This window comes from Tabrizicola sp. T46, assembly GCF_057219895.1.
Map to the genome: position 1 here is coordinate 601,010 of NZ_JBXVVV010000002.1, position 219,514 is coordinate 820,523.

Consider the following 219,514-nt stretch of genomic DNA (forward strand, 5'->3'; position numbering starts at 1 on the left):
CCACCTGCGACCGAAAAGGCGAGCGGAAAGTTCGATGCGGCAAACACGGCCACCGGACCCAGCGGCAGATGGGTCAGCCGTAGGTCGGGGCGGGGCGGGGTGCGCTCTGGCAGGGCAGGATCGTGGCACTGGTCAAGATGGCGGCCATCTCGGACAAGCCCGGCGAAAAGCGCCAGTTGCATCACAGTGCGCTGACGCTCGCCCTCGATCCGCGTGCGGGCCAGGCCGGTTTCAGCCATGCAGCGGGTGACGAGGTCATCGCCAAGGCCAAGGATGTTCGCGGCGATCCGGTCCAGAAACGCGGCGCATACAGCAGGGGCGGTCTGCCGCAGCGGACGGACCGCCAAAGCGGCTAGTCCGCAGGCGCGGTCCAGATCCTTCGCCGACACCTCGCGCCAGACAGGATCGAAGGGCTGTCCTGTCGCCGCCTCGGTTGCGCGGATCGAGGCGCCGTCACCCTGCCGCAGTTCGGTGCCGATCAGGTTGACGCCTTCGATCCGGCCCCCCGGCCACGCCATGCCAGACGCTTCGCTACCCATCACAATGATCACGCGGCCTTTAGCGCAGTGATCGCAGCCGTCACCGTGTCGATGACATGCTGACGTTCCGCCCCGACAAGGGGTAGGCGCGGCGCGCGGGTCCATTCGGGGGCGCCGTAGACCAGATGCTCGGCCAGCTTGATGTACTGCACCAGCTTCACATGCGTATCGAGGTGGAAGGACGGTGTCAGGATCTTGTACATCATGCGCGCCTCGGGGTAGCGGTTGGCCTGGCAAAGGTCGAACAGCCGCACGCATTCGGCCGGCCACACGTTCGTCATGCCCGACACCCACCCGGTTACGCCCAAGGCGCAGCTTTCCACGATCAGATCATCGACCCCACAAAAGATACTGAAGCGGTCGCCAAAGGCCACGCGCATGTCGGTCACACGGCGAATGTCTCCGGTTTCTTCCTTAATGCAGACGATCTGCGGCGTATCCGCCAGATCGCGCAGCACCTCGACCGTACAGTCCACGCCATAGGCGATGGGGTTGTTGTAGATCATGATTGGCAGGTCGCTCGCAGCCGCGATGCCTTTGTACCATTCCACTGTCTCGCGCGGATCTGTCTTGTACCCTAGGCTCGGGAAAACCATCAGCCCCTGCGCGCCAAAGGACTTGTAGGCGCGGGCATTGGCCTGAGCGTTGGCCAGCGTAATCTCGGCCAGACCCGATAGAACCGGGACGCGGCCCTTCGCGGCGGCCACGGCAGCGCGGATGATCGCCTCACGCTCGGCTATGGTCATCGAGGCGTTCTCGCCCAGCATCGGCAGGACGATGACACCCGCAACGCCGTTGGTGATCAATCGGTCAACGCTGGCGGCGGTAGCGCCTATGTCGACTTGACCGTCCTCGGTCAGCTTGGTGGTAACAGCGGGGAAAACGCCGGTCCAGAGTGCCATGGGGTGTCCTTTCATGGGGGGTGGGTCAGTGAAGGACGCGTTGCAGGAAGGCGCGCGTCCGCTCTTCTTTCGGAGTGTTGATGACTTGGCGCGCATCGCCGATCTCGCAGATCACGCCCTGGTCGAAGAAAGCAACGCGATCTGCGCATTCGCGGGCAAAGGCGATGTCATGTGTGACCATCATCATGGTCATGCCGCCCGCCTTCAGCTTGCGCAGCGTGTCCAGCACCTCGCCCACCAGTTCCGGATCAAGGGCCGAGGTCACCTCGTCAAACAGCATGTACTCGGGCTTCATCGCCAGCGCCCGGGCAATCGCCAGCCGCTGCTGCTGGCCGCCCGACAGGCTGGCCGGATACTTGTCGACATGAGTCGACAGACCGACGTAGTCGAGATGCTCCCTCGCCATGGCAAGTGCGTCGGCACGCGGCAATCCGGCCACGATCTGAGGGGCTAAAGCCACGTTTTCCAGCGCGGTCAGATGCGGGAAGGCGTTGTACTGCTGGAACACGATCCCGAGCTTCTGCCGCAGCTTGTTGAGGTTCGTGCCCCTGGCGTGGACTGAGGTGCCGTCCACCAGAATCTCGCCGCTCTGGATCGGTTCGAGCCCGTTGATGCATTGCAGCATGGTCGATTTGCCCGACCCGCTGGCCCCGATCAGACACAGAACCTCGCCCTTCTCGACGGTCATCGAGACGCCCTTGATGACCTCGATCGCGCCAAAGGACTTGTGGACTTTGCGGATCTCAATCATGGCTCAGGGCCCTTTCCAGACGGCGGCCATAGCGCGAGACCGGGTAGCAGATCAGGAAGTAGAAGAGGCCTGTGCCGGTCAGGATCAGCAGTGCCTCGTTGGTGCGGGTGATCAGGATCTGCGACGCCCGCATCAGCTCCACATAGCCAACGACCCCCACAAGCGCGGTATCCTTGGTCAGGCCGATCACCGTGCCGATCCAGCCGGGAAGAACCGCGCGCAGCGCAAGGGGCGCCGCAATGCGCCGCAGTTCCTGCCAGTACGTCATCCCGAGGGACCGCCCCGCGCGGCGTAGGGTCGGCTGCACTGCATCCAGCCCCGCCCGCACCAGTTCGGACGTCAGGACCCCCATGTACAAGCTTAGGACCACGCAGCCCGCCACCAGCGGCGACGATCCACCCCCCGCCATGGCAAAGAAGCTGCTCGCCAGGATCAGCTGGATGATCAGCGGCACCGACCTTATCACATCGACCACCGGCGCGAAGGCTAGCGCAGATACTCTGCTGCCCTGCCGCGCCCAGCCTAGGACCAGACCGATCAGCGTGCCGAAAATGACCGCCAGCACCGTCAGCAGCACGGTATTGCCGATCCCTTGCAGCACGTACCACAGGTCCGTCCATTGCAGACCCGAATAAGGGAGCGTGATCGTCATGTCGCCCCCCGGAACAGGCGCCGCGCCAGAAGCCGCGAAGACAGTTCGATCATTTTGGACAGCACAAAGTAGATCGCGGCGGCGACAATGAAGAATTCGAGCGTCCGGAAGCTTTCGGACTGCGCGGCCTGCGTGGCCCCGGTCAGCTCGCGCAGGCCGATGACCATGCCGAGCGAGCTGTTCAGAAGCGCCCAGTTCAACTGGTTGACGAAAGGGAAGAACACGGTGCGCAAGACCTGCGGAAAGATGACCCGGGCATAAGCCTGGCCCGTGGTCATCCCCAACGACCGCGCGGCAGACATCTGGGTTCTTGGAACGGCGTTCATGCCGCCGCGGAAAATCTCGGCCAGATAGCCCGCGTTGTTGAAACTCAGCGCAAGAAGCATGGCCGCATAGCTCGACAGGTGCAGACCGAAGGCGCCGAGGCCAAAGTAGACCATGTAGATCTGAAAGAGCGCGGGAGTGTTTCGCGCCACCTCGACCCAGGCAGTCGCGAACCGGTATCCCGGACCGGAGCCTTGCCGCAGGATCGACAGGCCCAGGCCAATCGCGGTGCCCAACACCATCGACAGGACGGTGATCTGCAGCGTCAGCAGCGCGCCCGCCAGCAGCTCGGGCCATTTCTGCCAGACGATCGACCAGTAGAAGGTGTATCCGAACATTGCGGGCTCTTGGCTGATGGGGCAACGGACGCCTGTCCGTTGCCCCGGGACCGGATCAGTATTCGACCATCGGGGTGGCCAGTGCCGGGGGCGCGCCTTCGCCGAAGTAAGTGCCGTAAAGCTCCGCGTAGCGGCCCGAGGTGACCTGGTACCAGACAAAGGTCCGCACGAATTGCAGAAGGTCCTGGTCGGCCTTACGCACGGCGATGCCGGCGAGGTCGGGCGGGGTCGGGGTCTCGCCTGCCACCACCAGGTTCGGGAACTGCCCGCTTTGGATCAGGGCGGCGGCCGTGGCATTGCCCACGACGACGCCATCGATCTTGGCCTGGCTCAGCGCCAGATAGCTTTCCGCCTCGCTGCCATAACCGATGTAGCTGCCGGCAGTATCGGACCAGCCAGCCAGCGCGTCCTGCATGACCGCTTCGGTCGTGGTGCCGGTGACACCGCCGACGGTCCGGCCCTTGAGGTCGTCGAAGCTGGCAACACCGGCATCGTCCCGCGTCAGCACGACGTTGACGAAGCTCACATAGGGCTGCGAGAAGGCAACCGTCAGCGCCCGCGCCGGGGTGATCGAGGTCGAGGCGATCAGCACGTCGATGCGGTTTGACTGCAATGCGGGGATGCGTTCGGCCGACGGCGTCTCCACGATCTCGGCCGTGACGCCAAGGGCTGCGGCCATGTCCTTGCAGTAGGCGACATCATAGCCTTCGGGCTCGTTTTCCGCCGTGCGGAACCCGGCCGGGGGAAAGTCGAGCTGCACTCCGCAGCGCAGCGTCCCCGCCGCAATGATGTTGTCGATGGACCCGTCCGCCATGGCGCCCTGCGCCAGGCAAAGAGTGATCGGCGCGGCAATCGCTGCCGCGAGAAGCTTGTTCATGTCTGACCTCACCTGTTGGACGGCGTCGATTCGGGGGTGCCGCTGAGCTCACTTAACTGGATCCAATCTACAGTTGTCAATCTACAGTTAAGCGGCTATCCAAGGTATGGACAAGTCAAAGAGGTGCGCATGGCTCGGCAACGGGTGCTGATCATCGGGGGGGGAATCGTCGGGCTGGCCACGGCCCAGGCGCTGATCGCCCGCGGGCATCCCGTCACGGTCCTTGATCCCGATCCCGAAGGTGACCGCGCTTCATGGGGCAATGCGGGCGGTATCGCGCTGCCCGAGATCATCCCCGCCTCTGCGCCGGGCGTGTTCTTCAAAGTCCCCGGCTGGCTGATGGATCCTTTGGGGCCGCTGTCGCTGCGCCCTTTGCACCTGCCGCGGATGATCCCCTGGCTCTGGCACTTTTCGCGTGTCGCGTCCCGACCTCGGATGGGGCGGATCGCAGCCGCGCTCGCCGACCTGCACCGGCACGCCGAGGCCGACCTGACCGCCATGCTGGCCGCCGAGGGACTGCAAGACCGGATGACCCGATCCAGCGCGCTTTACGTCTACGAAAGTGCCAAGGGGTTTGCGGCCGAGGCCGCAGACTGGACGCTGCGCCGGACGCATGGCTTCGACCACACGGCACTTACCGGGGATCAGGCGCGCGAGATCGAACCGGCGCTCGGCCCCGTCGTCACCCACGCTGTCCTGACCCCGGACTGGCTTCAGATCGCCGACCCGAAAGCGCTGCACCTCGACCTTCTGGCGGCACTTCGGGCCAAGGGGCTTCAGATCCTGCGCCGCACCGCGACCCGCATCCTGCCCGAAGCGACCGGCCTCGTCGTCGAAACCACCGAGGGGCGCGTCCTGGCGGATCAGGTTGTCCTTGCCGCTGGGGCTTGGTCCGCCGCGCTAGCCGTGACCCTTGGCGACCGCGTTCTTCTGGAAAGCGAACGCGGCTACAACACCACGCTTACTGCCCCCGGCATCCGGATCGGGCGCGAGATCATCTTCTCCGAACGGAAATTCGTGGCCTCCCCGCACGCAATGGGCCTGCGCATCGGTGGCGCGGCCGAGTTCGGCGGGCTGCACGCCCGGCCCGACTTCCGCCGGTCAGGCGCGCTTCTGCGCCTTGCGCGATCCTACTTTCCGGGCCTGTCCGTCGATCCGGGGACGCCCTGGGCCGGGCACCGCCCAACAACCCCCGACAGCCTGCCGGTAATCGGTCGGTCCTCCCGCGCGCCACGGGTGATCCACGCCTTTGGCCACGGGCATCTGGGCCTGACGCAGGCTGCCACGACAGCGCGCCTTGTCGCCGACCTGATCGAGGGCGCACATCCGTCGCTCCCACTCGCGCCCTTCTCCCCCGACCGGTTCTGAGGATCCCATGCGCCATACTTTTTTCTGCATTGACGCCCATACCTGCGGCAATCCGGTCCGTGTCGTGGTCGGCGGCGCGCCCCAGTTGCCGAACGTTCCAATGGCGGAAAAGCGGGCGCTGTTCCTGCGCGATCACGATTGGGTCCGTACCGCCCTGATGTTCGAACCGCGCGGCCATGACGTGATGTCGGGCACGATCCTCTACCCCGCCTCGCGCCCCGATTGCGACATCGGCGTTCTGTTCATCGAGGTCAGCGGCTGCCTGCCCATGTGCGGTCACGGAACCATCGGGACGGTCACCGCCGCGCTCGAGGCGGGGCTCGTGACCCCCCGCAGTCCCGGCCACTTTTCAATCGAGGCCCCCGCCGGGCGCATCGACATCACCTACCGGATGGATGGCCCCCATGTGTCCGAGGTGCGCCTCTTCAACGTCGCAAGCTACCTACACGCAGCCGACGTCTCGGTGTTCGTCCCGGGCCTGGACGAAATCACGATCGACCTTGCCTATGGCGGCAACTTCTATGCCATCATCGAGCCGCAGCCGAACTGGCCCGGCCTTGACCGGATGTCCCCCGCACAGATCGCGGGCCTCAGCCCGCTTGTCCGGGCGGCCGTGCAGGAAAGGCTTGCCCCAGTTCATCCCGAAGACACCCGCATCGCCGGGGTCAGCCATGTCATGTGGTGCGACGCACCCCGCGCGCCCGGGGCAACGGCCCGCAACGCCGTGTTCTACGGCGAAAAGGCCATCGACCGGTCACCCTGCGGCACAGGCTCGTCGGCACGGATGGCCCAGCTGCACGCCAAAGGCCGCCTCACGCAGGGCGAAGAGTTTGTGCACGAAAGCATCATCGGCACCCTGTTCCGCTGCCGGATCGAAGCGAAAACCGTTGTCGGTGATCATCATGCGATCCTGCCCAGCGTCTCAGGCTGGGCGCAGGTCACGGGACACAACACTATCTTTGTTGATGATCGCGATCCGCTTTACCGTGGTTTTCAACTTTAGCACTCTTCAACCTTGTAGATACAAGACGCACACTGCGGTTGCGGACATAAGGCCTATAGGGGCAAAGGCCTACGCTCACGATCTTCCACATTCTGGGATGCCGCTCAGAAGTCCATGTCGAGATACACCTTGGCGCAGTCGTAGGCGACGGCGGCGACCGCCACGCTGTGGTTCATGAACAGCCGCTGAGACAGGACTGTGTGTCGGCAGGTAGGTCGGTTGTGATCTCCTGTTTGAAAACAACGCCCGAAACCTCGTCGACGATGCGCACCCAGTCGTAACTTCCGTTCCGCAGTGCGGCGATGAACAAGGTCAGCACCCCACCTGCCGCTATGGCGAAACTCGCCCCAATTCGGTCAGGCTCGGTGCGCCGCTGCCGTCGTTGCGGACCATCTGCCAGATGGCATGCGTACCGTGATGGGAGCTGATGAAGTCTATGGCGGGGCGCAGTGTTCTGGAAAAAGGTTGGCGAGCCACGCCCGACGACCGCTTTGGCGACGCTGCTCCGCAGCGCAACACGAATGCTAAATGTCCGCTAAGGGCCGACAGTGACCGCGTTGACGCAAAAGGCGAAACCCCGTCGTTCGGGTTAGGGGCCGGTTATCGGTCCTGACCCTGACTCCAGAGTGCGGACGATCCAGGGAGGAGGTGGTCACGGCGGATTCCACGCAAAGAATCTGGCTTGGCAAACAAAGGTATTTCCGCTACTTAGTGACCATCAGGCCAGATTTGGCACCGGCATTCGCCTGTGATCGCAGGCACGCGTAGCAGTATTGTTTTACGTGCTAATGCCCAAACAGTCCAAATGCGCGCGCAGCGGTCCCGACTCTTGCAGTCTTGAGACGGCTCGCTAAGTCGATGAGGCAGTCTGATGCTTGTCCGACATCTACTCTTGATTGGCCCGACTAGGGAAATTGGGGGGCCCGGGTCCAATCCGATCGGCCTACACTGGCAAGAAGCCATGAATACTGCGACTTTTGTCGACAGGCGCAAAACGAAGCGGCTCTTGACGCCATTGAAGCGCAGCGTGGGAGTTCAGCCATGAAGGCCCGTGCTCAATTCTTGGCTCCTCTCACCATGGACGAGGCTGCGGTTGCCTTAGGTATCAGCCGGCGCATGTTGTCGGACACGCTCAGGCAGTTGCCCTTCTACGAGTTGCGCGGCATCAAGAAGGTCTTCTACCCCGAGCACATTGAGAAACTTCGTCGAGGGATGCACGAATGCGCCTCCAAATCAGGTGGGTCAACGGCTGGGCATATCTCCACGGCACCGGTCCCGATGGCGCCCGTATCCGCCGTGCTCTTGGAACTCGGGACGCTCGCCAAGCAGAAGAAGCCCGCGCGGCACTAGAAGCTCGGCTTTGGAAAACCGGACTCTATGGACCGGGGCACACCATTACCTTTGCGGAATGTGCCCTGGCCTATGCCAAGGATGGCGGAGAGGCCCGTTTCCTGGTCAAGGTCACCGAACAGCTTGGCTTCAGGCGGCTTCAGGATATCACCCCCAGGGATGTGCGCCAGGCGGCCCGTGACGCCTATCCTGGGGCCGCTCCGGCAACTCTGAACCGCCAAGGCATTGTCCCGGCGCAGGCCGTTATAAACTTCGGTCACGCTCAAGGCTGGTGCAACCAGATCCGTGTCCAGGCTTTTTCGGTCCCGAAGGTACAGAAGACGGCCGTCGATCGCTCCTACCTCGATGCCTTGCGGCCGCATCTTCCTGCCAACCTGTTTGCCATGATGCTCTTCATGCACACGACCGGCCGCAGGATCGGGGATGCCCTGGCACTCCACCCCAAGGACATCGACCTTGCACGTCTTCGAGTCCTTATCCGGGATCCCAAGAACGGCGTGCCTGCTCCGGCCTATCTTACGACCGAGATGGCCCAGCTGATGGCCGCCCTTCCAGAGACCCTGGGGCCGGTCTTCGGTTATGCTGCGCGTTCGAGCGTTTACGCCACGCTCCGCAGGGCATGCAAGAAGGCCGGCTTGCCTTATCTTGGCACTCACCAACCGGGGCGCCACAGCTACGCCACCACCTTGGACAATGCGGGCTGGTCAGCGAAGGCCATTGCTGATGCCGGGGGTTGGAAATCGCCAGCGTTGGTACAGAACACCTATACTCACCCGCAGTCGCCAGGACAAAGGGCCACGGACTTGTTTGACAAGAAAATGGCAGCCTCTAAGAAGGACCTGAGTAAAAATCAATAAAAGCAATATGATACAAACATCATTGACCCCCTTGGTAAGGGAGAGGTCGAGAGTTCAATCCTCTCTTGCAGCACCATTAAATCAATCAGTTACGTGATGAGCTGACTGTTCGATCCGTCGTCCGGTTCCGTTACGGTGCGGATTGGAATCGGAACCCTACCTGCCACGACTGATCAGGCCTGCAAAAGCGCTCGCAAGCAGCGGGACTTGGTCAAGCGATGCCTTTCTGAACGGATGATGGCGCGGTCTGGGTTGGGCCGGTGGGGCAAGGTTGCATCAGGCGGGCAAAGCACAAGGTCTGGCTCTCGCTTTCCCGGTGTAGGTCGAACATCTGCATGTCATCGTCCTTGACGAACTCAATGAACAACTGGTTCAGTGACTGGAAGACGACCTGGCCCAGGGTAAGCGGATCGAGGTCGGCCCGGATCAGAAAACGATTTCCCAGTTCCGTCAGAAGGTCGCAGACTTGGGCGGCCAGCATCGCGTCAAGCCGCGTGTAATGCCTTGAAAACGGCGTTCCAGGCGCCTCGATCGAAATCGCCATGGCCTTACGCCACATTTCCTTCGACAGATACATCAGCGAGTGGTCGTAATAGAGCCGGATCAGCCCTCCCAGGGCCAGCGAGAGGTCGGGCGGCGGGTTTTCGACCAGCGCGCGGCCAGCCTCGACCACTTCTTCCACTTCCATCGACACGATGGCGAGAAGGAGGTCTCCCTTGGTGGAGAAGTAGTTGTAGCAGGTACCGGTCGAAACCTCGGCCGCCGCGGCGATGTCTTCGATCCGCACCGCGTCATAGCCCTGCGCACGGAACAGATCCGACGCCGCCTTCAGGATCCGGCCGGTCCGGTCGGCCTTCTGTCGTTCGCGCAGTCCTGTCATCGCGTTCTCAGATTGCCCATTATTTGATGTTGACTTCAAAAATGAACGAACTCAATTCTTTTCTCAAGCGCCCCCGAGAGGCCCCTCAACACGGAGATGACGATGACCCGCACGCTGTCCGCCCTTGCCCTTCTGATGACGGCAACCCCCGGCCTTGCGCAGGAGTTGAACGCGCTGGTGTGGTGCGACCACACCGACCCTGCGCTGATCGAGCCGTTCGAGCAGCAGTTCGGCGTCAAGGTGAACCTCAAGGAATACGAAGGCACCGCAGCGGGTCTGGCGATCCTGGACCAGTCGCAACCGGGCGACTGGGATGTGCTGGTGATCGACGCCGTCGACGTCAAGCGCGCGGTCGAGGGGGGGCATCTGGCCGAACTGCCGGCCGATCAGTTGCCGACGGCGGACTTCTTTCCCGAACTGGTGATGGCCGAGAACAACACGGTGGGCGGCAAGACCTATGCCGTGACCGAGAAGTTCGGCTACAACACTATCTCCTACGACAAGACCAAGGTCGACCCGGCGGACATGCAGGATGTGGCCGCACTGACCGGCGGCAAGTACGACGGCCGAATCGGGATCTACGACTATTACCTGCCGGTGCTTGGCCTTGTGGCGCTGGGCCAGGGGATCAACACCGCCGACATCACCGCCGACAATCTTGCGTCGCTGAGGGACCCGTTGATGGCGCTGCGGGCGGCGTCCAAGCAGGTGTCGGATGTGGTCTCGGCCCAGACGGCGCTGGCGACGGGTGAAGTGGATATCGTCGTCGGCGGGGGCGAATGGCTGACCGCCGTGCTGGCGGCCGAGAACCCGAACCTCGACTGGACGATCCCCAAGCAGGGCGGCCTGCGCTGGGCGCAGTCGATCGGCGTGGTGGCCGGGTCCACCCAGCCGGACCTCGCGTTGGAGTTCGTGAAGTACATCACCTCGCCCGAAGGACAGGCGCGGCTGGCGACATCGTCCTGCTACTGGGGAATGCCGGCGAACGCTAAGGCCGGCGACGCCCTGACGCCGGAACAGAAGGCCGTGCTGCGCTGGGACGAGCAGCCCGAGTTCCTCAAGCGCGCGCAGCTCTACCCGATCCCCGACGCGGCGCTGGACACGGCGATGCAGGATCTCTGGACCGAGATGCTGGCACAGTGAGGTGAGCCTCGCCGCGCAGGACCGCCGCCAGGCCTGGGGTCTTCTGGCCCCCGCGCTGATCTGGACGGCGGCCTTCTTCATCCTGCCCTTCCTGGGGATGATCGCCCTGTCCTTCGCGCGGATGGAAGGGCGCGAGATCGTCAGCGGCCTTGATCCGGGCAACTACTCGCGGATCCTGACCGACCCCGCGATGCTGGGGGCCTTGTGGAACAGCCTTGAGATCACGGTCGTGGTGACGGTGATCTCCATCCTCCTGGCCTACCCCCTGGCAGCGATCATCGCCTTTCGGGTTCCCGCCCGCTGGCAGCGGCTCGCCCTTCTGATGGCCGTCCTTCCGTTCTGGACGTCCTATGTCGTGCGGTCCTATTCCTGGCTTCTCGTGCTTGGGCAGAACGGGGTGGTGAACGAGGCACTTCTCGGTATCGGGCTTATCGCCGAGCCCCTCGAGATCGCCTCAACCCGTTCCGCCACCGTGATCGGATTCGTCCATTTCTTCGTCATGCTGCTGACGCTGACGATCTATGCGAACCTGATCCAGCTTTCGCCCAACTACGCCCGCGCCGCGCAGGACCTTGGCGCCGGCCGTTGGCAGACCTTTGTCCATGTCATCCTGCCACTGACCCTGCCGGGCGTGATTACGGGCGCTTTCCTGACCTTTGTCCTCTGCATCGGCGACTACATCACGCCGCAGATCCTGGGCGGGAATGCCGAGCTCACGCTGCCGCAACTGATCATGCTTCAGCTGGGACGCAGCGGGAACTTTCCGTTGGCCTCCGCCCTGTCGGTGGTGCTGATGGCCGTGGTGACGCTGGCCTATTTCGCCAGTAGCCGCTGGCTTCGGCTGGACCGGGTGTAACCATGCGCTCGTCGATGCCTTCGGCACTCCTCGCTATCTTCTCACCGACGAGAAGCCGAAGGCGCACGAGGAGGGCGGCAGAATGATGCGCGTGCTGTCCTGGGCCTACCTCGCGCTCGCCTATGCCTTCGTGTTCCTGCCGGTGGTCGTGCTGGTGGCCTTCAGCTTCCAGGACGGGCGCCTGCCGGTGCCGCCGTTCAAGGGCGTGACGCTGGACTGGTATGCGAAAGTGCTGGGCAATGACGACCTGACCGCCGCCCTTCTCAATTCGCTTCTGGTGGCCATCATCTCATCGACCATAGCGCTGATCCTGGGCTTTCTCGCCGCCCATGCACTCGCCCGCGTGCGGCTCCCGGGATCGGCCCTGATGCGCGGCGTCCTGATCACGCCGATGACGGTCAGCTACCTGATCATCGCGCTTGGCCTGCTGAACCTGTTCAACCAGACCGGCATCCGGCTGTCGCTCTGGACCGTCGGCATCGGCCATGTCGTCATAAACCTGCCGCTCTGTTTTGCCATCACCTACGCTGCGATGGGCGACCACCAGAGGAACGCCGAACGCGCTGCCAGGGACCTTGGCGCACCGGAATGGAAAGTTCTGACCCTGATTTCTGCACCGATGCTCGCCATGCCGCTTGCGGCAGCCTTCTTCCTTTCGGTCACCTTCTCGTGGGACGAGTTCATCATCGCCTTCCTGCTCACCCGTTTTGACGTCACCCTGCCGGTCGAGATCTGGTCGATGCTGAAATCCGGGCTGTCGCCCGCCACCAACGCGGTCGGATCGCTTGTCTTTCTCGTCTCGATCGCGCTCGTGATCCTCTTTGAACTGACAGTCTTCCGGAAACGCCCATGACCGCCGCCGTCTCGATCATCAATGTCTCTCAACGCTACGGCAGCGCCCGCGCACTCGACCACATCAGCCTCGAGATCGAGGCGGGCGAGTTCGTCGTGCTGCTCGGCCCCTCTGGCTGTGGCAAGACCACGCTTCTGAGCATAATCGGCGGCTTTGCCGAGCCGACTGAAGGCCGCGTCCTGATCGGCGGCCGGGACATGGCAGGCGTCGCGCCGAAGGACCGGCCGACCACGACGGTGTTTCAGGACTACGCCCTTTTCCCGCACATGAGCCTGCGCGACAACGTGGCCTTCGGCCTGCGGATGCGGGGCATGGACAAGACGGAACGGGGCGCGAAGGCCGACCGGATGCTGGCGCTCGTCGGGCTCGAGGGGCGCGGCGATCGACGGCCGCATGAGCTTTCGGGTGGACAGCGGCAACGCGTCGCCCTGGCCCGGGCGCTTGCTGTCGAACCCGATGTTCTCCTTCTCGACGAACCCTTGGGCGCACTGGACCTCAAACTGCGCCGCCAGATGCAGGACGAGCTCAAGGCAATCCAGCGCCGGGTGGGGACGACCTTTGTCCATGTCACGCACGACCAGGAAGAGGCGATGGCGATTGCCGACCGGATCGTCGTGATGAACGCGGGCCAGATCGAGGATCACGGTCCCCCGCGCGAGGTGTACCTGCATCCGAAGACGCTGTTCAGCGCTAGTTTCATGGGCGAAGTGAACCGGATCGCCGTCGCCGACGGACACGCGCCTTTCGGCCCGGTCCCGGTGCAGGACGGAACACTTTGCCTGCGGCCCGAAGCGATTTCCACGACGGGCACGCTTCGTATCGGTCCGTGCCGGATCGAAGAGGCGGCCTTCTTCGGTACCCATGTCCGCGCCCATGTCTCACCCCTTGCAGCGACCGACTTGCAGCTGGTGGTGCATCTGCCGCAGTCTCAGGATGTCGAGGTCGGCGCGGTGCTGGACCTCGGGGCCGACAGCCACGTGGTACTGAACGCATGAGAGCGAAGGCAGAAGACTGGTGGCGGGTGCGTAGCGTCGGCGACGGGGTCACTCATATCGATGAGCCGAACATCCGCGAATTCTACCGCTGCAACGTCTGGCATGTCCGGGGCCGGGACAGCGACATGCTGGTGGACAGCGGGATGGGTGTCGTTTCCTTACGCGACCACGTCCCGCTTGTGACCGGGCGCCCGCTTCAGGCTGTCGCCAGCCACACCCACTTCGACCATGTGGGCCTGCATCACGAGTTTCCCTGTCGGCTCTGCCATGCCGCGGAAGCGAACCTTCTTCGCACGCCGACCCGGGAGAACACCTTTGCCGACAGGTATGTCACCGACGACATCTTCACGACCCTTCCGCCCGAACCCTACCGATCCGAGACCTACACAGTAGCGGCCGCCCCGGTTCAGCGCATCCTGTGGGACGGCGACGTCATCAGCCTGGGCGACCGCCGGTTCGAGGTGATCCACACACCGGGGCATTCCCCGGGCGGTATAGCGCTGTGGGAGGCGGCAACGGGCATCCTCTTCTCGGGCGACATCGTCTATGACGGGGAGCTGATCGAAGGGACGAGCGATCTTGAACGCTGGCAGTACATCGCTTCGATGGAGCGGCTGTTGCGCTTGCAGGTCCGGGTTGTGCATGGGGGTCATTTTCCAAGCTACTCTGGCCAGCGGCATCGGGAAATCATCCTCAAGTGGCTTCGGTCAAAGGGCCGGTAAAGCGCTCTTCGCATCCGCAAATCCCCGGCGAAGGTGTTTTCAGGGAAAGCCGCAAGGACCCGAGGACCCGCCTCGATCAGGATCACCCGGGTGTCGTCCGGGTCGATCCGGCGGACTTCCCTGCGCAGCGTGCGGTGGGCGAGTTCGGCGATGACACCCGCCAGCTCTACTCCCGTCGGTCCTCCGCCGATCGCCGCGAAAGTCATCAGCGCACGGCGGCGGTCTGGGTTCGACTTCGGTCCGCTCGAACGCCAGAAGGATGCGACGGCGGATCTGGGTCGCGTCTTCGAGCGTCTTCAGGCCCGGGGCGACGGCCGCCCAGTCCGTGTGGCCGGAATAGGCGGCAAACGACCCCGTGGCGATCACCAGCGTATCATGGGGGATTGGCTCTGCGCCCTGGACGATTTCCGACAGACAAACGTTCTGCAAGCCCTGAAGGAGATGACCGACGGCATCGGGCCGGACGCCGTGATCGTTGCGGTCGGAATGGAAGCCCTCGGCTTCGGGCTTGACGCGGTGCTCGACCGGATGAAGCAGTAGATCGGCCTTCCGGCCGACGACGCACATGTCCTTCGTGAGGCGATCATGGCCTGCCGGAAGAGCGGCCGGATCTCGGTCCCGGGCGTCTATGCGGGGTATGCGGATAAGTTTCCCCTGGGGGCTCTCATGCAAAAGGGCCTGCAGCTCGCGACCGGTCAGACCCATGTCCAGCGCTACATGGGCCAGCTTCTTCATCGGATTGGCGAGGGCGAAATCGACACCACCTTCCTGATCAGCCATCGCCTGCCCTTGGAGGAGGTTGCCGAAGGTTACCGAAGTTTGCGCGGCCAGCCGGACAGCTGGACCAAGGTCGTCATGCGCCCGTAAGCCAGAGCGCCGAACTTCCTTCGCAGGCAGCGAGGTCGCTCGATCTGCCGAATGAAGTCGGCGCGCCCTTTGAGGAAGGCGCGCCGCAAGATTCCTGCCTTCACCCGTCCGAAGGGGCGAACGGGGGACCTCAGGTCTGCTGCGGTCCCGGGAAGGGGAACTCGAGCGTGCGGGCGTTCAGGAACGCCTGCTCGTTGAAGCGCAGGAAGCGCATCGTATCGGCCCGGCTGGCGAGGTAGCTGTCCCAGATCCGGCGGGTCAGGTCGTCGCCGGTATCGTAGGATTCCTGGATCACCTCACCTGCGGCCTTGCCGAGGGCCTCGAGCACCGGACGCTCCAGACGGCGGAACTCGACGCCATGTTCGACCCGCAGCGTTTCCATCGCCCGGCCCGACTGAAGGTCGTATTCGACCTTCATGTCCTCGTGTCCGGCGTGGCAGGCCGCCCGGACGATCTCCTGCAAGTCGGCGGGAAGTTCCTGGAACTTGGCGGTGTTGAACATGGCCTGAACGGTACCGCCCGGTTCCTGCACGCCCGGGCCGTAGGAAAGCTTGACCACCTGATGGAAGCCCATCGGCAGGTCGTTGACCGGTCCGATGAATTCGGCTGCATCCACCGCACCCGACTGGAGGGCCGCGAAGATCTCGCCGCCCGGCAGAAGAACGGGCGTTGCTCCCAGCTTCTCAACCATCTTGCCGCCGAGGCCAGGCATGCGGATCTTCAGGCCCTTGAAGTCCTCGGGCGTGTTGATCTCTTTCTTGAACCAGCCGAAGGACTGGGCCGAGGTCTGGCCGGCAGGGATCGAAATGATGCCGAACTGGCTGTTCAGTTCGTCCCAAAGCTGCTGGCCACCGGCGTGCAGAAGCCAGGCGGCCTGCTCGTCGCTGGTCATGCCGAAGGGAACCGCGAAGAAAGCGGCGAGCATCGGGTGCTTACCGACGTGGTAGAAGCTGGCGTCGTGGCCCATTTCGGCAGTGCCGTCCATGACGGCGTCCATGCAGCCGAGGGCGGGGACAAGCTCGCCCGCCGCAAAGACGTTGATCTTCATGCGACCGCCCGACATCGCCTCGATCCGCCGCGCCAGCCGCTCGGCACCGACGCCGACGCCCGGCAGCCCCTTGGGCCAGGAGTGCACCATGCGCCATTCGATCGTGCCCTGCGCGATTGCCGGGGCTGCAAGCCCTGCTGCCGCGACAGCCGCCGTGCCGCCCAGCACCGATTTTGTCAGAAAGTCGCGTCTTTTCATTAAGTCCTCCCGCTGTTGATACCCTGGCGCGTCCCCTGACCCGCCGCGATGCCGGTGGAATTGGAGACGGATTGTCGCAGGGCAACGGAGAGGGCCCCGGAAAGTGGTGCTTTAGGAAAAAACTATCGAAGACTATCGATGAAAGCTAAATCGTTTAAAAAAATCTATCCGTCACCCTTGCAATAGCCAAGACCGCGGCGAATTAGCGCAGACGTGACTGGGCACAAACGCCCGGCAGGACACAACAGCGACCGCTCGATTGGGACCGCCTCCACTGGCCGTCCCCGTAAGCGCCAGGGGAGAGAGACAGAATGGGAGTTGCAGATGCCGGGCCCGAGCCCGGTTGGGTGCGCGCGTCGGCGCGGGTCGTCAGCGTGATCGACTTCATCTGCCGTTGGAGCGGCTATGTGGTCGCCTGGGCAGCACTGGCAACGGTGATCCTTTGCTTTTCCACCGTCTACCTGCGTTACGTCGTCGGTACGGGCCAGGTCTGGCTGCAGGAATCCTACATCTGGACCCATGTCGCGGTGATCGTTCTCGGTGCGGGCTACACGATGATGACCGGGGGCTTCGTGCGGGTGGACGTGTTCTACTCGCGCTGGTCCACCCGGAAGCGTGCGCTGTCTGACCTTGTCATGACGCTGGTGCTTCTGGTGCCGTTCCTGATCGTCTTCGGCACAGCCGTCTGGACCTTCTGGACCGCCTCATATGCCTCGGACGAGGGTTCGCTGAACCCCGGAGGGATGGGCAACTACTGGATCCTCAAGGCGACCCTTCTGGGCTTCGTCCTGCTGATCAGCCTGCAGGGCCTGGCTTTCGTGCTGCGTGGGCTGATGGTCCTAGCCGGGCATGAACGGCATGCACTTCACCATGGCGGCCACGGTGCCGAACAGACCAGTTAAGGCCAGGAGAGATACGAAATGGACGCGGCACTTCTTGGCCAGCTGATGGCTGCAGGTCTGTTCCTGCTGATCATCCTTTTCCTCATGTCAGGCTACATCGTGGCCTTTACCCTCGGCGGGCTTGCGATCCTTGTGGGCTTCGCGGGCATTGCGGTCGGGGCCTTCGACCAATCGCTCTTTGCAGCCCTTCCGAACCGTTTCTGGGGGGTGATCACCAACCCTGTCCTTGTTGCGGTGCCCCTCTTTGTTTTCATGGGGGTGGTCCTCGAGCGATCAGGCATCGCGGAGTCGCTCCTGACCACCATGGGCCAGCTTTTCGGGTCATTGCGCGGCGGGTTGGCACTTTCGGTCGTGCTGGTGGGCGCGCTTCTGGCGGCTGCGACGGGTGTTGTCGGTGCTACCGTGGTGACGATGGGGCTTCTCAGCCTGCCCGCGATGATGCGTGCAGGATATGACCCCAAGCTTGCCACCGGGACGATCTGCGCAGCCGGGACGCTGGGGCAGATCATCCCGCCATCGACCGTGCTGATCTTCCTTGCCGACATTCTGCAGGGTGCCAATTCGGCAGCGCAGCTCTCCCTCGGCAACTTCGCGCCGGATACCGTGTCGGTGGGCGACCTTTTCGCCGGGGCGCTGCTGCCGAGCCTTGTCCTGGTGGTGATGTTCTCACTTTACATCATCTGGAAGGCGATCTTCCAGCCGCAGACATGTCCGCCTGTTGCGATGACTGCGGCCGAAAAAGCCGGTCTTGGCCTTCGCATCGTTGGCGCGCTGATCCCGCCGCTTCTCTTGATCGTGTCGGTCCTTGGGTCAATCGTGAGCGGGGTCGCCACGCCCACCGAAAGCGCCAGCGTCGGCGCCGTGGGTGCGCTCTTCCTTGCTGCGGTGAAGCTCTTCGCCGATGCCTACCTTGGCGCCGAGGGCGACCCGAAGCGTGACATCCGGCTGTTCTGGTTCTGGCTGGTGGCGCTGATCGCGCTGGGGCTGACCGCATGGTTCTTCGGCGCAGCGGGCCTTCTGAACACGATGCTCGGCCTGCTCGGCCTTGCGCTTTTGGCAATCCTTGCGCGGGGCGACCTGCGGCGGAGCTACCTGCAGACGCTGTTCCATTCCTCGAAGTCAACCATGTCGATCACCTCGATGGTCTTCATCATCCTGCTGGGCGCCACGGCCTTTGCGCTGGTCTTTACCCAGCTTGGGGGCAGCGCGATGGTGCGGGGTTTCCTTGAAGGGATGCCGGGCGGCCAGGTCGGTGCGCTTCTGGTGGTCTTTGCGATCATCTTCATCCTGGGCTTCTTCCTTGACACCTTCGAGATCATCTTCATCGTGATCCCGATCACCGCGCCTGTCCTTCTGATCATGGGCGTCGATCCGATCTGGCTGGGGGTGATGATCGGCTTGCTTCTGCAGACCTCGTTCCTGACGCCGCCCTTCGGCTTCTCGCTCTTCTACCTGCGCGGAGTGGCGCCGCGGTCGATCACGACGCCGATGATCTATCGGGGTGTAGTGCCTTTCATCGTCATCCAGCTTCTGGCGCTGGCGGTGCTTTGGGTGTTCCCTGATCTGGCGACCTGGCTTCCGAACGAACTTTTCCGCTCGGATACGCCGGGAACAGAAGGAGCACCGCCCCCGCCGCCGTCTTTTGATGAAGGCGGTGGAGAGGATGAGTTCCTCTAACCATGCGCGACCTGCCAAGCCTGCGCCAACTGGAATACTTTGTGGCTCTGGTCGAGTCCGGTAGTTTCAAGGCAGCGGCGGAACACTGTGGCATCAGCCAGCCGTCGTTGTCGGTGCAGCTTGCGACGCTTGAGAAGCGCCTCGGCCAACGGCTGGTCGAGCGCGGCCGGTCGGGGGTTATCCCGACCCTTGCCGGGCGCGAGGTTCACGATCGCGCCCGTGCGATCCTTGAGGCCGCACAGGCCTTGGTGAATCAGTTCGACCTGCCACGCACCGGGATGTCGGGCACGATCCGCTTTGGTGCCTCAGGGACGCTGGGGCCCTATCTCCTCCCGCACGTCATCGCGCGGCTGCATGCCCGGCATCCCGAGTTGCAGCTGTTCATCCGCGAGGGAACGCCCGAGGCGCTTGCTGCGGGCCTTGCACGGGGCGACTACGACATGATCCTGGTGCAGCTGCCCTTGCGGGGTGACGTGAGGCCGATACGCCTGTTCCGCGAACCGCTGGAACTGGTCGTGGCCCGGGATCATCCCTTTGCCGGACGGGACCGCGTGCCGAGGGAGGAATTGCGCGAACAGACTGTCCTGTCCCTTGGCCCCGCCTTTGCGCTCCGCCAACAGGTTGCGGACCTGTGCGAGGCGTATGGGGCCCGGCTGCGGATGGACTATGAGGGAACAAGTCTTGACGCAATCCGCCTGATGGCCGGGATGAACATGGGCATCGCCTTCCTGCCGGCCCTCTATGTCAGGTCCGAGGTCGGACCGGATGACCGGGATGTTGCCGTGGTGTCGCTGGACGGACCGCGCATCCTGCGTTCGGTCGGGTTGGTGACACGCAGTGCCAGTGCCGACGACGCTGCCCCGCGCATCGCCCGGCTGATCCAGACCGTGGCCCGCGAGGTCTTTGCCGGGACACTTGTGCTGGAGCCGCTTTGAGTGCCGGGTGTCCAGGGGCCAGACAGAAGATTGGCCCGGTATCGGTTGGGTCAGCCGATCAGGTTTGCGGATCAAGCTGAAGAAGCTGCCTTGCTTGCGTTGGCGTGGCTACGGGGCGAGCATTCCGATCACAAAGCTCCACTACCCGACGCACCAAAGCGGCGTTTGACGGCGCAAGCGTAGTCCGATCCAGCCGGACGTTGTCCTCAAGCCCGGTGCGGGCATGACCGCCTGCCGCGACGCACCATTCGTTCAAGATGATCTGGGCCGGACCAATTCCGGCGGCGCACCATTCCGAGCCGGGGAGAAGTCGCTCGACGGTACGGATGTAGTAGTCGAAGACGTCACGGTCGGCCGGCATGGCGTTCTTGACGCCCATCACGAACTGAACATAGGCGGGGGCTTTAAGTCGCCCGTCGCGCTGCATGGCTGCCGCCTGATGGATGTGGCTGAGGTCGAAGCATTCGATTTCCGGCTTGATGCCATAGGTGAGCATCTCGGCCGCCAGCCAGTCGACCAGGTCTGGCGGGTTCTCGTAAACCCGGGTCGGGAAGTTGTTGGAGCCCACCGACAGCGAGGCCATGTCAGGCTTCAGCGGCAGCATTCCGCCCCGGGTCCTGCCCGCGCCGGACCGGCCGCCGGTCGAGAACTGGATGATCATGCCGGGGCAGTGATTTCTGATCCCCTCCTGCAGCCGGGCGAACCTTTCGGGGTCAGAGGACGGGGTTTCGTCGTCGTTCCGCACATGGGCGTGGACGATGGACGCCCCGGCCTCGAAGGCCTCGTGCGTGGATTCCACCTGCTCCGAAACGGTGATCGGCACGGCGGGGTTGTCGGCCTTTCGCGGCAGCGAACCGGTTATAGCGACGCAGATGATGCAGGGCTTGGTCATGCGGGGGCCAGAATGAAGTCATGCTCGACAAGAAAGAAGGGTTTGTCGAAGCCTGACTTCGCGATTTCGGTCGGATCGGTTACCCGGTCGAACCGGGCCAGCAGGCTTTCCTTAACCCCGAAGACTGCGTCGGACTTGATGTAGGGATCGTCCGGGTCGAAGATGTGCGTAACGAGGCGGGCATGGGCCTGGGCCTCGATGATGTAGTGGAGATGCGCGGGGCGGTAGGGGTGGCGGCCGAGCGCCTTGAGCAACTGGCCCACGGGTCCGTCATCGGGGATCGGGTAGAACCTGGGTTTAACTCCCTTGAACCAGTAACGGCCGTCCGGCCCGGTGCGGAAGACGCCGCGCAGGTTGAAGTCGGGCTGGATGCCCTTTTGCTGCACATCGTAGAAGCCTTCGTCATTGGCCTGCCAGACGTCGATCCTAGCGTTTGCCAAAGGCGTGCCGTCGGTGGACCGGACCGTTCCCCTGACAAGCATCGGCTCGCCCTTCTGGTCGAGGCAGATGTCGCTGCCCATCGGGAGTTCGGGTGCGTCGGCGACGTGGAAGGGGCCGAGCACGGTGGATTCGGACGCGCCCGAGGGTTTGCGGTTGTTGATCGCATCAACCAGCATCGAGACGCCCAGCACGTCGGACAGAAGGATGAACTCCTGCCGCCAGTCGGTACACATGTGGCCGGTGGCGGTCAGGAACTGGATCGCCTGGAACCATTCCGCTTCCGTCGGCTCTATCTCTTTCACAGCGGCATGGAGGTGCCTCGTCAGGATCGCCATGACTTCGGCCAGGCGGGCGTCCTTGGCCTTGCCGTTGCGGCTGATGACGACCTCGGCCGAGGTAGCTTCGGTGAAGAACCCTTGTTCGGTCATGTCAGTGCCCCAGGATGCTATGCAGGACGCGGGACAGATCGCCCGCCGGGTCTTTGCTGGCTGCGTGGCTGCGCCAGGCGACATGGTGGTCGGGGCGGATCAGGAGGCAGCCCCCATCCCTGATCTCGCGCACCTTGTGCCAGTCGCCGACATGGTCCTCGTAATCCGCGCGGGGGCCGATGGTCACGGCGCGGATCGGCAGGCCCAAGGACTTGCCCACGCTTTCCGCTGCCTTCACCCATCCCTCGCCACCGATGCCCGTCAGGATCGTGAACTGGCCCTTGCCGGTAAGGTCGAGCGTGGAGTGCTTCCCCCCGGCCCGGTCGTAGACCCAGGCATGCGGCAGCCGCGCGCCGGGGGCGGTGGTCGGGTGATAGTAAAGCTCCATGTTCTCGCCCAATGGTGCGGCAGGGCCGTCGCTGACGATCGCCTCGGAAGCATAGCGCTGGTTCATCTCGACCCCGTGGCAGTCGAATTCGTAAACCTTGAAGTCGATGGCCTTGCGCAGCGCCTCGCGCTGTTTCTCGCCGGCCTCCGTGGCATCGCAGCGCGCGGCCATGCTGCGTTCGATCCGGTCGTGGTCGACGCCGCCGTCCATGCCGAGCGCCTCGAAGATCGGGCCGAACTCGGCGATGGACTGGTTCGCGCGGGTGACGATCTGGCGGGCGATGGGTGCGCGTTCGGTTGAGTAGCTGTCCAGAAGCTTGGGCGTCGCCTGGCCCTTTACCACAGCGGCAAGCTTCCAGGCGAGGTTGAAGGCGTCCTGGATCGAGGTGTTCGACCCCAGGCCGTTCGACGGCGGATGCCGGTGGGCGGCGTCACCCATGATGAAGACGCGACCCGACTGCATGTGGGTAGCAAAGCAGTTGTTCACCGTCCAGGTATTGGCGGAGATGAGGTCGATCTCCAGATCGGGCACTCCGACAAGTTGCCGGGCGACCTGCGTTGCCATCGCCTCATCCACCACAGGGGCGGGCTGGTTGATATCGTAGCCCCAGACGATCAGCCATTGGTTCCAGGGTCGGACCATTCGGACGAGGCCCATGCCGATGCCACCCACGTCGGCGCCAGGCTGCATGACCCAGTAGAGGACCGACGGGCGATGCGCCACGTAGCGCGACAGGTCGGCGCGGAAGAGGATGTTCATCGACCCGCCAACACCCATCTTGCCCTCGAAGGGCAGGCCTGCGTGTTCCGCGACCAGTGAGTTCCCGCCGTCCGCGCCGACGAGAAACTTCGACCGCACAGTGAAGTCCTTCCCGGTCAGTCTGTCGCGGCAGGTGGTGGTGACACCATCGGCATCCTGAACGTGGCCAAGGTATTCGGTGGACATGCGCGACTGCGCGCCGCGGCGGCAGGCGGTTCCGAAGAGGATCGGCTCCATGAAGGTCTGCGGCAGGTCGTTCATCTCGCAAGGTGAAGCGCGAAGGTGGCGGGCCTTCGATTCAGGCGACGTGCCCCAGGATTGCATCCGCCCCAACTCTTCACCTGCAAGGGAGACACAGAACACGTTGTTCCCCATGAGTTCCTGGTGGGTCGCGTGCTTCATCGCCTCGTCTTCTACCTCGGGCCCAAGGTCGCGCAGCACCTCCATCGTGCGCTGGTTGGTGATATGCGCGCGCGGCGTGTTCGCCAGCCAGCGGTAGCGGTTCACGACCAGTGTCTCGACACCATAGGAGGCCAGAAGCGCTGCGGTGGCGCTGCCAGCCGGGCCGGTGCCAATAACAAGGACGTCGGTGGTGATGTCAGCCATCTTTGGCTCCTTCAAGGATGAGGCGGCGTTGGACGGGGAAAAGGGCAATGCCCGTGCGGTCGTGGATCAGACCCCAAAGCCCACGGGGGGCGAAGAGCATGGTGGCGATGGCGAGAAGGCCCAAGGCGAGGAGATACCAGCTGCCGTAGTCGGCGAAGGCGCTTTGCAGGCCCCAGAAGACGAGGACGCCGAGGATCGGGCCTTCCAGCCGCCCGATGCCGCCGATGACGGCGGTGAAGATGACGTACGCGGTCCAGTTGGTAACGCTGAACGCCGCGTCGGGGCTGATGCGGGCGGTCTGCATGTAGATCAGCGCTCCGACGAGGCCGGTCATGGTGGCGGCGGCGAGGAACACCGTCCACTTGACGCGCCTGGCATCGACGCCGACGGATCGAGCGGCGTTGTCGTTGTCCCGGACGGCCGCAAGTGCAAGGCCGGTGCGCGAACGGAGGAGTGAGTAGATCGCGGCCATCGTGGCAACCGCGAGTGCCAGGGCGAGCCAGTAGGCCAGCACGTCGCGGGCGGCTGCATCGCGCAAACCGAAAAGGTTGGCGATGGCCTCGACACCGATAATGTCCGAGGTAGCTTCGCGCGGTAGGGACGTGCCGGTGCCCCCGCCGAGCGTCTTCCACTGCGCGACGACAAGGCGGGTAACTTCGGCGATGACCCAGGTGCCGATGGCGAAATATGCCCCGGCTAGGCGGAAGGCGAAGAAGGCCATCGGGATGGCGAGGAAGAAGGCCGCGAGGCCTCCGAGGAGGATCGCGGGGACCGGGTCCCAGCCCCAGAGGATCACTCCCGCGAACATCGCATAGGCTCCGATGCCGACGAAGGCCTGCTGCCCGACGCTGACCATGCCGCCAAAGCCCGCGATCAGGTTCCAGAGCTGGGCGAGGGTCAGCATGGTGAGGATGAAGAACAGGTCCTGGATCAGGCTGCGCGGCGCGAAGGCGGGGAGGATCAGGCCGACGCCGATCAGCGCCAGGGCGGCTAGGCCGGCAATGGTCGAGGCGCGGGTGCGGGTGGTGACCTGGTGCATCTCAGTCCACCGCCCTTGGGAAGAGGCCACGGGGCCGGATCAGGAGAACGATCAGGAAGGCAATATGGCCGGCCAGGATCTGCCATTCCGGGTTGATCTGCGCCCCGAAGGTCTGGGCGACACCGATGATGGCGCCTCCGGCCAGCGTGCCCCAGAGCGAGCCGAGGCCGCCGATGATGACCGCCTGGAAGGCGTAGAGGAGGCGCGCGGGGCCGATGGAGGGGTCAAAGTTCGCCCGCATGCCGAGGTAGAGCGCAGCGAGGGTGACGATGACCATGGCAAGGCCGGTGGCGATGGCGAAGATGGATTTGGGGTTCAGGCCCATGAGGCTGGCAGTGGTTGGGTCGTCCGACACGGCGCGGAAGGCGCGACCCAGGGCGGTGGTGTAGAAGATGCGGTTCAGAACGAAGATCGCGGCGACGGCGGAGGCGAAGGTCAGAAGCGGCAGGGTGCCGACGGTGACGAGCCCCAGGTTGATTGAGGCGCTTTCTAGGGGGCCGACGGACAGGCGCTGGCTGTCGGCACTGAAGGCCTCCAGCATCCCGTTCTGGAGCGCGACGGAGAGGCCGAAGGTGACGAGGAGCGGCGGGAGGATGTCCTTTCCCAGCACCCGGTTCAGCACGAACCGTTGCAGCGCCCAGCCCACGGCGAACATGAGGGGCGCGGCGATCAGGGCGGCGAGGAAGGGGTTGAGGCCGAGGGTGGCGGTGATCAGGAGGATCGCGAAGGCCGCGAACACGATCAGGTCGCCGTGCGCGAGGTTGACGAGCCGCATGATGCCGAAGACGAGGCTGAGGCCTGCGGCGAAAAGGGCGTAGAGCCCACCGAGGAGGATGCCCTGGACGAGGACGTCAAGCCAGATCATCGGACGCCTCGTGGGTGGGGGGGGGTGTGAAATTGAGCGCTGACGCGCGAGCCATTTGTCTCGCCTCTGGCGCAAGCGCCAACCGGCTCGGGTGCCTCCGGCGGGGATACTTGGCCAAAGATGAAAGGCTTGCGGCTCATGCGGCAGCCCCGAAATAGGCGGCGTGGATCGCCTCGCGGGTGACATCCTTGGCCGGGGCGGTCAGGGTCACGCGGCCTTCCATCACGCAGTAGACCCGGTCGGCGACCGAGAGCGCACGGCTGATGTCCTGTTCCACGACGATGACGGCGGCTCCGGTCGCGCGGATTGCCGGCAGGGCGGCATAGATGTCGCGGATCACGACAGGGGCGAGGCCGAGGCTGATCTCGTCGCAGAGGAGAAGTTCAGGGTTCGACATCAGCGCGCGGCCGATGGCGACCATCTGCTGCTGCCCGCCGGACAGCGCGGTGCCGGGGGAATGGCGGCGTTCCTTCAGGATCGGGAAGAGGGTGTAGATTTCTTCCAGTGACCAGCGGCCCGAGCCTTTGCGGACCTGCCCGCCGATCAGAAGGTTTTCCTCGACGCTGAGCGAGGGGAAAAGCTTCCGCCCCTCGGGCACCATCGCGATGCCGCGCTGGAGGATCTGGTCGGGGGGCATTGCGCCGATGGGGTCGTCGTTGTGCCGGATCATCTCGGGCGCGTTCTTGAGGACCCCGGTGATCGAGCGCATCAGGGTGGTCTTGCCCGCTCCGTTCGCGCCGATGATTGCGACGCATTCGCCGGGATCGACGTGAAGGTCGACGCCGAACAAGGCCTTGAATTGCCCATATTGCGCGGTGAGGCCGTGGGTGGACAGAAGCGCCATTCAGACCTCCATCCCCAGGTAGATCTCGCGGACCTCCTTTGAGGCCATTATCTGGTCGGGTTCGCCGATGCCGATGACCTTGCCGAAGTCCAGGACGAGGAGGCGTTCGACGACCGAGGTCAGGGCGTGGAGAACGTGTTCGATCCAGATGATCGTCACGCCTTGCGCGTGGAGGCCCTTGATCGTGGCGACCAAGGCTTGGCATTCGCCTTCGGTCAAGCCGCCGGCGATTTCGTCGAGGAGGAGGAGTTCCGGCCCCGTCGCCATTGCGCGCGCCAGTTCCAGCCGCTTGCGGTCGAGGAGCGACAGGCTTCCGGCCAGCTGGTTGGCTTTGCCGAGAAGCTCGGTGTCGCGCAGGATCGCGATGCAGGCGTCCTGCACCTCGGCCTCGCGCTTGGCCTGGCCGTAGGCAGCAGCCGTGAGGAGGTTTTCGAAAACTGTCAGACCCTCGAACGGCTGGGGAATCTGGAAGCTGCGGCCAACGCCCATCCGGACGCGCTCCATCGCCGAGGTGCGGGTCACGTCGCGACCGAGAAGGGTGATGGACCCGGCATCGGGCAGGAAGTTGCCGGTGATCAGGTTGAAGAGCGTCGATTTTCCCGCCCCGTTTGGCCCGATGATGCCAAGCGCCAGACCCTTCGGCACAGAGAATGAAACGTCGTCGGTCACCTTGAGGGCGCCGAAGCTTTTCGAGACGTTTGTAAGGGTCAGGACGTCGGTCATGCGTGAACGGGCCAGGGTTGCGGCCCCCGGTGAAGGGGGCCGCGAAGGGTCAGGCCAGCGCCTCCATTGTGCCGCCGGTGGGAATTGCCGGGGCGGTCTGGTTGTCTACGATGACTAGGTCGAAGGTCCCATCCTCTTTCCGCCGCCACTGGCCACCGACGAGAGGGGTCTTGCAGACGTTAGTCGCCGCGAAGGGCGGCAGGCCGGCGCCGTTCCAGGCGATCTTGCCAACCATTGTGTCCATGTCCGTCGCCGCAATGGCCGCGGCAACGGCATCGGCATCGGTCACGTCCGAGACGCGGCCCATAACGTTTGACGCCACCTCGAAAAGCGAATGGACAAAGCCGATCGGCTGGGTCCACGGACGTCCCGTCTTCGCCGTGAAGTCGGCGGCTAGGTCTGCCGCCGACTGGCCGGTAAGCGACGAGGTGAAGGGATGCGTGTTCGACCACCAGACCTCGGAAGACAGGTTGTGCCCGGCTTCACCCAAAGCCTCAACCGACTGCGGGAAGAGGATCGCCTTCGCCACCGTGATGACCTTGGGGTTGAAGCCTTGCTGCAGCGACTGGTTGCGGAAGGTTGTGAAGTCCGGCGGGATCACGACACCAGTGACGATCTCGGCATTGGCAGCCTTGAAAGCGTTGATCTGGGCCGAGAAATCGTCGTTCAGGTTCTGGAAGCGGCCGGGATCGACAAGGGTATATCCCTGTGCCGCAAAGCCGGGGCCGACGCCCACGTTCGGATCACCCCAGGCGTTGCCGTCAGCATCGTTGGGAAAGAGACCTCCGACCTGCTTGTTCGTCTCGATCTGGTTCCACATGTTCAGGAAGACGGCGATGACGTCCTCCAGCCCCCAGAAATAGTGGAAGGCGTAGTTGAAGGGCTTCCAGCTTGCTGGGTCGCCGGGGTTGCCTTGCTGGCCGATGAACCAGGGCTGCCAGGGCGCCTTGGTCGAGATGACGGGCATCCCTTCCGCTTCGCAGGTGGTGGCGACGGGGTTCGTCGTCTCGGGCGTGGACGCCACGACCATGAGGTTGATCTCGTCATCGACGACCAATTCCTTGGCTACTGCGGCGGCGCGGTTCGGGTCGGACTGGCTGTCCTTGACGATGACCTCGAAGTTCTGGCCGACCTCGGTCGCAAGGAAGGCCTCGATGTTGTAGGCGTCGCTTTCCGCGAAACCAGCGAGCGGGCCGGACTGAGGGCTGACATAGCCGATGCGGATCTTGGCCCCTTGCGCGATGGCCGGGGCAAAGAGGCCGGGCGTGGCGAGCGCGAGGCCGGTGGCGGCGCCCGATTTCAGAAGCTTGCGTCTGGTGATCATGATCGTTCCTCCCTTTTGTTTTCGTCAGGCGGGGCAATGCCCGTCGTAGGCCTGTTGCAGCAGTTGTCGGATTCCGTCGCGCGTGATGCGGCGTGGGTTTGCGTAGGGGTTCTTCGTTGCGATCTCGGCCGCACGGTCGAGGTCGGGTTCTGTGAGGCCAAGGTCGGCGAGGCGAAGCGGCGCACCGACGGACTTGGCGAAGTGCCAGAGGCCCGACCCCGCCGTACCGTCGAAGGTGTCGGCGATGGGCTTCAAGAGGTCCCCGACGGCGGGTGCGTTGTAGGCGGTGGTGTGGGGCAGAAGGACTGCATGCGTCTCGGCATGTGGCAGGCCGAAGCTGCCGCCGAGGACATGGGCAAGCTTGTGATGCAGCGCCATCGAGACATAGCCAAGCGCGGTCGAGCAGCACCAGGCGGCATACAGCGCGCCGGAACGGGCGTCGCGGTCCTGCGGGTTCTTGGTCAGCGTGGGAAGGGCGTCGCGGAAGGCGGGGAGCGCGTCGCGGACCATCGCCTCGACAACCGGGTTGCGGTCGGGGGCGTAAAGCGCCTCCATCGCATGGGCGATGGCGTTCAGGGCCGAGGTCACGGTCAGGCCCACGGGCAGGGTCAGCGTCAGGTCGACGTCATAGACCACAACTTCGGGCCGGATCGCTGGGTCACGGCGGGTAGTCTTTTCGCCGCCCGAGGTCTCGCCCAGGATGTCGGTCATCTCGGACCCGGCATAGGTCGTCGGGATCACCACCTGATCGGCCCGGGTTCGGACCGCGATGGCCTTGCCGAGGCCTGTGGTGGAACCGCCGCCCAGCGAGACCACGCAATCCGCTCCCGCCGCGCGGAAAACGCCCACGGCCTCCTCCGTCACCTCGACCGGCGTATGCATCGCGGCCCCGGCGAAGACGCCTGCGGCCTTGTCGCCAAGCGTTGCGGCCAGCGCCTCGGCCTCGGCCTTCTGGTGCGGGGTGGACAGAACCAGCGCGCGGGAATGGCCGAGGCGCGCGACTTCGTCGGGGACCTGGGTAAGGGTGCCGTGGCCGAAAACGACGCGGGTGGTGAGGCCGGGGAAAACGAAGGGACGGGTCATCTGGGAGCCTCCATCCGGGGCGTGCGCCCGGCTGCCAGGTCGAAAAGCACGCTGTCGAGGAGGGCGATCTCGGTATCCGAGACCTCATGCGGGCGTCCGGGAAAGACATCGCAGCGCAGGCGGGCCTCGCCCTGACCCAGGGAGGCGGCGGCCTCGGCGAAGGCCGCGACTGGGATCCAGGGGTCTGCGCTTCCAGCGGACAGGTAGACCGGCAGGGCCGGGGGCAGGGCGGCAGCACGGTCGTCGGTCGCCAAGCCGACGCGGCAGCCGGTGAACGCGACCACCGCATCCGGTGGAACGGCTCCGGTAAAGGCATGCTCCAGCGACAGGCAGGCACCCTGGCTGAACCCGGCCAGGGTCAGCGGCAGGCCGGGCGCCTTTCCGCGCAGCTCTGCGAGTGCGGAAGCAAGACCATCCAGCGAGGCCGCCAGTTCTGCCCGCGTCTTGTCCGTCAAAGGGTCGACGGCCCGGGCGTTGTACCAGGTCTTCCCCTCGGCCCGGGGCAGCGCGAAGGCTACGTCTTGCGCGGAAAGGCGGTGAATGACCGCCGCCTCCATCTCCTCAGGTGACTGACCGCGGCCATGGACGAAGATGCACAGCACCTTCGCCCTGGCCGGTTCAGCGCCCCGGAACAGGATGTCCGCCACGCCCGGCATCAGAAGTTCGCCGGTTCCAGGCCCGCTTCCATTTCCGCTTGCCGGTCAGCGAACCACGGCGGGAAGACGAGCGACTTGCCGATGGCATCGGCGGGTTCGTCCTTGGCCCAGCCTTCGGGAACGGTCCATGCGAGTTCAAACAGCGCCCCGCCCGGCGACCGCATGTACATCGACTTGAAGTACATCCGGTCCTTCTGTTCGGAGACGTCTGTGTAGCCCATCCCCTCCAGCCGGGCCTTCAGGGCGATCTGGTTTTCCTCGTTGCCGGTGTTGAAGGCCAGGTGGTGGACCGTCCCCCCCGCCAGGGTCCAGGTGCCCTGCGGGCTGTCGCGGTCGGTGATGATCTCGATGACCGAGCGCAACCCGTCATTCTGCGGCACGACCCACATGCTGCCGTTGTCGTCCGTCCCCTCGCGGTGGAACTGCATGCCGATGTCGAGGAATTCCTCCATCGCGGCGGCGTCCATCACCGCCACGGCGCCCCCGTAAATGCCGCGGATGCCATGCGCCTCGGAGACGCCCTGGGCCGGGTTGGCGATGGGCTTGCGGGTGTCGCCGGGGTTCTCTACCAGCTCATGCGGGATGCCGCAGGGGTGGGCGAAGAAGACGCGGGTCAGGCCGAAGCGGTCGCCCTTGGTGGCCGAGATACCATGCTTGTTCAGCCGGTCCACCCAGTAGTCCGCCGACCCGACCGGGATCGCCTGCATGATCGTGCGGGTCTGGTTCGTCCCGCGCCGCCCGTAGACCCCAGGCTTCTTGAACGGGAAGGTCGTTATGATCGTCGAGGCATCGCCGTTCTTCGAGCCGTAGTAGAGGTGATAGACCGGCAGCACGCCATCGAACAGCACTGTGCGCTTGACAGAGTAAAGCCCCAGCGCCTTGGTGTAGAAGTCATAGTCTTCCTGCACGCCGTGCGTGCTCATCGTCAGGTGGTGATAGCCGGAGACGAGGGCCATTTGCGTCATCCTTCCTTCAGGTTGCGGGTGATGGGTCGCGCTCCAGGACCAGGGCGACCGAAAGAGAGACCCCGGTTTTCTCAGGGCGGAAGTCGCCGATCAGTCCGGGCTTGACTGCGGACAGCGCGTCCCTGCCGATGGCCGGATCGCTGCCGTCGAAGATCGAGGTCACCAGCCGCCGGTAGCCCACAGCTGTCACGGCGAAGTGCATATGCGCCGGCCGGTCGAGCGACAGGCCAATCCGCCGCGCAAGATGCCCAACAGGGCCATCGTCGGGTAGCCTGTAGCCTGCTGGCCTGATGCTGCGGAAATGGAAGCGGCCCTGATCATCCGCAATGAAGCGACCACGCAGGTTATGTTCGGGCTGGTTGTCAGGGTCCTGGTTTTCGTAGCGACCTTCTGCATTGGCATGCCAGACCTCGACTTGTGCCTTCGCCAGCGGCATGCCGTCGGCGCCCTTCACCGTGCCACTCACGGTCAGTGGCACACCCTTTCCGGTCCGGCAAAGATTTGCGCCAAGCGGCAGGTTCGGGGCGTCAGGGCGGTAGAACGGGCCAGGCAGCGTCGTTGGTGTCGCACCGCCTTTGCCTGATGCCGCGCGCGACATCACTGCATCGGTCAGGCCGAAGACGTCTGCCAGCAATACCCATTCCTGACGCCGGGCATCAGTGGCGTAGCCGACGTCAGTGAGGAACTGGATCAGGGCATCAAGCTCTTCCGGGGTTGCCTGGAGCGTCGCCACCACTTCATGGGCATGATCGAGGATCAGCCGAACGGCCTGTCCGAGGCGTCCATGATGCGACGCGGCAAGACGCTGCCGCACGTCTGCGGTGATGTCCTGTCCTTTGCCGATATCGCGTCCGTCCATAACGGTCTGCCTCCCCCTGGAGGAAAGCTAGGAGGAACAGGCAGGCAGGCTGATGACTTTCTTTAAGACCAGTATATCATTTCGTTATGAAGCTTTCCGAGTCTCACCTGATCCAGCTTGCCGCCGCCGTCGACGCCGGCAGCGTCAGCAAGGGCGCTGCGGCGTTGGGCCTGTCGCAGCCTGCCCTGTCGCGGTCGCTCGCGCTGCTGGAAGCGCGGGTTGGCAAACCCCTCTTTATCCGCGACCGCAGGCCCCTGCAGGCCACAGCGCTTGGCATGCAGCTTGCCGCCCACGGGCGGCGGATCCTGCAAGAAAGCCGCCGAGCGACGGAGGCCGTGCAAAGCCTTCTGCGTGGAACGCGTGGGCTGGTACGCGTGGGTGGTGTTCCGTTCTTTATGGATGCGATGGTCAGCCGGATTATTGCGGGTTTCCAGAACCAGCACCCGGATGTCGACTTTCAGCAAAGCTACGGCAATCTGTCTGAGGTCGCTTCCGGGCTCCGATCGGATCAGCTTGACCTCGGAATCGTGCCGCTTGGGGCCTCGGGTGAACCCGAAGGACTGGCGTTTACCGCGATCCTTGCGGCGCGCAACGTTGTCTGCTGTCGGGTTGGCCATCCGCTTCAGAACAGCAAGCGGCTTACGACCGGAGACCTTGGCCGATTCCCGTGGGTTGCACCATTGCCCGGCTCGCCGCTTCTTGCCGACCTCTTCGCAATCCGATCATCGCTTGGGTCGGTCGATCTCGATATTCGCTATTCAGGGGGATCGCTTCTTTCGGTGATCAACTATATGGCCGAGACCGATGCGCTGGCCGTACTGCCGTTTTCTGTATGGTTCGCCGAGAGAAGGCAGAACCGCATCGCAGTCCTTCCGGTCGACATTCCCCAACCGCAACGGCACCTTGGTATCCTGCGACTGATGGGGCCGGCATCCAACCCTGCCGCCGCAGCCTTTGCGGACTTCGTGGTGCATTCCTTCGAGACGATGCAGCAACTGATCCTGCGGCACGAGAATGCAGTGGTGTGGCGGCGTTAAGTCAGTGTTCCACTTTGTGCTTGCGGTATCCACCGGCCCTGGCAGCCTTCGATTACCGCACCGGGCTACGATACGAGATGCGTCGCACCGAGCCGGTCTTCGATCGCATCAGGATAGTCTCGAGGGTAACCCATCCCGGTTCGCGCTTGATCCCGGCGAGAAGAGAGCCGGAGGTCACCCCGGTTGCCGAGAAGATGACATCTGCACGGACAAGATCGTCCCGCGTATAGACGCGGTCGAAATTCGTGATGCCTGCTTTCCGCGCACGAGCTTTCTCGTCTTCGTTTCGGAAGAGCAGCTTGCCGTAAAACTGCCCTCCCATGCATTTCAGGGCTGCGGCCGCCAGAACGCCTTCCGGTGCTCCGCCCGACCCCATGTACATGTCGATGCCGGTTATCTCTGGCTCGGCACAATGCATGACCCCAGCCACATCGCCATCGGTGATCAGCCGGATCGCGGCTCCTGTGGAGCGAACTTCGGCAATCAGGTCTTCGTGCCGCGGGCGGTCGAGGATACAGACGGTGATGTCCTGCGTTGAGCAGCCTTTGGCGGACGCAAGGGCCGACACACGCTCTGAAGGCGACATGGCCAGTGTTACTGTGCCGGTCTTGTGGCCGGGCCCGATGGCAAGCTTGTCCATGTAGACGTCAGGGGCATGGAGTAACGTGCCGCGCGGGGCCATGGCTATGACCGTCAGCGCGTTCGGCATGTCCTTCGCGGTCAGGGTTGTGCCTTCAAGGGGATCGAGCGCGATGTCGACTTCCGGCCCGAGACCGGTGCCGACCTCTTCACCGATGTACAGCATGGGTGCTTCGTCGCGCTCGCCCTCGCCAATGACGACGACTCCCTTGATGTCAAGCAGGTTCAGCTGGTCCCGCATCGCGTTGACGGCAGCCTGGTCGGCAGCCTTTTCATCGCCGCGGCCGATCAGGCGTGCCGAGGCGAGGGCGGCAGCTTCGGACACGCGTGCAAGACCAAGGCTGAGGAGCCGGTCCTTGAAGATCAGCTTGTCGGACATTTTGCCTCCGGAGTTTCTCCCCGTGTAGCCGGGGCAACCGGAGGCGGCAAGGATGGTGACGCTAACAGATAGAAGCAATATGCCGAAGGCAGCTGTGTGTTCTTTTCAGGATGACCTGAAATGAGATTGCTGGGATGGTACAACCAGAACCTCGATCCGGGTGGGGTCGGGATTGACGAGACCGCTTATGTGCGGCTGTGCCAGAGCTTCCAGTCCAACCTGCCTGCGGCCCTGCCGCGCGGGTAGGGTCAGACCTCTTCGATACGGATTGCGACCGGTCGGCCTACAAGGACTCCGGTCGCTGCGAACTGGCCGGTGGCGTGGATGATATCGGCCGGAGCAGCTTTGTGGGTCACAATGAGGACGACGGCATCCTCGGCCCGGTCGCCGGGGCGATGGAGCTGGCGCATCTGGTCGATCGATATCCCGGCGTCGCCAAGGCAGGTGGCGATCTTGGCGAGTGCTCCTGGTTTGTCCAGAAGTGTCATGCGCAGGTAGTACGGCGCCGGAGTGGCTGAACTGGCAGGCGTCGGCTGGGTCATTGCCGTTGCGGGAATGCCGAAGGTAGGCAGTCGCTGGCCGCGGGCAATGTCGATCACATCGGCCATGACGGCGCTGGCAGTCGGGCCCTGGCCGGCGCCGGGGCCACGCAGGACGATCTGGCCGACGCTGTCACCTTCCAGCACCACCATGTTGGTCCCGCCCTGGAGTTGACCCAGGGGGCTATCCGCCGGGACAAGACAGGGGGTCATCCGCTGTTCAAGACCCCTGCCGGTCATCTGGGCGACACCCAGGAGCTTGATCCGATACCCCATATCCTCGGCAAGGCGGATATCGTCGACCGAGACGTTGCCTATGCCCTCAAGCTCGACGGCACCGAAACTGACCTGAGTACCGAAGGCTATGGCAGAAAGGAGTGAAAGCTTATGGCCGGCGTCGATCCCGCCGACGTCAAGGTTCGGGTCGGCCTCGAGATAACCAAGCTGCCGCGCTTCTTCAAAGACGGCATCATAAGGAAGTCCGGCGCTTTGCATCCGTGTGAGGATGTAATTGCAGGTGCCGTTCATCACGCCCATGACGCGCTTGATCCGGTTGCCCGCCAGGCCTTCGGTCAGGGCCTTGATCACAGGGATTCCGCCAGCAACGGCTGCCTCGAACCGGATTACCGCGTTCTTCGCTTCGGCGGCGATAGCTAGCGCCTGACCGTGATGGGCAAGCAGCGCCTTATTGGCTGTAACCACATCCTTGCCGGAAGCGATTGCCGCTTCGGTTGCGGCGAGAGCTGGGCCGTCGTGGCCGCCCATGACCTCGACGAATACATCGACATCCTCACGCCGGGCAAGGGCGACAGGGTCGGCTTCCCATGGATAGGCGGAGAGGTCTGCGTCGCGGTTGCGGGAACGGTCGCGTGCCGAGACCGCCGTGATCAGGACCGGTCGGCCCGCCCGTGCGGCAATCATGCCGGCTTGGGACTGGATGATCTTGACCACTCCGATCCCGACGGTTCCAAGACCGGCAATGCCAAGACGCAAGGGGGCGGACATGAATGGAACCTCGGAGTTTGCAGCAGGCCCCCGTCTGTTAGCCGGAAGTGCAGCAGCGTGCAACGCGATCAGGGTGGTACGACTTGATGAAGGATTGGGGACATTCGTCCGACGTGCCTGCGCTGATGTCGGGCCTACTGCGTCGGGTCAGGCAAGAGCCCGTCAAGTGGCAACAGGGGGGGCGGTGGCCCGGTCGGACCTTCCGGCGACGCGACCTCGGGAAACTCGCCGCAGCCACTCAGAAGCATACAGGCCAGGACGACGACAGAGCGCCTGAACCCGTTTGCTTCCGTAAACATGCAGAGCGCCTCCGAAGGGTTCTAGGGTCGTTGTGGCGCTGTCACGTGGGGCAGGTATGTGCCTGCCCTTCAGCCAGAACCCGGCGAACCAGGCGAGGCCGGGTCACGATGAACTGGTAGAAGGTCTGGTCAGTGACCCCCGGGGCGGCGTTCAGCACGCCAGTATCGAAATCGGGCTCATAATCTACCCAGGTCTCGACGATCACGACCGATTCAAGTGCGTTCATGTTCGGAATGCGCGGCGCAAGGCTCTTGAGCTGGGCCTGGGTGTAAGGCTGGACGCTGGGATCGCTGGATCGCGAGAAGAGCAGACAGAAATCATCGTTGGCGTCAAAGACGGGATTCGGGGGCGTGTTCGGCCCTTCAACCATCTGCAGACTGGTGATGCGCAGGCGCGACCCTGCTGCACCCGGCGTCAGAAAGGCAAGGACATCGGGAAGACCGTCGATGAATGCTGCAGGAACGGGAACCTCTTGCCGCGACAACAGGTCGGCAATCGAGTAGGCGGCCTTCTGTGAGACATTCATCACCCTGAACACGTCCCAGTAAACGACCAGGGCAATAAAGCCCCAGATCAGGATCGGCATGAGGATCAGGGCTTCGGCCAGAAGCACACCGCTTTCGTCCCTCAGGAAAGCACGGAAACTCCTACGGATACGGATCATCTGCACCTTATCCGGGCTCGTTGACGAAGATGGAGGTCGTGACCAGGGCATAGCTTCCATCGTTCTCGCCACCGGCCACTAGCCCCGCACCGACGACGGAAGTCGGGAAGAGAGGATCTTCCTTCAGGCAGATCCGCATCAGCATGATCTCGTTATCGTCCCCGAGCTTGAACTCATCTTCCCCGGGGCCGGGATCGGTAAGCGGGTTGATCGGTTCTGTTCGATCGACACAAAAGCGCGGTGGTGCAAGCATTTCAAAGTCCGCAGTGCTGACCGCCTGCAGCCAGATCTGCATCGAGTCCTTGCATGTCTGCCGTGAGTTCAGAATGCTTGCTCCGCAGATCTGATCTTTCAGGGCGTCGTGCTGTGCATACTGCGACTGGCCCTTGAGGTAGTCGAGATTGCCTAGACGTATGTCGCGCACCACGATGTCGACACTGCGTTCCAGCATGACATGCCGGATCATGTAGTAGCTGCTTTCAACAGACGCCAGAAAGATCAGCATGATGATCGGAACGACGAACACGAACTCGATCGTCGCCGTACCGCCTTCGTCGCTCAGGAATGTGCGAAAACTGATCATTGAGTCAGTCTCAGGTCCTGGATCTGGGTAGCAATCTGCTGGAACACCGCGGCGATGTCGTCGCCGTTGGTCGGCTGGAAGTAATAGTCATCCTTCGGTTCAGACGAGCAGTTGCGGATTTGCGTCTGTCCGTTGGTGGGCGCGGCGAAAGCGATACCGTAGATCTCGATACCGGCATTCCGGGCGGCGGTGCAGTTGGTTTGCAGCAACGCGTTCATGTTCGACACGCTGGACAGGTATGTTGTCTGGAACTGCCCCATGGCTCCGCTGTAAGTCGCACCCGTGACGCCAGACCGCTGGTACAGCTGTTGGGCAACCCAGGATACGCGCACGTACCGCCAGACTTCGCTCCAGTCGAGGCGCACGGCGGTGTCGTGACCCGTAATCGCTCCGCTGCTGCTATAGATCGGAAGACGCAGTGTCTCCTGGCCAAGCGAGTTCACCTCGGGTGCAATCCATGACCGCGGGTCGCAGGCATTGGCTGTGGCGGTCCCAGTTCCGACTTCGTTCACGTCAGTGGCGCGCCTTTGCGGTACCGAGTTGCGCTTCAAGTCGGGCACAAAGAACTGGCGATTGGCGAAGTTGCTAAGCTCCCAGCCGGAACAGGCGTTGGTCAAGTTTCCACCAGGCCGGGTGCCACCGGTCAACGCGCCGCCGCCGGACGTGTACCGGATTGCGAAGCGGTTGTTTGCTGTCCGCCAGATCGGGGATGGGCCAGTCTTGAAGGCATCCACGATATGGTTGTTCGTCACATGTTCGCCGTCGGTCATCAGGATGATGATCTTCCGGGTGTAGATCGAGTCATTGTCCGCCGGACGTCCGGCCATCCCGGGCTCGGAGGCACGAAGGACGTCGTAGATCGGACGCGCGGCCTGATCAAGAAGGGCCGTGCCCCAGCGCATACCGACGGCAATGTAGGTGTTTCCGTTTGCGGTCAGGCGATTGATCTTGGTCTTTACGGCATTCGCATCCTTGGTCGGCAAGAGAACCTGGTTGACCTCGGCGTCATTCCAGGCCGTGCTGCCCGTCTCGGCATTGGCCGTGCAGGCGCGGGAATGGACCTGAGGCGCCTGGGGCGCGACCCAAGTACCGTTGGTGGTCGTCGAGGACAGAGAGTCCGCCACCGCCGCCATTCTGATCGGAGTGGTCAGCGACACACCTGTGGTATTGAAGCCCGTCGTTGGGAATTCGAAACAGTTGATGCCCGGCACGCCGGCATTGGCGACACCGTCCCAGGACGACAGGTTCAGGACCGAGAACTGCGAGCGCAGGTTTGCGGGGATATTGACCTGAGCGGCATAAGGAACGACGCCGATCGACACGCCGTCCTTCTTGTCGTTGGCTTTCACGATGTCCACGAACTGGATGGCAGCATCCTGCATCGCCTGGATCTTCGTCTTGCCGCCACCGGCGCTTCCACTCATCGAGCCGGTGATGTCGAGGACGAGCATGACCTCAATCTGGGACACGCCCTGTTCGGCTCGGGTCGCAGAAACCCCGGACAGCGTGTTAAGGGGCGAGAAGATGCCCATGAAGAAGTTGGTGGAGGTGACCTTCGCCGACGCAGAGACACGACGCAGACCGGCATCGGTCACAGCGGTGACAGTAGGTGCCTCGAAGTCGACCATGAAAAGGCCCTCTTCCAGGTTGGCCTTGGCGAAGTAGTCGTTGACGACCTCCTGCGGGGTGCGCGTCTGCGTCAGGCTGGCCGCTGCAAGGGCAGCGCGGTCAAGCGTCTGCTGCATGGCGACCCGCCGGGTCTCGAACCGCATCACATCGATAGCGATCCCACCGAAAAGGATCATCGCCAGGAAGGTGAAGATGAAGATCAGCGACATCGCGCCGCCTTCATCATCCCGAAAACGCACCATCGAGGCGCGCGTGCGTCCGACGACCATGGCAAGAGATGGTTTATGCATCGATGCGACCTTCCGAAATGGCAGCAGCCCCGCAGCGGGCAGGCAACTCATCGCCCCATTAAGACATAAGTTCTGGCAGAAGTATGGCATTTGCAGCGGAACGACCGGAAATCTGAATGATTTGGAAACAATTCCAGCCATTCGGCAGTCGACTTCGCACGCTGCGAGACGAAGGAAAACGCCCCGCCAATCCAGAGCCCAGGTGCTGACCGGACTGATTCGCAAATCATATCTGACCAGACATTCGACGATCTGATGCGTGGCACCTGCCGGAACGCACCTTTTCCGGGGTTCTGCGTGGCAGATTTGCACGTTAGGCTTGCGCGGGGCACGGGAGGGTGCCCTGCCTGCAGGGGAGGAATGGAATGGGTGTTTCCGGCGAGCCGAGCTTCCGTGAATCGGTTGATCTCATGTTCAATCGGGCCGCAAAGCTGATGGATCTGAGTCCAGGCCTCGAGCAGAAAATCCGCGTCTGCAATTCGACCTACACGGTCCGCTTCGGCGTGCGACTGCGCGGCAAGATCGAAACGTTCACAGGATATCGATCCGTCCATTCCGAGCACATGGAACCAGTGAAAGGCGGTATCCGATACGCGCTATCCGTAAGCCAGGATGAGGTCGAGGCGCTGGCTGCGCTGATGACCTACAAATGCGCCCTCGTCGAAACGCCCTTTGGGGGATCGAAGGGAGGATTGTGCATCGATCCGCGTCAATGGGACGAACACGAACTTGAACAGATCACCCGCCGCTTTGCTTATGAGCTGATCAAGCGCGATCTGATCCACCCGGCGCAAAACGTCCCTGCGCCCGACATGGGAACCGGCGAGCGCGAGATGGCCTGGATCGCGGACCAGTATGCCCGGATGAACACTACCGACATAAACGCCAAAGCCTGCGTGACCGGGAAACCTCCGCACGCGGGGGGAATCCAGGGCCGGGTCGAAGCGACGGGTCGCGGCGTGCAGTTCGCGCTGCGTGAGGTCTTCCGGCATAAGGAGGACGTCGCAAAGGCGCGGCTCTCAGGCGGGCTGGAAGGCAAGCGGGTCATCGTGCAAGGCCTTGGAAACGTGGGCTATCATGCCGCCAAGTTCCTCAGCGAAGAGGATGGCTGCAAGATCGTGGCGATTATCGAACGCGACGGCGCATTGACCGACGAGGCGGGCCTGAACGTCGAGGATGTGCGGCAATGGATGAACCGGCACGACGGTCTTTTGGCCGGGTATCCAGGGGCGACACATGTGGCAGACGGCAGCGCGGTTCTGGAAGCCGACTGCGACATCCTGATCCCGGCAGCGATGGAGGGAGTGATCAACCTTGGAAATGCCGCGCGGATCAGGGCGCCGCTGATCGTCGAGGCGGCGAACGGGCCCGTGACCTTCGGCGCCGACGAAATCCTGCGGCAGAAGGGGGTCGTGATTGTGCCGGACATGTATGCCAACGCCGGAGGGGTCACGGTCAGCTACTTCGAATGGGTCAAGAACCTGTCCCACATCCGCTTCGGCCGAATGCAGCGCCGCGCCGAAGAGGCGCGCTCGCGCCTTCTAGTCGAGGAATTGGAGCGACTGTCAGCTGACCAGGGCCTTGGCTGGACGATGGCGCCGGACTTCAAGGAAAAGTTCCTGACCGGGTCGGATGAATTGGCGCTGGTGCGCTCGGGCCTCGATGACACGATGCGCACGGCCTACCAGGCCATGCGCGAGGTCTGGCACGGACAGGAGGGCGTAGAAGACCTGCGCGTGGCGGCTTACATCGTGTCGATCAGGCGGGTTGCGGCGACGTATCGGTCGAAGGGGCTTTGACGGGGCAAACCCTCGCGGGACAAAATCGACGCGGGCGCGAAAATCGGCGACGGAATGCTGCACAGGTGACGTAAACGTAACGGTGGCACTCTTGTGGCCGCCGGCATTCTCCTCACCCTTCTCGCAACAGGACACCCATGCGTTTTTCACCACGACTGCTTCTCGCTGCTTTTCTGACCCTGTCGAACCCCGTGCAAGCTCAAGAGGGGCCGCCGCCGGAGGGACGCAACGGACCCGGTCCGGGATACGTCCTGCATGCCGACCTGGCCTATGCCGATCGCTCGGCCGATCGCAACGTGATGGACATCTACGTGCCGGAGGGGGTCGAAAACCCGCCCATCGTCGTGCGGATCCACGGTGGCGGGTTCATGGTCGGCGACAAGTCGAACCCGGACGGTCTCGACATGTTCATCCGCGCTGGGATCGCCGTGGCGTCCATCAACTACCGGCTGTCGGATCAGGCCACCTGGCCGGGGCAGTATGATGACCTGAGGGACGCCTTCGCCTTCGTGCGCGCCAACGGCGATGCGCTGGGCTATGACGGGACGCGCGTGGCGTCGTTCGGGGCCTCGGCTGGGGGGCATCTTTCGGCGGTGGCGGGCATCTCGCTTGCGGCCGATCCGGCCACGGCGCTGAAGGCATCGGTCGTCTGGTTCCCGCCTATCCTGTTTTCCGATATGGATGCCGACATGGCAAAGGTCGGACTGACGGCGGTGACCGGGTCGACGGACGATGCCGGGTCGGCTGAATCAAGACTGATCGGTGCGGCGGTGGGCGAGAACCGCGCGCTGGCCGAGGCGGCGAGCCCCCTGACCCTGCTGGCCGCCCTCCCGGCCGAGGCGGAGTTGCCGCCCTTCCTGATCATGCACGGGGCCGAGGATACCAACATCTCGCGCATCCAGTCGGGGCGGCTCTTCATGGCGCTCTTGTCGCGACCGGGCACCGAGGAGCTGGACTATCGCCTTCTGCCCGGGTCAGGCCACGGATCGGGTGCGTTCCGACGTCTGGACGCGATAGCGGAGGTGGTCGACTTCCTGCGTGTCAAGCTTGCCGAATAGTTCGGCGGGCTTGCGACAGTTTTTGTCGCATCTGACACAGGATTCGTGCGCTGCCCATTGAACATGGCGCGCGGACCCGGTTGAATGACCGGTGTCAGGAAAGGTCTCGACATGCGCTATTCCGGCCTGAAGGTCATCACCGAGGGGCTCTTTGGTAACAAGGGCTGGAAGCCCGCCTGGCGCGAACCGTCGCCGAAGGCCGAATATGATGTGATCATCATCGGCGGCGGCGGTCACGGGCTTTCCACAGCCTACTACCTGGCAAAGAACCACGGAATTACCAATGTCGCGGTGCTTGAGAAAGGCTACCTCGGCTCGGGCAACATCGGGCGGAACACGACGATCGTGCGCGCCAACTACTTCCTGCCCGGAAACTCCGAGTTCTACTCGCATTCCCTGAAACTGTGGGAGGGGCTGGAGGCCGAACTCAACTACAACGTCATGCATTCGCAGCGCGGGCTCATAAACCTCTTCCATTCGGACGGCCAGCGTGACGCCTTCGTCCGGCGCGGCAATGCGATGATCAACCAGGGGGATGACGCGATCCTCCTGGACCGCGACGGCGTGCGCGAGCATCTGCCCTATCTCGATTTCGAACAGACGCGTTTCCCGATCTATGGCGGGCTACTCCATCCCCGTGGCGGATCGGCGCGCCATGATGCCGTGGCCTGGGGCTATGCGCGGGGCGCCGACCAGCGCGGGGTAGACCTTATCCAGAACTGCGAAGTCACCGGCATCGACATTGAGAACGGGGTCGTGAAGGGCGTTCAGACCACGCGGGGCGCGATCCGGGCGAAGAAGGTGGGGATCATTGTCGCGGGCCGGTCGTCCCAGGTGGCCGCGATGGCGGGGATGCGGTTGCCGATCGAGAGCCACATCCTGCAGGCCTTTGTCACCGAGGGGCTGAAACCTGTGATCAACCACGTGGTCAGCTTCGGCATGGGGCACTTCTATATCAGCCAGTCGGACAAGGGCGGGCTGGTGTTCGGCGGCGACCTCGATTTCTACGCGAGCTACGCCGCGCGGGGGAACCTGCCGATGGTCGAGCATGTGATGGAGGCGGGGATGACCCTAATGCCGATGATCGGGCGCGCCAAGGTCCTACGGTCGTGGGGCGGGATCATGGACATGTCGCCGGACGGGTCGCCCATCATCGACAAGACGCATGTCGACGGACTTTTCATCGACTGCGGCTGGAACTACGGGGGCTTCAAGGCGGTGCCGGCCAGTGGCTGGTGCATGGCGCATCTGATGGCGACGGGCGAAAGCCACGAGGTCGCGCGTCGCTTCCGGCTTGACCGCTTTGCCACCGGGCATCTTCTGGATGAAGAAGGCACCGGGTCGCAGCATAACCTGCACTGATGTCCGGGATGGAAATGCTATTCCCCTTCGTCCCGACCCCTCCCGCGAGTGAAGAGAAAAAAGAACGTGGCAGATGGGGGGCGCTTCCCCCTCTCCCCTGGGGAGAGAGGGTCGGGGTGAGGGGAAGAATGAGGAAAACGACATGCGCCTGAGATGCCCCCTTTGCGGTGAACGGGACCGGCGGGAGTTCTACTACTATGGTGCCGAGGACTACCTGCGCCGACCGAACGCGGACGCGCCTGTGGCCGACTGGGATAACTACCTGCACTTGCGGGACAATCCGGCGGGGGTGACGAAGGATCTCTGGTATCATGAGGCGGGCTGTGCGCAGTGGCTCTTGGTTACGCGTAACACGGTGACACATGAGATTTCCGGCGTTGAGCTGGTGGCGGAGAGGACGAAATGAGGGTTGACGGCAAGGGGCTGATCGACCGGACAAAGCCGGTCCGCTTCCGCTTCGACGGGAAGGATTACGCGGGGTATAAGGGGGATACGCTCGCCTCGGCCCTCTTGGCCAATGATGTCCGGCTGGTGGGGCGGTCGTTCAAATATCACCGGCCGCGCGGTGTGCTGACGGCGGGGTCCGAGGAGCCGAATGCTCTCGTCGAGGTTGTGGGGCCGACGAACCAGACGCCGAACGTGCGGGCCACGATGCAGGAAGTGTTCGAGGGGCTGGTCGCGCAGTCGCAGAACCGGCTGGGATCGCTGCGCTTCGACCTGCTGGCGGTGAACGACTACCTGTCGCCGTTCCTGAGTGCAGGGTTCTACTACAAGACCTTCATGTGGCCGCGCGCCTTCTGGGAAGGTTTGTATGAGCCCCTGATCCGCCGGGCGGCGGGGCTGGGAAGCCTGTCGGGAAAGCATGACCTTGGCACCTACGAGAAGGCCTTCGCCTTCTGCGATGTGCTGGTGATCGGCTCGGGGCCAGCGGGCCTGATGGCCGCGCTGACGGCGGGCCGGGCGGGCGCGGATGTGATCCTCTGTGAGGAGAGCCATGCGCTGGGCGGTCGGCTTCTGTCGGAGGACGGGACGATCGGCGGCCTGTCGGCTGGCGAATGGGTGGCTCAGGCGGTAGCGGAGTTGCAGGCACTGCCGAACGTGCGGATCATGGCTCGGACCACGGTGAACGGGGCCTATGACCACGGCACCTATGGCGCGCTGGAGCGGGTGGGGCTGCACAAAACCGCGCGACCGAACCTGCCGAGGGAATGTTTCTGGCGGATCGTCGCAAGCCATGCAGTTCTGGCAAGCGGTGCTCTTGAGCGTCCGGTGGCTTTCCCCGACAATGACCGGCCGGGGATCATGATGGCAAGCGCCGTCCGGACATACCTCAACCGATACGGCGTGGTTCCGGGACAACGCGTTACCCTCTTTGCCAACACGGATCAGGCGCGTGCAACGGCGCGCAACCTCATGGCAGCGGGCGTCACGGTGGCTGCAATCATCGACCCGCGCCCCGACGCCTTCAGCGTTGAAGATTGCCCGGTGCATGTCGGTTCCGAGGTGATTGGATCGCGCGGGCGCCTCGGGCTGTCAGCGATCAAGGTGCGCAAGGGGTCCGAAACATTCGAAATAGAGACAGACTGCCTTGCGATGTCGGGTGGCTGGAACCCGACGCTGCACCTGACCTGCCACATGAACGGGCGGCCCCGGTGGAGTGAGGAACTTGCTGCCTTCGTTCCGATGGAAGGGGCCGTGCCAGGACTGGTGGCCGTTGGGGCAGCCAATGGCACGATGAGTACCCACGGTGCACTGGCCAGCGGACATGCGGCTGCAGTCAAGGCGGTTGAAGCGCTGGGCCGCCGCGCGCCCGACCTGCCCCTGCCCGAGGCAGAGGATCGGCCATATGTGCTCAAGGCGCTCTGGACGGTTGAAGGCGAGGGTCGGGCCTGGCTCGACTTTGCCAATGACGTGACGACCAAGGACGTGAAGCTTGCCGCTCAGGAAGGCTATCGTTCGGTTGAGCACATGAAGCGCTACACGACGCAGGGCATGGCCCCAGATCAGGGCAAGAACTCGAACGTCGCGGCGCTGGCGGTTCTTGCAGACGCGACAGGGCGCGGGATCCCCGAGACGGGCACCACGACCTTCCGCCCGCCCTACACGCCGGTGTCGATTGCGGCCATGGGCGCAGGCGGCCGGGCCGAAGGCTTTGCGCCGCAACGGTTCCTGACCAGCGATCAGGCCAGCCGCGACCGGGGCGCGCCCATGATCGAGGCAGGGCTGTGGTACCGCCCGAGCTACTTCCCCAAACCGGGTGAGACGACCTGGCGCGAGGCCTGCGACCGCGAGGTCAATATGGTCCGCCAGGCGGTGGGTGTGGCTGATGTCTCGACGCTGGGCAAGATCGACATCCAGGGCGAGGACGCCGGGCGGTTCCTCGACTTCGTCTACACAAACACCTTCTCCACCCTTCCGGTGGGCCGGGTCCGCTATGGCCTGATGCTGCGCGAGGATGGGCTGGTGCTGGATGATGGCACCTCGGCGCGACTGGGCGAAAATCACTACCTGATGACCACCACGACCGCCGCGGCGGGGCTGGTGATGCGGCACCTGGATTTCGTGCATCAGGCCTTCTGCGCCGACTGGCAGGTCCGCTTCATCAGCGTGACGGAAAGCTGGGCCCAGTTCGCCGTCGCCGGGCCGAAAGCGCGGGCGCTGGTGAACTCTTTCCTCGAGACTTCTTTTGACCTGCCCTTCATGGGTGTTACCCCGGTGCGGATTGGCGGGGTCGACGGGCGGCTCTTCCGGATCAGCTTTTCGGGCGAGGAGGGCTACGAACTGGCGGTCCCGACGCGCTATGGCGAGACTCTCTTCCGAGATCTGGTCGCAAGGGCCGAAACGATGGGTGGCGGGCCCTATGGGATGGAAGCGCTGAACGTCCTTCGGATCGAGAAGGGTTTCATCACTCATGCCGAGATTCATGGCCGGGTTACGGCGCACGACATCGGGATGGAGAAGATGGTGAGCGCGAAGAAGGACTGCATCGGTAAGGCCGCTGCCACGCGGCCCGGGATGTGGGGGCCCGAACGTGAACAACTCGTGGGCCTGAAGGCTGCCGAACCGATCAGCGCCGGCGCGCATCTTTTCGTGCCGGGGACCGAGGTTCATCGCGAATCCGACCAAGGCTATGTCACCTCGATCTGCTGGTCGCCCACCGTGGGCGCATGGCTTGGGCTCGGTTTCCTCAAGGACGGCCGCGCGCGGACGGGCGAGAGGATTCGGCTTGTCGACCACCTCCGCGGGCTGGATGTGATCTGCGAGGTTTGCCACCCGGTCTTCCACGATCCGGAAGGGGAGAAGCTCCGTGCCTGACCTCATCGCGAAATCTGCCCTCGACGGGCGACGGCTTCAACTCGGCACTGTGACACTCGCCGAGACCGATGTGGGCCCGACCACCAGCATTGCCGTCTTCCCTGGCGGGGCCAAATCGGTCGCCAAGGGGCTGAAGACCATTGGCCTTTCCATGCCCTCCCCCTCGACCTTCATCGAGAAGAACGGCGCGCGGATCGTCTGGACCGGCCGCGACCAGGCGTTTCTGCTGGGTGTCGCACCGCCGCCGATCGAGGGGGCCGCGCTCACCGACCAGACCGACGGCTGGACGACCCTCTCCGTGTCCGGTGCAGGAGTCACCGATGTTCTGGCCCGACTCGTGCCCGTCGACCTTCGGCTGTCGGCCTGTCCGGTCGGCACCGCGCTTCGCACCCAGGTCAACCACATGAACGCGGTGATCCTCCGGACCGGCGACCACGCCTTCGACATCATGGTCTTCCGGTCGATGTCCCGCACCGCCTGGCACGAGCTGGAAGCCACCATGTCTATGGTGCTGGCGCGCGCCAGTACAAAAATCTAGGCGGAATGGCGCGAAGAGAAGAATTTGTCACTGGCGCGTCATCCGACAGGTGTTTACACCTTTCCTGAACCTGATTTTCAGAAAAGGTGCACGAATGGCCCCCGACGGTCAGACCATCGCCCCGAATGTCCATGACGCCGAACCGATCCCCGAAGCTGCCCGGGCCGAGATCGACCGGCTGCTCCTGTCGGGCGACCTCTTCCGCTACACGGCACTCACAGATGCGCCCGTAGCCCTTCTGGAGGCGGAATTTGCAGCACTCCTCGGTGCCCGCTACGCACTTGCCGTGTCGTCCTGCTCGGCTGCGCTGTTTCTCTCCCTGAAGGCGCTCGATCTGCCCAAGGGCGCCAAGGTCCTGATCCCGGCCTTCACCTTCGCCGCCGTACCCTCCAGCGTGGTCCACGCCGAATGCGAGCCCGTCCTGGTCGAGGTGGGTGAAAACTACCGCGTGGACATGGCCGACTTTGCCGCCAAGCTGCCGCAGGCGCAGGCGGTGATGATCAGCCACATGCGTGGGCATACGTCCGACATGGACACGATCATGGCGCTTTGCGATGCGGCGAACGTGCCGGTCATCGAAGACGCAGCGCACTCTCTGGGAACAGTCTGGGGCGGGCGGAACATCGGCACGATCGGCAAGGTCGGCTGCTTCAGCTTCCAGTCCTACAAGCTGGTGAACGCCGGCGAAGGCGGGATCATGGTCACCGACGACCCGGAGATCGCGGCGCGGGCCATTATCATGTCGGGGGCTTACGAGTCGAACTGGAGGAAGCACCCCGGGCTGACCAATTCCTGCGCGCACTGGCAGAACAAGTTGCCGCTTTACAATCTGCGGATGCAGAACCTGTCGGCTGCCGTAATCCGGCCGCAGCTGCCCCTAGTCGACGAACGGGTGGCCAAGGGCCGGGCCGGGCATGACCGCGTCGCCGCGCGGCTTAACGCCTCATCGCATCTGGCGGTGCCTGAGGCCCTGGCGCCCGAGGAGCGCGCGCCGGACTCGATCCAGTTCAACCTCACCAGCGGCTGGACCGACCAACAGGCGCTGGATTTCCAGGCCGCTGCCAAAGCGCGGGGGGTGCTGGTGCAGGTCTTCGGACTAAGCGAAGGCAATGCCCGGGCGTTCTGGAACTGGCAGTTTCTTGGCGAAGTGCCGGACCTGCCGAAGACCCGGGCCATGCTCATGCGCGCCTGCGATGTGCGGCTTCCCACGCGGCTGACCGAGGCGGAACTCGACTACATTGCCGAAGCCATCCTTGACGCGGCTACCGAAGTGCGCGGGTAAGCCAAGCGCCGGCTAAAGCACCTTGAGAGCCGGTGAAAGCCACGGCCAGCCAGCCAGCGCGGGTGCCACGACCTTGTCTGCGATAAGCGGCCGCAGCCGGGCCGCAATCTGGCCCGGGACATCGCGCAGGATGCCGGCTCGTGCCGACAGGGACAGCGTCCGCGACAGGGGCGCAAGGGGCAGGGGGCGCACCTCGACGCGCGACCGAAAAGCGCGCGCCTGGTGAAGCGCCAGCGGCGTCAGGATCGTCCAGCCCTCGCCGCCCGCGACCATCGCCAGGATCGCGGCATAGCTGTCCAGTTCGAACCGGTAGGCGGGCTTCATGCCGTGTCGCGCCAGATGCGCCGCGATCTGGCGGCCCATAAGGTGCCGGGCCGTGTAAAGAACCAGCGGAAGATCCTCGATCCGCGCCCCCTGCGGTGCCACTGCGACGAAGGGTTCGGCCATCAGGGGGTGAACCTCGCGCCATTCGCCGTCGCCTTCGGCATCTGCGGCGATGACGACGTCCAGCGCCCGGGCCTCAAGCTGGTCGATCAGTCGGTGGCTGGCACCGGTCTCCAGGAGGAACCGGCATCCCTTCAGATCGCGCGACAGCTGGGACAAGAGGTGCGGGGTGACATCGCTGTCGAAATCCTCGATCACGCCCAACCTCAGCGTCGTCATCCCCGCAAGGTCGGCCATCGCGAGTTCTGCCCGAGCCTCGCTGGCAGCGTTCAGGATTGTCTGGGCATGGCGACGAAACATCGCCCCGGCGGGCGTCACCTGGATCGGGCGGCCAGAACGATCCAGCAGCGTCGCGCCAAGGGCGGCCTCAAGGCCGGTCAACTGCTGGCTGACCGCAGACGGGCTCACCCCCAGACGCCGCGCCGCCGCCGAGATCGAGCCCTCTTCCGCCGCGGCGACGAAGACTTCGATCCCCCAGAGGCTGATGCGGCCTTCGGTGTCGGCCATCGGTCAGAGCTTGGACAGCTTCTTCTGCAACTCGGCGAGTTGCTGCTTGATCTCGGCGATGTCGTCGGGCGCAGGGGCAGGTGCGTCCTCCTCCCGGGTCGGGCCAGATCCGCTCCAACCGGGCATCCCTCCCAACATCGTCTTGAGGAAAGCCTCTTGCTGCTTCCGCAGCGCGTCGAACCCGGGCATCGCCGCCATGGGGTTTGGGAAGGCGCTCAGGTTCTGCATCATCTTGGTCTGGCTGTCGCGCAGCATCTCGAAGGACGAGGCCAGGAACTGCGGCACGATCGACTGCATGCCGGTGGCATAGCTGCGGACGAGGTCGGTCAGCACATCGACCGGCAGTACGCTCTCGCCCTTGGATTCATGTTCGGCCACGATCTGAAGCAGATACTGCCGCGTCAGGTCGTCGCCGGACTTGAGGTCAACGATCTGCACCTCGCGCCCTTCGCGGATGAAACCCGCGATATCCTCAAGCGTCACGTAATCCGAGGTCTCGGTGTTATAGAGCCTGCGGCTGGCGTAGCGCTTGATCAGCAGCGGTTTTGCCGTGTCGGCCATGGTTCCCCCCAAGGGATTGTGCCCTTGCAGCGAAGCTTAGGTTAGGCTGCAGCAAAAGGAAAGCTCAGCCTTTGGCCCGTGCAGCATCGGCCGCGGTGAAGTGCTCATGCTGGTCCTTCAGCACCTTGCGGAAGGCCGGTCGGTCCGTGATGCGGGCCGTATAGGCCTGAAGCGAAGGGTAGGGCCCGAGCGCTGCCCGCAGTTTCGGGACCCGAAGGATGTCGGCCATCAACAGGTCCGCCACGGTGAACCGTCCGGCCGCCAGATGGTCCCGGCTTGCAAGTACCGCTTCAAGTCGCTGCAGGCGTGAGGCCAGCCAGCCGTCCAACGGGTTCTCGGGTGGGTTCTTCAGGCCGATGAACCACCACGGAACGGTCACCATCTCCACCGAGTTCAGGCCCGCGATGACCCATTGCAGAACCTCTGCCCGACCCGCTGGTTCGCGCGGCATCAGGACTTCGCTCTTCTCGGCAAGGTGCAGAAGACAGGCGCCGCTTTCAAAGATCCGGATCGCGCCATCCTCAAGAAACGGCACCTGGGCAAACGGCTGGCGGTCCAGATGCTCGGCCCCACGGTCGGCAATCGGGACCGTGCGGACTGCATAGGCAAGGCCGGCCTCTTCGCAGGCCCACCGCAGCCGGATGTCACGGACATGCCCGCGCGGGCCGTTCGGAACCCAGTCCCAAGTCCAGATCGTCAATGCACCTGTCATGCAGACAGGATGGACGCGGGCCGCGAAAAAGGAAAGGGCCCGGGGTTTCCCCCGAGCCCTAGCGCAAACAGCGCGTGATCGTGACGCGATTACTTCGCGGCCGCAGCGGCTTTCTTGGCGACCGAGGTCACTTCCGCGGTGGCTTTCTTGACGGCGGCGGTCGCATCTTCCGAGATGTCCTTGCCGGCGGCGAGCATCAGCTCGACGGTTTCCATCTGCACTTTCTTCGCGATCTCGGCGAAGGCAGCCATGTTCTCGGCGGTCATCTCGGCAGCGGCCGAAGCGAAGTCGGTCATCGCCTTGGTGTAGTCAGCCGGGTCGGCCTTGGCCTTGGACATGTCAGCAACCTTGGCCAGCGTGTCCTTGGTCCACTTGGCCGAAACTTCGGTCGACTTCTCGGCAGCTTCGATCGCGACCTTCGAAAACTTCTCGGCAAACGCAGCCTGGGTCTTGAACGCGTTCTGGAACGCCGAAGCGTCAACCGGGAACGAGGCCATCATGTCCTGCATGGTCTTGGCGAAATCGGGGGTCTTGGTCATTTTCTTTGCTCCGCTATCTGCGGGCACCCGCCCGCCTTTCGATGCACCCTACATACATGCTGCGGCGCAGCATTTCAAGTATCTTTCTGCAATGCAGCATTGCGCCTGGCGAAGACCAGCTTAACCCAAGGGAATGACGATGACATGTCAGGTGGCAGGCGTCGCCACGACATAGGTGCCCGGCGCAGCCGCCAGCGAATCGACTGGCACCCGGGCCTTGATCATCGGTCCTGAATGCCCGGCCAGCCATTCCCCCCAGCGTGGCCACCAGCTCCCCTTGTGGAAGGTCGCTCCCTTCAGCCAAGCCTCGGGATCACCCGAGACCGGGGCATCGTTGGTGTAGTGGCCGTACTTGTCCTTGGACGGGGGATTGATGATGCCGGCGATATGTCCGCTTTCCGACAGGATGAAGGTCTTGTCCGTCGACCCCATCTGCTTCACGCCGTTGAACGACCCGCGCCAATGGGCGATGTGGTCGGTCTCGCAGGCAATCGCGCAAAGCGGCAACTTGATGTCGGCAAGGCTGACCTCGTGCCCGAAAACCTTGTAGGACCCCTTGGCAAACCCGTCCTGCTGGCAAAGCCCGCGCAGGTATTCCACCGCCATCTTCGCCGGCAGGTTCGTCCCGTCGCCGTTCCAGTACAGAAGATCAAAGGCCGGCGGCGCCTCGCCCAGCATGTAGGACTTGATCGCCGGCGTGTAGATCAGGTCGTTCGACCTGAGGAAGCTGAAGGTCTTGCTCATGAAAAGCCGCGACAGTATCCCGTCATGGGCTGTCTGGCGTTCGATCCCGTCGACGAAATCGTCGTTCAGGAAGACCCCCACCTCGCCTGGGTCCGAAAAGTCGGTCAGAGTGGTGAAGAACGTCGCCGTCTTCACCGAATTGTCCCCGGCCTTCTCAAGATAGGCCAGGGTCAGACCCAGCGTGGTCCCGGCGATGCAATAACCAACCGCGTTGATCTGCTTTTCACCGGTGATGCGGCGCACCTCGGCCATCGCCCGCATGAATCCGTCGCGGATGTAGTCGTCCATGCCGACCCCGGCATAGCTGGCATCAGGGTTCACCCAGGACACGACGAACAGGGTGAACCCCTGATCCACGATCCACTTGATCAGGCTGTTCTGGGCCTTGAGGTCCATGATGTAGAACTTGTTGATCCACGGCGGGAAGATGATGAGCGGGGTCTTGTGGACCTTCGGCGTCGTCGGTTCGTACTGGATCAGCTCCAGCATCCGGTTGCGGAAGACGACCGCGCCTGGCGTCGTGGCCAGGTTCTCGCCGACCTTGAAGGCTTCGCGATCCGCCAGCGTGACCAGAAGCTCGCCATTGCTTGCCTCAATGTCGCGGACCAGGTTCTCCAGACCCTGCACCAGGCTTTCCCCATCGGTCGCCACTGCTCGCTCCAGCGCGTCGGGGTTGGTGCCAAGAAAGTTGGTCGGGCTGAACATGTCGACGATCTGTCGGGTGAAGTAATCCACCCGGCGGCGGTCGGCCGGGTCCAGCATCTCCATGTCGCCGACGGCCGTGGTGATCGCCTCGGAGTTCAGAAGGTACTGCTGCTTGAGATAGTTGAAGAAGGGATGCGTATCCCAAAGCGGGTTCGAGAAGCGGCGGTCCTTCGGGCCCGGATCGGGCGGGGCCTTGAATTCGCCCTTGGCCAGCGTCTGCTGGGCTTCGACATAATGCTTCAGGGTCTTGCCCCAATAGTTGACCTGATGCTCCACCACGCGGGCAGGGTTCTGCATCATCTCGGCCAGATAGGCGGCGGCGGCCTTCATGTAGACGTCAGGCGCCGGACCGTGCAGCGACGGATCGGTCTGGCGCCGATGCGACAGGGCCGCGGTCAGCCGCTTTGAAAGCTCCTCGAGCTTCGTAAGGTTCGCGTTCAGGCGTTGCGCGCGGGCATCGGCCTCGGCCATGGCATCAGGGGGCGTGCGGTCTTCTGTTGTCATGGAAATGATTCCCCCCTATCGTCGCTGCTGTGCAGCATCGCGTCGCCTTGCGGTCGGCCATGCCACAACTGCGCCCGGCCGGGCAAGGAGCCGTGATGAAGTATATGTTCACCTACGACCTGATGGAAAGCGCCCGCAACACCAATGAGTGGCTTGGCGCTTCTGCACGGGCTTTCGCCAGCTACCCGGCCTTCGCCATGTCGATGAACCCGATGCTGCCGCTGATCGCGGCCTGGGGCGAAGTAGCCGAACGCAGCTTCAGCCGGATGATCGCCAAGCCCGACTGGGGCATCCGGTCGATCGTCGGACCGGACGGGCAGGATCACCTCGTCGACGTGAAGCCGGTGATCCAGAAACCTTTCGGCGATCTGGTCCAGTTCTTTGTCCGCCGCCGGTCACCCATGGCGCGCAAGGTGTTGCTCGTGGCACCGATGTCGGGCCACTATGCAACGCTTCTGCGTTCGACCGTCGCGTCGCTTTTGCCCGATGCCGATGTCTACGTGACTGACTGGCACAACGCGCGCGACATCCCCGTTTCTGCCGGCAAGTTCGACGTCGAGGATTACACGCTCTACCTTGCCGAGTTCATCAGGGAGCTTGGCCCCGACACGCACGTCATCGCTGTCTGCCAGCCGGTGCCGCTGACGCTAGCCGCCACCGCCTATCTTGCGGCCGAACACCCCGAAGCGCAGCCGAAAAGCCTGGTGCTGATCGGCGGGCCGGTCGACCCCGATGCCGCTGCCACCGAAGTGACGGACTTTGGCCGCCGGGTCACCATGGGCCAGCTTGAACACCTCGCGATCCAGCGTGTCGGTTTCAAGTACAAGGGCGCCGGGCGGCTGGTCTATCCTGGCCTCCTCCAGCTCCAAAGCTTCATCACCATGAACGCTGAACGCCACGGCAAGGCCTTTGCCGAACAGGTCTTCCGCGTGGCACGCGGTGAAGCGTCGGACCACGACGCCCACAACCGCTTCTACGACGAATACCTCGCGGTGATGGACATGACCGCGGAGTTCTACCTTTCCACCGTCGAGCGCATCTTCAAGAACCGCGAGATCGCGACAAACTCCTTCGTCGTCGCGGGCCGCAAGGTCGATTTCGGCGCCATCGACAAGGTGGCGGTGATGACGGTCGAAGGCGCGAATGACGACATCTCCGCCCCCGGCCAATGCGTCGCGGCGCTGAACCTCTTGACCGGGCTCGCTGACGACAAGAAGGCGCAGCATCTGGAACCCGGCGCAGGGCACTACGGCATCTTCGCCGGCAAGAGCTGGCGCTTGAACATCCGCCCGCTCGTCCTGAACTTCATCGACAAGGCCGCAGGCAAGCCGAAGGCGAAGATCGCTCTCGCGTCAGGCCAATAGCAGCGTCGGCAATCTGCCGGTGAGGAAGGTCCGCAGAGCCTTCGTCACCGCTTCCGGCTGCTCTAGTTGCGGCATATGGCCCGCCTCGTGGATCACCTCAAGGCAACCATGCGGCATCATTCCCGCCAGGAACTCCGCCCGGCGACGGGGAACAATGGTATCCGACGCCCCGGCCAGGACCAGAGTCGGCACGTCCGCCTTCCGCAGCCACTTCTGCTGGTCCGGACGGCGCTGCATCACCCGAAGCTGGCGCTGGAACTGTTCGACCCCCAGCGTTGCCGCCATGTCCTGCACCAATGCAACGACCTCGTCCCGCCAAGGTGCATCGTAAAGCGCCGTTGCCGGCAGCATCTCTGCGATGCAGTCGGCCATGTGCCCGGTCTTGGCTGCGACCAGAAGCGCCTCCTGTGCGGCGGCAAGACCAGGCGGTTCCGGCAGGGGATCGGTTGCGATCAGCGCGATCCGGGTGACGGCCTCGGGGTGCCGCCGCAGGATCTCGATCGCGATATTGCCCCCTAGCCCGTGCCCAAGCAGCGCAAAGCGGCGGGGCAGGGCCGGTCCGACCTCGGCGACGATCTTTTCCACGGTATCGGCCAGCCCGGCGGTAAGGACCACGATCGGGCGACTTGCGCCCAGGTCCACGATCTGCGGCATGAAGCTGCGCGCATCGGCCATGAACCCAGGGATCACGACCAGCGGCTCGGCCTGATTGACGGAGCCAGATGAGTTCGAAAACTGATGGTCGTTCGAGATCAGCATGACTCGAAGGCTATGCGACAACCCCTTGTGGTCAAATAAGCCTTCAAACAGCAATTCGCCGAATGGGGCAGCAGCGCAACATCAGCTCGTGCTTGATTTCTGCAAGAGCGGAAATTCCGCCTGCGCTTGCCGTGCGGCTAGCACCGCCTCGACCGTCTCTACGATCAACGCCAGGCAGGCGGTCGACGAAAACCGGTGATCCGCATCGCGCATCAGGGTCAGTCGCAGGTCCGGGCTGGATGCGTGGTCCAGAAGCCGCAGCGCCACCGCGGGGGGCACGTCGGTATCCGCGGTCCCCTGCATAAGCCGCACCGGAAACGGCAGGTGCAGCGGGCCCTCCAGCACAAGGTTGGCCTTGCCATCCTCGATCAGGCGGCGGGTAATCGGATAGGGCTCGTCCGAATAGTCCGACGGCCGCAGCACCACTCCCTCCTCCATCAGCCGGGTCCGTTCGGCGATGGAGAACTCGTCCTCCCACATCCGCTCGGTAAAGTCGGGTGCCGCCGCGATGCCGACCAGCCCCGCCACCCGCTCGGGCATCTGCCGCGCCAGAAGAAGCGCGATCCATCCGCCCATGGACGAGCCGACCAGCACCTGCGGGCCTTCGGTCAGCGCTTCGATCACCGCCGCCGCATCCTCGCGCCAGTCGCTGATCGCGCCCTCCGCAAAGGCCCCGCGCGACGCACCGTGCCCGGAATAGTCGAACCGCAGGAAGGCCCGCCCCGTGGCCTCGGCCCAGGCCTGCAGGTGCAGCGCCTTCGACCCCGACATGTCGGAGCGGAACCCGCCAAGGAAGACCACGCCGGGTTCCTTTCCCGGGGTGCGGACATAGGCGATATGGCGGCCTTGCGGGGTGGTCAGATAGGTTGTCATGGTCCCAGTATAGGCCCCCTCGCCGCCAAGGTTGACCCCGGTTTCAACCCCCGCGCGAAGAACCGCCCATGGCTTGACTTCACCCCGCCCGCTTGGCAAGACGTCGCCGACATAACCCGCAACCGGGCGTTTCGTAGGCGCCAAACCGACGAGGATCAGGCCATGGCCCAGATTTCCCTGACATTTCCAGACGGTAACCAGCGCAGCTATCCTGCTGGCGTGACGCCTGCCGAGGTGGCGGCCTCCATCGCCCCCTCGCTGGCCAAGGCCTCCATCTCGGCGATGGTCGATGGCAAGCACTGGGACCTCCAGTGGCCGATCCACTCCGACGCCAGGATCAGCCTCAACACGCTGAAGGACGAAGCCCCCGCACTCGAACTCATCCGCCACGACCTCGCCCATATCATGGCGCGCGCGGTGCAGGAAATCTGGCCCGACGTGAAGGTCACCATCGGCCCGGTCCGCGACCAGGGCTGGTTCTACGACTTCGACCGCGAAGAACCCTTCACGCCCGAAGACCTCGGCCAGATCGAAGCGCGGATGAAGCAGATCATCAACGCCCGCGACCCCGTCCGCACCGAAGTGTGGGAGCGCGCCCGCGCCGTCGAATACTACCGGGGCCGGGGCGAGCCTTTCAAGCTGGAGTTGATCGACCGTATCCCCGAAGGCGAAGACCTTCGCATGTACTGGCATGGCGACTGGCAGGACCTTTGCCGTGGCCCGCATCTTCAGCACACCGGCCAGGTCCCGGCCGATGCCTTCAAGCTGACGCATGTCGCCGGCGCCTATTGGCTGGGCGATGCCGCGCGCCCGATGCTCCAGCGCATCTACGGCGTCGCTTTCCGCAACCGTGACGATCTCAAGGCCCACCTGACGATGCTGGAAGAGGCCGCAAAGCGCGACCACCGCAAGCTCGGGCGCGAGATGGAGCTTTTCCACCTCCAGGAAGAAGCCCCCGGCATGGTCTTCTGGCACCCGAACGGCTGGACCATCTATCGCACGCTGGAAGACTTCATGCGCGGCCGCCTGCGCCAGGCGGGCTACAAAGAGATCAAGACCCCGCAGGTCGTGGACCGCGTCCTTTGGGAAAAGTCCGGCCACTGGGAAGCCTACCGCGAGAACATGTTCATCGTCGAGGTCGACGAGGAAGGCGCCAAGGAAAAACGCATCAACGCGCTGAAGCCGATGAACTGCCCCTGCCATGTGCAGGTCTTCAACCAGGGCCTGAAGTCCTACCGCGACTTGCCCCTGCGGCTGGCCGAGTTCGGCTCCTGCCACCGCTACGAATCTTCAGGCTCCATGCATGGCCTGATGCGGGTCCGCGGCTTTACCCAGGACGACGCGCATATCTTCTGCACCGAGGACCAGATCGAACAAGAATGCGCCGGCTTCATCGCACTTCTCTCCGGCGTCTACCGTGACCTCGGGTTCGACAAGTTCGACATCAAGCTTTCCACCCGCCCCGACGTGCGCGTGGGCAGCGACGAGATCTGGGACAAGGCGGAAACGGCGCTGCAGAAGGCGATCGAAGGGTTGGGCCTGCCGTACGAGGTCAATCCGGGCGACGGCGCCTTCTACGGGCCGAAGCTTGACTTCAAGCTGACCGACGCCATCGGGCGCGAATGGCAGTGCGGCACGTTCCAGGCCGACTTCAACCTGCCGGTGCGGCTGGATGCCGAATATGTGGGCGAGGACGGGGCAAAGCACCGCCCGGTCATGCTGCACCGCGCGGTGCTGGGGTCGTTTGAACGGTTCATCGGCATCCTGCTGGAGAACTATGCCGGGAAACTCCCGTTCTGGCTGGCCCCCCGGCAGGTGGTCGTCGCCTCCATCGTCTCGGACGCGGACGGGTATGTGCACGAGGTCGTGGCCGCCCTGAAGAAAGCCGGGATCCGGGCCGAGGCGGACGTGCGGAACGAGAAGATCAATTACAAGGTCCGGGAGCATTCGGTCGGCAAGGTGCCGGTGATTCTGGCCATCGGGATACAGGAGGTCGAGGCGAAGACGGTCTCGGTCCGGCGGCTGGGTGAAGCGCGGACTGAAACAATTACGCTGGATCAGGCGGTCGCCACCTTCGGGTTTGAAGCGTTGCCGCCGTCGGCGAGCTGATGCCAACCAATTGGGAAGAAATGAAAATGCCGCGGTTCGCCGCGGCATTTTCGTTTGGGACATTGCGACAATCGTTCACGAAACCGTAGGGCGGACCCGCATTCCGTAACCTTGGCCGCCCTGCTCCGAACTGTCTGGTGCATCGCAATCTGGCAGTCGCCCGATGCACGACCTTAACCCAGACCAACCCAATCAGAGGGAGTTACACATGTCCTATCAGTCCAAATCGCTCGTCATCGCCGGTGCCCTTGCTGCTGCCCTGTCTGGCATCGCTGGCGTGGCCTCGGCCCAGGAAAATGAGAAATGCTTCGGCGTTGCCCTCGCCGGCCAGAACGACTGCGCTGCAGGCGAAGGCACCACCTGCGCCGGCACGTCGAAGGTCGACTACCAGGGCAACTCGTGGAAGCTCGTTCCGGCCGGCACCTGCGAGACGATGGAACTCCCGGCCGGTGAAGACGGAATGGCGCGCAAGGGCTCGCTGACGGCGCTGGAGCGCGACCTGCCGCAGGCCTAACGCAACTGCCCCCTGGCCTGCCGGCCGGGGGGCGCTTCGCAAGGGGGACAAGATGCTTGACCGGGACCTGACCGCATTGCCCGCCACTGCCGGCGTCGGCTACAAGCCGCAGCACCTGTCGGCGATCCTTGCTGATCCCGGGCCGGTCGGCTGGCTGGAGATCCACGCAGAGAACTACATGGGCGCGGGCGGCCGTCCGCTAGTCCAGTTGCGCCACCTGGCCGAACGTTTCCCGATCTCGGTCCATGGCGTCGGCCTGTCGATCGGGGGCGATGGCCCGCTCGACCGCGAGCATCTGGCCCGGCTGAAGCACCTCTGCGACTGGCTGAACCCGGCGAGCTTTTCCGAACACCTCGCTTGGTCGACACATGACGGCGCCTATCTGAACGACCTGTTGCCCCTGCCATACACGCCCGCGACCCTGGACCGGGTCTGCGACCACATCGACGAGGTGCAAGAGGTGCTGGGTCGCCGGATGCTCTTGGAAAACCCCTCGACCTACCTGGCCTTTGCCGAGACAACGCTGGCCGAGGTCGAGTTTCTGGCCGCACTCGCGAAGCGCACCGGCTGCGGCCTGCTTCTGGACGTGAACAACGTCCATGTCTCGGCCGTGAACCAGAACTTCGCAGCCGAAGGCTATGTTGACGCCTTTCCACTGCACCTCGTGGGCGAAGTGCATCTGGGCGGCCATGCCGAGGACCGGGACGACCTGGGCAACCGGCTGCTGATCGACAGCCATGGGACCGAAGTGGCTGATCCGGTCTGGGCGCTTTATGCCCGCGTCATCGGCAGGGCCGGGCCGCTACCCACGCTGATCGAATGGGACAATGACGTGCCCGACTGGCCGGTCCTTGCGGCCGAGGCTGCGCGCACAGCCCGCATCCTGGGGCCGGTGGCATGAGCCAGACCCAGTTCGCCCGGGCGCTGCTGGACCCTCAGGCCGATGTTCCCTCCGGTCTTGTCGACCCCCAGGGCCGCCCCGCCTCCGCCCGCTTTGCCGTCTATCGCAACAACGTGGCCGGTTCCCTGACCCGCGTGCTCGAGGCGGGATTCCCAACGGTCCGAGCCCTGGTGGGCGAAGCGTTCTTTGCCGCGATGGCGCTGGACTACTTGCGCGCCCACCCGCCGCAAACGCGGATCATGATGCTGTATGGTTCTGATTTTCCAAGATTTCTGGCCGGGTTCGCACCGGTCGCGCATCTGGGATACCTGCCCGATGTCGCGCGGCTCGACCTTGCCATGCGCGAAAGCTACCACGGGACCGACAGCGTGCCCCTTCCCGAGGCCGAGTTCCAGCGCCTGCTTGGCGCCGAAATCTCGGGCCTGCGGCTGCGGCTGGCCCCCGCGCTGCGGCTGGTGCGGTCGGACTGGCCGGTGGTGTCGATCTGGGCGGCGCATCATGCCGGGGGGCCGCCGCCGCCACCCGGAGCCGAGAATGCGCTGGTCCTGCGCCCCGAGTTCGACCCCCGACCGCACCGTCTGCCTGCCGGGGGGGCCGCTTTCGTCTCGGCTCTTTTGGCCCGGCAAACCCTTGGCGAGTGCCTCGACCTCGCCGGTCCGGATCTGGACCTCGCTGCCGTCCTCGGCCTCTTGATCGCGGGCCGCGCCATTATCGGAGCCGACGCATGACCCTCTATACCCGCCTCACCGCCTCACTTTATGCCTGGTCCGCCTGGCTGCTGCCGACACTGGCGCGTGTGGTCTTTGCGGCCGTCCTTGCGGGCTACTTCTGGGCCTCGGCACTGACCAAGCTGGACGGACCGTTCACCGCGTCGGTCGGGGCCTATGCGCAGATCTTTCCCCGCGCGTTCGAAGCCGTTGGCTATGACCCATCCGGCCTCACGCTCTGGCACTCGCTTGTCGCCCTTGCCGGAGCATATGCCGAGCTGCTGCTTCCCGCCCTGATCGTCCTTGGTCTTCTGACCCGGCCGGCCGCGCTCGGGATGATCGGTTTTGTCCTGGTGCAAAGCCTGACCGACGTCCTGGGCCACAAGGCGGACCCGGGGGCCTGGTTTGACCGGGCTTCGGATGCCCTCATCCTCGACCAGCGCGCCCTCTGGATGCTGCTTCTTGCGGCACTGGTGCTGAAGGGACCGGGCCCGATTTCGGCGGATCGGATCCTTGGAGTTGAACGCGCGCGTCGTGAAACTTGATTTTCGGCGAATCCTAGGCATCATCGACACAGTGACGACAGATTTCCTGACCGGCTCTCGGATCGAAGCCCTGGAAGACCTGGTGGCACGGCCCGCGGTAATGGCGCCGCGGGGGGTTCTGAGAGGAGAAGCGGAATGCCGACAGGCACCGTTAAATGGTTTAACGCGACCAAGGGTTATGGCTTCATCGCGCCGGATGACGGCGGCAAGGACGTGTTCGTGCATATCTCGGCCGTTGAACGTGCCGGGCTGAAGGGCCTGAACGACAACCAGAAGATCGGCTACGAACTGCAGTCGGGCCGTGACGGCAAGCAGTCGGCGGGCGACCTGCGTCTGCTTTAACGGGCCAGCGCGGCTTCGGTCGCGCTATCCCAGCCCAGATACCAGCGATCCCCGTCCTGGATGACCGGCCGTTTCATGACGGTCGGTTGTGCCATGATCTGCGCCTCGGGGTCCGACGCTTTCAGGAAATCGTTGAAGCTGCGGTAGGTGGTGGACTGCTGGTTCACCGCCCGTGATCCGAACTCGTGCACGATGGCCTCCACCTCTGCCGCCGAAAGGGGCTCGGCCCGGATGTCGCGGAAGGTGACCTCCCGCCCGGCGGACTGGAGGGCCTTCAGGGCCTTCTTGCAGGTGTCGCAGGTGGGGATTCCATAGAGGATCATCGGTCCGGTCCTTTCGGTGACCACAGTGGTCAATTTCGGGTTTTGCAATCAGATCAAAGGCTTGCTCGTGGGCATTTACCGCGTGTTAACACATGTCCACGGGGCCCGCAAAGCCCCCCTCAGCCGTGGATCGCCCGGGTGATCGCCACCCCGGCCCAGGCAGAAAAGGCGGTCAGCGTCCCGCCCCAGAGGGTGTCGGTCGCCACCATCGTCCAGTGCCAGTCCTTCATGATCGCCCAGGAGGTGAACTCGTAGGTGCCATAGGCCATGAGGCCGATGATCAGCGCCGGGACGATGACCGGCGCGCCGGTCTTCATCGCCGGGAGCGAGACGAGATACACGAGGCCAGCGACATAGGCGAGGTAGAAGAGCGCCGCCGGGGCAATGCGGATCGGTTCCGCCATCAGGGGGCCGATGTGGCGGGTGAAGAGCGGCTTCATCACCAGCGTCAGCATGATCGCATCCAGGATCAGGAAGACGGCGGCGGTGGCGATGTAGAGGGTGAGGGTCATGGGCGGCTCCTTTGGCAGGAGGTAGGGCGGATGGGGGCGAGGGGTAGGGTGCGCATTCATGGCGCACCACCCCCGGTAACCATCGATTAACCAACCCCGCAGATGATCGGCCCATGTCCGCATACATCCGCCCCAAGGTGCCCGGTGCGTCGGTGTTTTTCACCGTGAACTTGGCCGACCGTGGCGCGCGGACGTTGGTCGAGCAGGTGGATGTGTTGCGTGAGGCGGTCCGGGTGACCAAAGCGGAGCGGCCGTTCCGGATCGACGCATGGGTGGTGTTGCCGGACCATATGCACGCGGTCTGGACGTTGCCGGAGGGGGACCACGATTTCTCAACCCGGTGGAGTGTCATCAAGGCGCGGTTTTCCCGCGCGATGCCGCACACACCCCGCCGCCGCAGCCACGCCGAACGCCGGGAGCACGGGTTGTGGCAGCGCCGGTTCTGGGAGCGGCACATGCGCAACGATACGGATTGGGCGAACCACGTCAATTATTGTTGGATCAACCCGGTGAAACACGGGTATGTCGAACGCCCCGAGGATTGGCCGTATTCGAGTTACCACCGCGACCGGTAGGGTGCGCATTCATGGCGCACCAATGCGGTGGGAACGTAGGGTGCGCATTCATGGCGCACCGCAACGGGCGCACCATGGTGGGCGCGTCGGGATTGGCGCACCATGGTGGGCGCACCACAATGGGCGCATCGGGGGGGTTGGATTCGTGCGGTTGGTGGGCGTTGGGCGGGGGAACGGTGCGCCATGAACGGTGCGCCATGAATGCGCACCCTACGGGCTACGGGTGCATCGGGATGACGGGGATTTCGCGGAGCATGTGCGGTATTGTTGGACGGACCCGGTGAAGCACGGGTTAGTAGGGCATCCGAAGGATTGGCCGTTTTCGTCATGGCACCGCGATGCGGGTGGGCGGTGTGGTAGCGCGGGGTTTGGCCCCACCGTTGGAATCGGGGCAGACCCTGACCTGCGGCTAAGTCTCCCCGGCCAACTGCGCGAGTGTCTTGCCTCCAAAACCGTCGGGCTTCCAGTCCAATATCGGAAGGATACTCTCTGAAAGACCATATTGACTAATGCTTACTCGTTTCTCGACGTATTTATTGCCGTTGTCTTGAACTTCAACAATTTGATCTTCGATAACTTCTGAACGAAAAGAGCCGGTACAAACGCCTACAACTCGTTCCTTTGGCATATCGTGAACGAAAAGTGGTGCGCCACTTAGGCCTCGCGCCAGGAGAAAGCTTAACTCATATCCGACTGCATCAGGAGCCGCAAAGATATCTCCTTTTCGGATCAGGCGTTGTACATAGCCCTTGTGAGCCCGTAGGTTCAAATTCATTGAATCTATGGAACCTGTTACTGCCTCCTCGGGATACCCATATGTACCCACATCTTGCCATACCTCAACTCCCTCGCGCCAAAGCTGAAAAATCGTTTCCCCAAGGAAAGCAGTTTGTCCAACAGCTATGTCGATGTTGTCTGGCGCGAAGGCGGAGAATTGCAGTTTCGCTACTGTGCTCTTGATGCTTTTTCCGTTTTCGTCTTTGCAGACTGCACCTACAATCAAGCCTGACTTTTCGGCATCTGCATTAGCATTCCTCAAGACATGTGCTGCTGTAAGGAAAGTGCCAGTTTCGTTGATAAGAAAACACGTTCCATGTAGTCGATGGATAACAGCATTTCCATTCTCGGCTACTGCGTAGACACAAATGGGCAGGACGTAGCTCTGCAGGAATCCTTCATCACTCACCCCCAAACCTCCACAAACTCCCTCCACTCGCCTTTGCTCATCCCCGAGGCCTCCTGCGTGACCGTCTCTCCGGCGAGACGCCGCTTCAGGACCGCGATGGCCTTGGCCGACAGCGTCACTCCCCCCATCCGGTAGTCCTCGAAGGCCGCGTAGGCCAGCGGCACCCAGTCCTTGACGCAGGCCGCAATCGCCTCCGCATACACGCGGATTTCGTACTGGGCGTGGGGGTCGGCGCGCAGGCGCAGGAAGTGGAAGAGGTTGTGCAGGTCCACCTTCCAGTACCATTGCGTGTAGATGTTGGCGGGGAGGTTCATGCGGGCGAGTTCGCGGGCGAGGCCCTGCTGGCCGTCCTGGGAGAGCATCGCCTCGTAATGGTCATAGGCGCGGTTGGCGTCGGATTTGAGGAGCTCGAGGACGCGGGCGGCCTCTTCGCCGGTCAGGACCTCACCCCGGCCCTGGTTGTTGACGGTGGACTGGGCGGCGAGGTGTTCGGGGGCGGGGATGTAGAACTCACGGTCGAGGATCGAGTAACGGGCGGAGTATTCGTTGACGTTGGCGGTGCGGTGGCGGATCCACTGGCGGGCGACGAAGACGGGGAGTTTGACGTGGAGCTTGATCTCGCACATCTCGAAGGGGGTGGAGTGCCAGTGGCGCATGAGGTAGCGGATCAGGCCTTCGTCATTCTGGACGTGTTTCGTCCCCGCGCCATATGAAACGCGGGCGGCCTGGACGATGGCAGAGTCGTCGCCCATGTAGTCGATGACGCGGATGAAGCCGTGGTCAAGGACCGGATGGGCGCGGTAGAGATGCGCCTCCATCCCCTCGCTGACGGCGCGGAGGGTGGGGCGCGGGGTGGCGCGGGCGGCCTCGATCTCTGCCAGTTGGTCGGGGGTGAGGGGCATCGCGGGCTCCGTTATGACGAGTCGGGGACGACTATAGCTTGCGGTCCGGGGCGGGGATACCGCAAGATAGGTGAAAGATGGAGGATGAGATGGGTATTCGGTATCTGCACACGATGGTGAGGGTGAAGGACCTGGAGAAGTCGATGGCCTTCTACCGGCTCTTGGGGCTGAAGGAGACGCGGCGCTATGACAACGAGGGCGGGCGGTTCACGCTGGTCTTCATGGCGCCGCCGGGGCAGGAGGACTGCCCGGTGGAGCTGACCTACAACTGGGATGACGATCCGGGGTTGCCGTCGGACAGCCGGCATTTCGGGCATCTGGCCTATGAGGTGGACGACATCTACGCCACCTGCGCGCATCTGCAGGCGAACGGGGTGGTGATCAACCGGCCCCCGCGCGACGGGCGGATGGCGTTCGTGCGGTCACCCGACAACGTGTCGGTGGAGCTGTTGCAGAAGGGGCAGGCGAAGACCCCGGCGGAGCCTTGGGCGAGCATGGCCAGCGTGGGGCATTGGTGAGGGGTGGAAAGGTGAGGCAGTCGGCCGGGCGTCTTCCTTGCGTCTTCCTTCCGTCTTCCACCTGTCTTCCTTCGGAGCCGTGAAAGCGCCCGGTGTCCGCACGTTCAATCCGTCGCCTTTCCCGGTCGGCGCGTCCAGATTGACAGGGTGTCCGGGCCAAGGCGTTCATGGCGCAGCAAACCGAACCCCGGGGCCTGTGCCAATGCGGTGAGGTCAAGCGACCCGACCGCCGCATGGCCTTCGGCTCCGATCAGGATGCCGCCCGAGAACATGGCCAGTTCGTCCACGAGCCCGGCCTTGACCAGTGCCGCGGCAAGGGTTGCCCCGCCTTCGCTGAGGATGCGGGTGAGGCCCTTTCCCGCCAGCGCCTGAAGGGCGGCCTTCAGGTCGAGGCGGCCGCCAGTCTCGGGCACCTCGATCAGGGTGGTGCCGGTGGCGGCCCAGGCGGTGCGGGCGGCTTCCGGCGCCGAGGGGCCGTGGAGGAGCCAGACCGGGGTCTCGCGGGCCGTGCGGCCGAGGCGGCTTTCGGGGGAGTGTTTGAGCATCCGGTCAAGGACGATGCGGACGGGTTGTCTTTGCGCGCCCATACCCCGGACCGTCAGGTCAGGGTCGTCGGCCAGCGCGGTGCCGGAGCCGACCATGACGGCGTCGTGGGAAAGGCGCATCGCGTGGACCTTGCGGCGGGCTTCGGGGCCGGTGATCCATCGGCTTTCACCCGTGGCGGTGGCGGTGCGGCCGTCGAGGCTGGCGGCGAGTTTCAGGGTGACGAAGGGGAGGCCCTGGGTCACGCGTTTGAGGAAACCGGCGTTGAGGCGTGTGGCTTCGGCGGTCAGGACTCCTTCGGTCACCACGATGCCCGCCGCCCGCAGCATGGCATGGCCTTTGCCGGAGACGCGGGGGTCGGGGTCGGTCAGGGCGGTGACGACGCGGGCGACATTGGCGGAGATCAGGGCCTCGGCGCATGGGGGCGTCTGGCCATGGTGGGCGCAGGGTTCGAGCGTGACATAGGCGGTGGCGCCTTCGGCTAAGTCTCCGGCCTGCTGCAGGGCGCGGACCTCGGCATGCGGGCGGCCGCCTGGCTGCGTCCAGCCGCGGCCGACGATCAGGCCGTCCTTCACCAGAACGCAGCCCACGGCGGGGTTGGGCCAGACATTGCCAAGGCCCCGCGCGGCAAGGCGCAGGGCATGGGCCATGTGGTCGGCGTCAGTCACTCTTCGGCGGCGCTGCCGGGCCGGAGTTCGCTGACGAAGCCGTCGAAGTCGTCCGCCGTCTGGAAGTTCTTGTAGACGGAGGCAAAGCGCACGTAAGCGACGGTGTCGATCCGGGCGAGGCTTTCCATCACTATCTCGCCGATGACCTTGGAGGAGATGTCGGTATCGCCAAGACTTTCAAGCCGCCGGACGATGCCCGAGATCATCTGGTCGATCCGCTCGGGGTCGATCGGGCGCTTCTGCATCGCGATGCGGATCGAGCGTTCAAGCTTGGACCGGTCGAAATCCTCGCGCTTGCCGGAGGACTTGATGACGACGAGATCGCGCAGCTGGACGCGCTCATAGGTCGTGAAGCGCCCGCCACAGGCCGGGCAGAAGCGGCGGCGGCGGATCGAGACGTGATCCTCAGCGGGCCGCGAATCCTTCACCTGCGTGTCGATATTGCCGCAGAACGGGCAGCGCATCGGCCCCCTCCTTGTTGTTGTCCCACCTCAAGGGCCGGGTGTTACCCCCGGTTCCGACACTGACTATAGGGTCAGCCCGTGCATTTCGGGAAGCGCGAAGTTCGGACCCCAGCATATGGGGGCGACACTGTGGCGGCGGGGACTCAGGCCAATGTCGACAGGAGCGCAGAATTGGAGTGAAAACCGTCACATCCGTGTTACGATTCCATGCATGTTGACGCGACTCATCCCTATTCTCTTTCTTGCCGGTCCGGCGCTGGCAGAGACGGCAATTGCCGAGATGATCTGCGCACCCCGGGAAGAGATCCTTTTGCGTCTTGGTCAGGCAGAGGTCGCCGGAACGGGCCTGCGCGACACCGAGGCCGTGCTGGAGGTCTGGACCAAGGCGTCGGGCGACTGGACGCTGGTACAGAGCTATGCCAACGGCACGGCCTGCATCCTGGCGATGGGCGAGGCCTGGGAGGCGGTGCCGCCCCCGCCGGCCTGAGCCGGGGGAGGCGCCTTAGCGGCGCCGGATCTCGCGCAGCGAGGCGCAGATGTTCTGGCCGTGGTTCGCAGAGGCCGAGTTTCCGCCCGAGCCGACAAGGCCGGTCGTGCTGGCCGCGCCATCGGGCGAGAGCGAGAAGACGATCCCTTCACCCGAGCGCCGCGGCGGTTCCGAGATGCGCCAGATCGTGGTGCTGCGCGGCAGGCGCAGGGCACGGATCACGAAATCACCCGCCGCACACCAGGCGTCGGAATTGCTGAGGCCACCGCGCGACAGGACCTCGAAGCGGTTCTGGTCAAGCTGGCGGACGGTGAAGTTGTTGGTGCTTTGCCAGGCAGCGGCAGGCGACGCTGTGAGGCCGGCGGCGAGAAGGAGCGGGATGAGGCGGGTGCGCAGGGTCATGGGCGGGATTCCCGTAAATGATGGGCCGGATGTCGCCCGGCGAATGGGGTTACACCACCACAGTTTGGCGGCGGAAACAATCGGTTCGTCGGTCACGGGGGTGTGGGGGCGGGTGGAGGTGCGTGCGAGCACGCACCCTACGGGTTGGTATGGCCGGAAAGGACGGCACCGACTTGGCGCAGCGGGCGGGGACGGCGGTGGAGCGGGTGGAGGTGTAGGGTGCGCTACAGCGCACCGTCGGCTGGTGCGCTGTAGCGCACCCTACGGTTGGGCCGGGCCAACGGGATCGGTTGACGTATAGTAGATCCCAAAGCTGTTGCCCCAACCATGAAGGTCGACAACCACCCGTGTCCCGATCTTCCGGGCGGCTGACTTGTCCTCATGGCTGTCAAAACAGACATGTCGAAAGAAGGTTGACGGACGATCGACGATCGGAGAGCGGGACCGACACCCGCGGATGGGCGAGTCATGCATGCCAACGATGTTCATGGCTGCCGTGACCCGATGCGTGGTGGCGCCGCCAAGCACGAAGGATGCGGCGGCCGGCAGGGTGATCAGGATCGTGAAGAAGATGAAAATGCCCCCGCCAACGGCAGCCAGGGCGGCGGGAAGAAGCTCTGATCGCCGGCGTGTCGAGCCATGGGTTCCCCGCAGCCTTCTTACGAGCAGAACGCCCGGGACAACGAGTGCGAGAAGCACGGACGGAAGAAACGCACCCCGAAGCCACCATTCGGACGGCAGGAAGTAGATCAACCGTTCGGACATCAACAGGAACGGCGCAAAGGCCACGAAGGCCAATGCGACGTATCCAGGTGGGATATCCGTCGGGGACGGCCTCACTGATCCAGGAAACTCCGCAGCTTCCGTGACCGGCTCGGGTGCTTCAGCTTCCGCAGCGCCTTCGCCTCGATCTGCCGGATCCGTTCGCGGGTGACGCTGAACTGCTGGCCGACTTCCTCAAGCGTGTGGTCGGTGTTCATGCCGATCCCGAAGCGCATGCGAAGGACGCGTTCCTCGCGCGGGGTCAGCGAGGCGAGGACGCGGGTGGTGGTTTCCTTCAGATTCTCCTGGATCGCGGAGTCCAATGGCAGGATCGCGTTCTTGTCCTCGATGAAGTCGCCGAGCTGGCTGTCTTCCTCGTCGCCGATGGGCGTCTCCAGCGAAATCGGTTCCTTGGCGATCTTCATCACCTTGCGGACCTTCTCCAGCGGCATCTGGAGTTTCTCGGCCAGTTCCTCGGGCGTGGGTTCGCGGCCGATTTCGTGCAGCATCTGGCGGCCGGTGCGGACCAGCTTGTTGATCGTCTCGATCATGTGGACCGGGATGCGGATCGTGCGGGCCTGGTCGGCGATCGACCGGGTGATCGCCTGGCGAATCCACCATGTCGCGTAGGTCGAGAACTTGTAACCCCGGCGGTATTCGAACTTGTCGACGGCCTTCATTAGGCCGATGTTTCCTTCCTGAATGAGATCAAGGAATTGCAGGCCACGGTTGGTGTATTTCTTGGCGATGGAGATGACGAGACGCAGGTTCGCCTCGACCATTTCCTTCTTGGCCTGACGGGCCTCTTTCTCGCCCTTCTGGACCTGGTTCACGATGCGGCGGAATTCCGAGATGTCGACGCCGACGTATTGGCCGACCTGGGCCATTTCGTTGCGGAGTTCCTCGACCTTGTCGCGGCTCCTCTCGATCAGCGCCTGCCAGCCGCGGCCGGCCTTTTCGGCCATCCGGTCCAGCCAGGTGGGGTCAAGCTCATACCCTTGGTATTCCTGGATGAATTCCTGCCGGTTGATCCGGGCGGCGTCAGCAAGTTTCACCATGCCTGAATTGATCGACATGATCCGCTTGTTGATGCCGTACAGCTGGTCGATGAGCGCCTCGATCCGGCTGTTGTTGAGGTGCAGCTCGTTGACCAGAAGCACGATCTCCGACCGGAGCTTCTGATAGGCGGCTTCGTCGGCGGTTGAGAACCGCTGGCTGGAGGACAGTGTCGCGTCCATCCGCGACTGCTGCATCTCGGCCAGGCGGTCATAGTCCCGCGCGATGAGGTCGAGCGTTTCGAGGACGCGAGGCTTCAATGCGGCTTCCATCGCGGCGAGCGACATGTTCGAGGCCTCGTCATCCTCGTCCTCGTCCATCTCGCGCAGGATGGGGTTGCCGTCGGCGTCAAGCTCGGGCTCGGCGCTGCCGGTCGCGCGGCGCGGGGCATCGCCCACTTCGACATCATCGAGGGGCGGGCCGTCCATCTCTTCGTCGCCATCGAGGCTGCGGCCGAAGGTGGCCTCAAGGTCGATGACGTCGCGGAGGAGGATTTCCTCGGAAAGAAGTTCGTCGCGCCAGATTATGATGGCCTGGAAAGTGAGCGGGCTTTCGCAGAGGCCCGCAATCATCGTGTTGCGGCCGGCCTCGATGCGCTTGGCGATGGCGATTTCGCCCTCGCGGGACAGGAGTTCGACCGACCCCATCTCGCGCAGGTACATGCGGACAGGGTCATCGGTGCGGTCGAGCGTTTCGGAGGTGGTGCCGGCGACGGCGATCTCGCGGCTGGTCGAAACCTCGATCACCTCGCCCACCGGGGCTTCGCCTTCCTCGGCCTCGTCATCTTCGATGATGTTGATGCCCATCTCGGAGAGCATCGACATCACGTCCTCGATCTGTTCGGACGAGACCTGTTCGGGCGGCAGGACGGTGTTCAGTTGCTCATAGGTGATGTAGCCCCGCTCCTTGGCGTCGGCGATCATCTTCTTGACGGCGGCCTGGCTCATGTCGAGCGAGACATCGGGCTCTTCGGTGTCGGGCTTGGCGTCGTCAGTGTCCTTGAGGGCCATGTGTGCTCCTTTGGGGCGCGAATCGGGGCGTGGCTGTTCGAATCAATAACGCGAATCAGACCGGGGGAAAGGCCGAATCAGCGGTTTTTCTTGACCCACACCTGATCGTCGATCAGGCGTTGCAATTGTCTTGAGAGCGCGGCCCGGTCTTCGCCGAGGTCCGTGCTGTCGCTGGGACCGATCCGTTCGGACCGGTGCCGGGCCTCGGCGGCATGGGCAAGGCGCCAAGTCAGGCCCTCGTCGGGCAGGCCCTCCATATCCTCCATCGCGTCTTCGATCTCGCGGCGCGCACCCCGGCGGGCTTCCAGCTTGGCGAGTTCTTCGGCCAGACAGAGGGCGGCGAGGTCGTCGTCATGGCGGTTGCGGACCGGGGGGGCGATGGCGACATGGGGACGCGACAGGAGGGCGTCAAGGGGGCCGGGCGCGGAAGCGGCGATCTTGGCGTGAAGGTCGGGCATGTCGGCGCCGGCCAGGATCATCTGGCGCAGGGTGTCATGATCGTCGCCGGTGAGGTCCAGCCGTTCGAGCGCGGTCTCGAAGCGGTGGATGAGCCGGGGGTGCAGGATCAGGGTGGCAAGGATGACCGCCTCGCGCAGGACCTCTTCGACCGGGCCCTGGCCTTGCGCGAGAAGCGAAGAGCGGGTGGAGGCGAGCGCACCGCCGGGGGGCGCGAACCGGCCGCGACCGGGCCGGAAGGGGCCGGGCTGGAAGGGGCGGGCCTGGACCGTGCCGAACAGCTCCAGCCGCAGGCGCTTCATCTCCTCGCCATAATGGGTCTTGATCGAAGGGTCGGTGATCCGCGCGAGGTGGGTCCGCAGAACCTTGTCCAGAGCCGCCCGGCGTTCGGGACTGTCGAAACTGCGGCCCTCCGTCTCGCGCTGCCAGAGGAGCTGGACCATGGGCTTTGCCTGATCGAGCACCGCCTGCATCGCGGGCGCGCCTTGCGCTTTGATCAGGTCGTCGGGGTCCATGCCACCGGGCAGGATGGCGATACGGAGCGCCTTTCCGGCTTCGAGGAGCGGAAGCGCCAGGTCGATCACCCGCTGCGCGGCGGCGAGGCCTGCCTTGTCACCGTCCAGCGCCATGACCGGCTCGTCACTGATGCGCCAGATCATGCGGAGCTGGTCTTCGGTGACGGCGGTGCCAAGCGGGGCGACGGCGGCGGTGAAGCCTGCCTCCGAAAGCGCGATCACGTCCATGTAGCCTTCGGCGACGATCAAGGGCTTGCCCTTGCCCGCCGCCTCGCGCGCGGGGCCGTGGTTGAAAAGGCTGCGTCCCTTGTCGAAGAGCTCGGTTTCCGGGCCGTTGAGGTATTTCGCCCGCGCGTTCGGATCGAGGGAACGACCACCAAAGCTGATCGTCCGGCCCCGGGGATCAAGGATCGGAAAGATGATGCGGGCGTGGAAGCGGTCATAAAGCCGCCCGCTGTCGGACTTCGCGACAACGCCGGAGGCGGTCATCAGGTCGGGCGAAATGCCCTTGGTGGCAAGGTGATCCACCAGCGCCTGCGCATTATCGGGCGACCAGCCGATGCCCCAGCGGTCCCATGCGGGTTCGGTCAGGCGGCGCTTCTGGACAAGGTAGCTGCGGGCTGCGGACCCTGCGCCGGTCTTCAGTTGCAGCCGGTAGAAGCGCGCCGCTTCTTCCATCACATCCTGAAGCTGCGTCCTTCGGTCGGCGCGTTCGGCGGCCTTCGGGTCGCGGGCGGGCATCTGCATCCCGGCCTCGGCGGCGAGCGCCTCGACCGCCTCCATGAAGCCGAGGTTGCCGGTCTCCTTCACGAAGGTGACGGCATCGCCTTTCGCGTGGCAGCCGAAGCAGTAGTAGAACCCCTTGCGGTCATCGACGTGGAAGCTCGCGGATTTTTCCTGGTGGAACGGGCAGGGTGCCCAGAAGTCGCCCTTGGCCAGGTTCGACTTCCGCATGTCCCAGGTGACCTTCTTTCCGACGACGGAAGAAAGCGTGATCCGGGTGCGCAGCTCATCGAGGAATCCGGGTGGCAGGGACATTCCGCTCAATACAATCGTGATGCTGGGTGGCAACCGCCGGGGCGCTTCGCCCCCGGACCCCCGAGGATATTTGGGGACGAAGAATGCAAAAGGTCCAGCACCATTCTTCGTGTACAAATATCCCACGGGGGTGTGGGGGTGTGAAACCCCCGCTCCGGCAGAGGTCACAGGCCCAGCCGGTCGCGCATCGAGTACCAGGTCATCGCCAGGACCAGAAGCGGCCAGCGCAGGGTGGCGCCGCCGGGAAAGCGGGGCTGGGGAATGCTGGCAAGAAGATCGAAGCCTTCCGCATTGCCGGCGACGGTCTCGGCCAGAAGCTTGCCGGTCAGGGTCGAAAGCGCAACGCCGTGGCCGGAACAGGCCGAGCCGGCCAGCACGTTCGGATGCGGGCGCATCAGGGCGGGCATCCGGTTCATTGTGATGGCAAGCGTACCGCCCCAGGCGTGGCTGATCTTCACGTCGGCAAGCTGCGGGTAGATCTTCAGCATGGGTGCCCGGACGGTCTTTAGGATGTCCGGGAAGCGGTAGCCATAGCTTTCGCCGCCACCGAAGAGGAGGCGGTTGTCCTCGGAGAGGCGCCAGTAGTTCACGACGAAGTTGCTGTCAGCCACCGCGACCGGTTCGGCGAGGATGTCCTTGGCGAGGTCGCCAAGGGGTTCGGTTGCGAGGATGAAGTTGTTGATCGGCATGACCCGTGACGGGTAGCTCGGTTCCAGCCCGCCGATGTAACCGTTCCCGGCAAGGATGACGTGGTCGGCCGTCACGCTGCCGCCGGCGGTCTTCAGCAGCGCCTTGGCACCGGGGGTGAAGGACAGGACTTCGCTGGTCTCATGGATCCGTGCGCCGGCGGCGGCGGCGGCCTTGGCAAGGCCGATCGCGAAGTTGAGGGGGTGGATATGGCCTGCGCCCCGGTCGATCTCGCCCCCGGCAAAGGAGGTGGAGCCGATCAGGCGGCGGATGCCGGCGCGGTCGAGGGGTTCGAGCTGGGTGTAGCCGTAGTCGCGGGCGAGCTTTTCGGCATAGCCGTGGGCCTCGCGCGTCTCGGCGTCGGAATAGCAGGCGTGGGCCACGCCTGGGTGGAAGGTCACCGGCATGGCATGTCGGGCGATCAGGTCTTTCACGAGGGACTTGGCATCTTCGGCCATGTCCCAAAGCCGGTGGGCATGGTCGCGCCCGACGGTCTTTTCCAGCCAGACCTGGTCCTGGCGCTGGCCGGAGCCGACCTGTCCGCCGTTCCGTCCCGAAGCACCGAAGCCGACGCGGTGGGCTTCAAGGACGATGACCGACAGGCCTTTCTCGGCAAGGTGCAGGGCGGCGGACAGGCCCATGTAGCCACCGCCGACCACCGCCACATCGGCCCGGACCTCGCCCTGAAGGGCGGGGAACGGGTCGATGGGCGTGCGGGTGGAAGCGTAGAAGCTGGCGGGGTATTCGCCCCGCCGGTCGTTTACATGCAGAAGGTCCATCAGACGTTGAGGAGCAGATGCTCCCGCTCCCACGGGCTGATGACTTGCAGGAACTCCTTGTATTCGTTCCGCTTTACTGAGTCGTAGACCTTTACGAAGTCCACGCCCACGACCTCTTGCAGGGCCTTGTCCTCGTCCAGAAGGTCAAGCGCGTCGCCAAGGTTCACCGGGATGTCCTCGCTGTCGATATAGGCCGAGCCGGTGAATTCGGGCCGCGCTTCGGTCTTGTTGATCAGCCCAAGGTAGCCGCAGGCGAGCGTGGCCGCGATCCCGAGATAGGGGTTGCAGTCCATGCCCGGCAGGCGGTTTTCCACCCGGCGGGCGGCGGGGCTGGAGATCGGGATCCGGAGACCCGTGGTGCGGTTGTCGCGGCCCCATTCAAGGTTGATCGGCGCGGCGAAGTCCGGGACATAGCGGCGGTAGCTGTTCACGTAAGGCGCGAACAGCGCGACGGCGGCACCGAGGTGCTTCTGCAGGCCGCCGATGAAGTGCATGAAGGCCTCGGTCTCGACGCCTTTCGGGCCGGAGAAGATGTTCTTTCCGGTCTTGGTGTCCACGACCGAGGTGTGGATATGCATGGCCGACCCGGGCTCGCCTGCGATGGGCTTGGCCATGAACGTGGCGAAGCAGTCGTGGCGCAGCGCGGCCTCGCGGATCATGCGCTTGAAGAAGAAGACGTCGTCGGCAAGGCGGACGGGGTCGCCGTGGGCGAGGTTGAGCTCGATCTGCCCCGCGCCGCCTTCCTGGAGGATGCCGTCGATCTCCAGCCCCTGGGCCTCGGCGAAGTCGTAGATGTCGTCGATCACCTTGCCGTATTCGTCGACGGCGGACAGCGAATAGGCCTGCTTGCCTGCGGCCCGGCGGCCGGAGCGGCCCATCGGCGGGATGACCGGCATGTTCGGGTCGATGTTGCGGGCGGTCAGGAAGAATTCCATCTCGGGGGCGACGACCGGCTTCCAGCCTTTGGCGGCATAAAGCTCGACAATGCGGCGGAGGACGTTGCGGGGGCTGAAGGGCACGAGATTGCCCTGCTGGTCCTTGGCGTCGTGGATCACCTGCAGCGTGGTGTCGGCGGTCCAGGGTGCCGCGGTGGCGGTGGACCAGTCCGGTTCCAGGATCATGTCGGGTTCGGTGAAAGCGTCGAAGGGGTTGTCTGCCCATTCACCGGTGATCGTCTGGAGGAAGATCGAGTTCGGCAGGAAGTAGTTGGTCTGCTTCGCGAATTTCGCGGCAGGCATCGCCTTGCCGCGCGCCACGCCGGCGATGTCGCCGATGATGCATTCCACTTCGTCCACACGGCGGCTGCCGATGTAGTCGCGTGCTGCCTCGGGCAGCTGGTCGGTCCATTTGGACATAGGTCACACGAGTTTGGGGGTGGCCCCCGCGGCCGATCAGGATCAGGCGCGGAGCTTCTCGGCCCCGTGTTTGGCTTGGTGGGTCAGGAAGAAATCCGCGATCCGGTCGGCCATCGACGGGCTGTCGAGATCCGTGTCGAGCCTTTGGGTGGCATCGGCAAGAAGCGCGTCGGGGACCAGACCCGGCCCCCGGACCTTGATCAGCCCCTCCATGAACTCCTTGCGGAATTCGGGGTGGGGCTGGACGGTTAACATGCGATCGTCATAAAGAAGCGCCGCGTTTTCGCACATCGCGGTCGAGGCGAGGACCTTCGCGGTTTCGGGTTTCTTCACCACCTGGTCCTGGTGCCAGGCGTTGAGCGTGTAGGTCCGGTCGCCGAAGTCGTACTCGGTGGGCCCTACTGTCCAGCCGCCGGCGAATTTCTCGACCTTGCCGCCCATCGCCTGGGCGATGATCTGGTGGCCGAAGCAGACGCCGACAACCGGGACATGCGCGGCATAGGCGGCACGGATGAAATCCTCGAGGGGCGGGATCCAGGCGTGCGGTTCATAGGCCCCGAAGCGCGAGCCGGTGATGAGCCAGCCATCGCAGTCGTGCACGCTGTCAGGAAAATCGTTCCGCAGGACGGCCCAGCGGCGGAAGGTCAGGCCGCGCCCGGCAAGCAGAGTCTCGAAGAAATCCGGGTAGTCGCCCTGGTGGCGCAGGGCGTCGGGGCTTTCACCGGTCTGGAGGATGCCGATCTGCATCACATGGGTCCTTCGGTTTTCCTCAAGGTGGGTGTGTTCGGGGGGCTTGGTCAAGGGGGTGCTTCCGGGGCCTCGTCGTGCGCCTTCGGCTTCTCCTCGCGGGTCAGCGACGAGGGCCGAAGGCCGACGAGGAGTGGTCAGACAGTGTCGAGGTAGAGTTCCACCCGCTCTTCGGGCGAAAGCTCGTTGATGTAGTGGAGTTCCTGGCGCTTCGTCTGCACCATGTTGCGGATCAGTTCCTTCGGCAGAAAGCGATAGATGATGTCGCTGTGCTCGAAGGCGTCGATGGCCGCTTCCCAGTTCGACGGAATCTGCGGCAAGTCCATCGCATAGGCGTTGCCCGATACCGGGGGCGGCGGTTCCTTTGCGTCCTCTAGCCCGGAAAGGGCAGCGCCGAGGATGGCCGTCAGCATCAGGTACGGGTTCACGTCGCCGCCCGCAACGCGGTGTTCGATCCGCCGGGCCGAAGGGTTGCCGGCCGGGATGCGGATGGCCGCAGTGCGGTTCTCGTAGCCCCAGGAAATTGCGGTCGGCGCGTGCTTGTCAGGCACCAGACGTTCGAAGCTGTTCATGTGGGGCGCGAAGAGGAGTGCGGAGTCGTGCATCGCCTCGAGACAGCCAGCGACGGCATGGCGAAGTTGCGCCGTGCCCTTCGGACCGCCCGAGTCGAAAATGTTGTCGCCGCGTTCGTCCAGCACCGAGAAATGCGTGTGCAGACCTGAGCCCGAGTATTCGGCATAGGGTTTCGCCATGAAGCTGGCGGCAAAGCCGTGACGACGGGCAAGGCCCTTGACCAGCATCTTGAAAAGCCAGGCATCGTCGGCGGCGCGCAGCGCGTCGTCGCAGTGCATGAGGTTCACCTCGAACTGGCCGAGGCCGGTTTCCGAGGTGGTCGTGTCCGCCGGGATGTCCATTGCCTCGCAGGCGTCGTAGAGGTCGGTGAAGAAAGTGTCGAAGGCGTCAAGCGCACGGATCGACAGCGTCTCGGCCGCCTTGCGGCGCTTGCCCGACCGGGGCGAGGGCGGGACTTGCAGGGTTTTCCCGGAGTCGTCGATCAGGAAGAACTCAAGCTCCATCGCGCAGACCGGGGTCAGGCCGCGGGCCTTGTAGCGTTCAACGACGGCGTTCAGCGCGTGGCGCGGGTCGCCTTCATAGGGTCGGCCATCTTCCCGGAACATCCAGATCGGCAAGAGTGCGGTCGGCGCCTCAAGCCAGGGCATCGGCATGAAGCCGCGTTCGGTGGGCTTCAGCACGCCGTCGGCGTCGCCCTGTTCAAAGACAAGCGGGCTGTCGTCGATATCCTCACCCCAGATGTCGAGGTTCAGGATCGAGAACGGAAAGCGGGTGCCGTCCTTCACGACCTTTTCCGCAAAGCGTGCGGGAACGCGCTTGCCCCGCGCCTGTCCGTTGAGATCCGCTGCGGCCACGCGAATGGTCCGCACGTCAGGGTGCTTTCTTAGCCAGTCCTTCATCATCATGTCGCCAGGAAAGGCACGGCCCCCGCGCCCCGGACGCCGTGAAGCGTCCGCCTGATGCGCAAGGTTTGGACCATGCCCTTGGTCCTTCCCCTTGTTTGATCGCCTTCCCCCGTCGGCCTTTTCGGCCCTTGTCACAGGGTCCGGGCGGGTGCCCGGATAATTTGATCAAAAGTACACTACTATCGGATCAACTGGGGACGCAAGCGGATTCTGCTTCGTGCATGCGACGGCAGGTGCCGGTTCAGGCGCTTGTTCACCCTGCCGTAGAGGAAAGTGACAAGAAGCGTGAGAAGCACGAAGTAGAAGCCGACGATGGGGTAGGGAATGAAGGGGTTGAAGGTCTTGTCGGCGAAATAGTTCGCGTAATAGAGCGCGTCGCCCTTCTGCTGGAAGGCCGGGAAGCTGGAGAAGAACACGAGCGTCGTCGCGTGGAAAAGGAAGATCGCCTCGTTCGTGTAGGAAGGCCAGGCGAGGCGCATCATGGTTGGCCATTCGATGCGACGGAACTTCTGCCAGCCGGTCAGGCCATAGGCCTCGGCGGCCTCAAGATCGCCTTTGGGGATGGCCTTCAGCGCACCGTGGAAGATCTCGGCCGAATAGGCGGCGGTGTTGAGGAAGAGCACGAAAAGCGCCCCGGCCCAGGCTCGGGTGGTCCAGGCGGTCTCGATCGTGATGCCCCAGATCTCGATCCCGGCGCGGGGCAGAAGGACCAGCGCCTCGTAGGCGATGAAGAACTGGATGAAGAGGGGCGAGCCGCGGAAGACGAAGACGAACCAGTCGGCGGGCTTGCGGATCAGGGGGTTGCGCGCGGTCTTGGCGAGGGCAACGGCGGTGGCGAGGAGGAAGCCGAGCGCGATGGCAAGGATGCCGAAGTAGAGGTTCCAGATCAGGCCCGAGCCGATGAGTGTGAACTGCTGGCACAGGGTGAAGTCGGTGGTGGGCAGAAGGCGCTCGCCGATCCCGATGGAGCGCAGGCCGTAGGCCTGGATGGTTTCCCAGCAGGTCATGCTCATGCCCCGGCCCTCCGCAATGCCTCGCCGCCCGCAGTGGCCTGACCAAGGCTGAGGCGGCGGGAGAGGCGGGCGAGACCGATCTCGGAAATCTTGGTGAAGGCCAGATAGAAGACGAGAAGGCCGAGGAAGTACCACAACCGCCAGTCGGGGTGCGGGTATTCGTAGGCCTGGGTCTTGGACCCGCCAAGCTCACGCGCCCAGTAGACGATGTCCTGCACGCCGAGAAGGAAGAGAAGCGGTGTCGCCTTGATCAGGATCATCCAGAGATTGCCGAGGCCAGGCAGGGCGTAGATCCACATCTGCGGCATGAGGATGCGGCGAAAGACCTGGGAGCGGGTCATGCCATAGGCTTCGGCGGTTTCAAGTTGCGCCCGGGGAACGGCGTTCATGGCCCCCTGCAGGACGTTGGCCGCAAAGGCGCCGAAGACGATCGCGAAGGTGAAGACAGCGAGGGCAAAGCCGTAGGCCTGGTGCCAGATCGCGGCAGAGCTGCCGAGGGGCACCTTCGCCTCTTGGCAGACGCGGAATTCAAGGCCCTGCCAGGGCCATTCGGCGCCGGGGCAGACGAAGAGGTTCTTCACGAACTCGATCCCCTGGTCGAGCGCGATCACGAAGAAGAGGAAGTAGATGATGTCGGGCACCCCGCGCACCATCCAGATGTATAGGTTGCCGAGCCAGCGGACGGGCGCGATGAGCGACCGGGTGGCGGTGGCGCCGAGAAAGCCCATCCCGAGGGCGAGGGGCGCGGTGATGGCTAGGAGCGCGAGCACGGTGACGAAGGACCAGTAGAAGTCGATGTGCTTGCCGGACGTGAGATAGCAGACGGCCCAGGTCAGGCCCTCGATGGATTTCGGATCGGCACAGAATTCGAACATTCAGCGGGTCCGGGATGGTCGAGTTTTCGCAGAAAACTCGTGTTCAGGGACGAGTTTTCTGCGAAAACTCGGGGGTCGGGCCGGGAGAACGAATCCCCCGGCCCTCGGTTGCTCAGCAGCCTTCCTTGGCGCGATCACCCCAGACGAGGGTGGTATCGGGGCCGAAGTATTCGGGCTTCACAATCATCGCTTCCAGCGTGCCGTCGCATTTCATCGACTTTATCGCCTCGTCGAACTTGGCGCGGAGGTCGTCGTCGCTGTCACGGAAGCCAAGGCCGACACCGCCGCCGATGGACTCGGTCCGCTCGAGCAGGACGAGTTCGCCGCCCGATTCCGCAGCGATCGGGGCGAGGTAGTCGTAGTCGGCCAGCACGGCCACCGCTTCGCCGTTGCGGACGGCGGCGACGGTTTCCTCGGGCGTGGCGTATTCGACCAGCGTCATGCCATTGGCCGCGACGAAGCCGGCCTGGACGGTCGCGGTCTGCGCGGCCACGGGGCCCGACATAAGGTCGACGTCAGCCGCGAGCGCGAGGTAGCCCGAAGGCGACGGCGGCAGGTAGGGCTGGCTGAAGTCGATGACGCTTTCGCGTTCCTCGGTGATCGACATGCCGGCGATGATGACGTCATAGTTGCCCGACTGCAGGTTTGGGATGATCGAATCCCAGGCGTTGGTCACCCATTCGCAGGTCAGGCCGGCGCGCTTGCAGAGCTCGTCGCCGAATTCGCGCTCGAAGCCTGCGACTTCGCCGGCGTCGTTGATGAAGTTGTAGGGCGGGTAGGCGCCCTCGGTGCCGAGGCGCACGACGTCCTGAGCAAAGGCGGTGCCAGCAAGGGCCGTCAGCGCGGTGGCAAGAAGCAGTCTTTTCATCCTTCGTCTCCCTTTCGGTGGATGGTGATGCCGGTCATTCGAACCAGCGGTTTTCGAGGAGTGCAAGGGTGCCGTCGCTGCGCATCGCGGCGAGGGCCGCATCCAGCGCATCGAGAAGCTCGTGGTTCCCCTTGCAGACCGCCATGCCGACCCCTTCGTCGGGCAGCATGTCGGAATAGAGAAAGTCGATCCCGTGCGACGCCATGAAGCCGGCCACATCCTCACGTGTCTGGAAGGGACCGAAGGCAAGGTCGACGGTCCCGTCACCCAACGCAGACAGAACCTCGGGTTCCGTCGGGAAGGCGAGGTGTCGGTAACCAAGCCCGCGCAGGTGCGACTGGTGCACGGTGCCCGCCTGCACGGCAATCAGGGCTGAGGCCGGGGCGGGGGCGCCGGGACGGCCGATGTACCATTCCTCGGGATCGGTGGAATGGTAGCTGGCGGTGAAATCGACCAGTTGCCGCCGTTCGTTGGTGACGGCGATCCCGCCGAGCACGACATCGAAACGGCCACTCATGACGCCGGGTATGAGGTCGCCGAAGTTGGCAAGCTGCCAGGTGCAGTCGAGCCGCGCGCGGGTGCAGACCTCGTCCATCACGTCGCGTTCAAAGCCGGTGATGACCCCGGCTGCATCGACATAGGTATAGGCCGGAAAGGGGGCGTCGGTGCCGACGACCACGGGTTCGCTGGCAGCGAGGATCAGGCCCGTGGCAAGGCCTGCAAGGGTGCCAGCGCAGACCATCAGGCTGCCGTTGCCGAGAGGAAGCCGCGCAGGCGGCTGCTTTGCGGCGCGCCGAAGAGCGTTTCGGGCGGACCCTCTTCCTCAATCCGGCCCTGGTGCAGAAAGATGACGTGGTCGGAGCAGTCGGCGGCAAGCTTCATGTCGTGCGTGACGAGGATCATCGTGCGTCCCTCGTCGGCCAGCGCCTTGATGACGCGGACGACCTCTTGTTCAAGCTCGGGGTCGAGGGCCGAGGTCGGCTCGTCAAAGAGCAGCGCGCGGGGTTCCATGCAAAGTGCCCGGGCGATCGCTGCCCGCTGCTGCTGGCCGCCGGAAAGCTGGGCGGGCCAGGCATCGGCCTTGTCGGCGATCCCGACCTTGGCCAGATACTGGCGCGCCTTCGCCTCGACCTCGACCGGATCGCGCTTCAGGACGGTGACCGGGGCCTCCATCACGTTCTGGAGGACCGACAGATGGGACCACAGGTTGAACTGCTGGAAGACCATCGAGAGGTTCGTGCGGATACGGGTCACCTGCGCGCGGTCGGCGGCGTGGCGGTGCAATCCGTCGCCTTTCCATCGGACCGCCTCGCCCTCGAACAGGATCTCGCCCTGCTGGCTGTCTTCGAGAAGGTTGCAGCAGCGCAGAAGCGTGGATTTTCCAGACCCGGACGACCCGATCAGCGAGATGACATTGCCACGCGGGGCGACAAGGTCGACGCCTTTCAGCACTTCCAGCGGCCCGAAACGTTTGTGCAGGTCACGGATCTCAATAACCGGGGTGTCGGCCTGTCGGTCGGTCTGGGCGTCTGGCATTGGGTCCGTGGTGGCAGCGATGATGGGGAAGTAGGGCCGAGAATCTGCAGCAATGCAATGTGCAATTGACCGGGAATTCGCAAGGGACGTGGCGTTTTGCTCAGTCCGCCAGCGCAAATGCCTCTGGCGCGGGGGGATTGGGCACGGCGAGGTAGGTCTCGGTCGGGATGCGGACAAAGCCTTTCAGGTGCAGGGTTGCGCGGTCCGCAGGCGACAGGGCTGCGATGGCATCGGCAACGGCGTCGAAGATCATTCCTGCCGGAGCGCCGGCCGCGGCAATGTAGGGAAGGCCGGGGGTGGGAACGGTGCTGCCGACGACTCGCAGTCTGCGCATGAGATCAGGTTCGTTCTCGACCAGCAGGAGGTGCGTCAGCGCGTCGAGTGAAGCGATGTCGGCCCGGCCTTCAGCCACCGCACGGGCGGAAAAGACGTGCCCTCCGGTGCGGGGACCAGGACGCAGGCGGATGCCGAGGCCGGCGGCGTGGACCTGGGGTGCGGCCCAGCCGGATTGCGAGAGGTCCTCATTAAAGGCCAAAGACGCACCTTCGAAATCGGCAAGGGTCCGGCGTGGATCATCGACGCGGGCGACGAAGATCGAGCGGTAATGGCCGGGCGGGCAGCCTTCGAGCCCGTAGTCGGGGGTGCCGACATAAGTGACGCGGTGATGGAGCCGAGACCGGAACGGGTAGCCACAGGTTTGCGACAAGACGAGGTCGGGCGCTTCCCAGGCCGGCCAGAAGGCGGCATCGCCCCGGATCAGCGCATCGGGTGCGGCGATGCCGCGGGCCCGAAGCCCGTCACGGATCAGCGCCCAGAACCGGTCGTTCGCCGGCACTGCCGTGCCGAAGTCGTACATTCCAAGGGAGGCGATCATTCCTGGCCGGCCTCTCGTTCGGCGCGTTGGCGGGCTTGCGCGGATTCGACGTCGTTCAGGCCGAGGAGCGTCGCGACCATGCGCATGAGCCGGTCTTCCATCGCGTCGCGCTGACCGTCGGCCAGCGCGACCGACCAGAGGGCGGTCATCAGGTCTGCCCGGTCCTCCAGCACCGTGGCCGCCTTGATCGCCTGGGTGAAGCGGACGGTATCGGGGGCTGCCGCCTCGATCTCTTCGGCTTGCGACCGCAGACTGGCTGCCTCGAAAGGGCCGAGGCCGTGATGGCGTGCGAGGATGCGGTCGATCCTCTCGACCTCTTCGGCCGAGTAAAGGCCGTCTGTCCGGGCGATGCGCACCAGAAGGGCTGCGAGGGCCATGCGCGCATCAGGCTTCGGCAGGGTTTCCGGGGCGGGTGCCAGAAGACGGCGAAGAATGTCGATCATCCGCCTTATCTAGAATGTTCGACGGGGCTTGGAAAGCGCCGCGAAGCGCGTGGTGAGGGCTGCACATTCCACATCGAGGCCGTAGGGAGGGTTGACGAAGAAGAGACCCGAACCCTCCATCCGGTGCCCCTCGCGTGCGGGGGGGAAGCGGACCTCGTGGCGAAAGCCGTCGGGGAACGCCGTGGCTAGTGCCGCCAGCATCGGTAGATGCGCTCCGCCCTTCAGGAGGGGATACCACAGGATCAGGTGCCCGACATTCCACTTGCGATGGATCGCTGCCATATGGCGCGGAATCGCCTCGTAGTCAGCCTTCACCTCGTATGAGGGGTCGATCAGCATCAAGCCTCGGCGCGGGGTGGGCGGGGTGAGGGCGAGGGCAAGTTCGAAGCCGTCCTTCTGGTAGACATGAGCGCCCCAGTCGGCTGCGGCCTCGCGCAGATGGGCGACCTCCCGGGGGTGAAGTTCGGCCAGGTGAATCGTGTCCGTCTCGCGCAGGCCGAGCGCAGCGATCAGGGGCGATCCGGGATAGGCGTCCGGGCCATGGGCGGCGCGCGTCTCGTCAATCCGCTGGCGGTAGGGGTGATCGGCAGGGAAAAGCGTCTCGGCGGTCCTTATGCCGGCTGCGGCCTCGCCGGTCTTCACGGCAGCCTCGGCGGAAAGGTCATAGAGACCTCGTCCGGCATGGGTTTCGATGTAGGTGAGCGGCTTTGGCTTGCGGGTGAGGTAGTCGAGGACCCAGGCCAGAACGGCGTGCTTGTGGACATCCGCAAGGTTTCCGGCGTGGTAGAGATGTTGGTAGGACAGCATGGTTCTGCCTAACCCGGCGGGCCCGGCTTGGAAAGCGGCAACCATCTTGCGGCCCTGGCGTGCCGGGCGTAGGACCGGTGGCAAAGAACGAGGGCACCGATGGAAATCTTCACATACGAGGGCCTTGTCGCGCTGATGCAGGTCATCGGGATCGACCTTGTCCTGGCGGGCGACAATGCCATCGTGATCGGCCTTGCTGCGGCGGGCCTGCCGAAAGAACAGCGGGGCAAGGCGATCCTGGTCGGGATCATGGCTGCCACCGTGATGCGGATCGGCTTTGCGCTGGTGACCACGCAGCTCCTGGAGATCGCCGGTCTGCTGCTGGCAGGCGGCATCCTTTTGCTTTGGGTCTGCTGGAAGATGTGGCGCGAGCTTTCGACCCCGCATCAGGCCGAGGAGGCGGCGGTCGAGGCGCTGACCGATACTGACCTTAACGCCGATGGGACGATCGCCAAGGGTGCGCCGCGCAAGACCTTTGCCCAGGCTGCGACGCAGATCGTGATCGCCGACGTGTCGATGAGTCTTGATAACGTTCTGGCCGTCGCCGGAGCGGCACATGGGCATCCGACGGTCCTGATCGTCGGCCTGGTCCTGTCGATCGCGCTGATGGGCTTTGCCGCGAGTTTCATCGCGAACCTGCTGAACCGCTACCGCTGGATCGCCTACATCGGCCTGATGATCATCCTTTACGTGGCTTTGAAGATGATGTGGGAGGGCTGGCACGAGGTGCAGCCGATGGTCATGGGCGTGATGGGCTGACGGTCAGTCGTCATCGGACCCGTCCGGCCTGGCTGTGCCGCCCGCGAGGACATCGGCCAATTCGCGTTCGCGCCGGGCCTGCTTCTTGTCCAGCGCCTTGAGGATTTCGCGCCTGTCTGGGGCGACCTTCAGCACGTCCGCTCGGCGCTGGCGAAGTGTTGCGAGATCAACCTGCAGCAGCTTTGCCGGGTCCATGTCCTTTCGCGATGAGAGGCCCATCCCGCGGCGATAGCGGACGAGCCGGTCGGGAACATAGCCGACCGATCCGATCAGCCGGGCGCGGAAGAGGAGCACCCGGTCCTCGTAAAGGCCGGTTTCGGAAATCGGGCCGAAGGTGCGGAAGAGATCGCGGTGCCATACCGCGGTTGCCCCGATGCCGTGCGACATCGCGCGGGCAAGCTGGGGCAGCGACATTGCCTCAAGCTCTTCATGCCGTCTGCGGTCGCGCTGGCGGCCGAACGCCTGGCCGTCGGCATGCAGGTCGGTTACGTCCGAATGGATGTAGCGCGGGTTGTCCCGGGCTATCACCTCGGCAATCGCCCGCGCGCGGTGCGGTTCCGACATGTCGTCGCCCGCATTGTAGATCAGCCAGTCCGAGGTCACGAGGTCGAACAGGTGGTTCACATGGCCGATCAGGCCGAGGTTCTGCGGATTGCGGTTCAGGACAACGCGGTGCGGCCCGCGATAGGCGGCGGCCATCTTCTCCATCACGCTGTAGGTGCCGTCGGGAGAGGCATCGTCGGTCAGGACGATTTCGAGGTCATCATGGTCCTGGGCGAAGGCGGCAGCGATCGTTTCGGCAACGGTCGTCTCTTGCCGGTAGGCCATGACGACGAGGGAAAGGCGCATGGTCATTGTCCCCACGGTTCCTCCCCGCGAACTCTGCTGCGCCGGGGCACAGAGTGCAACGGGTGGTCAGACGAGCCGTGCACCTTCGACCGCCGCGCGCACGAAGTCGGCGAAGAGTGGATGGGGGGCGAAGGGTTTTGATTTCAGCTCGGGGTGGAACTGGACGCCGATGAACCAGGGGTGGTCCTTGACTTCGACGATCTCGGGAAGCCGCCCGTCAGGTGACATGCCCGAGAAGATCAGCCCGCATTTTTCCAGCTGGTCGCGGTACTGGATGTCGACCTCATAGCGGTGGCGATGACGTTCCTCGATCACGTTGGTGCCGTAGATGCGTGCGACAGCCGAGCCGTCCTTGAGGTTCGCGGTATAGGCACCAAGCCGCATGGTGCCGCCCTTGGCGTCATCGGCCTTGCGGCGGACGGTGTGGTTGCCCTGGACCCATTCCTTCAGGTGGTACACGACGGGAGTGAAGCGCTTTTCTCCGGCCTCGTGGTCGAATTCCTCGGACCCGGCGTTCGTGACGCCGACGAGGTTCCGCGCGGCTTCGATCACCGCCATCTGCATCCCGAGGCAGATGCCAAGGTAGGGGACCTTCTTCTCACGTGCGAAGGTGGCAGCCTTGATCTTGCCCTCGGTGCCCCGCTCGCCGAAGCCGCCGGGAACCAGGATGGCGTGGAAGTTTTCCAGGTATGGCGCGGGGTCTTCGCGCTCGAAGATCTCGGCGTCGATCCATTCGGCGCGGACCTTGGTGCGATTGGCCATACCGCCGTGGGTCAAGGCCTCGGCGATGGATTTGTAGGCGTCTTCCAGCTGGGTGTACTTGCCGACGATGGCGACGCGCACCTCGCCTTCCGGGTGGGTGATGCGGTCCATCACGTCTTCCCAGCGCGAAAGGTTGGGCTTCGGGGCGGGGGTGATGCCGAAGGCATCAAGGACGGCCTGGTCGAGGCCTGCCTTGTGGTAGGCGAGGGGCGCCTCGTAGATCGTCTTCAGGTCATAGGCGGGGATCACGGCCTCTTTCCGGACGTTGCAGAAGAGGGCGATCTTTTCCCGCTCGCGGTCCGGAATCGGGTGTTCCGACCGGCAGACGAGGACGTCCGGCGCAAGGCCGATGGACTGGAGTTCCTTGACCGAGTGCTGGGTGGGCTTGGTCTTCAGTTCGCCGCTGGCCGCGAGGTAGGGAAGCAGCGTCAGATGCATCAGGATGGACTGACCGCGGGGCCGCTCATGGATGAACTGGCGGATGGCCTCGAAGAAGGGGAGCCCCTCAATGTCGCCGACGGTGCCGCCGATCTCGCACAGCATGAAATCGACCTCGTCGTCGCCGATGCGAAGGAAGTCCTTGATCTCATTGGTGACGTGCGGGATGACCTGGATCGTCTTGCCGAGGTAGTCGCCGCGGCGCTCTTTCTCCAGCACGTTGGAATAGATCCGGCCGGATGAGATGGAGTCGGTCTGGCGGGCCGAAACGCCGGTGAAGCGTTCGTAGTGACCAAGGTCAAGGTCGGTCTCGGCCCCGTCGTCGGTGACGAAGACCTCGCCATGTTCGAAGGGCGACATCGTGCCGGGGTCGACGTTGAGATATGGGTCAAGCTTGCGGAGGCGGACTGTGTAGCCGCGGGCCTGGAGCAGGGCCCCAAGCGCTGCCGAGGCAAGGCCTTTGCCGAGGGATGAAACGACGCCGCCGGTAATGAAGATGTATCGCGCCACGCCGGGCCCCCCGTGTTTCAAGGCGCGATTCGGACAGGTGGAATCGCAGCACCACGGGAGTTGACCTATAGCGGCCTTCGTCCACGGTGGCAACGCCCGGCATGCTAGATCATGCGGGGCGCGCCGAAAGAAAGCCCAGAGCTTGTGGGATCAGGGGTTGGTGGCCGGAGCTGCCGGTGCGGCGGGCTCATCCGCGCGCGGCGCGGTCACAGGCGCATCCGTCGCCGAGGGGGGCAGAAGATCGCCGGTCAGGCCGGGCGTTGCCGGTGCTTCGGCCGGGGCTGCTGGCGTCTCGGCCGTCACACCATCCACAACCGAGCCACCGCCGGCGCCACGGGTGGCGAGGATCGTCAGGGTCAGCGACGTGATGATGAAGCAGACGGCCAGAAGCCAGGTCAGCTTGGTCAGACCGGTGGCCTGCGAACGCGCTGCCATCGACCCGGTGCCGCCTCCGCCCATCCCCAGTGCCCCGCCTTCGGAGCGTTGCAGCAGAACGATCCCGATAAGGGCCAGGGCAAGGATCAGGTGGATGGTGAGAACGACGTTTTCCATTGGCTTCCCGGGAAGGTGACGCGCCTATCTAGGCGCAAGGGGCCTCGGGTGCAAGTGTCGTGAAACCGGCAGACTGCCCGGCCCCGAGGCATGGCAGGCCAGGGCTGGCTCTGGGCGGCGGGCAGGCCGGGGCTTGGGGTCGGTTTCGATTGCCCTTGTTCGCAGGTCCGGTAAAGTCATCGGGGCTGGGGGCGGTGCTTGATCGGATGGCAAGCGTTACTGTGAACGACAGTTATGCACGTGTTCTCTTGCAAAGCCGGCAGCTCTTGCAGCAAGGCCGCTTGATCAACCTGAGAAGCCGGGACGAGAGGATACGCTCGCGCGACCGGTTGCAGGCCTTCTTTGAAGGTTTGCAGGACGTTTTGCGCCCTGCAATGACGCTGGAGATCGGAGCCCATGCCGCGCCGTTTTCGCAGCGCATGGCCAAGCTTGGACGCGAGGCCCATGCCTTTGAGGCCAACCCCTACAACTACAAGGCCTTCGCCCGGCAGATCAGAAGGCACGCGCCGGAAGTAAGGTATCATCACCTTGCGATCAGCGACCGGGACGGCTCTGTGACCTTCGAGGTCAAGGAAAGCCGGTCGGGTCGACCGGTCAAGAAGATCGTGGGCAACAATTCTTTGCTTCGGCGGACCTCCCCGGACGTCAGCTATGAAAGCGTCACTGTGCCGTCGGCAAGGCTGGACACGTTCCTTGCGACGAGGGGGCTGGAAGGGCGCAGCTTCTCGGCATGGATCGACGTGGAGGGGGCGCTGGGAATCGTGACGGCGGGATTTGGGTCTGCGCTCCGGTCCTGCCTCAGCCTGATCGTCGAAGTGGAGGACGTGGCCTTCTGGCAGGGGCAGATGCTGGCCGCGGACGCGATGCACTTCTTCGACAGCCAGGGCATGGTGCCGGTTGCCCGCGATTTCGAGGCAGCGCATCAGTACAACCTTGTCTATCTGCGGCAGGATGTCCTTGGTCTTCCCGAGGTCAGCGCCGCGATCGAGAGTTACCTCCAGGGACTGTAGGCAGGCGCGTCAGCCTTCATGCACCGCGGAAAGCTTGTTGCCGTCGGGATCGCGGACATAGGCCGCGAAGAACCCGGGTCCGTAGGGGCGCAGGCCGGGAGCTCCCTCGTCGGTGCCACCTGCGGCGAGGGCGGCCCGGTGAAAGGCGCGGACAGCCTCCTGGTCCGGCGCGACGAAGGCCGGCATCGAGCCGTTCCCGACCGTTGCGGCCTTGCCGTCGAAGGGCAGGGTGATCCAGAGGCGGGTGCGCCGGTCCTGGGGCAGGCCGTAGCCGACCTCGGTCGGTTCGGTCGCGCGGCGGATGAAGCCGAGCGGGGCCAGGGCCGCGTCATAGAAGCGGGCGGCCCGGGCAAGGTCATTGGTGCCGAGGGTGAGGTAAAGGAAGGTTTCCTGCATCGCTGTGTCGTCCTTGGGTCGGTGCAGGGTAACGACGTGCAGGCGGTGGTGCCAGATGCCGTGGCTGAGTGCGCTTTTTTCCGTTCCAACCCTGCTGCTCTGCCGCTATAGGACAGGCGGTTTGTGCATGCCGGGAGAATGAAATGGCCAATGTCGTCGTCGTGGGTGCCCAGTGGGGCGATGAGGGCAAGGGCAAGATCGTCGACTGGCTGTCGGAACGTGCGGATGTGATCGCACGCTTCCAGGGCGGGCACAACGCCGGGCATACGCTGGTGATCGGCGAGTCGGTCTACAAGCTGTCTCTCCTGCCGTCGGGCATCGTGCGTGGTGGCAAGCTGTCGGTGATCGGGAACGGTGTGGTCGTGGACCCCTGGCACCTGGTGTCCGAGATCGAGAAGCTGCGCGGGCAGGGCGTGGATGTCTCGCCTTCGAACCTGATGCTGGCCGAGAACGCGAGCCTGATCCTGCCGATCCATGGCGAGCTTGACCGGGGCCGCGAGGCGCAGACGACAGTGGCGAAGATCGGCACTACGGGGCGCGGGATCGGCCCGGCCTATGAGGACAAGGTCGGGCGTCGGGCGATCCGGGTGGCGGACCTCTTTGACGCGGCCACGCTGGACCTGCGGATCGGGCGGCTTCTGACGCACCACAACGCGCTGCGGGCCGGGCTGGGGCTTGAGCCCGTCGATCCGGTGGCGCTTAAGGCACAACTCGTCGAGATCGCGCCGAAGCTGAAGCCCTATGCGGGCCCGGTCTGGAAGGTGCTGAATGAGGCGCGCCGGGCGGGCAAGCGGATCCTGTTCGAAGGTGCGCAGGGGTCGCTTCTGGACATCGACTACGGGACCTATCCCTATGTGACGTCCTCGAACACCATCGCGGGGCAGGCGGCGACCGGGACGGGCGTAGGGCCGACGGCGATCGACTTCGTGCTGGGGATCGTGAAAGCCTATACGACGCGCGTCGGCGAGGGGCCGTTTCCGGCCGAGTTGCACGATGCCGATGGCGAGCGTCTGGGCGAACGCGGGCATGAGTTCGGCACCGTGACAGGCAGGAAGCGCCGCTGCGGCTGGTTCGACGCGGTGCTGGTGCGCCAGACTTGTGCGACCTCCGGCGTGTCCGGGATCGCGCTGACCAAGCTCGACGTGCTGGACGGGTTCGCGAAGCTGAAGATCTGCGTTGGCTATGATCTGGACGGGCAACGGCTGGACTACCTGCCAATTGCCGCCGACGAACAGGCGCGCTGCCGGCCGATCTACGAAGAGATGGAAGGCTGGTCCGAAACGACCGCCGGGGCGCGGAGCTGGGCCGACCTGCCGGGGGCGGCGATCAAGTATGTCCGCCGGATCGAGGAGTTGATCCAGTGCCCTGTCGCACTACTGTCCACCTCGCCCGAGCGGGACGACACGATCCTTGTGACCGATCCCTTCGCAGACTGAAGGGGGCTCATCGCCCGGCTTCGCCTGCTCTATTCGCGGAAGGGGGGCCGGGCAAGGGGCTGAGCGACCAGAGGGACGCGAAGAGCGGCAGGGGAAAGAGGATAGAATGGCACTCAGCTACAGGGCACGGCGGGTCTGGGCGCTGGTCATCCTGCTGATCGGGATGCCGGTCTACGTCGTCGTGGCAGTGAACCTGATCGACCTGTTCGAACGGCCGACGCTTGTGATCGAATTCCTGGTCTATGTCGGTCTGGGGATCCTCTGGATCCTGCCTTTCCGTTCGATTTTCCGCGGCATCGGTCAGCCCGATCCGGACGCAAAGGCCAGGGAGAATGACCCCCCGGCCTGAGTGCCCATTCGGAAGGCCGACCGCTTAACGGAAGCGGCGGGCCTCGGCCAGGTAGGGCGACTGTTCTGCAAGGACGTAATGGCCACGTCCGACCTTTTCGATGCGCCCGGTCCGGAGGAGCGTGCCGAAGCTGCGCAGGCCATCCTCGCGGCTGATCGATTTTCCTCCGGCGCTGGCCATCAGGCGCCGCATGAGCTGGGGCCGGGTGAAGAGTTCGCGCCGTTCAACGCAGGTGGCGTAGGCGGCGGCGGCTTCGAGCATTTCGGCCAGTGACTTCACGCCAACACGTTCGGCAAAGCTGGCAAGGCCGGCCTCGACACTGTCAGAGAGGTGCTCGTCCAGGCCGTCCTCCTCGTCCGTCTCGACGGCTGGCGCAGGGCTGGCCCGGTTCAGCACGAGACGCTCGGTCTGCACGAGCGGGCTTGCCGCCGAAGCCCCGACACCGATCGCACCAGTCAGTCGCCCGGTGCGGACGGCAATCATCGGCTGGCCTTCGATACCCGGTTGGCTTGGTCCGGTCGGTACCGCCGCGGGAGCCCGGGCCGCCGGGGCTGCGGCTGGGGGAGCTTCGGAGGCAGGCATGATCCGGTCGACGCGCTGTTCCGAAACCAGAACCAGCGGAGGCGGGCTGACCAGCCCGGGACGGATCGTGCCGGGCCGCGGTTCCTGCGGGCGAACCGACACGGTCTTGCGGCGCGGCTTGACGTCGGACGGGTCCATCTCGGCGTCCGGCAGCACCACCTGTGACAGATCCTCGCGATAGGCGTCTTCGTCATGACCGGCAGCGGGGCTGATCGTTTCGCCCGCAGCGCGGTCGGCGTCAGCTGCGGCAACGGCAGCTTTCAGATGGGCAAGCGCGTCGAGGCGGCGACGGTTTTCTTCGTCCGCCATGACATCGTCAGCCTGACGCAGCAGGCGAGCAAGGTCTTCCGCCTCATCAGGGGACACCATACGGGTAGCGGCGCGGGACGGGGCAGGTGTTTCAGCACCATCCTCGGCGTGGATGCGAACGATCCGCGAACTGACCCTTTGCGTTCTGGAGCTTGCCCACTCGTCGGCCGCGGGCGCTTCCAGGTCTGTCGGCTCTTCTTCCCAATTGTCCTCAATCGTCGGCTCGGCAAGCGTCAGATCTTCCGACACAAGCATGTCAACAGGGGCATCGGAAAGGTCGGCATGGACCCGATCGAGCTGCGGTGCCTCGGGTTCGGACGTGCTTTCAATTGCGGTCGCTGCAAGGGGTTCCGTCTCGGTCGTCGGCGCAGCTTCGGCTTCGGCCTCGGCGGCGGCGGCAAGAGACTCGACCGCTTCAGCACCCTCATCCACGAAAGCGGCGAAGCCCGTGCCCGGAACACGACCAGGGTCTTCGATGTGCATTTCCTTGACTGGCGACATCAAGGCGAGGTCTTCGGCAAGGTCTTCAGAAGCGTCTTCGGCAACGGATGCGTCAGGCGCAAGTACGTCGGCGGGCCGAAGAACGGGCTCGGGCGTTGCAAACTGAGGATGCTGGAGCTCAAGGTCCTCGACCTCGATGAACGGCGCCTCGTCCTCGGCTTCCCAAGTCTCGGCCGGGGTGGCCTCGGCAACGGGTTCTGGCATGGCAAGATCAGAGAAGATATTGCCTTCGGTTTCATTGGGGGCGGCTTCGGTCTCGGGGTCCTCGATGAGCGCGCCGATCCGACTGGCGGCATCCTCTGCCGGCTTGCCTTCAGTTTCGGTCCGGGGCGTCGCAGTGTAGGCGGCGACCGCATCTTCCGGCGCTTCAGCCTCTTCGCGGAAGGCGTTGAGCACATCTTCCGGTAGTGCGGGCGCGACAGCGGTATCGTCCAGCGGCCGACTGACGGCCTGGCGGATACGGGCCAGCTTGGCGGCAACGCCCGTCGGCATGACAGTCTGCAGGGCAGGCTCGACAATCGGCGGTTCAGATACCGGTGCAGGAACTGGCGCAGCAGATACCTCTTCCGGACCGCGGTCGGCGACCTGTTCGCCGGCGGAATCAAGATCGCTCTTGCGGATGACAAGCCCCGCCTCGCGCGCCTTTGCTCCGACGAGTCGGGACACCTCGCGGTCCGCAACGCGGTGCAGCATCGCGGCATCAGGCTGAAGCGGCTCGGCCCCGAAGTAACGGTCTTCGGCGGCAAGGTCGCGGAAATACTCGGCAATCGCCTTCATCGTGTTGAAGGGGTCGTCGAAGCCTTCCAGCGTGCAGCTGAAGGTGCCGTAAGACACTGTCAGGATTCTGCTTTCATTGGTCATGACTCGACCGCCTTTCACTATGCCGATGGCAGCATTTTACACCCACGAAGCTCTAATCCATGGACAGACATAGGTAATTTGATGGATTGATTGTGGCCGGGGTCCTGGAATCCTGCCTTAATTGGAGACAGTTTTGCATGAATCCGCCGATTGTCCAGACGATGCGCGGAATTACCCTGGCGGGAGGCGGACCTTTCGGGCGGAGGGACCTTGAGCTCTGCCTGAAGCGGGCCCCGGTACCAGTCGCGGCGGATGGCGGGGCGGACCGGATGCTGCAGCTGGGGACGGAACCGGCGGCGGTGATCGGGGATTTCGATTCAATCTCGGGTACCGCTCGGGCACGGATTCCCTTAGAAAAACAATACGTTGTGCCGGAGCAGTCAACCACCGACTTCGACAAGGCATTACGCGCAATCGAAGGCCATTTCGTGCTGGCCCTTGGCTTCGCCGGCGCGCGTCTGGACCATGGCCTTGCTGCGATGCACACGCTGGTGAGCCACACGGACCGTCGCTGCATCCTGATCGGCCCGAAGGACGTCGCCTTTGCCGCACCCCGTCAACTGGAACTTTCACTGGCTCCCGGCGAACCGTTGTCGCTTTTCCCGATGGCGCCGGTCACCGGGCGAAGCGAGGGGCTTGAATGGCCGATTGCGGGCCTGTCGTTTTCGCCTGCGGGGCAGATCGGCACGTCGAATCGGGTCGTGTCGCGCCGGGTGGTGCTCAGCTTCGACGCACCCGGGATGCTGGTCATCCTGCCGCGCCGCAGGCTGGACGCGGCGATCAGATCGCTTGTGCCTGGCGCTTGATCCGGGCCTGCAGACGCTCGCGGTGGATGATGTAGAGTCCCGAGGACACGATGATTGCGATGCCGGTCCAGGTCATCGCGTTCGGGAAGTCACCGAAGATGAGGTAACCGAGGATCACCGCGGTGACGATCTCTGAATAGTGGAGTGGTGCCAGCGTGGCGGAGGGAGCGTATTTCAGCGCATAGGTCATGCACATGTGGCTGACGGCCGCCCAGAAGCCCACGCCGAAGAGCCAGAGCCAGTTCCAGCCTTCGGGCCAGATCGGATCAAGCGATGGGATGCCTGACCCGTTTGCCAGGACCATGACCGGCAGGCACATCAGAAGCCCGGTCCAGGAGGTGTGAAACTGCATCGAGACCGGGTGCATCCAGGCCGACATCGCCCGCGTGACCAGCATGTAGAAGGCGAAGAGGAAGGCGGTCGCGAGCGGCCAAAGCGCGACGAGGCCGAAGGCGGCGAGCGAAGGCTGGATCACCAGAAGTGCTCCGCCGAAGCCCACCGCGCAGGCGGCGATGCGGCGCGGACCGACCTGGTCCCCGAAGATGAAGTGTCCGAGGATCAGCAGGATGAAGGGCTCGACGAAGACGATGGCCAGCGCGTCCGCAATGGGCATCACCTCGATCCCGGAGACGAAGGCATAGGTCGAGACAAGCAGGAAAAGCGCGCGCAGGCCGGTATAGGCCAGCGCGCGGGGCGAAAGGCCGAGGCTAAGGCCCATTAGCCACATGACCGGCAGCATCAGTGCGGTCTGCACGGCGAAACGGGCGAAGGTGACCTGGCCCACCGGCACGCCGTTTTCGGCCGCGAGTTTTGCCGAAACATCGAGAAGCGGTGCGAGCACGCAGAAGGCGAGCATCAGAAGGACGCCCTGAAGGGTGGTGTCGCGGGTCATGGGCCTGCCTAGCTTGGGGCGCGGGAAGCTGCCAGCCCGAAAGCGACATCAGCGGGTTGGGAAGGCTTGCCGGCGACGCGCTTCGTGACGGGACCACTACCCGCGGCCGACCTGTCGCCAGTCAACAGTTCGGCACGTTCACCGCAAGGCCGCCAAGCGACGTCTCCTTGTACTTCTCGTGCATGTCGCGGCCCGTCTGGCGCATCGTCTCGATGCAGACATCGAGGCTGACGAGGTGCTGGCCATCGCCGCGCAGCGAAAGCGAGGCCGCCGAGACGGCCTTGATCGCACCAAGGCCGTTCCGTTCGATGCAGGGCACCTGGACAAGGCCCTTTACGGGATCGCAGGTCATGCCGAGGTGGTGTTCCAGCGCGATCTCGGCGGCGTTCTCCACCTGCTCGGGTGTCCCGCCCAGAACGGCGGCCAGACCCGCGGCGGCCATGGCGGCGGCGCTGCCGACCTCGGCCTGGCAGCCGCATTCCGCGCCGGAAATGCTTGCGTTGTGCTTGCAAAGCCCGCCGATCGCGGCGGCGGTCAGGAGGAAATCACCCACTCTCGCCGGGCTTGCGCCGGGAACATGGTCAAGCCAATAGCGGATCACCGCCGGGACCACCCCGGCCGCCCCGTTGGTCGGCGCGGTCACGACCTGGCCGCCGGCGGCGTTCTCTTCGTTCACCGCCATCGCGTAAAGCGACATCCAGTCGTTGATCGTATGCGGCGGCGTGAGGTTCAGTCCGCGCTCGGCCATGAGCGCGTCGTGAATACCCTTGGCGCGGCGGCGGACCTTGAGGCCCCCGGGCAGGATGCCTTCCCCCTTCATGCCGCGGCTTATGCAGTCGTTCATCACCTGCCAGATGCGGTTCATCCCGGCGTCGAGATCGGCGGCCGCGCGGAACTTCAGCTCGTTCTGCCGCTTCATCTGCGCGATGGAGAGGCCCGAGACCTTTGCCATTTCCAGCATCTCGGCGGCCGTTTCGAAGGGGTAGGGCACGTCGGCCCGGGCATTGGCCTTGGCGCCCCCCGCATCGGCCAGTTCGCCTGCAGTCAGCACGAAGCCCCCACCGATGGAATAGTAGGTCTCCTGCAGGATCACGTCGCCCTGGGCGTCGGTGGCTTTCAGGATCATCCCGTTCGCATGGCCGGGAAGGGCGGGGCCGAAGTCGAAATGCAGGTCCTTCAGCGGGTCGAAGGCAAGGGGCGGCAGGCCCGGGGCCTCGATGACTTTGGTGTCGCGGATGCGGGCAAAGGCGGCCTCGGCCTTTTCGGCGTCGTAGGTGTCGGGCGAGAACCCGGCGAGGCCAAGGATCGTCGCCCGGTCGGTCGAGTGGCCGACTCCGGTAAAGGCCAATGACCCGTGCAGAGAGGCGCGAAGCCCGTGGAAGTGGAAGGGCGAGGCGCGCATCGCATCAAGAAAGCGCGCGGCGGCGACCATCGGCCCCATCGTGTGGCTGGATGAGGGGCCGATGCCGACCTTGAACATGTCGAAGACGGAAAGAAACATCAGGCCCTCGGGTTGGTGAAGGGGGTCGGGCCAAGACCGTCAGCTTTGGCCACGCGCAGGGCGGCGGGGCGCGCCTCATGCGCGGCGAGGACGGCCTTGAGGTGGGGGAAGGTGTCGATGTCGATGCCGTAGGGCTCGGGCGGCAGCATGATCAGCCAGCGCACGAGGATGCCGATGTAGAAACCGAGCACGCCGGGGTGGTCGGGCGAGAGCCAGCGCGGCGCTCGGGCTGCAATCATCGCCTCGATCAGCCCAAGGCGCAGGGTGATCTGGTCATGCGCTGCGGCGCGGGCGGCGTCGGTATTCGCCTCGCCCGCCGGTCGGTGCGGATAGAACATCGCAAGCGCCGCCTGGTGCAGCGCGTTCGAGGTGAAGAAGAGCCAGGACAGGAAGCCCGGGCGGTCGGGATCGTTTGGCCCGGGGCCAAGGCGGCCGGTCTGGTCGACCAGCCACAAAAGGATCGCCCCGGTTTCGAACATCGGGCCGTGGTCGGTTTCAAGCGCAGGGATCAGTCCCACCGGGTTGATCCGGCGGTAGTCAGGGCTGGCGAGCGCCCCGCCCTCGATATCCGCCAGAGCAATGGTATGGGGCAGTTCCAGTTCCTCCAGCGCAAGGCGGATGATGGTGGAGGCGAAGTCGGGGGCGTGGTGCAGCGTCAGTGGCATGGCATCAACCTGGGGCGCCTTCGGGCGCGGTAAAGGGGGTGGAGCCGAGAAGGTCGGCCTTCGCCACGCGAAGTGCTGCGGGAAAGCCCTCATGCGCGGCCAGGACGGCCTTGAGCCGTGGATAGGGCGCGAGCGAAAAGCGCAGGTACGGCGCTTCGGGCAGATACATTGCCCAGCGCAGGATGATGCCGAGATAGTAGCCCAGCGCACCCGCCCGGCGCGGCGAAAGCCAATCAGGATCATGCGCCGCAAGCATGGCCTCGATCTGGCCAACTTGGTCCTGCAGGCGGAGCAGGGCATGGGCTTGGACCGTGTCCTTCACCCCTTCACCCGCGATCCTGTCCGGGTGGATCAGCGTCAGGACTGTCTGGTGCAGGGTGTTCGAGGTGAACATGAACCAGGACAGGAACGCCGCCCGTGTCGGGTCGGTCGGGGCCGGGCAAAGGCCGCCGTGGCGGGCGTTGAGCCACAGGATGATTGCCGCCGTCTCGAAGATCGGCCCGTCGGGCGTCTCCAGCGCCGGGATGAGACCCAGGGGGTTCACAGCACGGAAGGCCGGACTGTCGAAATCGCCCGCGTCCCAGTCAAGTGGCACGATCTCGTAGGGCGTGCCGATCTCTTCCAGCATCAGTCGGATGACAGACGAGCCCCAGTCCGGGATGTGGTATAGACGGTAGGTCACAGAACGCTGCCTTCCGGTGGGTTCGGCTGTTCGGGCCGGGTGAACGGGTGGGACCCCAGCCCTTCGGCGCGGGCAACGACGGGGGTTTCGACGCGGGCTTCCTGCGCCTGTGCGAGCGTGGCGAGGGTTGGGAAGGCGGCAAGGTCGAACCATTCCGGGCCGCCCGGCGGGTAAAGGGCGGACCAGCGGGTCAGGACGATGGCGTAGACGCCAAGCGGCGTTGCGGGGGCGAAGAGGCGCGGATGACGGCTCGCAGCCTGATCGAGCAGCGTGAAGTGCCGCAGCATCCGGGCGGCCGTGATCTCGTGATGCGCGGCGAAGCGGTCAGCCGGGGCATACTGGTGCGGATAGAAGATCATCCGCAGATCGGCATGCGCGGTGTTCGACATGAAGAACAGCCATTTCAGAAACGGCAAACGCTCGGGGTCAGAAGGCGCGGGGCCAAGTCGGTGCGTGTCCGCAAGGTAGAGGAGGATTGCCGCGGTTTCAGAGATCGGCCCTGCGGCGGTTTCAAGCGTGGGGACCAGGCCGGTCGGGTTCAGCGCCCGGTAGGCCGGGCCGTCCTGCGCCCGGATCGCGCGGTCGACGAGCGCGGTGCGATAGGGGATGCCGGCCCCGTCCAGCACCAGCCGGATGATCAGCGATGCGTTGTCTGGGGCATAGTGCAGGGTGTACATCGTTGTCCTGGTAGCCGGTTCCGAGGGGAAGCCTGCGCCAAGTCTTGGCCGAACGCGATGCGAAAAGCGACCCCTCAGGCCGCGGCTGCGATTTCCGGAGAAGTCATCGAACCAGGCTTAACCGACTGTCAACCATGAGTCGCGCAGACTTGCTCCGACAGGTTTCGGAGGGACTCGGATGGTCAGGTTGATTGCGGGAGTGGCTGTACTGGTGTTGCTTTGGGTGGAAGGCGCCATGGCGCAGGCGGTGGAGACGCCGCTTGAACGCGCGATGCAGGGCAACCCGGACCGGTTCGAGGCCGGGATGCTTGACCTGGTGGCGGGGTTCGGCGGGCCGGACGGCCTGACCCGTGACGGGATCGCCGCGCATGTGGCGCTGGAGAGGGCGTCGGCGCGGGCCGGGGCGATGCGGCGGTTGCTGGCGATGGACCTAGATGCCGATGGTGCCGTCCAGCGCAAGGAGTTGCAGGTCGTGCAGCAGGCAGCCAGCGCGGGTACGCGTGGCCGGATGGAACGGCAGTTTGCGGCAGCGGATGGCGATGGTGACGGCAGCGTCAGCGCAGAGGAGATCGCCGCTGACGGCAAGGCGGCGGGGCTGCGTGCCCTTGGGGAAGAGGAGGAGGCGCGCCTCTACGCGGCCCTTGAGCTGGATGCCAACGGCGACGGCGCGCTCACTGCCGACGAATTGGGCGCGGCGATGGCGCGGGCGACCGGCGGGAACTGAACCTGATTGACGCGGTCTTGCAGCGCCGGGGTCAGTCGGCACCGCAAGACCGTGTACACTGGCCGTTTTCGCCCGTCACATCGGATAGCGCAGGATGGCCGCGAGCGCTCCGTTCCCGGGCACGTCATCCTTGCGGGCAGATACGATGCGGGCGCCCGACTTCATCGCGCGGCTGACGATCTCGTCCACCACCCCGTAAGTCACGGCATCATCGGTGTCGGAAAAGCTAACCGCCCCGGTTTCGTCGTCGACCATGCCGGGAACCGTCACGTCGATATCGACGATCAGCGTATCGACCGCGCCGAATGTAGCGGCCCGGGCGGCCTGGGCGATGTCCGTCGTCGCGCGGCCCTGGCCTTCGCGCAAGGTGAAGAGCGCGGCAAGCTCGGCGATCTGGCCGGCGTGGAGCTGGTCGAGGACTGCCCTTGCCTCGCTGGCAAGGACGTGGTCGGGGGTATGGTCGGCCGAACCGCCAAGCCCGGTCTGCGCGGTATGGGCATAGCTTGAGACCGAACGGTAGATCGATTGCATCGGCTCGGCCGCGGCAATGATCAGCGGGCGTTCATGGCCGGACAGGACCGGGCGCAGCGCCTCGTCGACCACGCGGGCATATCGGGTCAGAAGCGCGTTTTCGCTGGTCGCCTCGCCACTGTAGCCGGGGCGGTCGCGGGGCGTGTGACTTCTGCGGTTGATCGCGTCCGCCATGTCGCGCGGCAGGCCCGGAACCGGTACCGGGTGGGCCGGCATGTCGCCCGAGACTTCGATCAGCCGGACCGCGCCCCGGCCGATGGCAAGAACATAGGCGTCCTGCCCGAAGGTCGCCGCGCGCAAGAGGGGCTTGATGTGGAAGCGGTCGGAAACATGCACCGAACTTGTCAGCCGTGAGGGCAGACGGAAGGTCCGAAGGCTGTCCGGCGTGATGAAAATCGCAAGGCTGTTGGCCTGATGTGCCCAGAAGCCGTCGTCGCTGCCGATTTCGTCAAGTGCCGCCTCGATCGGCCAGATGCTGCGCTTGTCGGTGCCGGCTGCCTCAAGCTGCGCCACCGCCTCGCGCCCGAGGTTCTTCAGCTCGGTCCGGTCGGCCTGAGCGGCCTCGGTCAGCGGTGTGGTCGCAAGATAGAGGGTGACGCTGGGCTGCGTTCGCGCCGATGCAAGGTTCAGGATCTCGGAACGTGTGGGCAGATCGACGTGGAGCACGGGTTTAACCTCCAGCTGGGCACACAGGGATTGCGGCCTCGGTTGCAGCACCGAAGCTAACGAACACAGCCCCGGCCTCCAAGCGGCACATCGTCGAGGTGTCTCTTTTTCCCTCGCGCTCGCCCGGTGCGCTGCCTATAACCAAGCCGGACCTTTCCCGAGGAGCTGACGATGACCGCCGAGCTTTCGCCCATCGACAAGGCCAAGTTTGCCGCCGCGCGCCGGTCGGTCGATTTCGTCGAGGATGGCATGAAACTGGGGCTGGGCACCGGGTCGACAGCGGCCTGGATGGTGCGGTGTCTGGCCGAGCGCGTGAAGGCCGAGGGGCTGAGGGTCACCTGCGTCGCCACCTCGGCGCGCACCGCCGAGCTGGCCGAGGAGCTGGGCCTGAAGGTCGTTGCGCTGGACGATGTGCGCTGGCTGGACCTGACGATCGACGGCGCGGATGAATTCGATTCCAACCTCAACCTGATCAAGGGCGGCGGGGCGGCCCTGTTGCGGGAAAAGATCGTGGCCACGGCAAGCGACCGGATGATCGTGATCGCCGATGCGGCCAAGGAAGTGGCGCAGCTGGGCGCCTTTCCGCTACCGGTCGAGGTGATCCCCTTCGGCTGGCAGACCACGAAGGCGCTGATCGAAGAGACCCTCTTCAGCCTTGACGTGCTGAACCGCGAGGTTTCGGTCCGCAAGACGAAGGGCCGTCCGCTGCGGACGGACGAGAAGAATTACATCCTCGATCTTCACCTCAAGCGGATCGGCAATCCGCGGCAGCTTGCATTGGTCCTGAACCAGATCCCCGGCGTGGTCGAGAACGGGCTTTTCATCGACATTTGCGACGTTGTCGTGATCGGCAACGGCGACGGGCGCGTCACGGTGCGCGACATCAACTCGGGCCGGATCGAGGATGCGGCAGTCGATATCACGCAAAGCTCGAACATCTTCGCAAATCTCGAGGAATAAGCGACCCGCCCGCGCGGCGGACCCTTCCAACTGCCGACGCTGGCGCATAGCTCTGTGTCGGAGCGAAACGAACCGGGACGGATGATGGGCTTCGACTACGATCTCTTTGTCATTGGCGGTGGGTCGGGCGGGGTTCGCGCGGCGCGCATCGCAAGTGGCGAGCATGGCGCGAAGGTCGGGTTGGCCGAGGAAAGCCGCATGGGCGGCACCTGCGTGATCCGGGGCTGCGTGCCGAAGAAGCTGATGGTCTTCGCCAGCGGGTTTCCAGACACGTTCGCCGAGGCGCGGGCTTATGGCTGGTCACTCGGGCCATCGACCTTTGACTGGACAGCGTTTCGCAGGAAGCTTGAGGCCGAGCTTGACCGGCTGGAAGGGGCCTACCGCAACACGCTGACAAATGCCGGCGTCACCATCCACGACACCCGCGCCACGCTGGTCGATCCGCATCGGGTGCGCCTTGCCGACGGGACCGAATTCACCGCCAAGCATATCCTGGTGGCGACCGGGGGGCGGCCCTTCATCCCCGACGTCCCGGGGGCCGAACTTGCCGTGACCTCGAACGAGATGTTCCACCTTGATCGGCTGCCGGAGCGGGCGCTTGTCGTCGGCGGCGGCTACATCGCCAGCGAATTCGCCTGCATCCTGAACGGGTTTGGCGTGAAGGTCACGCAGATCTACCGCGGTGCCCAGATCCTGCGCGGCTTCGACGACGAGGCGCGGGGCCATGTCTCGAACGCGATGCAGGCCAGCGGGATCGAGATCCACTGCGGCACCGATGTGATGCGGCTTGAGAAGACGTCTGACGGCATTCGGGCAGTCACGACCGACGGCGCGGACCGCGTCTATGACCTGGTGATGTACGCCACCGGCCGTCGGCCGAACACCGAAGGGCTGGGTCTGGAACCACTGGGCGTGGCGCTAGGCCGCCAGGGCCAGATCGTCGTCGACCGTTTCAGCCAGACCGGGGTGCCGTCGATCTATGCCGTGGGCGACGTGACCGGACGCATCAACCTGACCCCGGTCGCGATCCGCGAGGGGCATGCCTTTGCGGATACGGTCTTTGGCGCCAAGGCGACGGCCTTCGACCATGAACTGGTCGCCTCGGCCGTCTTCACCCGGCCCGAGCTCGGCTCGGTTGGGCTTAGTGAAGAGGCCGCCCGCGAGCAGGAACCGATCGAGATCTATTCCACGGCCTTCCGCCCGATGAAGACCGCCTTTGCCGGCCAGCCCGACCGCGTGCTGATGAAGCTGATTGTCAGCCGTGCGACCCGAAAGGTCCTTGGCTGCCATATCGTCGCACCTGAAGCGGGCGAGATGATCCAGCTGGCTGCCATCGCGATAAGAATGGGGGCGACGAAAGAGGATTTCGACCGGACCTGTGCAGTCCATCCGACGATGGCCGAGGAGCTGGTCACGATGCGCAAACCGACAAGAAGCAGCTGAGCGGGGCCGGAATGGCTTGATTTCCGGGCCGGGATGACCAGCTAAGGCAAAAGACGACAGAAAGGTTCTTTCACATGGCAGGAAGCGGCGGCCCCTGGGGCGGCGGTGGCGGTTCGGGCGGCGACGACCGGAACCGGGGCAATGGCGACGACGACGACCGCCGCGGCGGACGTCGTGGCGAGGGTCCGCCGATCCCCGAGATCGACCAGCTGGTCCGCAAGGGTCAGGAGCAGCTCCGCGTCCTGATGGGCGGGCGTGGCCGCGGCGGTATCGGCGGCGGCGGTGGTCCCGGGGGCGGAGCCGGCGGCGGCGGGCCGGTGGTGACGCGGCAGGGCATCGCCCTTGGCGCCCTCGCGCTGGTGGCGGTCTGGGCCTACATGTCCTTCTACTCGGTCCGTCCCGAAGAACGCTCGGTCGAGCTGTTCCTTGGTGAAAGCTCGGGCGTCGGCAATCCGGGCCTCAACTTCGCGCCTTGGCCGCTGGTGACCTTTGAGAAGGTTCAGGTGACCGGCGAACGCACCACCGAGATTGGGCAGGGCGAAGGCGAGAGCGGCCTTATGCTGACGCGCGACCAGAACATCGTCGACATCGGCTTCCAGGTGGTCTGGAACATCTCTGACCCCGAGAAGTACCTCTTCAATCTCGCCGACCCCGAAGACACGATGCGGGCAGTCAGCGAAAGTGCGATGCGCGACATCGTGGCCAGGTCGGAACTTTCGCCGATCCTGAACCGCGATCGTGGCGTGATCGCCGCCGACGTTCAGGCCCAGGTGCAGGAGACGCTCGACAGCTACAATGCCGGGATCCAGGTGATCCGCGTCAACCTCCAGCGCGCCCAGCCCCCGGCCGAAGTGATCGACGCCTTCCGCGAAGTGCAGGCGGCCCAGCAGCAGCGCGACACGCTTGAAAAAGAGGCGGATGCCTACGCCAACCGCGTGACCGCCGGTGCCCGCGGTGCTGCGGCGCAGTTCCTGGAAGAGGCCGAGGCCTACCGCGCCCAGGCCGTGAACTCGGCCCAGGGTGAAGCGGCGCGCTTCGTTTCCGTCTACAACGAATACGTCAACGCGCCCGAGGTCACCCGTCGGCGGCTTTATCTGGAAACCATGGAACGGGTCTTTGGTGACATGAACAAGGTCATCCTTGATGGCGTCTCCGGAGGCGAGGCGGCCGGACAGGGCGTGGTGCCCTTCCTGCCCCTGAACGAACTGGGACGCATGACATCCCCGCAAGCCACCACGCAGGGTGCCGCAGGCACGACGGGAGGGTCCAACTGATGCGCCCGATGTATCTCATCATTCCGGTCTTCGTGCTGATCGTGGTCGGCCTGTCGTCGATCTTCATCGTCGATGAACGGAAGAAGGCCCTCGTCCTGCAATTCGGTCAGGTGACCCAGGTACGCGAACAGCCGGGCCTCGGCTTCAAGCTGCCCTTCATTCAGGAAGTCGTCTATTACGAGGACCGCATCCTTGGCCTGCCGACGACGCCGATCGAAGTCACCATGCTTGATGATCGCCGCCTCGTCGTCGATGCGTTCGCCCGCTGGCGGATCACCGACCTTGTCCGCTTCCGCGAAGCCGTGGGCACGGGGGCCGAGGCGCAGGCGCTTAGGCGGCTGGACGGGATCATCAACCCGGCGATCCAGGAAGTGCTGGGTTCGGTTCCGTCGAACCGGGTGCTGTCCGAGGACCGGACGGCGCTGATGAACCAGATCCGTGACATCGCGCGACGTCAGGCGGCGAACCTTGGCATCGACATCATCGACGTCCGGCTGACTCGCACCGACCTGCCGGTGCAAAACCTGGAAGCGACCTTCGCCAGGATGCGGGCCGAACGCGAACGTGAGGCCGCCGACGAAATCGCCCGCGGTGGCGAAGCGGCGCAGCGCGTGCGCGCGGCCGCCGACCGGACCGTGGTTGAACTGACCTCGGACGCGCGGCGTCAGGCCGATGTGGTCCGCGGTGAGGCCGATGCCGAACGGAACCGGATTCTTGCCGAAGCCTTTGGCCGCGATCCCGAGTTCTTCGGGTTCATCCGGTCGCTGCAGGCCTACGAGGCTTCGCTGAAGGGCACGAACTCGTCAATCGTGATGCAGCCCGACAGTGAGTTCTTCTCGTATCTGCGCGGGGCTGGCGTGGATGGCACCGCGACAGAGCCGGTCGAGCCGGTTGAACCGGCGGCGGATACGGCGGCGGCACCCGCCTCGCCATGAGCTTTCTGGTCCTTGCGATCGGACTGGTACTTGCTGTCGAGGGGCTGGTGCTTGCACTGGCCCCTCGTCGCATGGAGGACGCGCTGCGGCTGATCCTCACGCTGGGGGAGGACAGGCGTCGGCTGATCGGCCTTGTCGCGCTTGCGCTTGGCGTCGGTCTGATCTGGCTTTCCGGGCACCCTTAGGCGGCCGAAAACCGCGCGCGGCGGCCCTCCACTCCGGCATTCAAAAAAGACGTGACGCCTGCCTTTGCGTCACAACACGCGATTTCACTTCCGGTTGAGGCGCGCAGACAACAATTGCAATGAAGGTTGGCTTCATTATCTGCTGCGACATATGGCGACACAGACCCGCAAAGGGGCCTGCATCGCACCCCCGCTCACGATGAACAGGAGTTTCCTTCGTGCCCGACCTGACCCCCTCCATCCGTTCCGCCCTGCGGTCAAGCACGCTTCTGGCGCTTGTCCTGGGCTTTGGCCTCAGCCTCGCGCCGGCCCAGCAGGCCGACGCCTTCGGCGCCCCCGAAAGCTTTGCCGAACTGGCCGAGCAGATCAGCCCTTCGGTCGTCAACATCACCACCTCTGCCATGATCGCTGCCCCGGCCGACGGGATGCCCATGGTCCCGGAAGGAAGTCCGTTCCAGGATTTCTTCGATGACTTCGGCGCCCCGGGCGGTAATGGAATGCAGCGCTCCGATGCGCTCGGCTCGGGCTTCGTGATCTCGGAAGACGGCTATATCGTCACCAACAACCACGTCATCGAAGGCGCGGACGAGATCACCATCGAGTTCTTCTCGGGCAAGAAGCTTGAGGCAAAGCTGGTCGGCACCGACCCCAAGACCGACATTGCGCTTCTGAAGGTCGAGGCGGAAGAACCCCTGCCTTTCGTGACCTTCGGCAATTCTGACCTGATGCGCGTGGGCGACTGGGTCATGGCGATGGGCAACCCGCTGGGCCAGGGTTTCTCGGTCAGCGCCGGGATCGTCTCGGCCCGCGGGCGCGAGCTTTCCGGCAGCTATGACGACTTCATCCAGACCGATGCCGCGATCAACCGCGGCAACTCGGGTGGTCCCCTGTTCAACATGGACGGCCAGGTGATCGGGGTGAACACCTCGATCCTGTCCCCCAACGGCGGATCGATCGGCATCGGCTTTTCCATGTCGTCGAACGTGGTGTCGAAGGTCGTGGACCAGTTGCAGAAGTTCGGCGAAACCCGCCGTGGCTGGCTGGGCGTACGGATCCAGGACGTGACGCCGGACGTTGCCGAGGCGATGGGCCTCGCCGAAGCCTCGGGCGCGCTTGTCACCGACGTGCCGGACGGCCCGGCCAAGGAGGCCGGGATCGTCGCGGGTGATGTCATCACCCGGTTCCATGACCAGCCGGTCGCGGATGCGGGCGATCTGACCCGCCGTGTCGCCGACGCGCCGATCGGCGAGGCGGTGCCGGTGATCATCCAGCGCGAAGGCCGGACCGAGACGCTGGCCGTGACGCTTGGCCGGCGCGAGGAAGCCGAAGCCGCGACGATGCCGGCTTCGTCGCCCACGCCGGAAGAGCCGAAGGAGATGGAGACGCTTGGCCTGACGCTCGCACCGCTGGACAATGACATGCGCGAACGGCTTGGGCTCGAGGCTTCGGCCGAAGGTCTGATGGTGGTCGGGGTCGATCAGGCCTCGGAAGCCTTCACCAAGGGCCTGCGCGAAGGTGATCTCATCACCGAGGCCGGCCAGCAGAAGGTGGTGCGCCTGCAGGACCTCGAGGACCGTATTTCCGAAGCCAAGGATGCCGGGCGGAAGTCGATCCTGCTTCTGATCCGTCGCGGCGGCGACCCACGCTTCGTGGCGCTCTCCATCGAATAATCGGGGACGCCAGCGGCACTGACCGGGCGGCAGGGGTGACCCTGCCGCCTTTTTCGTGGCCATGCCGTCAACCCGGCACGTTCAGAAAGCCCAGTCCGGGTCTTCGGTGAAGGCGATGGTCAGCCAGCGGTCCGGGCCCTTGCCGCCCAGCGCCTCGCCCACTTCCTGCCGTATGCGGTCCAGCTGGCCGATGCCCTGCACGTCCCAGCCGGGCGGGGTGACGAAGGTGATCTCGATCAGCGTCGCCCGTCCGACGCGGGCGACATAGGTATAGTCATCGACGAACCCGTGCCGTGCCTTGGCCTCGGCCGCGACAGTGCGGACATGGCGGTCCAGGTCCTCGGGCGCGATCCGCAGGATGCCGGTCATCGCCTCACGCAGGTCGGAAAAGGGCAGGGGAAGCACAACGAGGCAGACCAGCGCCAGCACCACCGGGTCGACATAGGGCATCATCCAGGCATGGCGCGTGCCCTCGAGCGCGTAGCCCGCCAGAAAGCCCGCCAGAAGTGCCGTGGTGATCGACCCCGACATCAGCCAGCCCTTGGCATCAAGCGCCACGAAGGCCGAACCCAGCGCCCGGTTCCGGCGGCGCTGACGCCAGGCCATGGCAAAGCAGATGCCCGCGACGATGACCGCATAGGGGATCGCGAGGTCGAACTCGATCTCGGTCCCGCCTTCCAGGATCAGCATGATCGCCGAGACCAGGGCAAAGCCCGCCGCAAGGGTCAGCATGGTGGCGTTCAGCGCCAGCACCATCGGTTCAAGGTGCCAGAAGCCATACTGATAGCGCACCGCCCCCGGTGCGTCGTCATCGGTCCGCAGCGCGTCCTTCAGAATCAGCCGCGCGACCCCAAGGCCAAGGGCGGCCATGCTGGCGTCGATTGTGGCATAGACCCCGTCGAACATGATGGCGAAGGACCCGGTCAGAAAGCCGAAGACAAGGCCCATCGCCCCGATCACCAGCGTGGCCGCGATCGAGGTGACAAGAAGGTGCTGTTCCAGCCGTCCGCGAACCTCGACCTGCCGCATCCGCCGCTCCCTTGCCCGGTGATGGGGGCAGGCTTGCCCGCATGCGGCTTGCCGTCAAGGTCAGGGCTGATCGCCCGCCCGGACGCCATCGGGCCGGAAGCCCGGATCAAGCAGGCGGTCCAGAAGCGGCGAGAGATCCTCGATCAGTTCCGCCACGATATGGACCACCCCCGCCTCGCGCTGAAGCCGGCCCGTGACGCGCAGAAGCCGCCCCGCAATCACCGCGCGGCGGAACCGTTCGTAAGTCTGTGCCCAGACCACAACGTTGGCGGTGCCCGTCTCATCCTCAAGCGTGACGAAGATCACCCCCTTCGCCGTGCCCGGACGCTGGCGCACCAGCACCAGCCCCGCCACCGTGACCCGCGCGCCTTGGCGCGGCTCGCCCAGCCGCGCCGCCGGAAGGGCAGTCTGCGGACGGGGCAGGGGGCGAAGCTGCGAGGGGTGGACGGGTGCAGGCTGCATTTGGAACAAATGTAGAACAATGGCTGGACTTGGCAAGCCGCTTCCCGTCCCGCACCCTCTGGCAAAGCCCGGACAATTGGCCTATGTCACCAGCGACGCACCGGAACGAGGCTGAAATGGCGAAGATCACTTACGTGGAACATGGCGGCAAGGAACATGTCGTCGACGTGCCGAACGGCCTGACCGTGATGGAAGGCGCGCGCGACAACGGCATTCCGGGGATCGAGGCCGATTGCGGCGGTGCCTGCGCCTGTTCCACCTGCCATGTCTATGTCGATCCCGCCTGGGTCGACCGGCTGCCCGCCAAGGACAGCATGGAGCAGGACATGCTCGACTTCGCCTGGAACCCCGACCCGGTCCGCTCGCGCCTGACCTGCCAGCTCAAGGTCTCGGACAAGCTGGATGGGCTGCGGGTGCAGATGCCGGAAAAGCAGATCTGAACCCTCGCTCGTCGACGACTTCGTTACGCCTCGCTGCAGGCGTGCCGACGAGAAGACGAAGTCGCACGAGGAGGGCTAGTCGCTCTTGCCGAGACGGTCGGCCTTCTTGCGCACCAGCACCGTCCGCAGGTCGTGCATCGTCAGCAAGAGCCGGTCTGTCACCGCCTCAAGCTGCTCATCCGTCGCCCGCGACTGCGCCCATTGCGCCGTAAGGTTCAGGTGGTCGACCGTGCGCAGGATGTCATCCACCTCGCGCGCCGCAAGCTGGGCCTGACGGTCCGCGATCCAGCTCTCGATCGCCGCCATGTCCGCTTCCGACAGCACCACATCGCCATGCGGCTTGATGTTGCCGTTCTTTACGTTGACGACCGCGATCTCGTCCATCTCGATCCGGCGCTGGCGGTTTTCGGTACTGACGCGGAACACCGCCGCACCATTCTCGCGCACCCGGAAGTAATAGTCGGGAAGCTCCGCCGTCATCGCCCCTGCCTGCCCCTCGCGCCGCGGTATCGGGCGCCTGCCACCCATTCCTTCAAGACCGGCGCGCGCTCGTCAACCCGGATTGCGGTCCGGGCTGCCGAAACGCGACTAGACCAGCCCGGCGCAGAAGCGCTGGATGCGGGCGCAGGCCTCGCGCAGCACCTCGTCCGAGGTGGCATAGCTGACCCGGAAGTTGGGCGACACGCCAAAGGCCGCGCCGAAGACCACGGCCACGCCGGTCTCTTCCAGCAGAGCCGTCGCAAAGACCTCGTCATTCGTGATGACGGTGCCCGCCGGCGTCGCCTTGCCGATGCAGCCCGAGATGTCGGGATAGACGTAAAACGCCCCTTCCGGCTTCGGACAGCGGATGCCCTTGGCCTGATTCAGCATCGACACCACCAGATCGCGGCGGCCCTGGAAGACGCGGCGCCAATCGGCAAGAAACTCCTGTGGGCCGGTCAGCGCCTCAAGCGCCGCATACTGGCTGACCGACGAGGGATTCGAGGTCGACTGCGACTGGATCGTCCCCATCGCCTTGATCAGCGCCACCGGCCCCGCGGCATAGCCGATCCGCCAGCCGGTCATCGCATAGGCCTTGGAAACACCATTGCAGGTCAGCGTGCGGTCATAGAGGCCTGGTTCGACGTCGGCCGGGGTACAGAACCGGAAGTCGTCGAAGACGAGGTGTTCGTACATGTCATCAGACATCACCCAGACATGCGGATGCCGCATCAGGACATCGGTCAGCGCCTTCAACTCGTCCCACGTATAGCCGGCACCCGTCGGGTTGGACGGCGAGTTGAAGATGAACCACTTCGTCTTCGGCGTGATCGCCGCCTCCAGCTGCGCGGGCGTCAGCTTGAAATCGGTCTCGATCCCGCAGGTGACCGGCACCGGCGTGCCCCCGGCCAGAAGCACCATGTCCGGATAGCTGACCCAGTAAGGCGCGGGGATGATCACCTCGTCCCCCGGATTGCAGGTGGCCATCAGCGCGTTGTAGAGGATCTGCTTGCCGCCCGTCCCGACCGACACCTGCTGCGGGGTGTAGGTCAGCCCGTTCTCCTTCAGGAACTTCGCGCAGATCGCCGCCTTCAGCTCCGGGATCCCGTCGACTGCCGTATAGCGTGTCTTGCCCGCCTCTATCGCCCGTTTCGCCGCCTCGCGGATATGGACCGGCGTGTCGAAATCCGGCTCACCCGCGCCAAGACCGATGATGTCGCGCCCCTCGGCCTTAAGCTGTGCCGCCTTGGTGGTCACGGCGATGGTCGGGGAAGGCTTGACGCGCGCCAGCGTGTCGGAGAGGAAGGCCATGGGTCGCCCCTTTCGCGGGATTTGGGTCAAGGCTGCGGTTTTCACCGGTAGTCTTTTCTGCGGGCCTGTCTTAGGGTCCGGCCCGCACGGGTTCAAGCAGGAACGGCAGCACGATGACCGAGACGGCCGAAGCACGCCTGAAACGCCTGAAGATGCGGTCATGGCGGCGCGGGACCAAGGAGATGGATCTGGTTCTGGGCCCCTTCGCCGACCGACACCTGGCCGACCTCGACGCGGCGGACCTTGCGACCTATGACCGGCTCCTCCTGGAAAACGACCAGGACCTGATGGCCTGGATCCTGGGCCAGTCCACACCGCCGGACTGGGTGGTGCCGCTTCTGTCCCGCATCGCCGATTTCGCGCGTCAAAGGCTTGCCAGCGGCGAATAGGCGGCCGCCACGATCGGCGCAAATTTACCAAATGTTTCCTGTTTGTGCTGATTCTGTGCGGGCTTTGCAGGTGGAGATTCCCATGTCGCACTACAGCCCGGTGCTGGACGGCTCGCAAAAGGCCTTCCTGTCCTGCTATCTGGACACCCTCGGCCTTCTGGAACGCATGCACAGGCTGCTTCTTGACGTGATCAAGGACGACTTCGAACGCCTCGGGATACTTGAGATCAACTCCGTCCAGGCGCTCCTCCTCTTCAACATCGGCGAGAATGAGGTGACTGCGGGAGAGTTGAAGACGCGCGGCTATTACCAGGGCTCGAACGTCAGCTACAACCTGAAGAAACTGGTGGAACTTGGCTACATGCACCACCAGCGGTCCGAGGTGGACCGTCGCTCTGTCCGCGTGCGGCTGACGGAAAAAGGCCGCCATGTCCGCGGCCTTCTCTCCGACCTCTTCGCCCGCCATGCCGAAGGGATGGAGCGGCGGAACCTCATCGACGCCTCCGGCATTGATGACGTCAACACCGCATTGCGCCGGATGGAACGCTACTGGGGTGACCAGATCCGCTACATCTACTGACGGGCCGCCCTTTGCGCCCTAGTTGACCTTCCGGGTGGGCAGGAAGGGCAGGGGGGCCACGGGCACCCCATCCTCGATCAGCTTCCGCGCCTCCTCAGGCCGGGCCTCGCCGTGGATCGCGCGCACCGGGCTGTCGCCCTCATGCATCTGGCGCGCCTCGGCGGCGAAGTTCAGGCCGACATATTCCGAGTTTTCCTCGATCTTTCGGCGCAGGGCCGCAATCGCAGCCTCGATCTCGGACTGCGCGTCGCGCAGTGAGGGCGGGTCCGCCGGCTCCTTGGCTCCCGCCTCCGTAACCGAACGTCCCGGTACCACGGCCGGGGCCATCAGCGCCTTTTCGACATCGACCGCGCCACAGACCGGACAGGCCAACTGCCCCGCAGCCTGCAACGCGCCGAAAGCTTCGGCGTTCTGGAACCAGCTGTCAAAGCTGTGTCCGTCCTTGCATGTCAGGGAATAGCGGATCATCCCTTTGGCTCGCGATCATGGTCCTGCCGAATAGCTAAGGATTGCGTGGCCAAGGTCAATGACCCGTGACCCGCACCTTTCCGTGCAGCCTCACTCGCCCGCGATGGGGGACAGGCGCCCTGATGGCGGCGGCACGAAGGATCCGATCAGGCGGCCAAGGTCGGTCTCGTTCACCAGCGTTGCGGCGGTGGATTGCCCGAACCAGCGGCGCTGACGCTCACCCGCCTCGGGGAACTTGTCGGCCATCTCGCTGACCTGCAAGCCATAGACCGCGACTGCGCAAGGCACCTGCGCCTCAGGCGTCAGGCATTTGTGGTATCCGTATCGGCCCAGGCAAAGCGGGTTGACCATGCCCTGAACGCCGGCCTCTTCCCAGGCCTCCTGCGCGGCCGTGGCCTCCGGGGCGAGGCCAGGCATCGGCCAGCCCTTCGGGATGATCCACCGCCCCGTGTCGCGGCTTGTGATCAGCAGCACCTCGACGCCCGCATCCGTCTCACGCCAGCAAAGGGCACCGTATTGCATGCGTGCACCGCTACCGCCTCGAGCGGCATCCTTCGCCGTAACCTTGTCTTGCCAACCCATGTCACGCCACCCTGGCCGCCTGCTTACGAGGTCTGACCGCTGCTCGAGTTCCTCAAGGGCAATATGGCACGGATCACAGAACATTTACAGAAGTTTCCCGGGGAATTGACCCATCCTGCCGAAGGATTAGGTCAAGCGCATCGAAAATGCGCTTTCCGGGGGTCTGGTCGTGGCTTCACTCAAGACAATGCTGATCGCCGTCCTGCTGGCCGGTCCAGCGATGGCGGCAGACGGGTTCCGCTTCGCCTCGATCGACGGGGGCGAGATCGACCTCGGCGACTGGAAGGGCAAGCCGGTTCTGGTGGTCAACACCGCCTCGCTCTGCGGCTTTGCCGGGCAGTTCGACGGGCTCCAGGACCTCCACGAACGCTTTGGCGACCACGCCCTGATCCTTGCCGTCCCCTCGAACGATTTCGAGCAGGAACTGGCCACCGAGGCCGAGGTCAAGGAATACTGCGCCATGACCTTCGACATCACCCTGCCGATGACCGAGATCACCTCGGTCCGCGGGCCCGAGGCGCATCCCTTCTACGAATGGGTCCGGGCCGAGACCGGATTTGTCCCGCGCTGGAACTTCAACAAGGTGCTGATCGCGCCCGATGGCAGCATTGCCGGCACCTTCGGGTCGAACGTCGGCCCCGAAAGCCGCCGGATCGCCGGGGCAATCGAGGCGATGCTGCCGTGACCCTTGGCCCGCCGCCGCGTCCTGCGGTGACTGGGCCGCTCTTCATCGGGTCCGAGATCTACCGCGGCTCGTCCTACGGCGGTGCCCACCCGCTGCGGATTCCACGGGTGTCCACGGTGATGGACCTTGCCCGCGCACTGGGCTGGCTGCCGCCCGACCGCTATCGCACCAGCCCGCGCGCCAAGCCTTCGGCGCTGACCCTCTGGCACGATCCCGCCTATGTCGCTGCCCTGCAGTCCGCCGAGGCACTCGGCGAGGCCACGCCGGAGATGCGGCAGCGGTTCCAGCTTGGCACTCTCACCAACCCGGTCTTTCCGCAGGTCTACCGCCGTCCGGCGACCGGGGCAGGGGGCGTGATGCTGGCGGCCGAGCTTCTGGCGGCAACTCCCGGCGTGATCCATGTCCCCGGTGGCGGCACTCATCACGGACTCCCCGACCGGGCGAACGGGTTCTGCTATCTCAACGACGTCGTCCTTGGGCTGCGTGTCCTGCAGCGCGCGGGCCTGACGCGGATCGCCTATGTCGATCTTGATGCCCACCACTGCGACGGGGTGGAGCTTGCATTTTCCGGTGACCCCGGCGTGCGGATGATCTCGGTCCACGAAGAAGGGCGCTGGCCGTTCACTGGCAAGCTGGAGGATGACGCCGGCGGCAGCGCCTTCAACCTGCCGGTCCCGAAAGGCTATAGCGACAGCGAGGCGCGGGCTGTGCTTGAAGGCCTGATCCTGCCCCGCGTGGACGAATTCCGCCCCGAAGCCATCGTCTTGCAATGTGGTGCCGACAGCCTGGCGGAAGACCCGCTCTCGCGCCTGTCGCTCTCGAACCGCGCCTACCTCGAGGCACTCACGTCCCTGTTACCCCTCGCTCCACGTGTGCTTGTCCTTGGTGGAGGCGGCTACAACCCCTGGTCGGTCGGGCGGCTCTGGACGGCGATCTGGGGCCTGCTTGCGGGCCAGGACATGCCCGACCGCCTGCCCGACACGGCAGCAGCCGTCCTGAAAGCCCTCTCCTGGAACGGCGGCAGCCGCCCGCCGCCGGCGCCTGACCTCCTTGCCACCCTCCTCGACGCTCCCCGCGAAGGTCCAGTCCGGCCCGAGATCCGCGACCGCCTTGCGCAGCTGGCCCGCCGATGATCCGCGCCTTTCTTGGCATCGAGATCCCGCCGGCACAATGCGGCGCGCTGACCGTGCAGCAGTTCCTCCTGCCCCTGCCGCGCAAGGTGGAACCCGAAAGCTTCCATCTGACGCTGGTCTTCCTTGGCGACTGCCCCGAAGACGCACTGCAAGCCGCGCATGAAGGGTTTGAGACCCTGCGGGTGCCGGGCTTTCCCGTTTACCTGCAAGGCCTTGGCCTTTTCGGCAAGGACAAGCCCCACACCGCCTGGGCCGGGGTCGCGCCGTCCCCTCCGCTCATGCACCTGCAGGCCAAGGCGGAAACCATGGCCCGCCGCGCCGGCTGCCCGATCGACGCACGCCGCTACGTGCCGCACGTCACGCTTGGCCGCTTCCCGCCCCCCGCTTTCGCAGAGACCGCCCGGCTGGAACGCGCCATCGCCATGGGGACAGGCTTCCGCACCGACCCCTGGCAGGTCGAGGATATAGTCCTGTGGCAAAGCCACCGCACCGGCAGCGGTCCGCACTACGAGGTGCTGGCGCGATACCCGCTGGCTTGACAGGCCCCAAGCCGTCATGCAGCACGGGGGACAAGCAAGGAGACCCCCATGAAGATCGCCAACCGCGAGATCGGCCCCGGCCATCCTCCGCTTGTCATCGCCGAGATCGGCATCAACCACGGCGGCGACCTTGCCGTCGCCAAGGAAATGGTACGCCTCGCCGCGGGTGCGGGCTGCGAGATGATCAAGCACCAGACCCACATCATCGAAGACGAGATGACGGAAGAGGCGAAGTCGATCTTCCCTCCGAACGCCGACGTCTCGATCTGGCACGTGATGGAGGCTTGCGCGCTTTCCCTCGACGAAGAGGCCGAGCTCAAGCGCTACACCGAAAGCCTCGGCCTGATCTGGATCTCCACCCCCTTCTCCCGCGCCGCCGCCGACTGGCTGGAAACGCAGGATGTGCCCGCCTACAAGATCGGCTCGGGCGAGGCGGATAACCTGCCCCTCATCCGCCATATCGCGCGGAAGGGGAAACCGGTGATCCTGTCGACGGGGATGCAAACGATTGAAACTATTCGCGCTTCGGTCGACATCCTCGATGCGGCCGGCGTTGAATACGCGCTTCTGGAATGCACGAACCTCTACCCCAGCCCGGCCGAGATCGTCAGCTTGCGCGGCGTCACCGAGTTGAAGCAGGCCTTCCCGAAGGCCGTCGTCGGCTTTTCCGACCACTCCATCGGCCCCGAGATGGCGCTGGCCTCGGTCGCCCTTGGTGCCTGCATCCTGGAACGCCACTTCACCGACACCCGCTACCGCAAGGGCCCGGACATCATCAACTCGATGGACCCGGCGGAACTGCGGTTCCTGATCGACCGGTCGAAGGAAATCTGGATCGCCGCCAATAACCCTAAACAGCGCAGCGCGCCCGAGGAAGACGTCTACCGCTTCGCCCGTGGCTCGGTCGTCGCCGACAAGGACCTTCCCGCTGGTCATGTCATCACCGAGGCCGACATCTGGGCCCGCCGCCCCGGCAGCGGAGAAATCGCGGCCTATGACTTCGACAAGGTCGTGGGCAAACGCCTGACCCGCGCAGTGACGCGGAACACCCAGCTGAAATGGGAGGATCTGGGGTGACGCAGCCGCCCGGACTTGGTGTCTGGCTGATCAACCTCGACCGCTCCCGGGCGCGTCGGGAAACGATGGAGACGCGCCTTGCCGCGATCGGGCTCGACTACACCCTTTTTCCTGCCGTCGACGGGACTGCCGAATGGGACCGCCTGAAATCCACCGTCGCCACAGACGAATTCCGCCGCAACGTCGGGCGCGAGATCATGAAGGGCGAGATCGGCGCCTATCATTCGCACCTTGGCGTCTGGCGGGCCCTGCTCAACAGCCCGTACAAGGTGGGACTGGTGCTGGAAGACGACGTCGTCTTCCATGACGATTTCCTGCCGGCGCTGAACCTTGCGCTGGATCACGCGGAGGAATGGGATTTCCTCAAGCTCAACAAGATCCGGGCGAAGAACCCGCGCCGCCAGGGCCGGCTTGGGCCCTACAGCCTCAACGCCTATGCCGGGCCGGCCACCGGGCTTGGCGCCTACCTGATCCGGCGCGACCTTGCCGCGCGGCTTCTGCCCGCGATGCTGCCGATCCACCGGCCCATCGATCACGAACTTGACCGCATCCATGTGCACGATTTCCGGCACTACGGGTTGGAGCCCTTTCCCAGCCACGTCGACGATGGCAACGAAAGCACGATCACCGGCAGCAACTTCGGCGGCGTGCAGAAATGGCCGCTCTGGCGCCGGTTGCCGACCCTCTGGGCGCGCGCAGGCACGCGCCTTGGCCGCCTTTCCTATCTCTCCCGCAAGGGCCGCCTCGGGGGTAAGGCATGATCCCGAAGTGGAAGCTGAAGCGCGAGCTTCTGCGCATCTGGTACAAGATCGTCGATCTGCCCGGCTATCTCGTTTCGCTGCCTGACCGCATGGCGCACAAGCGCCGGCTGGAGGCCCATGACCGGGACTTCGACCGGATCGTCCAGACGCAGCCCGGCGCTGTTGCGAGGCAGGCGAAGGTGGCGATCTTCCTTGTCTACCAGCCGAAGGGGATTGCGCCTTCGGTCTTCCTGACGCTCGACTACCTCGTCCGCAACGGCTATGCCCCGCTGATCGTGATGAACAGCCCGATCCTGCCGCAGGACGCCGAGCGCTTGCGTGCAACGAGTTGGCTGCTCGTGACGCGCCCGAACTTCGGCTATGACTTCGGCGGCTACCGCGATGGGCTGCGTATCCTTGGCCAGCATGGCCCGACGCCGGATCGCCTGCTGATCATGAACGACAGCGTGTGGTTCCCGATGCAGGGCGATCCGATCCCGGTGCTCGAGGCGCGCCTGGACGCGGGCGGTCTGGATGCTGTCGGCCTGAATCAGGACCAGAAGGTGCGCTACCACAAGGATGGCACCTACCATTTTGAACTGCGCCAGCTTGAATCCTACTTCTTCCTGTTTTCGAGGGTCTGCGTTGAGTCCAAAGCATTTTCCGCCTACTGGGTCGACTACCGCATGTCCAGCAGCAAGCCCTACACGATCAAGCACGGCGAGATCGGGTTTTCGAAACACATGATGCGCCATGGCGCACGCTTCGACGGGGTCATGCGGCGGTCGAAATTCATCGGGGCCATCGAGACCTGCGATGCAGAGTTCCTTCGAACGACCCTCGACTACGCTGCCTATGCAGATTACAACTACCGCAAAGAACGCGCCGATCTTCTGGCGCGGTACTCTGACGATGAGGCCTGGCGGCAAGCTGCGCTGGAGCATATCCGCAAGAACGCCCTGCGTCGCCCCTTTACGACCAGCTTCTGCTACGCGTCAGACCGACTTTTCGGCACGATGTACCTGAAGAAGAACTCGCAGACCTACTTCCACGAGATGCGGCAGAACTACCTGCGTGCTGTCGAGAACGGCCTGATCGCCTCGCCGGCACCCGAGATCCTTGACGAAATGATCCGGATGATCAAGACTCACGATCCTGCTACAGCGGAGCGCACACTGTGACAAAACTCCGCCTATTAAACTGGCACCTAACAGAAAAGTTTCATTAGCAGGGATCGCTTCTCAGGTGCTATCGTCCGAGAATAGACTTTTGGGTCTCCCAGAAACCTCCTTGCCTCATCTACCCCATATTTCTTGCGAATGGACTTTGCGATCTGACATACAAGAAGACCTCTTAGGAACGGCTGTCTTGATAGTATCGAAATATCGCCTAGTTCGGTAATCTCACTATACGGAACTCGAAAAGAGCGACCAGACTTTCTACGCTCTACTCGCTCAAGATCTCTTAACCAAGCTTCCTTCTTGGCTCTATCCACCTTCGCTGTACTACTTCGAATTGCTACCGTATTGGAATCACTATTGCTGATACGGTACTCGCAAAGCTGAGCCCTACACTGTCGCGTGCTGACAGGATAAGATTCAAGGAGTTCCAGCAAGAAGATGTAATCTTCATGCAATTTCGACTCCGCATCGAATCTTGGCATTGCCTGGATACGACGCAGGTCCAAGACATATGAATGGATGGGAAAACAGTTCGTTATGAGGCAAGACAAGACAGAGGGACGATCTGAAAATACCCGCCTTTCGGTAACGTAGATTTCTCCGTTTCCAATATCGTCGTAGAAAGCGAGAGTGCAGCCCCCAAAACTTGCAACAGCATTCGAAGCGCTGCTTTGAACCAAGTCAGAAATAAGGATCTCTGCATGACTAGGATAAACAATGTCATCATAGTCCAGAAACGCCACATATCGGGTGCTAACAATCTGCAGGCCCAAATTCAATAGAGCGCCCCTATGGTCGCCAGGACGCGGAAAAGAAAAGTTCCTCAGGCAAGCATCCAGGCTAAGTTCATCTCGTAGTTTGTTTATCGCTAAGTTGATCTGTGTCACCTCATTTTCTGGCAGATCCTGTAGCACCACAAGCGCCTTAACGTCTGCATATGTTTGTGCGGAGATGCTCAAAAGCGCGTTCTTAAGCTTCGGGAGAGCGGAAATGCTATGACAGCGCAACAAATAGGTTATGGCTCCATCTTCACCCATCTCGTTCGCCCTTATTCTTATTCGTACTACCCAGATTGCTTCTCGGATTTGCCTTTTCAAGGCGTTGCTAGGCTGCAAGGTCAGACATTGCCTTAAGCAAGCGCTCGGAGACGGCGTCCAGGTTCCTTTGATAGTCAAAATCTCCGGCGAACAAGTTATCCGATGCGTCAAGTGCTATCGGAGAGATGTTAGGCCGCCCAATTCCCATTGCATAGTCGTTGAACTTGAAGTCTCCGCCGGTGAGTTGTCCGCCCAGCACTAGCCGATAGTTGGGTATCCCAAAGCTGTCGGCGATGATTAATCCGTGCAGGGAGCTTGAAAGGATCAGCTCGCTTGATGAAATTTCACTCACAACCTGATCCACTTCATCTTCAACGGAAATAATCTTTGCCTGTGGAAACAGAGATTTAACTCGTTCAAGTTCGGGGGAGGACTTGTCCGTATAGTGTGGGATGATGCTAATATGACGCGTCTTTTTGGAGGGAGTTGGCCAGAACTTGCTCGCAAGTATGGCCGGGTCGCCGAAGACACCGCATCGCACTCCCAACTTTTTCTCGGTCGCGGGCCCTCTTACAGCGCGCACGTCAAGATGCCATGATACAAAGTCAGTCAATGGCATCGTTCCTGTTGCGTCCATGCCTGTCGTTCCGCTGCCCCAGACAACAGGTCTAAGGCGTCGCAAGCTAATGGCCCTATAAGCCAATGATCGCGCAGCTTTCTTGCGGCTACATAGCAACTGTAGAATGCTACCAAGACCAATCACATCTGCCTTCTTGGGTTCAGCAAAGCGCACCGGGCGACCAGTTGCATATTCGAGAAGCATTGGTGACATGTCATCGCCAAAGTTCTTCTTACTTCCGTGTTCTCGCAAACACCAAAAGAGAGAAATTGATTGGGAGGTTCTTGGACCTTTCATCATTAGTTCTTAGGCCCCTTCATTCAACATGTTCCAAGCAGAGTGCCGTGTAAAGGCATAGTCACTTAAGTCATGAGGGTCTATAAGCGTGACTGTCGCAGTCGCAGCCGAGGTGGCGAGCTGAAACTTCCGGCGAAGGCATTCGTAAGGCGCGATTGGTGTGCAGCCAAGCGACATTTTCGATTGGTTCCCCATCTTGAACCGGATCAGCGATATGGCTTCGCCTATCTCGAGGCAACCAGGCAAGCGGTCTCGGGCCAGGTTTCCCGCTGAAGATCGCAAGCCGCGAAGAAACCCGACTACACCGTCCCGCCATGGGCCAGCCAGTAGTCCCGCATCCAGCCCACTGGCCCTCTTCCGACATGCGGCACCTCTCCCCACCAGCCCCTGCGCACGAGGTCAAGTGGGCGGGGCCAGCCCGAGTGGCTGGACAATCCGTCCGGCGCTGTTCATATCGAACGTGGCCACAAGGTGTTCAACCCCGGAATGACCCGACACCTCCTCTTCCTCACCGGCACCCGCGCCGATTTCGGCAAGCTGCAGCCCCTGGCCGCGGCCGCCCGCGACGCCGGCCACCGCGTGACCTTCTTCGTCACCGGCATGCACCTGATGGACCGCTACGGCCTCACCGTGAACGAGGTGCGGCGGATGCCCGGCGTCACCGTCCACGAAGCCCCGAACCAGTTCGAAGGCGACCCGCAGGACCAGATCCTTGCCCGCACCGTCACCGGTTTTTCCGCCTTCGTCCATCAGGAAAAGCCCGACCTCATCCTCCTTCACGGTGACCGGATCGAGGCGCTGGCCGGTGCCCTTGTCGCCGCGACGAACTATGTCCGCTCGGCCCATGTCGAGGGGGGCGAGGTCTCGGGCACGATCGATGAGGTCTTCCGTCACTGCAACACCAAGCTCTGCACCCACCACTTCGTCTCGTCCGACGCCGCCGCCACCCGCGTCCGCGCCCTGGGTGAGCCGCCCGAGACGATCCACGTCATCGGCTCGCCCGAACTTGACTTCCACGCCCGCCCCTCCGGTGTCACGATGGACGAGGTGCGCGCCCGCTACGCCATCCCCTTCGCCGAATTCGGCATCGCGACCTTCCACCCGGTGACCTCGGAACAGGACACGATCGGGCGTCAGGCAGAGGACCTTTTCGGTGCCCTCGAAGTCTCGGGCCGCCCCTTCGTCGTCATCGCCCCGAACAACGACCCCGGCTCTGCGGCGATCTTCGATGTCCTCGAACAGCTCCCGAAGGACCGCTTCCGCCTCCTCCCCTCAATGCGGTTCGCGCATTTCTCCGAACTGATGAAGAACGCCGCCTGCATGGTCGGCAATTCCTCCGCCGGCGTGCGCGAAGCGCCGTTCCTTGGCCTTCCGTCTCTCGACATTGGCACGCGCCAGTCGAACCGCTCCGACGCGCCCTCGGTCACGGCCTGTGAGGCGTCCGACCGCGCGGCCATCCTCGGGTTCCTGCGCGAACACTGGGGCCGGCAGGCGGTCCCGCATGACGGCTTCGGCCAGGGCACCGCCGCGCAGCGCTTTGTCGAAACGCTGGCCGATCCCGGCTTCTGGTCCCTCAGCCTGCAAAAGGCCTTCCGTGACATCGCCTAAGCCCAAGGGGATGGCCCTCAGCGCATACCTCGCGGCGTCGCGGGCGATTCCGTTGTTTGCCCCCGGCCACCTCCAGAAACGGCTGGCGAAGGGTAAGGAACTCCCTGACCGCTGGCGCGAGAAACTGGGCGAACCGACGGCCCCCCGCCCCGACGGCCCGCTGATCTGGCTCCACGCCGTCGGCCTGGGCGAGACGCTCGCCCTACGTGGCCTCATCGCCGCGATGGCCGACCGGACGGACGCGGAGTTCCTCGTCACCTCCACCACCCGCGCCTCGGCCGAGGTCCTTGCGGCGAACCTGCCGCCCCGCACCCGGCACCAGTTCCTGCCGCTCGACGCGCCGCAATACCTCGCACGCTTCCTCGACCACTGGAAACCGTCGCTCTCCATCTGGGCCGAGCAGGACCTCTGGCCCGGCGCCGTGGCCGCAAGCGACGCGCGCGGCATCCCGCTCGCCCTCGTCAACGCAAGGATGAACGCCGACGCCTACGCTCGTCGTCGCCGATGGCGCGGGCTCTATGCCGACCTCTTCGCCCGTTTCGCCCTTGTCACCGCGCAGGACGACGCAACCGCAGGCCACCTGACTGCGCTGGGCGCAAAGGGCGTCCGCGTCGCGCCCTCGCTCAAGGCCGCCGCGCCGCCGCTTGCCGCCGATCCCTCCGCCCTTGCCGAGGCGCGGGCGCACATGGTCGGCCGCAAGCCCGTGCTCCTTGCCTCGTCCCACCCGGAGGACGAGGCGGTTCTGCTGACCGCGCTCCGGACGACCTACCCGCTGCCCACGGTCCTCATCGCCCCCCGCGACCCGCATCGGGGGCCAGAGATCGCTGCCCGCGCCGCAGAACACGGCCTGACCGCGACCCTTCGCAGCAAGGGGCAGGGGCCGACCGCCGACCTCTGGATCGTCGATACCTTCGGCGAGATGGGCCTCTGGTATCGCCTCTGCCCGGTCACGATCATCGGCGGCACCTACGGCCCGACCGAAGGCCACAACCCGTGGGAGCCCGCCGCCCTTGGTTCGGCCATCCTGCATGGTCCCCGGATCGCCAACTTTGCCAGCGATTTTGAGGCTTTGCATCGGGCAGGTGCAGCCGTTCCGGTCCAGCCCGAGGCCCTTCCCGCCGCCTTCGCCGCCGACCATGCCGCCGTGGCCGACCGCGCCCGTGCCCTGTCCGAGGCCGCCCGGGGGGCGCTCGACCCCTTGGCAGAAGAGCTCTTGTCGCTCGCGGGCCTTGCATGAGGCTCTGGCTCTTCCTCCGCCTCTGGTCGCTTCTCTGGCACCTCGGCCTTCCGTTCATCCTTGTCTACCTCTGGCGCAGGGGCCGGAAGGATGCGCTTTACAGCCAGCAGCTTGCCGAACGTTTCGGCCGCTACCGCCAGCGTTTGCCCGGTGCAACTTGGGTCCATGCCGTCTCCCTGGGCGAAATGCGCTCCGCCGTACCGCTCGTCCGCGCGCTTCTCGACCGGGGCGATCCCGTCGTCACCACCCATTTCACCCCCGCCGGGCGGCGTGAGGCGGAACGGGTCTTCGCCTCCGAGATCGCCGCCGGGCGCATGGCCGCTGTCTGGGTGCCGTTCGAAACCTCATGGGCCTACCGCGGCTTCTTCCGCGCCTTCCGCCCGAAGGCTGGCCTCGTGATGGAAATCGAGATCTGGCCCCGGATGATCTTCGCGTCGCGGAACGCCGGCATTCCGCTTTTCATGTGCAATGCCCAGTATCCGACGAAGTCGATGGACCGTGACGCGCGATCCGGCCTGCGGCATCTCCTGATGCAGGCCTATGCCGGGGCCTTCGTGAAGTCCGACCTTCAGGCGCGGCGCTTCGCCTCGGTCGGGGTGCAGAACATCTGCGTCACGGGCGAATTGCGCTTCGATCAACCTATCCCGCCGCATCTCGTGGCCGCTGCCGAAGCCCTGCGCCCCTTGCTCGCCGGGGGCCACCCCGTCATCACCTTCGCGTCGGCGGTCGAGGGCGAAGATGACCTCTACCTCGACGCCATCGCCTCAGCCCTGAACCACCCGTCTCGCCCCTTCGCGGTCTACGTCCCCCGCAAACCCGAACGCTTCGACGAGGTCGCCGCGATGATCGCGGCACGCGGCCTACGCTTGGTCCGTCGCGGTCAGGTTCTGGACGCAACGCTTGCCCCGAAGACCCTCCTCTCTCCCCCGTGGGGAGGGGAGGGGGGTGGGGCGGCCGCCGACCGAGGCCCCGACATCTTCCTCGGCGACAGTCTCGGTGAGATGTATTTCTACATCGCCCTGTCCGACCGCGTGGTCACCGGCGGCGGCTTCACGCCGCACGGAGCCCACAACATCATCGAACCCCTCGCGCTGAAGCGCCCGGTGATCGTCGGGCCCGAGGTCCATACCATCGAATATCCGGCGACCGAGGCCATCGCCGCCGGAGTCTGTCTCCGGGTCGAGACGCCGGAAGCCCTGACCAAGGCCCTGATCGATTGGCCCGGTCCCGGCCCCGAGACCATTCAGGCCTTCTTCTCCGCCCATTCCGGGGCGACGCAAAAGACCCTCGCGGCGCTGGATGCAAAAGTTAAGACCACGTAAATGCAAAAGCGTAACCTATTGTAATAAAACAATAAGACGATTTTGACCACTGTGGTCAGCCTTGCCTCACCAGCCGCTGAACCCACCGTCGACGTTGATCATCTGCCCCGTGATGTAGCCCGACTGGGCGCTCGCTAGGAACAGCATCGCATCCGCGATCTCGTCCGGCTTCGCCATCCGGTCCAGCATGATCAGTTCCCCCACCCGGCGCTGGAACTCCTCCGAATGCCCGTTGAACACCGCCCCCGGCGCGATCGTGTTCACCGTCGCCCCCCGGTTCGCCCAGTAGCCCGCCAGCCAGACCGTCAGCCCGTGGATGCCCGCCTTGGTGACCCCGTAAGCCGAGAAGTTCTTGAACGGCATCCCCTCGTAGATCCGGTGATGCGCCCCGTTCAGGGCATACATCGACGCCACGTTGATCAGGGTGCAGGGCCATCTCCCGACGATGTCCCGGTCCATCTGCCGGGCCACCATGAAGGGCCCCGTCAGGTTCGTCCGCAGGGTCTTTTCCCAGTCGCTGACCTTCAGGTCCGCGAAATCTGGAAACGGCTGCCCCGCCCCCATCAGAAGCTCCCCCGTGATCGCCGCGTTGTTCAGGACGACGTTCGGCTCCCACCCGTCCTTCAGGATGCGCTGGAAGATCCCCGTCACCTCGTCCTCATTCGCGACGTCGAGCGGGTAGAACCGGAACTCCGGGTTGCCCCCATGCGCCTCCACGAGAGCATCCGCCCGCTTGCCCGGCAGGTCCGACGCGATCACCCGCGCCCCTTCGGCCAGCATCCGGCGGACGTAGGTCGATCCCAGCACCCCCCCCGACCCGGTGATGAAAACCGTCCGGCCCTTCAACTGCTCACCCATTCCGGGTCTCCTCCATCAGAAACTCCACCAGCCGGAAATCGAACGGCGTGTCGATGTCGACGCACCGTTCGGGCGGCATCAGGTAGGGGATCACCCGCCCTTCCCACAACCCCTTCGACCGTTTGAGGTAGGCCGGATCGACGACATAGGTCGAGGCGGCATGTTCATAGACTACCGGCGCCTGCTGCCGCGCCACCACCCCGCCGGGCAGCGGCTTCGAGACATGCAGCGCCCCCGTCGCATCCGGCTCCACCAGATTGAAGTAGGGGTTCTTCCGCGCCTCGCAGCAGCTCATCACCATGTCGGGACGTTCCGCCCGGAACAGCTCCAGCGCCGCGGTGATGTCCTCGGGCAGCCGCAGGGGCGAGGTGCAGTCGAGGTCAAGGAATGCCTCCACCGGCCCGACAAGGGCCTCCGACGCCTCCAGCGCATGCTGCCAGACCCCCCATTTCCCCGCCGTGTCCGTCGCCAGATGCTCGGGGCGGAGGCCGATCTTCAGCGCCCCTTTCGCAACCGCATGATCGTAGATCTCCTCGTCATCGGTCGAGACCACCACGGACCCCACCATCGGATGCGCGAAAAGCTGGTCCAGCGACCAGTCGATCAGGGGCTTCCCATGCATCATCCGGAAGTTCTTGCGCGGCACGCCCTTGGAGCCTTTCCGCGCGCCGATGTGGCCAAGGATCATGGGATCTCCTTCGTGATCTCGCCGACAAAGCCGCGCATCGCCCAGGCCCGCGCCACCAACCGGGCGGAGGGCAGGGAAAGGTCCAGCCTCGGCATCAGCGGGTTGCCCGATGTCGCCCCGCCAAAAGCCAGCCGCAGGAAGTCGCGCATCGCATCAAGGAACATCGCGTTCCGTTCCAGGGGCAGCTCTAGGTCGCGCACGCCGGAAGGATCGGTCACCCGATAGGCCTGCGCCGCGAAGTCGAAGTCGTGCATCCTTTCGGTCCCCCGCAGCAGGGTGCGGCGGTGGAGAAGCGGCGTCAGGTAGTCCATCGACACATCGCCCACGACCCCGCCCCGCCGCAAGGAGACGCGGCTGGCGAAATCCACGCCGGGGAAGGCCGGATGACCAAGGCTTTCGACCCGCGTCACCTCCAGCCCCGGGAAAAGGCAGGCCGCCAGATCAAGCTCGTGGCAGAGGTCCAGCAGCACCCCACCCCCGTCCGCCCGGGCGGCGTAGCTTTCCGAGAACCGCCAGTTCTGCCGCCACTGGGTCACGTCATGTCCGATCGTCAGCGCGAACTGGAAGACGTCCGACAGGTCCGCCGCTGCCAGCGCCCGCACCGCCGGGTGATAGCGCAGCATCAGGCCCAGCATCGACCGTTCTGCGACCGGGGCGGCAACCTCGGCAATCGCCTCCACCTCGTCCGGCCGGAAGGCGAGCGGCTTTTCGATGTAAAGCGGCAGCCCCCGCGCCGCCGCCGCCTCGATCATGGGCAGGCGGATGTCGGTCGCGGTGGCGACCACCACGGCCTCGGCATCCGTCATAGCCGCCAGCGCGCCGCCAAGCCCCGCCTCGCGCCACGAGACAAGCCGGGATGAGGCCCCCAAAGCCTGCAGGTTGTCGTGATGCCGACGCCCGATAGAGCCAGAGCCGATGACAAGAACTCGCATGAAGGAAGCCCTAGCGCGAAACCGCGCCAGCGACCAGAGGCGGGCGGCGCTGCGGCCACTCAGTCGCGCGGTGCCAGGCCTGACCGATGGCCAGTACGCCCGCATCGTCGCCCGAGCGGCCGATGATCTGCATGCCCATCGGCAGGCCGGTGGCGGAAAAGCCCACGGGGATCGACAGGGCCGGCAGCCCGATCAGGCTGGCGGGGATCACCACCTCCATCCAGCGGTGATAGGTATCCATCTTCCGCCCAGCGATCTCTTCCGGCCAGCGCCAGTCGGCGGGGAAGGGCCAGACCTGCGCCGATGGCAGGACCACGGCATCGAACCGGTCGAAAAGCCGCGCTGCATGGGCGTGCCAGCGGCTGCGGATGACGCTTGCCTCATAGACGGCCTGCGCGGTCAGGCCCAGGCCCTGCTCAATCTCCCAGATCGTCTCGGGCTTGGTCAGGGCGCGTCTGGCCGGATCGTCGGCCAATGCCCGCTTGCTGCCTGCGTTCAGCATGGCCCGCAGGGTCACCCAGGCCGACCAGAGTTTTTCGGCCGGGAAGGGCGGGGGCAGGGGCTCGACCACGGCGCCAAGCTCTTCCATCTGCCGGAGCGCCGCCGTGCAGAGATCGAGGATACCCGGCTCCATCGGATAGGCCCCGCCCCAGTCGGCCAGCCAGCCGATCTTCATGCCCTTGATGCCCCGGTCGAGACCCGAAAGCACATTCGGAACCGCGCGCGGAAACGGAGCTCCGGGGTTCTCGCCCGCGAGGACGAGAAGAAGGCGCGCCACGTCCTCAACGGTCCGGCCCATCGGGCCTTCGGTGGACATGGTGGAAAGGTAGGTATCCCCTTCAGCATCCTGAGGGACGAGGCCCCAGGTCGGGCGAAAGCCGTAGACGTTGCAGAAAGCGGCGGGGTTGCGAAGGCTTCCCATCATGTCGCTGCCATCCGCGACCCAGGCCATGCGCGCGGCCAGCGCCGCCGCCGCCCCGCCCGAGGACCCACCGGCCGAGCGCGACAGGTCATAGGGGTTCCGCGTCACACCGAAGACCGGGTTGAAGGAATGCGACCCCTGACCCCATTCGGGCACATTCGTCTTGGCCGCGATCACCGCGCCCGCCGCGCGGAGGCGCGCAGCCACTAGGTCGTCGGCGGCAGGCATGTGGCTGGCAAAGAGCGGCGACCCCCAGGTCGTACGGAGCCCCTTTGTCGCCACCAGGTCCTTGACAGAAAAGGGAATTCCGTGCAGCCAGCCCGAAGGTGCCAGATCATCCAGCGCCCTGGCCTCGCGCATGAGGTCGTCGGGGTTGCGCTGCGAAACGATCGCGTTCACCTCGGGATTGACCGCATCAACCTGCGTCAGCCAGGCCGCCATCACCTCTGACGGCGCGACCTTCCGCGCATGGATCGCGGTCGAAAGCTCCGAGGCTGACCATTCGAGCATGGTCATCCTTTCTGCACAAATATCCTGCGGGGGTCCGGGGGTGCAAAACCCCCGGACGGCTGGTCCGGGACCTTACTTCTGCAGTTCGGTCCAGATCGCGGTGATGTAGTCCAGCGACTTGCCGGTGCAGGTCGGCAGGAAGACGCCGGCTGCCCGGTGCTCTTCAGGGATCACCACTTCCGGCGCATTGGTCATTTCCGGATCCATGAAGGCTTCGGACCCCGTGATGCCGTTGGCATAGCGCGCGAAGTTCGAGATCAGCGCGGCGTTCTCCGGCAGCATGATGAAGTCGAGGAACTTGTAGGCCTCCTCCACGTTCGTCGCGTCCTTGAGGAGCGCCACCGAGTCCATGAACAGCGGATAGCCTTCGCGCGGATAGCCGAACTGCACGTCGCCGTTGGTGTTCAGCCGTACCCGCATCGATGAGCCGTTCCAGTTCACGCTCGCCGCCCAGTCGCCGTTCGACACGCGTTCGGTGGCACCGTAGTCCATGCTGATCCAGTTGGGCTTCGCGGCCAGCAGGACGTCGCGGGCCTTCTTCATGACCTCGGGGTCTTCGCTGCAGGGCTCGCCGCCGACATACATGGTGGCAAGCGCCACGATGTCGTTCATCTCGGGCACCACGTTGATCTTGCCCTGCAGTTCCGGCGGCACCTCAAGGAAGACGGCCGAGGTGTGGATGTCGCCGCCGTAGGTCTTGGTGTTGACCGTCAGCCCGGTCGAACCCCACTGCCACGGGACGGTGAAATTCCGGCCCGGGTCCCAGGCGACGTCGCGCCATTCCGGGGCGATGTTGACGTGGTTCGGGAGTTTCGAAAGGTCCAGCTCCTGGATCAGACCCTTCTCGATCCAGATCGGCACGTAGTTGGCCGAAGGCACCACGAGGTCAAAGCCCGACCCGCCGGCCTCGACCTTGGCCAAGGCCACGTCGTTCGAATCATAGTCGGTGACGGTGACCTTGATCCCGGTTTCCTTCTCGAACTTCTCCAGAAGCTCGGGGCTGGTGTAGTTGCCCCAGTTGTACAGTTGCAGGACGCCCTCGGCCCCGGCCAGCGTGGCCGTGGCAAGGAACATCGCGGTTGCAGACATAAGATGTTTCATCGGTGTCTCCCTTGGTGGTCAGTCTTTTTTGCGTGTGAGTAGAAAGAACGCGGTCAAGAGGAGGATGGTGACCGCAAGCAGCATGGTCGAGATCGCGTTGACCTCGGGTGTGAAGGACCGGCGCAGCTCTCCGAGCATATAGGTCGGAAGCGTGTCCTGTCCGGCGGATTTCACGAATTCGGTGATGACGACATCGTCAAGGCTGATCACGAAGGCCAGCATCGCGCCCGCCATGATGCCCGGCGCCAGAAGCGGCAGCGTCACCCGGCGGAAGGTGGCCCAGGGGCTGGCGTAAAGGTCGGCGGCGGCGGTTTCCAGTGCGAGGTCCATGCTTTCCAGCCGCGCCCGGATCGGCAGGTAGGCGAAGGGGATGCAGAAGGCCGTGTGGGCGGCGATCAGATAGCCCAGGCCCTGGTATCCGGTCGCGACCTTGATGATCCCGAAGAAGATCATCAGCGCCACCGCCGTCACGATCTCGGGCACCATCAGGGGCTGGTTGATCGCGACATAGATGAAGGTCTGGCCCTTGAAGGCCTTCCTCCGCGTGGTGCCAAGGGCCGCCAGTGTGGCGAGGATGGTCGACAGGAAGGCCGCCGAAACCCCGATGATCAGCGACCGCATGGTGGCCGCCTGAACGTCATCGTTCGCCCAGGCGTCGGCATACCAGTGCAGCGAGAACCCGCCCCAGACTGCGATGGAGTTCGAGGCGTTGAACGAAAACGCGACCAGCGTGACGATGGGCAGGTACAGAAGCACGAAGGCCGCGATGGCGATCGTCGCGAAGCCGGGCAGGCGGCTGATCTGAAACCCGCGCTCAGCCATGGCCTTGGCTCCGGTCACGGTTCGCGGCCCTGACATAGACCAGAAGCGCCACCATCACGATCAGGAGAAGCGCCACCGACAGCGCCGCGCCCAGGGGCCAGTTCCTGCCCTGCAGGAACTGCAGCTCGATGAAATTGCCGATCATCATGTTCTTGCCCCCGCCCAGGATGCGCGGCGTCACGTAAGCCCCGAGCGAGGGTACGAAGACGAGGATGGAACCCGCGATGATCCCCGGCTTGACGATGGGCAGGATCACCCGGCGCAGCGTGTTCCACCGGCTGGCGTAAAGGTCGTACGAGGCCTCGAGCAGCCGCATGTCGAAGCGTTCGATGGTGGCGTACAGGGGCAGCACCATCAGCGGCAGGTAGACATAGGTCATCCCGATCAGGACGGCGGTCTCGGTATAGACAATCTGCAGCGGCGCATCGATCACGCCCAGCCACAGGAGGATCGTGTTCAGGATGCCCTCGTTGCGGATCACCTCGTTGATCGCGAAGGTGCGGATCAGAAGGTTGGTCCAGAACGGGATGGTGATCAGGAACAGCCAGAATGCGCGTTCCCGTTCCGGCCGGGTGGCAATGAACCAGGCCGTGGGAAAGCCGATCACGAAGGTCAGAAGCGTCGTCGTCAGCGACAGCCAGACCGACCGCCAGAAGATCGTGAGGTGCGCGTCGGCCAGCGCGTAGCGTTCCTCGAAAATGTCGTAGGTCAGGAAGATTCCGCGCCAGCCGTCCAGGCTCCATTCCCGGATCACGCCGCCGGTGTCATTCGCCGTCAGGAAGGAATACCAGACAACGATCATCAGCGGCCCGATCGCCGCCAGAAGCAGCACCACCAGCGCCGGCGCCGACAGAAGCCAGCCGTTCCGGGCCGAGGTCCTGACCGCGTTTTCCTCGGCGGGGCTCATCGTCAGTCCTCCACCCGCTGGACCGCACCCGGGGCAAAGGTAATGCCGACCTCCTGCCCTTCGGTCAGGCCCGCGTCGCCGGTGGCGGGGTTCTGCAGGCGGGCCACGATCTCGGTGCCGTCGGCCAGGCCCAGGTGGCAATGCGTGTCGGTGCCGAAGTAGACCAGTGCCCGTACCGTCGCCTTCAGCCCCTGTCCCGCCGGACCAAGGCGCAGCTGTTCGGGGCGCACGATCACCGTCGCCTCGCCCCCGGCCGCCAGTCCCTGAACCTCGATCCGGTCGCCCGAGGGAAGGACCAGCGCGCCCGCCTCGGCCTTCCCGTGCAGGAAGTTCGTCTCGCCGATGAAATCCGCTACGAAGCGGTTCTTCGGATGGATGTAGATGTCCTTGGCCGTCCCCACCTGCTGGATCTTGCCCGCACTCATCACCGCGATGCGGTCGGACATGGTCAGGGCTTCTTCCTGGTCGTGTGTCACGAAGACGAAGGTGATCCCGGTTTCCAGCTGCAGCCGCTTCAGCTCGATCTGCATCTCCTTGCGAAGCTTCAGATCAAGCGCCGACAGGGGTTCGTCCAGGAGAAGGACCTTCGGCTGCGGTGCCAGCGCCCGGGCCAGCGCCACCCGCTGCTGCTGCCCGCCGGAAAGCTGGCTGGTCTTGCGCCCGGACATCGCCTCAAGCTTCACCAGCGCAAGCATCTGCGCCGTCCGCGCCTTGACCTCGGCGGCCGGTTTTCCCAGCATTTCCAGCCCGAAGGCGATGTTCTGCGCCACCGTGAGGTGGGGGAAAAGCGCGTAGCTCTGGAACACCGTGTTCACCGGGCGCCGGTTCGGCGGCAGCGTGGTGATATCCGCCCCATCCAGAAGGATCGTGCCGCCCGAGGGCATTTCGAACCCCGCAATCAGGCGCAGAAGCGTGGTCTTGCCACAGCCCGACGGTCCGAGCAGCGTGAAGAACTCGCCCTTCCGGATATCGACGGACACATCGTCCAGCGCACGCACCGTAGTGGCACCCTGACCGAAGGCCTTCACCACATTGCGGGCAGAGATCGTGATCTCGGCGGTCAAGCAGCACCCTCCCCAGGGATGTTTTGATCATACTGGTCGGCGGACGCCGCCAGTGACAAGCGATTCCTTCGGCCTCATCCGGCCATCGGCGCCCGTTTCGCCGCCCAGGGCGCGGCGCGCTCAACCTCTGCGCACAAGGCGATCAGCAATTCGTCCTGCCCGAAAGCGGCGGCAAGGTGGACGCCGATTGGCAACCCGTCCGAGGACCAGCCCAGCGGCAGGCTGGCCGCAGGCTGACCGCTCGCGTTGAAGACCGCGCAGAAGGGGGAATAGGCGAAGATGCCCTCGGGCCCGGTGCGGTAGCCGACGTAATCGGTGGTGTCATGGGCAAAGCGGCCCACCTTCGCGGGTGGCTCGGCAAGGGTGGCCGACAGAAGGATATCGGGACCCCCGTCGAAGAACCCGGCCATCTGGCGGCCGAAGGCATGGATTTCGCCCACCGCCTCAAGATAGCGGGTGGGGTGCAGCGTCTCGGCATGCGCGACCGCGCCGCGCCCGACGCCTTCGACAAGCTCGGGCGTCAGCGCGCGCCCCTTCAGCGCGCTGCGGATACCCAGCGCTGTGCCGATGGCGACGATGTCGGTCCAGGCGCGCATCATGCCCGGCGTGTCGGCCTGCGGTCGCGCCGGTTCGACGATATGTCCTTGTGATTCCAGTAGCTTACCTGTCGCGCGCACCGCCTCGGCCACCTCGGGGTGGATGGGCGTGCCGGTGAAAGTGGTGTCGCAAATCCCGATCCGGAGGCGGCGGGGCGGGCGGCTGATCGCGGCGGCGTGGCCGCGTGTCAGCGGCGGTGCCCAGTATGGCGCGCCAGGGTCGGCACCCTCGCAGGCGTCCAGCATCACGGCGGTGTCGCGGACCGATCTGGTCAGGAACCCGTCGATCGCCATGCCTGCCCAGCCCTCGCCCGCATAGGGGCCGTCGGGCAGGCGCGCCCGCGTGGGCTTGAAGCCGAAAAGCCCGCAGGATGAGGCCGGGATGCGGACCGATCCGCCGCCGTCCGACCCATGGGCAAAGGCCACGATCCCCGCCGCCACCGCCGCCCCCGCCCCGCCGGACGAGCCGCCCGAGGTATGGCCGGTGTTCCACGGGTTCCGCGTCGGCCCGCCGTAGACGGCCGCCTCGGTCGCCGCGCCGATCCCGCCCTCGGGGCTGGTGGTGCGACCAAAGGTGACGACGCCGGTGGCCTTGATCCGGGCAAAAATCGCGCTGTCGCCGGGGTAGGTGGTGTTCGCCAGAAGGCGGCTGCCGTTGTGGCTGGGGAAATCCTTCGCCTCGATCCCGAGGTCCTTGATCAGGAAGGGCACGCCCCGGAACGGCCCCGGGGGCAGGCCGTCGGCGATCGCCTTCCTCGCGACACCTTCCTGGATCAGGACGACCGCGTTGAGGGCGGGGTTCCGTTCCTCGACCGCGGCAAGGGCTGCGTCGAGAAGTTCGGTCGGGCTGACCTCTCCCTTCGCCACCCATCCCGCAAGTTCGGTTGCGTCCGAAGCACCCAGGTCACCAATCATCGTCATCCCCATTCTTCCGGGGCAGCCTGCGTCCCGCCGGCCGCCCGGTCATGCCCATCCACGCCGCAGTGGCGTCGGATTCCGGCGATCAGGGAGAGATCGCGATCTCCTGCCGAAGGCGACCGTCGCGGCCGAAGATGAGGATGCGGTCGTCCTCTGTCACCACGGCGATCCAGCCGGTGCCAAAGGTCACGGCCTCGGCCTTCGCGCCCTCGGGCAGGGTGAAGCCATCGGGCAGGCTGGGGGCCGGGGACTGGAACGCCTGCGGCATCCGGGTGACAAGCAGGCCCACCACGGTTATGACACCGCCGATCATCGTGAGCGTCAGCAGGATGACCAGCCATTTCAGGAACCGCAGGCTGGGCGGCAGGGCCGGATCGGGGGCGTCGGTGGGATCGGACATGGGCGAGGCTTTCGACGACGAAGAGGTCGGGACACTGACCGTCACCATCGGTGACGGCGCCCCCGCCCGCCTTGATAAGGCGCTTGCCCTCGCCGTGCCAGAGGATGCGGCACTCTCGCGGTCGCGGCTGGCCCGGATGATCACCGAGGGGGCGGTAAGCGTGGATGGGCAGGTGGTGACGGACCTCAAGGCCAAGGTCGCCGCGGGGCAGGTCTATAGCCTCCGCCTCGACCCGGCGGTCGAGATCGAGACCTTGCCCGAGGCGATCCCTCTGGCGGTCGTGTGGGAGGATGCCGACCTCATCGTCATCGACAAGCCGGTCGGGATGGTCGTCCACCCGGCACCGGGCACGCCTTCGGGGACGCTGGTCAATGCCCTGCTTCATCACTGTGGGGACACCCTGTCGGGGATCGGGGGGGCGAAGCGGCCGGGGATCGTGCATCGGATCGACAAGGACACCTCGGGCCTCCTCGTCGTTGCCAAGACCGACCGCGCGCACCATGGACTTGCCCGGCAGTTCGAGGAACACTCGGTCACCCGCCGCTACCTTGCGGTCGTGCATGGGGTTCCCCTCGCCTCGGACCCCAGGCTGCGAGGGCTGCGGGGGGTGACGGCGGAGGCCGCGGGCGTGATCCGGATCGCGACCCACCTGGCCCGCCACCGGACCGACCGGCAGCGGCAGGCGGTGGTCTGGGAGGAGGGCCGGCACGCGGTCACCCGGGTCCGGGTGGCCGAGGCCTTCGGGGACCAGGCGGCGCTGGTCGAGTGCTGGCTGGAGACCGGGCGGACCCATCAGATCCGGGTTCACCTGTCCTATGTCGGGCATGGTCTGGTGGGCGACCAGACCTACGGCGGGCGGCGGAAGTTGGGCGGGAAGGCGGCGGGGGCGGAGGTGGCGAACCTCTTTCCCCGGCAGGCCCTGCATGCCGCCACCCTGGGGTTCGATCATCCGGTCACGGGGGAGCGGCTGGAATTCGCGGCGCCCCTGCCAGAGGATATGGCCGGGCTGATCGAGGCCCTGCGGGGCGGGTGACCACGGGAGTGACCACAGTGGTCAAAATCGGAAAATAACATGAAATCAATGTTTTGCATGTTTTCATTTACCATTTCTTAACCCGTGACCACGCTGCTGGGCGGCGGCCCGGCAGGCCGATGCCGCCGCCGCGATCCGGCACCTGCCAGGCGCAGGCGCCTGTGGCACCTCTGCCCATTTCTGTGACTTCCTTCCCCCCTCCTTCGCCCTGCGCCTTGAGGGTTCGGATCTGGTCCGTTATCGTCCTGCCAAGGCGGCAGCAGCTTTGCGCGCTGTCCGATGGAGAGTTTATGCCGGAGATTGCGGGAGCCTGCTGATGCCGCCCGCCCCGATGGATCGGGGACAGGTGGCGTGAGCGACAGGTGGCGGGCCACTGGGCCTTTGCCGCCGGTCTGAACACGGCTTTCACTCCGGTTTCCTTCAATGAACATCTCACGTCACGAGCAGCGCGTGCTGCACGTTCTGGCCCTTGGGGGCCGCATCGACCATTCCCGCAATGGCACGAAGATCGATGAGGTCCTTTGCGTCTCACGCGAGGGGCTGATCCTGACCGACTGCACGCTGTCGGTCTTTCAACGCTTGCGGCGGAAGCGTCTGATCGCTTCCGAAAGCGGCGCCCCCTACCGGATCACCCGGCTGGGACGGCTGTCCGTACGCGCGCAACTTGACAACCAAGGGTAAGGAGGCACCCGATGACGCAGAATTTCAACATCTGCGCGATGACGCATGAAGACCTTTCCGCGGCAGGGGCCGTCATTGCCGCGGTGGACCTCTTTCCCCCGGACCTCTTGCCCGAGATGGCCGCGCCCGGCCTTTCGGGCAGCGCCCCCGAGCTTTGGCTGATCACCGAAGGAGGGGAGGGCCTCGCCTATGCCGCGCCGGAGCGACTGACCGACGGGACCTGGAACCTTCTGGCGCTGGCAGTCTTGCCGGCACTGCAGGGCCAGGGCCTTGGCCGGGCGCTGGTGGCGGCGGTCGAGGCAGATGTCAGATCACGCGGCGGTCGGCTTCTGCTGGTGGAAACATCGGGCACGGAAGGCTTTTCCGGAACGCGGGCCTTCTACCGGCGGTTAGGCTTTCACCGCGCGGCGCGAATCCGCAACTACTATGCGGCGGATGACGACAAGGTGATCTACACCCGGTCGCTTGTCTGAAGCGGGCGTTCCTGGCCCCGGCGGCAACGGTCGTCGCGGGCCGGGCGCGCGCGTGGCGATCTGACGGGCCTCGCACGTTCGCGTGACCCTTATGTAACGTGGCTTTACATAAGGCGCGCGCGGGCGACATCTGACGTTAAGTAACCTTGTGGCAGGAGCGCCTCTTGCAGGAGTTGTCATCTGCGCATAGGTTTCACGGTCTCCCGGGGGCGCAGTCGCACCGGGGCAGCTTAGGGGGCACTGAATGAGCACCTACACGAACCTTCCCGCACCAAGCCCGGAACAGGGGCTGAACCGCTACATGCAGGAAATCCGCAAGTTTCCGCTTCTGGAACCGGAAGAGGAATACATGCTGGCCAAGCGCTGGGTGGACCACCAGGACACCGAGGCCGCGCACAGGATGGTGACGAGCCATCTGCGTCTGGCCGCGAAGATCGCCATGGGCTACCGCGGCTATGGGCTGCCGCAGGCCGAGGTGATCTCTGAGGCCAACGTCGGCCTGATGCAGGCGGTCAAGCGGTTTGATCCGGAAAAGGGTTTCCGGCTGGCCACCTACGCGATGTGGTGGATCCGTGCTTCGATCCAGGAATACATCCTGCGGTCGTGGTCTTTGGTGAAGCTGGGCACGACATCCGCGCAGAAGAAGCTGTTCTTCAACCTGCGGAAAGCCAAGGCCAAGGTCGGCGCGCTGGAGGAGGGCGACCTTCGCCCCGAGAACGTGGCGCAGATCGCCAAGGACCTCAGCGTGACCGAGGAAGAGGTCATCGACATGAACCGGCGCCTGTCGGGGTCGGATGCGTCCCTGAATGCGACGGTCGGCAGCGATGGCGACAGCGCCACCCAGTGGCAGGACTGGCTGGAGGACGAGGACAGCGACCAGGCCGAAGCCTACGAGGAGAAGGACGAGCTGGACGCCCGCCGCGCGCTTCTGGTGCAGGCGATGGCGGTCCTGAACGACCGCGAGAAGGACGTGCTGATGCAGCGCCGCCTTGCGGAAGACCCGGTGACGCTGGAAGAATTGTCGGAAAGCTATGGCGTCAGCCGAGAGCGGATCCGCCAGATCGAGGTCAGGGCCTTCGAGAAGCTGCAGGCCAAGATGCGCGAACTGGCCAAGGGCAAGGGCATGGTGATCCCGGCCTAAGGTTCTCGAAACGCGGAGGGGCGGAACCTGCGTTCCGCCCTGCCATGCTTAGAACCGGTAAGCGTAGCCGACCGAGATACGGCTGGCATCAAGATTATAGTCGAGCGGAGAGCTCCCGGAAAACAGCAGCGTGCCGTCACTGTAGCTTGTCGTCTCGACCTCGAAGCGGACGAAGGATTTTTCGTTCAGGGACCAATCAAGACCAAGCGCGACCGAGGTGCCGGAAGCCGAGTCGTCTGTCAAATCAACGGGATTTCCATTCCCCCCACGGTCAACCTTGACCCTGGTGCTGGTCGCACCGATGGCAAGATAGGGAAGGACGTCGTCATAGACGTATCCGATGCGTCCGCGAATCTGTGTCGAACCATCGGCAGTTGCCGGACGGAGGAAGTTACCATCGTCCGCGTCACCGGACTGATCAATCACAAGAGCTTCGGCGCCATAGACCAGATTGCCCGACTGGAAGTTGTACCCGGCAAAAAGAACGGGGCTTATGCCCGAGATATCCACAGGCCCGTCACCGAAGGACAGATCGTTGATCTCGATCTTGTCGTAACTCAGCGAGCCGCCGACATAGAACCCGGTCCAGTCCTGCGCCTGGGCCGCGCCGCTTAGGAACAGCAATGCAACTGCGCCGTACACCTTCATGTCTGTTGTCCAATCCTTGCCAGAGGCCAGCCGCGGGGATACGCGTACGCCCGACGAGCATACACCGCTTCAACGCAAGGACTACAAGGCAAATTTCGACCGTTGTTCGGGTGTGTTGACTGCAACATCGAACCGGGGGACCTCATTTGAGGTTGCCTGCAAACGCCTCGACCAGTAACAGGCCCGAACCTAGCGGGACAGCCACATGAAGATGATCGATACCTTCCTGAAGCCGATGCATCCCGAGGGGTGGAAGTTCCTCCCTGTCTTTGCTGCGGTTAGCCTTGTGCTTTTCTGGATCTGGGATCCCCTGGGCTGGATCGGCGTCGGGTTGACCGTCTGGTGTTACTACTTCTTCCGCGATCCGAAGCGGGCGGTGCCTGAGAATGCGGGGCTGATGGTCAGCCCGGCGGATGGCGTGGTCAGCCTGATCGAGCGCGCGGTGCCGCCCGAGGGGCTGGGCCTTGGACCGGAGCCGCTGGTGCGGGTGAGCGTCTTCATGTCGGTCTTCAACTGCCATGTGAACCGTGCGCCGATTGCGGGGAAGGTCACGGCGGTGGTCTACCGGCCGGGCAAGTTCCTGAACGCCTCGCTGGACAAGGCGAGCGAGGAGAACGAGCGGAATGCCCTTGCGATCGAGATGGCGGATGGCCGGAAGATCGCGGTGGTGCAGATCGCCGGGCTGGTTGCGCGGCGGATCATGTGCTGGACCAAGCCGGGCGACAGCCTTGCCACGGGGCAGCGCTTCGGCCTGATCCGCTTTGGCAGCCGCCTCGACGTCTACCTGCCCGAAGGCGTCGCGCCACAGGTCGCGGTCGGCCAGACAGCGGTGGCGGGCGAGACGGTGATCGCGCTGATCGGGCAGGAAGCCCCGGCGCGCGTGGCACGCACGGTCTGAGCCATGGCCAGGAAGCCGGACGACGCCCCGCGCGAGTTGCTGCTGCTGAAGCTTTTGCCGAACCTTGTCTCGATCCTTGCGCTGTGCGCCGGGCTGACGGCGATCCGCTTTGCCATCGCGGGCAGTTTCGGGATGGCGGTGCTGCTGATCGGCACGGCGGCGGCGCTGGACGGGCTGGATGGCCGGCTGGCGCGGATGCTGAAATCGGAAAGCGCGATCGGCGCGGAACTCGACAGCCTTTGCGACTTCGTGAACTTCGGGGTCACGCCGGCGCTGGTCCTCTATCTCTGGGGCCTGAGAACCGAGACGAGCTTGGGATGGATCGCAGTACTGGTCTACGCGGTCTGCTGCATGCTGCGTCTGGCGCGCTTCAATGTGGGGAGCCGCGCGGCGGGTGAGGCGGCGGAGAAGACCAGTTTCATCGGCGTGCCCTCGCCAGCCGGGGCGATGCTGGTGCTGATGCCGATCTACCTGGTCTTTGCCGCGGATGAGGCCTTCGTCATGCCGCCGGTCCTGATCGCGCTTTGGATGCTGGGTATCGGCGCGCTGATGATCAGCCGCGTGCGTACGCCGTCTCTGAAGCGGATCACGATTGCGGCGGAATACGCCCGCTATGTGCTGGTCGGGTCGGTGGTGCTGGTCGCCGCCCTTCTGACCTACCCCTGGGTGACGCTGACGGTCCTGTCGGCCTGCTATCTGGCGGCGATCCTTGCGCTGTTCCTGCGGGGCCTGCGCCCCGGACAAGGCGCCTGACCCAGGCTTGCATTTCCCGCCGGACATTGCAGTCTGGGGTTGAAAACCATTGGGAATCATACGCATGCAAGTGGATGCCATCGAACGGACTTACCGGCGCTGGGCCCCGGTCTATGATCTGGCCTTCGGGCGAATCACGCAGGGCGGCCGTCTTCTCGCGGCACGGCACGTGAATGCCACGGGCGGGTCGGTGCTGGAGGTCGGGATCGGGACGGGTCTGGCGCTGGAGTTCTACGATCCGGGCATCCGGGTCACGGGGATCGACCTGTCCGAGGAAATGCTGGCCGAGGCGCGGGTCCGCGCTGACAGAAAGGGATTGCGGAACGTGGCAGGTCTGCACCGCATGGACGCGCGGCAGATCGCGCTTCCCGACGCTGCCTTCGACCATGTCGCTGCGATGCACATCATGTCGGTCGTCCCCGAGCCGGAGCGGGTGCTGGACGAGATGGTGCGCCTGTGCCGCCCCGGCGGGTCGGTGATGATTGCAAACCATTTCGCCGGGCGGGCCGAGGGATGGTCTGGCCTTGAGCGGCTGGCGGCTCCGCTAGCGAACCTTCTGGGCTGGCATTCGGACTTCCCGATCAGCCGCGTGCTGGGACATCCCGGGTTGAAGCTGGAAGAACAACTGCAGGTCAGGCCTTTCGGGCTGATGACCTTCCTGCGCTTCAGGCGGGTTGAATGACGGCGCGAATTCTGGACTAGTAGCCCCCGGGAAAAGACGGGAGGGCTGCGACATGGAACCGGTCAGATGGGGTGTTCTGGGGGCAGCGCGATTTGCGCGCGAGCATATGGCCCCGGCAATCCATGCCGCCGAAGGTGCCGAGCTTGCGGCGCTGGCGACGAGCGATGCGGCCAAGGCCGAGGGGTTCCGGGCCTTCTGCCCCGGGATCGCAGTGCACGACAGCTACGAGGCACTGCTGGCGGACCCGTCGATCGATGCGGTCTACATTCCGCTGCCGAACCACATGCATGTGGAATGGACGCTGAAGACGCTGGCCGCGGGCAAGCATGTGCTGACCGAAAAGCCCATTGCCCTGAAGGCGCGCGAGATCGACCAGATCATCGCTGCCCGCGACCGGACCGGGCTTCTGGCGGCCGAGGCCTACATGATCGTGCACCACCCGCAGTGGCAACGCGCGAAGGAATGGTTCGAAGCGGGCGAGATCGGTGAGCTGGTCCATGCCGACGTGGCCTTCAGCTTCAACCTGACCGATGGCGGCAACATCCGGAACAAGCCCGAAACCGGGGGCGGGTCGTTGCGCGACATCGGGGTCTATACCTTCGGCTGCACCCGTTTCGTGACGGGGGCTGAGCCCGTGGACATTTCAGCCCGGATCCGGCGCGAGAACGGGATCGACAGCTTTGCCCAGGTGGTGGCGGTGATGGAGGGGCCGCGGGGCCGCTTCACCTATGGCTCGATGACCTCGATGCGGATGTACAACCGGCAGACGGCGACCTTCCAGGGGACGAAGGGGATGATCCGGCTGGACGGCGGGCCGTTCAACGCGAATGTCAACGACGTGGCGGCGGTAGAACTGCACCGGGACGGCAACCGCGTGATCCGCGACCGCTTTCCGACCGCGAACCACTACAAGCTGCAGGTCGAGGCTTTTGGCCGGACGGTCCGTACCGGCGCGGCCTATCCTTGCCCGCTGGAGTTCGTCCGCGGGACGCAGGCGATGATGGACCGGGTCTACGAGGTCGCGGTCGAAATCTAGGCCGAGGCCGCGGTCGGCGCGGACCGGGGTGTAAACCCTTTTCGTCTCTGCGTGCAATTTTTGCCCAATCTCTGCGCAAGCGTGCTAGCGTCTGCCTTGCTGGCAAGCCGTCTGCGACGTTTTGTCGGGTGATCCGACCCGCTGCAGAGAATGTAAGAATTGCCTGACACCGATCGTCCCGCTGACTTCCCGGAAGACCCAATGAACGATGATCGCGCTTACTTTTCAGGACCTTTGCCGCAGCCGGTGCGCGAGATTAAGGCCGATATCGAGCGACGCGGTCAGCAGCTTTCCGAGACGGCCCTGCGGGTTCTGGCGCGAGAGGTGATTCTGCGGATCAGCCGGACCGAGTCGCCGCCACTGCCGGCCACGGCCCGCCCCTCGACCTCGGAGGTGGAGGCGCTGTGCGACGCGCTGGTCTCGCATGACGACCAGGCCGGCGCCGATATGGTGCGGGCGGCCCGGCTGGCCGGGATGCCGGCTGACGGACTTTACCACGGCTATATCGGCGAGGCGGCGCGGCGGCTGGGGCAGCGCTGGGACCGGGACGAGGCCACCTCGACCGATGTGATCCTGGGCGCGGGGCGGATCTATGCGATCCTGCGTGAGTTGCGGGCGGTGTTCCTTGCCGAGCATCTGGACGCCCCGCCCGGTTCCGAGGCGGTCATTTCCTGCGTGCCGGGTGACATGCATGGGATCGGCGCGACGATCGCCGCCGATACGCTTCGGCGCAGGGGCTGGGACATCGCGCTGTATCTCGGCCTGACCCACTCGGCGCTGGTCGAAGAGATCGCCGGCAAGAAGCCGACGATGATTGTGCTGTCCGTCGCGCAAAGCTCACTGACCTTTGCCGCCGCCCGGCTGATCGTTGCGCTGCGCGTGCGGTGCCCCCAGGTCTGGGTGCTGGTCGGTGGGCCGGTGATCACCGAGGATCCGGATGTGGCGCGGATTATCGATGCCGATGCTGCGGCGCGCAGCATCGCGGAAGGGGCGACTCTTCTGGAGCACCACCTTGATGCGCTGAACCGCCTGCGCAGCGACCGCGCCTGAGGCGGCCTCAGGCCTCCATCGCCTCGAGTTCGTCAATGAAGCCGGCGATCATGGACAGGCCCTTGTCCCAGAACTTCGGGTCGCTGGCGTCAAGGCCGAAGGGGGCGAGAAGCTCCTTGTGGTGCATCGACCCGCCGGCCTTCAGCATGGCGAAGTACTTTTCCTGAAAGTCCGGAAGGCCCGAGGCATAGGCCGCGTAAAGCGCGTTCACGAGGCCGTCGCCGAAGGCATAGGCGTAGACGTAGAAAGGCGAGTGGACGAAGTGGGGGATGTAGGACCAGAAGGTTTCATACCCGTCCATGAACTCGAACGCGTCGCCGAGGGACTGGGCTTGGACGGACATCCAGAGGGCGTTGATGTCGTCGGGGGTGAGTTCCCCTTTAGCGCGGGCGGCGTGGAGCTTGCATTCGAAATCGTAGAAGGCGATCTGGCGGACGACGGTGTTGATCATGTCCTCGACCTTGCCGGCGAGGAGGGTCTTCTTTTCAGCCGGGGTCCTGGCCTGGTCCAGAAGCTTGCGGAAGGTCAGCATCTCGCCGAAGACGGAGGCGGTTTCGGCGAGGGTCAGCGGGGTTGAAGCGAGAAGCTCGCCCTGGCCCGCCGCCAGCACCTGGTGGACACCGTGGCCGAGTTCGTGCGCCAGCGTCATCACGTCGCGCGGTTTGCCGAGGTAGTTCAGCATGACGTAAGGATGGACGGTGGTGACGGTCGGATGGGCGAAGGCACCCGGGGCCTTGCCGGGTTTGACACCCGCGTCGATCCAGCCTTTCTCGAAGAAGGGTTTCGCAAGGTCGGCCATGCGCGGGTCGAAGGCGGCATAGGCCTCGGTCACCGTCGAACGCGCCTCGGCCCAGTCGACGAGGCGCGGAGTTTCGGTCGGGAGGGGGGCGTTGCGGTCCCAGACCTGGAGTTTCTCAAGCCCCATCCATTTCGCCTTCAGGCGGTAGTAGCGGTGGCTGAGTTTCGGATAGGCGGCGACGACGGCGTTGCGCAGCGCCTCGACCACCTCGGGTTCGACGTGGTTCGACAGGTGCCGGCCATGCTGCGGCGTCGGCATCTTGCGCCAGCGGTCGTGGATTTCCTTTTCCTTGGCCAGCGTGTTGTGGATGCGGGTGAAGAGCTTGATGTTCTTCCCGAATACCTCGGCCAGGGCATGGGCCGCCGCCTCGCGCCGGGACCGCTGCGGGTCGGTCAGAAGGTTGAGCGTGGCCTCGAGGTTCAGCTCTTCCGGCTCACCTTCGACGGTGAACATGAGGCCCGCCATCGTCTCGTCGAAGAGCTTGTTCCAGGCGCTGGCCCCGACGACGGATTCGTCGTGCAGGAACTTTTCCAGCTCGTCCGACAGCTGGTGCGGGCGCATCGCGCGCATGCGGTCGAAGACGGGCTTGTAGCGGGCGAGGCCGGCATTGGCAGCGAGCAGGCGGGCGAGGTGATCGTCGTCGAGCCGGTTGAACTCGAGGCTGAAGAAGACGAGCGGCGTGGTCGCGTTCGTCACCCGGTCCTGGGCATTGCCCATGAACTGCGCTCGTTCGGGGTCGATCGTGTTCTGGTAGTAGCGCAGGCCCGCGTAGGACATGAGCCGTCCGGCGATGGTGTCGATCCGTTCGTATTCCTGCACGCAGGCGAGGAGGCCCGCGGCGTCCAGCTGGCCAAGCTTGCCCTCGTAGGTGGCGGCAAAGGCGGCGCAGGCGCGCTCAAGCTCTTCCATGTCGGCGGCGAAGGCCGGGGCGTCGGGCGCGGGATAAAGGTCGGTCAGGTCCCAATCGGGCAGGTCGCCAAAGCCGCCACCAGTGGAGTTGGCGTCGAAGACGGGCTGGGGCAGGGGCAGGGTCATGGAAACCTCCGGGTTGGCTTGGTGGCATGTAGGGCTGCAGGGACGGAATGCGCAAGGGCAGGCATGTGCGGTCGCCTCCTCGTGCGACTTCGTCTTCTCGTCGGTGCAGCCTCGGCGACAGATGACGAGGTCATAGGCAAGCGGCCCGGTCAGCGCGCCGCGTCCAGAAGGGCACGCAAGGACTGGATGGTGTCGATCTCGTCCACCCCCTTGTCGCGGCGCCAGCGGATCATGCGGGGAAAGCGGAGCGCGATGCCTGACTTGTGGCGGGGGCTGGCCTGTATCCCCTCGAAGCCGATCTCGAAGACCAGTTCGGCCGGCACCTTCCGCACCGGCCCGAAGCGTTCCAGCGTGTTTCGCTGCACCCATCGGGTGATCTCGTTGAACTCGGCGTCGGTGAGGCCGGAATAGGCCTTGGTGAAGGGGACGATGTCGTTGCCGTCGCGCACCCCGAAGGTGAAGTCGGTGTAAAGGTTCGCACGCCGCCCGTGGCCGGCCTGCGCGTAAAGCATGACGGCATCGACGGTCCAGGGGTCGAGCTTCCACTTCCACCAGTCGCCGCGCTTGCGCCCCGCGAAATAGGGCGAGGCCGCGCGTTTCAGCATCACGCCTTCGGCCCCTTCGCCGCGTGCGGTGGCACGGACTTCTGCGAGGGCGTCCCAGGAGGGAAATGCGATTAGGGGCGAGGCGGCCAGGGGCAGGGTCGGGCCAAGCTGTCGGAGAATGGTTTCGAGCCGGGCGCGGCGCTGGGCGAAGGGCTGGCTGCGGATATCCTCGCCCCTGTCCTCGAGAAGATCGTAGGCGATGATCCTTGCAGGTGCCTCGGCCAGAAGCGACCTGGGCACGGTCTTGCGGCCGATCCGCCTTTGCAGTTGCGCGAAGGGGAGCGGGCGGTTCTGCGGGCCGTCCCAGGCCAGGATTTCCCCGTCGATTACAGTGCCGGGGGGCAGGAAGTCGGCGAGGGGTGCAAGGTCGGGGAAGCGGTCGGTGATGAGTTCCTCGCCCCGGCTCCAGAGGGCAAAGGCGCCGGGGCGGGTGATGAGTTGCCCGCGGATGCCGTCCCATTTCCATTCGGCGCGCCAGTCGGAGGGGTCGCCCAGCTGGTCGGGGCCGACCTCAAGCTGGCTGGCGAGGGCAAAGGGGTAGGGGCGCGCATTGTCGCCCTCTTCGCCCGCGACAAGGGCGGCAAAGGTAACGCGGGCGGGGTCCCAGTCGCCCATCAGGCGGTGGGCGAGGGTTGCCTCCTCGACCCCCGTGGCCTGGGCGAGCGCGCGGGTCAGGAGGCCCTGGGCCACGCCCATGCGGAAGCCGCCGGTGAGAAGCTTGTTGTAGAGAAAGCGCTCGGTCGCGGGGAGTTGCGACCAGGCCTCAAGGACCGCTGCCTTCCGTGCGTCGACCGGCTGGCCGGTGAGGCGGATAAGGCCGCGGATCGCTGTGTCGAGCGTCAGGTCGGCATGGGTGGCGGGGGGCGGCAGAAGAAGGGCGATCGTTTCGGCAAGGTCGCCGACGACGGTGTAGCTTTCCTCGAAAAGCCAGTCGGGGATGCCGGCGACCTCGGCGGCCCAAAGGCGAAGCTCGGTCGCGTTGACCGCGCGTTTCGGGCGGCGGCCGGTCAGGAGGGCGACGGTCCAGACGCGGTCGGGTTCGGGAGCGTTCAGGAAGTATCCGGTCAGCGCGGCGGTCTTGGCACCGGTCTTCGTGGTGCCGTCAAGGGCTGCGAAGAGGGCGGCGAAGTGCTTCATTCGGTGACCGGGCCCTCGGCTTCGGCCTCGTCCCCGAAGCGGGTCTCGACGATACCGGCGTCGTAGCCTTGCGTTTCCAGCCAGTGGCGGAAGGGGGCGGTGTAGCCATGGGTGACGAAGACGCGCGTGGCACAGGTGGCGCGGATAGCGTCATTCAGCCCCTGCCAGTCGGCGTGGTCGGAAAGGACAAAGCCGGTTCCCAACGCACGGCGGCGGCGGATGCCGCGGACGGCCATCCAGCCGGAGACGAAGGCCTCTTCCATCGGGCCGAGGCGGGCGGACCAGGCGGAGCCGAGGGCAGAGGGCGGGGCAATGGCAAGGGCGCCGGGATGGGTCGTCCCTGTCACCTCGGGGGTGACGCGGACGGTCGGGGGCAGGCTGTAGCCTTGGGTCCGCAGGACCTGCGTCATCTCTTCGACCGCGCCGTGGGTCAGGATAGGGCCAAGCGCCGGCAGTCCGGCAAGAAGGCGCTGCGCCTTGCCGAAGCTGTAGGCGCCGAGGATCGAGGTCTTGCCGGCGGCGGCGTTGGCAGACCACCAGGCGGCGATGCGCTCCATGACCAGGGGCTGCGGTTCCCAGCGGAAGATCGGCAGGCCGAAGGTGCATTCCGAGATGAAGGCGTGGCAGGGGACGGGCTCGAAGGCCTCGGCCAGGCCGTCGGCTTCGGTCTTGTAGTCGCCCGAGACGACCCAGACCTCGCCCTCCACCTCGACCCGGATCTGGGCCGAGCCGGGGACGTGGCCGGCGGGATGGAACGAGACGGTGGCATCGCCGATCCGGCGCGACTCTCCATAGGCGATGCCCTCGGCGGTGATGTCGCCGAGGCGGCGGCGGATGACCGGAAGGGCTTGGGAGGTGGAAAGGTAGGCGCGCATTCCCCAGCGCGCGTGGTCGCTGTGGCCATGGGTGACAAGCGCGCGGGACACAGGCCGCCAGGGGTCGATGTGGAAGTCGCCCGCCGGGCAGTAGATGCCGCTGTCGGTGAATGTAAGGACGGGTGGGGCCATGGGGAAAGGGTAGCGCAGGGGCAGTGCGGCGCAAGTCCGGGATGGGCGGGGGTGGCGGGGATGGCTTGCCTGGGCCCGGTGCGGCGCTGCCGAAATCTTGGGCAGATGGTCACAGGGCGGGCGCTTTTTCGCAGCGGGGGTCTTTTCGCATGGCACCGGGCCTGATCTAGTGGCCGCAAGGAAGCCCGGGGGTGGTCGGTGGCGCAATTCAACGAGATGTACCAGGGCGACCGGGTCCGCCAGCCCTATCTCCGGCTTGAAGACTGGGTCTCTGCCATGCCGCAGGAGTTGCGGAGCCTGAAACAGGCCGAGGCGGAGGCGCTGTTCCGCCGGATCGGCATCACCTTCGCGGTCTATGGCGAGGGTGGCGATCCCGACCGTCTGATCCCCTTTGACATGTTCCCGCGGGTCTTTTCCGCCCCGGAATGGGCGAAGCTGGAAAAGGGGATCAAGCAGCGGGCGCGGGCGCTGAACGCCTTTCTGGTCGACGTCTACGGGCGGGGCGAGATCATCCGTGCGGGCCGTATCCCGGCGCGGCTGGTTTATCAGAACGAGGCCTATGAGAAGGCGGTGGCCGGCATCGTGCCGCCGAAGGGGGTCTACAGCCACATCGTCGGCATCGACATCGTGCGCACCGGCCCGGACGAGTTCTTCGTGCTGGAAGACAACTGCCGCACGCCGAGTGGGGTCAGCTACATGCTGGAAAGCCGCGAGATCATGATGCGGATGTTCCCGCATCTGTTCCGCGAGAACCGGATCGAGCCGGTGGATGGCTATTCGGAAAAGCTGCGCCGCACGCTTGCCTCGGTCGCGCCGAAGAAGTGCAAGGGTGAGCCGACAGTGGTGATCCTGACGCCGGGGCATTTCAATTCCGCCTATTACGAGCACTCGCTCCTTGCCGACCTGATGGGGGTGGAACTGGTCGAGGGGCAGGACCTTTTCGTGGAGGGCGAGTTCGTCTGGATGCGGACGACCGAAGGCCCGCGCCGGGTGGATGTGATCTACCGCCGGATCGATGACGCCTATCTCGACCCGCTGTGCTTCCGCCCCGACAGCATGCTGGGGATTCCGGGGCTGATGGACGTCTACCGGTCTGGCGGCGTCTCGATCTGCTCGGCCCCCGGTGCGGGGGTGGCCGACGACAAGGCGGTCTACACCTATGTGCCCGAGATGGTGCGCTTCTATCTGGGCGAAGAGCCGATCCTGAACAACGTGCCGACCTGGCAATGTGGGCGGGCCGAGGATCTGCGGCATGTGCTGGCGAACCTGCCTGAACTCGTAGTGAAGGAGGTGCATGGCTCGGGTGGCTACGGGATGCTGGTCGGCCCGAAGTCGAGCAAGGACGAGGTCGAGCGGTTCCGGGCGAAGATCGTCGAGGACCCGGGGAACTACATCGCGCAGCCGACGCTGGCCCTGTCTTCGGTGCCGACCTTTGTCGAAGAGGGTGTGGCGCCCCGCCATGTGGACCTGCGGCCCTATTGCCTGGTGGGCGAGACGATCGAACTCGTGCCGGGGGGCCTGACGCGGGTGGCGCTGAAGGAGGGGTCGCTGGTGGTGAATTCGTCGCAAGGCGGCGGCGTCAAGGATACGTGGGTGCTGGCAGAATGACGGGGGCACAATTCTTCTGCGAAGAATTGCGGTCTTTCGCAGAAAGATCGTGCGCGGCACGGGGTTTGAGATGCTGAGCCGGACCGCCGACAACCTTTACTGGATCGCCCGCTATATGGAGCGGGCGGATACCGTGGCGCGGCTTCTGGAAGTGGGCAGCCGGATCAGCCTGATCCCCTCGGCCCACGGCTACCGCAGCGAGTGGGACAGCCTGTTGCAGGCAACCGGCATGGCCGATGCGTTTGCGAAGAAATACGGCGACCCCGTGCAGCGGAACATAGAGAGCTTCCTCTTCTTCGACCGCGACAACCCTTCCTCCGTCGCAAGCTGCATCACCGCGGCGCGCGAGAACGGCCGGATCGTGCGGACGGCGCTGACCACGCAGGTCTGGGACGCGCTGAACACGGCGTTTCAGGAGCTCAAGGCGCTGGAGCGGCAGCCGCGGTCGGAGCTGGAGCTTTCCCGCCTGACCGACTGGGTGATGCGCCATGCCGCGATGGTGCGGGGCGCGATCGACGCCACGCTTCTGCGGAACGACGGGTTCAACTTCCTGAACATCGGCTACTACCTGGAACGCGGCGACAACACCGCGCGTCTGATGGACGTGAAGTATTATGTCCTTCTGCCGCGGGTGGATTTCGTGGGCTCAGGCCTCGATAACTACCAGTGGTCCACGCTTTTGCGCGCTATGGGGGCGCAGCGGGCGTTCCACTGGGCCTATGGCGGCGAGGTGACGGCGGCCAAGATCGCCGACTTCCTGATCCTGAACCCGCAGTCGCCCCGGTCGCTGGCCACTTGCTCGGCCGGGCTCGTCAACCACCTTGACCGGGTGTCCAAGGCCTACGGCCGCGACACCATCGCCCAGGAAAAGGCGCGCCTCCTGCGGGCCGAGGTGGAAGGGGCGACGGTCGATGCGATCTTCGACGAAGGGCTGCACGAATACCTAACCCGCTTCATCGGCGAGGCGGCGGCGCTGGCCCAGGCGATCCACCACACCTATCTGAGCGGGGAAATGCGCTGATGCTGCTGAGCGTCGATCACGTCACGCGCTATCTTTACGACAGCCCCGCCCGGTCGGTCGTGCAAAGCCACCGGCTGCAACCGTCGGTCTTTGCGGGGCAGAAGGTGCTGGCGTGGGAGGTCACGGTGTCCGGCGGGACGAAGGGTGCGGCTTTCCGCGACGGGGCGGGCGACATGGTTCAGGGCTGGACGGTGGCCGGGCCGGTCGGCGAAGTGGCCGTGCGCGTGACCGGCACGGTCGAGACCACGGACCTGACCGGGGTCCTGAAGGGTCACCGCGAGGTCGTGGCCCCCGATGCCTACCTGCGCGCGACGCACCCGACGCGGGCCGATGCGGCCCTGACCGCGCTGGCCCTGCGGGCCGATGGGGCCGATAACCTGGCGCTGGCCCATTCCCTGAGTGCTGCGGTGGCCGAGGCCATCGCCTATCGGCCGGGCGTGACCCATGCCCATACCACCGCCGCCGAGGCATTGGCCTTGGGCGAAGGCGTCTGCCAGGACCATGCCCATGCGCTGATCGCCTGCGCGCGGGTGCGGGGGATGCCGGGGCGCTATGTCTCGGGCTACCTTTTCGCCGCGGCCGACGGCACGCCGCACGAGGCGGCCCATGCCTGGGCCGAGCTTTTCATCGCGGGTCTTGGCTGGGTCGGGTTCGACCCGGCGAACCGCTGCTGCCCGGACGATCGCTACATCCGCCTGGGGTCAGGGTTCGACGCGCAGGACGCCGCCCCGATCCGCGGCATCGCGCGCGGGGCCGGGCGCGAGGCGATGGATGTGACCGTTGCGGTCCAGCAGGCAAGCCAATAGGGTCCGGGGGAAACTGGGGACGGACGAATGACCTATTGCGTGGGCCTTCTTCTGAATGAAGGCATGGTGCTTCTGTCGGACACCCGCACGAATGCGGGGCTCGACAACATTTCGACCTACCGCAAGATGTTCACCTTCGAGGACCCGGGCGAACGCGTGATCGTCATCATGACCGCGGGCAGCCTGTCAGTCACTCAGACGACGATCGCGCAGCTGCATGACGCAATCGACGATCCCGACGCCACGCCGGACAGTTCGATCATGCTGGCCCCGACCATGCTGAAGGTGGCCGAGATCGTGGGGGAGAAGCTGGCGCAGGTGCGGGCCGAGATCGACCACAAGCTGTCGACCGCGCAAGGTGCGAGCGCCAGCATGATCGTGGCCGGACAGCGCAAGGGCGGGGGGATGCGCCTGTTCCTGATCTACCCGGAAGGCAACTTCATCGAGGCGACGGAGGATACCCCCTTCCTGCAGATCGGCGAGCACAAGTATGGCAAGCCGATCCTCGATCGGGTGGTGAAGCCGTCGACCAGCATCGCGGATGCGCAGAAGGCGGTGCTTCTGTCGATGGATTCGACCCTGCGGTCGAACCTGTCGGTGGGAATGCCGCTGGACCTTGCGGTGATCGAGAAAGATGCCTTGCGCGTTACCCAGAAGCGGCGGATCGAGGCCGGTGATCCCGCGTTCCGCGCGATGAGCGAGGCCTGGTCGACGGCGCTCCGCGACGGATTCGCGCGCATCGAGATCTAGGGCTTTGAATTGCCGCAATCGCGTCCTACGTTGAAAGGAAGCAACCGGGAGGATCCGATGCCAGAGCTTGTCCGCCTTTACATCCGCAGTATCGCTGTCGGTTTCGGCGTTTCAGTCGCCTTTACCGCAGTACTGATCTGGTGGGATGTGGCCGGGATCGGGCATCTGATCCTGGGGTCGGACATCGGTTGGGTTGCAGCGGCGATGATGGTCGTCTTCAACGGGATCGTGTTCTCGGCTGTCCAGTTCGCGATCCGCATCATGGGTATGGCTGAAGATGACGAAGGTCCGAAGGGCGGCCACGGCGTGCGGGAACCTGTGCTGGTGCCGGTGCGTGTGACGGTGCCGGTGAAGGTGCAGAAGCGGCGCTAAGCCCCGAACGGGTGGCGGGCCCGCAGCGACCGTGAGAGCCGGGGTTTTCCCGAGAGCCAGAGGTCTCAGGTGGGCGCCAGATACCCGGACCAGGATCCGGGCAGAGCCAGCCCCCGTTCGCTTGCTTATCGGCCACTGGAAAATTGGCCCCGCACGCGAAGAGCAGCACCCGCCACTTTTGTAGATAGGCCTTGGTCTCGTCCGGCGCAAGCGTGACACGGATCCTGAGGGGTCACGAGTTTTCGGCGAAACTTCGATCTCCAATTGCGACTGGTGTCCCGGGCTGGACAGATGTTCACCTTTGGTTCATGATTGTGCCATGGACATGCCGGTCGACATCCCGCCGGGGCTTCTGCCCGGCCAGCGCCTTCAGCGCGGAGTCTGCAGGGGCCTTCGGGCGCTTGATTTCGTCTGTGTCGAGGAACTGGTCCCGGCTCCGGGTCTGCGGGTGGACGTGATGGCGATGGGACCGCGGGGCGAGGTCTGGGTGGTCGAATGCAAGTCGGGCCGGGCCGATTTCCGGGCGGACCGGAAGTGGCAGGGCTATCTTGACTGGTGCGACCGCTTCTTCTGGGCGGTGGACGCGGATTTCCCGGTCGACCTCTTGCCAGAGGGCACGGGGCTGATCCTGGCCGACGCCTTCGATGCCGAAGTGGTGCGGATGGCCCCGGAAACACCGCTGTCGGGAGCACGGCGCAAGGTCGTGCTGCGGACTTTTGCCCGGACGGCGGCGGGTCGGCTGCAGTTGATGCGCGATCCGACGGCGCTGGTCTGACGCCTCAGCGCCGTTTCTTCGATCCGTCGCCCATCGCGCGGGCGGCTTCTGCCGCGGCGCGAAGCTCTTCGGCGATCTCCTCGGCCTCTTCGGGGTCGAAGTCGAGCGGAAGCTCGATGCCACCCTCGGCCTCGATGTAGATGCGGACCATGCCAATGTCGGTCGGCCCGATCTGCAGGTTGGCGGCGATGTCGCTTTGCTTGTCGATGCCCATGGCGGCCTCCGGCTTCGTGGTTCGGGCGTAGCCTGTCGGTTCCTGCCGCGCAAGCCGCATTCGCCACACCCGGGGGGCCGATCCTGCTTGCAATCCGCCGGAGCCGGGGCTAAATCGCCTCCGAGTGCCGCCTTAGCTCAGTTGGTTAGAGCACCAGATTGTGGATCTGGGGGTCCCCCGTTCGAGCCGGGGAGGCGGTACCATCCCCCATTTCCCCTACGCAGCGTGCCGGTGACATCAGGTCAGGGCCGAATGCCGTCGTGCGTGACCCGGCAGACCTTGATCTTTCGGGCGGGGCCGCCAAGGCTGCGGGTCCGCAAGGTGGGGGGAATCACGACATGACTTTCAGGGCGCTGGTCGTCGACAAGGATGCCGAAGGCAAGACTTCGGCTGCTGTGCAGAGTCTGGATGAGGCAGCGCTGCCACCCGGGAACGTGACGGTCGCAGTCGAGTACTCCACCGTGAATTACAAGGACGGTCTCTGCCTTGGGTCCGGTGGCGGGCTTGTCCGGACCTGGCCCCATGTGCCGGGGATCGACTTTGCCGGGACGGTCGAGACATCGGATGACCCCCGCTACGCGCCCGGGGACAAGGTGATCCTGACCGGCTGGCGGGTGGGCGAGGTGCGCTGGGGCGGTTATGCGCAGAAGGCGCGGGTCGAAGGGGACTGGCTGGTGCCGCTGCCCGCCGGGCTGACAACGCGGCAGGCCATGGCCATCGGTACGGCGGGACTGACCTCGATGCTGGCGATCCTTGCGCTTGAAGCGCATGGGCTTGCGGTGGGGCAGGGGCCGGTGCTGGTCACGGGGGCGGCGGGCGGCGTCGGGTCGGTCGCTGTTGCGCTGCTGGCTGCCATCGGTCATGAGGTTGCCGCTGTCACGGGGCGGCCCGAGACGGAAGGCTATCTGCGCGACCTTGGGGCGAGCCGGATCGTGCCGCGCGCCGAACTGGCCGAGACAGTCAAGCGCCCGCTGGAATCGGAAACCTGGGCCGGATGTGTCGACGCCGTGGGCGGGGCCATGCTGGCCCGCGTGCTGGGGCAGATGAAATACGGCGCCTCGGTCGCAGCCGTGGGCCTTGCCGGAGGGTCCGCGTTGCCGGCCACCGTCATTCCGTTCCTTTTGCGCGGCGTGAACCTTCTGGGCATCGATTCCGTGCTGCAGCCCTACGACCGCCGCCGGCTGGCCTGGGACCGGCTGACTCGCGATCTTCCCCTTGCGCGGCTGGAACAAATGATAGTGTCGGCAACGCTCGCCGACCTTCCCCGCCTTGGGGCCGAGATCCTTGCGGGCAAGGTGCAGGGCCGTGTCGTCATCGACGTGAACGCCTGAAGCGGCGCGGGTCAGGCCGCGGCACCCCCGACGGTCAGACCGCTGATGAGAAGGGTCGGCTGCCCCACGCCCACCGGCACCCATTGGCCGGCCTTGCCGCAGTTGCCGATCCCGGGGTCAAGCTTCAGGTCGCTGCCGATGGCGCGGATGCCCTTCAGCGCCGTCGCGCCGTCGCCGATCAGGGTCGCGCCCTTCACGGCCGCCCCGATCACACCGTTCTTCACCCGGTAGGCCTCGGTGCAGGAGAAGACGAACTTGCCGCTCGTGATGTCGACCTGCCCGCCGCCGAAGCCCACGGCGTAGATCCCGTCCTTTAGGCTTGCGACGATCCCCGCCGGGTCGTCCTTACCCGCCAGCATGTAGGTGTTGGTCATACGCGGCATCGGGATATGGGCAAAGCTTTCGCGCCGCCCGTTCCCGGTGGGGGTGACGCCCATCAGCCGGGCGTTCTGACGGTCATGCATGTAGCCCACCAGCACCCCGTCTTCGATCAGGACATTCTTGCCGGACGGCGTGCCTTCGTCGTCGATCGAGATCGACCCGCGACGGTCGGGGATTGTCCCGTCATCAAGGACAGTCACACCCTTTGAGGCGATCTGTTTCCCCATCAGCCCGGCAAAGGCCGAGGTTTCCTTGCGGTTGAAGTCACCCTCCAGCCCATGGCCAATTGCTTCGTGCAACAGGATACCGGGCCAGCCGGGGCCGAGGACCACGTCCATTCCTCCGGCTGGGGCCTCGACCGCGCCAAGGTTCACCTGCGCGATCCGCAGCGCCTCTGCGACCATCGGTTTCCAGCTCTCGGGTGCCATGAGCTGCGCCAGCCCGTGCCGCCCACCCTGGCCGGTTCCACCCTGTTCCCGCCGGCCACCCTCTTCCACCATCACGCTGATGTTGATCCGGGCCATCGGGCGGACATCTGACAGGCGCTGGCCATCGGGGCGCAGGATTTCGACCTCCTGCAGGCTGGCCCCAAGGGTGGCCGAGACCTGCACCACGCGCGGGTCCAGCCCGCGAGCATAGGCGTCGATCTCGCGCAAGAGATCGATCTTCACCGGAAAGGCGGCGTCGGCCATCGGATCGTCGGGACGGTAAAGGCGGGTATTCGTGCCGCGCGGGCGCGGGGCAAGCGTGCCGCCGCCGGCACCCACCGCAAGGCGCGCAGTCTGGGAGGCGCGGCGCAGCGCGGTTTCGGTGATCTCGGTCGAATGGGCGTAACCCGCGACCTCGCCCCGCACGGCGCGAAGGCCGAAGCCCTGACTTGCGTCGTAGGTGGCCTGCCGGATGCGGCCGTCGTCCAGAACGATGTTCTCGGCCCGGCGGCGTTCCAGGAAGAGTTCGCCGTCATCGGCGCCTTCAGTGGCCGCGCGCAAGGTCGCAAGCGCCGCCGCCTCGTCCAGATGCGTCTCGAAGGGGCGGAAGGGGCCGTCGGTCATGGGATCCTCGCGGGCTGGAAACCAAGACATGGGCAAGCCGCGTCCCGGGGTCAAGGCGTTAACGGAGTTCCGCCTCCGGCCAGGGCCGCAGCCACGTAACGAAAAGACGGGATGCCCCGGGGGCGCTGACATGTCGCAACGGTTTCGCTTGTCGCGGATGGACGGATATGGTTTTAACGCGGCACGCGACGACGGGATTCTGTGACAAAGCGGGACCCGAGAAAAACGGCGGTGACAGGCCGCGACACGAACGGGAACGAAACATGCGCCTTTCGACTGTGATGACCGGTTTCAGTGCGGCAGCAGCATCCAGCCTGACCGCAGGGTCAGCCCTGGCCCAGCAAGCCCTTGAGATCATTGGGCAGCCCGTTCAGGGTGCCATGGGGTTCCAGCCTGCAGCGACCAGCATCGCGGAAGAACTGCAGTGGCTGGACGGCTTCATCCTGTACATCATCACGGCGATCGTGATCTTCGTGACCGCGCTTCTGATCTACGTAATGGTGCGCTACAACCGGAAGTCCAACCCGGTTCCAGCGCGGTTCACGCACAACTCGCCGCTTGAAGTGGCATGGACCCTGATCCCGGTTGTCATTCTGGTGGTGATCGGTGCCTTCTCGCTGCCGATCCTGCGCTATGAGCAGACCATTCCGGTCGGTGACGTGACGATCAAGGCCACGGGATATCAGTGGTACTGGAACTACGAATACGTCGACGAGGGTGTGGCCTTCGACAGCTACATGATCGGCTCGCCCTCCTCCGGTGGAAACAACATGCTGACGCCCGAGGTCGAGGCCCAGCTGGTTGAGGCGGGCTACACAAAGGACCAGTTCCTGCTTGCCACGGATACCGCGGTCGTGGTGCCGGTGGGCAAAACCATCGTCGTCCAGGTGACGGCGGCAGACGTGATCCACTCGTGGAAGGTGCCTGCCTTCGGCGTCATGCAGGACGGTGTTCCGGGCCGGCTTGCCGCGCTCTGGTTCGAGGCCGACAAGGAAGGCATCTACTTCGGCCAGTGTTCGGAACTTTGCGGGCAGATGCACGCTTACATGCCGATCACGGTCAAGGTCGTCTCGGAGGCCGCCTACGCCGAATGGCTGGAGGGGGCCAAGCAGGGCGAGTATCAGCTTTCGCAGGCTGACCTGTCGGCTGCGGTTCAGGTGGCGTCCAACGACTGAAGGCCGTGACTGAGCGAAGACACCTGACCGGGGCCCGGAAGCCGGGCCTTTCTGGCGGACTGGAACGGACATGAGTGACATCAGCGCCTACCAGAGGACTGAAGACGCCCCGCGTGAGGCCGGCTTTGGCGACTATGTGCTGCTTCTGAAGCCGCGGGTCATGTCGCTTGTCGTGTTCACCGCGCTGGTCGGGCTGCTCGTTGCGCCGGTCGGGTTGCATCCGGTGGAAGGCTTTGCCGCGATCCTGTTCATCGCGCTTGGGGCCGGGGCCTCGGGTGCGCTGAACATGTGGTGGGACGCCGACATCGACGCAGTGATGAAACGGACCGCGCGGCGCCCGGTGCCCTCGGGGCGGGTTGAAGCGGGCGAGGCGCTGGCGATCGGGCTGGCGCTGTCCGGGATCAGCGTGGTGATGCTGGCGCTGGCCACGAACCTGATGGCGGCCGCGCTTCTGGCCTTCACGATCTTCTTCTACGCGGTCGTCTATTCGATCTGGCTGAAGCGCCTTACGCCCCAGAACATCGTGATCGGCGGTGCCGCCGGGGCTTTCCCGCCCATGATCGGATGGGTGGCGGCGACCGGATCGGTCAGCCTTGAGGCAGTGCTGATGTTCGCGCTGATCTTTATGTGGACGCCTCCGCATTTCTGGGCGCTGGCGCTCTTCATGAAGGAAGACTACCACACAGCAGGCGTGCCGATGCTGACGGTGACCCACGGGCGCAAGGCCACGCGAGTGCATATCCTGGTCTACACGGCCCTCTTGGTGCCGGTGGCACTGGGGGCGGCGCTTACATCAATCGGCGGGCCGCTGACGCTCGCGGTCGCCCTAGTGCTCAATGGCTGGTTCATGGTCGGTGCCGTGCGCATCTGGCGGCGGGACGAAGCGATGGCCGAGGCTGACAAGTATGCCGTCGAGAAAGCCTTCTTCCGCTTCTCGCTTCTCTACCTTTTCCTGCATTTCGCGGCCTTTCTGGTCGAGGCCGCACTGAAGCCCTATGGACTGGGGGGCTGGTGATGAGCTTCCGTCCCGACCATGAACTGCACAGGCGCAGGTTCGGCCGCAACGTCGGCCTCGGACTGACGCTGGTTGGCTTTGTGGTTCTCGTCTTCGCGCTGACCGTGGTGAAGATCCAGCGCGGTGATCCGATGCAGGGCTATGACCATGTGGTCCAGCCCGAGGCCGTGCCGAAGGGAGAGGGAGCATGATCTTTCCGCGACTTACCGGTCCGAACCGGACGCTTGTGAAGCTTCTGTCGCTGGTGGTGACGCTGGTTTTCACTACGGTAGTGATCATTCCGCCCTTCTACGACTGGTTCTGCCGGGTCACCGGCTTTGGCGGGACGACCGCCGTCGCTGACCAGGGGGCCGACACCGTCCTCGACCGCACGATGAAGGTCCGCTTCGACGCATCGCTGGAACAGGGGATGCCATGGGAATTCCGGCCTGTCGAACACTCGATGACCATCCGGATCGGCGAGACCGGGCTGGCCTTCTACGAGGCGCATAATCCGACGAACCGTCCCGTTGCCGGAACAGCGAGCTTCAACGTCTATCCCTATGCCGCTGGCGGTTACTTCACGAAGATCGAGTGCTTCTGCTTCCAGGAGCAGGTCCTGCAACCGGGTGAGACGGTGCAGATGCCGGTAAGCTTCTTCGTCGACCCTGCCATCGTCGACGATCCGGACGGGACGTTTGTGCAAGAGATCGTCCTCAGCTACACTTTCCACGAAACGCCCCTGCCCGAAGAGCAGGCGGCACTGGCCCCATCCGATGCGCGCAACGACGCCGCATTGAACTGACCGATAAAGAACACGAGGGAACCGCCAGCCATGGCCCACGCAAAGAACCACGACTACCACGTCCTTCCGCCGTCGATCTGGCCGCTCTTGGCCGCCGTCGCCGCTTTCGTGATGCTCTTCGGCTCGGTTCTCTGGATGCACGGGTCGGGCCCCTGGCTGGGGCTGATCGGCCTTGCCGGTGTCCTTTACGTGATGTTCGCCTGGTGGGCCGAGGTGGTGCAGGAAAGCCATGCGGGCGACCACACGCCTGTCGTCCGGCTGGGCCTGAAATACGGCTTCATCCTCTTCATCATGTCCGAGGTCATGTTCTTCGTGGCCTGGTTCTGGACCTTCTTCAAGCATCGCATGTATCCGATGCACCCCGACGGCCTGTCGCCCGCCGTCGACGGCCCCTGGCCGCCCGCCGGGATCGAGACCTTCGACCCCTGGCATCTGCCGCTGATCAACACGCTTATCCTGCTTCTCTCCGGCTGCGCCGCCACCTGGGCGCACCACGCCCTCGTGCATGAGAACAACCGCAAGGACCTCAAGAACGGCCTCATCTTGGCCATCGCCCTGGGCGTCGTGTTCACGTTCATGCAGGCCTATGAATACAGCCACGCCGCCTTCGGCTTTGCCGGGAACATCTACGGCGCGAGCTTCTTCATGGCGACCGGCTTCCATGGCTTCCACGTCATCGTGGGGACGATCTTCCTGACCGTCTGCCTGATCCGCGTCTACAAGGGTCACTTCAGCCCGGAAAAACACGTGGGTTTCGAGGCCGCCGCCTGGTACTGGCACTTCGTCGACGTGGTCTGGCTGTTCCTCTTCGCCGTGATCTACGTCTGGGGTCGCGGCTAGGCCCGACGCCGTTTCAAGTAAACCAGCGCGGGCCTTCGGGCCTGCGCTGGCATTTTGCGGGGGATGGATGCTTCGTCAGTTGATCCTTGCGCTGATCCTGGGGATCGCCGGCACCGGCACCCTGGTGGGTCTGGGCGTGTGGCAACTTCAGCGGCTGGAGTGGAAGGAAGGCATCATCGCGGGGGCCGAGGCGATGATTGCGGCCGAACCGATCCCGCTGCCGCCGGCGCCTGATGCTGCCACGGACCGCTACCGCGCGGTTACCGTCACGGGCAGCTTCACCGGTGAGGAAGCGCATGTCCTCACCTCGACCCGCGAGGCGGGGCCCGGCTTTCTGGTCATCGCCGCATATGAAACGGCCGAGGGCCGCCGGATCCTGATCGACCGCGGCTTCGTGCCGGAGATCGAAAAGACCACCCCCCGCCCCCCGCGCGCGGTTCCGGTCACCGGCAACCTCAACTGGCCCGACGATGTGACCTCATCCACCCCCGGGTACGACGCCACAAGGGCGATCTGGTACGGCCGCGACGTGGCCGGTATCGCGGCCCTTCTGAAGACCGAACCCGTGCTCATCATCGCGGCGAGCGACACCGGCGATGGGATCGTGGCCCGCCCGGTCACCACCGCCGGGTTTCGCAACGACCACTGGCAGTACGCCGTCACGTGGTTTTCGCTCGCCGTGGCATGGGCGGGGATGACAGTCTTTCTTCTCTGGCGTATCAGAAGCCGGACAGTCTGAAGGCGACATGATGAACTACATCTCGACCCGCGGCTCCGCGCCCATTCTGGGCTTCGGCGAAGCGATGATGACCGGGCTTGCGCGCGACGGCGGGCTTTATGTACCGGAAACCGTACCGGCCCTGTCCCATGCCGAGATCGCCGCACTGGCCGGTGCGCCGTACGAAGAGGTCGCCTTCCGGGTAATGCGCCCCTATCTGGGCGGCTTCTTCGGGGATGACGAATTCCGGGGCCTGATCGCCAAGGCCTACGAGGGCTTTCACCACGCCGCCCGCGCCCCCATGGTGCAGCTTGGCGCCAACCATTTCCTCCTGGAGCTCTTCCACGGCCCGACGCTGGCATTCAAGGACTTCGCCATGCAGCTCATCGGGCAGATGATGCAGGCTGCCCTTGCCCGCACCGGTGAGCGGATCACGATCGTCGGCGCCACCTCGGGCGATACCGGCTCAGCCGCGATGGAGGCGTTCCGGGGCCTTGCCAACGTGGATGTGTTCATCCTTTTCCCGCATGGCCGCGTGTCGGACGTGCAGCGCCGCCAGATGACGACGCCGTCGGAAGCGAACTGCCACGCCCTGGCCATCGACGGTGACTTCGACGACGCGCAGGCCCGCGTGAAGGACATGTTCAATGACTTCGCCTTCCGCGATGGCGTCCGGCTGGCGGGGGTGAACAGCATCAACTGGGCCCGTGTGCTGGCGCAGGTGGTTTACTACTTCTACGCTGCAACCGCCCTTGGCGCGCCGCACCGTGCCGTCAGCTTCACCGTGCCGACCGGCAACTTCGGAGACATTTTCGCGGGCTACATCGCCAAGCGCATGGGCCTGCCGATCGACAAGCTGGTCATTGCGACGAACCAGAACGACATCCTCGACCGCGCGCTGCGGTCGGGCGACTATCGGACGAACGGGGTTCGCCCTTCGATCAGCCCGTCGATGGACATCCAGGTCTCGTCGAACTTCGAACGCGCGCTCTTCGATGCCTATGGCCGCGACGGCGCTGCCATTGCGCAGCTGATGGCCGAGATGAAGACCGGCGGCTTCCGCATCAGCCAGGGGGCCATCGAAAGCCTTCGGGCGACCTTCGCCTCGGGCCGCTGTGATGAGGATGAGACGCTGGCCGTCATCGCGCGCCATTGGAAGACGACCGGTGAGCTTCTGTGTCCGCATTCCGCCGTCGGCGTGAAAGTGGCTGAAGAGCATGTCGGAGGTGCCCCGATGGTCACCGTCGCCACCGCGCATCCAGCGAAGTTCCCCGATGCGGTGGAACGCGCGACCGGCATCCGTCCGGGCCTGCCGCCCCATATGGCAGACCTCTTCGACCGGCCCGAGCGCATGACCCGCGTGCCGAACGATCTTGCCGCCTTGCAGGCCCTGGTCCGCGAAAGGATCGTGCAATGAACGGGGCTGGGACCGAACGGCTTCACACCCTGCCGAACGGCTTTCGCATCGTGACCGAGAACATGCCCGGCCTGCAATCGGCCAGCGTCGGCCTGTGGGTCGAGGCCGGGGGGCGGCACGAGACGCCGGCACAGAACGGCATCGCGCATTTCCTTGAACATATGGCTTTCAAGGGCACCCGGCGCCGGTCCGCCCTGCGGATCGCCGAAGAGATCGAGGATGTCGGCGGCTACATCAACGCCTACACCAGCCGCGAGATGACCGCCTACTATGCCCGCGTCCTCAGCCAGGATGTGGTCATGGCGCTGGACGTGATCGCTGACATCGTGCTGAACCCTGTGTTCCGCAAGGCGGATATCGAGACCGAACGGCATGTGATCCTGCAGGAAATCGGTCAGGCGCTGGATACGCCCGACGACATCATCTTCGACTGGCTGCATGAGGTGAGCTACCCGAACCAGTCCTTCGGCCGCACGATCCTCGGGCCTGAGGAACGGGTCGCCGCGTTCCGCAAGGCAGATTTCGAGGATTTCACCGGAACGCATTACGGCCCGGACCAGATGATCCTGTCGGCGGCGGGTGGCGTTGACCATGACGCCATCGTCGCTGCAGCCGAGCGGATCTTCGGCGGGCTGAAGCCGCGTGGCCGGCCCGCCGCCGAGGCCGCCCATTTTGTCGGCGGCGAACGCCGCGAGGTGAAGGATCTGGAACAGGTCCACTTCACCCTTTCCTTCGAAGGACCCGGCTACCGCGACGATGCGGTCTATACCGCCCAGGTCTATGCCACCGCGATGGGCGGCGGCATGTCCAGCCGCCTTTTCCAGAAGATCCGCGAGGATCGGGGGCTCTGCTATTCGATCTACGCCCAGTCCTCTGCCTATGAGGACACCGGTCATGTGACGATCTATGCCGGCACCTCGGCGGAAGAGATCGGCGAACTGACGGCGCTGACGCTGACCGAGTTGAAGCGCGCCGCCGATGACATGACCGAGGCCGAGGTGGCCCGGGCGCGCGCGCAGCTCCGGGCCGGTCTTCTGATGGGGCTGGAAAGCCCCTCGTCGCGGGCTGAGCGGAATGCGCGCCTCCTATCAATCTGGGGCCGGATTCCCGCCGTGTCCGAGGCCGTGGCCAAGATCGACGCCGTCGATACCGCTGGCTTGCGCGCCTATGCCCACGGGTTGACCCAGGCCCGCGCCGCACTGGCGATCTACGGGCCCGTGGCCGCAGCGCCGGGGATCGAGGAGATCCGTCACGGGCTCGGACACTGATGCTCGGGCTGAAACGCCGGGTACGGGTGGAGACCGAGCGGCTGACGCTGCGGCTGCCCGAACATGCCGACTGGCGCCAGTGGTCCGAACTCCGCGAGGCCTCTGCCGAATTCCTCGCCAAGTGGGAGCCGGTCTGGGCCAATGACCACCTGACACGTCGATCTTTCACCAACCGCGTCTACTGGGCGCAGCGGGCCGAAGCTCAGGGTACCGCGCTGCCGATGCTGCTGATCCGGCGTGAGGATCAGCAACTCCTCGGCGCGCTCACGCTCGACAACATCCGCCGGGGTCCGGCACAGGCGGGCACGCTGGGCTACTGGATCGGCCAGCCCTTCGCCCGGCAGGGCTACATGCGCGAGGCGATCCTTTCCCTCACCCACCACGCCTTCACCCGCATGGACCTCTCCCGGATGGAGGCCGCCTGCCTGCCCGAAAACGCCGCCTCGCGCGGGGTCCTGGAGAAATGCGGCTTCAAGTATGAAGGTGTTGCGCAAAGCTACCTTCAGATCAACGGGCGCTGGCGGAACCACGTTCTATACGCCAACCTGCGCGGCGACCGGCGCGGCAAGACCGACGTGGGCTGACCCCGTCAAGTTCCCCTTTGTCGGGCGGGATCGCCAGGTGCAAAGGCCGCGACGGGTCGCGCTCGCGCATCCGTGATCCGTGCAACGGCTGACGTCGGGGAAATCCGCGTTACCCTTCCGGCAACCAGGAGGTGACCCGATGCGCCTTGCCATTGCCCTTTCTGTCGTTGCCATGCCGGCCTTCGCGCAAGACCGGATTCCCTCACATTGCATCGCCCTTGCGTCGGACAGGCCGCAGGTGGTCCCCGTGGCGCTGGAAGAGGGGCTGGAACCGGACTCGGTCCTCATCCGCTACATCGACCATGCAAGCTTCGCCATCGTCACCCCGGACGGCACCGTCGCGGTGACCGACTACACCGGCTACATCGGCACGCAGGACGTCGTTCCTGACGTGGTCACGATGAACAACGCCCATTCCACCCACTGGACGGCGAATCCCGATCCCCGCATCCCCCATGTCCTGAAAGGCTGGGGTGAGGGCGCGACGCCCGCCGACCACCGGCTCGACCTCGGGTCGATGCTGGTCCGCAACGTCACCACCGACACGCGCGGCCCCTTCGGTGAGGGTGCCCGGGCGAACGGCAACTCGATCTTCATCTTCGAGGCGGCCGGCCTTTGCATCGGCCACCTCGGCCACCTGCACCAAATCCCCTCGGACGCCCAATATGCGGCGATCGGCCGGGTGGACGTGCTGATGGTGCCGGTTGACGGCGGCTTCACCTTGCGTACGGCAGACATGGCGGGCGTGGTGAAACGCCTGCGCTCGTCGGTCGTCATCCCGATGCACTGGTTTTCCGAGGCGTCGCTCCAGGCCTTTCTGACCGAGATGTCGGCCGAGTTCTCGGTGGTCGAGACGGGGGGCGCGCAGATCTCCATGTCTCTGGACGACCTGCCCGGGACCCCGACCGTGCTGGTGCTGGAGCCGGCTTTCCTCGACTGACTGGCGCGCCGGGTGCGGGGGCGCTACCAAGGCGGGGAAGGAGCATGGAATGCTGAACCCCTGCGATGACGCCTTTCTCGCAACGCTGCGCCAAGACCTGCCCGACGGCACGCTGGTCCCCCCAGACGCCCTCCACCTGACCGAGCCGCGCGGTCGCTGGCAGGGCCGGGCGGGCGCGCTTGCCTTGCCCCGCAGCACTGCCGAGGTGGCCAAGGTCATCCGGGTCTGTGCGGCCGCGCGGGTCGGCGTGGTGCCCTGGGGGGGCGGCACCGGGCTGGTCGGCGGGCAGATCATGCCCGATGGTCCCGCGCCCCTGCTTCTGTCCCTCGAACGGATGACGGCCCTGCGCGGCGCTTACCCGGCCGAGTATGCGCTGGTCGTCGAGGCCGGGATGATCCTTGCCGACGTCCAGGCCGAGGCCGCACGGATCGGGCGGATCTTCCCGCTGTCGCTGGCCTCGGAAGGCAGTTGCCGGATCGGTGGCAACCTGGCCGCCAATGCCGGCGGGACGGCAGTCCTCCGCTATGGCAACGCCCGCGACCTTTGCCTCGGGATCGAGGCGGTCCTGCCCGACGGCAGCATCTTCAACGGCCTGAAGCGGCTCAGGAAGGACAACGCGGGCTATGACCTGCGGCACCTTCTGATCGGGTCCGAAGGGACGCTCGGGGTCATCACCGCCGCCAGCCTGCGGCTCTTCCCGATCCCGGCGGCCTCGGTCGTCGCCATGCTTGCGGTGCCATCGCCCGCGGCGGCACTCGACCTTCTGTCCCTGGCACAGGCGCGGCTGGGCGGCATGGTCTCGACCTTCGAGCTGATCCACCGGATGGGCTTTGACTTCCTTGCCGAAACGATGCCCGACCTCAGACCGCCCCTGAACCCGGTTCCCGAATGGCAGGTGCTGGTCGAGCTTGGCCTTCCCGCCGCGATCGACCCGGAACCCGCCATGGCCGCTCTTTATGCCGAGGGCGCCGAGGCAGGGCTGGTGGCCGACGGGGTGATCGCGACCTCCGAAGCACAGGCCGCCAGCCTCTGGCACCTGCGCGAGACGATCCCCGAGGCGAATCGCAGGATCGGCGCGGTCTCCAGCCACGACATCTCGCTTCCCCTGTCCGAAATCCCGGGCTTCATCGCCGAGGCTCCGGCCGCGCTGCGCCCGCTGGGCGACTTCCGGATCAACTGCTTCGGGCATCTCGGGGACGGCAACCTCCACTGGAACGTCTTTCCGGTGCAGGGCGCGTCGCGGCGCGACCATGACGCGGTGCGCGACCGGGTGAAGGAAGTGGTGCATGACATGGTGCACGCGCGCGGCGGGTCCGTCGCGGCAGAGCATGGGGTCGGGCGGCTGAAGGTGGCGGACCTTGCGCGTTATGGCGATCCGGGCAAGCTTCAGGCGATGCGGGCGATCAAGGCGGCCCTCGATCCCCACGGCATCATGAACCCCGGCGCGGTCCTGGCCTGATCAGGGGCCGCCGGGCTTGACAGGACGGGTTCACTCGGCGTCCCCTCTGGCAGCATCGGCAGCAAGAGGAGTGGCTATGACCGTTTCGCGTGCGGCAAAGATCATCATGGTGTTGTCCCTTGCGGCCTTCGCCTTTCTGGTGACCTTCAACAACATCACCGATTACAACTCGAACTACCAGTTCGTGCAGCATGTTCTCAGCATGGACACGACCTTCCCTGACAACGTGGCGATGTACCGGGCCATCACGTCGCCCACGCTCTGGACCATCGGCTACTGGGTCATTATCGCGGGTGAGGGGCTGACCTGCCTTCTGCTCCTGATCGGGGCCTTCCGGATGTGGGCCGCAAGGGACAGCATTCCTGCCGACTTCGATGCCGCGAAGGACTTTGTCATCGCCGGGGCGACGATGGGTTTCCTCGTCTGGTTCGTGGGTTTCATGGTCGTGGGCGGCGAATGGTTCCTGATGTGGCAGTCCGAGGTCTGGAACGGGCAGGACGCCGCCTTCCGCTTCTATCTCTCGATGCTTGCGGTCCTGATCTTCGTGAACCAGCCCGAACGAAGCTGATGCCCCGAAAAGGTTACCCCGCCGCAGGAAACCTGCAGCGGGGTGCTTTGGGGGGTGTGTGGGTCACGCCGTGGGTAGCGGCGCGGCCGGGCTGGGTAGGCCCGACAGGAACAGGTCTACATATGATTCCCTTCAACAAGGTTAACTGAAGCGGCCCTCACCGCCCGACCTGGCAATTTCTTCGAAGAAATCGCTCCAGGCCCTGCGAAGGCCCCGGCGCCCTGCCTCACAGCCCCTCGAAAGCGCACAGGGCATGGACATCCATCCCCATCGCCTCAAGCTTCCGGCGGCCGCCAAGGTCGGGCAAGTCGACCACGAAGGCGCATCCCACGACCTCGGCCCCAAGGCGTTCGATCAGCTTGATCCCCGCCTCGGCGGTGCCGCCGGTGGCCAGAAGGTCATCGACCAGAAGCACCTTCTCGCCCGCCTGCATCGCGTCGTCATGCACCTCGACCACCGCCTCGCCGTATTCCAGCGTATAGGCCTGACTGATCGTCTGCCCCGGCAGCTTGCCCTTCTTGCGGATCGGGACAAAGCCGGTCGAAAGCTGGTGCGCGACTGCCCCGCCCAGGATGAACCCCCGCGCCTCCAGTCCCACGACCTTGTCGATCCGCATCCCGGCATAGGGGGCCAGAAGCTGGTCGACGCACATCCGGAACCCGCGCGGATCGGCGAAAAGGGTGGTCACGTCGCGAAAGAAGATCCCTTCGTGCGGGAAGTCGACGATGGTGCGGATATAGTCCTTGACGGTCTTCTTCGGGGTCATGTGCAGGGTCCGGTCAATGGGTTGCAGGCGGTGTGGGTTGGCATCCGTTCGGATTTAGAGGACGCGTCCGGCGACCGCGTCCAGCCGGGCAAGGACCTCGGAGTCGCGCTTGTCCGGGGCGGTCATCAGGGCATGGGTCAGCGCCCGATCGCAGCCATGGGGGCAGGGCGCGCGGTCGGGGCCAAGAAGGGCAGGCAGCCGCGCCACCAGCCCCCGCGCGGCGTCCGCGTTGGCATGCACCACCGCGATCACCTGGGCGACATCCACCGCCCCGTGCCCTTCGTGCCAGCAGTCGTAATCCGTGACCATCGCGACGGAGGCATAGCAAAGCTCGGCCTCGCGGGCGAGGCGTGCTTCGGAAAGGCCGGTCATCCCGATCACGTCCGCACCCCAGCTTTGGTAAAGCCTGCTTTCGGCGCGGGTGGAAAACTGCGGCCCCTCCATCGAAAGATAGGTGGCCCCGGTGTGGACGGTCAGACCCTGCGCCCGCCCGGCCTCGGCGCAGGCAGTCCCGAGGCGCGGGCAGGTCGGGTCGGCAAGGCTGACATGGGCGACGCAACCGGGGCCGAAGAAGCTCGGCGGGCGCTGGGTGGTGCGGTCGATGTACTGATCGACGATCACGAAATCCCCCGGCGCGAAGTCCTCGCGCAGCGATCCGACGGCAGAGACGGCGACCACATCGGTGCAGCCCAGCCGCTTCAGCGCGTCGATGTTGGCGCGGTAGGGGACGGTTGCCGGGTCATGGACATGCCCCCGCCCGTGACGCGGCAGGAAGGCCACCGGCACGCCACCAAGGCGACCGACCAGAAGCTCGTCCGACGGCTTGCCCCAGGGCGTCTTGACCTTGACCCAGGTTGCCCCTTCCAGGCCGTCGATCTGGTAGACCCCCGATCCGCCGATCACGCCGAGCATGGTTTGCATGGGGGTCTCCGTTCCTGCCGCCGGGGGAACCATAGCCACACCCTGCCGGGCGCGGAAGCGGGGTTCTTCAGGGTCCGCAGCCCGGGCCGTTGAGATTGCTGTCAGGATGCTGGCTTTGCTTGCAGAATGGGCGGACCTCTGGTCATCCTCGGCGGCAGCGGGGTGGGGCGGGTGATGGCAACAGAAGTCACGGATCTGGAGGCGCTGGCCAGCCTTTGCGCCGCGCGGGCGGCGGGCGGGGCTGACCGGACCATCCTTGCGCTGGCAGGTCCGCCGGGGTCGGGGAAGTCGACGCTGGCCGAACGCCTTGTTCACCTTTTGAATAGCCGCACCCCGGGGCTGGCCGAGGTGCTGCCGATGGACGGCTATCACTATGACGACCTCTACCTCGTCCCCGCCGGTCTGCGCCCCCGGAAAGGCGCGCCACAGACCTTCGACGTGGGCGGGCTCTTCCACACCCTTCGCCGGCTGCGGGCGCGGGACGAGGCCGAGGTGGCGGTGCCGGTCTTTGATCGCTCGATCGAGATCGCCCGGGCGGGGGCAAGGCTGATCCCGGCACGCGTCCCGGTGATCGTGGTCGAGGGAAACTGGCTCCTCCTCGACCAGTCTCCCTGGGACCGGCTGCGGCCGATGTTCGACATCACGGTCCGGGTCGACGTGCCCGAACCCGTCCTCCGCGAGCGGCTCCGCGGGCGGTGGACCGGCTATAGGCTGACGGAGGCAGAGATCGTCGCGAAGCTGGAAGAGAACGACCTCCCCAACGGCAGGCTTGTCCGCGACGGGTCGGTCGCGCCGGATTTCCTTTTGAACAACGCGTGAGGAGACGAAGATGGATTTGATCGACACCCACCAGCATCTCATCCTGCGCGACCGGATCGGCTATGCCTGGACCGGGGAGTTCCCAATCCTTGCCGGGGACTTCACCAGGCAAGACTATGCCGGGCTGGTCGCCGGGACCGGGGTCCGCGCGACGATCTTCATGGAGACCGGGGTCGACGATTCCGACTACCAGGCCGAGGCGCGGATGGTCGCCGGGATGGTCGGCACCGCGGTGGGCGGGGTGGTGATGCTGGGGCAGATCGCCAGCATCCGGCCGGAGTTCGATGCCGGGTTTGACGCCTGGCTGGAAGAGGCCAAGGGGCTGAAGGTCGTCGGGTTCCGCCGGATCCTGCATGTGGTGCCGGACGAGGTCTCGCTGACCGGGACCTTCCGGGCGAACCTGCGGAAGATCGGGCGGGCGGGGTATCCGTTCGACCTGAACTTCCTGTCGCGGCAACTGGTCCCGATCGGGGTTCCGCTCCTTAAGGCCTGCCCGGACCAGCCCTTCATCCTCGATCACTGCGGGGTGCCGGACGTGGCGGGGGGCGACTGGGAAGTCTGGAAGACCGGGATCGACGCCATCGCGGCCTTCCCGAACGTGGTCGTGAAACTGTCCGGGATCACCACCTACTGCGCGCCGGGGACGGCTTCGGTCCCCCTCGTCCGCCCGTATGTGGAGCATCTTCTGGAGGCCTTCGGGCCGCAAAGGATGCTGTGGGGCGGGGACTGGCCGGTGGTCAACCTTGGTGCCGGGCTGCCGGAGTGGATCCGGATGACGGGGGAGCTGCTGGCGGGGCTTTCGGAGGCGGAAAAGGCCACCATCGGGACCGAAACGGCGCGGCGGGTCTATGGGGTGTGAGACGTGACCACAGTGGTCAAAATCGGAATGTCGTTTGGAAACAGATGGTTGCGTGTGGACATTAGGAATTTGGAAAGGTTTGCCGACACCCCACTCTTCGCCCTGTAGGGAGTCCCCCACCCCTATTGTCGTTGCAGTGCCCCGACCCACGCGGGAGAGGGGAGGCGCATCATGGCGCCTCAGGCGTTCATCGCGAAATGGCGCGCGTCGAGACGACTTTGGGGCCATCGCGATTGGCGCTGCAGCGGCGTTGCTCAGTGAACTCCGGAAGAACTGCCCGGATCCGCCGGACATCGTGACCCGGGTGCCTGAGGTGCTGCCGGAGTATCCCGACCGCATCCTCACGATGGACGGGAAGGCGGTGCCGATCCTGATGGCGCGGCCGCTCACGAACCTATAAGGCCCGCGTTCGGCCTGGCTGGCGCAGGCACATGCCGCGCTCGACCTCGCGGTGTCGGAGGCTTACGGGCGGGGAGAGTGGTGACTTGGCACCCACCCTATTGGGCAGCCGCTAGAACGACCGCTCGACCCTGACGATGAGGATCAGGTCCGGCCGGTCTTCCGTTTCCTCAAGCAGGGATGGCACCTCCGCCAGAGTGGTTTTCCAATGACCGATGTAGTGCACCTCGCGGAAGGTGGCGTTCAGATAGGGCCGGAGCGCGCGCGCGAAGGAATCCCCGACGACCCAGACCGTCAGGTCAGAGAGGGGGCGGTCGTTGCGCACGATTTCGCGCAGGAAGGTCGGCTCCGACGGACCCCGGGAGGGCAGGGCTTGCCATGACGGCGGGGCCGGCCAGACCGGCTGCCAGTCCCGGTCGGGAAGGGTCGGAAAGTTTCGCAGGCCCGCGATCTCGATGATATCGCCTTGGCGGGCCTGGCCGACTTCGAATGCGAGGTCCGGCACGGGAAGGTCGAGCTCCCTGAGCATCCCGGCGAAGGCGAGGTAGGCGCCCTTGCCGTTCCAGTGCGTGTCGGTGCGCCAGTAAAGCTGGCCCTCGGTCGTCTTCAGGCGGCGGAGGTCCTCGGTCGGGTCGTAGAGGACGAGGCCGGGCACGGTGCGAAGGCTGTCGAGGAAGGTGCCGACGTAGCGTGTCGGCGACGGCATGAGGGCGTCGGGGAGGAACTCGGGATAGATGCTCTCCTTGTTTGGCCCGACCAGCATCGCGAGCCTGACCCCGGACCGGGTTGCGGCATCGGCCACGCGGGCAACGGCGTCGCGGATGCCGGATACGACGGCTTCGTCGGGCAGCTTGGCGAGCTTGAGCTTGGCCACGGACTCGTTGTGGGCGTTGCCGAGAAACAGCCATTCCTCCTTGCCCTGATACCAGGCCAGCGACGACCCGAACGCATATTCCGGCCTGGCGATGGCGACGGTTTCCATCCTGTGGGTCGCCGAGAAATCCGTCCGGCTGATCGCCAGTCCGACAAGGCCAATGCCAAGCATGGACAGGCACAGGACCGCCACCTTCATCCCGCCGGACCGCGGGGAAAACCGGATCGGCGTTTCGACGAACCGCTGCGTGAGCCACGCCAGCAGCACGGCGACTAGGACGAGGATGACCCGGATTTCCCACGGCTGGGGTTCAGCGTTGACAATCTGGCTGAAGGAGAGGAGCGGCCAGTGCCAGAGATAGAGCGGAAAGCTGATCAGGCCGAACCAGACGACAATCCGGTGCGAAAGGATCTGGCGGTTGATCCAGGCCTCCGGGCCGGCGGCGATGATGAGGACGGTCCCGACGACCGGCAGCAAGGCCCAGGCGCCGGGAAAGCTGGTGTCATGCCGGATCGCGACGAGGCCGCAGGCGATCAGCAGGAGGCCAAGGGCCGAGGCGGCGTGGGAAAGCCGGCGTCGGCCCTCCTGCGACCGTCCCGCGATCCAGGCCAGAGGCGGAAGGCTCGGACCACTGGCGTCCTTCCGAAGGTGCGCCCAGGCGAGGAGGGTTCCGCAAAGGAGTTCCCAGAACCTGGGAAGCGGGGAAAAGAACGCACCCACGGGGTCGGTTCGGACCATGACGAGGCCGAGGCCGAAAGAGAGGGCGATCAGGCCCGCGATCACGAGATGCAGCCAGGCCTGCCAGCGCCACAAGAGCCAGACCATCATGGGCCAGAGGATGTAGAACTGCTCTTCGATCGAGAGGCTCCACAGGTGCAGGAGCGGTTTCGTCTCGGCCGCGGTGTCGAAATACCCGACCTCGCGCCAGAATACGAAGTTGGAAAAGAACCCGGTCCCGGCGAAGGCGTGCTTGCCAAGTTGCGATAGCTCGTCGGCCAGAAGGACGAACCAGCCGAAGCCGAGGGTTGCGGCAAGCACGACCGCGAGCGCCGGAAAGATGCGCCTGACGCGGCGGGCATAGAAGGTGCGGAAGGAAAAGGCGTTCGCCGCCATGCCTTTGAAGATGATCGTCGAGATCAGGTACCCGGAGATCACGAAGAAGACGTCGACGCCGATGAAACCGCCGGTCAGCTGGTTCGGAAATGCGTGGAACCCGACGACCGACAGGACGGCGACCGCGCGCAGCCCGTCGATGTCGGGCCTGTAGTCCGGGTGGTGGAGCAAGCCCTGATATTGCACGGACGGTCCCCGGAAGAGCGGCAAGCACCGTGGCAGGGCCTACGCCGCCCGTTCTCATTAGGAAGCGGTGCAGCAGCGGACAAGGCAAATCTGCGAAAGGCCGCCCTTGCACCGCCACAGGGGCGCGTGGAGTTGCATTCCTGCACGAAAACGCGGCGCGGGTCAGAGGCGGAGGCTCGCCTCGGTCTCGGCCAGGATCCGGGCGGAGGCGGCGAGGGCTTCGGTTTCGGCCGCGTCGAGGTCGGGGCGAAGCTCGGCGGTGATGCCGCGGCGGCAGAGGATGCGGGGGAGGGAGAGGGTGACGGCGGGCACGCCGCCCACCTCATGCGTGCGGGTGGAGACGGAGAGGACCGCACCTTCGTCGGCGGCGATGGCGCGGACGATGCGGGCGAGGCCGGCGCCGATGCCGTGCCAGGTGGCGCCCTTGCCTTCGATGATCTTGTAGGCGGCGCGGCGGGTGCCGTGGTCGATCTGCGCGCGCACCTCTTCGGTCAGGGCGGCCCCCACTTGCGCGGCGAAGGCCGCGAGCGGCATGGAGCCGGCGCGGGCGGCGGACCAGGCGAGGACCTCGGAATCGCCATGTTCGCCAAGGACATAGGCGTGGACGGACTGCGGCGCGATTCCGAGGTGGCGGCCGACGAGGCTGCGGAAGCGGGCGGTGTCGAGGATGGTGCCGGAGCCGATGACGCGGGAGGGGTCGAGGCCGGAAAGCTTCGTGGCGACATGGGTCATCACGTCGACGGGGTTGGTGGCGACGAGGAGGATCGCCTCAGGTGCGGCGCGGGTGATCTGGCCGATGATGTTGCGGAAGACCTCGGCATTGCGTTCCAAAAGCTGGAGGCGCGTCTCGCCCGGGGCCTGGGCGACGCCGGCGGCGAGGATGACGACGCCTGCCCCGTGAAGGTCGGGGTAATCGCCGGCGCGCACCATGACCGGGCGGCCGAAGGGGACGGCGTGGGAGATATCCTCGGCTTCGGCCAGGGCGCGGGCTGGGTTGTGGTCGATCATCACCACCTCGGACGCGCCGCCACCGAGGGCGAGGGCGAAGGCGGCGGCGCTGCCGACCATCCCGGTTCCGACGATTCCGACTTTCATGCGGGCCTCCGTTGCGTGTGGCGTCAGCGTCGCGCGGGAGGGGCCGGGGTGCAAGGGTCTTTGCCCGTGATGTGCCTGACCGGTGGACAAGGCATAATCTTGACAGTGTAAAGAATCACGTTAGAGTAGGTGTTGCTTACACTCATGAACCCGACGAGGTGACATATGGACTTGGCCAGAGACGCTGCGGCTGTTGCGAGATGCGGGCGCGGGCACGCATGGGCCGGGCACGGGCTGGCGCTTATGTCCGCCGTCATGCTTCTGGGTGCGGCGATCGGCTGGCTGTCGGGCGACCCTTCGATCATCGGGGAGCGCACGGGCCTTGGCGCGGAAAGCGAGGTTGCGCAGGCACTGGCTTCGCTTCTTGGCGTCTACAAGGGGCTGCTCGACCTCTGGCCCCTGCCGCTGGCGCTTTGGGCGGCGCTGAGGCGGGATGCTGCGACGGCTGCGCTGGTATGGGCGGTGGCGGTTGTCGTGATCCCGCTGGCCGACCTCGCGGTCCATGCGATGACAGGCCGGGACTGGGCCGATGCTGTGGTCCATCTTCCCTTCCTGGTCACCATGTGCGGTGCTGCGGCCGCCTATGCGATGGCCGTACAGCGCGCCGGTCTTGCCAGGTAGGGCGCTGACGCCGGGTTCGTCGGGCGGGCCCATATCGAAGGGGTGGCGGTCGCTATTCCTACTGGTCAGGCGGGGTGATCTTCGCTACTCTGCCATTCAGACCCGGGGGACACATCCGGGCTTGAAGGCAGAGCAGGCGAAACAGGCGGTTTACCCATGACTGAGATGGTCTATGGCTCCAATCCCGTACGGGTCACGGAGCCGGTGCTTCCCCGTTGGTGGCGTACCATCGACAAGTGGACCCTGACGCTGGTTTTCGTCCTGTTCGGGATCGGGCTGCTTCTGGGACTGGCGGCCTCGGTGCCGCTGGCGCAGCGAAACGGCCTGGACCCTTACTTCTACGTGCAGCGGCAAGCCTTCTTCGGCGGCGTTGCCTTGCTGGTGATGATCGCTATTTCGATGGCTTCGCCGGGCATGGTGCGCAGGCTGGGCATCCTGGGCTTTGGCATCTCGCTGGTGGCGCTGGTGCTGCTGCCGCTGTTCGGGACCGATTTCGGCAAGGGAGCGGTGCGCTGGTTCAGCCTTGGCTTCGCCAGTGTCCAGCCATCCGAATTCGTCAAGCCCGGGTTCGTGATTGCCGTGGCCTGGCTGATCGCGGCCAGCCAGGATTTGAATGGCCCGCCAGGCAAGTCGATCTCCTTCGCGTTGATGCTGGTGGTGGTCGCCTTTCTGGCGATACAGCCGGACTTCGGCCAGTCGGCGCTGATCATCTTCGCCTGGGGGGTCATCTACTTTGTCGGCGGAGCCCCGATCACGCTGATCGCAGTTGTGGGGGGTATCGTCGGTGTGGCCGGGCTGATCTTCTACGAGTCCTCCGAACACTTCGCGCGCCGGATCGACGGGTTCCTGTCGCCCGAGGTCGATCCGCGCACGCAGCTTGGCTATGCCGCGAACGCGATCCAGGAAGGCGGGTTCTTCGGCGTGGGCGTTGGCGAGGGGCAGGTGAAATGGTCGCTGCCGGATGCGCATACGGACTTCATCATCGCGGTCGCTGCCGAGGAATACGGGCTGATCCTCGTCCTTGTCATTCTGGGGCTTTACGGCGTGATCGTGGTCCGCTCGCTCGTTCGGCTTATGGAAGAGCGTGATCCTTTCGTACGCCTTGCCGGGGCGGGGCTGGTCTGTATCTTCGGCGTGCAGGCGATGATCAACATGGGCGTCGCGGTGCGGCTTCTGCCGGCCAAGGGCATGACGCTGCCTTTCGTAAGCTACGGCGGGTCAAGCGTGATCGCCGCGGGGATCACCATGGGGATGCTTCTGGCGCTGACGCGGGCACGTCCGCGCGGCCAGATCAGCGACGCGTTCAAGCGGGGGCGGTGATGGGTTTCCTGGCCTGGTCCCCCGTCCCGTCTGATCAGCGCGGGGGCAGAAGCGAGGCGCTTCAGGGGTGCGGAGGCGTTTCGCGATGAGCGGAAAGCTTCTGTTGATTGCTGCCGGTGGCACGGGCGGGCACATGTTCCCCGCACAGGCCTTGGCCGAGGCGATGCTGGCGCGGGGCTGGCGGGTGACGCTGTCTACCGATGACCGGGGTGCGCGCTATGCGGGCGGGTTCCCCGCTGCGGTGCGGATCGAGAAGGTGGCGAGTGCCACCTTCGCGCGGGGCGGGGCGCTGGCAAAGCTTGTTGTGCCGTTCCGCATCCTGGGCGGTGTTCTTGGGGCGGTCTGGTCTCAGATGCGTGACAAACCTGCGGTGGTGGTGGGCTTTGGCGGCTATCCGTCGATCCCGGCCCTGTCGGCGGCCTGGGTCTTGCGGCGGCCGCGGATGATCCATGAACAGAACGGTGTTCTTGGCCGGGTGAACGAGGTCTTCGCGCCCCGGGTTCACAAGGTGGCCTGCGGGACCTGGCCGACGACGCTGCCAGCGGGTGTGACCGGCGAGGCGACGGGTAACCCGGTCAGGGCGGCGGTGCTGGAGCGCGCGGCCGCACCCTATATCCCCCCGGGCGACTATCCGATGTCGCTGGTCGTGGTGGGCGGCAGCCAGGGGGCGCGGGTCCTGTCGGACGTGGTGCCGGATGCGGTCGCCAGACTGCCAGAGCCATTGCGCGCCAACCTGCGGGTGGCGCATCAGGCGCGCGACGAGGATGCAGAACGCGCGGCGGCGGCCTATGAGGCGGCGGGCGTCCGGGCCGAGATCGCGCCTTTCTTTGCTGACATCCCGCGCCGGCTTTCGGAGGCGCAGCTGGTGATCAGCCGTTCGGGCGCGTCATCCGTCGCCGACATCAGCGTGATCGGGCGGCCCGCGATCCTGATCCCCTTTGCGGCGGCGACCGGCGATCACCAGACGGCGAACGCGCGCGGGCTGGTTGACGCGGGGGCAGCTGTCGCCATTGCCGAAAAGTCGCTTGACGCGGACGGCCTGAGCCGTCACATCGCCGCGATCCTGGAAGACCCGCAGAAGGCCGAGACCATGGCGCAGGCCGCGCTTGGGACCGGCAAACCCGATGCGACCGCGCGCCTTGTGGCGCTGGTCGAAGCCCTGGGAGGAGATGCCCCATGAACGCAGCCACGAAGCTTCCGCTGGAGCTTGGTCCGATCCATTTCGTCGGCATCGGCGGCATCGGGATGAGCGGGATCGCCGAGGTCCTGATGACGCTGGGCTACCGGGTGCAGGGGTCGGATGCGAAGGCGTCGAAGATCACCGACCGGCTGGTGAAATTGGGGGCGACCTTTTTCGAGGGGCAGAAGGCCGGGAACATCGGCGAGGCGGCGGTGGTGGTGATCTCTTCCGCCATCAAGAAGGGCAACCCCGAACTGGAAGAGGCGCGGCGGCGGAAGCTTCCCGTGGTGCGCCGGGCCGAGATGTTGGCGGAACTGATGCGCCTCAGGTCAAACATCGCGATTGCCGGGACGCATGGGAAGACCACGACGACGACGATGGTGGCGACGCTTCTGGACAAGGGCGGCTTTGACCCGACGGTGATCAACGGCGGTGTGATCCATGCCTATGGCAGTAATGCCCGGGCGGGTGCGGGCGAGTGGATGGTGGTGGAGGCGGATGAGTCCGACGGGAGCTTCAACCGCCTGCCCGCGACGATTGCCATCGTGACCAACATCGACCCAGAGCATATGGAGCATTGGGGCGACTTCGACAGCCTGCGGAAAGGCTTCCTCGACTTCGTGTCGAACATCCCGTTCTACGGGCTCGCGGTCTGCTGCACGGATCATCCGGAAGTGCAGGCGCTGGTCGGTCGGGTGACGGACCGGCGGGTCGTGACCTTCGGCTTCAACGCGCAGGCGGATGTGCGGGCACAGAACCTGACCTATGAGAATGGCGTCGCGCATTTCGACATTGCCCTGCAATCCGAGGACCAGGTGATCGAAGGCTGCACCCTGCCGATGCCGGGGGATCACAACGTCAGTAACGCTCTGGCCGCCGTGGCGGTGGCCCGGCACCTGGGGATGAAGCGCGACGAGATCCGCGATGCGCTGGCGGGCTTTGCCGGCGTGAACCGCCGCTTCACCAAGGTTGCCGAGGTAAACGGGGTCACGATCATCGACGATTACGGCCACCATCCCGTTGAGATTGCGGCGGTCCTGAAGGCCGCGCGGCAGGCGACGAAGGGGCGGATCATCGCCATCCACCAGCCGCACCGCTACACGCGGCTTTCGAACCTCTTCGAAGAGTTCTGCACCTGCTTCAACGAGGCGGATGTGGTGGCCATCGCCGAGGTCTATGCGGCGGGTGAGGACCCGATCCCGGGGGCCAGCCGCGATGACCTCGTGGCGGGGCTGATCGCCCACGGCCACCGCCACGCCCGCGCCTTGCAGGACGAAGGCGAGCTGGCGCGGCTGGTCAAGGAACAGGCGCGGCCGGGGGATATGGTGGTTTGCCTTGGCGCCGGGACGATCTCGGCCTGGGCCAATGCGCTGCCGGCAAAGCTAATGGGTGCTGCCGCATGATGATCACGCGTTTTCTGCGAAAACGCGAAGGTCTGACAGCGTGAGCACGCCGCTGATCCTTGGCGCGCTTTGGGTGATTGCCTCTGCCATCGTGGCGATGCTGCCGATGCGGGCGCAGATGGTGCCGGGGGTGGCGCTTCTGATCGCCGCGCCGGTGCTTCTCGTCTGGATCGGCTGGACGCATGGCTGGGTCTGGCTGGCGCTGGGCCTCTTTGCCTTCGTGTCGATGTTCCGCAATCCCTTGCGCTACTTTGCGCGCCGGGCGCTGGGCCGACCTGCGCCCCTGCCGAAAGAGCTTGAGAGATGATCCTGCCCCTGTCCCTGTGCCTTGTCTGGCTAATCGTGGCGAATGTCATCGGAATGCTGCCCTCGCGCGACTATCACTGGCGGGCGGCCTATGTGCTGATCGCGATCGGCGTGCCCTTGCTGGGCTGGGTGACCTATGAGGGTGGTCCGATTGTCGGCCTTCTGGTGCTGGCTGCGGGTGCGTCGATCCTGCGCTGGCCGGTGGTCTTCTTCTGGCGCTGGCTGCGCAAACGGGTGGAATAGGGCGATGCTGGGACACCTGCTTGCGATCTCGGCGACAACTGCGGTCTTTGCCGCCGTTGTGGCCTGGGCGATGGCGCGGCGCTACGGGCGGCGGCGCGCGCTGGTCGTTCCGGTGCTGGCGGTCCTGGCCGCTGTCTTCACCGTGGTCCGGGCGGGTATGCTGGAAGAAGGCGATGTTCTCGTGCGGGTGTCGCTGGCGATGGGCTTTGCCGGACCTGCGGTGGCGGGCGCGCTGGTCGGGCTGGCGCTGGCCGGGCGGAAGGCTGGTTAGGTCAGGGCCTTGCGCGGCGGGGGCAAGGGCGGATAGCAGGGGGACATGAGCGCGCTTCCCACCCCTCGCGGCACCTTGACCCCGGACCGGCCCCTCGCGGACCTGACCTGGCTGCGGGTCGGCGGGCCGGCGGACTGGCTGTTCCAGCCGGCGGACGAGGCGGACCTTGCGGAGTTTCTGGCTGCCCTTGATCCGGCGGTGCCGGTCTTTCCGATGGGCGTCGGATCGAACCTGATCGTCCGGGACGGGGGCATCCGGGGCGTGGTGATCCGGCTGGGGCGTGGGTTCAACGGGATTTTGGTGGAGGGCGACCTCGTCACGGCCGGTGCGGCGGCGCTGGATGCACATGTGGCCCGGCGGGCGGCAGAGGGTGGCCGCGACCTCACCTTCCTGCGCACCATTCCCGGCAGCATCGGTGGGGCCGTCCGGATGAATGCGGGCTGCTACGGGACCTATGTGGCAGATGTGCTGCAGGAGGTCAGAATTGTGCATCGTTCAGGGCACATCGAGACCCTGCCTGCATCTGCGCTGAACCTGCGTTACCGGCAGAGCGACTTGCCCGAGGGCGCGGTGATCGTGGCGGCAACCTTCCGGGCCGCAGCGTGTGATCCGGCGGCGCTGGAGGCGCGGATGGCGGAGCAGATCGCCAAGCGAGATGCCACCCAGCCCACTAGGGATAGATCGGCCGGAAGCACCTTCCGCAATCCCTTGGGACGCAGCAGCACCGGTCAAGCCGATGACACGCATGAGCTGAAGGCGTGGAAAGTGATCGACGATGCCGGCATGCGGGGCGCGCGGATCGGCGGCGCGCAGATGTCCGAGATGCATTCGAACTTCCTGATCAACGCCGGCGGGGCCACCGCCGCCGACCTTGAATCCCTGGGCGAGGAAGTGCGAAAAAAGGTTTACCAATCAAGCGGTATCACGCTAGAGTGGGAAATCATGCGGGTCGGAGAATATCCGCAGGATTAACGATATCACGGGGCGCCATAAGCCCCGGATGAGGCAGTGCATGGTGGGCGCATCGAGCAGGATGGCCCCCGAAGTGGCGGTTCTGATGGGTGGGCTTTCCGCTGAGCGGGAGGTGTCACTTGTCTCTGGGCGCGAATGCGCCAAGGCCCTGCGGGAGGCTGGTTACCGGGTGGCGGAGGTCGATTGCGGCCCCGACCTGCCCGCACGCCTGTCCGAATTGCGCCCCGATGTCTGCTTCAACGCGCTCCACGGTCGCTGGGGCGAGGATGGCTGCGTCCAGGGCATGCTGGAATGGCTGAAGATCCCCTATACGCATTCCGGGGTGCTGGCCTCGGCCCTTGCGATGGACAAGGTCAAGACCAAGGATGTCTATCGCGCGGCGGGGTTGCCGGTCGTTGACAGCGTGCTCGTCCGGCGGGACGCGGTGGAAGCGGGGCATGTGCTGCCCGCGCCCTATGTGGTGAAGCCCTACAACGAAGGTTCGTCGGTCGGGGTCTATATCGTCCGCGAAGGGTCGAACGCCCCGCGTCTGGCGGCGTCGATGCCCGACATGGTGATGGTCGAGACCTATGTGCCGGGGCGTGAGCTGACGACGACCGTGATGGGCGACCGGGCGCTGGGGGTGACGGATATCATCACCGACGGCTGGTACGACTACGACGCAAAGTACAAGCCCGGCGGAAGCCGCCACGAATGCCCGGCGAAGCTGCCGGCCGAGATCGAGGCTGCCTGCCTTGACTATGCCTTGCGCGCCCATCAGGCGCTGGGGTGCCGGGGGGTCAGTCGGACGGATTACCGCTGGGACGAGGCGCGCGGGCTGGCGGGGCTGGTCCTGCTGGAGACGAACACCCAGCCGGGGATGACACCCACCTCGCTTGCCCCCGAGCAGGCGGCGATGCAGGGGATTTCCTTCCCCGAATTCTGCGACTGGATGGTGAGGGACGCGTCATGCAATCGCTGACCGCCCGTCGCCCCACGCGACCGCAGCCGCGCGATCCCGCGCCGTCGAAATGGGCTTACCGGCTGCACCGGATGCTGCTGCGCCCCTGGGTGCGGCTGTTCCTGCGCACTGGCCTTCCGACGCTGGTCGTCGTCGGCGCGGCGACGGCCTGGATCAGCCACGAGCCGAACCGCATCGCCCTTATCGCCCAGTTGACCCACCTTCGGGCCGAGTTCGAGGCGCGGCCCGAGTTCCGCGTTTCGCTGGCCCGGGTCGAGGGCGCCTCGCCCGAACTGGCCGAGGCGGTGCGGGCGCGGCTGGCGCTGCCGTTGCCGATGTCGTCCTTCGATATCGATCTCGACGCCGCGCGGATGCGGGTCGAGGAGCTGGATGCCGTCCTGCGGGCAGACCTTCGGGTGCGGTCCGGCGGGGTCTTGCAGGTGATGGTCACCGAACGGGTGCCTGTCGCCGTCTGGCGCACCGAGGATGGATTGACGCTGATCGACGAGACGGGCCACCGCGTCGCGGGCCTTGTGGCGCGAGTGGATCGCTCCGACCTGCCGCTGGTGGCGGGCGAGGGTGCCGAGCGGGCGATGCCCGAGGCACTGGACCTTTTTGACGCGGCAGGCCCGCTAACGCCGCGCGTCCGGGGCCTTGTCCGGATCGGCGAGCGGCGCTGGGACCTGGTGCTTGACCGCGACCAGCGGGTGCTCTTGCCGGCCAAGAACCCGGTCCAGGCGCTGGAGCGGCTGCTGGCGCTCGACCATGCCCAGGACCTGATGAACCGCGACATCCTGACCGTCGACCTGCGGTCGGACCACCGACCAACCCTTCGCCTGACCCCCAACGCCCTTGCCGAGGCGCGCCGCGCACAAGGCATCGAAACCGTGGAGAACGAACTGTGACCGATCTCTATACCTCGCAGCGCACCATGCGGAACATGCGCCGGGCTGCCATGCAGCGTGGTGTCATCGCCATTCTGGACGTGGGCACCAGTAAGATCGCCTGCCTTATCCTGCGCTTTGACGGGCCGGACCGCCTGCGCGAGCAGGACGGGGTGGGGCCCATGGCCGGGCAAAGCCAGTTCCGGGTAATCGGGGCGGCGACGACCCGGTCCCGCGGTGTGCGCTTTGGCGAGATCGCGGTGATGAACGAGACCGAGCGCGCGATCCGCACGGCGGTGCAGGCGGCGCAGAAGATGGCGAACGTCCGGGTCGATCACGTGATCGCCTGTTTCTCGGGCGCGGAACCGCGCAGCTACGGGCTGGCGGGCGAGCTGGACCTGCAGGATTCCGTGGTGACAGAACAGGACGTAAGCCGCGTTCTGGCCGCCTGCGACGTGCCGGACCTCGGGGCCGGGCGCGAGGTGCTGCACGCCCAGCCGGTGAACTTTGCGCTGGACCACCGCACCGGCCTTGGCGATCCGCGCGGGCAGATCGGGCATCGCCTTGCCTGCGACATGCACCTTCTGTCGGTCGATGGCGACGTGGTGCAGAACCTTCTCTACTGCATCAAGCGCTGTGACCTTGAACTCGCCGGGATCGCGTCCTCGGCCTATGTCTCGGGCATCTCGAGCCTGGTCGAGGACGAACAGGAGCTGGGGGCGGCCTGCATCGACATGGGCGGCGGGTCGACGGGCCTGTCGATCTTCATCAAGAAGCACATGATCTATGCGGATTCCGTCCGGATGGGCGGGGACCATGTGACCTCCGACATCTCGAAGGGTCTGCAGATCCCGGTCGCGGTGGCCGAGCGGATCAAGACCCGGCACGGCGGGCTTTATGCTACGGGGATGGACGACCGCGAGATGATCGACATCGGCGGCGACAGCGGCGACTGGGAAAAGGACCGCCGTCAGATCAGCCGGACCGAGCTGATCGGGATCATGCGGCCGCGGGTCGAGGAAGTGCTAGAAGAGGTCCGCGCCACGCTGGACGCCGCCGGTTTCGACAGCCTGCCCAGCCAGCAGATCGTGCTGACCGGCGGCGCAAGCCAGATCCCGGGGCTGGACGGCCTTGCGACCCGGATCCTTGGCCAGCGCGTGCGCCTTGGCCGGCCGCTCCGCGTGCAGGGCCTGCCCCAGGCGGCGACGGGGGCGGCCTTTGCCTCGGCCGTGGGCCTTTGCCTCTTTGCCGCGCATCCGCAGGACGAATGGTGGGACTTCGAAATCCCCGCCGAACGCTACCCTGCGCGGTCGCTGCGGCGGGCGGTCAAATGGTTCAAGGACAACTGGTGACCACTACATCCAGATCAGAAGGCGAAATGCCGCTGAATATGGGGCCAAAACCCCCAGATTTTGAGGCAATCCCGAGATTTCTTCGTGACCTTTGACAAGGTTGTGGATAGAATCGGGGATAAGTCGGCCGTTTGCACGCGGGACAGGTGCAGGCAAGGCCGGAAAAGAAACAGGCGGCGGACAAGAAACGGACGGGCAAACCCATGGCACTCAATCTGACGATGACTCCTGAGCGTGAAGAGCTGAAGCCGCGCATCACCGTCTTCGGTGTGGGCGGGGCAGGCGGCAACGCGGTGAACAACATGATCGACCAGGCGCTGGAAGGCGTCGAGTTCGTCGTGGCGAACACCGATGCGCAGGCGCTCCAGCAAAGCCGGGCGCATGCGCGCATCCAGATGGGTGTGAAGGCGACGGAAGGTCTGGGCGCAGGCGCGCGGCCTTCGGTCGGCGCAGCGGCGGCGGAAGAGACGATCGAGGAGATCGTCGATCACCTGGCGGGCGCACACATGTGCTTCATCACCGCCGGCATGGGCGGCGGGACGGGCACCGGGGCGGCCCCGATCATCGCGCAGGCGGCACGCGAACTTGGCGTCCTGACCGTGGGCGTGGTGACGAAGCCCTTCCAGTTCGAAGGCGCCAAGCGGATGCGCCAGGCCGAAGAGGGGATCGAGGCGCTGCAGAAGGTGGTCGATACCCTGATCATCATCCCGAACCAGAATCTCTTCCGGCTGGCCAATGAACGCACGACGTTCACCGAGGCCTTCGCGATGGCCGACGATGTCCTTTACCAGGGCGTCAAGGGTGTCACCGACCTGATGGTGCGGCCGGGCCTGATCAACCTCGACTTCGCCGACGTGCGCGCGGTGATGGACGAGATGGGCAAGGCGATGATGGGCACGGGCGAGGCCGCGGGCGACGAGCGTGCGGTGCAGGCGGCCGAGAAGGCGATCGCCAACCCGCTTCTGGACGAGATCAGCCTGAACGGTGCCAAGGGTGTCCTGATCAACATCACCGGCGGGCATGACCTGACCCTCTTCGAACTGGACGAAGCGGCGAACATCATCCGCGAGAAGGTGGACCCCGAGGCCAACATCATCGTCGGCTCGACCCTGGATACCAGCATGGAAGGCCGGATCCGCGTGTCGGTCGTGGCGACCGGCATCGACGCTTCGTCGGCAAAGGCCGATGTGCCGGTGGCGCGCCGGTCGATGGCCGCACCCCTGACGCTTACGCCAACGCCTGCAGAGCCGGTGCGGGCCGCCCAGCCGGTCGCCCCGTCGGTGGCCGATCCGATGCCCGAAGTGGACGAAACCCTTGAGGACGGTCTTTTCGATGCGGCGGCCTCGCAGGCCGGGATCGCGGACGAAGACGACGATGCCGCGGAGCTTCCGCCCCCGGCCTATCGCCCGCAGGCCCCCGCCCCGCAGCCGTCGCTGGTGCGGTCGGCCCCTGCAGCGATCGAGGCGGATGCGGGTGACTTCGTCGCGCCGCGTCCGCGCGCCGCTGGTCAGCCTTCGCCCGAAGCACTGGCCCGGTTGCAGGCTGCCGTCAGCCGTCCGGCAGCCGGTGGCGGTGCAGCGCGCTTCCAGCGTCCGACACCGGTTCCCGCGCCTGCTCCGGCCCCGGCACCGCAGGCCGCCGCGGCCGCCAAGCCGCGGTTCGGCATCGGGTCTCTGATCAACCGGATGGCCGGTCACCTGGAAGCATCGACCGCGCCGATCCCGGCCCCGGCCAGCCGCACGCAGCCGCCGGTCACCGCCTTTGACGACGACCACGAGATCGACAACGACCAGGACCGGATCGAGATTCCCGCCTTCCTGCGCCGTCAGGCGAACTGAAATCCTTCTGGTGAGGGAAACTGAAAAGGCCCGGGGTTCCGGGCCTTTTTCTTTTATGGCCAATGGTTTGGGAATTGTTTCAGGCCTGTCACATAGCGTCACAAAGAGTGAGTTGAGATCACGCCCCGGCATGTCTAGCTAAACGCAACGGCAGAGAGCCAACTTCTGCCACCGCAATGAGGTTGATCGAGACGTGCAGAATACCCTGTCCACCCCTGCCACCTTCACCGGGTTCGGCCTGCATTCGGGCCTGCCCGTGCGCATGACGGTTCGTCCGGCAGCGGCGGATCATGGCATCTGCTTCCGCCGTGTGGATGTGACCGAGGGCAACCCGCTTGTCCCCGCGCGCTGGGATCATGTGACGCCCTCGAAGCTGTGCACCGTGATCGAGAATGCTGATGGCGTTTCGGTCTCGACGATCGAGCATGTGATGGCGGCGCTGGCCGGATCCGGGATCCACAACGCGCTGATCGACATCGACGCCCCGGAAGTGCCGATCCTTGATGGCTCGGCCCTGTCCTTCGTGGCCGGCTTCCTTGCCGCCGGGATCGAGGCGCTGGATCGCCCGGTCCGTGCGATTCGGGTGCTGAAGCCGGTTGAGGTTTCGGAAGGTGAGGCGACCGCTCGGCTGGATCCCGCCGACATGCTGGAGATCGATTTCAGCATCGACTTCGAGGATGCCGCGATCGGCATGCAGACCCGCCGGCTTAACATGGCCAACGGTGCCTTTGTGCGCGAGCTTTCCGACAGCCGCACCTTCTGCCGTCAGGCCGATGTCGATGCGATGCGCGAACGCGGCCTGGCCCTTGGTGGGACGCTGGAAAATGCGGTCGTCTTCGACGGAGACCGGGTCCTGTCGCCCGGCGGTCTGCGGCACGAGGACGAGCCTGTGCGCCACAAGATGCTGGACGCCGTGGGCGATCTGGCGTTGGCCGGTGGCCCGGTTCTTGGCCGCTACACGGGCGAGCGGGCCGGTCATGCCCTGACCAACCGTCTTCTGCGCGCGCTCTTTGCCGACCCGGCCGCCTATCGCCACGTCGATTGTGGTCCGCAGACGCTTGGCAAGCTGCCCGGCGTCGGTGTCCATGCCGGCGATCTGCCGATCTGCGCCTGATCCAGACTGCACTGTCTGAAAGTTGACGAAAGGCGTTTTGCGCCCCGGATTTTTCTATGCTAGGACAGGGCAAATCGTGTGATCGGGGGGTCGGACGGCCCATGAGATCGCAGGCAGTGCTGAGGCAGCAGGTTTGAACAGGCAGGAAATGGCGGGCAGGCGGTCCGGCGCGGGGATGATCACAGCGGCATGCGTCGTACTGATGCTGGCCGGCTGCGTCCCGGGGCCGAACGAGCGCCCGCTGGAAAGCTATACTGCCGAAGAGATCTTCAAGATGGGGGAGCTTGAGCTGGAGACGGCGCGCCGCCCCGACGATGCGATCGTCTACTTTCAGGAGATCGAGCGGCTTTATCCCTATACCGAATATGCCAAGCGGGCGCTGATCATGCAGGCCTTCGCCCTGCACAAGGCGAAGAAGTACCCCGAGGCACGCGATGCCGCGCAGCGCTATCTCGATTTCTATCCCGGCGACGAAGATGCGCCCTATGCCATGTATCTCATGGCGCTTAGCTATTACGATCAGATCGACGATGTTGGGCGCGACCAGGGTCTGACCTTCCAGGCGCTTTCAGGCATGCGCGACGTGATCGAGACCTATCCTGACAGCGAATATGCACGCTCGGCGATCCTGAAGTTCGACCTCGCCTTCGACCAGCTTGCCGCAAAGGAAATGGAAATCGGCCGCTTCTACCTGAAGCGGGGTCATTACACCGCGGCGATCAACCGCTTCCGCACCGTGGTGCAGGATTTCCAGACCACGACCCATACGGCCGAGGCGCTGCACCGCCTGACCGAAAGCTACCTGGCGCTTGGCCTGACGGACGAGGCGCAGACCTCGGCCGCGATCCTGGGCTACAACTATCAGGCGTCGCCCTTCTACCAGGACAGCTTCCGCCTCTTGAAGGGGCAGGGCCTGTCCCCCGAGGTCAAGGGTGAAGGCTGGCTGGCGCAAGTCTACCGCCAGATGGTGCGGGGCGAGTGGCTGTAAGGATGGTGGGTTTCACCCATCCTGCGCATGACCATGCTGCGTAGCCTCGATATCCGCGATGTGCTGATCATCGACCGGCTGAGCCTGGAGCTTGGCCCGGGCCTGAATGTGCTGACCGGTGAGACGGGGGCGGGAAAGTCGATCCTGCTGGATGCCTTGGGGTTCGTTCTCGGCTGGCGTGGGCGTGCGGAACTCGTGCGGCAGGGGGCCGCGCAGGGCGAGGTGACGGCGGTCTTCGACCTTGCGCCGGACCATCCGGCCCGGTCCGTTCTGGACGAGGCCGGGATCGAGGCCGAGGATGAGCTGATCCTGCGCCGGGTGAACACGGTAGATGGCCGCAAGACCGCCTGGATCAACGACCGCCGGGTGTCGGGCGAGGTGCTGCGTGACCTTGCCGACCACCTGGTGGAGCTTCATGGCCAGCAGGATGACCGCGGCCTTCTGAACCCCCGGGGTCACCGGGCCTTGCTGGACGCCTTTGCCGGGCTGGACCTTGCACCCCTGCGGGCGCTCTGGACCGAACGGCGGCAGGCACGGGCTGCCGTGGCCGAGGCTGAGGCCGCGCTGGCCCGCGCGGCGGCCGAGGAAGAATTCCTGCGCCACGCGGTGGCGGAACTGGACAAGCTGAACCCCGTCGCGGGCGAGGATGCGGCACTTGATGCACATCGCCGGCTGATGCAGGGCGCGGCGCGCATCCGCGAGGACGTGGCGCGGGCGCTTGCCGCCCTGTCGGATGAGGGCGCCGAGGGCCGGATGCGCGACGCGCTGCGCTGGCTGGAGGGGGCGTCTGACAAGGCAGAGGGGCGGCTTGATGGTGCGCTAGACGCCTTGAACCGCGCCCTGATCGAGCTTGGCGAAGCTCAAGGCGGGGTCGAAGGTGCGCTTGAGGCGCTGGAGTTCGACCCGGGCGAACTGGAACGGGTGGAAGAACGGCTCTTTGCGATCCGGGCCCTTGCGCGCAAGCATAGCGTACCGCCGGATGACCTGGGGACGCTGGCGGATGAACTTCGCTCACGGCTTCAGGCGATCGACGGCGGTGCAGCCGGGATCGCGCGGCTTCAAAAGGCGGCGACCGAGGCAGAGGCGGCCTATGACGCCGCAGCGGCGCGGATGACGGAAGACCGAAAGGTAGCGGCCCGTCGGCTGGATGCCGCGATGGCGGGGGAACTTGCACCCCTGAAGATGGAACGCGCGGTCTTCGTGACCGAGATCGTCCCCGGCGAACCTGGGCCGGAGGGGGTGGACCTTGTCACCTTCAGCGTGGCCACCAACCCGGGCGCTCCGGCAGGACCCTTGAACCGGATCGCCTCGGGCGGGGAGTTGTCGCGCTTCCTTCTGGCGCTGAAGGTCTGTCTCACCGGCAGCACGTCGGGCCAGACCCTGGTCTTCGACGAGATCGACCGCGGGGTGGGGGGAGCGACGGCCGATGCCGTCGGACGTCGGTTGCAGGCGCTTGCCCGGGGTGCCCAGGTGCTGGTCGTCACCCATTCGCCGCAGGTCGCGGCCTTCGGGGCGCGGCACTGGCGGGTGGAAAAGCGCGTGGCGGATGGCAAGACCCTGTCCACGGTCAGCGCGCTGACGGCGCCCGACCGCGTGGAAGAGATCGCGCGGATGCTGGCGGGCGATACGGTGACCGAAGCCGCCCGCGCCGCTGCCCGGGCGCTTCTGCAGGGCTGAACCGCCCGTCTTCCGTGCAAGGCTGCCCAAGACGTGGGCGTTCTGCCATGCGCCCGGCGCATGACGGCGTTTCCCTTCCAAACATGGAATGCTGCGACGCAGCGACCTATCTTCTGCACAGAAGAAGGAGTGAAGCTATGTTCAACCTGTTCAAATCGTTGATCGCCCTGCGTGGCGCTTCCGTCATTGCCGAGGTGGAGCGTGACTACCTGAATGCCTCGGTCAGCCGGATCGACCTGGAACGCCGCCAGCGTGAGGTCGAAAACGGCCTTTTCCGCCGGTCGAGCTTTGACTTCTGATCAAGGCTGATCCGGGACGAGCTTTCCCGGGTTCATCAGGTTCAAGGGATCGAGGGCGCGCTTCAGCGCCCCCATCACCGCCCAAGCCCCACCATGCTCGGCCGCCATCAGGCCGAGCTTGCCAAACCCCACCCCATGCTCGCCCGTGATCGTGCCGCCAAGGGCAAGGGCGCGCTCAGCCATCCGGGTTGCCAGCACCTTTGCCGTCGCCACTTCGGCGGGCGCGGCGGGATCGACCAGCAGGATTGCGTGGAAATTCCCGTCCCCGACATGACCGAGGATCGGTCCCGGAAGCCCTGATGCGGCTATGTCGGCCCGAGTCTCGTCCACCGCCTGCGACAGGGCCGAGATCGGCACGCAGACATCCGTCACCACCGCTTTCGCCCCCGGGCGCGAGGCCAGGATCGCCCGGTAGGCCGCGTGCCGCGCGGCCCAGAGGCGGGTGCGGTCCTCCTGCCGGTCGGCCCAGTCCAAGCCTGCGGCCCCGAACCCGCCCGCATGTTCTCGAAAGCGCGCAACGTCTTCGGCAAGGCCCGCGGGATGGCCGTGAAATTCGACCAGAAGCTGCGGGGCAGGGGGCAGGTTCAGCCGCGAAAAGACGTTGCAGGCGGCAACCGTCGCCTCGTCCAGAAACTCGATCCGCGCGGGCGTCAGGCCCATCTGCATCGTTGCGATCACGCAATCGACGGCGGCCCTGACCGAGGGAAAGGCCGCGACAGCGGTCATCACCGCCTCGGGCTGGCCATGAAGGCGCAGCGTCAGTTCGGTGATGAGGCCCAGCGTACCTTCCGCCCCGACGAAAAGTCCGGTGAGGTCATAGCCGGCCGAAGACTTCGGCGCAGCGCTGCCCGTCTGGATCACCCGTCCGTCGGCCAGAACAACCGTCAGCCCCCGCACGTTGTCACGCATCGTGCCGTAGCGCACCGCCGTGGTCCCCGAGGCGCGGGTCGAGGCCATGCCGCCAAGGCTGGCATCCGCCCCGGGATCGACCGGGAACATCAGCCCGGACCCTTTCAGCGCCCGGTTCAGCCCCTCGCGCGTGATCCCGGGCTGGACGCGGGCAAGCCGGTCTTCGGCGCGAAGTTCGACCAGCGCCGCCATCTCGCGGAAATCCACGACCACCCCGCCGTGGAGCGCCAGCGCATGGCCTTCCAGAGAGGTGCCAGCCCCCCAGCCGATCAGCGGCACCCGGTGGGCGGTCGACCAGCGGGCCAGGGCGGAAACCTCATCGGTCGAACGCGGAAAGACCACGGCATCGGGCAAGCCGGCCGAGACCAGGCTTTCGCCCTGAGCATGTTCGGCCAGGATCGGGGCAGCCACCGTGGCGCGGTCGCCAAGCAGCGTCTTGAGGTCGGAAAGGGCATCGGGGGTCAGCATCGCCCCACCCTAGCGGCTTGCCCGGGCGGCGCAACCTCTGGCCCTTCGACCTCGCTTGGGGTATCACCCCGGCACCGTAACACCGGGAGAGTCGCCCCATGAAAGCTGCCGTCATCACCTTTCCGGGGTCGAACTGCGACCGTGACCTTGCGGTGGCCTTCGAAAGCACCGGGTTCCAGGTGGCGCGGGTCTGGCACAAGGACACAAGCCTGCCGAAGGGCGTGGATGTGGTGGGGATCCCCGGCGGCTTTTCCTTTGGCGATTACCTGCGCTGCGGGGCCATCGCGGCACAGTCGCCGATCAGCGCGGCGGTGAAGGCCCACGCCGATCGCGGCGGCTTCGTGCTTGGCATCTGCAACGGCTTTCAGGTGGTGACCGAGATGGGCCTTCTGCCTGGCGCGCTGATGCGCAATGCGGGGCTCAAGTTCGTCTGCCGGACGGTGACGCTGCGGGTTGCCACGACCGACAGCGCCTTCACCTCGGGCTACGTGCTTGGCCAGCACATCCGGGTGCCGATCGCGCATCACGATGGCAACTACACCATCGATGCCGAAGGGCTGGCCCGCCTGCAGGGTGACGACCGGATCGCATTTACCTACGATCAGAACCCCAACGGCAGCATGGCCGAAATCGCTGGCGTGCTGTCGGAAAACCGCCGCGTGCTGGGAATGATGCCGCATCCGGAACGGGCGATGGACGCGGCCCTTGGCGGCGATGACGGGCGCGGGCTTTTCTCGTCGATCATGGGCGGGATGGCGCTGGCCTGAGCACCTGCCCTTGAGGGCGACGCCCGCCGGGCCTAATCTTCCGGCCATGACCAAGTCCCTGAAATCCGACGAGACAGAAGGCCAGGGCCTGTCCCTGATGGTCAAGCTTGCGGTCGCGCTTCTGGTGATCCTTGCGATCGGCGTGGTGCTGGTGTCGAACCGCCTTCTGACCGACCGCTACACGGCCGACACGCGCAGCCGGGCCGAGGTGCGGCTGGCGCTGTACACCGGGAACCTGATGTCGGAACTCCAGCGGACTTCGGTCGTCCCGCTGCTTCTTGCACGCGACCCTGAACTGGTTCAGGCCCTGCGCGACAGCAACTTCTCAGCCACCTCAGCCAAGCTGATCGCCCTGCAGTCCCAGATCGGCGTGGCCTCGATCCGGCTTCTGGACAACAACGGTCGCGTGGTGGCTGCAACGAACCGGAACATCCTCGGCACCAACAACCGCACCGAACCCTATTTCGTCGAGGCGCAACGGACCAAGGAAACGATCTTCAGCGCCGTACGGCGCGACTCGGCAGGTTTCGACTTCGTCTATTCCCGGGCGATTACGGACGAGGGCAATGTCATCGGTGTGATCGTGGTTTCGGTCGACCTGATGAAATACGAACGCGCCTGGGCGGGCCTGCAGGACGCGGTCCTTGTCACCGACAGCGAAGGGATCGTGATCCTTGCGACCGAGGCCCTGTGGCGCGGCCAGCCCTTCGAGGAGGCTCTGGCCCTGCGTGACCCGCCGTCGGCCATCTCGCGCGCGCTGCAGGCGACGGCCGACTGGGCGCAGAACCCTCCGGACGCCTATGTGCGCGGCGAGGCGGTGATGAAGACCACGGCGCGGGTGCCCTTTCGCGGCTGGCAGATCCAGACATTCACCGCCTATGCCTCGGTCCGTGAACAGGTGAACGGGATCCTTGCCCTGCAGATCATGGGCTTTGCGATCCTGCTGGCCTTCACCTTCTACATGCTGTCGCGCCGGGCGTGGTCGCGGTCGCTGACCTTCCAGCGCGAGTCGGCCGAACTCAGGGCGCTGAACGCCCGTCTGCAGCGTGCGATCGCGGAGCGCGAGAAGGTGAAGAAGGATCTCGAGGTGGCTGAACTGACGCTGGCCCAGTCGTCGAAACTGGCCGCACTGGGCGAGATGTCGGCCGCTGTCAGTCACGAACTGAACCAGCCCCTTGCCGCGATGAAGACCTATCTCGCGGGGGCGCGCCTTCTGTTGCAGCGCCGCCGTCCGGAAGAGGCATTGTCCAGCTTCCAGCGGATCGACGACCTGATCGAACGCATGGGGGCGATCACACGGCAGTTGAAGTCATATGCGAGGAAAGGCGGGGAAGCCTTTGAAGAGGTTGATCTTCGTGCGTGTGTGTCCTCCGCGCTTGCGATGATGGAACCACAGCTGAAAGCGCGTGTTGTGAAGATCAGCCGGGGCCTGCCGCGCCAGCCGGTGATGGTGATGGCTGACCGGATCAGGCTGGAGCAGGTTATCATCAACCTCCTCCGGAACGCGCTGGACGCGACCAAGGACACCAAGGACCCGCAGATCGACATCCTGCTCTCGGCGGGAGAGACGGCGACCCTGACGGTGCGCGACAACGGGCACGGGATCGACGATCTCGAGAACCTGTTCGAACCGTTCTACACGACGAAGAAGCCCGGCGAAGGTGTGGGGCTTGGCCTTGCGATCTCGTCCGGGATCGTGACCGACCTCGGCGGCCGGCTGACGGCCCGGAACGGCGACAGCGGCGGGGCGGTGTTCGAGGTGCAGTTGCCGATCCTCGGTCCGGGTGCAGGCAGCAAACAGGAAGCAGCAGAATGAAGAGGTTCCCATGGCCCGCGCAATGAAGGTGGCGATCGTCGATGACGAAGCGGACATGCGGCAGTCGATCAGCCAGTGGCTGGCCCTTTCGGGTTTCGACACCGAAACCTACGCCAGCGCCGAAGACGCGCTGAAGGTCATCGGGCCGGATTTCCAGGGCGTCGTGGTCAGCGACATCAAGATGCCGGGGATGGACGGGATGGCGTTCCTCAAGCGCCTGATGGGGCAGGATTCCGGCCTGCCGGTGATCCTGATCACTGGGCACGGTGACGTGCCGATGGCGGTCGAGGCGATGCGGGTCGGGGCCTTCGACTTTCTGGAAAAGCCCTTCAACCCTGACCGGATGACCGAGCTTGCCAAGCGGGCGACGCAGGCCCGGCGGATGACGCTGGACAACCGGGCGCTGCGGAAGGAGCTTTCGGATGGCTCCACGATCATCAAGAAGCTGATCGGCTCCTCCCCCGCGATGGAGCGGCTGCGTGAGGATATCCTCGACCTCGGCCAGGCCGACAGCCACGTCCTGATTGACGGCGAGACAGGGACGGGGAAGACCCTGGTGGCCCATGCCCTACATGCCGTGGGGCCGCGGGCGTCGAAGAAGTTCGTCGCGATCTCCTGCGCCGCCTGGGGCGAGGACCAGCTTGCCGCGCGCCTCTTCGGGCCGGCGGAGGACGGGACGCTGCCCCTGATCGAGGAAGCCCGTGGTGGCACGCTGTGCCTGGAGGACATCGAGGCGCTGCCGAATGCCCTTCAGGCGCGGCTTCTGACGGTGATCAACGACCAGGGGACCCCGCCGGAAACCCGGATCATCGCGATCTGCAACCAGCATGCGCCGGACATGACGCTGGAACAGGTGCTGCGGCCCGACCTCTTCTATCGCCTCGGGGCGATGACCATCGTCCTCCCCCCCTTGCGGACGCGGGGCGAGGATATCCTGCAGCTCTTCACCCGGCTTTCCGAGCAGTTCGCCGAGGAATACGGCTGCGATGCGCCGCAGGTGACGGCGCAGGAGGCGGCCCAGCTGTTGCAGGCCCCCTGGCCCGGGAACGTGCGGCAGCTGGTCAACATCGCGGAGCGGGCGGTCCTGCAGAACCGGCGCGGGTCGGGGTCGATTGCAAGCCTCCTCATGGCCGACAACGAGGCGGCGGGGCCGGCGCTGACCACGGAAGGCAAGCCCCTGAAAGACTATGTGGAAGCCTTCGAGCGGATGCTGATCGACAACACGATGCGGCGCCACAAGGGGTCGATCGTCGCGGTGATGGAGGAGCTCTGCCTGCCGCGCCGGACCCTGAACGAGAAGATGGCGAAGTATGGCCTAAGCCGGGGGGATTACGTCTGACCACGGGGTGACCACAGTGGTCAAAATCGGAAAACCCAATCGGATCAATATTTTGTCAAAAATGATTCAGGATTCCTTAACCTCTGCCCACGCAGGGCAGATCCGGCGACTTCGGGTCGGGCGGCCCCCCGCGCAGGGGTGTTGGATGACATTATGGTGAAATTCGGCATTGCCCTTGGTCGGGCTTTGCCGATAGGGTCGCCGTGAGGCGGCATTTGCCGCCCGAAGAATTCTCTGCCCCTTTGCCGGCCGCACATCACCGAGCGCCGCAATGGGGGAGCCGGATCGGCCGCAAGGTCGTGCACATTGTCTGCAAGTCTAGGAATTTGCAGGCTTTCATAGGTGGCGGGCCGCCAAGGCCCGTCAAACGCAACCGCGATGAGGCGAGCGAGCACAGAACACGCGAAAGCAGTCTGCCCCCCGGGCCGGACGTTCGTTTCTGCACTTGCCGCCCGCGCACAGACAAGCCGCCCCGTCCCGTATCAACCACCGTCTGGTCCGCCAACGGGGGTCCTGCGCTTGGGGCGCATTGGAACAACATGGCCAAGAAAATGCTTATCGATGCCACCCACACCGAGGAGACTCGGGTTGTGGTGGTCGACGGAAACAAGGTCGAGGAATTCGACTTCGAGACCGTCAACAAACGCCAGCTAGCCGGCAATATCTACCTAGCCAAAGTCACCCGGGTCGAGCCGTCGCTTCAGGCGGCCTTCGTCGAATATGGTGGCAACCGGCACGGCTTCCTTGCCTTCGCCGAAATCCATCCGGACTATTACCAGATCCCGGTCGCTGACCGTAAGGCGCTGATCGAGGAAGAACGGGCCATGGCCCGGGCGGAAGAGGAAGAGGACAACCGTAGGTCGCGCCGCCGGGCGCCGCGGCCGCAGGGACGAGCCGAAAAGGTCAAGACCGAGGATGCGGTGGCCGAAGGACCGTCCGGCATGGATGTCGTGGATCTTGGCGAGGACGAGGCGACGGAAGGGTCGCTGGTCGAGGTGGCCGAGCCGGTCGAGGCCGCGCATGACCATGACCATGAGCAACCGCACGATCACGACCACCACAACGAGACGGTCGAGAACGGCAATGGCGGGCGCTACCGGGCCGTGGACCATGCCAGCGACACCGACGACGAGATCGAATCGATCGCCGAAGAGGACGTGGCCGAGGAAATCGCCCAGCCGCGCCGTCCGCGTGCGCGCCGCTACAAGATCCAGGAAGTGATCAAGGTCCGGCAGATCATGCTGGTCCAGGTCGTGAAGGAAGAGCGCGGCAATAAGGGTGCAGCGCTGACGACCTACCTCAGCCTTGCCGGGCGCTACTGCGTGCTGATGCCGAACACGGCGCGGGGCGGCGGGATTTCCCGCAAGATCACGCAGGCGGCGGACCGCAAGAAGCTTAAGGAAATCGCGCAGGAGATCGAGGTGCCGGAAGGCGCGGGCCTGATCATCCGCACGGCAGGCGCCAAGCGGACCAAGCCCGAGATCAAGCGCGACTACGAATACCTGATGCGGCTGTGGGAGCAGATCCGCGAGCTGACGCTGAAATCGATCGCGCCCGCGAAGATCTATGAGGAGGGCGACCTGATCAAGCGGTCGATCCGGGACCTCTATTCCCGCGAGATCGACGAGGTGCTGGTCGAGGGCGAGGGCGGTTATCGCACCGCCAAGGACTTCATGCGGATGATCATGCCAAGCCACGCGCGGCAGGTGATCCGCTACACCGACCCGACGCCGCTCTTCGCCAAGTATCAGGTGGAAGGCTACCTCGCCGGCATGTTCAACCCGGTGGTGCAGCTGAAATCCGGCGGCTACATCGTGATCGGCGTCACCGAGGCCTTGGTGGCGATCGACGTGAACTCGGGCCGTGCCACGAAGGAAGGCTCGATCGAGGAAACGGCGCTGAAGACGAACCTCGAGGCTGCGGATGAGGTGGCGCGCCAGCTGCGCCTGCGCGACCTTGCCGGGCTGATCGTCATCGACTTCATCGACATGGAAGAGCGGAAGAACAACGCCGCCGTCGAGAAGCGCCTGAAGGACAAGCTGAAGACCGACCGCGCGCGGATCCAGGTCGGGCGGATCAGCGGATTTGGTCTGCTGGAAATGAGCCGGCAGCGGCTGCGGCCGGGGATGCTGGAATCGACCACCCAGGCCTGTCCGCATTGCCACGGCACCGGCCTGATCCGCAGCGACGACAGCATGGCGCTGACCGTGCTGCGCGCGCTGGAGGAAGAGGGCACCCGGAAGCGGTCGAAAGAGGTACTGCTGAAGGCGCCGGTCGGGATCGTGAACTACCTGATCAACCAGAAGCGCGAGCATATCGCGCTGATCGAGGCGCGCTACGGGATGAGCGTGCGGATCGAGGCCGACCCCATGCTGGTCAGCCCCGATTACTCGATGGAAAAACTGAAGACCGCGACGCGGCCGGTGCCGGACACGCCGGTCATCTCGGGCCATGCCGGGCTGATGGGCGCGCCAGTTGCCGAGGAAGAAGATGACGACCTGATCGACGATCTGGTCGAGGAAGAGGCCGAGGAGGCCGAGGCTGACGCCGCGACGGCTCCTGCTGCCGCCTCGGACGGTGACGGCCAGCCGGGCCGCAAGAAGCGTCGGCGTCGGCGTCGCCGGCGCGGCGGTCAGCGTGACGGCGAAGGGCAGGCGACGGCGGTGGCCGGCGATGCGGCCGAGAGCGGCGACGAAGACGCCGCTGGTGAGGCGGGCGAGGATGCTGGTGAGGCCGAAGCTGAGGTAGAGCCTGTCGCGGCTGCTCCGGAAGATGCCGCCAAGCCGAAGCGCACCCGCAAGCCGCGTGGCGCGCGGACTGCAGAGGTGGCCCCGGCTGTCGAGGTCGCTGCTCCCGTAGTCATCGAGGTGGTTGCGGAGCCGGTGACCGAGGTGGGGGAAGTGGCCCCGGCCAAGCCCGCGCCGCGCAAGCGCGCGACGAAGGCCAAGGTGGCTGAGGCGGTTGTTCAGGCTGCGGCTGCGGAATCCCCGGCAGAACCGGCGCCGAAGGCGGCCCGGTCGCGGGCGTCGCGCGCCAAGGCCGCCGAGGCTGCGGCCCCGGCGCTCGCCCCCGATCCGGGGATGGTGCCCGTGGCCGAAACCGTGGTGCCGGACCCGGAAGAAGCGGCGGCTGCCGCCCCGGCGGAGGACCCCGCCAAACCGAAGCGCAAGGGGTGGTGGTCGCTCGGCCGCTAGGCCCGGCGGATCAGATGCAGAGTGACGGGGCCGTGCGATCCGGCCTCGTCCCGTGCCTCCAGATAGGCGTGGCCGGCTTCGGCGCAGAAATGCGGCAGGTCGACAAGCGCCATGGCATCGGTCGTGCGGACGCCAAGCACCGTTCCCGGGGCAAGCGACATCAGCCGCTTGCGGGCCCGCAGCACGGGGAGGGGGCAGAGAAGCCCTTCGCAGTCGAGGATCTCGTCCCAGGCGTCCATCCCGGCGGTGTAGCGGGGGCGGGGGCGGACGACAAGGTTACAGCTTCCAACGGGGATGTGACCCGAAGCCCGGATGACGCGGGCGAGGAAACGGGCTATCTGGCAAAGAGATGTTCGGGATTGAGATCATAGACGCCACCCTGCTGCCCGCGATGCTGGTCGCGCTTCTGGCGGGGGTGCTGTCGTTCCTGTCGCCTTGCGTCCTGCCGATCGTGCCGCCCTACCTTGCCTACATGGGCGGGATCAGCATGTCGGAAATGACCGTCGCGGGGCAGGCGCGGCGGCGGGTGATCCTGCCGGCGCTGTTCTTCGTGCTGGGGCTTTCGACGATCTTCCTGCTTCTGGGGTTCACCGCCTCGGCCTTTGGCAGTTTCGTCCTGGAGAACCAGCTTCTGCTGGCGCGGATCTCTGGCGTGGTCATCATCATCTTCGGCCTGCATTTCCTGGGCGTCTTCCGGATTGGCATCCTTGACCGCGAGATGCGGATGGATGCGGGCGACCGGGGTGGCTCGGCGCTGGGGGCCTATGTGCTGGGGCTCGCCTTCGCCTTCGGCTGGACCCCCTGCATCGGCCCGCAGCTGGGGGCGATCCTGTCGCTCGCCGCGCAGGAGGGCAGCATGGAGCGGGGGACGATCCTTCTGGGCGTCTATGCGCTGGGGCTGGGCATCCCGTTCCTGTTGGCGGCGATTTTCGTTGAAAGGTCAATGACCTTGATGGCGAAGCTTAAGAAGCACATGAAGCTGATCGAGCGGCTGATGGGCGGGCTTCTTCTGGTCGTGGGGCTGGCGCTGGTGACCGGGGCCTTTACCGATTTCAGCTACTGGATGCTCGAAACCTACGAAGCGCTGGGGCTGCCCCTGCCGGGCTGATCGCGGCCTTTCCAATCGCTCACCACCGGTTAACATGCCGGGGGCAGGATGGCGGGATGGGCGTGGGTCTTTCGCATGAGGGGGCAGAGGGGAAGGCGGCGGTGTTTCGCCGGCATGTCCTTTACATCCCCGGCTACGATCCCTTCCCCCCGCGCCGCTACCGCGAGCTTTACCGCAAGGAAGGGGCCGAACAGGCGGCGATCTGCGGCTATGAGCTGACCGTGAGGGGCCGGCCCGGGGAGCAGGGCTGGACTGTCACCGGGCGCTTCGGGCGGCACCGGACCGAGACGCTGGTCGAGGTTCTGGTCTGGTCCGACCTCGTGAAGAGCTCCATGGCGCGGGGGGTGGCAGGGACCTACTGGCTGTTCCTGCGGTCGCTCTGGGTCTACGGGGCATCAGGCGCGCTTTGGCACCTTCTGCTGCTGCGGAAGGGGCCGATGATTGCGGCACTTTATCCGGCGGTTCTTCTGATCCTGCAAGCGTTGGTGGCCCTGGGCGTGGGCTGGCTGCTGGTATGGCTCCTCGACGGGCTGCCGCTTGGTCTGAACTGGGCGGTGGCGGCGGTGGCGGGCTACGGGGTGCTGGAGGGGTTCCGCCGCATGGACCGCAGGCTTTATGCCTATTACCTGATGCATGACTATGCCTTTACCGGGATCGCAAATGGTGCCTACCCCCCGGCGCTGGAGGAGCGGCTGGCGGTGTTTCGCGCCCGGATCCGTGAGGCCTTGGAGAGCGGGGTCGACGAAGTGCTGGTCGTCGGCCATTCGAGCGGCGTTCATCTTGCGGTCTCGGTCCTGGCCGATCTGATCCGCGAGGGGGTTCCAACGCAGCCCGCGCTGGGGTTCCTGTCGCTGGGGCAGGCGGTGCCGATGGCGTCCTTCCTGCCCAAGGCCGGGCGACTGCGAGCCGATCTTGCCTATCTTTCGATGCGCGAAGACCTGACCTGGGTCGATGTCAGCGCGCCGGGGGATGGCTGCAGCTTCGCGCTTTGTGATCCGGTCGCGGTGACCGGCGTCGCCCCGGAGGGGCAGCGCTGGCCGCTGGTGATGTCCGCCGCCTTCAGCAAGACGCTGAGCCCGGAGCGCTGGAAGAGCCTGAAACGGCAGTTCTTCCGCCTGCATTTCCAGTACATGTGTGCCTTCGACCGGCCCCGGGGGTATGACTATTTCCGCATCACGGCGGGGCATCGCACGCTTGCCGACCGGTATCGCAGCCGCACCCATTCCACAGGGCGGATAGACCGGGCGGCCAGCCCTTATCGGGACATGACATGACCCCGCCGAAGCCAGAACCGCGGGCCGACCGGGTGTCGCTGCTGACGCATCTGCGGCTTTTCCGGCGCGACATCCTGTCGGCACAGCCCGCGCGCCTTTACCGCGCCTGGATGGCAGAGTTCCGGACCCCGTTCTTCGAAAGCTACCTGTGCAACGATCCCTCCCTTGTGCGGTTGGTGCTGGACGAACGGCCTGCGGATTTCCCGAAGTCGGGCCGGGTGACCGAGGGGCTCGCGCCTTTGCTCGGGCGGTCGGTCTTTGTCACCAACGGGGAGGAGTGGCTGCACCAGCGCCGGATCATCGACCCTGCCTTCGAGGGGGGCCGGTTGCGCGAGGCCTTTCCGGCGATCTGGGCGGCCTGCGAGGCGTCGGTCGAGCGGATGGGTGAGGGGGTGCAGGAGGTGGAACTGGCGGCAAGCCATGCGGCTGCGGACGTGATCTTCCGCACGCTTTTCTCGATCCCGATCGAAGACCAGGTGGCGCAGGCGGTGTTCCACGAGTTCCGCGCCTACCAAAGGTCGGCACCGATCCTAAACCTTGCGGCCTTCCTGCCCCTGCCGCGCTGGATGCCCCGCCTGCACCGGCGCGCGACCCGCACCTCGGCCGCCGCGATTCGCGGGTTGATCGCCGGGCTTACGGCCGAACGTGCGCGGGCGCTCGCCGCAGGAACCGCGCCGGCGGACCTTGCGACCAAGATCATGACCACTCCCGACCCCGAGACGGGGCAGGGGTTCAACACGGACGAGATGATCGACCAGGTGGCGATCTTCTTCCTGGCGGGGCACGAGACCAGCGCCTCGGCCCTGGCCTGGGCGCTCTACCTGCTGGCGACGCATCCGGACGCGCAGGAGAGGGTGGCGGCTGAGACGGCGGGGCTTCGGCCCGAATTCGGCACGGTGGGCAGCCTGCGGTTCACCCGCGACGTCTTCCGCGAGGCGCTGCGGCTTTATCCGCCGGTGCCAATGATGGTGCGCGAGACGACGGGGACCGAAAGCTTCCGTGGGCGGGCGGCGCGCAAGGGGGCTCAGGTGGTGATCAGCCCCTGGCACCTGCACCGGCATGAACGCATCTGGGACCGCCCCGATGAGTTTGATCCCGACCGCTGGGCGGGCGAGGGGCGCGAAACGGCGCGGGAGGGGTATTTGCCGTTCTCACGCGGGCCGCGCGTCTGCCCCGGCGCGGGCTTTGCCATGCTGGAGGGCACGCTGATGCTGGCGCATCTGGCGCGGGCCTTCCGTTTCGAAGCGCTGCTGGACCGCGTGCCGGTGCCTGTGGCGCATCTGACGGTGCGGGCGAAGGACGGGATCTGGCTGCGGGTGACCCGGCGGGACGGTGGGCAGATTGCCCACCCTACGACGGTCGGCCTGTAGGTTGGGCGATCCGCCCACCGCCGCGCCGTCAGACGATCTCGACCCGGTAGCTTTCGATCACCGTGTTGGCGAGAAGCTTTTCGCACATGGCCTTCACGTCCGCCTCGGCCTTGGCGGCGTCTGTGTGGGCCAGATCAAGCTCGATCACCTTGCCTTGCCGCACGCCGGTGACGCCTTCGAACCCAATGGAGCCGAGCGCGTGGCGCACCGCCTCACCCTGCGGGTCGAGGACGCCCTGTTTCAGCATGACGGTAACGCGGGCTTTCATCGGGGCCTTCTCCGGTTCGGTGCAAAGGGCCGATTTTTCGACGAAAAATCGGCAGGTGGGATCAGTTGATCAGCGTCGGCTTCATCGCATGGGTGACGTTCGAGGGCATGACGCCAAGCCGGCGCGCAAGCTCGGTATAGACATCGGCCATCGGCTGGGGTTCGGGGATCGTGCCGTCGGGGCGTTCGGGCTGGCGCATGTCCCAGAGGCGGCAACTGTCGGGGCTGATTTCGTCGGCGACGATCAGGCGCATGAAGTCGCCCTCCCAGATCCGGCCGACCTCGATCTTGAAGTCGGCAAGGCGGATACCAAGGCCCATCATCACGCCCGAGAGGAAGTCGTTGACGCGCAGGGACAGGGCAACGATGTCGTCGAGGTCCTGCTGGTTGGCCCAGCCAAAAGCGACGATGTGTTCTTCCGAGACCATGGGAGACTGGAGCTTGCTGTCCTTGAAGTAGTATTCGACGATCGGCCGCGGCAGCTGTGTGCCTTCGGGGATGCCAAGGCGCGCGGTCATCGGCCCGGCCGAGAAGTTGCGCACGACGATTTCCAGCGGAATGATCTCCACCATCCGCACCAGCTGTTCGCGCATGTTGATGCGGCGGATGAAATGCGTCGGCACGCCGATCTGGTTCAGCCCGGACATGAAGAATTCGGACAGGCGGTTGTTCAGCACACCCTTGCCTTCCAGCGTGGCGGGGGCGGCGACGGTGGGGGCGCTGTCGTCCTTGAAGTACTGGATCAGCGTGCCGGGTTCCGGGCCTTCGTAGAGGATCTTCGCCTTGCCTTCGTAGACCTTCTTGCGCCGTGCCATGCCTGCTCCGATGACGGGCCCGCCAATGGGACCAATGCCCGCGAGGGCGACCCCGGGCCGTTCCCTTGGCCTATAGTCCAAGGGTCGGCCGGTCGCAAGGCATGTGCGCCGCCGACAGGGCTTGCGGCAGCGCGAAGGGATGGGCATATCGGGGGAAACGTCAAACCCCGGGGGGAAGCCCATGACCACTTTCGACGACCGCGAGAATGCCTTCGAGGCGAAGTTTGCCCACGACAAGGACATGCAGTTCCGGGCCGAGGCGCGGCGCAACAAGCTTGCCGGGCTTTGGGCGGCGGGGCTTCTGGGCAAGTCCGGCGACGAGGCCGCGGCCTATGCGATGGAAGTGGTGAGTGCCGACTTCGAGGAAGCGGGCGACGAGGACGTGGTCCGCAAGATCGTGGCCGACCTTGCCGGCAAGGCCAGCGCCGAGGAAGTGCGCGCCAAGCTGCACGAGCTCATGCCCGTCGCCAAGGCCCAGCTTCTGAGCGAGATCTGATCCTGCGGCCCGGCCGCGAACTTGCGGTTGGGCGCAACTTCACTTGCAGAATATGAATTTGCCTCCGACCCACCGGCGTGGCAGACGGTGGGTCTGGACATATGAAGGACCCGGCCCATGACCGACGCGCTTACCCGCCTCTTGTCGCAGCGTGACTGGCTGATGGCGGACGGCGCCACGGGGACGAACCTCTTCAACATGGGGCTGGAATCGGGCGAGCCGCCCGAGTTCTGGAACACCGAAAAGCCTGAGAACATCCGCAAGCTTTACAGCGCAGCGGTGGCGGCGGGGTCGGACATCTTCCTGACCAACACCTTCGGCGGCAATGCCGCGCGGCTGAAGCTGCACAATGCCCAAGGCCGGGTGCGCGAGCTGAACCGGATCGGTGCCGAACTGGGGCGCGAGATTGCCGACAAGGCGGGGCGCACGGTGGTGGTCGCGGGTTCGGTCGGCCCGACGGGCGAGATCTTCGAGCCGATGGGCACCCTGACGCACTCGCAGGCGGTGGAGATCTTCCACGAACAGGCCGAGGGGCTGAAGGAGGGCGGCGTGGACGTCCTCTGGATCGAGACGATCTCTGCCCCCGAGGAATACCGTGCGGCGGCCGAGGCGGCGGCGCTGGCGGGGATGCCCTGGTGCGGCACGATGAGTTTTGACACCGCGGGTCGGACGATGATGGGCGTCACCTCCTCTGCATTGGCCGACCTTGTGGAAAAGCTGCCGAACCCGCCGATCGCCTTCGGGGCGAACTGCGGGGTGGGGGCGTCGGACCTGATGCGCACAGTGCTTGGCTTCGGCTCGACCGGGACGGAGCGGCCGATCATCGCCAAGGGCAATGCCGGGATCCCCAAGTATCACGACGGGCATATCCACTATGACGGCACGCCTGAACTGATGGCGGAGTATGCCGTGCTGGCGCGGGATGCGGGTGTGCGGATCATCGGCGGCTGCTGCGGGACGATGCCCGAGCACTTGCGCGCGATGCGCGAGGCGCTGGAGACGCGGCCCAAGGGACCGCGCCCGACGCTGGAGGACATCTCGGCCCATCTTGGCGGCTTCTCTTCGGCCTCGGACGGGACGGGCGACACCGGCGGCGAACCCCGCCGGGAACGGCGCGGTCGACGGGGTTGACCGGGCGCTACGGGATCGTGCTTACTCCGATCGTCTGACAGCCACGGAGGGTCTGAATGAAGTTCCTGCACTGGCTGGTCCACGAGATCAGGGCGATCCTGACCGCCATGCTGTTCTTCCTGTCCTGCTTTGCCGTGGTGGTGGTCCTGAAGGACCTGATGCTGGAGCAGTATGACGTCACCGCTGCAACCTCGGTGCGGGTCGTGATGCTGGCGCTGGTGACAGCCAAGGTCGTCGTGCTGTTCGAGCGTGTGTCGCTGGGCCGGCAGATCGGCTTGATCGAGGTGGTCATGCGGACCGCACTCTACTCGCTGGCCGCCTTCCTGCTATTGCTTTTGGAACATGGGATTTCCGAACGGAAGGAAGCCGGCGGTTTCTTCGCGGCGCTGAGCAATGCCTTCCAGCACCCCGACATGCCGATCATCTGGGCCACGCTGATTTGCGTGACCCTGGCGTTCTTCGTATGGACAGCCTTTGCCGTTCTGCGCCGGACCTTCGGACGCGACCGGATTCTTGCCGCCTACCTGTCAGCGCCTTCGCCAAAGGCCGAGACTGCCCCGCATCACTGAAGGCGCGCCCTTAAGCGGCAGCTCCGTTCAGAAGAGAGCGAGTTGGTCCCCGGCCCGTGGTGGCGGTTGGAAAAGGTCGGTCCGCAGGGGCGGCAGGCCGCTGTCCAGCCCAAGCCGCCTGCGTGCCAGATCGGCGCGCTTGCGGATGAGGTCAGCCCAGAGGCCCTGACCGGTCATCCTGATGCCGAACGTGGGATCGTAATCCTTCCCGCCATGCAGCTCTCGCACCCGGCCCATCACCCGGGTGGCGCGGTCGGGGAAGGTGGCTTCCACCCAGTCGCGGAAAAGCTGCGCCACTTCCAGCGGCAGGCGGAGCGGGATCGAGGTCGCATGGGTCGCACCGGCCCCGGCAGCTGCTTCGAGCACCGCTTCAAGCTCGTGATCGGTCAGCGCCGGGATAAGCGGCGAGACCTGGACCCGCACCGGGATGCCCGCCGCCGTCAGCGCCCGGATCACCGCCAGCCGCCGCTGCGGGCTTGGCGCGCGGGGTTCCATCTTGCGGGCCAGCGTGGGGTCGAGCGTGGTGACCGAGATGCTGACCGAGGCCAGCCGACGGGCCGCCATGGCGGCAATGAGGTCGATGTCCCGTTCGATCAGCGTGCCGCGCGTGGTGATCCAGACCGGATGGCTGAAATCGTGCAGGACCTGCAGGACCTGCCGCATCAACCCGTGTTCCGCGTCGACCGGCTGGTAGGGGTCGGTGTTCGTTCCGATCGCGACGGGCGCAACCTTGTAGGACTTCCGCCCAAGTTCGGTCGCCAGCACTTCGGCGATCCCGGGCCGCGCGATCAGCCGCGTTTCGAAATCAAGGCCGGGCGAGAGGTTCAGGAAGGCGTGGCTGGGCCGGGCATAGCAGTAGATGCAGCCGTGTTCGCAGCCCCGGTAGGGGTTGATCGAGCGGTCGAAGGGCAGGTCGGGCGAACGCTGGTAGGTCAGTGCAGATCGGGGCCGTTCAAGGCGCGTTTCGGTCCGGACGACCTGTTCGTCTTCCGCGATGTCCCAGCCGTCGTCGTAAGCCTCGCGCCCGGTCGCCTCGAACCGGCCGGCGCGGTTGCTTTGCGCGCCCCGTCCGCGCAGGCGCTGGCCGGGAAGGATGCTGCTGCCTTGCGTCATGGCGAAAGACTAGAACATTAATGGAACATGCGCCACAGCTTTTCCATGCGCGACCACTTTCTGTCGGCTTTCATCCGGTGTATGTCGTTTGCCGAATAGTGGACTGGTCGCTTTGCGACCATGCAGTCTGGCAAGACCTTTTCGCTTTTGGAGCGCCCCCATGGCCGACGACGACGAGATCATCCTGTCCGAACTGTCGGATGACGAGCTTGTCCTGCAGATGCATGACGACCTTTACGACGGTCTCAAGGAAGAGATCGAAGAAGGCGTCAACATCCTGATCGAGCGCGGCTGGACACCCTATGACGTGCTGACCAAGGCGCTGGTTGCCGGCATGACGATCGTCGGAGCCGACTTCCGTGACGGCATCCTCTTCGTGCCCGAGGTGCTTCTGGCGGCAAACGCGATGAAGGCAGGGATGGCGATCCTTAAGCCGCTCCTCGTCGAAACCGGCGCGCCGCGCATGGGCAAGATGGTGATCGGCACGGTGAAGGGCGACATCCACGACATCGGCAAGAACCTTGTCGCGATGATGATGGAAGGTGCCGGGTTCGAGGTGCGCGATCTGGGGATCAACAACTCGGTCGAGAAGTACATCGAGGCGCTGGAAGCCGAAAAGCCCGATATCCTTGGCATGTCGGCGCTGCTGACCACGACGATGCCCTACATGAAGGTCGTGATCGACACGATGAAGGAAAAGGGCATGCGCGAGGATTACATCGTGCTGGTCGGTGGAGCGCCCCTGAACGAAGAATTCGGCAAGGCCATCGGGGCCGACGCCTATTGCCGCGATGCTGCCGTGGCCGTCGAGACTGCGAAGCAGTTCGTCGCCCGCAAGCACAACCAGCTGAGCGCCTGATCCGCGCACGCGGAGGTGATCGTTGTGATCCTGCCGGGTCTTGCGCAAAGCCCCGGCAAGGCACATGCTAAGGTTCGGGAGGCAAATGATGCCCTTGACTCATTTCCTTGGCCTGATCGCGCTGGTGATCTTCGCAGCGGGCCTGACGCTTTGGCTGGCCTTCTGGACGGGCGTGCCCCTTGTCGCGCTTGGCTTTGCAGCCCTGTCGGCCAGTGTGATCCTGACCTGGACCCGCGTGAGCCGCTGATCCGGTCGCCCCGATGGATGACCTGACCCTCAGCGAGACCGGCCTTGCCCCGGCGCGCGCCGGACGGATCCTGCTGATCGCCTGCGGGGCGCTGGCGCATGAGATTCTGGCGCTGAAGGCCGCGAATGGCTGGGACCATCTGGACCTGCAATGCCTGCCGGCAAAGCTGCACCTCTGGCCCGACCGGATCACCCCCGCGGTCGAGGAAGCGGTCAAGGCGGCGCGGGGCGGCTATGACAGCGTCTTCGTCGTCTACGCCGATTGCGGGACCGGGGGGATGTTGAAGGCGGCCTGCGACCGGCTGGGGGTCGAGATGGTCGAAGGCCCGCATTGCTATGCCTTCTTCGAGGGAAACGCCGCCTTCGCCGCCCATGCCGAAACCGAGTTCACCGCCTTCTACCTGACCGATTTCCTTGTGCGCCAGTTCGACGCCTTTGTCTGGCGGCCGATGGGCCTCGACCGGCACCCCGAGCTGAGGGACATGTATTTCGGCAATTACACCAAGCTTGTATACCAGGCGCAGGTGGATGACCCGGCGCTGGACGCCAAGGCCAGGGAATGTGCGGCGCGGCTGGGTCTGGAGTATGAGCGGCGGTTTACCGGTTACGGCGACCTTGCCACAGCCCTTCAGCGGGCCGCCGCGCGGTAGTGTTCCAGGATGAAGACGCGGATTGCCGAGGCAAGGCCTGCGTCGCCGTGGCGCGCATCGTCGATCTCTGCGGCAAGCTGGTTGAGAGGGACGCCACGGTCGGCCGCGATCTGGCAGAAGGCCTCCCAGAACTCCGGCTCCAGCGAGATGCTGGTGCGGTGGCCGTGCAGCGTAAGAGAGTGCTTGGCGGGGCGGGTGCTCATCGGGGTTTCTTAGCGCAACGGCCGGGCCTGTCACCGGAATTTTCGAAAATTCCGGCACGGACCCTTCAAAGGGTCCGATACGATTTCTTTGAAGAAATCGTTCAGGCGACCCGGCGGATCGGTTCGCGGTTGCAGAAGATGACGAACTGTCCGGCATTCTCCACGACCGGGAAGCCGCGTCGCTTCATTTCGTCAAGGAACGGCACCCGACCGACGTAGCGTTCGACGTCGCGCACTTTTCGGCGGATGACCCCCCCTTCCCGTGCCGCTTGCGATGCGAAGAGATGAGAGATCCATTGATCAGCGGACAGGTATTCCGGCATCACGGTCATCGGCGCACCTCCTCCCGCAACCCTGCCAAGCCTAGGTTAACGGCAGGTTACTCCGTCTCGCGCTTGTGCGCGTCGAGCTTTTGCGCGGCTCGGTCTGCCCGCGCCTTCTCCAACTCCCGCTCCGCCTTCGTCCGCCCGTGCTTCGCGGCATTGGCGTCGGCCTGCATACGGGCGGCCTTGCGGGCCGCCTGCTTCCTTGCCATGCGCAGGTTGACGATCTCGGCCATCAGCCTTTCGGGCCGACCATGTCTTCGGGGCGGACCACGCGGTCGAAGGTTTCGCCATCGACAAAGCCAAGCGCGATCGCCTCTTCCCGCAGGGTCGTGCCGTTCTTGTGCGCGGTCTTGGCAACCTTGGTCGCGTTGTCATAGCCGATGGTCGGTGCCAGCGCCGTCACCAGCATCAGGCTTTCCTTCATCAGCTTGTCGATCCGCGCCACGTTCGCCTGGGTGCCCACGACCATGTTGTCGGTGAAGCTCGATGCCGCATCCCCCAGAAGCTGGATCGACTGCAGCACGTTGTAGGCCATCATCGGGTTGTAGACGTTCAGCTCGAAATGGCCCTGGCTGCCGGCAAAGCCCACGGCGGCGTCGTTCCCCATGACATGCGCGCAGACCATGGTCAGTGCTTCGGCCTGGGTCGGGTTCACCTTGCCGGGCATGATCGAGCTGCCGGGTTCGTTCTCGGGCAGGATCAGCTCGCCCAGGCCCGAGCGGGGGCCGGAGCCCAGAAGCCGCAGGTCGTTGGCGATCTTGAAAAGGCTTGCCGCAACGGTCTTCAGCGCACCCGAGAACATCACCATCGCGTCGTGGGCGGCCAGCGCCTCGAACTTGTTCGGCGCGGTGACGAAGGGCAGGCCGGTGATCGCGGCGATCTCAGCGGCCACACGGGTGTCAAACCCGACGCGGGTGTTCAGGCCTGTGCCAACGGCGGTGCCGCCCTGGGCCAGCTCGTAGATGTCGGGCAGGCACAGCTTCACCCGCGCGATTCCCTTGTCGACCTGGGTGGCGTAGCCGCTGAATTCCTGGCCCAGCGTCAGGGGCGTTGCATCCTGGGTATGGGTGCGGCCGATCTTGATGATGTCCTTGAATTCGGCCGACTTTGCCCAGAGCGCCTTTGCCAGCTTTTCCAGGCCCGGCAGCAGCACATCGCGCGTATGCATCCCAATGGCGACGTGCATCGCGGTGGGGAAGGTGTCGTTCGAGGACTGGCCCATGTTCACATGGTCATTCGGATGAACCGGCTTTTTCGACCCCATCACGCCGCCCAGCATCTCGATCGCGCGGTTCGAGATCACCTCGTTCGCGTTCATGTTCGACTGGGTGCCTGATCCGGTCTGCCAGACGACCAGCGGGAAGTTGTCGTCGAACTTGCCCGCAACGACCTCGGCCGCCGCCGCTGCGATGGCCTTGCCGAGGACCGGGTCAAGGTCACCCTGCGCCATGTTGACGGCGGCGCAGGCCTGCTTGATCACGCCCAGGGCGCGGATGATCGGGACCGGCTGGCGTTCCCAGCCAATCGGGAAATTGATGATCGACCGCTGGGTCTGCGCGCCCCAATACTTGTGGCTCGGAACCTCCAGCGGGCCAAAGCTGTCGGTCTCGGTACGGGTTGCGGTCATCGGTGCCTCCTCAGCCAAGCTCTTCTCGCGTCCCATAGCGCCAGAGGCACGCAAAAGCAATCCGGCATGCAATGGTATACCGAGATCGGACGTTGGAAGGTCAGGCCCTGCGAAACCGGTAGACCGTGGCCGGCGGCAGGTTCGCCCAGACCTTGTGCCCCTTGTTCACGGTCAGCCCCTGGGCGGCGATAGTCTCAGGTGGCAAGGGGGGACGTGGCCCGTAGGTGAACTGCACAAAGCGGCCTCTTGGGGCGAGGATTCGGAAGGCGGCATCGATGATCCCCTCACGCACCTCGGGCGGCATCGAAAGGAGGGGCAGTCCAGAGACCACGGTGCCGACCGGACCACCGACAAGGTCCACCGCCTCTTGCGCCGGGCGCTGATGGACCGTCACCCCGGGGAACCGGGCGCGAAGATGCTCCACGAACTCCTCGTCCAGCTCGAAAAGGGTCAGATCCTCGGGCCGGACGCCGCGCGCCAGGATCGCTTCGGTAAACCGACCGGTGCCTGGCCCGAATTCCACGACCTTGCCGCTTTTCGGCCCCAGCCCCAGCGTCATCGCGCGCGCCAGGGTGCGCGAGGACGGGGCGATGGCCGAAACCTGCCGGGGGTTGCGCAAGAGACGGCGCCGGAACAGCGCCAGATCGTCGGTCAAGATTCAGCTCTTGCGGAACTGGTCAAGCGAGACGATCTGCGCATCCTGCCGGGGCGCTTCCTCGACCTCGACCTCGATTTCGCGCTCGTCCTCCTCGTCCTCGTTGGCTTCCTGCGTCTCGAAACGCAGGCCGAATTCCACCGAAGGATCGACGAAGGTGCGGATGGCGTCGAAGGGGATCAGCATCGGCTCGGGGTTGTTGCCGAAGTTGAGCGTCACACCGAACCCTTCACTGGTGACCGTCAGGTTTTCGTACCAGTGCTGGATGACCACCGTCATTTCAGTGGGATAGCGCTCGCGCAGCCAGTCGGCCAGTTCGACGCCCGGGTATGTCGTGTCGAAGGTGATGAAGAAATGGTGCGCGCCAGGCAGGCCATTCTCTGCGACGTCGGTCAGAACGGTCTGGATCAGACCCCGCATCGCACGGTGCATCAATGTGCCGTAGTCGATGGAACGCGCCATCCGAAGCCCTTTCCTGAATGTCACTACCATAGGGGATTCGATGTCCAAGGGAAGGGCCGGTCGGCGCAAAAGAGGGCCGACAGATCAGAGAAGCGCGGCCAGGCCGGAAGCTGCCGCCGAAAGCGCCAGCACCCAGAGAAGTGGCCAGTGCCGGAAAAGAAGGGCCACCGCCGCGCCGATGGCGATCAGGGTCGGCACAGGACGCAGGCTTGTCAGGTCTGGCCACATCAGGTGCAGCGGTCCCAAGGTGACCTCGGGGACCGAGGCAAAAAGGACATGCAGCGCGAACCAGAGCGACAGGTTGGCGATGACACCCACCACTGCCGCCGTGATCGCGGCAAGGGCCCCCGAGAGGCGCGGCATGTGGGTCAGCCGGTCGATGAAGGGTGCGCCGCTGAAGATGAAGAGGAACGAGGGGATGAAAGTCATCCAGAGCGCGATCAGTGCCCCGAGGAGGCCCAGGGTCACACCCCCCACCTGATGTGCCGCCATGAAGCCGACGAACTGGTTCACCAGGATCAGCGGCCCGGGCGTCGTTTCGGCCAGGCCCAGCCCGTCCATCATCTGGGTGAGCGTCAGCCAGCCCTTGTCCTCCACCACCTCCTGCGCCATCCAGGCAAGGACCGCATAGGCGCCGCCGAAGGTCAGGACCGCGAGCTTCGAGAAGAAGAGGCCGATCTCGGCGAGACGTCCGGGCGCAATGGCGACCAGAAGGGCCAGCGGGGCAAGCCAGATCGCCAGCCACACCGCGCCCGCCTTCAGCGACCGGGCAAGGGCCGCGGGCGGGGCAGGGGCCGCGGGGTCCCGTGCGGAGGCAGGGGTCCGGATGAAGCCCCAGATTGCCGCCGTCAGGATGACCAGGGGAAACGGCAGTTTGAAAAAGAAAAGGGCCGCGAAGGCCGCGATGGCGATCAGATAGGCCTCCCGCGTCTTCAGGGAGCGCTTCGAGACCCGGATCAGCGCCTCGATAACGATGGCGATGACGGCGGCCTGAATGCCGGTGAACAGGGCCGCGACCAGGGGCACGTCGCCAAGGGTGGCATAAAGGACGCTGAGGGCAAGGACGACAGCCGCACCCGGCAGCACGAACAGACCCCCGGCGATCAGCCCGCCTGTTACTCCGTGCAGCCGCCAGCCGATCCAGGTGGCAAGCTGCATCGCCTCGGGCCCCGGCAGAAGCATGCAGAATGAAAGGGCCCGCAGGTAATCGGCTTCACCCACCCATTTCTTTTCATCCATGATCACCCGGTGCATCAGCGCGATCTGCGCTGCGGGTCCTCCGAAGGAGAGGCAGCCGATGCCGGCAAAAGTGCGGGTCAGTTCGGACAGGGTGGGGGTCACGCCGGGCGGCCTATCGTCAGTGTTCGCCCTTGATGCCCGGTCGGGAACCGGGGGTAAAGGGTCGCGCCGGCAAAGCAGGGCTTCATGACAAGGGCGTGACAGTCAGCCGATGGGCTCGGCAAGTTCCCGCAGGAGCTTCAGTCGCAGGGTCTCGGCATAGTCCTCCAGACCGCGGGCGGTGACGACGAAGCCGCCCCGGGTGATGACCCAGGCGCGGTAGTAGCTGGTCACGGGGAAGGCGGGGCCGGGTTCCTCGATCGCGATGGCGTTCACGGTGACCCCGTCTGCCTGAGCCGCGGCGCGGGCCTCGGCATCGGTGAAGCCCGCATTTTCCTGCCCGTCGCCCGAGATGTCGACGACGCGCCGCCGGCAGTCTGGGACGGCGGCGAACCTGTCGAGAGCGAAGGCAAGGCCCTGGCCGACGGCGGTGTCCGACCCCTTAAAGGCCCGCGGCATCGCGGCGGCGCGAGTGGCGAAGGCGGCGACCGCCCCGGGCGTCAGCATCCGCTGCCAGTCGAGGGTCACGGCCTGCTGGCCGGGGCCGGACCATTGCACGACCGAAAGCGCGACTTGCCCGTTGACAAGCGCCTCGGCCACGGCGGGATCGGAGAGGGCGAAGGCCAGCCCTTCGGCCTGCAGGCGATAGTCGGCTGCATCGATCGAGCCCGAGACATCGATTGACAGGACCAGCGCCGTCTCGCAGGCCATGGCCGGGAGGACCGTCAGGCAGGAAAGGGCCAGCGCGCGCAGCATCCCCTGACGATGGGGCTGCGGGCGGGGTCTGGCAAGGGGTGGGAAGGTGCAGGTTTCTGTTGCCAGGTACCTGCGAACCCCGCCCTGCGCGGCTAAGCGCAGGGACTTAGTTTTGGTATTGCGAGCCGCTTACGCGGCCAGCGCCACCGGAGCACGGTTGTCGTTGGCAACTGTGATCATGGACCGATAACGGTGGTACCTCACCGAGCGAAAGCTGGCCTCTTTGGTCGTTCGTCGATCCTATTTCGGCCCCCTCCTCCCGCAACGAACGGGGTGATGGTGGAGCCGCCGGGTACCGCCCCCGGGTCCGAGCCGATTATTACAGGTGCGTTTATCGCCATAGTCGGAGTTGCCCCCGACAGATCCAATATAGGGGTGCGGGACGGGGGGCGCAAGGGAGGTTGCGGGTATCTGACCACAGTGGTCAAGATTGCATTACATAATGAAATCAATGCTTTGGTCTTGGACATTTACTTCTTCTTAACCCGACGACCCGGCCAGTCACGAGGGTTCTGCCGGCCTTGCCTGTTCCACCAGCCAACGCCGGCGGGGATCCTGGTCGTTACGGCGGTGCCAGTAGGCCGAGACGTCGAAGGGCCGCAGCGAAAGGGGCGGCCGGGCGGTGACAAGGCCAAAGCCGGGGGCAAAGGCCCGGGCGATGCGCGCCGGAAGGGTGACCAGCGCGCCGGAGGCCCGCACGGCGGCAAGCGCGGGCAGAAAGGCCGGCAGGCCGAGCGCCACGCGGCGCCGTTCGCCGAGGCGCGCAAGCTCGGCATCGACGATGCCGGTCAGATCGCCCCCCGGCGCGACAAGCACATGGCTGGCGGCCGTATAGGCTTTCAGGCTGAGATCGGGTGCATCGGGCAGCGCGGCCGGCAATCCGGCCACGAGATAGGTCTCACTGTAAAGGGCCGTGGCCGAGATGACCTCGGGGCGGTCCGGCAGAAGGCCGAAGAAGAGGTCTATCCTGCCTTCGATCAGTGCATCCACGGCCTGCAGCCGTGTCAGCGGCAGGACGGACATCGTGAGACCGGGGGCCTCGTTGCGAAGCTGCGCGGCAAGGGCCGGAATGAGCCAAGCCTGTTCGCTGTCGAGGGCAGCGATACGGACCACACCGGTCGCCGCGGAGGGATCGAAGGCGCGGGTCTGGCCAAGGGCCCCGCGCAACGCCTCGACCGCCGAGGATATCGGGGCTTCGAGGGCAAGGGCCGTCGCCGTCGGCTCCATCCCGTGGGGGCGGCGCAGGAAGAGAGGGTCGCCCAGCACGTCGCGCAGACGCCGGAGAGCCTGGCTGATGGCGGATTGGGTCAGGCCGAGTTCGCTGGCGACATCCACGGCCTTCCGGTGCCGCAGGAGCCCGAGGAAGACCAGCAACAGGGTGAGGTCCAGCCGGCGAAGTTGAGTGTGACTTAAGTCAGACATGATACCAATTCGTTTCTGTTTCTTTCAGGCCTTGCATATCTTCCGGGGCAAGAGTGAAGCAAGGGGCAAGTCGGATGCGGATCGCGATCATCGGGGCGGGGAATGTCGGGATGGCGCTGGCGCGAGGATTGGCCGGAAAAGGGCATCATCTGACGCTGGGTGTGCGGGACCCAGGCAAGGCCGAAGTGCAGGCGCTGGCGTCGGCTTCGGGGGCGGTGCTCGCGCAGCCGGCAGAGGCTGTAGAGGCGGCCGAGGTCGTGGTGCTGGCCTTGCCATGGCGTGTGGCCGAAGGCGCGGTCGCGGCATTGGGCGATCTTTCGGGCAAGTTGGTGATCGACTGCATGAACCCGCTGGGCATGATCGACGGCGCGCTTGGGCTTGTCGTTGGCCATACGACGAGCGGCGCAGAGATCCTTCAGGGATGGCTGCCCGAAGCCCGCGTCGTGAAGACGCTGAACCAGGTCGGCGCCGAGATCATGGCGCGGAACGACCATCTGCCGCACCGCCCGGTGCAGTTCGTCGCGGGCGATGACCAGTCGGCGAAGGACAAGGCGATGAGGCTGCTGGCGGACCTTGGGTTCGAGGCGCTGGACGCGGGCGGTCTGCGTCAGGCGCGCATCCTGGAGCCGCTGGCGCTGGTCTGGATCAATCAGGCCGTCGCGCGCGGCAAGGGGCGCAACTGGGCCCTTGCGGCCGTATCGGGAACATGAGGAGGAGAGTATGAGCGACAAGCTGCACGCGTCCTGCCATTGCGGCAAGGTGCAGGTGACATTCCCCGCAACCGCGGCCGGAGTGCTGGCCTGCCATTGCGGCGATTGCCAGAAGATGCATGGGAATTTCAATGCCTTCCTGGCTGTTCCTCAAGGCGATGTTGAAATGGCGGGAGGTGAAGTCCTGGTCTGGTACCAGTCCTCGGACGCCGCGCGGCGGGCCTTCTGCGGCACCTGTGGCGGGCGCGTCCTGAAGGAGGTCACGGCGGCGGGGCGCTGGCTGATCTCGGCCGGGCTGGTCGACGGGCCGACCGGCAAGCGGATCATGAAGAACCTGTGGTCCGAGGCGAAACCCGACTGGTACGACCTGCCTGTGACCGCCCCGTAAGCGGGTTTTCCGAGCGTGTAGCAAATGACCGGGCGCGGCCCGGAGCGGGAGAGATTTGCCATGACTGACCCCGTCACCATCCTGGTGCGCCGCCGGGTGAAGCCCGGGCAGGAGGCGGCCTATGAGGCCTGGCTGACCCGGTTGACCGAGGGCGTGGGGCGGGAGTTCCCGAGCTATCTCGGGGCCGAGTTCCATCGACCGGGCGGAACCGGTGGCGAGTATCGCAGCGTCTTCCGGTTCGAGAGCCTTGAGGCGCTGGAGCGGTTCGAGGCGTCGGAGTTTCGTGCGCGGATGCTTGCGGAGGCAGCACCGCTGTTCTCTGCCGACGCAGCCTGGGAACGGCTGACGGGGCTGGAGTTCTGGTTCGACCCGCCGCCGGGGACGAAGGTCCCGCAGCCCTCGCCCCACCGGATGGCACTGGTGCTGGTGGCGGTGGTGTTCGTCCTGGTCATGCTGTTGACCCTGGCACTGGGGCCCTTGCTGGCGGGCTGGCCGCTGGCCCTGCGCGTCCTTGTGATGGTGGCGATCCAGGTCGGTCTGATGAGCTATCTCATCATGCCGCGCCTCACGCCGCGCATCGCCCGCTTCATCTATCCGAAATCCGTAACCCGTTGAAAGGAAACCTCCATGTCAGGCAACATCGACGTCCACAGCAAGAAACGCGTGCTGATGATTGCGGCCAATCCGGGCGTGTCGCCCATAACGGGCTGGCCGATCGGTTTCTGGTGGGCGGAACTGACCCATCCCTACTGGGCCTTCGTCGAGGCGGGGTATGAGGTCGATATCGTGAGCCCGATGGGCGGGGATCTGATGGCCGACGGCTATTCAGATCCTGAGGACCCGAGCGGATATTCCGCGGCGGACATCCTGTCGCTGGGGTTCAAGAAATCGCCGGTCCATGCGGCGATGCTGAGTGGGACCAAGGCAATCAAGGACGTCGACCTGGCGGGTTATGACGCGATCTTTGTTGCGGGGGGGCAGTCGCCGATGGTGACGATGGTCGACGATACGGCCCTGCACGCTTTCGTTGCGCGGGCCTATGAGGCGGGGAAGGTGGTGGCGATCGTCTGCCATGGGACCTGCGTGCTCTTGAAGACGCGGCTTTCGACCGGGGAGCTTCTGGTCAAGGGAAAGACCTGGACCGGATTCGCCAACAGCGAGGAGGCCTTTGCCGACAGTTTCGTGGGCAAGCGGATCCAGCCGTTCTGGATCGAGGAAGAGGCGCGGAAGATCGAGGGGACGAATTTCATCGTGAACGGCATGTTCAAGGCCTTCGCGGTGCGGGACGGGAACCTGATCACCGGGCAGCAGCAGAACTCGGGCGCCGCAGCGGCGGCGCTGGTGGTGAAGACGCTGGGCCGCTAGTTGCGCTGCTCTGTCCGGGGGGCGTTCGGCGAAAGGGGAAGGCCCATTGCCCGCGCCGCCTGTTCGGCTAGGCCGACGCCGGCCTGGGTCATCGTGAGGTAGGTGTGTGTGGCACCTGCCGACCGCAGCCGGGGCAGGTGATCCTCGTAGAGTGCGTGCGACACGATCGGGCCGTCAAAGCCATGCCGCCGCAGGGCTCGGGCGGCGAATTCCTTGGCCTCGATATTGTCCATCGCCAGGATGACGACCGACAGCGGCCTGAGGTCGAGGCCGCGCCAGAGCCCGGAATCCTCGACATCGGCCAGCATGACGTTGCGACCCGCCTCGACATGGGCCGCGACGCGGTAGCTGTCGGCTTCCAGCCCGACGACGGCTGCGGAAGACTCGGCAAGGTGGTCGTAGGCGGCCGTTCCGGTCCGGCCCATCCCGAGGACAAGGATCCCGGCACCGCCAAGGTCGGACGGCGGTTCGTCCTGGTGCACGCGCCGGGGTTCGAAGCGGCGCAGAAAGGGTTCCAGCCGTTCGAAGAGACGGGGTGCGAGGTGATCGGTGGGGGCGGCGGCGATGAAGGAGAAGCTGACGGCAAGGGCAAGGGGCACCAGCCAGTCGGGAAAGAGCGAGGCCGAGACGATGAGGGCGAATTCGCTGTAGGTGGCAAGGCTGATGGCAGAAAGGAAGGCGGTGCGGGCCCGCAGCCCGAAGCGGACGAGAAGGAGAAAGAAGAGCGCGGCCTTGAAGGGCAGGAGCAGGGTCAGGATCAGGGCAAAGGCGATGCCGTCCCAGCCCGGCAGGCCCGAGAGGCCGATCTGCAGGAAGAAGCCGACAAGGAACAGCTCCTTCAGCCCCCAGAGGGCGTTCGAAAGCTCTTTCGCCCGGGCATGGGTGGAGAGGATCAGGCCCATGACCAGGGCGCCGATCTCGGAACTGAGCCCGACCGCCTTGAACCCGGCCCCGCCGAGGACGAGGGCGAGGAGGAGCCCGGCGAGGACCAGAAGCTCGTCATGGCCGGCAAGGTCGAGCAGGCGGAAGAGCACCGGGCGCAGGAAAGGAAGCGCAAGAATGAGGGCGAGCGCCCAGGGGGTCGGGGTCTGGTCGCCCCAGACGGCGAGGACGACAAGCGCGATGATGTCCTGCACGACCAGGATGCCGATGGCGGTGCGGCCGTAAAGCGTGCCGATGTCCCGCTTCGTCTCCAGCGTCTTGGCCGAGAAGACGGTCGAGGAGAAGGAGAGTGCCACACCTAGGAGGAGTGCGGTCTGCCAGTCGAGCCCGGCCAGAAGGCCAAGCAGTGCCGTGGCCGCTGCCGTGGTGAGAGCCGCGTGGAGGAGGGCGCCGCCAAGCACCTGCGGCTGCGCGATCTGGCCCAGGCGCAGCTTCAGGCCGACCGCGAAGAGAAGAAGCAGAACCCCCAGGTGGGCCACATGTTCAAGGACGGGGCCGGTTTCCTTGGGCAGACCGAGGTGCGGGCCAGCGGCAGCGATCGCGAAGCCCGCAGCAAGAAAGCCGACAAGGGGCGGCAGGCCCACATGCCGCACCGCCAGGCCCATGACGAAGGCAAAGGAGATGCAGACGACTTCGATCACGGGGGGCAGGACCTTGTTGCTGGCCGGTCAAGCCTATGCGGTTGGCGCCACCAGCTGCAACCTTCGCAGGCCCCCGAAACGAAAAAGCGCCCGGGTTTCCCCGGGCGCCCTTCAACAGGTGATGGTCGGCCTCAGAAGCCCGACTTGATCATCTCGAATTCCTCGATCATGCGGTCGCGGAGTTCCGCCGTCGGCGGGCTTTGCACGAAGAGGGTCGTGGTGACCGGGTCGATGAAGGCGGCCTTCATCTGCTCGGCCGAGATCGTGGCCATCGCGGCGTCGTTGGCCGAGGCATAGCCGATCGCGTCGAGCAGCGGCTGGGCAGAGGTATGGGCGAGAAGCGAGTTGATGTGGTCGTAGACCTTGTCCTCGCTGCCCGGGCCGTCCTTCATGTTGACGAAGCCGCAGTACCAGGTGGCGGCGCCTTCAGCCGGCGAACGGTTGAAGCCGACGGGGAAGTTTTCCGACTGCAGGATCGCGACGGGGTCGTTCCACGACCAGGCCACCTGCACCTCGCCCGAGGCCATGAGCTGCGACAATTCCGAAGGGTCAGCCCAGTAGGCGCGGACTTTCGGGTGCACTTCGCGCAGCCAGGCTGCTGCGGCGTCGAACTGTTCGTCGGTCACGTTGTCCCAGGAGGTGACGCCGGTGGCGAGGAAGGCCAGCGACCAGACGTCATCGGTGTTGTCGGGAAGCGAGATGCGGCCGGCGTACTTCTCGTTGTTGAAGACCTGGACGGTCGCCACATCCTCGGCCGGGACGGTCTCGGCGTTGTAGGCGATGGCGGTGTAGGCGTAGTCGGTCGGGATATAGAAAACGCCATCCGCATTGGTGAAGGGGGCGGTCATCCGTTCCGGGATGTTGGCGAATTCCGGGATGCGGCTGATGTCCCAGGGCTCGACCAGGCCCGCTTCCTTGTAGCGCGGCACCGAGGCGGCGCAGGGGTGAACAACGTCGGCCTTGAAGCCGGAGGAGACCTTCTGGAAGGCTTCGTCATCGTCGGCGAAGAAGACGTAGGACGGCTTCTGGCCATGCTTGTCGACATAGGGTTGCAGCATGCCGTCGATCTCCCAGCCGGCCCAGTCGAGCACGGTAAGCTCCGGGTCCGCCGCATGGGCGGCAACGGTAAGCGACAGCACCGAGGCTGCGCTGAGAAGGGTCAGGGAATGGCGGCTCATGGATGCTCCTCTGTTTTGGCGCGGCGTGACACGCCTTTTCTGTTTGCTACGCGTGGTTGAAGCCGGGCATGCCCGGTCAGTGTGCAGAAACTGGTGACGCGTTTGGAAAACGGCAAGGGGGGACCCGACGTCGGGTGCGTCAATTTGTAACAAAATTTCGTCAAATGGCGCGAAAATCGGCGGCTTTCCGGGGCGGAAGGTGCATCAGCCATCGAATCGATTCCGCAGGTGATCGTGCCGCTGACAGACTGACGCGAGGTAAGGTAGGGAACACGGCAGAGCGGCGCCGGGCGGCTTCGACATTGCGCTGCGCCCGTGGCTTGGCTAATCCTGTCGGTGATCGCGGGCGGCACTGACCGCCCGCATCTGGCCGGCGGGAGACATCCGCCGGTCTGGCTGGAAGACCCGCCGCAGCCCGGTTTTCGGCGCCTGCGCGGCGCGTCGCCCGGGGCCTGCGGCCCGAACCAAGGAGCCGCCGCCATGGCGCTTGATCTGGATTTCGTCCGTAGCCAGTTCCCGGCCTTTTCTTCGCCGGTGCTGTCGACCCATGCCTTCTTCGAAAATGCGGGTGGAAGCTATCCCTGCCGTCAGGTGGTGGACCGGCTGACCCGGTTCTATCATGATCGCAAGGTGCAGCCCTATGGGCCCTATCCCGGCGCGCAGGCGGGCGGGGCCGAGATGGACGAGGCACGCAGCCGGCTGGCGGCGATGATGGGTG

The 219,514-nt window shown here is 65.2% G+C and carries 230 protein-coding genes, 1 tRNA gene and 1 other RNA gene (2 of these 232 cut by a window edge); 122 read left to right on the top strand and 110 right to left on the bottom strand.

The annotated features are described in order from the left end of the window. The 6 genes in view from AC2D9V_RS10570 to AC2D9V_RS10595 are tightly spaced (at most 55 nt apart) and all read right to left on the bottom strand, a layout consistent with a single transcriptional unit that may run on beyond the window. Positions 1-518, bottom strand: partial view of an aldehyde dehydrogenase (NADP(+)) gene (locus AC2D9V_RS10570; RefSeq protein ID WP_484714032.1) — the beginning only. Its footprint begins 1,024 nt before the window's first position; 518 of the gene's 1,542 nt are visible here — the first part of the coding sequence; it begins with the start codon at positions 516-518; its stop codon lies off the left edge, out of view. 29 nt (positions 519-547) lie between these two features. Then, entirely contained in the window at positions 548-1,441 is an 894-nt protein-coding gene (locus AC2D9V_RS10575) for a dihydrodipicolinate synthase family protein (protein WP_484714033.1), read from the bottom strand. Between the two features lie 25 nt (positions 1,442-1,466). Next, the gene (locus tag AC2D9V_RS10580) at positions 1,467-2,192 is read right to left on the bottom strand and encodes an amino acid ABC transporter ATP-binding protein (protein ID WP_484714034.1); all 726 of its coding nucleotides are present in this window, start codon (positions 2,190-2,192) and stop codon (positions 1,467-1,469) included. Further along, the gene (locus tag AC2D9V_RS10585; protein ID WP_484714035.1) at positions 2,185-2,844 is read right to left on the bottom strand and encodes an amino acid ABC transporter permease; all 660 of its coding nucleotides are present in this window, start codon (positions 2,842-2,844) and stop codon (positions 2,185-2,187) included. Before AC2D9V_RS10585 ends, AC2D9V_RS10580 begins: the two co-directional genes overlap by 8 nt. Further along, on the bottom strand, positions 2,841-3,506 hold the full coding sequence (locus AC2D9V_RS10590; protein ID WP_484714036.1) for an amino acid ABC transporter permease: 666 nt from the start codon (positions 3,504-3,506) through the stop codon (positions 2,841-2,843). Before AC2D9V_RS10590 ends, AC2D9V_RS10585 begins: the two co-directional genes overlap by 4 nt. Positions 3,507-3,561: 55 nt before the next feature. Continuing rightward, positions 3,562-4,383, bottom strand: a complete 822-nt coding sequence (locus AC2D9V_RS10595) for a transporter substrate-binding domain-containing protein (RefSeq protein ID WP_484714037.1) — start codon at positions 4,381-4,383, stop codon at positions 3,562-3,564. A 129-nt stretch (positions 4,384-4,512) separates the two neighbouring features. Between AC2D9V_RS10595 and AC2D9V_RS10600 the strand changes: the two genes are divergently transcribed. The 3 genes from AC2D9V_RS10600 (at position 4,513) to AC2D9V_RS10610 (ending at position 8,961) form a co-directional block, all read left to right on the top strand. Next, a complete protein-coding gene (locus tag AC2D9V_RS10600) occupies positions 4,513-5,751 on the top strand; it encodes an NAD(P)/FAD-dependent oxidoreductase (RefSeq protein WP_484714038.1) in 1,239 nt (412 codons plus the stop codon). A gap of 7 nt (positions 5,752-5,758) precedes the next feature. Next, a complete protein-coding gene (locus AC2D9V_RS10605; RefSeq protein ID WP_484714039.1) occupies positions 5,759-6,754 on the top strand; it encodes a 4-hydroxyproline epimerase in 996 nt (331 codons plus the stop codon). Between the two features lie 1,220 nt (positions 6,755-7,974). Beyond that, positions 7,975-8,961 carry a tyrosine-type recombinase/integrase gene (locus AC2D9V_RS10610; protein ID WP_484714040.1) on the top strand — a complete coding sequence of 329 codons (987 nt, stop codon included), beginning with the start codon at positions 7,975-7,977 and terminating at the stop codon, positions 8,959-8,961. A 211-nt stretch (positions 8,962-9,172) separates the two neighbouring features. Here AC2D9V_RS10610 and AC2D9V_RS10615 read toward each other — a convergent pair whose 3' ends face one another. Next, positions 9,173-9,841, bottom strand: a complete 669-nt coding sequence (locus AC2D9V_RS10615; RefSeq protein WP_484714041.1) for a TetR/AcrR family transcriptional regulator — start codon at positions 9,839-9,841, stop codon at positions 9,173-9,175. Positions 9,842-9,943: 102 nt separating this feature from the next. Between AC2D9V_RS10615 and AC2D9V_RS10620 the strand changes: the two genes are divergently transcribed. The 7 genes from AC2D9V_RS10620 (at position 9,944) to AC2D9V_RS10650 (ending at position 15,277) form a co-directional block, all read left to right on the top strand. Beyond that, positions 9,944-10,984, top strand: coding sequence for a polyamine ABC transporter substrate-binding protein (locus tag AC2D9V_RS10620; protein WP_484714042.1), 1,041 nt, complete (start codon positions 9,944-9,946; stop codon positions 10,982-10,984). A 1-nt stretch (position 10,985) separates the two neighbouring features. Further along, complete coding sequence (locus AC2D9V_RS10625; protein ID WP_484714043.1) at positions 10,986-11,840, top strand: ABC transporter permease; 855 nt, start codon at positions 10,986-10,988, stop codon at positions 11,838-11,840. Positions 11,841-11,922: 82 nt separating this feature from the next. Next, the gene (locus tag AC2D9V_RS10630) at positions 11,923-12,693 is read left to right on the top strand and encodes an ABC transporter permease (protein ID WP_484714044.1); all 771 of its coding nucleotides are present in this window, start codon (positions 11,923-11,925) and stop codon (positions 12,691-12,693) included. Beyond that, a complete protein-coding gene (locus tag AC2D9V_RS10635) occupies positions 12,690-13,688 on the top strand; it encodes an ABC transporter ATP-binding protein (protein ID WP_484714045.1) in 999 nt (332 codons plus the stop codon). Before AC2D9V_RS10630 ends, AC2D9V_RS10635 begins: the two co-directional genes overlap by 4 nt. Further along, positions 13,685-14,410, top strand: coding sequence for an MBL fold metallo-hydrolase (locus tag AC2D9V_RS10640; RefSeq protein ID WP_484714046.1), 726 nt, complete (start codon positions 13,685-13,687; stop codon positions 14,408-14,410). The genes AC2D9V_RS10635 and AC2D9V_RS10640 overlap by 4 nt, the downstream gene beginning before the upstream one ends. A 150-nt stretch (positions 14,411-14,560) precedes the next feature. Continuing rightward, a complete protein-coding gene (locus AC2D9V_RS10645) occupies positions 14,561-14,950 on the top strand; it encodes a hypothetical protein (protein ID WP_484714047.1) in 390 nt (129 codons plus the stop codon). Between the two features lie 126 nt (positions 14,951-15,076). After that, complete coding sequence (locus AC2D9V_RS10650) at positions 15,077-15,277, top strand: hypothetical protein (RefSeq protein ID WP_484714048.1); 201 nt, start codon at positions 15,077-15,079, stop codon at positions 15,275-15,277. A gap of 130 nt (positions 15,278-15,407) precedes the next feature. On the opposite strand, the gene AC2D9V_RS10655 is transcribed toward AC2D9V_RS10650, so the two are convergent. After that, a complete protein-coding gene (locus AC2D9V_RS10655) occupies positions 15,408-16,523 on the bottom strand; it encodes a TRAP transporter substrate-binding protein (protein ID WP_484714049.1) in 1,116 nt (371 codons plus the stop codon). 311 nt (positions 16,524-16,834) lie between these two features. Here AC2D9V_RS10655 and AC2D9V_RS10660 point away from each other — a divergent pair, with 311 nt between their 5' ends. The 3 genes from AC2D9V_RS10660 to AC2D9V_RS10670 are packed head-to-tail and all read left to right on the top strand — an operon-like array spanning position 16,835 to position 20,037. Beyond that, a complete protein-coding gene (locus tag AC2D9V_RS10660; RefSeq protein WP_484714050.1) occupies positions 16,835-17,425 on the top strand; it encodes a TRAP transporter small permease subunit in 591 nt (196 codons plus the stop codon). Positions 17,426-17,443: 18 nt separating this feature from the next. Continuing rightward, the gene (locus AC2D9V_RS10665; RefSeq protein ID WP_484714051.1) at positions 17,444-19,102 is read left to right on the top strand and encodes a TRAP transporter large permease; all 1,659 of its coding nucleotides are present in this window, start codon (positions 17,444-17,446) and stop codon (positions 19,100-19,102) included. 2 nt (positions 19,103-19,104) lie between these two features. Further along, the gene (locus tag AC2D9V_RS10670; protein ID WP_484714052.1) at positions 19,105-20,037 is read left to right on the top strand and encodes a hydrogen peroxide-inducible genes activator; all 933 of its coding nucleotides are present in this window, start codon (positions 19,105-19,107) and stop codon (positions 20,035-20,037) included. Between the two features lie 58 nt (positions 20,038-20,095). On the opposite strand, the gene AC2D9V_RS10675 is transcribed toward AC2D9V_RS10670, so the two are convergent. From AC2D9V_RS10675 to AC2D9V_RS10730, 12 genes are all read right to left on the bottom strand, one after another. Then, entirely contained in the window at positions 20,096-20,929 is an 834-nt protein-coding gene (locus AC2D9V_RS10675; protein ID WP_484714053.1) for a 3-oxoadipate:acetyl-CoA acetyltransferase, read from the bottom strand. After that, the gene (locus AC2D9V_RS10680; RefSeq protein WP_484714054.1) at positions 20,926-21,798 is read right to left on the bottom strand and encodes an intradiol ring-cleavage dioxygenase; all 873 of its coding nucleotides are present in this window, start codon (positions 21,796-21,798) and stop codon (positions 20,926-20,928) included. The genes AC2D9V_RS10675 and AC2D9V_RS10680 overlap by 4 nt, the downstream gene beginning before the upstream one ends. Position 21,799: 1 nt before the next feature. After that, on the bottom strand, positions 21,800-23,551 hold the full coding sequence (locus AC2D9V_RS10685; protein WP_484714055.1) for an FAD-dependent oxidoreductase: 1,752 nt from the start codon (positions 23,549-23,551) through the stop codon (positions 21,800-21,802). Continuing rightward, complete coding sequence (locus tag AC2D9V_RS10690) at positions 23,544-24,590, bottom strand: branched-chain amino acid ABC transporter permease (RefSeq protein ID WP_484714056.1); 1,047 nt, start codon at positions 24,588-24,590, stop codon at positions 23,544-23,546. Before AC2D9V_RS10690 ends, AC2D9V_RS10685 begins: the two co-directional genes overlap by 8 nt. A 1-nt stretch (position 24,591) precedes the next feature. Further along, positions 24,592-25,455: a branched-chain amino acid ABC transporter permease gene (locus AC2D9V_RS10695; RefSeq protein ID WP_484714057.1), complete on the bottom strand. Its 864-nt coding sequence runs from the start codon at positions 25,453-25,455 to the stop codon at positions 24,592-24,594. Positions 25,456-25,591: 136 nt separating this feature from the next. Beyond that, a complete protein-coding gene (locus AC2D9V_RS10700; RefSeq protein ID WP_484714058.1) occupies positions 25,592-26,299 on the bottom strand; it encodes an ABC transporter ATP-binding protein in 708 nt (235 codons plus the stop codon). Further along, complete coding sequence (locus AC2D9V_RS10705) at positions 26,300-27,022, bottom strand: ABC transporter ATP-binding protein (RefSeq protein ID WP_484714059.1); 723 nt, start codon at positions 27,020-27,022, stop codon at positions 26,300-26,302. A 49-nt stretch (positions 27,023-27,071) separates the two neighbouring features. Next, positions 27,072-28,346 carry an ABC transporter substrate-binding protein gene (locus tag AC2D9V_RS10710; protein ID WP_484714060.1) on the bottom strand — a complete coding sequence of 425 codons (1,275 nt, stop codon included), beginning with the start codon at positions 28,344-28,346 and terminating at the stop codon, positions 27,072-27,074. Between the two features lie 24 nt (positions 28,347-28,370). Continuing rightward, positions 28,371-29,429 carry a maleylacetate reductase gene (locus AC2D9V_RS10715; RefSeq protein ID WP_484714061.1) on the bottom strand — a complete coding sequence of 353 codons (1,059 nt, stop codon included), beginning with the start codon at positions 29,427-29,429 and terminating at the stop codon, positions 28,371-28,373. Continuing rightward, positions 29,426-30,085: an alpha/beta hydrolase gene (locus AC2D9V_RS10720; RefSeq protein WP_484714062.1), complete on the bottom strand. Its 660-nt coding sequence runs from the start codon at positions 30,083-30,085 to the stop codon at positions 29,426-29,428. Before AC2D9V_RS10720 ends, AC2D9V_RS10715 begins: the two co-directional genes overlap by 4 nt. Next, positions 30,085-31,041: a VOC family protein gene (locus AC2D9V_RS10725; RefSeq protein ID WP_484714063.1), complete on the bottom strand. Its 957-nt coding sequence runs from the start codon at positions 31,039-31,041 to the stop codon at positions 30,085-30,087. Before AC2D9V_RS10725 ends, AC2D9V_RS10720 begins: the two co-directional genes overlap by 1 nt. A gap of 16 nt (positions 31,042-31,057) precedes the next feature. Beyond that, positions 31,058-31,909 carry a dioxygenase family protein gene (locus AC2D9V_RS10730; protein ID WP_484714064.1) on the bottom strand — a complete coding sequence of 284 codons (852 nt, stop codon included), beginning with the start codon at positions 31,907-31,909 and terminating at the stop codon, positions 31,058-31,060. A gap of 86 nt (positions 31,910-31,995) precedes the next feature. Here AC2D9V_RS10730 and AC2D9V_RS10735 point away from each other — a divergent pair, with 86 nt between their 5' ends. Beyond that, entirely contained in the window at positions 31,996-32,946 is a 951-nt protein-coding gene (locus AC2D9V_RS10735; RefSeq protein ID WP_484714065.1) for a LysR family transcriptional regulator, read from the top strand. Between the two features lie 52 nt (positions 32,947-32,998). Here AC2D9V_RS10735 and glpX read toward each other — a convergent pair whose 3' ends face one another. Further along, a complete protein-coding gene (gene glpX, locus AC2D9V_RS10740; protein WP_484714066.1) occupies positions 32,999-33,964 on the bottom strand; it encodes a class II fructose-bisphosphatase in 966 nt (321 codons plus the stop codon). Positions 33,965-34,084: 120 nt separating this feature from the next. On the opposite strand from glpX, the gene AC2D9V_RS10745 reads away from it, so the two are divergent. Then, positions 34,085-34,210: a hypothetical protein gene (locus tag AC2D9V_RS10745; RefSeq protein WP_484714067.1), complete on the top strand. Its 126-nt coding sequence runs from the start codon at positions 34,085-34,087 to the stop codon at positions 34,208-34,210. 2 nt (positions 34,211-34,212) lie between these two features. On the opposite strand, the gene AC2D9V_RS10750 is transcribed toward AC2D9V_RS10745, so the two are convergent. From AC2D9V_RS10750 to AC2D9V_RS10765, 4 genes are all read right to left on the bottom strand, one after another. Beyond that, complete coding sequence (locus AC2D9V_RS10750) at positions 34,213-35,508, bottom strand: homoserine dehydrogenase (protein ID WP_484714068.1); 1,296 nt, start codon at positions 35,506-35,508, stop codon at positions 34,213-34,215. 340 nt (positions 35,509-35,848) lie between these two features. After that, positions 35,849-36,394: a hypothetical protein gene (locus tag AC2D9V_RS10755; RefSeq protein ID WP_484714069.1), complete on the bottom strand. Its 546-nt coding sequence runs from the start codon at positions 36,392-36,394 to the stop codon at positions 35,849-35,851. A gap of 85 nt (positions 36,395-36,479) precedes the next feature. Then, positions 36,480-37,055, bottom strand: coding sequence for a TadE/TadG family type IV pilus assembly protein (locus AC2D9V_RS10760; RefSeq protein WP_484714070.1), 576 nt, complete (start codon positions 37,053-37,055; stop codon positions 36,480-36,482). Further along, entirely contained in the window at positions 37,052-38,893 is a 1,842-nt protein-coding gene (locus AC2D9V_RS10765; protein WP_484714071.1) for a Tad domain-containing protein, read from the bottom strand. The genes AC2D9V_RS10760 and AC2D9V_RS10765 overlap by 4 nt, the downstream gene beginning before the upstream one ends. Here AC2D9V_RS10765 and AC2D9V_RS10770 point away from each other — a divergent pair. The 8 genes from AC2D9V_RS10770 to AC2D9V_RS10805 all read left to right on the top strand — a co-directional run bounded on the left by AC2D9V_RS10770 (position 38,877) and on the right by AC2D9V_RS10805 (position 48,328). Then, entirely contained in the window at positions 38,877-39,230 is a 354-nt protein-coding gene (locus AC2D9V_RS10770; RefSeq protein ID WP_484714072.1) for a hypothetical protein, read from the top strand. The genes AC2D9V_RS10765 and AC2D9V_RS10770 overlap by 17 nt on opposite strands. Before the next feature lie 109 nt (positions 39,231-39,339). Beyond that, positions 39,340-40,773: a Glu/Leu/Phe/Val family dehydrogenase gene (locus AC2D9V_RS10775; protein ID WP_484714073.1), complete on the top strand. Its 1,434-nt coding sequence runs from the start codon at positions 39,340-39,342 to the stop codon at positions 40,771-40,773. Between the two features lie 137 nt (positions 40,774-40,910). Continuing rightward, positions 40,911-41,831 carry an alpha/beta hydrolase fold domain-containing protein gene (locus AC2D9V_RS10780; protein WP_484714074.1) on the top strand — a complete coding sequence of 307 codons (921 nt, stop codon included), beginning with the start codon at positions 40,911-40,913 and terminating at the stop codon, positions 41,829-41,831. Positions 41,832-41,942: 111 nt separating this feature from the next. Then, positions 41,943-43,193 carry a sarcosine oxidase subunit beta family protein gene (locus tag AC2D9V_RS10785; RefSeq protein WP_484714481.1) on the top strand — a complete coding sequence of 417 codons (1,251 nt, stop codon included), beginning with the start codon at positions 41,943-41,945 and terminating at the stop codon, positions 43,191-43,193. Between the two features lie 142 nt (positions 43,194-43,335). Beyond that, positions 43,336-43,599, top strand: coding sequence for a sarcosine oxidase subunit delta (locus AC2D9V_RS10790; protein WP_484714075.1), 264 nt, complete (start codon positions 43,336-43,338; stop codon positions 43,597-43,599). Next, complete coding sequence (locus AC2D9V_RS10795) at positions 43,596-46,508, top strand: sarcosine oxidase subunit alpha family protein (protein WP_484714076.1); 2,913 nt, start codon at positions 43,596-43,598, stop codon at positions 46,506-46,508. The genes AC2D9V_RS10790 and AC2D9V_RS10795 overlap by 4 nt, the downstream gene beginning before the upstream one ends. Beyond that, complete coding sequence (locus AC2D9V_RS10800; RefSeq protein WP_484714077.1) at positions 46,501-47,046, top strand: sarcosine oxidase subunit gamma; 546 nt, start codon at positions 46,501-46,503, stop codon at positions 47,044-47,046. The genes AC2D9V_RS10795 and AC2D9V_RS10800 overlap by 8 nt, the downstream gene beginning before the upstream one ends. Before the next feature lie 94 nt (positions 47,047-47,140). Then, positions 47,141-48,328, top strand: coding sequence for a DegT/DnrJ/EryC1/StrS family aminotransferase (locus AC2D9V_RS10805; RefSeq protein ID WP_484714078.1), 1,188 nt, complete (start codon positions 47,141-47,143; stop codon positions 48,326-48,328). 12 nt (positions 48,329-48,340) lie between these two features. Here AC2D9V_RS10805 and AC2D9V_RS10810 read toward each other — a convergent pair whose 3' ends face one another. From AC2D9V_RS10810 to phaC, 5 genes are all read right to left on the bottom strand, one after another. Beyond that, positions 48,341-49,279: a LysR family transcriptional regulator gene (locus tag AC2D9V_RS10810; protein ID WP_484714079.1), complete on the bottom strand. Its 939-nt coding sequence runs from the start codon at positions 49,277-49,279 to the stop codon at positions 48,341-48,343. 3 nt (positions 49,280-49,282) lie between these two features. After that, a complete protein-coding gene (gene phaR / locus AC2D9V_RS10815) occupies positions 49,283-49,840 on the bottom strand; it encodes a polyhydroxyalkanoate synthesis repressor PhaR (RefSeq protein ID WP_484714080.1) in 558 nt (185 codons plus the stop codon). 64 nt (positions 49,841-49,904) lie between these two features. Beyond that, complete coding sequence (locus AC2D9V_RS10820) at positions 49,905-50,552, bottom strand: glutathione S-transferase family protein (protein ID WP_484714081.1); 648 nt, start codon at positions 50,550-50,552, stop codon at positions 49,905-49,907. A gap of 89 nt (positions 50,553-50,641) precedes the next feature. Next, complete coding sequence (locus AC2D9V_RS10825) at positions 50,642-51,091, bottom strand: Phasin (RefSeq protein ID WP_484714082.1); 450 nt, start codon at positions 51,089-51,091, stop codon at positions 50,642-50,644. Between the two features lie 147 nt (positions 51,092-51,238). Then, positions 51,239-53,044, bottom strand: coding sequence for a class I poly(R)-hydroxyalkanoic acid synthase (gene phaC, locus AC2D9V_RS10830; protein WP_484714083.1), 1,806 nt, complete (start codon positions 53,042-53,044; stop codon positions 51,239-51,241). Positions 53,045-53,139: 95 nt separating this feature from the next. Here phaC and phaZ point away from each other — a divergent pair, with 95 nt between their 5' ends. Further along, positions 53,140-54,408 carry a polyhydroxyalkanoate depolymerase gene (phaZ, locus tag AC2D9V_RS10835; RefSeq protein ID WP_484714084.1) on the top strand — a complete coding sequence of 423 codons (1,269 nt, stop codon included), beginning with the start codon at positions 53,140-53,142 and terminating at the stop codon, positions 54,406-54,408. Here the strand turns inward: phaZ and AC2D9V_RS10840 are convergent. Together AC2D9V_RS10840 and AC2D9V_RS10845 are read right to left on the bottom strand one after the other, a co-directional pair. Continuing rightward, entirely contained in the window at positions 54,397-55,167 is a 771-nt protein-coding gene (locus AC2D9V_RS10840) for an alpha/beta fold hydrolase (RefSeq protein ID WP_484714085.1), read from the bottom strand. The two genes, phaZ and AC2D9V_RS10840, sit on opposite strands and share 12 nt — an antisense overlap. 81 nt (positions 55,168-55,248) lie before the next feature. Continuing rightward, positions 55,249-56,040, bottom strand: a complete 792-nt coding sequence (locus AC2D9V_RS10845; protein WP_484714086.1) for an alpha/beta hydrolase — start codon at positions 56,038-56,040, stop codon at positions 55,249-55,251. A 162-nt stretch (positions 56,041-56,202) separates the two neighbouring features. Between AC2D9V_RS10845 and thrS the strand changes: the two genes are divergently transcribed. The 6 genes from thrS (at position 56,203) to AC2D9V_RS10875 (ending at position 61,158) form a co-directional block, all read left to right on the top strand. Continuing rightward, a complete protein-coding gene (thrS, locus tag AC2D9V_RS10850; protein ID WP_484714087.1) occupies positions 56,203-58,149 on the top strand; it encodes a threonine--tRNA ligase in 1,947 nt (648 codons plus the stop codon). Positions 58,150-58,357: 208 nt separating this feature from the next. After that, positions 58,358-58,663, top strand: a complete 306-nt coding sequence (locus AC2D9V_RS10855; protein ID WP_484714088.1) for a BufA1 family periplasmic bufferin-type metallophore — start codon at positions 58,358-58,360, stop codon at positions 58,661-58,663. 52 nt (positions 58,664-58,715) lie between these two features. Then, positions 58,716-59,564, top strand: coding sequence for an MNIO family bufferin maturase (bufB, locus tag AC2D9V_RS10860; RefSeq protein ID WP_484714089.1), 849 nt, complete (start codon positions 58,716-58,718; stop codon positions 59,562-59,564). After that, on the top strand, positions 59,561-60,292 hold the full coding sequence (locus tag AC2D9V_RS10865; RefSeq protein ID WP_484714090.1) for an HvfC/BufC family peptide modification chaperone: 732 nt from the start codon (positions 59,561-59,563) through the stop codon (positions 60,290-60,292). Before bufB ends, AC2D9V_RS10865 begins: the two co-directional genes overlap by 4 nt. Next, the gene (locus AC2D9V_RS10870; protein ID WP_484714091.1) at positions 60,289-60,816 is read left to right on the top strand and encodes a DoxX family protein; all 528 of its coding nucleotides are present in this window, start codon (positions 60,289-60,291) and stop codon (positions 60,814-60,816) included. The genes AC2D9V_RS10865 and AC2D9V_RS10870 overlap by 4 nt, the downstream gene beginning before the upstream one ends. Positions 60,817-60,951: 135 nt before the next feature. Next, positions 60,952-61,158, top strand: coding sequence for a cold-shock protein (locus AC2D9V_RS10875; protein WP_374642497.1), 207 nt, complete (start codon positions 60,952-60,954; stop codon positions 61,156-61,158). Here AC2D9V_RS10875 and AC2D9V_RS10880 read toward each other — a convergent pair. Both AC2D9V_RS10880 and AC2D9V_RS10885 read right to left on the bottom strand, forming a co-directional pair. Then, positions 61,155-61,481 carry an arsenate reductase family protein gene (locus tag AC2D9V_RS10880; protein ID WP_484714092.1) on the bottom strand — a complete coding sequence of 109 codons (327 nt, stop codon included), beginning with the start codon at positions 61,479-61,481 and terminating at the stop codon, positions 61,155-61,157. The genes AC2D9V_RS10875 and AC2D9V_RS10880 overlap by 4 nt on opposite strands. Positions 61,482-61,600: 119 nt before the next feature. Further along, positions 61,601-61,993: a DUF2177 family protein gene (locus AC2D9V_RS10885; protein ID WP_484714093.1), complete on the bottom strand. Its 393-nt coding sequence runs from the start codon at positions 61,991-61,993 to the stop codon at positions 61,601-61,603. Between the two features lie 113 nt (positions 61,994-62,106). Here AC2D9V_RS10885 and AC2D9V_RS10890 point away from each other — a divergent pair, with 113 nt between their 5' ends. Beyond that, positions 62,107-62,568 (top strand): REP-associated tyrosine transposase, encoded by a 462-nt coding sequence (locus tag AC2D9V_RS10890; protein ID WP_484714094.1) that lies wholly within the window; start codon positions 62,107-62,109, stop codon positions 62,566-62,568. A 409-nt stretch (positions 62,569-62,977) separates the two neighbouring features. Here AC2D9V_RS10890 and AC2D9V_RS10895 read toward each other — a convergent pair whose 3' ends face one another. Then, on the bottom strand, positions 62,978-63,754 hold the full coding sequence (locus tag AC2D9V_RS10895; RefSeq protein WP_484714095.1) for a S1 family peptidase: 777 nt from the start codon (positions 63,752-63,754) through the stop codon (positions 62,978-62,980). Beyond that, positions 63,751-64,656, bottom strand: a complete 906-nt coding sequence (gene thyX / locus AC2D9V_RS10900) for an FAD-dependent thymidylate synthase (protein ID WP_484714096.1) — start codon at positions 64,654-64,656, stop codon at positions 63,751-63,753. Before thyX ends, AC2D9V_RS10895 begins: the two co-directional genes overlap by 4 nt. 89 nt (positions 64,657-64,745) lie before the next feature. On the opposite strand from thyX, the gene AC2D9V_RS10905 reads away from it, so the two are divergent. Continuing rightward, positions 64,746-65,174, top strand: coding sequence for a VOC family protein (locus AC2D9V_RS10905; protein ID WP_484714482.1), 429 nt, complete (start codon positions 64,746-64,748; stop codon positions 65,172-65,174). Between the two features lie 104 nt (positions 65,175-65,278). On the opposite strand, the gene ribD is transcribed toward AC2D9V_RS10905, so the two are convergent. Both ribD and nrdR read right to left on the bottom strand, forming a co-directional pair. Continuing rightward, on the bottom strand, positions 65,279-66,367 hold the full coding sequence (ribD, locus tag AC2D9V_RS10910) for a bifunctional diaminohydroxyphosphoribosylaminopyrimidine deaminase/5-amino-6-(5-phosphoribosylamino)uracil reductase RibD (protein ID WP_484714483.1): 1,089 nt from the start codon (positions 66,365-66,367) through the stop codon (positions 65,279-65,281). Positions 66,368-66,381: 14 nt separating this feature from the next. Next, the gene (gene nrdR / locus AC2D9V_RS10915; protein ID WP_482691978.1) at positions 66,382-66,849 is read right to left on the bottom strand and encodes a transcriptional regulator NrdR; all 468 of its coding nucleotides are present in this window, start codon (positions 66,847-66,849) and stop codon (positions 66,382-66,384) included. A 211-nt stretch (positions 66,850-67,060) separates the two neighbouring features. On the opposite strand from nrdR, the gene AC2D9V_RS10920 reads away from it, so the two are divergent. Beyond that, positions 67,061-67,336, top strand: a complete 276-nt coding sequence (locus AC2D9V_RS10920) for a hypothetical protein (protein ID WP_484714097.1) — start codon at positions 67,061-67,063, stop codon at positions 67,334-67,336. Between the two features lie 15 nt (positions 67,337-67,351). On the opposite strand, the gene AC2D9V_RS10925 is transcribed toward AC2D9V_RS10920, so the two are convergent. From AC2D9V_RS10925 to rlmJ, 16 genes are all read right to left on the bottom strand, one after another. Next, entirely contained in the window at positions 67,352-67,738 is a 387-nt protein-coding gene (locus tag AC2D9V_RS10925; protein ID WP_484714098.1) for a hypothetical protein, read from the bottom strand. Positions 67,739-67,999: 261 nt separating this feature from the next. Continuing rightward, positions 68,000-68,536 (bottom strand): hypothetical protein, encoded by a 537-nt coding sequence (locus AC2D9V_RS10930; RefSeq protein WP_484714099.1) that lies wholly within the window; start codon positions 68,534-68,536, stop codon positions 68,000-68,002. Positions 68,537-68,574: 38 nt separating this feature from the next. Further along, the gene (gene rpoD / locus AC2D9V_RS10935; protein ID WP_484714100.1) at positions 68,575-70,566 is read right to left on the bottom strand and encodes an RNA polymerase sigma factor RpoD; all 1,992 of its coding nucleotides are present in this window, start codon (positions 70,564-70,566) and stop codon (positions 68,575-68,577) included. Between the two features lie 77 nt (positions 70,567-70,643). Beyond that, positions 70,644-72,575 (bottom strand): DNA primase, encoded by a 1,932-nt coding sequence (gene dnaG, locus AC2D9V_RS10940; protein WP_484714101.1) that lies wholly within the window; start codon positions 72,573-72,575, stop codon positions 70,644-70,646. Between the two features lie 164 nt (positions 72,576-72,739). Next, the gene (locus tag AC2D9V_RS10945; protein ID WP_484714102.1) at positions 72,740-74,041 is read right to left on the bottom strand and encodes an NAD(P)/FAD-dependent oxidoreductase; all 1,302 of its coding nucleotides are present in this window, start codon (positions 74,039-74,041) and stop codon (positions 72,740-72,742) included. Continuing rightward, positions 74,041-75,396: a glutamine synthetase family protein gene (locus tag AC2D9V_RS10950; protein ID WP_484714103.1), complete on the bottom strand. Its 1,356-nt coding sequence runs from the start codon at positions 75,394-75,396 to the stop codon at positions 74,041-74,043. Before AC2D9V_RS10950 ends, AC2D9V_RS10945 begins: the two co-directional genes overlap by 1 nt. Positions 75,397-75,438: 42 nt before the next feature. Further along, positions 75,439-76,143, bottom strand: coding sequence for a type 1 glutamine amidotransferase (locus tag AC2D9V_RS10955; protein ID WP_484714104.1), 705 nt, complete (start codon positions 76,141-76,143; stop codon positions 75,439-75,441). A 137-nt stretch (positions 76,144-76,280) separates the two neighbouring features. Next, positions 76,281-77,615: a glutamine synthetase family protein gene (locus tag AC2D9V_RS10960; RefSeq protein ID WP_484714484.1), complete on the bottom strand. Its 1,335-nt coding sequence runs from the start codon at positions 77,613-77,615 to the stop codon at positions 76,281-76,283. A 185-nt stretch (positions 77,616-77,800) separates the two neighbouring features. Then, a complete protein-coding gene (locus AC2D9V_RS10965; RefSeq protein WP_484714485.1) occupies positions 77,801-78,628 on the bottom strand; it encodes an ABC transporter permease in 828 nt (275 codons plus the stop codon). 2 nt (positions 78,629-78,630) lie between these two features. Next, positions 78,631-79,509, bottom strand: coding sequence for an ABC transporter permease (locus AC2D9V_RS10970; protein ID WP_484714105.1), 879 nt, complete (start codon positions 79,507-79,509; stop codon positions 78,631-78,633). A 112-nt stretch (positions 79,510-79,621) separates the two neighbouring features. Then, the gene (locus AC2D9V_RS10975; RefSeq protein ID WP_484714106.1) at positions 79,622-80,377 is read right to left on the bottom strand and encodes a transporter substrate-binding domain-containing protein; all 756 of its coding nucleotides are present in this window, start codon (positions 80,375-80,377) and stop codon (positions 79,622-79,624) included. A gap of 34 nt (positions 80,378-80,411) precedes the next feature. Beyond that, the gene (locus AC2D9V_RS10980) at positions 80,412-81,119 is read right to left on the bottom strand and encodes a transporter substrate-binding domain-containing protein (RefSeq protein WP_484714107.1); all 708 of its coding nucleotides are present in this window, start codon (positions 81,117-81,119) and stop codon (positions 80,412-80,414) included. After that, positions 81,119-81,913, bottom strand: a complete 795-nt coding sequence (locus tag AC2D9V_RS10985) for an ABC transporter ATP-binding protein (protein ID WP_484714108.1) — start codon at positions 81,911-81,913, stop codon at positions 81,119-81,121. The genes AC2D9V_RS10980 and AC2D9V_RS10985 overlap by 1 nt, the downstream gene beginning before the upstream one ends. A 100-nt stretch (positions 81,914-82,013) precedes the next feature. Further along, the gene (locus tag AC2D9V_RS10990) at positions 82,014-82,787 is read right to left on the bottom strand and encodes a phosphate/phosphite/phosphonate ABC transporter substrate-binding protein (RefSeq protein ID WP_484714109.1); all 774 of its coding nucleotides are present in this window, start codon (positions 82,785-82,787) and stop codon (positions 82,014-82,016) included. Continuing rightward, positions 82,784-83,230 carry a tellurite resistance TerB family protein gene (locus AC2D9V_RS10995; protein ID WP_484714110.1) on the bottom strand — a complete coding sequence of 149 codons (447 nt, stop codon included), beginning with the start codon at positions 83,228-83,230 and terminating at the stop codon, positions 82,784-82,786. Before AC2D9V_RS10995 ends, AC2D9V_RS10990 begins: the two co-directional genes overlap by 4 nt. A 9-nt stretch (positions 83,231-83,239) precedes the next feature. Continuing rightward, positions 83,240-84,037, bottom strand: a complete 798-nt coding sequence (rlmJ, locus tag AC2D9V_RS11000) for a 23S rRNA (adenine(2030)-N(6))-methyltransferase RlmJ (RefSeq protein WP_484714111.1) — start codon at positions 84,035-84,037, stop codon at positions 83,240-83,242. A gap of 99 nt (positions 84,038-84,136) precedes the next feature. Here rlmJ and AC2D9V_RS11005 point away from each other — a divergent pair, with 99 nt between their 5' ends. Next, positions 84,137-84,796, top strand: a complete 660-nt coding sequence (locus AC2D9V_RS11005) for a TerC family protein (RefSeq protein ID WP_484714112.1) — start codon at positions 84,137-84,139, stop codon at positions 84,794-84,796. Between the two features lie 3 nt (positions 84,797-84,799). Here the strand turns inward: AC2D9V_RS11005 and AC2D9V_RS11010 are convergent, their stop codons facing one another. The 3 genes from AC2D9V_RS11010 to secG form a co-directional block, all read right to left on the bottom strand. Beyond that, positions 84,800-85,645 carry a glycosyltransferase family 2 protein gene (locus AC2D9V_RS11010; RefSeq protein ID WP_484714113.1) on the bottom strand — a complete coding sequence of 282 codons (846 nt, stop codon included), beginning with the start codon at positions 85,643-85,645 and terminating at the stop codon, positions 84,800-84,802. A 66-nt stretch (positions 85,646-85,711) separates the two neighbouring features. Then, positions 85,712-87,355 (bottom strand): CTP synthase, encoded by a 1,644-nt coding sequence (gene pyrG / locus AC2D9V_RS11015; protein ID WP_484714114.1) that lies wholly within the window; start codon positions 87,353-87,355, stop codon positions 85,712-85,714. A gap of 150 nt (positions 87,356-87,505) precedes the next feature. Beyond that, a complete protein-coding gene (gene secG, locus AC2D9V_RS11020) occupies positions 87,506-87,907 on the bottom strand; it encodes a preprotein translocase subunit SecG (protein WP_484714115.1) in 402 nt (133 codons plus the stop codon). Positions 87,908-88,281: 374 nt separating this feature from the next. On the opposite strand from secG, the gene AC2D9V_RS11025 reads away from it, so the two are divergent. Beyond that, positions 88,282-88,917, top strand: coding sequence for an FkbM family methyltransferase (locus AC2D9V_RS11025; protein ID WP_484714116.1), 636 nt, complete (start codon positions 88,282-88,284; stop codon positions 88,915-88,917). A gap of 9 nt (positions 88,918-88,926) precedes the next feature. Here the strand turns inward: AC2D9V_RS11025 and AC2D9V_RS11030 are convergent, their stop codons facing one another. After that, positions 88,927-89,313: a VOC family protein gene (locus AC2D9V_RS11030; protein ID WP_484714117.1), complete on the bottom strand. Its 387-nt coding sequence runs from the start codon at positions 89,311-89,313 to the stop codon at positions 88,927-88,929. Between the two features lie 143 nt (positions 89,314-89,456). On the opposite strand from AC2D9V_RS11030, the gene AC2D9V_RS11035 reads away from it, so the two are divergent. Both AC2D9V_RS11035 and AC2D9V_RS11040 read left to right on the top strand, forming a co-directional pair. Further along, positions 89,457-90,749: an adenylosuccinate synthase gene (locus AC2D9V_RS11035; protein ID WP_484714118.1), complete on the top strand. Its 1,293-nt coding sequence runs from the start codon at positions 89,457-89,459 to the stop codon at positions 90,747-90,749. 106 nt (positions 90,750-90,855) lie between these two features. Continuing rightward, a complete protein-coding gene (locus AC2D9V_RS11040) occupies positions 90,856-91,098 on the top strand; it encodes a DUF2842 domain-containing protein (RefSeq protein ID WP_484714119.1) in 243 nt (80 codons plus the stop codon). 24 nt (positions 91,099-91,122) lie between these two features. Here AC2D9V_RS11040 and AC2D9V_RS11045 read toward each other — a convergent pair whose 3' ends face one another. Continuing rightward, positions 91,123-93,351 (bottom strand): hypothetical protein, encoded by a 2,229-nt coding sequence (locus AC2D9V_RS11045; protein WP_484714120.1) that lies wholly within the window; start codon positions 93,349-93,351, stop codon positions 91,123-91,125. Positions 93,352-93,488: 137 nt separating this feature from the next. On the opposite strand from AC2D9V_RS11045, the gene AC2D9V_RS11050 reads away from it, so the two are divergent. After that, positions 93,489-94,157, top strand: coding sequence for a thiamine diphosphokinase (locus AC2D9V_RS11050; protein ID WP_484714121.1), 669 nt, complete (start codon positions 93,489-93,491; stop codon positions 94,155-94,157). On the opposite strand, the gene AC2D9V_RS11055 is transcribed toward AC2D9V_RS11050, so the two are convergent. The 5 genes from AC2D9V_RS11055 to AC2D9V_RS11075 all read right to left on the bottom strand — a co-directional run bounded on the left by AC2D9V_RS11055 (position 94,132) and on the right by AC2D9V_RS11075 (position 98,574). Beyond that, positions 94,132-95,049, bottom strand: a complete 918-nt coding sequence (locus AC2D9V_RS11055) for a DMT family transporter (protein WP_484714122.1) — start codon at positions 95,047-95,049, stop codon at positions 94,132-94,134. The two genes, AC2D9V_RS11050 and AC2D9V_RS11055, sit on opposite strands and share 26 nt — an antisense overlap. A gap of 121 nt (positions 95,050-95,170) precedes the next feature. After that, the gene (locus AC2D9V_RS11060; RefSeq protein ID WP_484714123.1) at positions 95,171-96,550 is read right to left on the bottom strand and encodes an L-serine ammonia-lyase; all 1,380 of its coding nucleotides are present in this window, start codon (positions 96,548-96,550) and stop codon (positions 95,171-95,173) included. Next, a complete protein-coding gene (locus AC2D9V_RS11065; protein WP_484714124.1) occupies positions 96,550-97,215 on the bottom strand; it encodes a glutathione S-transferase family protein in 666 nt (221 codons plus the stop codon). The genes AC2D9V_RS11060 and AC2D9V_RS11065 overlap by 1 nt, the downstream gene beginning before the upstream one ends. A 4-nt stretch (positions 97,216-97,219) precedes the next feature. After that, positions 97,220-97,897 (bottom strand): glutathione S-transferase family protein, encoded by a 678-nt coding sequence (locus AC2D9V_RS11070; RefSeq protein WP_484714125.1) that lies wholly within the window; start codon positions 97,895-97,897, stop codon positions 97,220-97,222. Further along, positions 97,894-98,574: a glutathione S-transferase family protein gene (locus AC2D9V_RS11075; protein ID WP_484714126.1), complete on the bottom strand. Its 681-nt coding sequence runs from the start codon at positions 98,572-98,574 to the stop codon at positions 97,894-97,896. The genes AC2D9V_RS11070 and AC2D9V_RS11075 overlap by 4 nt, the downstream gene beginning before the upstream one ends. A gap of 178 nt (positions 98,575-98,752) precedes the next feature. Here AC2D9V_RS11075 and AC2D9V_RS11080 point away from each other — a divergent pair, with 178 nt between their 5' ends. Beyond that, on the top strand, positions 98,753-99,298 hold the full coding sequence (locus AC2D9V_RS11080) for an EF-hand domain-containing protein (protein WP_484714127.1): 546 nt from the start codon (positions 98,753-98,755) through the stop codon (positions 99,296-99,298). 75 nt (positions 99,299-99,373) lie between these two features. Here the strand turns inward: AC2D9V_RS11080 and AC2D9V_RS11085 are convergent, their stop codons facing one another. Further along, positions 99,374-100,495 (bottom strand): baeRF11 domain-containing protein, encoded by a 1,122-nt coding sequence (locus AC2D9V_RS11085; RefSeq protein ID WP_484714128.1) that lies wholly within the window; start codon positions 100,493-100,495, stop codon positions 99,374-99,376. 171 nt (positions 100,496-100,666) lie between these two features. Between AC2D9V_RS11085 and rpiA the strand changes: the two genes are divergently transcribed. The 6 genes from rpiA to AC2D9V_RS11115 all read left to right on the top strand — a co-directional run bounded on the left by rpiA (position 100,667) and on the right by AC2D9V_RS11115 (position 106,962). Beyond that, positions 100,667-101,455: a ribose-5-phosphate isomerase RpiA gene (rpiA, locus tag AC2D9V_RS11090; RefSeq protein ID WP_484714129.1), complete on the top strand. Its 789-nt coding sequence runs from the start codon at positions 100,667-100,669 to the stop codon at positions 101,453-101,455. Positions 101,456-101,539: 84 nt separating this feature from the next. Beyond that, positions 101,540-102,898: a glutathione-disulfide reductase gene (gene gor, locus AC2D9V_RS11095; RefSeq protein ID WP_484714130.1), complete on the top strand. Its 1,359-nt coding sequence runs from the start codon at positions 101,540-101,542 to the stop codon at positions 102,896-102,898. Positions 102,899-102,972: 74 nt separating this feature from the next. After that, entirely contained in the window at positions 102,973-104,172 is a 1,200-nt protein-coding gene (gene hflK, locus AC2D9V_RS11100; protein WP_484714131.1) for an FtsH protease activity modulator HflK, read from the top strand. Continuing rightward, complete coding sequence (hflC, locus tag AC2D9V_RS11105) at positions 104,172-105,107, top strand: protease modulator HflC (protein WP_484714132.1); 936 nt, start codon at positions 104,172-104,174, stop codon at positions 105,105-105,107. The genes hflK and hflC overlap by 1 nt, the downstream gene beginning before the upstream one ends. Then, positions 105,104-105,292 carry a DUF2065 domain-containing protein gene (locus tag AC2D9V_RS11110; RefSeq protein ID WP_484714133.1) on the top strand — a complete coding sequence of 63 codons (189 nt, stop codon included), beginning with the start codon at positions 105,104-105,106 and terminating at the stop codon, positions 105,290-105,292. The genes hflC and AC2D9V_RS11110 overlap by 4 nt, the downstream gene beginning before the upstream one ends. A 218-nt stretch (positions 105,293-105,510) precedes the next feature. Then, on the top strand, positions 105,511-106,962 hold the full coding sequence (locus tag AC2D9V_RS11115; protein ID WP_484714134.1) for a DegQ family serine endoprotease: 1,452 nt from the start codon (positions 105,511-105,513) through the stop codon (positions 106,960-106,962). Between the two features lie 81 nt (positions 106,963-107,043). Here AC2D9V_RS11115 and AC2D9V_RS11120 read toward each other — a convergent pair whose 3' ends face one another. Together AC2D9V_RS11120 and AC2D9V_RS11125 are read right to left on the bottom strand one after the other, a co-directional pair. Then, positions 107,044-107,991 (bottom strand): cation diffusion facilitator family transporter, encoded by a 948-nt coding sequence (locus tag AC2D9V_RS11120; RefSeq protein WP_484714135.1) that lies wholly within the window; start codon positions 107,989-107,991, stop codon positions 107,044-107,046. Between the two features lie 60 nt (positions 107,992-108,051). Beyond that, on the bottom strand, positions 108,052-108,453 hold the full coding sequence (locus AC2D9V_RS11125; protein ID WP_484714136.1) for an OB-fold nucleic acid binding domain-containing protein: 402 nt from the start codon (positions 108,451-108,453) through the stop codon (positions 108,052-108,054). A gap of 116 nt (positions 108,454-108,569) precedes the next feature. Here AC2D9V_RS11125 and AC2D9V_RS11130 point away from each other — a divergent pair, with 116 nt between their 5' ends. Further along, the gene (locus AC2D9V_RS11130; protein WP_484714137.1) at positions 108,570-108,893 is read left to right on the top strand and encodes a 2Fe-2S iron-sulfur cluster-binding protein; all 324 of its coding nucleotides are present in this window, start codon (positions 108,570-108,572) and stop codon (positions 108,891-108,893) included. 75 nt (positions 108,894-108,968) lie between these two features. On the opposite strand, the gene AC2D9V_RS11135 is transcribed toward AC2D9V_RS11130, so the two are convergent. Together AC2D9V_RS11135 and AC2D9V_RS11140 are read right to left on the bottom strand one after the other, a co-directional pair. After that, complete coding sequence (locus AC2D9V_RS11135) at positions 108,969-109,373, bottom strand: hypothetical protein (protein WP_484714486.1); 405 nt, start codon at positions 109,371-109,373, stop codon at positions 108,969-108,971. A 108-nt stretch (positions 109,374-109,481) separates the two neighbouring features. Next, positions 109,482-110,684, bottom strand: a complete 1,203-nt coding sequence (locus AC2D9V_RS11140; RefSeq protein WP_484714138.1) for a pyridoxal phosphate-dependent aminotransferase — start codon at positions 110,682-110,684, stop codon at positions 109,482-109,484. A gap of 113 nt (positions 110,685-110,797) precedes the next feature. On the opposite strand from AC2D9V_RS11140, the gene AC2D9V_RS11145 reads away from it, so the two are divergent. Together AC2D9V_RS11145 and AC2D9V_RS11150 are read left to right on the top strand one after the other, a co-directional pair. Beyond that, positions 110,798-111,073: an FAD assembly factor SdhE gene (locus tag AC2D9V_RS11145; RefSeq protein WP_484714139.1), complete on the top strand. Its 276-nt coding sequence runs from the start codon at positions 110,798-110,800 to the stop codon at positions 111,071-111,073. 82 nt (positions 111,074-111,155) lie between these two features. Continuing rightward, positions 111,156-111,653 carry a MarR family winged helix-turn-helix transcriptional regulator gene (locus tag AC2D9V_RS11150; protein ID WP_484714140.1) on the top strand — a complete coding sequence of 166 codons (498 nt, stop codon included), beginning with the start codon at positions 111,156-111,158 and terminating at the stop codon, positions 111,651-111,653. A gap of 18 nt (positions 111,654-111,671) precedes the next feature. Here the strand turns inward: AC2D9V_RS11150 and AC2D9V_RS11155 are convergent, their stop codons facing one another. Then, entirely contained in the window at positions 111,672-112,121 is a 450-nt protein-coding gene (locus AC2D9V_RS11155) for a DUF1178 family protein (protein WP_484714141.1), read from the bottom strand. Positions 112,122-112,211: 90 nt separating this feature from the next. After that, a complete protein-coding gene (locus AC2D9V_RS11160; RefSeq protein ID WP_484714142.1) occupies positions 112,212-112,643 on the bottom strand; it encodes an NUDIX hydrolase in 432 nt (143 codons plus the stop codon). 247 nt (positions 112,644-112,890) lie between these two features. Here AC2D9V_RS11160 and AC2D9V_RS11165 point away from each other — a divergent pair, with 247 nt between their 5' ends. From AC2D9V_RS11165 to AC2D9V_RS11190, 6 genes are read left to right on the top strand one after another with little or no spacing between them, the layout of a single operon-like run. Then, the gene (locus AC2D9V_RS11165) at positions 112,891-113,388 is read left to right on the top strand and encodes a glutathione peroxidase (RefSeq protein ID WP_484714143.1); all 498 of its coding nucleotides are present in this window, start codon (positions 112,891-112,893) and stop codon (positions 113,386-113,388) included. Positions 113,389-113,414: 26 nt separating this feature from the next. Beyond that, entirely contained in the window at positions 113,415-114,521 is a 1,107-nt protein-coding gene (locus AC2D9V_RS11170; protein WP_484714144.1) for an acetoin utilization protein AcuC, read from the top strand. Beyond that, positions 114,518-115,060: an RNA 2',3'-cyclic phosphodiesterase gene (gene thpR / locus AC2D9V_RS11175; protein ID WP_484714145.1), complete on the top strand. Its 543-nt coding sequence runs from the start codon at positions 114,518-114,520 to the stop codon at positions 115,058-115,060. Before AC2D9V_RS11170 ends, thpR begins: the two co-directional genes overlap by 4 nt. 48 nt (positions 115,061-115,108) lie before the next feature. Next, positions 115,109-116,137, top strand: coding sequence for an N-acetylneuraminate synthase family protein (locus tag AC2D9V_RS11180; RefSeq protein WP_484714146.1), 1,029 nt, complete (start codon positions 115,109-115,111; stop codon positions 116,135-116,137). Next, on the top strand, positions 116,134-116,898 hold the full coding sequence (locus tag AC2D9V_RS11185; RefSeq protein WP_484714147.1) for a glycosyltransferase family 25 protein: 765 nt from the start codon (positions 116,134-116,136) through the stop codon (positions 116,896-116,898). The genes AC2D9V_RS11180 and AC2D9V_RS11185 overlap by 4 nt, the downstream gene beginning before the upstream one ends. Beyond that, positions 116,895-118,058 carry a rhamnan synthesis F family protein gene (locus tag AC2D9V_RS11190; protein WP_484714148.1) on the top strand — a complete coding sequence of 388 codons (1,164 nt, stop codon included), beginning with the start codon at positions 116,895-116,897 and terminating at the stop codon, positions 118,056-118,058. Before AC2D9V_RS11185 ends, AC2D9V_RS11190 begins: the two co-directional genes overlap by 4 nt. A 26-nt stretch (positions 118,059-118,084) precedes the next feature. On the opposite strand, the gene AC2D9V_RS11195 is transcribed toward AC2D9V_RS11190, so the two are convergent. Together AC2D9V_RS11195 and AC2D9V_RS11200 are read right to left on the bottom strand one after the other, a co-directional pair. Then, the gene (locus AC2D9V_RS11195; RefSeq protein ID WP_484714149.1) at positions 118,085-119,095 is read right to left on the bottom strand and encodes a glycosyltransferase family A protein; all 1,011 of its coding nucleotides are present in this window, start codon (positions 119,093-119,095) and stop codon (positions 118,085-118,087) included. Positions 119,096-119,162: 67 nt separating this feature from the next. Continuing rightward, positions 119,163-120,011 (bottom strand): polysaccharide pyruvyl transferase family protein, encoded by an 849-nt coding sequence (locus tag AC2D9V_RS11200; protein ID WP_484714150.1) that lies wholly within the window; start codon positions 120,009-120,011, stop codon positions 119,163-119,165. Between the two features lie 486 nt (positions 120,012-120,497). Between AC2D9V_RS11200 and neuC the strand changes: the two genes are divergently transcribed. From neuC to AC2D9V_RS11215, 3 genes are read left to right on the top strand one after another with little or no spacing between them, the layout of a single operon-like run. Beyond that, on the top strand, positions 120,498-121,619 hold the full coding sequence (gene neuC / locus AC2D9V_RS11205) for a UDP-N-acetylglucosamine 2-epimerase (protein WP_484714151.1): 1,122 nt from the start codon (positions 120,498-120,500) through the stop codon (positions 121,617-121,619). 10 nt (positions 121,620-121,629) lie between these two features. Next, positions 121,630-122,856: a 3-deoxy-D-manno-octulosonic acid transferase gene (locus tag AC2D9V_RS11210; RefSeq protein ID WP_484714152.1), complete on the top strand. Its 1,227-nt coding sequence runs from the start codon at positions 121,630-121,632 to the stop codon at positions 122,854-122,856. Continuing rightward, positions 122,853-124,178 carry a 3-deoxy-D-manno-octulosonic acid transferase gene (locus AC2D9V_RS11215; protein WP_484714153.1) on the top strand — a complete coding sequence of 442 codons (1,326 nt, stop codon included), beginning with the start codon at positions 122,853-122,855 and terminating at the stop codon, positions 124,176-124,178. Before AC2D9V_RS11210 ends, AC2D9V_RS11215 begins: the two co-directional genes overlap by 4 nt. A gap of 66 nt (positions 124,179-124,244) precedes the next feature. Here AC2D9V_RS11215 and AC2D9V_RS11220 read toward each other — a convergent pair whose 3' ends face one another. The 10 genes from AC2D9V_RS11220 to AC2D9V_RS11265 all read right to left on the bottom strand — a co-directional run bounded on the left by AC2D9V_RS11220 (position 124,245) and on the right by AC2D9V_RS11265 (position 133,896). After that, positions 124,245-125,036: an SDR family NAD(P)-dependent oxidoreductase gene (locus AC2D9V_RS11220; protein WP_484714154.1), complete on the bottom strand. Its 792-nt coding sequence runs from the start codon at positions 125,034-125,036 to the stop codon at positions 124,245-124,247. Next, complete coding sequence (locus tag AC2D9V_RS11225) at positions 125,029-125,724, bottom strand: acylneuraminate cytidylyltransferase family protein (RefSeq protein ID WP_484714155.1); 696 nt, start codon at positions 125,722-125,724, stop codon at positions 125,029-125,031. The genes AC2D9V_RS11220 and AC2D9V_RS11225 overlap by 8 nt, the downstream gene beginning before the upstream one ends. Then, positions 125,721-126,656, bottom strand: a complete 936-nt coding sequence (locus AC2D9V_RS11230) for a Gfo/Idh/MocA family protein (RefSeq protein ID WP_484714156.1) — start codon at positions 126,654-126,656, stop codon at positions 125,721-125,723. The genes AC2D9V_RS11225 and AC2D9V_RS11230 overlap by 4 nt, the downstream gene beginning before the upstream one ends. 10 nt (positions 126,657-126,666) lie before the next feature. Beyond that, positions 126,667-128,094, bottom strand: coding sequence for an amidase (locus tag AC2D9V_RS11235; protein ID WP_484714157.1), 1,428 nt, complete (start codon positions 128,092-128,094; stop codon positions 126,667-126,669). Positions 128,095-128,160: 66 nt separating this feature from the next. Next, positions 128,161-129,189 carry an extracellular solute-binding protein gene (locus AC2D9V_RS11240; RefSeq protein ID WP_484714158.1) on the bottom strand — a complete coding sequence of 343 codons (1,029 nt, stop codon included), beginning with the start codon at positions 129,187-129,189 and terminating at the stop codon, positions 128,161-128,163. An 18-nt stretch (positions 129,190-129,207) separates the two neighbouring features. Continuing rightward, positions 129,208-130,011 (bottom strand): ABC transporter permease, encoded by an 804-nt coding sequence (locus tag AC2D9V_RS11245; protein WP_484714159.1) that lies wholly within the window; start codon positions 130,009-130,011, stop codon positions 129,208-129,210. Further along, positions 130,004-130,918 carry an ABC transporter permease gene (locus AC2D9V_RS11250; protein WP_484714160.1) on the bottom strand — a complete coding sequence of 305 codons (915 nt, stop codon included), beginning with the start codon at positions 130,916-130,918 and terminating at the stop codon, positions 130,004-130,006. The genes AC2D9V_RS11245 and AC2D9V_RS11250 overlap by 8 nt, the downstream gene beginning before the upstream one ends. Positions 130,919-130,920: 2 nt before the next feature. Then, the gene (locus AC2D9V_RS11255; protein ID WP_484714161.1) at positions 130,921-131,982 is read right to left on the bottom strand and encodes an ABC transporter ATP-binding protein; all 1,062 of its coding nucleotides are present in this window, start codon (positions 131,980-131,982) and stop codon (positions 130,921-130,923) included. 74 nt (positions 131,983-132,056) lie between these two features. Then, on the bottom strand, positions 132,057-133,499 hold the full coding sequence (locus tag AC2D9V_RS11260) for an amidase (RefSeq protein ID WP_484714162.1): 1,443 nt from the start codon (positions 133,497-133,499) through the stop codon (positions 132,057-132,059). An 82-nt stretch (positions 133,500-133,581) separates the two neighbouring features. Next, entirely contained in the window at positions 133,582-133,896 is a 315-nt protein-coding gene (locus AC2D9V_RS11265) for a DUF6476 family protein (RefSeq protein ID WP_484714163.1), read from the bottom strand. Here AC2D9V_RS11265 and AC2D9V_RS11270 point away from each other — a divergent pair. From AC2D9V_RS11270 to rpoH, 4 genes are all read left to right on the top strand, one after another. Next, on the top strand, positions 133,895-134,929 hold the full coding sequence (locus tag AC2D9V_RS11270) for an RluA family pseudouridine synthase (protein WP_484714164.1): 1,035 nt from the start codon (positions 133,895-133,897) through the stop codon (positions 134,927-134,929). The two genes, AC2D9V_RS11265 and AC2D9V_RS11270, sit on opposite strands and share 2 nt — an antisense overlap. A gap of 423 nt (positions 134,930-135,352) precedes the next feature. After that, a complete protein-coding gene (locus AC2D9V_RS11275) occupies positions 135,353-135,610 on the top strand; it encodes a YjhX family toxin (protein ID WP_484714165.1) in 258 nt (85 codons plus the stop codon). An 11-nt stretch (positions 135,611-135,621) separates the two neighbouring features. After that, entirely contained in the window at positions 135,622-136,083 is a 462-nt protein-coding gene (locus AC2D9V_RS11280; RefSeq protein ID WP_484714166.1) for a GNAT family N-acetyltransferase, read from the top strand. A gap of 244 nt (positions 136,084-136,327) precedes the next feature. Further along, complete coding sequence (gene rpoH / locus AC2D9V_RS11285) at positions 136,328-137,224, top strand: RNA polymerase sigma factor RpoH (RefSeq protein ID WP_484714167.1); 897 nt, start codon at positions 136,328-136,330, stop codon at positions 137,222-137,224. A gap of 48 nt (positions 137,225-137,272) precedes the next feature. Here rpoH and AC2D9V_RS11290 read toward each other — a convergent pair whose 3' ends face one another. Further along, positions 137,273-137,872 carry an outer membrane protein gene (locus AC2D9V_RS11290; protein WP_484714168.1) on the bottom strand — a complete coding sequence of 200 codons (600 nt, stop codon included), beginning with the start codon at positions 137,870-137,872 and terminating at the stop codon, positions 137,273-137,275. A 205-nt stretch (positions 137,873-138,077) separates the two neighbouring features. Here AC2D9V_RS11290 and AC2D9V_RS11295 point away from each other — a divergent pair, with 205 nt between their 5' ends. The 5 genes from AC2D9V_RS11295 (at position 138,078) to AC2D9V_RS11315 (ending at position 142,291) form a co-directional block, all read left to right on the top strand. Further along, the gene (locus AC2D9V_RS11295; RefSeq protein WP_484714169.1) at positions 138,078-138,770 is read left to right on the top strand and encodes a phosphatidylserine decarboxylase; all 693 of its coding nucleotides are present in this window, start codon (positions 138,078-138,080) and stop codon (positions 138,768-138,770) included. A 3-nt stretch (positions 138,771-138,773) separates the two neighbouring features. Continuing rightward, a complete protein-coding gene (gene pssA, locus AC2D9V_RS11300; RefSeq protein ID WP_484714170.1) occupies positions 138,774-139,523 on the top strand; it encodes a CDP-diacylglycerol--serine O-phosphatidyltransferase in 750 nt (249 codons plus the stop codon). 64 nt (positions 139,524-139,587) lie between these two features. Next, positions 139,588-140,205, top strand: coding sequence for a class I SAM-dependent methyltransferase (locus AC2D9V_RS11305; RefSeq protein WP_484714171.1), 618 nt, complete (start codon positions 139,588-139,590; stop codon positions 140,203-140,205). Between the two features lie 52 nt (positions 140,206-140,257). Further along, positions 140,258-141,241 carry a Gfo/Idh/MocA family protein gene (locus tag AC2D9V_RS11310; RefSeq protein ID WP_484714172.1) on the top strand — a complete coding sequence of 328 codons (984 nt, stop codon included), beginning with the start codon at positions 140,258-140,260 and terminating at the stop codon, positions 141,239-141,241. A gap of 201 nt (positions 141,242-141,442) precedes the next feature. Then, entirely contained in the window at positions 141,443-142,291 is an 849-nt protein-coding gene (locus AC2D9V_RS11315) for a cobalamin B12-binding domain-containing protein (RefSeq protein WP_484714173.1), read from the top strand. Between the two features lie 7 nt (positions 142,292-142,298). Here the strand turns inward: AC2D9V_RS11315 and AC2D9V_RS11320 are convergent, their stop codons facing one another. The 3 genes from AC2D9V_RS11320 to AC2D9V_RS11330 all read right to left on the bottom strand — a co-directional run bounded on the left by AC2D9V_RS11320 (position 142,299) and on the right by AC2D9V_RS11330 (position 146,874). After that, positions 142,299-144,125, bottom strand: a complete 1,827-nt coding sequence (locus tag AC2D9V_RS11320; RefSeq protein WP_484714174.1) for a M3 family oligoendopeptidase — start codon at positions 144,123-144,125, stop codon at positions 142,299-142,301. A 149-nt stretch (positions 144,126-144,274) separates the two neighbouring features. Continuing rightward, on the bottom strand, positions 144,275-145,867 hold the full coding sequence (locus tag AC2D9V_RS11325; protein ID WP_484714175.1) for an ATP-dependent DNA ligase: 1,593 nt from the start codon (positions 145,865-145,867) through the stop codon (positions 144,275-144,277). Next, entirely contained in the window at positions 145,864-146,874 is a 1,011-nt protein-coding gene (locus AC2D9V_RS11330; RefSeq protein WP_484714176.1) for a ligase-associated DNA damage response exonuclease, read from the bottom strand. The genes AC2D9V_RS11325 and AC2D9V_RS11330 overlap by 4 nt, the downstream gene beginning before the upstream one ends. A gap of 216 nt (positions 146,875-147,090) precedes the next feature. On the opposite strand from AC2D9V_RS11330, the gene AC2D9V_RS11335 reads away from it, so the two are divergent. From AC2D9V_RS11335 to AC2D9V_RS11360, 6 genes are all read left to right on the top strand, one after another. Further along, a complete protein-coding gene (locus tag AC2D9V_RS11335) occupies positions 147,091-148,482 on the top strand; it encodes a circularly permuted type 2 ATP-grasp protein (protein WP_484714487.1) in 1,392 nt (463 codons plus the stop codon). Positions 148,483-148,552: 70 nt separating this feature from the next. Then, a complete protein-coding gene (locus tag AC2D9V_RS11340) occupies positions 148,553-149,503 on the top strand; it encodes an alpha-E domain-containing protein (protein ID WP_484714177.1) in 951 nt (316 codons plus the stop codon). Continuing rightward, on the top strand, positions 149,503-150,309 hold the full coding sequence (locus AC2D9V_RS11345; RefSeq protein WP_484714178.1) for a transglutaminase family protein: 807 nt from the start codon (positions 149,503-149,505) through the stop codon (positions 150,307-150,309). Before AC2D9V_RS11340 ends, AC2D9V_RS11345 begins: the two co-directional genes overlap by 1 nt. 27 nt (positions 150,310-150,336) lie before the next feature. Then, positions 150,337-151,059 (top strand): proteasome-type protease, encoded by a 723-nt coding sequence (locus tag AC2D9V_RS11350; RefSeq protein WP_484714179.1) that lies wholly within the window; start codon positions 150,337-150,339, stop codon positions 151,057-151,059. Between the two features lie 57 nt (positions 151,060-151,116). Beyond that, positions 151,117-151,431 carry a hypothetical protein gene (locus AC2D9V_RS11355; RefSeq protein WP_484714180.1) on the top strand — a complete coding sequence of 105 codons (315 nt, stop codon included), beginning with the start codon at positions 151,117-151,119 and terminating at the stop codon, positions 151,429-151,431. 325 nt (positions 151,432-151,756) lie between these two features. Further along, positions 151,757-152,206 (top strand): MmcB family DNA repair protein, encoded by a 450-nt coding sequence (locus AC2D9V_RS11360; protein WP_484714488.1) that lies wholly within the window; start codon positions 151,757-151,759, stop codon positions 152,204-152,206. A gap of 4 nt (positions 152,207-152,210) precedes the next feature. On the opposite strand, the gene AC2D9V_RS11365 is transcribed toward AC2D9V_RS11360, so the two are convergent. Then, positions 152,211-152,420 (bottom strand): DUF6324 family protein, encoded by a 210-nt coding sequence (locus AC2D9V_RS11365; protein ID WP_484714489.1) that lies wholly within the window; start codon positions 152,418-152,420, stop codon positions 152,211-152,213. 126 nt (positions 152,421-152,546) lie between these two features. Between AC2D9V_RS11365 and AC2D9V_RS11370 the strand changes: the two genes are divergently transcribed. Together AC2D9V_RS11370 and AC2D9V_RS11375 are read left to right on the top strand one after the other, a co-directional pair. Then, positions 152,547-152,623 (top strand) — tRNA-His (locus AC2D9V_RS11370). Between the two features lie 135 nt (positions 152,624-152,758). Further along, positions 152,759-153,751: an MDR family oxidoreductase gene (locus tag AC2D9V_RS11375; RefSeq protein WP_484714181.1), complete on the top strand. Its 993-nt coding sequence runs from the start codon at positions 152,759-152,761 to the stop codon at positions 153,749-153,751. An 11-nt stretch (positions 153,752-153,762) separates the two neighbouring features. On the opposite strand, the gene tldD is transcribed toward AC2D9V_RS11375, so the two are convergent. Further along, positions 153,763-155,184 (bottom strand): metalloprotease TldD, encoded by a 1,422-nt coding sequence (tldD, locus tag AC2D9V_RS11380; RefSeq protein WP_484714182.1) that lies wholly within the window; start codon positions 155,182-155,184, stop codon positions 153,763-153,765. A gap of 263 nt (positions 155,185-155,447) precedes the next feature. Between tldD and coxB the strand changes: the two genes are divergently transcribed. The 12 genes from coxB (at position 155,448) to AC2D9V_RS11440 (ending at position 165,952) form a co-directional block, all read left to right on the top strand. Next, entirely contained in the window at positions 155,448-156,359 is a 912-nt protein-coding gene (gene coxB / locus AC2D9V_RS11385) for a cytochrome c oxidase subunit II (RefSeq protein ID WP_484714183.1), read from the top strand. Between the two features lie 70 nt (positions 156,360-156,429). Beyond that, positions 156,430-157,374 (top strand): heme o synthase, encoded by a 945-nt coding sequence (cyoE, locus tag AC2D9V_RS11390; protein ID WP_484714184.1) that lies wholly within the window; start codon positions 156,430-156,432, stop codon positions 157,372-157,374. Then, complete coding sequence (locus AC2D9V_RS11395) at positions 157,374-157,565, top strand: hypothetical protein (protein WP_484714185.1); 192 nt, start codon at positions 157,374-157,376, stop codon at positions 157,563-157,565. The genes cyoE and AC2D9V_RS11395 overlap by 1 nt, the downstream gene beginning before the upstream one ends. After that, the gene (locus tag AC2D9V_RS11400; RefSeq protein WP_484714186.1) at positions 157,562-158,158 is read left to right on the top strand and encodes a cytochrome c oxidase assembly protein; all 597 of its coding nucleotides are present in this window, start codon (positions 157,562-157,564) and stop codon (positions 158,156-158,158) included. Before AC2D9V_RS11395 ends, AC2D9V_RS11400 begins: the two co-directional genes overlap by 4 nt. Before the next feature lie 30 nt (positions 158,159-158,188). Then, positions 158,189-158,998 (top strand): cytochrome c oxidase subunit 3, encoded by an 810-nt coding sequence (locus AC2D9V_RS11405; RefSeq protein ID WP_484714187.1) that lies wholly within the window; start codon positions 158,189-158,191, stop codon positions 158,996-158,998. A gap of 67 nt (positions 158,999-159,065) precedes the next feature. Beyond that, complete coding sequence (locus AC2D9V_RS11410) at positions 159,066-159,737, top strand: SURF1 family protein (RefSeq protein ID WP_484714188.1); 672 nt, start codon at positions 159,066-159,068, stop codon at positions 159,735-159,737. A 10-nt stretch (positions 159,738-159,747) separates the two neighbouring features. Next, the gene (gene thrC / locus AC2D9V_RS11415) at positions 159,748-161,133 is read left to right on the top strand and encodes a threonine synthase (protein WP_484714189.1); all 1,386 of its coding nucleotides are present in this window, start codon (positions 159,748-159,750) and stop codon (positions 161,131-161,133) included. After that, on the top strand, positions 161,130-162,401 hold the full coding sequence (locus AC2D9V_RS11420) for a M16 family metallopeptidase (RefSeq protein WP_484714190.1): 1,272 nt from the start codon (positions 161,130-161,132) through the stop codon (positions 162,399-162,401). Before thrC ends, AC2D9V_RS11420 begins: the two co-directional genes overlap by 4 nt. Next, on the top strand, positions 162,401-162,985 hold the full coding sequence (locus AC2D9V_RS11425) for a GNAT family N-acetyltransferase (RefSeq protein WP_484714191.1): 585 nt from the start codon (positions 162,401-162,403) through the stop codon (positions 162,983-162,985). Before AC2D9V_RS11420 ends, AC2D9V_RS11425 begins: the two co-directional genes overlap by 1 nt. 139 nt (positions 162,986-163,124) lie before the next feature. Beyond that, a complete protein-coding gene (locus AC2D9V_RS11430) occupies positions 163,125-163,925 on the top strand; it encodes an MBL fold metallo-hydrolase (protein ID WP_484714192.1) in 801 nt (266 codons plus the stop codon). A 49-nt stretch (positions 163,926-163,974) separates the two neighbouring features. Continuing rightward, positions 163,975-165,384, top strand: a complete 1,410-nt coding sequence (locus tag AC2D9V_RS11435; RefSeq protein ID WP_484714193.1) for an FAD-binding oxidoreductase — start codon at positions 163,975-163,977, stop codon at positions 165,382-165,384. Positions 165,385-165,460: 76 nt separating this feature from the next. Beyond that, positions 165,461-165,952 (top strand): DUF2165 family protein, encoded by a 492-nt coding sequence (locus AC2D9V_RS11440; RefSeq protein WP_484714194.1) that lies wholly within the window; start codon positions 165,461-165,463, stop codon positions 165,950-165,952. 226 nt (positions 165,953-166,178) lie between these two features. Here the strand turns inward: AC2D9V_RS11440 and AC2D9V_RS11445 are convergent, their stop codons facing one another. After that, a complete protein-coding gene (locus tag AC2D9V_RS11445; RefSeq protein ID WP_484714195.1) occupies positions 166,179-166,718 on the bottom strand; it encodes an adenine phosphoribosyltransferase in 540 nt (179 codons plus the stop codon). Positions 166,719-166,772: 54 nt separating this feature from the next. Continuing rightward, positions 166,773-167,639 (bottom strand): S-methyl-5'-thioadenosine phosphorylase, encoded by an 867-nt coding sequence (locus AC2D9V_RS11450; RefSeq protein ID WP_484714196.1) that lies wholly within the window; start codon positions 167,637-167,639, stop codon positions 166,773-166,775. Between the two features lie 174 nt (positions 167,640-167,813). On the opposite strand from AC2D9V_RS11450, the gene AC2D9V_RS11455 reads away from it, so the two are divergent. Together AC2D9V_RS11455 and AC2D9V_RS11460 are read left to right on the top strand one after the other, a co-directional pair. Next, on the top strand, positions 167,814-168,458 hold the full coding sequence (locus AC2D9V_RS11455; protein WP_484714490.1) for a nucleoside/nucleotide kinase family protein: 645 nt from the start codon (positions 167,814-167,816) through the stop codon (positions 168,456-168,458). Between the two features lie 10 nt (positions 168,459-168,468). Further along, positions 168,469-169,317 (top strand): amidohydrolase family protein, encoded by an 849-nt coding sequence (locus tag AC2D9V_RS11460; protein WP_484714197.1) that lies wholly within the window; start codon positions 168,469-168,471, stop codon positions 169,315-169,317. Between the two features lie 511 nt (positions 169,318-169,828). Here AC2D9V_RS11460 and AC2D9V_RS11465 read toward each other — a convergent pair. Further along, entirely contained in the window at positions 169,829-171,874 is a 2,046-nt protein-coding gene (locus tag AC2D9V_RS11465; protein ID WP_484714198.1) for an acyltransferase family protein, read from the bottom strand. A gap of 177 nt (positions 171,875-172,051) precedes the next feature. Further along, a complete protein-coding gene (locus AC2D9V_RS11470; RefSeq protein ID WP_484714199.1) occupies positions 172,052-172,984 on the bottom strand; it encodes an L-lactate dehydrogenase in 933 nt (310 codons plus the stop codon). Between the two features lie 243 nt (positions 172,985-173,227). Between AC2D9V_RS11470 and AC2D9V_RS11475 the strand changes: the two genes are divergently transcribed. The 16 genes from AC2D9V_RS11475 (at position 173,228) to AC2D9V_RS11550 (ending at position 188,392) form a co-directional block, all read left to right on the top strand. Beyond that, positions 173,228-173,605, top strand: a complete 378-nt coding sequence (locus AC2D9V_RS11475) for a hypothetical protein (RefSeq protein ID WP_484714200.1) — start codon at positions 173,228-173,230, stop codon at positions 173,603-173,605. 156 nt (positions 173,606-173,761) lie between these two features. Further along, positions 173,762-174,925 carry a peptidoglycan glycosyltransferase FtsW gene (locus tag AC2D9V_RS11480; protein WP_484714201.1) on the top strand — a complete coding sequence of 388 codons (1,164 nt, stop codon included), beginning with the start codon at positions 173,762-173,764 and terminating at the stop codon, positions 174,923-174,925. Between the two features lie 85 nt (positions 174,926-175,010). Then, positions 175,011-176,105: a UDP-N-acetylglucosamine--N-acetylmuramyl-(pentapeptide) pyrophosphoryl-undecaprenol N-acetylglucosamine transferase gene (locus AC2D9V_RS11485; RefSeq protein WP_484714202.1), complete on the top strand. Its 1,095-nt coding sequence runs from the start codon at positions 175,011-175,013 to the stop codon at positions 176,103-176,105. Next, entirely contained in the window at positions 176,102-177,508 is a 1,407-nt protein-coding gene (gene murC, locus AC2D9V_RS11490; RefSeq protein ID WP_484714203.1) for a UDP-N-acetylmuramate--L-alanine ligase, read from the top strand. Before AC2D9V_RS11485 ends, murC begins: the two co-directional genes overlap by 4 nt. A gap of 40 nt (positions 177,509-177,548) precedes the next feature. Then, complete coding sequence (locus AC2D9V_RS11495; RefSeq protein ID WP_484714204.1) at positions 177,549-177,815, top strand: DUF2484 family protein; 267 nt, start codon at positions 177,549-177,551, stop codon at positions 177,813-177,815. Next, complete coding sequence (locus tag AC2D9V_RS11500; protein WP_484714205.1) at positions 177,812-178,057, top strand: DUF2484 family protein; 246 nt, start codon at positions 177,812-177,814, stop codon at positions 178,055-178,057. Before AC2D9V_RS11495 ends, AC2D9V_RS11500 begins: the two co-directional genes overlap by 4 nt. Before the next feature lie 4 nt (positions 178,058-178,061). Continuing rightward, complete coding sequence (locus AC2D9V_RS11505) at positions 178,062-178,328, top strand: hypothetical protein (protein WP_484714206.1); 267 nt, start codon at positions 178,062-178,064, stop codon at positions 178,326-178,328. A gap of 45 nt (positions 178,329-178,373) precedes the next feature. Beyond that, entirely contained in the window at positions 178,374-179,300 is a 927-nt protein-coding gene (murB, locus tag AC2D9V_RS11510; RefSeq protein ID WP_484714207.1) for a UDP-N-acetylmuramate dehydrogenase, read from the top strand. Between the two features lie 40 nt (positions 179,301-179,340). Further along, the gene (locus AC2D9V_RS11515; protein ID WP_484714208.1) at positions 179,341-180,261 is read left to right on the top strand and encodes a D-alanine--D-alanine ligase; all 921 of its coding nucleotides are present in this window, start codon (positions 179,341-179,343) and stop codon (positions 180,259-180,261) included. Then, on the top strand, positions 180,249-181,145 hold the full coding sequence (locus AC2D9V_RS11520; RefSeq protein ID WP_484714209.1) for a cell division protein FtsQ/DivIB: 897 nt from the start codon (positions 180,249-180,251) through the stop codon (positions 181,143-181,145). The genes AC2D9V_RS11515 and AC2D9V_RS11520 overlap by 13 nt, the downstream gene beginning before the upstream one ends. After that, complete coding sequence (ftsA, locus tag AC2D9V_RS11525) at positions 181,142-182,476, top strand: cell division protein FtsA (RefSeq protein ID WP_484714210.1); 1,335 nt, start codon at positions 181,142-181,144, stop codon at positions 182,474-182,476. The genes AC2D9V_RS11520 and ftsA overlap by 4 nt, the downstream gene beginning before the upstream one ends. A 203-nt stretch (positions 182,477-182,679) precedes the next feature. After that, positions 182,680-184,314, top strand: a complete 1,635-nt coding sequence (ftsZ, locus tag AC2D9V_RS11530; RefSeq protein ID WP_484714211.1) for a cell division protein FtsZ — start codon at positions 182,680-182,682, stop codon at positions 184,312-184,314. A gap of 193 nt (positions 184,315-184,507) precedes the next feature. Further along, positions 184,508-185,428, top strand: a complete 921-nt coding sequence (gene lpxC, locus AC2D9V_RS11535) for a UDP-3-O-acyl-N-acetylglucosamine deacetylase (protein ID WP_484714212.1) — start codon at positions 184,508-184,510, stop codon at positions 185,426-185,428. Positions 185,429-185,576: 148 nt separating this feature from the next. Beyond that, a complete protein-coding gene (locus AC2D9V_RS11540) occupies positions 185,577-186,416 on the top strand; it encodes an outer membrane protein assembly factor BamD (protein ID WP_484714213.1) in 840 nt (279 codons plus the stop codon). 33 nt (positions 186,417-186,449) lie between these two features. Further along, positions 186,450-188,093: a DNA repair protein RecN gene (gene recN, locus AC2D9V_RS11545; RefSeq protein ID WP_484714491.1), complete on the top strand. Its 1,644-nt coding sequence runs from the start codon at positions 186,450-186,452 to the stop codon at positions 188,091-188,093. Positions 188,094-188,230: 137 nt separating this feature from the next. Next, entirely contained in the window at positions 188,231-188,392 is a 162-nt protein-coding gene (locus tag AC2D9V_RS11550; RefSeq protein WP_484714214.1) for a hypothetical protein, read from the top strand. Here the strand turns inward: AC2D9V_RS11550 and AC2D9V_RS11555 are convergent, their stop codons facing one another. Then, entirely contained in the window at positions 188,393-189,769 is a 1,377-nt protein-coding gene (locus AC2D9V_RS11555) for an FAD-binding oxidoreductase (protein ID WP_484714215.1), read from the bottom strand. 98 nt (positions 189,770-189,867) lie between these two features. On the opposite strand from AC2D9V_RS11555, the gene purQ reads away from it, so the two are divergent. From purQ to AC2D9V_RS11575, 4 genes are all read left to right on the top strand, one after another. Next, positions 189,868-190,536 carry a phosphoribosylformylglycinamidine synthase subunit PurQ gene (gene purQ, locus AC2D9V_RS11560; protein WP_484714216.1) on the top strand — a complete coding sequence of 223 codons (669 nt, stop codon included), beginning with the start codon at positions 189,868-189,870 and terminating at the stop codon, positions 190,534-190,536. A gap of 46 nt (positions 190,537-190,582) precedes the next feature. Then, positions 190,583-192,352, top strand: coding sequence for a sensor histidine kinase (locus AC2D9V_RS11565; protein ID WP_484714217.1), 1,770 nt, complete (start codon positions 190,583-190,585; stop codon positions 192,350-192,352). A 10-nt stretch (positions 192,353-192,362) separates the two neighbouring features. After that, a complete protein-coding gene (locus tag AC2D9V_RS11570; RefSeq protein WP_484714218.1) occupies positions 192,363-193,691 on the top strand; it encodes a sigma-54-dependent transcriptional regulator in 1,329 nt (442 codons plus the stop codon). A gap of 539 nt (positions 193,692-194,230) precedes the next feature. Continuing rightward, on the top strand, positions 194,231-196,885 hold the full coding sequence (locus AC2D9V_RS11575) for an Rne/Rng family ribonuclease (protein WP_484714219.1): 2,655 nt from the start codon (positions 194,231-194,233) through the stop codon (positions 196,883-196,885). Here the strand turns inward: AC2D9V_RS11575 and AC2D9V_RS11580 are convergent. Beyond that, a complete protein-coding gene (locus AC2D9V_RS11580; RefSeq protein ID WP_484714220.1) occupies positions 196,882-197,124 on the bottom strand; it encodes a sulfurtransferase TusA family protein in 243 nt (80 codons plus the stop codon). The genes AC2D9V_RS11575 and AC2D9V_RS11580 overlap by 4 nt on opposite strands. 110 nt (positions 197,125-197,234) lie before the next feature. Between AC2D9V_RS11580 and AC2D9V_RS11585 the strand changes: the two genes are divergently transcribed. From AC2D9V_RS11585 to AC2D9V_RS11595, 3 genes are read left to right on the top strand one after another with little or no spacing between them, the layout of a single operon-like run. After that, the gene (locus AC2D9V_RS11585; RefSeq protein WP_484714221.1) at positions 197,235-197,993 is read left to right on the top strand and encodes a cytochrome c biogenesis CcdA family protein; all 759 of its coding nucleotides are present in this window, start codon (positions 197,235-197,237) and stop codon (positions 197,991-197,993) included. 56 nt (positions 197,994-198,049) lie between these two features. Continuing rightward, positions 198,050-199,267, top strand: coding sequence for a hypothetical protein (locus AC2D9V_RS11590; protein ID WP_484714222.1), 1,218 nt, complete (start codon positions 198,050-198,052; stop codon positions 199,265-199,267). Continuing rightward, positions 199,264-200,637 carry a cytochrome P450 gene (locus AC2D9V_RS11595; RefSeq protein ID WP_484714223.1) on the top strand — a complete coding sequence of 458 codons (1,374 nt, stop codon included), beginning with the start codon at positions 199,264-199,266 and terminating at the stop codon, positions 200,635-200,637. Before AC2D9V_RS11590 ends, AC2D9V_RS11595 begins: the two co-directional genes overlap by 4 nt. A gap of 28 nt (positions 200,638-200,665) precedes the next feature. On the opposite strand, the gene purS is transcribed toward AC2D9V_RS11595, so the two are convergent. After that, positions 200,666-200,905, bottom strand: coding sequence for a phosphoribosylformylglycinamidine synthase subunit PurS (purS, locus tag AC2D9V_RS11600; protein ID WP_484714224.1), 240 nt, complete (start codon positions 200,903-200,905; stop codon positions 200,666-200,668). Positions 200,906-200,966: 61 nt separating this feature from the next. Next, the gene (locus AC2D9V_RS11605) at positions 200,967-201,719 is read right to left on the bottom strand and encodes a phosphoribosylaminoimidazolesuccinocarboxamide synthase (protein WP_484714225.1); all 753 of its coding nucleotides are present in this window, start codon (positions 201,717-201,719) and stop codon (positions 200,967-200,969) included. Positions 201,720-201,900: 181 nt separating this feature from the next. Between AC2D9V_RS11605 and AC2D9V_RS11610 the strand changes: the two genes are divergently transcribed. The 3 genes from AC2D9V_RS11610 to AC2D9V_RS11620 all read left to right on the top strand — a co-directional run bounded on the left by AC2D9V_RS11610 (position 201,901) and on the right by AC2D9V_RS11620 (position 203,915). Continuing rightward, positions 201,901-202,215 carry a DUF1476 domain-containing protein gene (locus AC2D9V_RS11610; protein ID WP_484714226.1) on the top strand — a complete coding sequence of 105 codons (315 nt, stop codon included), beginning with the start codon at positions 201,901-201,903 and terminating at the stop codon, positions 202,213-202,215. 117 nt (positions 202,216-202,332) lie between these two features. Then, the gene (gene bmt, locus AC2D9V_RS11615) at positions 202,333-203,346 is read left to right on the top strand and encodes a betaine--homocysteine S-methyltransferase (RefSeq protein WP_484714227.1); all 1,014 of its coding nucleotides are present in this window, start codon (positions 202,333-202,335) and stop codon (positions 203,344-203,346) included. Between the two features lie 56 nt (positions 203,347-203,402). Further along, on the top strand, positions 203,403-203,915 hold the full coding sequence (locus AC2D9V_RS11620) for a hypothetical protein (protein WP_484714228.1): 513 nt from the start codon (positions 203,403-203,405) through the stop codon (positions 203,913-203,915). Positions 203,916-203,942: 27 nt separating this feature from the next. Here the strand turns inward: AC2D9V_RS11620 and AC2D9V_RS11625 are convergent, their stop codons facing one another. Beyond that, positions 203,943-205,028, bottom strand: a complete 1,086-nt coding sequence (locus AC2D9V_RS11625) for a PA0069 family radical SAM protein (protein WP_484714229.1) — start codon at positions 205,026-205,028, stop codon at positions 203,943-203,945. A 160-nt stretch (positions 205,029-205,188) separates the two neighbouring features. Here AC2D9V_RS11625 and AC2D9V_RS11630 point away from each other — a divergent pair, with 160 nt between their 5' ends. From AC2D9V_RS11630 to AC2D9V_RS11640, 3 genes are all read left to right on the top strand, one after another. Continuing rightward, on the top strand, positions 205,189-205,887 hold the full coding sequence (locus tag AC2D9V_RS11630) for a corrinoid protein (protein ID WP_484714230.1): 699 nt from the start codon (positions 205,189-205,191) through the stop codon (positions 205,885-205,887). An 88-nt stretch (positions 205,888-205,975) separates the two neighbouring features. Further along, positions 205,976-206,134 (top strand): hypothetical protein, encoded by a 159-nt coding sequence (locus AC2D9V_RS11635; RefSeq protein ID WP_484714231.1) that lies wholly within the window; start codon positions 205,976-205,978, stop codon positions 206,132-206,134. Between the two features lie 13 nt (positions 206,135-206,147). After that, complete coding sequence (locus tag AC2D9V_RS11640) at positions 206,148-206,783, top strand: DUF1638 domain-containing protein (protein ID WP_484714232.1); 636 nt, start codon at positions 206,148-206,150, stop codon at positions 206,781-206,783. Here the strand turns inward: AC2D9V_RS11640 and AC2D9V_RS11645 are convergent. The 10 genes from AC2D9V_RS11645 to AC2D9V_RS11690 all read right to left on the bottom strand — a co-directional run bounded on the left by AC2D9V_RS11645 (position 206,762) and on the right by AC2D9V_RS11690 (position 213,572). Next, positions 206,762-206,986, bottom strand: a complete 225-nt coding sequence (locus AC2D9V_RS11645; protein ID WP_484714233.1) for a ribbon-helix-helix domain-containing protein — start codon at positions 206,984-206,986, stop codon at positions 206,762-206,764. The genes AC2D9V_RS11640 and AC2D9V_RS11645 overlap by 22 nt on opposite strands. 101 nt (positions 206,987-207,087) lie before the next feature. Continuing rightward, positions 207,088-207,318, bottom strand: coding sequence for an N-(5'-phosphoribosyl)anthranilate isomerase (locus AC2D9V_RS11650; protein ID WP_484714234.1), 231 nt, complete (start codon positions 207,316-207,318; stop codon positions 207,088-207,090). Positions 207,319-207,365: 47 nt separating this feature from the next. Continuing rightward, positions 207,366-207,545, bottom strand: coding sequence for a DUF4169 family protein (locus AC2D9V_RS11655; RefSeq protein WP_484714235.1), 180 nt, complete (start codon positions 207,543-207,545; stop codon positions 207,366-207,368). Beyond that, positions 207,545-208,939, bottom strand: a complete 1,395-nt coding sequence (gene fumC / locus AC2D9V_RS11660) for a class II fumarate hydratase (RefSeq protein ID WP_484714236.1) — start codon at positions 208,937-208,939, stop codon at positions 207,545-207,547. Before fumC ends, AC2D9V_RS11655 begins: the two co-directional genes overlap by 1 nt. Positions 208,940-209,039: 100 nt before the next feature. Then, positions 209,040-209,594, bottom strand: a complete 555-nt coding sequence (locus AC2D9V_RS11665; RefSeq protein WP_484714237.1) for a class I SAM-dependent methyltransferase — start codon at positions 209,592-209,594, stop codon at positions 209,040-209,042. Positions 209,595-209,597: 3 nt separating this feature from the next. Then, positions 209,598-210,056: an SspB family protein gene (locus AC2D9V_RS11670; protein WP_484714238.1), complete on the bottom strand. Its 459-nt coding sequence runs from the start codon at positions 210,054-210,056 to the stop codon at positions 209,598-209,600. Positions 210,057-210,140: 84 nt separating this feature from the next. After that, positions 210,141-211,397 (bottom strand): chromate efflux transporter, encoded by a 1,257-nt coding sequence (gene chrA, locus AC2D9V_RS11675; protein WP_484714239.1) that lies wholly within the window; start codon positions 211,395-211,397, stop codon positions 210,141-210,143. Between the two features lie 102 nt (positions 211,398-211,499). Further along, complete coding sequence (locus AC2D9V_RS11680; RefSeq protein ID WP_484714240.1) at positions 211,500-212,150, bottom strand: DUF1194 domain-containing protein; 651 nt, start codon at positions 212,148-212,150, stop codon at positions 211,500-211,502. Positions 212,151-212,195: 45 nt separating this feature from the next. Next, positions 212,196-212,549, bottom strand: a transfer-messenger RNA (tmRNA) gene (ssrA, locus tag AC2D9V_RS11685). A gap of 102 nt (positions 212,550-212,651) precedes the next feature. Then, positions 212,652-213,572, bottom strand: coding sequence for a LysR family transcriptional regulator (locus tag AC2D9V_RS11690; RefSeq protein WP_484714241.1), 921 nt, complete (start codon positions 213,570-213,572; stop codon positions 212,652-212,654). A 74-nt stretch (positions 213,573-213,646) separates the two neighbouring features. Between AC2D9V_RS11690 and AC2D9V_RS11695 the strand changes: the two genes are divergently transcribed. The 4 genes from AC2D9V_RS11695 to AC2D9V_RS11710 are packed head-to-tail and all read left to right on the top strand — an operon-like array spanning position 213,647 to position 216,035. Then, on the top strand, positions 213,647-214,282 hold the full coding sequence (locus tag AC2D9V_RS11695; protein ID WP_484714242.1) for an NADPH-dependent F420 reductase: 636 nt from the start codon (positions 213,647-213,649) through the stop codon (positions 214,280-214,282). 10 nt (positions 214,283-214,292) lie between these two features. Further along, positions 214,293-214,670: a GFA family protein gene (locus tag AC2D9V_RS11700; protein ID WP_484714243.1), complete on the top strand. Its 378-nt coding sequence runs from the start codon at positions 214,293-214,295 to the stop codon at positions 214,668-214,670. Positions 214,671-214,730: 60 nt separating this feature from the next. Further along, positions 214,731-215,285: an antibiotic biosynthesis monooxygenase gene (locus AC2D9V_RS11705; protein ID WP_484714244.1), complete on the top strand. Its 555-nt coding sequence runs from the start codon at positions 214,731-214,733 to the stop codon at positions 215,283-215,285. A 12-nt stretch (positions 215,286-215,297) separates the two neighbouring features. Further along, positions 215,298-216,035 carry a type 1 glutamine amidotransferase domain-containing protein gene (locus AC2D9V_RS11710; RefSeq protein WP_484714245.1) on the top strand — a complete coding sequence of 246 codons (738 nt, stop codon included), beginning with the start codon at positions 215,298-215,300 and terminating at the stop codon, positions 216,033-216,035. On the opposite strand, the gene AC2D9V_RS11715 is transcribed toward AC2D9V_RS11710, so the two are convergent. After that, positions 216,032-217,618 (bottom strand): cation:proton antiporter domain-containing protein, encoded by a 1,587-nt coding sequence (locus AC2D9V_RS11715; RefSeq protein ID WP_484714246.1) that lies wholly within the window; start codon positions 217,616-217,618, stop codon positions 216,032-216,034. The genes AC2D9V_RS11710 and AC2D9V_RS11715 overlap by 4 nt on opposite strands. A 131-nt stretch (positions 217,619-217,749) precedes the next feature. Then, complete coding sequence (locus AC2D9V_RS11720) at positions 217,750-218,796, bottom strand: ABC transporter substrate-binding protein (protein WP_484714247.1); 1,047 nt, start codon at positions 218,794-218,796, stop codon at positions 217,750-217,752. Positions 218,797-219,276: 480 nt separating this feature from the next. Here AC2D9V_RS11720 and AC2D9V_RS11725 point away from each other — a divergent pair, with 480 nt between their 5' ends. Continuing rightward, positions 219,277-219,514, top strand: the beginning of a protein-coding gene (locus tag AC2D9V_RS11725) for an aminotransferase class V-fold PLP-dependent enzyme (RefSeq protein WP_484714492.1). It continues 989 nt past the right edge of the window; only the first 238 of its 1,227 coding nucleotides appear in the window; it begins with the start codon at positions 219,277-219,279; its stop codon lies beyond the right edge, outside the window.

Bases quoted from the DNA above. Each gene is read 5' to 3' on its own strand.
- AC2D9V_RS10715 (WP_484714061.1), bottom strand. From the start codon at position 29,429: ATGACCCGTCCCTTCGTTTTCCCCGGCCTCACCACCCGCGTCGTTTTC.
- tldD (WP_484714182.1), bottom strand. From the start codon at position 155,184: ATGACCGACGGCCCCTTCCGCCCCTTCGAGACGCATCTGGACGAGGCG.
- phaC (WP_484714083.1), bottom strand. From the start codon at position 53,044: ATGACAACAGAAGACCGCACGCCCCCTGATGCCATGGCCGAGGCCGAT.
- AC2D9V_RS11335 (WP_484714487.1), top strand. From the start codon at position 147,091: ATGTACCAGGGCGACCGGGTCCGCCAGCCCTATCTCCGGCTTGAAGAC.
- AC2D9V_RS10875 (WP_374642497.1), top strand. From the start codon at position 60,952: ATGCCGACAGGCACCGTTAAATGGTTTAACGCGACCAAGGGTTATGGC.
- AC2D9V_RS10920 (WP_484714097.1), top strand. From the start codon at position 67,061: ATGTTGACGCGACTCATCCCTATTCTCTTTCTTGCCGGTCCGGCGCTG.
- AC2D9V_RS11565 (WP_484714217.1), top strand. From the start codon at position 190,583: ATGACCAAGTCCCTGAAATCCGACGAGACAGAAGGCCAGGGCCTGTCC.
- AC2D9V_RS11120 (WP_484714135.1), bottom strand. From the start codon at position 107,991: ATGCGGCAGGTCGAGGTTCGCGGACGGCTGGAACAGCACCTTCTTGTC.
- AC2D9V_RS11500 (WP_484714205.1), top strand. From the start codon at position 177,812: ATGATCCTGCCCCTGTCCCTGTGCCTTGTCTGGCTAATCGTGGCGAAT.
- AC2D9V_RS11055 (WP_484714122.1), bottom strand. From the start codon at position 95,049: ATGACCCGCGACACCACCCTTCAGGGCGTCCTTCTGATGCTCGCCTTC.
- AC2D9V_RS10575 (WP_484714033.1), bottom strand. From the start codon at position 1,441: ATGGCACTCTGGACCGGCGTTTTCCCCGCTGTTACCACCAAGCTGACC.
- coxB (WP_484714183.1), top strand. From the start codon at position 155,448: ATGCGCCTTTCGACTGTGATGACCGGTTTCAGTGCGGCAGCAGCATCC.
- AC2D9V_RS10585 (WP_484714035.1), bottom strand. From the start codon at position 2,844: ATGACGATCACGCTCCCTTATTCGGGTCTGCAATGGACGGACCTGTGG.
- AC2D9V_RS10955 (WP_484714104.1), bottom strand. From the start codon at position 76,143: ATGCAGATCGGCATCCTCCAGACCGGTGAAAGCCCCGACGCCCTGCGC.
- AC2D9V_RS11215 (WP_484714153.1), top strand. From the start codon at position 122,853: ATGAGGCTCTGGCTCTTCCTCCGCCTCTGGTCGCTTCTCTGGCACCTC.
- AC2D9V_RS11590 (WP_484714222.1), top strand. From the start codon at position 198,050: ATGGGCGTGGGTCTTTCGCATGAGGGGGCAGAGGGGAAGGCGGCGGTG.
- AC2D9V_RS11305 (WP_484714171.1), top strand. From the start codon at position 139,588: ATGCAAGTGGATGCCATCGAACGGACTTACCGGCGCTGGGCCCCGGTC.
- AC2D9V_RS10750 (WP_484714068.1), bottom strand. From the start codon at position 35,508: ATGTCCGCCCCCTTGCGTCTTGGCATTGCCGGTCTTGGAACCGTCGGG.
- AC2D9V_RS11460 (WP_484714197.1), top strand. From the start codon at position 168,469: ATGGATTTGATCGACACCCACCAGCATCTCATCCTGCGCGACCGGATC.
- AC2D9V_RS11350 (WP_484714179.1), top strand. From the start codon at position 150,337: ATGACCTATTGCGTGGGCCTTCTTCTGAATGAAGGCATGGTGCTTCTG.
- AC2D9V_RS10865 (WP_484714090.1), top strand. From the start codon at position 59,561: ATGAGCCAGACCCAGTTCGCCCGGGCGCTGCTGGACCCTCAGGCCGAT.
- AC2D9V_RS11145 (WP_484714139.1), top strand. From the start codon at position 110,798: ATGACCGAGACGGCCGAAGCACGCCTGAAACGCCTGAAGATGCGGTCA.
- AC2D9V_RS10950 (WP_484714103.1), bottom strand. From the start codon at position 75,396: ATGTCCAAATGGACCGACCAGCTGCCCGAGGCAGCACGCGACTACATC.
- cyoE (WP_484714184.1), top strand. From the start codon at position 156,430: ATGAGTGACATCAGCGCCTACCAGAGGACTGAAGACGCCCCGCGTGAG.
- AC2D9V_RS11645 (WP_484714233.1), bottom strand. From the start codon at position 206,986: ATGAGCACCCGCCCCGCCAAGCACTCTCTTACGCTGCACGGCCACCGC.
- AC2D9V_RS11610 (WP_484714226.1), top strand. From the start codon at position 201,901: ATGACCACTTTCGACGACCGCGAGAATGCCTTCGAGGCGAAGTTTGCC.
- glpX (WP_484714066.1), bottom strand. From the start codon at position 33,964: ATGTCCGACAAGCTGATCTTCAAGGACCGGCTCCTCAGCCTTGGTCTT.
- rpoD (WP_484714100.1), bottom strand. From the start codon at position 70,566: ATGGCCCTCAAGGACACTGACGACGCCAAGCCCGACACCGAAGAGCCC.
- AC2D9V_RS11160 (WP_484714142.1), bottom strand. From the start codon at position 112,643: ATGCAATACGGTGCCCTTTGCTGGCGTGAGACGGATGCGGGCGTCGAG.
- AC2D9V_RS10670 (WP_484714052.1), top strand. From the start codon at position 19,105: ATGCGCGACCTGCCAAGCCTGCGCCAACTGGAATACTTTGTGGCTCTG.
- AC2D9V_RS11245 (WP_484714159.1), bottom strand. From the start codon at position 130,011: ATGGCTGAGCGCGGGTTTCAGATCAGCCGCCTGCCCGGCTTCGCGACG.
- AC2D9V_RS11250 (WP_484714160.1), bottom strand. From the start codon at position 130,918: ATGAGCCCCGCCGAGGAAAACGCGGTCAGGACCTCGGCCCGGAACGGC.
- AC2D9V_RS11230 (WP_484714156.1), bottom strand. From the start codon at position 126,656: ATGCGAGTTCTTGTCATCGGCTCTGGCTCTATCGGGCGTCGGCATCAC.
- AC2D9V_RS10690 (WP_484714056.1), bottom strand. From the start codon at position 24,590: ATGCACCAGGTCACCACCCGCACCCGCGCCTCGACCATTGCCGGCCTA.
- AC2D9V_RS11625 (WP_484714229.1), bottom strand. From the start codon at position 205,028: ATGACGCAAGGCAGCAGCATCCTTCCCGGCCAGCGCCTGCGCGGACGG.
- AC2D9V_RS10905 (WP_484714482.1), top strand. From the start codon at position 64,746: ATGGGTATTCGGTATCTGCACACGATGGTGAGGGTGAAGGACCTGGAG.
- AC2D9V_RS10780 (WP_484714074.1), top strand. From the start codon at position 40,911: ATGCGTTTTTCACCACGACTGCTTCTCGCTGCTTTTCTGACCCTGTCG.
- AC2D9V_RS11125 (WP_484714136.1), bottom strand. From the start codon at position 108,453: ATGCAGCCTGCACCCGTCCACCCCTCGCAGCTTCGCCCCCTGCCCCGT.
- AC2D9V_RS10705 (WP_484714059.1), bottom strand. From the start codon at position 27,022: ATGACCGACGTCCTGACCCTTACAAACGTCTCGAAAAGCTTCGGCGCC.
- AC2D9V_RS10620 (WP_484714042.1), top strand. From the start codon at position 9,944: ATGACCCGCACGCTGTCCGCCCTTGCCCTTCTGATGACGGCAACCCCC.
- AC2D9V_RS10990 (WP_484714109.1), bottom strand. From the start codon at position 82,787: ATGATCGCCTCCCTTGGAATGTACGACTTCGGCACGGCAGTGCCGGCG.
- AC2D9V_RS11065 (WP_484714124.1), bottom strand. From the start codon at position 97,215: ATGCCACTGACGCTGCACCACGCCCCCGACTTCGCCTCCACCATCATC.
- AC2D9V_RS11710 (WP_484714245.1), top strand. From the start codon at position 215,298: ATGTCAGGCAACATCGACGTCCACAGCAAGAAACGCGTGCTGATGATT.
- AC2D9V_RS11235 (WP_484714157.1), bottom strand. From the start codon at position 128,094: ATGACCATGCTCGAATGGTCAGCCTCGGAGCTTTCGACCGCGATCCAT.
- AC2D9V_RS10855 (WP_484714088.1), top strand. From the start codon at position 58,358: ATGTCCTATCAGTCCAAATCGCTCGTCATCGCCGGTGCCCTTGCTGCT.
- AC2D9V_RS10810 (WP_484714079.1), bottom strand. From the start codon at position 49,279: ATGGCCGACACCGAAGGCCGCATCAGCCTCTGGGGGATCGAAGTCTTC.
- AC2D9V_RS11630 (WP_484714230.1), top strand. From the start codon at position 205,189: ATGGCCGACGACGACGAGATCATCCTGTCCGAACTGTCGGATGACGAG.
- AC2D9V_RS10635 (WP_484714045.1), top strand. From the start codon at position 12,690: ATGACCGCCGCCGTCTCGATCATCAATGTCTCTCAACGCTACGGCAGC.
- AC2D9V_RS11270 (WP_484714164.1), top strand. From the start codon at position 133,895: ATGGGCGAGGCTTTCGACGACGAAGAGGTCGGGACACTGACCGTCACC.
- AC2D9V_RS11310 (WP_484714172.1), top strand. From the start codon at position 140,258: ATGGAACCGGTCAGATGGGGTGTTCTGGGGGCAGCGCGATTTGCGCGC.
- AC2D9V_RS11705 (WP_484714244.1), top strand. From the start codon at position 214,731: ATGACTGACCCCGTCACCATCCTGGTGCGCCGCCGGGTGAAGCCCGGG.
- fumC (WP_484714236.1), bottom strand. From the start codon at position 208,939: ATGACCGCAACCCGTACCGAGACCGACAGCTTTGGCCCGCTGGAGGTT.
- AC2D9V_RS11010 (WP_484714113.1), bottom strand. From the start codon at position 85,645: ATGCGCCTTTCCCTCGTCGTCATGGCCTACCGGCAAGAGACGACCGTT.
- AC2D9V_RS11440 (WP_484714194.1), top strand. From the start codon at position 165,461: ATGACCGTTTCGCGTGCGGCAAAGATCATCATGGTGTTGTCCCTTGCG.
- neuC (WP_484714151.1), top strand. From the start codon at position 120,498: ATGACCCGACACCTCCTCTTCCTCACCGGCACCCGCGCCGATTTCGGC.
- AC2D9V_RS11275 (WP_484714165.1), top strand. From the start codon at position 135,353: ATGAACATCTCACGTCACGAGCAGCGCGTGCTGCACGTTCTGGCCCTT.
- thyX (WP_484714096.1), bottom strand. From the start codon at position 64,656: ATGCCCCTCACCCCCGACCAACTGGCAGAGATCGAGGCCGCCCGCGCC.
- pssA (WP_484714170.1), top strand. From the start codon at position 138,774: ATGGCCAGGAAGCCGGACGACGCCCCGCGCGAGTTGCTGCTGCTGAAG.
- AC2D9V_RS10985 (WP_484714108.1), bottom strand. From the start codon at position 81,913: ATGCCAGACGCCCAGACCGACCGACAGGCCGACACCCCGGTTATTGAG.
- AC2D9V_RS11080 (WP_484714127.1), top strand. From the start codon at position 98,753: ATGGTCAGGTTGATTGCGGGAGTGGCTGTACTGGTGTTGCTTTGGGTG.
- AC2D9V_RS11165 (WP_484714143.1), top strand. From the start codon at position 112,891: ATGCTGATCGCCGTCCTGCTGGCCGGTCCAGCGATGGCGGCAGACGGG.
- thrC (WP_484714189.1), top strand. From the start codon at position 159,748: ATGAACTACATCTCGACCCGCGGCTCCGCGCCCATTCTGGGCTTCGGC.
- AC2D9V_RS11240 (WP_484714158.1), bottom strand. From the start codon at position 129,189: ATGAAACATCTTATGTCTGCAACCGCGATGTTCCTTGCCACGGCCACG.
- AC2D9V_RS10645 (WP_484714047.1), top strand. From the start codon at position 14,561: ATGACACCCGCCAGCTCTACTCCCGTCGGTCCTCCGCCGATCGCCGCG.
- AC2D9V_RS10945 (WP_484714102.1), bottom strand. From the start codon at position 74,041: ATGGACCTTCTGCATGTAAACGACCGGCGGGGCGAATACCCCGCCAGC.
- AC2D9V_RS10640 (WP_484714046.1), top strand. From the start codon at position 13,685: ATGAGAGCGAAGGCAGAAGACTGGTGGCGGGTGCGTAGCGTCGGCGAC.
- AC2D9V_RS11395 (WP_484714185.1), top strand. From the start codon at position 157,374: ATGAGCTTCCGTCCCGACCATGAACTGCACAGGCGCAGGTTCGGCCGC.
- AC2D9V_RS10700 (WP_484714058.1), bottom strand. From the start codon at position 26,299: ATGGCGCTTCTGTCCACCCACGGCCTCACCGCGCAATATGGGCAATTC.
- AC2D9V_RS11315 (WP_484714173.1), top strand. From the start codon at position 141,443: ATGAACGATGATCGCGCTTACTTTTCAGGACCTTTGCCGCAGCCGGTG.
- AC2D9V_RS11435 (WP_484714193.1), top strand. From the start codon at position 163,975: ATGCTGAACCCCTGCGATGACGCCTTTCTCGCAACGCTGCGCCAAGAC.
- AC2D9V_RS11180 (WP_484714146.1), top strand. From the start codon at position 115,109: ATGAAGATCGCCAACCGCGAGATCGGCCCCGGCCATCCTCCGCTTGTC.
- AC2D9V_RS11475 (WP_484714200.1), top strand. From the start codon at position 173,228: ATGTCCGCCGTCATGCTTCTGGGTGCGGCGATCGGCTGGCTGTCGGGC.
- AC2D9V_RS11135 (WP_484714486.1), bottom strand. From the start codon at position 109,373: ATGACGGCGGAGCTTCCCGACTATTACTTCCGGGTGCGCGAGAATGGT.
- AC2D9V_RS11635 (WP_484714231.1), top strand. From the start codon at position 205,976: ATGCCCTTGACTCATTTCCTTGGCCTGATCGCGCTGGTGATCTTCGCA.
- hflK (WP_484714131.1), top strand. From the start codon at position 102,973: ATGGCAGGAAGCGGCGGCCCCTGGGGCGGCGGTGGCGGTTCGGGCGGC.
- AC2D9V_RS10650 (WP_484714048.1), top strand. From the start codon at position 15,077: ATGCAAAAGGGCCTGCAGCTCGCGACCGGTCAGACCCATGTCCAGCGC.
- AC2D9V_RS10885 (WP_484714093.1), bottom strand. From the start codon at position 61,993: ATGACCCTCACCCTCTACATCGCCACCGCCGCCGTCTTCCTGATCCTG.
- AC2D9V_RS11445 (WP_484714195.1), bottom strand. From the start codon at position 166,718: ATGACCCCGAAGAAGACCGTCAAGGACTATATCCGCACCATCGTCGAC.
- AC2D9V_RS10725 (WP_484714063.1), bottom strand. From the start codon at position 31,041: ATGGCCCTCGTCTCCGGCTATCACCACCTGACGATGAGCACGCACGGC.
- AC2D9V_RS10685 (WP_484714055.1), bottom strand. From the start codon at position 23,551: ATGGCTGACATCACCACCGACGTCCTTGTTATTGGCACCGGCCCGGCT.
- AC2D9V_RS10765 (WP_484714071.1), bottom strand. From the start codon at position 38,893: ATGTCGCTGATCTTCATCTTCACCTTCCTGGCGATGATCCTTTTCGGT.
- purS (WP_484714224.1), bottom strand. From the start codon at position 200,905: ATGAAAGCCCGCGTTACCGTCATGCTGAAACAGGGCGTCCTCGACCCG.
- hflC (WP_484714132.1), top strand. From the start codon at position 104,172: ATGCGCCCGATGTATCTCATCATTCCGGTCTTCGTGCTGATCGTGGTC.
- purQ (WP_484714216.1), top strand. From the start codon at position 189,868: ATGAAAGCTGCCGTCATCACCTTTCCGGGGTCGAACTGCGACCGTGAC.
- AC2D9V_RS10960 (WP_484714484.1), bottom strand. From the start codon at position 77,615: ATGAAGGACTGGCTAAGAAAGCACCCTGACGTGCGGACCATTCGCGTG.
- AC2D9V_RS11430 (WP_484714192.1), top strand. From the start codon at position 163,125: ATGCGCCTTGCCATTGCCCTTTCTGTCGTTGCCATGCCGGCCTTCGCG.
- AC2D9V_RS10785 (WP_484714481.1), top strand. From the start codon at position 41,943: ATGCGCTATTCCGGCCTGAAGGTCATCACCGAGGGGCTCTTTGGTAAC.
- AC2D9V_RS11505 (WP_484714206.1), top strand. From the start codon at position 178,062: ATGCTGGGACACCTGCTTGCGATCTCGGCGACAACTGCGGTCTTTGCC.
- AC2D9V_RS10795 (WP_484714076.1), top strand. From the start codon at position 43,596: ATGAGGGTTGACGGCAAGGGGCTGATCGACCGGACAAAGCCGGTCCGC.
- AC2D9V_RS10970 (WP_484714105.1), bottom strand. From the start codon at position 79,509: ATGTTCGAATTCTGTGCCGATCCGAAATCCATCGAGGGCCTGACCTGG.
- AC2D9V_RS11155 (WP_484714141.1), bottom strand. From the start codon at position 112,121: ATGATCCGCTATTCCCTGACATGCAAGGACGGACACAGCTTTGACAGC.
- AC2D9V_RS11345 (WP_484714178.1), top strand. From the start codon at position 149,503: ATGCTGCTGAGCGTCGATCACGTCACGCGCTATCTTTACGACAGCCCC.
- AC2D9V_RS11595 (WP_484714223.1), top strand. From the start codon at position 199,264: ATGACCCCGCCGAAGCCAGAACCGCGGGCCGACCGGGTGTCGCTGCTG.
- AC2D9V_RS10845 (WP_484714086.1), bottom strand. From the start codon at position 56,040: ATGACAACCTATCTGACCACCCCGCAAGGCCGCCATATCGCCTATGTC.
- AC2D9V_RS11220 (WP_484714154.1), bottom strand. From the start codon at position 125,036: ATGGGTGAGCAGTTGAAGGGCCGGACGGTTTTCATCACCGGGTCGGGG.
- murB (WP_484714207.1), top strand. From the start codon at position 178,374: ATGAGCGCGCTTCCCACCCCTCGCGGCACCTTGACCCCGGACCGGCCC.
- AC2D9V_RS10590 (WP_484714036.1), bottom strand. From the start codon at position 3,506: ATGTTCGGATACACCTTCTACTGGTCGATCGTCTGGCAGAAATGGCCC.
- AC2D9V_RS10745 (WP_484714067.1), top strand. From the start codon at position 34,085: ATGAGATTGCTGGGATGGTACAACCAGAACCTCGATCCGGGTGGGGTC.
- AC2D9V_RS10760 (WP_484714070.1), bottom strand. From the start codon at position 37,055: ATGATCAGTTTTCGCACATTCCTGAGCGACGAAGGCGGTACGGCGACG.
- AC2D9V_RS10630 (WP_484714044.1), top strand. From the start codon at position 11,923: ATGATGCGCGTGCTGTCCTGGGCCTACCTCGCGCTCGCCTATGCCTTC.
- AC2D9V_RS10680 (WP_484714054.1), bottom strand. From the start codon at position 21,798: ATGACCGAACAAGGGTTCTTCACCGAAGCTACCTCGGCCGAGGTCGTC.
- gor (WP_484714130.1), top strand. From the start codon at position 101,540: ATGGGCTTCGACTACGATCTCTTTGTCATTGGCGGTGGGTCGGGCGGG.
- AC2D9V_RS11340 (WP_484714177.1), top strand. From the start codon at position 148,553: ATGCTGAGCCGGACCGCCGACAACCTTTACTGGATCGCCCGCTATATG.
- AC2D9V_RS10675 (WP_484714053.1), bottom strand. From the start codon at position 20,929: ATGACCAAGCCCTGCATCATCTGCGTCGCTATAACCGGTTCGCTGCCG.
- AC2D9V_RS10695 (WP_484714057.1), bottom strand. From the start codon at position 25,455: ATGATCTGGCTTGACGTCCTCGTCCAGGGCATCCTCCTCGGTGGGCTC.
- AC2D9V_RS11330 (WP_484714176.1), bottom strand. From the start codon at position 146,874: ATGGCCCCACCCGTCCTTACATTCACCGACAGCGGCATCTACTGCCCG.
- AC2D9V_RS11695 (WP_484714242.1), top strand. From the start codon at position 213,647: ATGCGGATCGCGATCATCGGGGCGGGGAATGTCGGGATGGCGCTGGCG.
- AC2D9V_RS10980 (WP_484714107.1), bottom strand. From the start codon at position 81,119: ATGGTCTGCGCTGGCACCCTTGCAGGCCTTGCCACGGGCCTGATCCTC.
- AC2D9V_RS11400 (WP_484714186.1), top strand. From the start codon at position 157,562: ATGATCTTTCCGCGACTTACCGGTCCGAACCGGACGCTTGTGAAGCTT.
- AC2D9V_RS11025 (WP_484714116.1), top strand. From the start codon at position 88,282: ATGACGCTGGAGATCGGAGCCCATGCCGCGCCGTTTTCGCAGCGCATG.
- thrS (WP_484714087.1), top strand. From the start codon at position 56,203: ATGGCCCAGATTTCCCTGACATTTCCAGACGGTAACCAGCGCAGCTAT.
- ftsZ (WP_484714211.1), top strand. From the start codon at position 182,680: ATGGCACTCAATCTGACGATGACTCCTGAGCGTGAAGAGCTGAAGCCG.
- AC2D9V_RS11325 (WP_484714175.1), bottom strand. From the start codon at position 145,867: ATGAAGCACTTCGCCGCCCTCTTCGCAGCCCTTGACGGCACCACGAAG.
- AC2D9V_RS11365 (WP_484714489.1), bottom strand. From the start codon at position 152,420: ATGGGCATCGACAAGCAAAGCGACATCGCCGCCAACCTGCAGATCGGG.
- AC2D9V_RS11575 (WP_484714219.1), top strand. From the start codon at position 194,231: ATGGCCAAGAAAATGCTTATCGATGCCACCCACACCGAGGAGACTCGG.
- AC2D9V_RS11265 (WP_484714163.1), bottom strand. From the start codon at position 133,896: ATGTCCGATCCCACCGACGCCCCCGATCCGGCCCTGCCGCCCAGCCTG.
- rlmJ (WP_484714111.1), bottom strand. From the start codon at position 84,037: ATGCTGTCCTACCAACATCTCTACCACGCCGGAAACCTTGCGGATGTC.
- AC2D9V_RS11485 (WP_484714202.1), top strand. From the start codon at position 175,011: ATGAGCGGAAAGCTTCTGTTGATTGCTGCCGGTGGCACGGGCGGGCAC.
- AC2D9V_RS10595 (WP_484714037.1), bottom strand. From the start codon at position 4,383: ATGAACAAGCTTCTCGCGGCAGCGATTGCCGCGCCGATCACTCTTTGC.
- AC2D9V_RS11405 (WP_484714187.1), top strand. From the start codon at position 158,189: ATGGCCCACGCAAAGAACCACGACTACCACGTCCTTCCGCCGTCGATC.
- AC2D9V_RS11640 (WP_484714232.1), top strand. From the start codon at position 206,148: ATGGATGACCTGACCCTCAGCGAGACCGGCCTTGCCCCGGCGCGCGCC.
- AC2D9V_RS10615 (WP_484714041.1), bottom strand. From the start codon at position 9,841: ATGACAGGACTGCGCGAACGACAGAAGGCCGACCGGACCGGCCGGATC.
- AC2D9V_RS11720 (WP_484714247.1), bottom strand. From the start codon at position 218,796: ATGAGCCGCCATTCCCTGACCCTTCTCAGCGCAGCCTCGGTGCTGTCG.
- AC2D9V_RS10965 (WP_484714485.1), bottom strand. From the start codon at position 78,628: ATGACCTGCTGGGAAACCATCCAGGCCTACGGCCTGCGCTCCATCGGG.
- AC2D9V_RS11555 (WP_484714215.1), bottom strand. From the start codon at position 189,769: ATGCTGACCCCCGATGCCCTTTCCGACCTCAAGACGCTGCTTGGCGAC.
- AC2D9V_RS10600 (WP_484714038.1), top strand. From the start codon at position 4,513: ATGGCTCGGCAACGGGTGCTGATCATCGGGGGGGGAATCGTCGGGCTG.
- AC2D9V_RS11360 (WP_484714488.1), top strand. From the start codon at position 151,757: ATGCCGGTCGACATCCCGCCGGGGCTTCTGCCCGGCCAGCGCCTTCAG.
- AC2D9V_RS10995 (WP_484714110.1), bottom strand. From the start codon at position 83,230: ATGATCGACATTCTTCGCCGTCTTCTGGCACCCGCCCCGGAAACCCTG.
- dnaG (WP_484714101.1), bottom strand. From the start codon at position 72,575: ATGTCCCTGCCACCCGGATTCCTCGATGAGCTGCGCACCCGGATCACG.
- AC2D9V_RS11290 (WP_484714168.1), bottom strand. From the start codon at position 137,872: ATGAAGGTGTACGGCGCAGTTGCATTGCTGTTCCTAAGCGGCGCGGCC.
- AC2D9V_RS11060 (WP_484714123.1), bottom strand. From the start codon at position 96,550: ATGTTTCTTTCCGTCTTCGACATGTTCAAGGTCGGCATCGGCCCCTCA.
- rpiA (WP_484714129.1), top strand. From the start codon at position 100,667: ATGACCGCCGAGCTTTCGCCCATCGACAAGGCCAAGTTTGCCGCCGCG.
- AC2D9V_RS10610 (WP_484714040.1), top strand. From the start codon at position 7,975: ATGCGCCTCCAAATCAGGTGGGTCAACGGCTGGGCATATCTCCACGGC.
- AC2D9V_RS10605 (WP_484714039.1), top strand. From the start codon at position 5,759: ATGCGCCATACTTTTTTCTGCATTGACGCCCATACCTGCGGCAATCCG.
- recN (WP_484714491.1), top strand. From the start codon at position 186,450: ATGCTGCGTAGCCTCGATATCCGCGATGTGCTGATCATCGACCGGCTG.
- ribD (WP_484714483.1), bottom strand. From the start codon at position 66,367: ATGGCCCATGCCCTGCGCCTTGCCGCGCGGGGCCTTGGCAATGTCTGG.
- AC2D9V_RS11320 (WP_484714174.1), bottom strand. From the start codon at position 144,125: ATGACCCTGCCCCTGCCCCAGCCCGTCTTCGACGCCAACTCCACTGGT.
- AC2D9V_RS10805 (WP_484714078.1), top strand. From the start codon at position 47,141: ATGGCCCCCGACGGTCAGACCATCGCCCCGAATGTCCATGACGCCGAA.
- AC2D9V_RS10660 (WP_484714050.1), top strand. From the start codon at position 16,835: ATGGGAGTTGCAGATGCCGGGCCCGAGCCCGGTTGGGTGCGCGCGTCG.
- AC2D9V_RS11190 (WP_484714148.1), top strand. From the start codon at position 116,895: ATGATCCCGAAGTGGAAGCTGAAGCGCGAGCTTCTGCGCATCTGGTAC.
- AC2D9V_RS10870 (WP_484714091.1), top strand. From the start codon at position 60,289: ATGACCCTCTATACCCGCCTCACCGCCTCACTTTATGCCTGGTCCGCC.
- AC2D9V_RS11210 (WP_484714152.1), top strand. From the start codon at position 121,630: ATGGCCCTCAGCGCATACCTCGCGGCGTCGCGGGCGATTCCGTTGTTT.
- AC2D9V_RS10820 (WP_484714081.1), bottom strand. From the start codon at position 50,552: ATGACAGGTGCATTGACGATCTGGACTTGGGACTGGGTTCCGAACGGC.
- AC2D9V_RS10655 (WP_484714049.1), bottom strand. From the start codon at position 16,523: ATGAAAAGACGCGACTTTCTGACAAAATCGGTGCTGGGCGGCACGGCG.
- AC2D9V_RS11200 (WP_484714150.1), bottom strand. From the start codon at position 120,011: ATGAAAGGTCCAAGAACCTCCCAATCAATTTCTCTCTTTTGGTGTTTG.
- AC2D9V_RS10975 (WP_484714106.1), bottom strand. From the start codon at position 80,377: ATGAAAAGACTGCTTCTTGCCACCGCGCTGACGGCCCTTGCTGGCACC.
- AC2D9V_RS11605 (WP_484714225.1), bottom strand. From the start codon at position 201,719: ATGGCACGGCGCAAGAAGGTCTACGAAGGCAAGGCGAAGATCCTCTAC.
- AC2D9V_RS10755 (WP_484714069.1), bottom strand. From the start codon at position 36,394: ATGCCGATCCTGATCTGGGGCTTTATTGCCCTGGTCGTTTACTGGGAC.
- murC (WP_484714203.1), top strand. From the start codon at position 176,102: ATGAACGCAGCCACGAAGCTTCCGCTGGAGCTTGGTCCGATCCATTTC.
- AC2D9V_RS10925 (WP_484714098.1), bottom strand. From the start codon at position 67,738: ATGACCCTGCGCACCCGCCTCATCCCGCTCCTTCTCGCCGCCGGCCTC.
- AC2D9V_RS11620 (WP_484714228.1), top strand. From the start codon at position 203,403: ATGAAGTTCCTGCACTGGCTGGTCCACGAGATCAGGGCGATCCTGACC.
- AC2D9V_RS10730 (WP_484714064.1), bottom strand. From the start codon at position 31,909: ATGGACGGACGCGATATCGGCAAAGGACAGGACATCACCGCAGACGTG.
- AC2D9V_RS11550 (WP_484714214.1), top strand. From the start codon at position 188,231: ATGTTCAACCTGTTCAAATCGTTGATCGCCCTGCGTGGCGCTTCCGTC.
- AC2D9V_RS11470 (WP_484714199.1), bottom strand. From the start codon at position 172,984: ATGAAAGTCGGAATCGTCGGAACCGGGATGGTCGGCAGCGCCGCCGCC.
- AC2D9V_RS11670 (WP_484714238.1), bottom strand. From the start codon at position 210,056: ATGGCGCGTTCCATCGACTACGGCACATTGATGCACCGTGCGATGCGG.
- AC2D9V_RS11655 (WP_484714235.1), bottom strand. From the start codon at position 207,545: ATGGCCGAGATCGTCAACCTGCGCATGGCAAGGAAGCAGGCGGCCCGC.
- AC2D9V_RS10775 (WP_484714073.1), top strand. From the start codon at position 39,340: ATGGGTGTTTCCGGCGAGCCGAGCTTCCGTGAATCGGTTGATCTCATG.
- AC2D9V_RS10665 (WP_484714051.1), top strand. From the start codon at position 17,444: ATGGACGCGGCACTTCTTGGCCAGCTGATGGCTGCAGGTCTGTTCCTG.
- AC2D9V_RS10580 (WP_484714034.1), bottom strand. From the start codon at position 2,192: ATGATTGAGATCCGCAAAGTCCACAAGTCCTTTGGCGCGATCGAGGTC.
- nrdR (WP_482691978.1), bottom strand. From the start codon at position 66,849: ATGCGCTGCCCGTTCTGCGGCAATATCGACACGCAGGTGAAGGATTCG.
- AC2D9V_RS11425 (WP_484714191.1), top strand. From the start codon at position 162,401: ATGCTCGGGCTGAAACGCCGGGTACGGGTGGAGACCGAGCGGCTGACG.
- AC2D9V_RS11280 (WP_484714166.1), top strand. From the start codon at position 135,622: ATGACGCAGAATTTCAACATCTGCGCGATGACGCATGAAGACCTTTCC.
- AC2D9V_RS11540 (WP_484714213.1), top strand. From the start codon at position 185,577: ATGGCGGGCAGGCGGTCCGGCGCGGGGATGATCACAGCGGCATGCGTC.
- AC2D9V_RS11420 (WP_484714190.1), top strand. From the start codon at position 161,130: ATGAACGGGGCTGGGACCGAACGGCTTCACACCCTGCCGAACGGCTTT.
- AC2D9V_RS11410 (WP_484714188.1), top strand. From the start codon at position 159,066: ATGCTTCGTCAGTTGATCCTTGCGCTGATCCTGGGGATCGCCGGCACC.
- AC2D9V_RS10735 (WP_484714065.1), top strand. From the start codon at position 31,996: ATGAAGCTTTCCGAGTCTCACCTGATCCAGCTTGCCGCCGCCGTCGAC.
- AC2D9V_RS10710 (WP_484714060.1), bottom strand. From the start codon at position 28,346: ATGATCACCAGACGCAAGCTTCTGAAATCGGGCGCCGCCACCGGCCTC.
- AC2D9V_RS11195 (WP_484714149.1), bottom strand. From the start codon at position 119,095: ATGGGTGAAGATGGAGCCATAACCTATTTGTTGCGCTGTCATAGCATT.
- AC2D9V_RS11140 (WP_484714138.1), bottom strand. From the start codon at position 110,684: ATGGCCTTCCTCTCCGACACGCTGGCGCGCGTCAAGCCTTCCCCGACC.
- phaR (WP_484714080.1), bottom strand. From the start codon at position 49,840: ATGGCCGACACGGCAAAACCGCTGCTGATCAAGCGCTACGCCAGCCGC.
- bmt (WP_484714227.1), top strand. From the start codon at position 202,333: ATGACCGACGCGCTTACCCGCCTCTTGTCGCAGCGTGACTGGCTGATG.
- AC2D9V_RS11680 (WP_484714240.1), bottom strand. From the start codon at position 212,150: ATGCTGCGCGCGCTGGCCCTTTCCTGCCTGACGGTCCTCCCGGCCATG.
- AC2D9V_RS11690 (WP_484714241.1), bottom strand. From the start codon at position 213,572: ATGTCTGACTTAAGTCACACTCAACTTCGCCGGCTGGACCTCACCCTG.
- AC2D9V_RS11480 (WP_484714201.1), top strand. From the start codon at position 173,762: ATGACTGAGATGGTCTATGGCTCCAATCCCGTACGGGTCACGGAGCCG.
- phaZ (WP_484714084.1), top strand. From the start codon at position 53,140: ATGAAGTATATGTTCACCTACGACCTGATGGAAAGCGCCCGCAACACC.
- AC2D9V_RS11585 (WP_484714221.1), top strand. From the start codon at position 197,235: ATGTTCGGGATTGAGATCATAGACGCCACCCTGCTGCCCGCGATGCTG.
- AC2D9V_RS11050 (WP_484714121.1), top strand. From the start codon at position 93,489: ATGAATCCGCCGATTGTCCAGACGATGCGCGGAATTACCCTGGCGGGA.
- AC2D9V_RS11580 (WP_484714220.1), bottom strand. From the start codon at position 197,124: ATGGACGCCTGGGACGAGATCCTCGACTGCGAAGGGCTTCTCTGCCCC.
- AC2D9V_RS11260 (WP_484714162.1), bottom strand. From the start codon at position 133,499: ATGACGATGATTGGTGACCTGGGTGCTTCGGACGCAACCGAACTTGCG.
- AC2D9V_RS11515 (WP_484714208.1), top strand. From the start codon at position 179,341: ATGGTGGGCGCATCGAGCAGGATGGCCCCCGAAGTGGCGGTTCTGATG.
- AC2D9V_RS11035 (WP_484714118.1), top strand. From the start codon at position 89,457: ATGGCCAATGTCGTCGTCGTGGGTGCCCAGTGGGGCGATGAGGGCAAG.
- AC2D9V_RS10880 (WP_484714092.1), bottom strand. From the start codon at position 61,481: ATGATCCTCTATGGAATCCCCACCTGCGACACCTGCAAGAAGGCCCTG.
- rpoH (WP_484714167.1), top strand. From the start codon at position 136,328: ATGAGCACCTACACGAACCTTCCCGCACCAAGCCCGGAACAGGGGCTG.
- thpR (WP_484714145.1), top strand. From the start codon at position 114,518: ATGATCCGCGCCTTTCTTGGCATCGAGATCCCGCCGGCACAATGCGGC.
- AC2D9V_RS11520 (WP_484714209.1), top strand. From the start codon at position 180,249: ATGCAATCGCTGACCGCCCGTCGCCCCACGCGACCGCAGCCGCGCGAT.
- bufB (WP_484714089.1), top strand. From the start codon at position 58,716: ATGCTTGACCGGGACCTGACCGCATTGCCCGCCACTGCCGGCGTCGGC.
- AC2D9V_RS10825 (WP_484714082.1), bottom strand. From the start codon at position 51,091: ATGACCAAGACCCCCGATTTCGCCAAGACCATGCAGGACATGATGGCC.
- AC2D9V_RS10770 (WP_484714072.1), top strand. From the start codon at position 38,877: ATGAAGATCAGCGACATCGCGCCGCCTTCATCATCCCGAAAACGCACC.
- AC2D9V_RS11295 (WP_484714169.1), top strand. From the start codon at position 138,078: ATGAAGATGATCGATACCTTCCTGAAGCCGATGCATCCCGAGGGGTGG.
- AC2D9V_RS11045 (WP_484714120.1), bottom strand. From the start codon at position 93,351: ATGACCAATGAAAGCAGAATCCTGACAGTGTCTTACGGCACCTTCAGC.
- AC2D9V_RS11450 (WP_484714196.1), bottom strand. From the start codon at position 167,639: ATGCAAACCATGCTCGGCGTGATCGGCGGATCGGGGGTCTACCAGATC.
- AC2D9V_RS10790 (WP_484714075.1), top strand. From the start codon at position 43,336: ATGCGCCTGAGATGCCCCCTTTGCGGTGAACGGGACCGGCGGGAGTTC.
- AC2D9V_RS11075 (WP_484714126.1), bottom strand. From the start codon at position 98,574: ATGTACACCCTGCACTATGCCCCAGACAACGCATCGCTGATCATCCGG.
- AC2D9V_RS11150 (WP_484714140.1), top strand. From the start codon at position 111,156: ATGTCGCACTACAGCCCGGTGCTGGACGGCTCGCAAAAGGCCTTCCTG.
- AC2D9V_RS11030 (WP_484714117.1), bottom strand. From the start codon at position 89,313: ATGCAGGAAACCTTCCTTTACCTCACCCTCGGCACCAATGACCTTGCC.
- AC2D9V_RS11570 (WP_484714218.1), top strand. From the start codon at position 192,363: ATGGCCCGCGCAATGAAGGTGGCGATCGTCGATGACGAAGCGGACATG.
- AC2D9V_RS11455 (WP_484714490.1), top strand. From the start codon at position 167,814: ATGGCAACAGAAGTCACGGATCTGGAGGCGCTGGCCAGCCTTTGCGCC.
- AC2D9V_RS11225 (WP_484714155.1), bottom strand. From the start codon at position 125,724: ATGATCCTTGGCCACATCGGCGCGCGGAAAGGCTCCAAGGGCGTGCCG.
- AC2D9V_RS11375 (WP_484714181.1), top strand. From the start codon at position 152,759: ATGACTTTCAGGGCGCTGGTCGTCGACAAGGATGCCGAAGGCAAGACT.
- AC2D9V_RS11355 (WP_484714180.1), top strand. From the start codon at position 151,117: ATGCCAGAGCTTGTCCGCCTTTACATCCGCAGTATCGCTGTCGGTTTC.
- AC2D9V_RS11700 (WP_484714243.1), top strand. From the start codon at position 214,293: ATGAGCGACAAGCTGCACGCGTCCTGCCATTGCGGCAAGGTGCAGGTG.
- AC2D9V_RS11110 (WP_484714133.1), top strand. From the start codon at position 105,104: ATGAGCTTTCTGGTCCTTGCGATCGGACTGGTACTTGCTGTCGAGGGG.
- AC2D9V_RS11650 (WP_484714234.1), bottom strand. From the start codon at position 207,318: ATGACCGTGATGCCGGAATACCTGTCCGCTGATCAATGGATCTCTCAT.
- AC2D9V_RS10890 (WP_484714094.1), top strand. From the start codon at position 62,107: ATGTCCGCATACATCCGCCCCAAGGTGCCCGGTGCGTCGGTGTTTTTC.
- AC2D9V_RS10720 (WP_484714062.1), bottom strand. From the start codon at position 30,085: ATGCCGGGCGTGGCGGACATCCTGTTCCGGGGCGCTGAACCGGCCAGG.
- secG (WP_484714115.1), bottom strand. From the start codon at position 87,907: ATGGAAAACGTCGTTCTCACCATCCACCTGATCCTTGCCCTGGCCCTT.
- AC2D9V_RS11130 (WP_484714137.1), top strand. From the start codon at position 108,570: ATGGCGAAGATCACTTACGTGGAACATGGCGGCAAGGAACATGTCGTC.
- AC2D9V_RS11005 (WP_484714112.1), top strand. From the start codon at position 84,137: ATGGAAATCTTCACATACGAGGGCCTTGTCGCGCTGATGCAGGTCATC.
- AC2D9V_RS11040 (WP_484714119.1), top strand. From the start codon at position 90,856: ATGGCACTCAGCTACAGGGCACGGCGGGTCTGGGCGCTGGTCATCCTG.
- AC2D9V_RS10840 (WP_484714085.1), bottom strand. From the start codon at position 55,167: ATGCTGATCTCGAACGACCATCAGTTTTCGAACTCATCTGGCTCCGTC.